This window comes from Pseudomonas sp. SORT22, assembly GCF_018417635.1.
GTDB lineage: Bacteria > Pseudomonadota > Gammaproteobacteria > Pseudomonadales > Pseudomonadaceae > Aquipseudomonas.
In genome coordinates this window covers 336,234-561,163 of record NZ_CP071007.1, presented here as the reverse complement: position 1 = coordinate 561,163, position 224,930 = coordinate 336,234, and the positions used below count along the sequence as shown (strand labels likewise).

General features: G+C 62.6%; 210 protein-coding genes, 2 tRNA genes, 1 other RNA gene and 1 pseudogene (2 of these 214 cut by a window edge). 111 read left to right on the top strand and 103 right to left on the bottom strand.

The features are described 5' to 3' along the window. Positions 1 to 145, bottom strand: partial view of a GlxA family transcriptional regulator gene (locus tag JYG36_RS02635; RefSeq protein ID WP_213603026.1) — the 5' portion only. The gene continues 815 nt to the left of window position 1, outside the view; 145 of the gene's 960 nt are visible here — the first part of the coding sequence; its start codon is at positions 143 to 145; its stop codon lies off the left edge, out of view. A 169-nt stretch (positions 146 to 314) separates the two neighbouring features. On the opposite strand from JYG36_RS02635, the gene JYG36_RS02630 reads away from it, so the two are divergent. The 5 genes from JYG36_RS02630 to JYG36_RS02610 all read left to right on the top strand — a co-directional run bounded on the left by JYG36_RS02630 (position 315) and on the right by JYG36_RS02610 (position 4,157). Further along, positions 315 to 1,259, top strand: coding sequence for a choline ABC transporter substrate-binding protein (locus JYG36_RS02630; RefSeq protein ID WP_093378675.1), 945 nt, complete (start codon positions 315 to 317; stop codon positions 1,257 to 1,259). Between the two features lie 61 nt (positions 1,260 to 1,320). Then, positions 1,321 to 2,205, top strand: a complete 885-nt coding sequence (gene cdhC / locus JYG36_RS02625; protein WP_195885208.1) for a 3-dehydrocarnitine:acetyl-CoA trimethylamine transferase CdhC — start codon at positions 1,321 to 1,323, stop codon at positions 2,203 to 2,205. A gap of 15 nt (positions 2,206 to 2,220) precedes the next feature. Then, positions 2,221 to 3,186: an L-carnitine dehydrogenase gene (locus JYG36_RS02620; protein ID WP_093378669.1), complete on the top strand. Its 966-nt coding sequence runs from the start codon at positions 2,221 to 2,223 to the stop codon at positions 3,184 to 3,186. A 13-nt stretch (positions 3,187 to 3,199) separates the two neighbouring features. Beyond that, positions 3,200 to 3,676: a thioesterase family protein gene (locus JYG36_RS02615; RefSeq protein ID WP_093378664.1), complete on the top strand. Its 477-nt coding sequence runs from the start codon at positions 3,200 to 3,202 to the stop codon at positions 3,674 to 3,676. Between the two features lie 226 nt (positions 3,677 to 3,902). Then, positions 3,903 to 4,157 carry a hypothetical protein gene (locus tag JYG36_RS02610; protein ID WP_093378659.1) on the top strand — a complete coding sequence of 85 codons (255 nt, stop codon included), beginning with the start codon at positions 3,903 to 3,905 and terminating at the stop codon, positions 4,155 to 4,157. An 85-nt stretch (positions 4,158 to 4,242) separates the two neighbouring features. On the opposite strand, the gene gbdR is transcribed toward JYG36_RS02610, so the two are convergent. Both gbdR and JYG36_RS02600 read right to left on the bottom strand, forming a co-directional pair. Next, complete coding sequence (gene gbdR / locus JYG36_RS02605) at positions 4,243 to 5,346, bottom strand: choline metabolism transcriptional regulator GbdR (RefSeq protein WP_093378649.1); 1,104 nt, start codon at positions 5,344 to 5,346, stop codon at positions 4,243 to 4,245. A 408-nt stretch (positions 5,347 to 5,754) separates the two neighbouring features. Further along, positions 5,755 to 7,131, bottom strand: a complete 1,377-nt coding sequence (locus JYG36_RS02600) for an L-serine ammonia-lyase (protein WP_093378645.1) — start codon at positions 7,129 to 7,131, stop codon at positions 5,755 to 5,757. Between the two features lie 462 nt (positions 7,132 to 7,593). Here JYG36_RS02600 and JYG36_RS02595 point away from each other — a divergent pair, with 462 nt between their 5' ends. From JYG36_RS02595 to choV, 3 genes are all read left to right on the top strand, one after another. Next, positions 7,594 to 8,541, top strand: coding sequence for a choline ABC transporter substrate-binding protein (locus tag JYG36_RS02595; protein ID WP_093378641.1), 948 nt, complete (start codon positions 7,594 to 7,596; stop codon positions 8,539 to 8,541). A 66-nt stretch (positions 8,542 to 8,607) separates the two neighbouring features. Then, complete coding sequence (choW, locus tag JYG36_RS02590; protein ID WP_176794313.1) at positions 8,608 to 9,456, top strand: choline ABC transporter permease subunit; 849 nt, start codon at positions 8,608 to 8,610, stop codon at positions 9,454 to 9,456. Beyond that, positions 9,453 to 10,631, top strand: a complete 1,179-nt coding sequence (gene choV / locus JYG36_RS02585; RefSeq protein ID WP_093378632.1) for a choline ABC transporter ATP-binding protein — start codon at positions 9,453 to 9,455, stop codon at positions 10,629 to 10,631. The genes choW and choV overlap by 4 nt, the downstream gene beginning before the upstream one ends. A gap of 65 nt (positions 10,632 to 10,696) precedes the next feature. On the opposite strand, the gene hisF is transcribed toward choV, so the two are convergent. The 6 genes from hisF to JYG36_RS02555 form a co-directional block, all read right to left on the bottom strand. After that, positions 10,697 to 11,467: an imidazole glycerol phosphate synthase subunit HisF gene (hisF, locus tag JYG36_RS02580; RefSeq protein WP_010221324.1), complete on the bottom strand. Its 771-nt coding sequence runs from the start codon at positions 11,465 to 11,467 to the stop codon at positions 10,697 to 10,699. Between the two features lie 83 nt (positions 11,468 to 11,550). Further along, complete coding sequence (hisA, locus tag JYG36_RS02575) at positions 11,551 to 12,300, bottom strand: 1-(5-phosphoribosyl)-5-[(5-phosphoribosylamino)methylideneamino]imidazole-4-carboxamide isomerase (RefSeq protein ID WP_093378627.1); 750 nt, start codon at positions 12,298 to 12,300, stop codon at positions 11,551 to 11,553. Positions 12,301 to 12,385: 85 nt separating this feature from the next. Next, positions 12,386 to 12,649: a DUF2164 domain-containing protein gene (locus tag JYG36_RS02570; RefSeq protein ID WP_036995008.1), complete on the bottom strand. Its 264-nt coding sequence runs from the start codon at positions 12,647 to 12,649 to the stop codon at positions 12,386 to 12,388. Then, a complete protein-coding gene (gene hisH, locus JYG36_RS02565; RefSeq protein ID WP_045202336.1) occupies positions 12,649 to 13,287 on the bottom strand; it encodes an imidazole glycerol phosphate synthase subunit HisH in 639 nt (212 codons plus the stop codon). Before hisH ends, JYG36_RS02570 begins: the two co-directional genes overlap by 1 nt. Further along, positions 13,287 to 13,880 (bottom strand): imidazoleglycerol-phosphate dehydratase HisB, encoded by a 594-nt coding sequence (hisB, locus tag JYG36_RS02560; RefSeq protein WP_028942262.1) that lies wholly within the window; start codon positions 13,878 to 13,880, stop codon positions 13,287 to 13,289. The genes hisH and hisB overlap by 1 nt, the downstream gene beginning before the upstream one ends. Positions 13,881 to 14,075: 195 nt before the next feature. Continuing rightward, positions 14,076 to 15,737 (bottom strand): OFA family MFS transporter, encoded by a 1,662-nt coding sequence (locus JYG36_RS02555; RefSeq protein ID WP_213603024.1) that lies wholly within the window; start codon positions 15,735 to 15,737, stop codon positions 14,076 to 14,078. Between the two features lie 339 nt (positions 15,738 to 16,076). Between JYG36_RS02555 and JYG36_RS02550 the strand changes: the two genes are divergently transcribed. The 6 genes from JYG36_RS02550 to JYG36_RS26575 all read left to right on the top strand — a co-directional run bounded on the left by JYG36_RS02550 (position 16,077) and on the right by JYG36_RS26575 (position 20,341). Beyond that, positions 16,077 to 18,317 carry an AsmA family protein gene (locus tag JYG36_RS02550; protein WP_093378616.1) on the top strand — a complete coding sequence of 747 codons (2,241 nt, stop codon included), beginning with the start codon at positions 16,077 to 16,079 and terminating at the stop codon, positions 18,315 to 18,317. After that, positions 18,314 to 19,381, top strand: coding sequence for an A/G-specific adenine glycosylase (gene mutY, locus JYG36_RS02545; RefSeq protein ID WP_093378613.1), 1,068 nt, complete (start codon positions 18,314 to 18,316; stop codon positions 19,379 to 19,381). The genes JYG36_RS02550 and mutY overlap by 4 nt, the downstream gene beginning before the upstream one ends. Next, the gene (locus JYG36_RS02540; protein ID WP_045202346.1) at positions 19,378 to 19,650 is read left to right on the top strand and encodes an oxidative damage protection protein; all 273 of its coding nucleotides are present in this window, start codon (positions 19,378 to 19,380) and stop codon (positions 19,648 to 19,650) included. Before mutY ends, JYG36_RS02540 begins: the two co-directional genes overlap by 4 nt. Before the next feature lie 91 nt (positions 19,651 to 19,741). After that, positions 19,742 to 19,817: transfer RNA gene (locus JYG36_RS02535), tRNA-Phe, on the top strand. Positions 19,818 to 19,935: 118 nt separating this feature from the next. Next, complete coding sequence (locus JYG36_RS26580; protein WP_249744390.1) at positions 19,936 to 20,184, top strand: hypothetical protein; 249 nt, start codon at positions 19,936 to 19,938, stop codon at positions 20,182 to 20,184. Further along, the gene (locus JYG36_RS26575) at positions 20,147 to 20,341 is read left to right on the top strand and encodes a hypothetical protein (protein ID WP_249744389.1); all 195 of its coding nucleotides are present in this window, start codon (positions 20,147 to 20,149) and stop codon (positions 20,339 to 20,341) included. The genes JYG36_RS26580 and JYG36_RS26575 overlap by 38 nt, the downstream gene beginning before the upstream one ends. Here JYG36_RS26575 and JYG36_RS02525 read toward each other — a convergent pair. After that, positions 20,317 to 20,871, bottom strand: coding sequence for a TetR/AcrR family transcriptional regulator (locus JYG36_RS02525; protein ID WP_093378611.1), 555 nt, complete (start codon positions 20,869 to 20,871; stop codon positions 20,317 to 20,319). The two genes, JYG36_RS26575 and JYG36_RS02525, sit on opposite strands and share 25 nt — an antisense overlap. 109 nt (positions 20,872 to 20,980) lie before the next feature. Between JYG36_RS02525 and JYG36_RS02520 the strand changes: the two genes are divergently transcribed. From JYG36_RS02520 to JYG36_RS02500, 5 genes are all read left to right on the top strand, one after another. Then, complete coding sequence (locus tag JYG36_RS02520; protein ID WP_093378607.1) at positions 20,981 to 21,469, top strand: HPP family protein; 489 nt, start codon at positions 20,981 to 20,983, stop codon at positions 21,467 to 21,469. Positions 21,470 to 21,567: 98 nt separating this feature from the next. Further along, a complete protein-coding gene (gene ppk2 / locus JYG36_RS02515) occupies positions 21,568 to 22,611 on the top strand; it encodes a polyphosphate kinase 2 (RefSeq protein WP_045202354.1) in 1,044 nt (347 codons plus the stop codon). A 91-nt stretch (positions 22,612 to 22,702) separates the two neighbouring features. Continuing rightward, entirely contained in the window at positions 22,703 to 23,140 is a 438-nt protein-coding gene (locus tag JYG36_RS02510) for a hypothetical protein (protein ID WP_045202356.1), read from the top strand. A 151-nt stretch (positions 23,141 to 23,291) separates the two neighbouring features. Continuing rightward, positions 23,292 to 23,549 (top strand): CopG family ribbon-helix-helix protein, encoded by a 258-nt coding sequence (locus JYG36_RS02505; protein ID WP_045202358.1) that lies wholly within the window; start codon positions 23,292 to 23,294, stop codon positions 23,547 to 23,549. Continuing rightward, the gene (locus JYG36_RS02500) at positions 23,524 to 23,808 is read left to right on the top strand and encodes a type II toxin-antitoxin system RelE/ParE family toxin (RefSeq protein ID WP_213603022.1); all 285 of its coding nucleotides are present in this window, start codon (positions 23,524 to 23,526) and stop codon (positions 23,806 to 23,808) included. Before JYG36_RS02505 ends, JYG36_RS02500 begins: the two co-directional genes overlap by 26 nt. A gap of 96 nt (positions 23,809 to 23,904) precedes the next feature. Here JYG36_RS02500 and gabP read toward each other — a convergent pair whose 3' ends face one another. Beyond that, positions 23,905 to 25,299, bottom strand: coding sequence for a GABA permease (gene gabP, locus JYG36_RS02495; RefSeq protein WP_213603020.1), 1,395 nt, complete (start codon positions 25,297 to 25,299; stop codon positions 23,905 to 23,907). 609 nt (positions 25,300 to 25,908) lie between these two features. Between gabP and JYG36_RS02490 the strand changes: the two genes are divergently transcribed. The 5 genes from JYG36_RS02490 to JYG36_RS02470 are packed head-to-tail and all read left to right on the top strand — an operon-like array spanning position 25,909 to position 30,162. Then, entirely contained in the window at positions 25,909 to 26,682 is a 774-nt protein-coding gene (locus JYG36_RS02490) for an ABC transporter ATP-binding protein (protein WP_093378597.1), read from the top strand. A 13-nt stretch (positions 26,683 to 26,695) separates the two neighbouring features. Next, on the top strand, positions 26,696 to 27,457 hold the full coding sequence (locus JYG36_RS02485; RefSeq protein WP_093378594.1) for an ABC transporter substrate-binding protein: 762 nt from the start codon (positions 26,696 to 26,698) through the stop codon (positions 27,455 to 27,457). Between the two features lie 57 nt (positions 27,458 to 27,514). After that, complete coding sequence (locus tag JYG36_RS02480) at positions 27,515 to 28,210, top strand: ABC transporter permease (RefSeq protein WP_045202307.1); 696 nt, start codon at positions 27,515 to 27,517, stop codon at positions 28,208 to 28,210. Next, positions 28,207 to 28,896, top strand: a complete 690-nt coding sequence (locus JYG36_RS02475) for an ABC transporter permease (RefSeq protein ID WP_093378590.1) — start codon at positions 28,207 to 28,209, stop codon at positions 28,894 to 28,896. The genes JYG36_RS02480 and JYG36_RS02475 overlap by 4 nt, the downstream gene beginning before the upstream one ends. Before the next feature lie 45 nt (positions 28,897 to 28,941). Beyond that, entirely contained in the window at positions 28,942 to 30,162 is a 1,221-nt protein-coding gene (locus JYG36_RS02470) for a methyltransferase (RefSeq protein ID WP_093378587.1), read from the top strand. Between the two features lie 230 nt (positions 30,163 to 30,392). Here the strand turns inward: JYG36_RS02470 and mdtI are convergent, their stop codons facing one another. Both mdtI and JYG36_RS02460 read right to left on the bottom strand, forming a co-directional pair. Further along, positions 30,393 to 30,722, bottom strand: coding sequence for a multidrug/spermidine efflux SMR transporter subunit MdtI (mdtI, locus tag JYG36_RS02465; protein ID WP_038998274.1), 330 nt, complete (start codon positions 30,720 to 30,722; stop codon positions 30,393 to 30,395). Further along, positions 30,716 to 31,075, bottom strand: coding sequence for a multidrug/spermidine efflux SMR transporter subunit MdtJ (locus JYG36_RS02460; RefSeq protein ID WP_038998273.1), 360 nt, complete (start codon positions 31,073 to 31,075; stop codon positions 30,716 to 30,718). Before JYG36_RS02460 ends, mdtI begins: the two co-directional genes overlap by 7 nt. A gap of 496 nt (positions 31,076 to 31,571) precedes the next feature. On the opposite strand from JYG36_RS02460, the gene JYG36_RS02455 reads away from it, so the two are divergent. From JYG36_RS02455 to JYG36_RS02415, 9 genes are all read left to right on the top strand, one after another. Next, the gene (locus JYG36_RS02455; RefSeq protein WP_010221300.1) at positions 31,572 to 32,150 is read left to right on the top strand and encodes a hypothetical protein; all 579 of its coding nucleotides are present in this window, start codon (positions 31,572 to 31,574) and stop codon (positions 32,148 to 32,150) included. A 9-nt stretch (positions 32,151 to 32,159) separates the two neighbouring features. Next, positions 32,160 to 32,366 (top strand): helix-turn-helix domain-containing protein, encoded by a 207-nt coding sequence (locus tag JYG36_RS02450; RefSeq protein WP_010221299.1) that lies wholly within the window; start codon positions 32,160 to 32,162, stop codon positions 32,364 to 32,366. Between the two features lie 18 nt (positions 32,367 to 32,384). Beyond that, positions 32,385 to 32,765, top strand: coding sequence for an Aq_678 family protein (locus JYG36_RS02445; RefSeq protein ID WP_093378578.1), 381 nt, complete (start codon positions 32,385 to 32,387; stop codon positions 32,763 to 32,765). 24 nt (positions 32,766 to 32,789) lie between these two features. Then, positions 32,790 to 32,996, top strand: coding sequence for a hypothetical protein (locus JYG36_RS02440; protein WP_093378575.1), 207 nt, complete (start codon positions 32,790 to 32,792; stop codon positions 32,994 to 32,996). 24 nt (positions 32,997 to 33,020) lie between these two features. Beyond that, positions 33,021 to 33,287 carry a hypothetical protein gene (locus JYG36_RS02435; RefSeq protein WP_093378572.1) on the top strand — a complete coding sequence of 89 codons (267 nt, stop codon included), beginning with the start codon at positions 33,021 to 33,023 and terminating at the stop codon, positions 33,285 to 33,287. Positions 33,288 to 33,384: 97 nt separating this feature from the next. Then, positions 33,385 to 33,460 (top strand) — tRNA-Thr (locus tag JYG36_RS02430). A 581-nt stretch (positions 33,461 to 34,041) separates the two neighbouring features. Then, the gene (locus JYG36_RS02425) at positions 34,042 to 35,259 is read left to right on the top strand and encodes a YcaO-like family protein (RefSeq protein WP_213603018.1); all 1,218 of its coding nucleotides are present in this window, start codon (positions 34,042 to 34,044) and stop codon (positions 35,257 to 35,259) included. Between the two features lie 128 nt (positions 35,260 to 35,387). Next, positions 35,388 to 36,638 carry a trans-sulfuration enzyme family protein gene (locus JYG36_RS02420; protein WP_213603016.1) on the top strand — a complete coding sequence of 417 codons (1,251 nt, stop codon included), beginning with the start codon at positions 35,388 to 35,390 and terminating at the stop codon, positions 36,636 to 36,638. A 415-nt stretch (positions 36,639 to 37,053) separates the two neighbouring features. Next, on the top strand, positions 37,054 to 38,433 hold the full coding sequence (locus JYG36_RS02415) for a trimethylamine monooxygenase (protein ID WP_213603014.1): 1,380 nt from the start codon (positions 37,054 to 37,056) through the stop codon (positions 38,431 to 38,433). On the opposite strand, the gene rfaD is transcribed toward JYG36_RS02415, so the two are convergent. The 18 genes from rfaD to tagH all read right to left on the bottom strand — a co-directional run bounded on the left by rfaD (position 38,434) and on the right by tagH (position 59,959). Next, positions 38,434 to 39,426: an ADP-glyceromanno-heptose 6-epimerase gene (rfaD, locus tag JYG36_RS02410; protein WP_213603012.1), complete on the bottom strand. Its 993-nt coding sequence runs from the start codon at positions 39,424 to 39,426 to the stop codon at positions 38,434 to 38,436. It lies immediately after the preceding gene. 70 nt (positions 39,427 to 39,496) lie between these two features. Continuing rightward, complete coding sequence (locus JYG36_RS02405) at positions 39,497 to 39,931, bottom strand: hypothetical protein (protein ID WP_213603010.1); 435 nt, start codon at positions 39,929 to 39,931, stop codon at positions 39,497 to 39,499. Next, on the bottom strand, positions 39,928 to 40,836 hold the full coding sequence (ssp4, locus tag JYG36_RS02400) for an Ssp4 family T6SS effector (protein WP_213603008.1): 909 nt from the start codon (positions 40,834 to 40,836) through the stop codon (positions 39,928 to 39,930). Before ssp4 (JYG36_RS02400) ends, JYG36_RS02405 begins: the two co-directional genes overlap by 4 nt. A 164-nt stretch (positions 40,837 to 41,000) precedes the next feature. After that, on the bottom strand, positions 41,001 to 41,474 hold the full coding sequence (locus JYG36_RS02395) for a hypothetical protein (RefSeq protein WP_213603006.1): 474 nt from the start codon (positions 41,472 to 41,474) through the stop codon (positions 41,001 to 41,003). An 18-nt stretch (positions 41,475 to 41,492) separates the two neighbouring features. Next, on the bottom strand, positions 41,493 to 41,939 hold the full coding sequence (locus JYG36_RS02390) for a hypothetical protein (protein ID WP_213603004.1): 447 nt from the start codon (positions 41,937 to 41,939) through the stop codon (positions 41,493 to 41,495). After that, positions 41,939 to 42,841, bottom strand: coding sequence for an Ssp4 family T6SS effector (ssp4, locus tag JYG36_RS02385; RefSeq protein ID WP_213603002.1), 903 nt, complete (start codon positions 42,839 to 42,841; stop codon positions 41,939 to 41,941). The genes JYG36_RS02390 and ssp4 (JYG36_RS02385) overlap by 1 nt, the downstream gene beginning before the upstream one ends. Before the next feature lie 76 nt (positions 42,842 to 42,917). Then, positions 42,918 to 43,871: a type VI secretion system-associated lipoprotein TagQ gene (gene tagQ / locus JYG36_RS02380; RefSeq protein ID WP_093378542.1), complete on the bottom strand. Its 954-nt coding sequence runs from the start codon at positions 43,869 to 43,871 to the stop codon at positions 42,918 to 42,920. 81 nt (positions 43,872 to 43,952) lie between these two features. Further along, a complete protein-coding gene (locus tag JYG36_RS02375; RefSeq protein WP_213603000.1) occupies positions 43,953 to 45,692 on the bottom strand; it encodes a formylglycine-generating enzyme family protein in 1,740 nt (579 codons plus the stop codon). After that, positions 45,685 to 46,887, bottom strand: coding sequence for an FtsX-like permease family protein (locus tag JYG36_RS02370; protein ID WP_045202330.1), 1,203 nt, complete (start codon positions 46,885 to 46,887; stop codon positions 45,685 to 45,687). The genes JYG36_RS02375 and JYG36_RS02370 overlap by 8 nt, the downstream gene beginning before the upstream one ends. Next, entirely contained in the window at positions 46,887 to 47,603 is a 717-nt protein-coding gene (locus JYG36_RS02365) for an ABC transporter ATP-binding protein (RefSeq protein ID WP_283817212.1), read from the bottom strand. Before JYG36_RS02365 ends, JYG36_RS02370 begins: the two co-directional genes overlap by 1 nt. Further along, the gene (locus JYG36_RS02360) at positions 47,603 to 50,545 is read right to left on the bottom strand and encodes a serine/threonine-protein kinase (protein ID WP_213602995.1); all 2,943 of its coding nucleotides are present in this window, start codon (positions 50,543 to 50,545) and stop codon (positions 47,603 to 47,605) included. The genes JYG36_RS02365 and JYG36_RS02360 overlap by 1 nt, the downstream gene beginning before the upstream one ends. Positions 50,546 to 50,556: 11 nt before the next feature. Further along, positions 50,557 to 51,276 carry a PP2C family protein-serine/threonine phosphatase gene (locus JYG36_RS02355; RefSeq protein WP_093378531.1) on the bottom strand — a complete coding sequence of 240 codons (720 nt, stop codon included), beginning with the start codon at positions 51,274 to 51,276 and terminating at the stop codon, positions 50,557 to 50,559. After that, positions 51,277 to 51,927 carry a type VI secretion system-associated protein TagF gene (gene tagF, locus JYG36_RS02350; protein ID WP_213602993.1) on the bottom strand — a complete coding sequence of 217 codons (651 nt, stop codon included), beginning with the start codon at positions 51,925 to 51,927 and terminating at the stop codon, positions 51,277 to 51,279. Further along, positions 51,927 to 55,430 carry a type VI secretion system membrane subunit TssM gene (tssM, locus tag JYG36_RS02345; protein ID WP_213602991.1) on the bottom strand — a complete coding sequence of 1,168 codons (3,504 nt, stop codon included), beginning with the start codon at positions 55,428 to 55,430 and terminating at the stop codon, positions 51,927 to 51,929. The genes tagF and tssM overlap by 1 nt, the downstream gene beginning before the upstream one ends. Continuing rightward, positions 55,427 to 56,737 carry a DotU family type VI secretion system protein gene (locus tag JYG36_RS02340; protein WP_213602989.1) on the bottom strand — a complete coding sequence of 437 codons (1,311 nt, stop codon included), beginning with the start codon at positions 56,735 to 56,737 and terminating at the stop codon, positions 55,427 to 55,429. The genes tssM and JYG36_RS02340 overlap by 4 nt, the downstream gene beginning before the upstream one ends. 6 nt (positions 56,738 to 56,743) lie before the next feature. Beyond that, positions 56,744 to 58,078: a type VI secretion system baseplate subunit TssK gene (tssK, locus tag JYG36_RS02335; RefSeq protein ID WP_093378512.1), complete on the bottom strand. Its 1,335-nt coding sequence runs from the start codon at positions 58,076 to 58,078 to the stop codon at positions 56,744 to 56,746. 15 nt (positions 58,079 to 58,093) lie between these two features. Further along, complete coding sequence (tssJ, locus tag JYG36_RS02330) at positions 58,094 to 58,591, bottom strand: type VI secretion system lipoprotein TssJ (protein ID WP_093378507.1); 498 nt, start codon at positions 58,589 to 58,591, stop codon at positions 58,094 to 58,096. A gap of 36 nt (positions 58,592 to 58,627) precedes the next feature. Then, positions 58,628 to 59,959 (bottom strand): type VI secretion system-associated FHA domain protein TagH, encoded by a 1,332-nt coding sequence (tagH, locus tag JYG36_RS02325; RefSeq protein WP_213602987.1) that lies wholly within the window; start codon positions 59,957 to 59,959, stop codon positions 58,628 to 58,630. A 390-nt stretch (positions 59,960 to 60,349) separates the two neighbouring features. Between tagH and tssA the strand changes: the two genes are divergently transcribed. The 13 genes from tssA (at position 60,350) to JYG36_RS02260 (ending at position 78,540) form a co-directional block, all read left to right on the top strand. Further along, complete coding sequence (tssA, locus tag JYG36_RS02320) at positions 60,350 to 61,384, top strand: type VI secretion system protein TssA (protein WP_408980952.1); 1,035 nt, start codon at positions 60,350 to 60,352, stop codon at positions 61,382 to 61,384. A 95-nt stretch (positions 61,385 to 61,479) separates the two neighbouring features. After that, a complete protein-coding gene (gene tssB, locus JYG36_RS02315; RefSeq protein ID WP_010221277.1) occupies positions 61,480 to 61,995 on the top strand; it encodes a type VI secretion system contractile sheath small subunit in 516 nt (171 codons plus the stop codon). A 15-nt stretch (positions 61,996 to 62,010) separates the two neighbouring features. Continuing rightward, positions 62,011 to 63,504 carry a type VI secretion system contractile sheath large subunit gene (gene tssC / locus JYG36_RS02310; RefSeq protein ID WP_010221276.1) on the top strand — a complete coding sequence of 498 codons (1,494 nt, stop codon included), beginning with the start codon at positions 62,011 to 62,013 and terminating at the stop codon, positions 63,502 to 63,504. A gap of 81 nt (positions 63,505 to 63,585) precedes the next feature. After that, positions 63,586 to 64,074, top strand: coding sequence for an Hcp family type VI secretion system effector (locus tag JYG36_RS02305; protein ID WP_038998241.1), 489 nt, complete (start codon positions 63,586 to 63,588; stop codon positions 64,072 to 64,074). Between the two features lie 106 nt (positions 64,075 to 64,180). Continuing rightward, a complete protein-coding gene (tssE, locus tag JYG36_RS02300; RefSeq protein WP_213602982.1) occupies positions 64,181 to 64,696 on the top strand; it encodes a type VI secretion system baseplate subunit TssE in 516 nt (171 codons plus the stop codon). Beyond that, the gene (gene tssF / locus JYG36_RS02295; protein WP_093378488.1) at positions 64,693 to 66,552 is read left to right on the top strand and encodes a type VI secretion system baseplate subunit TssF; all 1,860 of its coding nucleotides are present in this window, start codon (positions 64,693 to 64,695) and stop codon (positions 66,550 to 66,552) included. The genes tssE and tssF overlap by 4 nt, the downstream gene beginning before the upstream one ends. Continuing rightward, positions 66,516 to 67,565 (top strand): type VI secretion system baseplate subunit TssG, encoded by a 1,050-nt coding sequence (gene tssG, locus JYG36_RS02290; protein WP_213602980.1) that lies wholly within the window; start codon positions 66,516 to 66,518, stop codon positions 67,563 to 67,565. The genes tssF and tssG overlap by 37 nt, the downstream gene beginning before the upstream one ends. Further along, complete coding sequence (tssH, locus tag JYG36_RS02285) at positions 67,558 to 70,236, top strand: type VI secretion system ATPase TssH (RefSeq protein ID WP_213602978.1); 2,679 nt, start codon at positions 67,558 to 67,560, stop codon at positions 70,234 to 70,236. Before tssG ends, tssH begins: the two co-directional genes overlap by 8 nt. Before the next feature lie 23 nt (positions 70,237 to 70,259). After that, positions 70,260 to 72,203 (top strand): type VI secretion system Vgr family protein, encoded by a 1,944-nt coding sequence (locus tag JYG36_RS02280; RefSeq protein ID WP_213602976.1) that lies wholly within the window; start codon positions 70,260 to 70,262, stop codon positions 72,201 to 72,203. A gap of 15 nt (positions 72,204 to 72,218) precedes the next feature. Beyond that, the gene (locus JYG36_RS02275) at positions 72,219 to 72,653 is read left to right on the top strand and encodes a DcrB-related protein (protein ID WP_213602974.1); all 435 of its coding nucleotides are present in this window, start codon (positions 72,219 to 72,221) and stop codon (positions 72,651 to 72,653) included. 12 nt (positions 72,654 to 72,665) lie between these two features. Continuing rightward, positions 72,666 to 76,961, top strand: a complete 4,296-nt coding sequence (locus JYG36_RS02270; RefSeq protein WP_249744388.1) for an RHS repeat-associated core domain-containing protein — start codon at positions 72,666 to 72,668, stop codon at positions 76,959 to 76,961. A 2-nt stretch (positions 76,962 to 76,963) separates the two neighbouring features. After that, the gene (locus JYG36_RS02265; RefSeq protein ID WP_093378468.1) at positions 76,964 to 77,299 is read left to right on the top strand and encodes a hypothetical protein; all 336 of its coding nucleotides are present in this window, start codon (positions 76,964 to 76,966) and stop codon (positions 77,297 to 77,299) included. 86 nt (positions 77,300 to 77,385) lie between these two features. Further along, on the top strand, positions 77,386 to 78,540 hold the full coding sequence (locus JYG36_RS02260) for a lysozyme inhibitor LprI family protein (protein WP_045201195.1): 1,155 nt from the start codon (positions 77,386 to 77,388) through the stop codon (positions 78,538 to 78,540). Here the strand turns inward: JYG36_RS02260 and JYG36_RS02255 are convergent. The 3 genes from JYG36_RS02255 to JYG36_RS02245 all read right to left on the bottom strand — a co-directional run bounded on the left by JYG36_RS02255 (position 78,511) and on the right by JYG36_RS02245 (position 81,886). Next, positions 78,511 to 79,725 carry an MFS transporter gene (locus JYG36_RS02255; RefSeq protein ID WP_213602973.1) on the bottom strand — a complete coding sequence of 405 codons (1,215 nt, stop codon included), beginning with the start codon at positions 79,723 to 79,725 and terminating at the stop codon, positions 78,511 to 78,513. The genes JYG36_RS02260 and JYG36_RS02255 overlap by 30 nt on opposite strands. Before the next feature lie 125 nt (positions 79,726 to 79,850). Continuing rightward, positions 79,851 to 80,675, bottom strand: a complete 825-nt coding sequence (locus JYG36_RS02250) for a hypothetical protein (RefSeq protein ID WP_045201193.1) — start codon at positions 80,673 to 80,675, stop codon at positions 79,851 to 79,853. Positions 80,676 to 80,683: 8 nt separating this feature from the next. Then, positions 80,684 to 81,886: an MFS transporter gene (locus JYG36_RS02245; protein ID WP_213602971.1), complete on the bottom strand. Its 1,203-nt coding sequence runs from the start codon at positions 81,884 to 81,886 to the stop codon at positions 80,684 to 80,686. Positions 81,887 to 81,983: 97 nt separating this feature from the next. On the opposite strand from JYG36_RS02245, the gene JYG36_RS02240 reads away from it, so the two are divergent. After that, entirely contained in the window at positions 81,984 to 82,886 is a 903-nt protein-coding gene (locus JYG36_RS02240) for a LysR family transcriptional regulator (protein ID WP_213602969.1), read from the top strand. Positions 82,887 to 83,000: 114 nt separating this feature from the next. Then, entirely contained in the window at positions 83,001 to 84,665 is a 1,665-nt protein-coding gene (locus tag JYG36_RS02235; protein ID WP_093378458.1) for an FMN-binding glutamate synthase family protein, read from the top strand. Positions 84,666 to 84,695: 30 nt separating this feature from the next. On the opposite strand, the gene JYG36_RS02230 is transcribed toward JYG36_RS02235, so the two are convergent. Both JYG36_RS02230 and JYG36_RS02225 read right to left on the bottom strand, forming a co-directional pair. Continuing rightward, positions 84,696 to 85,997: an OprD family porin gene (locus JYG36_RS02230; protein ID WP_045201189.1), complete on the bottom strand. Its 1,302-nt coding sequence runs from the start codon at positions 85,995 to 85,997 to the stop codon at positions 84,696 to 84,698. Between the two features lie 227 nt (positions 85,998 to 86,224). Further along, positions 86,225 to 86,914 (bottom strand): DsbA family protein, encoded by a 690-nt coding sequence (locus JYG36_RS02225; RefSeq protein ID WP_213602967.1) that lies wholly within the window; start codon positions 86,912 to 86,914, stop codon positions 86,225 to 86,227. Between the two features lie 246 nt (positions 86,915 to 87,160). Between JYG36_RS02225 and JYG36_RS02220 the strand changes: the two genes are divergently transcribed. Next, positions 87,161 to 89,263, top strand: a complete 2,103-nt coding sequence (locus JYG36_RS02220) for a TonB-dependent receptor (RefSeq protein WP_045201187.1) — start codon at positions 87,161 to 87,163, stop codon at positions 89,261 to 89,263. Positions 89,264 to 89,333: 70 nt separating this feature from the next. Here the strand turns inward: JYG36_RS02220 and JYG36_RS26570 are convergent, their stop codons facing one another. The 4 genes from JYG36_RS26570 to JYG36_RS02205 form a co-directional block, all read right to left on the bottom strand. Next, positions 89,334 to 89,534 carry a hypothetical protein gene (locus tag JYG36_RS26570; protein WP_045201186.1) on the bottom strand — a complete coding sequence of 67 codons (201 nt, stop codon included), beginning with the start codon at positions 89,532 to 89,534 and terminating at the stop codon, positions 89,334 to 89,336. Between the two features lie 184 nt (positions 89,535 to 89,718). Next, complete coding sequence (gene aguA, locus JYG36_RS02215; RefSeq protein WP_195885252.1) at positions 89,719 to 90,825, bottom strand: agmatine deiminase; 1,107 nt, start codon at positions 90,823 to 90,825, stop codon at positions 89,719 to 89,721. Between the two features lie 20 nt (positions 90,826 to 90,845). Further along, entirely contained in the window at positions 90,846 to 91,724 is an 879-nt protein-coding gene (gene aguB / locus JYG36_RS02210; RefSeq protein ID WP_093378447.1) for an N-carbamoylputrescine amidase, read from the bottom strand. Positions 91,725 to 91,894: 170 nt separating this feature from the next. Then, on the bottom strand, positions 91,895 to 94,804 hold the full coding sequence (locus tag JYG36_RS02205) for an aminotransferase (RefSeq protein WP_213602965.1): 2,910 nt from the start codon (positions 94,802 to 94,804) through the stop codon (positions 91,895 to 91,897). 214 nt (positions 94,805 to 95,018) lie between these two features. Between JYG36_RS02205 and rfbB the strand changes: the two genes are divergently transcribed. From rfbB to JYG36_RS02170, 7 genes are read left to right on the top strand one after another with little or no spacing between them, the layout of a single operon-like run. Beyond that, positions 95,019 to 96,101 carry a dTDP-glucose 4,6-dehydratase gene (gene rfbB, locus JYG36_RS02200; RefSeq protein ID WP_213602963.1) on the top strand — a complete coding sequence of 361 codons (1,083 nt, stop codon included), beginning with the start codon at positions 95,019 to 95,021 and terminating at the stop codon, positions 96,099 to 96,101. Beyond that, positions 96,098 to 96,970 (top strand): glucose-1-phosphate thymidylyltransferase RfbA, encoded by an 873-nt coding sequence (gene rfbA, locus JYG36_RS02195; RefSeq protein WP_093378435.1) that lies wholly within the window; start codon positions 96,098 to 96,100, stop codon positions 96,968 to 96,970. Before rfbB ends, rfbA begins: the two co-directional genes overlap by 4 nt. Continuing rightward, the gene (rfbC, locus tag JYG36_RS02190) at positions 96,970 to 97,515 is read left to right on the top strand and encodes a dTDP-4-dehydrorhamnose 3,5-epimerase (protein ID WP_045201180.1); all 546 of its coding nucleotides are present in this window, start codon (positions 96,970 to 96,972) and stop codon (positions 97,513 to 97,515) included. The genes rfbA and rfbC overlap by 1 nt, the downstream gene beginning before the upstream one ends. Continuing rightward, a complete protein-coding gene (gene rfbD, locus JYG36_RS02185; protein WP_213602961.1) occupies positions 97,512 to 98,387 on the top strand; it encodes a dTDP-4-dehydrorhamnose reductase in 876 nt (291 codons plus the stop codon). Before rfbC ends, rfbD begins: the two co-directional genes overlap by 4 nt. A 35-nt stretch (positions 98,388 to 98,422) precedes the next feature. Continuing rightward, positions 98,423 to 100,237: a sensor histidine kinase gene (locus JYG36_RS02180; protein WP_213602959.1), complete on the top strand. Its 1,815-nt coding sequence runs from the start codon at positions 98,423 to 98,425 to the stop codon at positions 100,235 to 100,237. Continuing rightward, the gene (locus tag JYG36_RS02175) at positions 100,234 to 101,643 is read left to right on the top strand and encodes a sigma-54-dependent transcriptional regulator (protein WP_093378425.1); all 1,410 of its coding nucleotides are present in this window, start codon (positions 100,234 to 100,236) and stop codon (positions 101,641 to 101,643) included. The genes JYG36_RS02180 and JYG36_RS02175 overlap by 4 nt, the downstream gene beginning before the upstream one ends. Beyond that, positions 101,640 to 102,095 carry a YiiD C-terminal domain-containing protein gene (locus tag JYG36_RS02170; RefSeq protein ID WP_045201176.1) on the top strand — a complete coding sequence of 152 codons (456 nt, stop codon included), beginning with the start codon at positions 101,640 to 101,642 and terminating at the stop codon, positions 102,093 to 102,095. Before JYG36_RS02175 ends, JYG36_RS02170 begins: the two co-directional genes overlap by 4 nt. Here the strand turns inward: JYG36_RS02170 and cysQ are convergent. Next, positions 102,084 to 102,911 carry a 3'(2'),5'-bisphosphate nucleotidase CysQ gene (cysQ, locus tag JYG36_RS02165; protein ID WP_213602957.1) on the bottom strand — a complete coding sequence of 276 codons (828 nt, stop codon included), beginning with the start codon at positions 102,909 to 102,911 and terminating at the stop codon, positions 102,084 to 102,086. The genes JYG36_RS02170 and cysQ overlap by 12 nt on opposite strands. Next, on the bottom strand, positions 102,908 to 103,474 hold the full coding sequence (gene nudE, locus JYG36_RS02160) for an ADP compounds hydrolase NudE (RefSeq protein ID WP_038998207.1): 567 nt from the start codon (positions 103,472 to 103,474) through the stop codon (positions 102,908 to 102,910). The genes cysQ and nudE overlap by 4 nt, the downstream gene beginning before the upstream one ends. Positions 103,475 to 103,553: 79 nt before the next feature. Between nudE and yrfG the strand changes: the two genes are divergently transcribed. Next, entirely contained in the window at positions 103,554 to 104,216 is a 663-nt protein-coding gene (gene yrfG / locus JYG36_RS02155) for a GMP/IMP nucleotidase (protein WP_213602955.1), read from the top strand. Here the strand turns inward: yrfG and lysM are convergent, their stop codons facing one another. Next, positions 104,217 to 104,657 carry a peptidoglycan-binding protein LysM gene (gene lysM / locus JYG36_RS02150; RefSeq protein WP_093378408.1) on the bottom strand — a complete coding sequence of 147 codons (441 nt, stop codon included), beginning with the start codon at positions 104,655 to 104,657 and terminating at the stop codon, positions 104,217 to 104,219. It lies immediately after the preceding gene. Positions 104,658 to 104,741: 84 nt separating this feature from the next. On the opposite strand from lysM, the gene JYG36_RS02145 reads away from it, so the two are divergent. The 6 genes from JYG36_RS02145 (at position 104,742) to JYG36_RS02120 (ending at position 111,465) form a co-directional block, all read left to right on the top strand. Beyond that, positions 104,742 to 105,629 carry a LysR family transcriptional regulator gene (locus JYG36_RS02145; RefSeq protein WP_213602953.1) on the top strand — a complete coding sequence of 296 codons (888 nt, stop codon included), beginning with the start codon at positions 104,742 to 104,744 and terminating at the stop codon, positions 105,627 to 105,629. Positions 105,630 to 105,724: 95 nt separating this feature from the next. Further along, entirely contained in the window at positions 105,725 to 106,564 is an 840-nt protein-coding gene (gene fdhD, locus JYG36_RS02140; protein ID WP_213602951.1) for a formate dehydrogenase accessory sulfurtransferase FdhD, read from the top strand. Beyond that, positions 106,561 to 108,897, top strand: coding sequence for an FdhF/YdeP family oxidoreductase (locus tag JYG36_RS02135; protein WP_213602949.1), 2,337 nt, complete (start codon positions 106,561 to 106,563; stop codon positions 108,895 to 108,897). Before fdhD ends, JYG36_RS02135 begins: the two co-directional genes overlap by 4 nt. A 210-nt stretch (positions 108,898 to 109,107) precedes the next feature. Then, positions 109,108 to 109,587 (top strand): glycine zipper domain-containing protein, encoded by a 480-nt coding sequence (locus tag JYG36_RS02130; protein WP_176794206.1) that lies wholly within the window; start codon positions 109,108 to 109,110, stop codon positions 109,585 to 109,587. A 287-nt stretch (positions 109,588 to 109,874) separates the two neighbouring features. Next, on the top strand, positions 109,875 to 110,687 hold the full coding sequence (locus JYG36_RS02125) for a CheR family methyltransferase (RefSeq protein WP_093378402.1): 813 nt from the start codon (positions 109,875 to 109,877) through the stop codon (positions 110,685 to 110,687). 121 nt (positions 110,688 to 110,808) lie between these two features. After that, positions 110,809 to 111,465, top strand: coding sequence for a response regulator (locus tag JYG36_RS02120; RefSeq protein WP_213602947.1), 657 nt, complete (start codon positions 110,809 to 110,811; stop codon positions 111,463 to 111,465). Positions 111,466 to 111,471: 6 nt separating this feature from the next. Here the strand turns inward: JYG36_RS02120 and JYG36_RS02115 are convergent, their stop codons facing one another. Beyond that, entirely contained in the window at positions 111,472 to 111,900 is a 429-nt protein-coding gene (locus tag JYG36_RS02115) for an acyl-CoA thioesterase (protein ID WP_093378395.1), read from the bottom strand. Positions 111,901 to 112,003: 103 nt separating this feature from the next. Here JYG36_RS02115 and JYG36_RS02110 point away from each other — a divergent pair, with 103 nt between their 5' ends. Continuing rightward, entirely contained in the window at positions 112,004 to 112,468 is a 465-nt protein-coding gene (locus JYG36_RS02110) for a ParC-related protein (protein ID WP_230090912.1), read from the top strand. A gap of 20 nt (positions 112,469 to 112,488) precedes the next feature. After that, a complete protein-coding gene (locus JYG36_RS02105; RefSeq protein WP_349629005.1) occupies positions 112,489 to 112,740 on the top strand; it encodes a type II toxin-antitoxin system RelE/ParE family toxin in 252 nt (83 codons plus the stop codon). 63 nt (positions 112,741 to 112,803) lie between these two features. Here the strand turns inward: JYG36_RS02105 and JYG36_RS02100 are convergent, their stop codons facing one another. Further along, a complete protein-coding gene (locus JYG36_RS02100; protein WP_093378388.1) occupies positions 112,804 to 114,345 on the bottom strand; it encodes a phosphoenolpyruvate carboxykinase in 1,542 nt (513 codons plus the stop codon). A 179-nt stretch (positions 114,346 to 114,524) separates the two neighbouring features. After that, positions 114,525 to 115,427 (bottom strand): Hsp33 family molecular chaperone HslO, encoded by a 903-nt coding sequence (hslO, locus tag JYG36_RS02095; protein ID WP_045201165.1) that lies wholly within the window; start codon positions 115,425 to 115,427, stop codon positions 114,525 to 114,527. 105 nt (positions 115,428 to 115,532) lie between these two features. Between hslO and JYG36_RS02090 the strand changes: the two genes are divergently transcribed. Beyond that, a complete protein-coding gene (locus tag JYG36_RS02090; RefSeq protein ID WP_213602944.1) occupies positions 115,533 to 116,336 on the top strand; it encodes a phosphatase PAP2 family protein in 804 nt (267 codons plus the stop codon). Here JYG36_RS02090 and JYG36_RS02085 read toward each other — a convergent pair. Continuing rightward, positions 116,333 to 116,734, bottom strand: coding sequence for an RNA-binding S4 domain-containing protein (locus tag JYG36_RS02085; protein ID WP_213602942.1), 402 nt, complete (start codon positions 116,732 to 116,734; stop codon positions 116,333 to 116,335). The two genes, JYG36_RS02090 and JYG36_RS02085, sit on opposite strands and share 4 nt — an antisense overlap. Before the next feature lie 143 nt (positions 116,735 to 116,877). Here JYG36_RS02085 and rimB point away from each other — a divergent pair, with 143 nt between their 5' ends. Both rimB and rimK read left to right on the top strand, forming a co-directional pair. Then, entirely contained in the window at positions 116,878 to 117,360 is a 483-nt protein-coding gene (rimB, locus tag JYG36_RS02080) for a retropepsin-like aspartic endopeptidase RimB (RefSeq protein WP_038998194.1), read from the top strand. Further along, a complete protein-coding gene (gene rimK, locus JYG36_RS02075; RefSeq protein ID WP_010221234.1) occupies positions 117,357 to 118,262 on the top strand; it encodes a 30S ribosomal protein S6--L-glutamate ligase in 906 nt (301 codons plus the stop codon). Before rimB ends, rimK begins: the two co-directional genes overlap by 4 nt. On the opposite strand, the gene JYG36_RS02070 is transcribed toward rimK, so the two are convergent. Both JYG36_RS02070 and ompR read right to left on the bottom strand, forming a co-directional pair. Next, positions 118,259 to 119,572, bottom strand: coding sequence for an ATP-binding protein (locus JYG36_RS02070; protein ID WP_038998193.1), 1,314 nt, complete (start codon positions 119,570 to 119,572; stop codon positions 118,259 to 118,261). The two genes, rimK and JYG36_RS02070, sit on opposite strands and share 4 nt — an antisense overlap. 128 nt (positions 119,573 to 119,700) lie before the next feature. After that, the gene (gene ompR, locus JYG36_RS02065) at positions 119,701 to 120,441 is read right to left on the bottom strand and encodes an osmolarity response regulator transcription factor OmpR (protein ID WP_195885264.1); all 741 of its coding nucleotides are present in this window, start codon (positions 120,439 to 120,441) and stop codon (positions 119,701 to 119,703) included. Between the two features lie 241 nt (positions 120,442 to 120,682). On the opposite strand from ompR, the gene JYG36_RS02060 reads away from it, so the two are divergent. From JYG36_RS02060 to JYG36_RS02045, 4 genes are all read left to right on the top strand, one after another. Beyond that, positions 120,683 to 123,001, top strand: coding sequence for a Tex family protein (locus JYG36_RS02060; RefSeq protein WP_093378382.1), 2,319 nt, complete (start codon positions 120,683 to 120,685; stop codon positions 122,999 to 123,001). Then, positions 123,001 to 123,384, top strand: coding sequence for a PaaI family thioesterase (locus JYG36_RS02055; protein ID WP_045201161.1), 384 nt, complete (start codon positions 123,001 to 123,003; stop codon positions 123,382 to 123,384). The genes JYG36_RS02060 and JYG36_RS02055 overlap by 1 nt, the downstream gene beginning before the upstream one ends. 153 nt (positions 123,385 to 123,537) lie before the next feature. Next, the gene (gshA, locus tag JYG36_RS02050) at positions 123,538 to 125,124 is read left to right on the top strand and encodes a glutamate--cysteine ligase (RefSeq protein WP_045201160.1); all 1,587 of its coding nucleotides are present in this window, start codon (positions 123,538 to 123,540) and stop codon (positions 125,122 to 125,124) included. 1 nt (position 125,125) lies between these two features. Then, complete coding sequence (locus JYG36_RS02045; protein WP_045201159.1) at positions 125,126 to 125,752, top strand: TetR/AcrR family transcriptional regulator; 627 nt, start codon at positions 125,126 to 125,128, stop codon at positions 125,750 to 125,752. A 56-nt stretch (positions 125,753 to 125,808) separates the two neighbouring features. Here the strand turns inward: JYG36_RS02045 and JYG36_RS02040 are convergent, their stop codons facing one another. The 8 genes from JYG36_RS02040 to JYG36_RS02005 all read right to left on the bottom strand — a co-directional run bounded on the left by JYG36_RS02040 (position 125,809) and on the right by JYG36_RS02005 (position 132,885). Then, a complete protein-coding gene (locus JYG36_RS02040) occupies positions 125,809 to 126,024 on the bottom strand; it encodes a TOBE domain-containing protein (protein ID WP_010221227.1) in 216 nt (71 codons plus the stop codon). Positions 126,025 to 126,043: 19 nt separating this feature from the next. After that, positions 126,044 to 126,856: an aliphatic sulfonates ABC transporter ATP-binding protein gene (gene ssuB / locus JYG36_RS02035; protein ID WP_093378378.1), complete on the bottom strand. Its 813-nt coding sequence runs from the start codon at positions 126,854 to 126,856 to the stop codon at positions 126,044 to 126,046. Then, positions 126,853 to 127,647: an aliphatic sulfonate ABC transporter permease SsuC gene (ssuC, locus tag JYG36_RS02030; protein ID WP_045201157.1), complete on the bottom strand. Its 795-nt coding sequence runs from the start codon at positions 127,645 to 127,647 to the stop codon at positions 126,853 to 126,855. Before ssuC ends, ssuB begins: the two co-directional genes overlap by 4 nt. Positions 127,648 to 127,657: 10 nt before the next feature. After that, entirely contained in the window at positions 127,658 to 128,806 is a 1,149-nt protein-coding gene (gene ssuD, locus JYG36_RS02025; RefSeq protein ID WP_045201156.1) for an FMNH2-dependent alkanesulfonate monooxygenase, read from the bottom strand. Between the two features lie 58 nt (positions 128,807 to 128,864). After that, complete coding sequence (locus JYG36_RS02020; protein ID WP_045201155.1) at positions 128,865 to 129,830, bottom strand: sulfonate ABC transporter substrate-binding protein; 966 nt, start codon at positions 129,828 to 129,830, stop codon at positions 128,865 to 128,867. A gap of 92 nt (positions 129,831 to 129,922) precedes the next feature. Then, entirely contained in the window at positions 129,923 to 130,516 is a 594-nt protein-coding gene (gene ssuE, locus JYG36_RS02015) for an NADPH-dependent FMN reductase (protein ID WP_213602940.1), read from the bottom strand. 222 nt (positions 130,517 to 130,738) lie between these two features. After that, the gene (locus JYG36_RS02010; RefSeq protein ID WP_213602938.1) at positions 130,739 to 131,377 is read right to left on the bottom strand and encodes a peroxiredoxin; all 639 of its coding nucleotides are present in this window, start codon (positions 131,375 to 131,377) and stop codon (positions 130,739 to 130,741) included. A gap of 158 nt (positions 131,378 to 131,535) precedes the next feature. Then, positions 131,536 to 132,885, bottom strand: a complete 1,350-nt coding sequence (locus JYG36_RS02005) for an OprD family porin (protein ID WP_213602936.1) — start codon at positions 132,883 to 132,885, stop codon at positions 131,536 to 131,538. Positions 132,886 to 133,472: 587 nt separating this feature from the next. Here JYG36_RS02005 and tauA point away from each other — a divergent pair. From tauA to tauD, 4 genes are read left to right on the top strand one after another with little or no spacing between them, the layout of a single operon-like run. Beyond that, positions 133,473 to 134,450, top strand: coding sequence for a taurine ABC transporter substrate-binding protein (tauA, locus tag JYG36_RS02000; RefSeq protein ID WP_045201151.1), 978 nt, complete (start codon positions 133,473 to 133,475; stop codon positions 134,448 to 134,450). A gap of 15 nt (positions 134,451 to 134,465) precedes the next feature. Then, positions 134,466 to 135,260 (top strand): taurine ABC transporter ATP-binding subunit, encoded by a 795-nt coding sequence (tauB, locus tag JYG36_RS01995; protein WP_045201150.1) that lies wholly within the window; start codon positions 134,466 to 134,468, stop codon positions 135,258 to 135,260. Further along, on the top strand, positions 135,257 to 136,096 hold the full coding sequence (gene tauC / locus JYG36_RS01990; protein WP_093378363.1) for a taurine ABC transporter permease TauC: 840 nt from the start codon (positions 135,257 to 135,259) through the stop codon (positions 136,094 to 136,096). Before tauB ends, tauC begins: the two co-directional genes overlap by 4 nt. A gap of 19 nt (positions 136,097 to 136,115) precedes the next feature. Continuing rightward, positions 136,116 to 136,949 carry a taurine dioxygenase gene (tauD, locus tag JYG36_RS01985; RefSeq protein WP_093378359.1) on the top strand — a complete coding sequence of 278 codons (834 nt, stop codon included), beginning with the start codon at positions 136,116 to 136,118 and terminating at the stop codon, positions 136,947 to 136,949. A 66-nt stretch (positions 136,950 to 137,015) separates the two neighbouring features. Here tauD and betT read toward each other — a convergent pair whose 3' ends face one another. Both betT and epsC read right to left on the bottom strand, forming a co-directional pair. After that, positions 137,016 to 138,977 (bottom strand): choline transporter BetT, encoded by a 1,962-nt coding sequence (betT, locus tag JYG36_RS01980; RefSeq protein WP_230090936.1) that lies wholly within the window; start codon positions 138,975 to 138,977, stop codon positions 137,016 to 137,018. Between the two features lie 212 nt (positions 138,978 to 139,189). Continuing rightward, a complete protein-coding gene (gene epsC, locus JYG36_RS01975) occupies positions 139,190 to 140,122 on the bottom strand; it encodes a serine O-acetyltransferase EpsC (RefSeq protein WP_045201146.1) in 933 nt (310 codons plus the stop codon). A 192-nt stretch (positions 140,123 to 140,314) separates the two neighbouring features. Between epsC and JYG36_RS01970 the strand changes: the two genes are divergently transcribed. The 11 genes from JYG36_RS01970 to JYG36_RS01920 all read left to right on the top strand — a co-directional run bounded on the left by JYG36_RS01970 (position 140,315) and on the right by JYG36_RS01920 (position 150,939). Continuing rightward, entirely contained in the window at positions 140,315 to 141,313 is a 999-nt protein-coding gene (locus JYG36_RS01970; protein ID WP_045201145.1) for a D-cysteine desulfhydrase, read from the top strand. A 106-nt stretch (positions 141,314 to 141,419) separates the two neighbouring features. Next, positions 141,420 to 142,220, top strand: coding sequence for a cystine ABC transporter substrate-binding protein (gene tcyJ / locus JYG36_RS01965; RefSeq protein ID WP_093378350.1), 801 nt, complete (start codon positions 141,420 to 141,422; stop codon positions 142,218 to 142,220). Then, positions 142,220 to 142,885 (top strand): cystine ABC transporter permease, encoded by a 666-nt coding sequence (gene tcyL / locus JYG36_RS01960; RefSeq protein WP_045201143.1) that lies wholly within the window; start codon positions 142,220 to 142,222, stop codon positions 142,883 to 142,885. Before tcyJ ends, tcyL begins: the two co-directional genes overlap by 1 nt. 3 nt (positions 142,886 to 142,888) lie before the next feature. Beyond that, on the top strand, positions 142,889 to 143,650 hold the full coding sequence (gene tcyN / locus JYG36_RS01955; protein ID WP_045201142.1) for an L-cystine ABC transporter ATP-binding protein TcyN: 762 nt from the start codon (positions 142,889 to 142,891) through the stop codon (positions 143,648 to 143,650). A 277-nt stretch (positions 143,651 to 143,927) separates the two neighbouring features. Then, positions 143,928 to 145,169, top strand: coding sequence for an SfnB family sulfur acquisition oxidoreductase (locus JYG36_RS01950; RefSeq protein WP_045201141.1), 1,242 nt, complete (start codon positions 143,928 to 143,930; stop codon positions 145,167 to 145,169). Between the two features lie 22 nt (positions 145,170 to 145,191). After that, a complete protein-coding gene (locus JYG36_RS01945) occupies positions 145,192 to 146,397 on the top strand; it encodes an SfnB family sulfur acquisition oxidoreductase (protein WP_213602934.1) in 1,206 nt (401 codons plus the stop codon). Then, a complete protein-coding gene (locus JYG36_RS01940; RefSeq protein ID WP_213602932.1) occupies positions 146,397 to 147,788 on the top strand; it encodes an LLM class flavin-dependent oxidoreductase in 1,392 nt (463 codons plus the stop codon). Before JYG36_RS01945 ends, JYG36_RS01940 begins: the two co-directional genes overlap by 1 nt. Continuing rightward, positions 147,781 to 148,584, top strand: coding sequence for a MetQ/NlpA family ABC transporter substrate-binding protein (locus JYG36_RS01935; RefSeq protein WP_213602930.1), 804 nt, complete (start codon positions 147,781 to 147,783; stop codon positions 148,582 to 148,584). The genes JYG36_RS01940 and JYG36_RS01935 overlap by 8 nt, the downstream gene beginning before the upstream one ends. Position 148,585: 1 nt before the next feature. Then, positions 148,586 to 149,716, top strand: a complete 1,131-nt coding sequence (locus tag JYG36_RS01930) for a methionine ABC transporter ATP-binding protein (protein ID WP_195885273.1) — start codon at positions 148,586 to 148,588, stop codon at positions 149,714 to 149,716. Next, positions 149,706 to 150,350: a methionine ABC transporter permease gene (locus JYG36_RS01925; RefSeq protein ID WP_213602928.1), complete on the top strand. Its 645-nt coding sequence runs from the start codon at positions 149,706 to 149,708 to the stop codon at positions 150,348 to 150,350. Before JYG36_RS01930 ends, JYG36_RS01925 begins: the two co-directional genes overlap by 11 nt. Before the next feature lie 133 nt (positions 150,351 to 150,483). Beyond that, complete coding sequence (locus tag JYG36_RS01920) at positions 150,484 to 150,939, top strand: REP-associated tyrosine transposase (RefSeq protein ID WP_093378320.1); 456 nt, start codon at positions 150,484 to 150,486, stop codon at positions 150,937 to 150,939. A gap of 78 nt (positions 150,940 to 151,017) precedes the next feature. Here JYG36_RS01920 and JYG36_RS01915 read toward each other — a convergent pair whose 3' ends face one another. From JYG36_RS01915 to JYG36_RS01905, 3 genes are read right to left on the bottom strand one after another with little or no spacing between them, the layout of a single operon-like run. Beyond that, positions 151,018 to 154,065 (bottom strand): efflux RND transporter permease subunit, encoded by a 3,048-nt coding sequence (locus JYG36_RS01915; protein ID WP_195885275.1) that lies wholly within the window; start codon positions 154,063 to 154,065, stop codon positions 151,018 to 151,020. Further along, a complete protein-coding gene (locus tag JYG36_RS01910) occupies positions 154,062 to 155,132 on the bottom strand; it encodes an efflux RND transporter periplasmic adaptor subunit (RefSeq protein ID WP_045201126.1) in 1,071 nt (356 codons plus the stop codon). Before JYG36_RS01910 ends, JYG36_RS01915 begins: the two co-directional genes overlap by 4 nt. Then, positions 155,129 to 156,220, bottom strand: coding sequence for an efflux RND transporter periplasmic adaptor subunit (locus tag JYG36_RS01905; RefSeq protein WP_093378311.1), 1,092 nt, complete (start codon positions 156,218 to 156,220; stop codon positions 155,129 to 155,131). Before JYG36_RS01905 ends, JYG36_RS01910 begins: the two co-directional genes overlap by 4 nt. 144 nt (positions 156,221 to 156,364) lie before the next feature. Between JYG36_RS01905 and JYG36_RS01900 the strand changes: the two genes are divergently transcribed. Next, positions 156,365 to 157,525 carry an AAA family ATPase gene (locus tag JYG36_RS01900; RefSeq protein ID WP_213602926.1) on the top strand — a complete coding sequence of 387 codons (1,161 nt, stop codon included), beginning with the start codon at positions 156,365 to 156,367 and terminating at the stop codon, positions 157,523 to 157,525. Between the two features lie 70 nt (positions 157,526 to 157,595). Here JYG36_RS01900 and JYG36_RS01895 read toward each other — a convergent pair whose 3' ends face one another. From JYG36_RS01895 to JYG36_RS01865, 7 genes are all read right to left on the bottom strand, one after another. Beyond that, complete coding sequence (locus tag JYG36_RS01895) at positions 157,596 to 158,486, bottom strand: ABC transporter permease subunit (protein WP_213602924.1); 891 nt, start codon at positions 158,484 to 158,486, stop codon at positions 157,596 to 157,598. Beyond that, the gene (locus JYG36_RS01890; RefSeq protein WP_093378301.1) at positions 158,483 to 159,403 is read right to left on the bottom strand and encodes an ABC transporter permease subunit; all 921 of its coding nucleotides are present in this window, start codon (positions 159,401 to 159,403) and stop codon (positions 158,483 to 158,485) included. Before JYG36_RS01890 ends, JYG36_RS01895 begins: the two co-directional genes overlap by 4 nt. Beyond that, positions 159,400 to 160,542: a polyamine ABC transporter ATP-binding protein gene (gene potA, locus JYG36_RS01885; protein WP_045201117.1), complete on the bottom strand. Its 1,143-nt coding sequence runs from the start codon at positions 160,540 to 160,542 to the stop codon at positions 159,400 to 159,402. The genes JYG36_RS01890 and potA overlap by 4 nt, the downstream gene beginning before the upstream one ends. A gap of 59 nt (positions 160,543 to 160,601) precedes the next feature. Beyond that, complete coding sequence (locus JYG36_RS01880; RefSeq protein ID WP_093378296.1) at positions 160,602 to 161,696, bottom strand: polyamine ABC transporter substrate-binding protein; 1,095 nt, start codon at positions 161,694 to 161,696, stop codon at positions 160,602 to 160,604. Positions 161,697 to 161,859: 163 nt separating this feature from the next. Continuing rightward, a complete protein-coding gene (locus tag JYG36_RS01875) occupies positions 161,860 to 162,957 on the bottom strand; it encodes a polyamine ABC transporter substrate-binding protein (RefSeq protein WP_123565207.1) in 1,098 nt (365 codons plus the stop codon). Between the two features lie 169 nt (positions 162,958 to 163,126). Then, on the bottom strand, positions 163,127 to 164,485 hold the full coding sequence (locus JYG36_RS01870) for an aspartate aminotransferase family protein (RefSeq protein ID WP_093378291.1): 1,359 nt from the start codon (positions 164,483 to 164,485) through the stop codon (positions 163,127 to 163,129). Positions 164,486 to 164,532: 47 nt separating this feature from the next. Then, on the bottom strand, positions 164,533 to 165,891 hold the full coding sequence (locus tag JYG36_RS01865; RefSeq protein WP_045201108.1) for a glutamine synthetase family protein: 1,359 nt from the start codon (positions 165,889 to 165,891) through the stop codon (positions 164,533 to 164,535). A gap of 605 nt (positions 165,892 to 166,496) precedes the next feature. Here JYG36_RS01865 and JYG36_RS01860 point away from each other — a divergent pair. After that, positions 166,497 to 167,873: a glutamine synthetase family protein gene (locus tag JYG36_RS01860; protein ID WP_045201104.1), complete on the top strand. Its 1,377-nt coding sequence runs from the start codon at positions 166,497 to 166,499 to the stop codon at positions 167,871 to 167,873. Between the two features lie 106 nt (positions 167,874 to 167,979). On the opposite strand, the gene argA is transcribed toward JYG36_RS01860, so the two are convergent. Continuing rightward, entirely contained in the window at positions 167,980 to 169,278 is a 1,299-nt protein-coding gene (gene argA, locus JYG36_RS01855) for an amino-acid N-acetyltransferase (protein ID WP_195885279.1), read from the bottom strand. 115 nt (positions 169,279 to 169,393) lie between these two features. Further along, positions 169,394 to 170,551, bottom strand: a complete 1,158-nt coding sequence (argE, locus tag JYG36_RS01850; protein ID WP_213602922.1) for an acetylornithine deacetylase — start codon at positions 170,549 to 170,551, stop codon at positions 169,394 to 169,396. Between the two features lie 126 nt (positions 170,552 to 170,677). Here argE and JYG36_RS01845 point away from each other — a divergent pair, with 126 nt between their 5' ends. Then, the gene (locus tag JYG36_RS01845) at positions 170,678 to 172,045 is read left to right on the top strand and encodes a CYTH domain-containing protein (RefSeq protein WP_093378272.1); all 1,368 of its coding nucleotides are present in this window, start codon (positions 170,678 to 170,680) and stop codon (positions 172,043 to 172,045) included. 3 nt (positions 172,046 to 172,048) lie between these two features. On the opposite strand, the gene JYG36_RS01840 is transcribed toward JYG36_RS01845, so the two are convergent. Continuing rightward, a complete protein-coding gene (locus JYG36_RS01840) occupies positions 172,049 to 172,519 on the bottom strand; it encodes an Lrp/AsnC family transcriptional regulator (protein WP_123565204.1) in 471 nt (156 codons plus the stop codon). A gap of 125 nt (positions 172,520 to 172,644) precedes the next feature. On the opposite strand from JYG36_RS01840, the gene JYG36_RS01835 reads away from it, so the two are divergent. The 3 genes from JYG36_RS01835 to JYG36_RS01825 all read left to right on the top strand — a co-directional run bounded on the left by JYG36_RS01835 (position 172,645) and on the right by JYG36_RS01825 (position 175,130). After that, complete coding sequence (locus tag JYG36_RS01835) at positions 172,645 to 172,965, top strand: ACT-like domain-containing protein (protein WP_093378264.1); 321 nt, start codon at positions 172,645 to 172,647, stop codon at positions 172,963 to 172,965. Between the two features lie 85 nt (positions 172,966 to 173,050). Further along, a complete protein-coding gene (locus JYG36_RS01830) occupies positions 173,051 to 174,721 on the top strand; it encodes a GspE/PulE family protein (protein ID WP_213602920.1) in 1,671 nt (556 codons plus the stop codon). 91 nt (positions 174,722 to 174,812) lie between these two features. After that, complete coding sequence (locus JYG36_RS01825; RefSeq protein ID WP_045201089.1) at positions 174,813 to 175,130, top strand: DUF2388 domain-containing protein; 318 nt, start codon at positions 174,813 to 174,815, stop codon at positions 175,128 to 175,130. Positions 175,131 to 175,181: 51 nt separating this feature from the next. Here JYG36_RS01825 and gcvP read toward each other — a convergent pair whose 3' ends face one another. The 10 genes from gcvP to JYG36_RS01775 form a co-directional block, all read right to left on the bottom strand. After that, positions 175,182 to 178,055: an aminomethyl-transferring glycine dehydrogenase gene (gene gcvP, locus JYG36_RS01820; protein ID WP_213602918.1), complete on the bottom strand. Its 2,874-nt coding sequence runs from the start codon at positions 178,053 to 178,055 to the stop codon at positions 175,182 to 175,184. 79 nt (positions 178,056 to 178,134) lie between these two features. Beyond that, a complete protein-coding gene (gene gcvH / locus JYG36_RS01815) occupies positions 178,135 to 178,518 on the bottom strand; it encodes a glycine cleavage system protein GcvH (RefSeq protein WP_213602916.1) in 384 nt (127 codons plus the stop codon). A 47-nt stretch (positions 178,519 to 178,565) separates the two neighbouring features. Continuing rightward, positions 178,566 to 179,648 (bottom strand): glycine cleavage system aminomethyltransferase GcvT, encoded by a 1,083-nt coding sequence (gene gcvT, locus JYG36_RS01810; RefSeq protein ID WP_045201083.1) that lies wholly within the window; start codon positions 179,646 to 179,648, stop codon positions 178,566 to 178,568. Between the two features lie 121 nt (positions 179,649 to 179,769). Then, positions 179,770 to 181,392 (bottom strand): ABC transporter permease, encoded by a 1,623-nt coding sequence (locus JYG36_RS01805; RefSeq protein ID WP_093378244.1) that lies wholly within the window; start codon positions 181,390 to 181,392, stop codon positions 179,770 to 179,772. Between the two features lie 144 nt (positions 181,393 to 181,536). Continuing rightward, a complete protein-coding gene (locus JYG36_RS01800) occupies positions 181,537 to 182,538 on the bottom strand; it encodes an extracellular solute-binding protein (RefSeq protein ID WP_045201202.1) in 1,002 nt (333 codons plus the stop codon). Between the two features lie 102 nt (positions 182,539 to 182,640). Beyond that, positions 182,641 to 183,858, bottom strand: coding sequence for a 2-octaprenyl-3-methyl-6-methoxy-1,4-benzoquinol hydroxylase (locus JYG36_RS01795; protein WP_176794311.1), 1,218 nt, complete (start codon positions 183,856 to 183,858; stop codon positions 182,641 to 182,643). A 9-nt stretch (positions 183,859 to 183,867) separates the two neighbouring features. Beyond that, positions 183,868 to 184,350, bottom strand: coding sequence for a DUF4442 domain-containing protein (locus JYG36_RS01790; RefSeq protein WP_045201076.1), 483 nt, complete (start codon positions 184,348 to 184,350; stop codon positions 183,868 to 183,870). 2 nt (positions 184,351 to 184,352) lie between these two features. Then, positions 184,353 to 185,546: a 2-octaprenyl-6-methoxyphenyl hydroxylase gene (gene ubiH / locus JYG36_RS01785; protein ID WP_045201074.1), complete on the bottom strand. Its 1,194-nt coding sequence runs from the start codon at positions 185,544 to 185,546 to the stop codon at positions 184,353 to 184,355. Further along, positions 185,543 to 186,877 carry a Xaa-Pro aminopeptidase gene (gene pepP, locus JYG36_RS01780; protein WP_195885286.1) on the bottom strand — a complete coding sequence of 445 codons (1,335 nt, stop codon included), beginning with the start codon at positions 186,875 to 186,877 and terminating at the stop codon, positions 185,543 to 185,545. Before pepP ends, ubiH begins: the two co-directional genes overlap by 4 nt. A gap of 23 nt (positions 186,878 to 186,900) precedes the next feature. Then, positions 186,901 to 187,455: a YecA/YgfB family protein gene (locus tag JYG36_RS01775; protein ID WP_213602915.1), complete on the bottom strand. Its 555-nt coding sequence runs from the start codon at positions 187,453 to 187,455 to the stop codon at positions 186,901 to 186,903. Between the two features lie 152 nt (positions 187,456 to 187,607). Between JYG36_RS01775 and JYG36_RS01770 the strand changes: the two genes are divergently transcribed. The 4 genes from JYG36_RS01770 to JYG36_RS01755 all read left to right on the top strand — a co-directional run bounded on the left by JYG36_RS01770 (position 187,608) and on the right by JYG36_RS01755 (position 189,028). Next, on the top strand, positions 187,608 to 187,817 hold the full coding sequence (locus tag JYG36_RS01770; protein ID WP_010221172.1) for a TIGR02449 family protein: 210 nt from the start codon (positions 187,608 to 187,610) through the stop codon (positions 187,815 to 187,817). Then, on the top strand, positions 187,814 to 188,131 hold the full coding sequence (locus JYG36_RS01765; protein ID WP_195885287.1) for a cell division protein ZapA: 318 nt from the start codon (positions 187,814 to 187,816) through the stop codon (positions 188,129 to 188,131). The genes JYG36_RS01770 and JYG36_RS01765 overlap by 4 nt, the downstream gene beginning before the upstream one ends. A gap of 18 nt (positions 188,132 to 188,149) precedes the next feature. Further along, a non-coding RNA gene (gene ssrS, locus JYG36_RS01760) (6S RNA) lies at positions 188,150 to 188,327 on the top strand. Positions 188,328 to 188,407: 80 nt separating this feature from the next. Next, positions 188,408 to 189,028 carry a 5-formyltetrahydrofolate cyclo-ligase gene (locus JYG36_RS01755; protein WP_045201067.1) on the top strand — a complete coding sequence of 207 codons (621 nt, stop codon included), beginning with the start codon at positions 188,408 to 188,410 and terminating at the stop codon, positions 189,026 to 189,028. Here JYG36_RS01755 and JYG36_RS01750 read toward each other — a convergent pair. Further along, positions 189,009 to 189,149: a hypothetical protein gene (locus tag JYG36_RS01750; protein ID WP_165392175.1), complete on the bottom strand. Its 141-nt coding sequence runs from the start codon at positions 189,147 to 189,149 to the stop codon at positions 189,009 to 189,011. The genes JYG36_RS01755 and JYG36_RS01750 overlap by 20 nt on opposite strands. A 178-nt stretch (positions 189,150 to 189,327) precedes the next feature. On the opposite strand from JYG36_RS01750, the gene JYG36_RS01745 reads away from it, so the two are divergent. The 4 genes from JYG36_RS01745 to JYG36_RS01730 all read left to right on the top strand — a co-directional run bounded on the left by JYG36_RS01745 (position 189,328) and on the right by JYG36_RS01730 (position 194,676). After that, on the top strand, positions 189,328 to 189,777 hold the full coding sequence (locus JYG36_RS01745) for an EVE domain-containing protein (RefSeq protein WP_213602914.1): 450 nt from the start codon (positions 189,328 to 189,330) through the stop codon (positions 189,775 to 189,777). Positions 189,778 to 189,878: 101 nt separating this feature from the next. Next, on the top strand, positions 189,879 to 190,838 hold the full coding sequence (locus tag JYG36_RS01740; RefSeq protein ID WP_195885934.1) for an HlyD family secretion protein: 960 nt from the start codon (positions 189,879 to 189,881) through the stop codon (positions 190,836 to 190,838). Continuing rightward, entirely contained in the window at positions 190,835 to 193,558 is a 2,724-nt protein-coding gene (gene rbbA / locus JYG36_RS01735) for a ribosome-associated ATPase/putative transporter RbbA (RefSeq protein ID WP_213602913.1), read from the top strand. Before JYG36_RS01740 ends, rbbA begins: the two co-directional genes overlap by 4 nt. After that, positions 193,558 to 194,676 carry an ABC transporter permease gene (locus JYG36_RS01730; protein WP_213602912.1) on the top strand — a complete coding sequence of 373 codons (1,119 nt, stop codon included), beginning with the start codon at positions 193,558 to 193,560 and terminating at the stop codon, positions 194,674 to 194,676. The genes rbbA and JYG36_RS01730 overlap by 1 nt, the downstream gene beginning before the upstream one ends. On the opposite strand, the gene JYG36_RS01725 is transcribed toward JYG36_RS01730, so the two are convergent. Further along, positions 194,677 to 195,081 carry a flagellar basal body-associated protein FliL gene (locus JYG36_RS01725; RefSeq protein WP_045201057.1) on the bottom strand — a complete coding sequence of 135 codons (405 nt, stop codon included), beginning with the start codon at positions 195,079 to 195,081 and terminating at the stop codon, positions 194,677 to 194,679. Positions 195,082 to 195,237: 156 nt separating this feature from the next. Here JYG36_RS01725 and JYG36_RS01720 point away from each other — a divergent pair, with 156 nt between their 5' ends. Further along, a complete protein-coding gene (locus JYG36_RS01720; protein WP_045201054.1) occupies positions 195,238 to 196,215 on the top strand; it encodes an NADPH:quinone oxidoreductase family protein in 978 nt (325 codons plus the stop codon). A gap of 16 nt (positions 196,216 to 196,231) precedes the next feature. Here JYG36_RS01720 and JYG36_RS01715 read toward each other — a convergent pair whose 3' ends face one another. The 5 genes from JYG36_RS01715 to trxA all read right to left on the bottom strand — a co-directional run bounded on the left by JYG36_RS01715 (position 196,232) and on the right by trxA (position 201,533). After that, a complete protein-coding gene (locus tag JYG36_RS01715) occupies positions 196,232 to 196,873 on the bottom strand; it encodes a gamma-glutamylcyclotransferase (RefSeq protein WP_045201052.1) in 642 nt (213 codons plus the stop codon). A gap of 276 nt (positions 196,874 to 197,149) precedes the next feature. After that, complete coding sequence (locus JYG36_RS01710; protein ID WP_045201050.1) at positions 197,150 to 198,118, bottom strand: CDP-6-deoxy-delta-3,4-glucoseen reductase; 969 nt, start codon at positions 198,116 to 198,118, stop codon at positions 197,150 to 197,152. Further along, positions 198,119 to 199,585, bottom strand: coding sequence for a 4-hydroxy-3-polyprenylbenzoate decarboxylase (ubiD, locus tag JYG36_RS01705; protein ID WP_045201047.1), 1,467 nt, complete (start codon positions 199,583 to 199,585; stop codon positions 198,119 to 198,121). Positions 199,586 to 199,714: 129 nt separating this feature from the next. Next, entirely contained in the window at positions 199,715 to 200,974 is a 1,260-nt protein-coding gene (gene rho / locus JYG36_RS01700) for a transcription termination factor Rho (protein ID WP_028942380.1), read from the bottom strand. A gap of 229 nt (positions 200,975 to 201,203) precedes the next feature. Next, positions 201,204 to 201,533, bottom strand: a complete 330-nt coding sequence (trxA, locus tag JYG36_RS01695) for a thioredoxin TrxA (protein WP_010221158.1) — start codon at positions 201,531 to 201,533, stop codon at positions 201,204 to 201,206. 241 nt (positions 201,534 to 201,774) lie between these two features. Between trxA and ppx the strand changes: the two genes are divergently transcribed. Beyond that, the gene (ppx, locus tag JYG36_RS01690) at positions 201,775 to 203,277 is read left to right on the top strand and encodes an exopolyphosphatase (protein WP_045201201.1); all 1,503 of its coding nucleotides are present in this window, start codon (positions 201,775 to 201,777) and stop codon (positions 203,275 to 203,277) included. Here ppx and ppk1 read toward each other — a convergent pair. Continuing rightward, positions 203,264 to 205,495: a polyphosphate kinase 1 gene (gene ppk1, locus JYG36_RS01685; RefSeq protein ID WP_093378207.1), complete on the bottom strand. Its 2,232-nt coding sequence runs from the start codon at positions 205,493 to 205,495 to the stop codon at positions 203,264 to 203,266. The genes ppx and ppk1 overlap by 14 nt on opposite strands. A 19-nt stretch (positions 205,496 to 205,514) precedes the next feature. Further along, positions 205,515 to 206,525 carry a porphobilinogen synthase gene (gene hemB, locus JYG36_RS01680; protein ID WP_213602911.1) on the bottom strand — a complete coding sequence of 337 codons (1,011 nt, stop codon included), beginning with the start codon at positions 206,523 to 206,525 and terminating at the stop codon, positions 205,515 to 205,517. A gap of 207 nt (positions 206,526 to 206,732) precedes the next feature. Between hemB and JYG36_RS01675 the strand changes: the two genes are divergently transcribed. Beyond that, positions 206,733 to 207,377, top strand: coding sequence for a DedA family protein (locus tag JYG36_RS01675; protein WP_176794205.1), 645 nt, complete (start codon positions 206,733 to 206,735; stop codon positions 207,375 to 207,377). A gap of 549 nt (positions 207,378 to 207,926) precedes the next feature. Here JYG36_RS01675 and JYG36_RS26565 read toward each other — a convergent pair. Then, a pseudogene (locus tag JYG36_RS26565) lies at positions 207,927 to 208,217 on the bottom strand (sterol desaturase family protein); the annotation flags it as partial. Positions 208,218 to 208,619: 402 nt separating this feature from the next. Between JYG36_RS26565 and elbB the strand changes: the two are divergent. Beyond that, a complete protein-coding gene (elbB, locus tag JYG36_RS01665) occupies positions 208,620 to 209,288 on the top strand; it encodes an isoprenoid biosynthesis glyoxalase ElbB (RefSeq protein WP_045201032.1) in 669 nt (222 codons plus the stop codon). Between the two features lie 87 nt (positions 209,289 to 209,375). Here the strand turns inward: elbB and JYG36_RS01660 are convergent, their stop codons facing one another. After that, positions 209,376 to 209,843 (bottom strand): YaiI/YqxD family protein, encoded by a 468-nt coding sequence (locus JYG36_RS01660; RefSeq protein ID WP_093378193.1) that lies wholly within the window; start codon positions 209,841 to 209,843, stop codon positions 209,376 to 209,378. Positions 209,844 to 209,902: 59 nt separating this feature from the next. Beyond that, positions 209,903 to 211,801: a cytochrome c/FTR1 family iron permease gene (locus tag JYG36_RS01655; RefSeq protein WP_213602910.1), complete on the bottom strand. Its 1,899-nt coding sequence runs from the start codon at positions 211,799 to 211,801 to the stop codon at positions 209,903 to 209,905. A 344-nt stretch (positions 211,802 to 212,145) separates the two neighbouring features. On the opposite strand from JYG36_RS01655, the gene JYG36_RS01650 reads away from it, so the two are divergent. The 4 genes from JYG36_RS01650 to JYG36_RS01635 are packed head-to-tail and all read left to right on the top strand — an operon-like array spanning position 212,146 to position 215,280. After that, positions 212,146 to 213,543, top strand: coding sequence for a COG3014 family protein (locus JYG36_RS01650; protein WP_045201029.1), 1,398 nt, complete (start codon positions 212,146 to 212,148; stop codon positions 213,541 to 213,543). Between the two features lie 9 nt (positions 213,544 to 213,552). After that, complete coding sequence (locus JYG36_RS01645; protein WP_045201027.1) at positions 213,553 to 213,924, top strand: YcfL family putative periplasmic lipoprotein; 372 nt, start codon at positions 213,553 to 213,555, stop codon at positions 213,922 to 213,924. A 24-nt stretch (positions 213,925 to 213,948) separates the two neighbouring features. Next, positions 213,949 to 214,536, top strand: coding sequence for a penicillin-binding protein activator LpoB (gene lpoB / locus JYG36_RS01640; protein WP_045201026.1), 588 nt, complete (start codon positions 213,949 to 213,951; stop codon positions 214,534 to 214,536). A gap of 3 nt (positions 214,537 to 214,539) precedes the next feature. Continuing rightward, entirely contained in the window at positions 214,540 to 215,280 is a 741-nt protein-coding gene (locus JYG36_RS01635; RefSeq protein ID WP_045201024.1) for a hypothetical protein, read from the top strand. Between the two features lie 51 nt (positions 215,281 to 215,331). Here the strand turns inward: JYG36_RS01635 and JYG36_RS01630 are convergent, their stop codons facing one another. The 3 genes from JYG36_RS01630 to JYG36_RS01620 all read right to left on the bottom strand — a co-directional run bounded on the left by JYG36_RS01630 (position 215,332) and on the right by JYG36_RS01620 (position 218,545). Continuing rightward, positions 215,332 to 215,964, bottom strand: a complete 633-nt coding sequence (locus tag JYG36_RS01630) for a LysE family transporter (protein WP_045201023.1) — start codon at positions 215,962 to 215,964, stop codon at positions 215,332 to 215,334. Between the two features lie 83 nt (positions 215,965 to 216,047). Next, positions 216,048 to 216,635 (bottom strand): mechanosensitive ion channel family protein, encoded by a 588-nt coding sequence (locus JYG36_RS01625; RefSeq protein WP_045201021.1) that lies wholly within the window; start codon positions 216,633 to 216,635, stop codon positions 216,048 to 216,050. Then, positions 216,635 to 218,545 carry an ATP-binding cassette domain-containing protein gene (locus JYG36_RS01620; RefSeq protein ID WP_213602908.1) on the bottom strand — a complete coding sequence of 637 codons (1,911 nt, stop codon included), beginning with the start codon at positions 218,543 to 218,545 and terminating at the stop codon, positions 216,635 to 216,637. The genes JYG36_RS01625 and JYG36_RS01620 overlap by 1 nt, the downstream gene beginning before the upstream one ends. Positions 218,546 to 218,595: 50 nt before the next feature. Here JYG36_RS01620 and JYG36_RS01615 point away from each other — a divergent pair, with 50 nt between their 5' ends. Continuing rightward, entirely contained in the window at positions 218,596 to 219,078 is a 483-nt protein-coding gene (locus JYG36_RS01615) for a TIGR02444 family protein (protein WP_045201017.1), read from the top strand. On the opposite strand, the gene JYG36_RS01610 is transcribed toward JYG36_RS01615, so the two are convergent. Then, positions 219,054 to 220,118: an AlgP family protein gene (locus JYG36_RS01610; RefSeq protein ID WP_213602906.1), complete on the bottom strand. Its 1,065-nt coding sequence runs from the start codon at positions 220,116 to 220,118 to the stop codon at positions 219,054 to 219,056. The two genes, JYG36_RS01615 and JYG36_RS01610, sit on opposite strands and share 25 nt — an antisense overlap. 226 nt (positions 220,119 to 220,344) lie before the next feature. Between JYG36_RS01610 and JYG36_RS01605 the strand changes: the two genes are divergently transcribed. Further along, positions 220,345 to 221,010: an FKBP-type peptidyl-prolyl cis-trans isomerase gene (locus JYG36_RS01605; RefSeq protein WP_045201016.1), complete on the top strand. Its 666-nt coding sequence runs from the start codon at positions 220,345 to 220,347 to the stop codon at positions 221,008 to 221,010. Between the two features lie 15 nt (positions 221,011 to 221,025). On the opposite strand, the gene JYG36_RS01600 is transcribed toward JYG36_RS01605, so the two are convergent. The 5 genes from JYG36_RS01600 to JYG36_RS01580 form a co-directional block, all read right to left on the bottom strand. After that, positions 221,026 to 221,496: an Rsd/AlgQ family anti-sigma factor gene (locus tag JYG36_RS01600; RefSeq protein ID WP_045201014.1), complete on the bottom strand. Its 471-nt coding sequence runs from the start codon at positions 221,494 to 221,496 to the stop codon at positions 221,026 to 221,028. 227 nt (positions 221,497 to 221,723) lie between these two features. Beyond that, on the bottom strand, positions 221,724 to 222,245 hold the full coding sequence (locus JYG36_RS01595) for a disulfide bond formation protein B (protein WP_045201012.1): 522 nt from the start codon (positions 222,243 to 222,245) through the stop codon (positions 221,724 to 221,726). Between the two features lie 216 nt (positions 222,246 to 222,461). After that, complete coding sequence (locus JYG36_RS01590) at positions 222,462 to 223,700, bottom strand: heme biosynthesis protein HemY (protein WP_093378165.1); 1,239 nt, start codon at positions 223,698 to 223,700, stop codon at positions 222,462 to 222,464. Further along, on the bottom strand, positions 223,697 to 224,788 hold the full coding sequence (locus tag JYG36_RS01585; protein WP_213602904.1) for a uroporphyrinogen-III C-methyltransferase: 1,092 nt from the start codon (positions 224,786 to 224,788) through the stop codon (positions 223,697 to 223,699). Before JYG36_RS01585 ends, JYG36_RS01590 begins: the two co-directional genes overlap by 4 nt. Before the next feature lie 46 nt (positions 224,789 to 224,834). Then, on the bottom strand, positions 224,835 to 224,930 hold the end of the coding sequence (locus JYG36_RS01580) for a uroporphyrinogen-III synthase (protein WP_045201006.1). The gene runs 672 nt beyond the window's last position; 96 of the gene's 768 nt are visible here — the last part of the coding sequence; its start codon lies beyond the right edge, outside the window; it ends in the stop codon at positions 224,835 to 224,837.

Here is a 224,930-nt window from a genome sequence, read left to right as displayed (position 1 = left end):
GCACCGCGCCGCCATCTATGCTCAGCACCTGCCAGCGGTACAGCTCGCCGCGAAAGCGGTTGGCCACCCGCAGCGGCTCTACCGCAGATATAAAACCGATCGCGGAGAAACCCGGCAACAGCAAGAAATGGAAATCCTGGGGCATAGCGATGACTCGACGGCCACGGATCCAGGGTTAATAGCGCGCTGGTCGCCACTGTGCAAGTGCCGGTCGCCACAGTGCGATTTTTACCCACGGCAGCCGCGTAGTTTGATCACACGGCACGCAGAGGCCGCCCCCTATAACAATTAGAACTGCCGTTGGAGGAGCCACCATGAACAGAATGATCAGCCGTAGCCTGCTGATGCTCGTCGGTACCGCAATCCTCAGCACCAACGTGATGGCCGCAGAACCGGCCGCCTGCAAGAACGTGCGCCTTGGCGTGGTGAACTGGACCGACGTGATGGCCACCAGCGCCATGACCCAGGTGCTGCTCGATGGCCTGGGCTACAAGACCAAGCAGACCAGCGCCTCGCAACAGATCATTTTCGCCGGCATTCGCGACCAGCGCCTGGACATGTTCCTTGGCTACTGGAACCCGATCATGACCCAGACCATCACCCCGTTCATCGACGCCAAGCAGGTCAAGGTCCTCGACCAGCCGAGCCTCGACGACGCCCGCGCCACCCTCGCGGTGCCCAGCTACCTGGCCGACAAGGGCCTGAAAACCTTCGCCGACATTGCCAGGTTCGAGAAGGAGCTGGGCGGCAAGATCTACGGCATCGAGCCGGGCTCCGGCGCCAACACCCAGATCAAGGCGATGATCAGCAAGAACCAGTTCGGCCTGGGCAAGTTCCAACTGGTCGAGTCCAGCGAGGCCGGCATGCTCGCCGCCGTCGACCGCGCGGTACGGCGCAAAGAGGCGGTGGTGTTCTTCGGCTGGGCGCCGCACCCGATGAACGTCAACATCGACATGGCCTACCTCAGCGGCAGCGAAGACGCCCTGGGCCCGGACGAAGGCCGCGCCACGGTGTGGACCGTTACCGCCCCCGACTACGCCCAGCGCTGCCCGAACGCCCATCGCCTGCTGAGCAACCTGAAATTCACCGCCGAAGACGAGAGCCGCATGATGCAGCCGCTGCTCGAGCACAAGGATGCGCTGGAGTCCGCCCGCCAGTGGCTCAAGGATCACCCGCAAGACCAGAAGCGCTGGCTTGAAGGGGTGACCACGTTTGACGGCAAACCGGCCGCCGAAAACCTGCAACTGACCGCTAACTGACAGACCCTGTGGGAGCGGGCTTGACCCGCGATGGCCCCAACTCGCCCGAAGGAAACCGCACATGAACCACGACGTCATCATCACCTGCGCCCTGACCGGCGCCGGCGACACCGCCAGCAAAAGCCACCTGGTCCCGGTCACCCCGAAACAGATCGCCGCAGCCGCCGTAGAAGCCGCCAAAGCCGGTGCCACGGTGGTCCACTGCCACGTTCGCGATCCGCAAACCGGCCGTTTCAGCCGCGACGTCAACTTGTACCGCGAGGTGATGGAGCGCATCCGCGAATCCGACGTCGACATCATCGTCAACCTCACCGCCGGCATGGGTGGCGACCTGGAGATCGGCCCGGGCGAAACTCCGCTGGAGTTCGGCGCCGGCACCGACCTGATCGGCCCGCTGGAGCGCCTGGCCCACGTCGAGGCGCTGCTGCCGGAAATCTGCACCCTGGACTGCGGCACCCTCAACTTTGGCGACGGCAACAGCATCTACGTCTCGACCCCGGCGCAACTGCGCGCTGGGGCCAGGCGCATCACTGAACTGGGCGTCAAAGCGGAGCTGGAAATCTTCGACACCGGCCACCTGTGGTTCGCCAAGCAGATGATCAAGGAAGGCCTGCTCGACGACCCGTTGTTCCAGCTGTGCCTGGGCATCCCCTGGGGCGCGCCGGCCGACACCGCCACCATGAAAGCCATGGTCGACAACCTGCCGCCAGGCGTGACCTGGGCCGGCTTCGGCATCGGCCGCATGCAGATGCCGATGGCGGCGCAGGCGGTGCTGCTGGGCGGCAACGTGCGGGTCGGCCTGGAAGACAACCTGTACCTGGACAAAGGCGTGCTGGCCAGCAACGGCCAACTGGTGGAACGCGCCAGCGAGATTCTCAGCCGCCTTGGCGCACGGGTACTCAGCCCTGCCGAGGGCCGCGCCAAAATGAACCTGACCCGTCGCTGATTGCTGGAGAAACCGATGAGCTTTATCACCGAGATCAAGACTTTTGCAGCCCTGGGCAGCGGCGTAATCGGCAGCGGCTGGGTGGCCCGCGCCCTGGCCCATGGCCTCGATGTAGTCGCCTGGGACCCGGCGCCGGGAGCAGAGGCGGCCTTGCGCAAGCGCATCGCCAATGCCTGGCCGGCCCTGGAGCAACAAGGCCTGACGCCCGGCGCCTCGCAGCAGCGCCTGCGCTTTGTGGCGACTATCGAGGAATGCGTGCGCGATGCCGATTTCATCCAGGAAAGCGCCCCCGAGCGCCTCGACCTCAAGCTCGACCTGCACAGCAAGATCAGCGCCGCAGCCAAGCCCAATGCGCTGATCGGCTCCAGTACTTCAGGGCTATTGCCCAGCGAGTTCTACGAGTCTTCGACCCACCCCGAACGCTGCGTGGTCGGCCATCCGTTCAACCCGGTGTACCTGCTGCCGCTGGTAGAAATCGTCGGCAGCAACAAAACCGCGCCCGAGGCCATCGAAGCGGCAAAAACCGTCTACACCAACCTCGGCATGCGCCCGCTGCATGTGCGCAAGGAAGTGCCCGGTTTTATCGCCGACCGCCTGCTCGAAGCGCTGTGGCGCGAGGCTCTGCACCTGGTCAACGATGGCGTGGCGACCACCGGTGAGATCGACGACGCAATCCGCTTTGGCGCCGGTTTGCGCTGGTCGTTCATGGGCACCTTCCTCACCTATACCCTGGCCGGAGGCGACGCCGGCATGCGCCACTTCATGGCCCAGTTCGGCCCGGCGTTGCAACTGCCCTGGACCTACCTGCCCGCGCCCGAGCTGACCGACGGCCTGATCGACGCCGTGGTCGAAGGCACCGGCGAACAACTGGGCGAGCGCAGCATCAGCGCGCTGGAGCGCTATCGTGATGATTGCCTGCTGGCCGTGCTGGCTGCGGTAAAAACCACCAAGGCCAAGCACGGCATGGCCTTCAGCGACTGACCGGAGTGCAGCGATGCCCGCATTGATCACCTACCAGACCCAGGTTCCGGCAGACTGGGTCGACTACAACGGGCATCTGCGCGATGCCTTCTACCTGCTGATCTTCAGCTATGCCACCGATGCCTTTATGGACCGCATCGGCCTGGACAGCGACAACCGCAGCGCCAGCGGCCACTCGCTGTTCACCCTGGAGTGCCACCTGAACTACCTGCATGAGGTAAAGCTCGGCACCCAGGTGTGGGTGCAGAGCCAGGTTATCGGTTTTGACCACAAGCGCCTGCACCTGTACCACAGCCTGCATCGCGAGGGGTTTGATGAAGCGCTGGCGGCCAGTGAACAGATGCTGTTGCATGTCGACCTTGCCGGACCGAGGTCAGCACCGTTTGCACCAGCGGTGCTTGAGCGCTTGCAGGGGGTCGTGAATGAGCAGGTTGATCTGCCGGCGGCCGAGTTTGTTGGCCGGGTGATCGGGTTGCCCCGCGCGCAGTGACAAAAAACAGCCCCGCAGCGGTGACGCAAACGGGGCTGAAGCGGACGGTGACCAAACCTTCCGTTGCTGTGCATGGCCCCAGTGTGCAGCCTCCCTCCCCCGCCGATTTACCCGAAAACGACCTGTGCTTAGGTAAAGCGGCCATTGCGACAATCTGCCCTTGCCGCAGTGCGCCCGGGCCCACAGAATCGACTGACGATCACACCTGCAAACAAGGACAACAACCATGATGCATGCGGATTTGATTGATCAGGACGACCTGCTGGGCCAGCTGCGCGCGCTGGGTTTCGAGACGCCGGCCGGGGCCAGTGCCGAACAGGCCTGCGAGTGTGCGGTACGCGGTTTGAGTGAGCCGCGGGCCAAAGCCTTGAAGGTCATGGTCGAGCAGATGTACACCAGCAGTGCGACTATTCTGCCGGACGTTCGTAAAGCCATCGACAAACAGCTGTTGCCGGCATTGGCACAATTCCAGAATCGCTAAAAGCATCGCGGGTCAAGCCCGCTCTCACAGAGATCACCTAACTCCTGTGGGAGCGGGCTTGACCCGCGATGAATTCAGCTCGGAATCAGAGCCTCACACTGGCAAAAGTCGACTCATTGCGCGCCTGGCTCAACGCCGACATCGGCCCGGCCAGCGGCGACAGCACCAGCGCCTGCGGGATCGGCATCATCGCCACCTGCTGGGCAGTATTAGAGCCCACGCGCTCGTCACGCGGCGGAATGCCAAAGTACTCGCGATAGCACTTGGAGAAATGCGGGGTCGAGACAAAGCCGCACACCGAAGCCACTTCGATGATCGACATCGGCGTCTGCTTGAGCAGTTGCCGGGCGCGGATCAGGCGCAGCTTCAGGTAGTAGCGTGACGGCGAGCAGTGCAGGTACTTCTGGAACAGGCGCTCAAGCTGGCGCCGCGACACCGACACATAAACGGCCAGTTCATCCAGGTCGATCGGCTCTTCGAGGTTGGCTTCCATCAACGCGACGATTTCCTGCAGTTTCGGCTGGTTGGTGCCGAGCATGTGCTTGAGCGGCACGCGCTGGTGGTCCTGTTCGTTGCGGATGCGCTCGTAGACAAACATCTCCGAAATCGCCGCCGACAGCTCGCGACCATGATCACGGCTGATCAGGTGCAGCATCATGTCCAGCGGCGCCGTGCCGCCGGAGCTGGTGAAGCGGTTGCGGTCGAGGGTGAATAAACGGGTGCTCATGCTCACCCGCGGGAAGGCTTCCTGCATCGCCGCCAGGCATTCCCAGTGCACGCTGCAGTCAAAACCATCGAGCAGGCCGGCACAGGCCAGGGCCCAGCTGCCGGTGCACACCGCCCCCAGGCGTCGCGACTGGCGCGCCTGACTCTGCAGCCAGGTGACGTGCTCGCGGGTAACGGTGCGCTGGATACCAATACCGCCACAGACAATCACGGTGTCCATAGCCGGTGCCTTGTGCATTGCCGCATCGGGAGTGATCTGCAAGCCGTCGCTGGCCCACACCTGGCCGCCATCCACGCTCAGGGTGCTCCAGCGATACAGCTCGCGACCGGACAGCTGGTTGGCCATGCGCAGCGGCTCAACAGCGGAAGCCAGGGAAATCAGCGTGAAATTGTCCAGCAGCAGGAAGCCGATGGATTGGGGCGTGCGGTTCTGGGTTGGGGTCCCGGAGTTGTACGACGTCATCGCGGTATCTCCTCACACAATGCAGGTTGTGCCTCAGGCAGGCACGGGCTTTTTTGTCACGGCCCCGATTCGGATGCAGGGGCTTTGCCAATCACAACGCAAATGCCATGCCTGAAATTGAATGGCCATTCAACAAAACCCAAAAACGACGTCGCGCAGCGTCTATATGGCCCTTGTTGCCGGGCGCGGTTATAAACGCAAACCAGCGGCCTAGCGCCGGTCTGTAGGACGCGTGAGCAATTCGGTAGCACTTGTGTGAAGGATGCCCAGAAACGACATCGGCAACTGTCACCCAAGGCGCCAGGCACGGGGGTGACAGCGGATTGTTCGAGGCGGGAAAGGCCTGCGCGCCAAAAGGCGGCGCGCAGGCCGAAGGTGGGCGAAAACGGCGCAGGGCGCGTCAGCGTTTCAACATTCGATGGCGCTGACCGCCAGGCCACCGCGCGAGGTTTCCTTGTACTTGTCGTGCATGTCGGCGCCGGTGTCACGCATGGTGCGGATCACCCGGTCGAGGGAGATGAAGTGCTCGCCGTCGCCGCGCAAGGCCATCTGCGCGGCATTGATGGCCTTGACCGCGGCAATCGCGTTGCGCTCGATGCAGGGCACCTGGACCAGCCCGCCAACCGGGTCGCAGGTCAGCCCCAGGTTGTGCTCAAGGCCGATCTCGGCAGCGTTTTCCAGTTGCCCGGGGGTAGCCCCGAGCACCTCGGCAAGGCCGGCGGCGGCCATGGCGCAGGCCGAACCGACTTCACCCTGGCAACCGACTTCGGCACCGGAGATCGAAGCATTCTTCTTGCACAAAATGCCCACCGCGGCGGCGCCGAGGAAGAAGTCGACGACGTTGGCTTCGCTGACTTCGTCGCTAAAGCGCATGTAGTAGTGCAGCACCGCAGGGATGATCCCCGCCGCGCCATTGGTCGGTGCGGTGACCATGCGCCCGCCGGCGGCATTCTCTTCGTTGACCGCCAGGGCATAAAGGTTGACCCATTCCATGGCGCTCAGGGTCGAGCCGATGACATTGGGCTTGTTCAGTTCCTGCAGGCTGCGGTGCAGCTTGGCTGCGCGACGTTTGACATTGAGCCCGCCAGGCAGGATGCCTTCGTATTTGAGGCCGTTTTCGACACAGGCCTGCATGGCGTGCCACAACTTCAGCAGCCCGGCACGAATTTCTGCTTCACTGCGCCAGACCTTTTCGTTTTCCATCATCAATTGCGACACGCGCAGGTCGTTTTGCTTGCACAGTTCGAGCAACTCCACGGCACTGTCGAAATCGTAGGGCAGCACCGTGTTGTCGGCGTCCAGCACGCCGCTGGCAGCCTGTGCCGCATCAACGACAAAGCCGCCGCCCACCGAGTAATAGGTGTCGCGGTGCAGCTCGCCTGCGGCGCCTTCAGCGATGAGGGTCATGGCGTTGGGGTGGTACGGCAGGTTCTCGTCGAGCAGCAGCATGTCGCGGGCCCAGACGAAGCCGACGTGCAGCCGGCCATCGAGCAGCAAGGTGTCTGTTTCGCGCAGTGCAGCGATGCGCGGACCGATTTGCGCGGGGTCGATGGCGTCCGGCCATTCGCCCATCAGGCCCATGATCACCGCGTTGTCGCTGCCGTGGCCGATACCGGTGGCCGACAGCGAGCCGTACAGGCGCACTTCGACGCGCCGCACCTGTTCAAGCTCGCCGCGCTCGCGCAGGCCCTGGACGAACAATGCTGCGGCGCGCATGGGCCCGACGGTATGGGAGCTGGATGGGCCAACGCCGATCTTGAACAGGTCGAACACACTGATGGCCATGCCACCTACCTCCTGAATGTACAGCCTGAATGTGCAGCCCCGCAGCCCAAGCCAAGGGCGTCGCAACTGCTACGCTGAATAGGCGGCAATCCGCCGATTCCGCGCATCATCAGGCTTTTGCCAGGACCTCTGACGTCTGCAACCGACGCGTTCTTGCCCAGCAACGCCGCCAGCTGTCAGCCGCGCTTGTGCGCCGTTTTTTTGCGGTGCACAAGTGCCGAAACTGCGTTTACAGGGCCGGATAAATCTGTAAACGACCTCATCGACACTGGATGCGACCCTGTCTGTACTGGATACGACGCACCCTGTAGGCGTTTGATTTTCGCTGTTAGATGATCGGTATCGACTCGATTGCACGGCAGCCGTCCCGCTATCGCCCGATAGTCAGGCCCGACCGAATGCAAACCATAAAGCACGGCGGTCCCGTGGGACATCCGAGAAAAAAACCCAGGAGTCCATCGAATGAAAGGTTCACCCTCGCTATTGCTGGCCGCAGTGCTGAGTCTGCCGGTGCTGGCCCAGGCCGCAGAGCCCGAGCAATGTCACACCGTCAACTTCTCCGATGTCGGCTGGACCGACATCACCGTGACCACCGCGGTCACCAGCGTCGTGCTCCAGTCGCTGGGCTACAAGACCAAGACCACGATGATTTCGGTACCGGTGACCTACAAGTCGCTGGCCGATGGCAAGAACATGGACGTGTTCCTCGGCAACTGGATGCCGACCATGGAAAACGACATCAAGCAGTACCGCGATGCCGGCACCGTGGAAACCGTTCGGGCCAACCTTGAGAACGCCAAGTACACCCTGGCGGTGCCCCAGGCGCTGTACGACAAGGGCCTGAAAAACTTCGCCGACATTGCCAAGTTCAAGAAGGAGCTGGACGGCAAGATCTACGGCATCGAGCCGGGCAACGACGGCAACCGCACCATCCAGAGCATGATCGACAAGAACGCCTTCGGCCTCAAGGACGCCGGTTTCAAGGTGGTCGAGTCCAGCGAGGCCGGCATGCTCTCGCAAGTCGAACGTGCCCAGCGCCGTGACACCGCCGTGGTGTTCCTGGGCTGGGAACCGCACCCGATGAACACCCGCTTCAAGATGAAATACCTGGACGGCGGCGATGACTTCTTCGGCCCCGACTACGGCAAGGCCACCGTCCTCACCAACACCCGCAAGGGCTATGTTCAGGAATGTAGCAACGTCGGCCAGTTGCTGAAGAACCTGTCCTTTACCCTCGACATGGAAAGCAAGCTGATGGGCAACGTCCTGGACGACAAGATGAAACCCGACGCCGCAGCCAAGGCCTGGCTGAAAAACAACCCGCAGGTGCTCGACACCTGGCTGGCCGGGGTCACCACCGTTGACGGCAAGCCTGGCCTGGAGGCAGCCAAAGCCAAACTCACGCAGTAAGCACTGCCTGCGGCGGGCTGGCCCCGCCGCAGGCTGTCTTCAAACTTTTGCAGGTGGACGCTCGCTATCATGCTGATCGATGAAAAACTCCCTTTGGGCCAGTACATCGCAGGCTTCGTTGAATGGTTGACGCAACACGGCGCCAACTACTTCGATGCCTTCGCGGCAGCACTGGAATACATGATTCATGGCGTGACCGGGGCACTGACCTGGTTCAATCCTTTCGTCCTGATCGGCCTGATTGCAGTAATCGCGCACCTGATCCAGCGCAAATGGGCGCTGACCGCATTCTGCGTACTGTCATTTTTGCTGATCCTCAACCTCGGTTACTGGCAGGAGACCATGGAGACCCTAGCCCAGGTGCTGTTCGCCACCCTGGTCTGCGTGGCCATCGGCGTGCCGCTGGGCATCCTCGCCGCACACAAGCCGATGTTCTACACCGCCATGCGCCCGGTCCTCGACCTGATGCAGACGGTACCTACCTTCGTTTACCTGATCCCGACCCTGACCCTGTTCGGCCTGGGGGTGGTCCCCGGGTTGATCTCGACGGTGGTGTTCGCCATCGCCGCACCGATCCGCCTGACCTACCTGGGTATCTGTGACGTGCCCCAGGAACTGCTCGACGCCGGCAAGGCCTTCGGCTGCTCACGCCGCCAGCTGCTGTCGCGCATCGAGCTGCCCCACGCCATGCCGAGCATCGCCGCCGGCGTTACCCAATGCATCATGCTGTCGCTGTCGATGGTGGTGATTGCCGCGCTGGTGGGTGCCGACGGCCTGGGCAAACCTGTGGTCAACGCATTGAACACCGCCGATATCGCCCTGGGTTTTGAAGCGGGCCTGGCGATCGTGTTGCTGGCGATCATGCTCGACCGTATCTGCAAACAACCCGACGCGCCGGTAAGGAGTGAAGCATGAGCATTATTCGCTTCGAAGACGTAGACGTTATCTTCTCCAGCCGACCGCGCGAGGCCCTGAGCCTGCTCGACCAGGGCATGACCCGCGAACAGATCCTGAAGAAGACCGGCCTGGTGGTCGGTGTCGAGAAAGCCAACCTGGACATCAACAAGGGCGAGATCTGCGTGTTGATGGGCTTGTCCGGCTCAGGCAAGTCGAGCCTGCTGCGCTGTATCAACGGCCTCAACACCGTCAGCCGCGGCAAGCTGTTCGTCGAGCACGAAGGCTCGCATATCGACATCGCCCACTGCACCCCGGCGGAACTGAAGATGATGCGCACCAAGCGCATCGCCATGGTGTTCCAGAAGTTCGCCCTGATGCCCTGGCTGACGGTGCGCGAGAACATCAGCTTCGGCCTGGAAATGCAGGGCCGCCCGGAGAAGGAACGGCGCAAGCTGGTCGATGAAAAACTCGAACTGGTGGGCCTGACCCAATGGCGCAACAAGAAGCCCGATGAACTCTCGGGCGGCATGCAGCAGCGCGTCGGCCTGGCCCGGGCACTGGCAATGGACGCCGACATCCTGCTGATGGACGAACCCTTCTCGGCCCTCGACCCGCTGATCCGCCAGGGCCTGCAGGACGAGCTGCTGGAGCTGCAACGCAAGCTGAACAAGACCATCGTCTTCGTCAGCCACGACCTGGACGAAGCCCTGAAGCTGGGCAGCCGTATTGCGATCATGAAAGACGGGCGGATCATCCAGTACAGCAAGCCGGAAGAAATCGTCCTCAACCCCGCCGACGACTACGTGCGCACCTTCGTCGCCCACACCAACCCGCTCAACGTGCTGTGCGGCCGCAGCCTGATGCGCACCCTGGACAAGTGCAAACGCATCAACGGCTCGGTGTGCCTCGACCCGGGTGGCGACTCCTGGCTGGACCTGGCCGAAGGCAACACCATCAAGGGTGCGCGCCAGGGCGCCAACGGCATGGACCTGCAAAACTGGGCACCGGGCGAAGCGGTGGAAGGCCTGGGGCGCAAACCGACCCTGGTGAATGCCAACATCGGCATGCGCGAAGCCCTGCAGATCCGCTACCAGACCGGCAACAAACTGGTGCTTCAGGAAGGTAATAAAGTGGTGGGGATTCTTGGTGACAGCGAGCTGTACCACGCGCTGCTGGGCAAGAACCTGGGGTAAAAGCATCGCGGGGCAAGCCCGCTCCTACGGTAGGAGCGGGCTTGCCCCGCGATCAGCTTTCAAGTTCAGCGAACGACGATACCCTGCTTGGCCATGAACGCCTTGGCCTCGGGTACGGTGTACTCACCGAAGTGGAAGATGCTCGCCGCCAGCACCGCACTGGCATGACCTTCGATGATCCCGTCGGCCAGGTGCTGCAGGTTGCCGACACCACCGGAAGCGATCACCGGAATGCCCAGGGCATCGCTGATGGCGCGGGTCACGCCCAGGTCAAAGCCGTTCTTCATGCCGTCCTGGTCCATGCTGGTCAGGAGGATCTCGCCGGCCCCCAGGCCTTCCATCTTCTTCGCCCACTCCACCGCGTCCAGGCCGGTCGGCTTGCGCCCACCGTGGGTGAAGATCTCCCAGCGCGGGGTTTCGCCCGGGCCCGAGACCTTCTTGGCATCGATGGCCACCACAATGCACTGCGAGCCGAAGTGCGCGGCAGCTTCGCCGACGAACTCCGGGTTGAACACCGCGGCGGTGTTGATCGACACCTTGTCGGCACCGGCGTTGAGCAGGTTGCGGATGTCCTGCACGGTGCGCACGCCGCCGCCCACGGTCAGCGGGATGAACACCTGGCTGGCCATACGCTCGACGGTATGCAGGGTGGTGTCACGGCCATCGACGCTGGCGGTGATGTCGAGGAAGGTGATCTCGTCAGCGCCCTGTTCATCGTAGCGCCGGGCGATTTCCACCGGGTCGCCGGCATCGCGGATGTTCTCGAACTTGACGCCCTTGACCACCCGGCCGTTGTCGACGTCGAGGCAGGGAATTATGCGTTTGGCTAAAGCCATAGGTAGACCTCGAGTTGCAAGCTTCAAGCTTCAAGCTGCAAGAAAGAGCGACTCGGTCGCGCTTTTGACTTGCAGCTTGCAGCTTACGACTTGGAGCTAGCCGAATAGGCGTCACAGAAGGCTTGCGCCTCGGCGACATCCAGGGTGCCTTCGTAGATGGCGCGGCCGGTGATCGCACCGATGATGCCTGGCGCCTTGGCGTCGAGCAGGGCCTTGATGTCACCGAGGTTGTGGATACCGCCGGAGGCGATCACCGGGATCTTGGTGGCAGCGGCCAGGGCGGCGGTGAAGGGCACGTTGCAGCCCTGCATCATGCCGTCTTTGGCGATGTCGGTGTAGACGATGGCCGAGACGCCGTCGGCTTCGAAACGCTTGGCCAGGTCAATGACCTGCACCGAGCTGACTTCTGCCCAGCCGTCGGTGGCGACGAAACCGTCCTTGGCATCCAGGCCGACGATCACTTTGCCCGGGAAGGCGCGGCAGGCTTCGGCGACGAACTCCGGCTCTTTCACCGCCTTGGTGCCGATGATCACGTAGCTGACGCCGGCCTTGACGTAGTGCTCGATGGTTTCCAGCGAACGGATACCGCCACCGATCTGGATCGGCAGGTTCGGGTAGCGCTTGGCAATCGCGGTGACTACTTCACCGTTGACCGGCTGGCCTTCGAAGGCGCCATTGAGGTCAACCAGATGCAGGCGGCGGCAGCCCCCTTCAACCCATTTGGCGGCCATGCTCACCGGGTCGTCGGAGAATACCGTGGAGTCTTCCATGCGGCCCTGGCGCAGGCGTACGCAAGCACCGTCCTTGAGATCGATAGCGGGGATAATCAGCATGCTTTTTTCCTTCGTAAAAAAGAGCTGCAAGTTGCTAGCTACAAGCTGCAAGCATGCGCGTCTGTTCTCTTGCAGCTTGTCGCTTTCAGCTGCCTTTCTCTAGCGACCAGAGGTCGCTCTCGATACTCTCGAACCGTTCCTTGAGGTGGTTCTGCACATCGAAAATCGCCCTGTTGTAGTAGTGCGGGGCAATCTCTTTGGTGAACAGCTCCAGGACCTCGGCCACCTCGAACGACCCCAGCTGCAGCTCGAAACGGTCTTCGAGAAAGCGCTTGAGGGTATCGAGCGCTTCGCGTTCCTGTTCCGGCGCCAGCGTGAGGATCGGCGGCTTGGCCCTGGACTTGCCCATTACCAGCGCCCGTCCCAGGCGGCGAAGTTCTGCAGCAGCTGCAGGCCATGGGTATGGCTCTTCTCCGGATGGAACTGCACGGCAAAGCGCGAGCCTTCGGCCAGCGCTGCGGCGAAGTCGACGCCGTAATGGCCGCTACCGACCACCTGGCCCGGCTTGCCGGCGGTGATGTAGTAGCTGTGCACGAAGTAGAAGCGCGCACGCTCGGGGATGTTGTGCCACAGCGGGTGGTCGATGCTCTGGGCAACTTCGTTCCAGCCCATGTGCGGCACCTTGAGGTGCTCGCCGTCTTCGTGCAGGTCTTTGCCGAAAAAGCGCACATTGCCCGGGAACAGGCCGATACAATCGACGCCGTCGTTCTCTTCGCTGTGATCGAGCAAGGCTTGCATGCCCACACAGATGCCGAGGAACGGCCTGTCCTGGCTGACTTCGCGCACCAGGCTGTCGAAGCCCAGGCGGCGGATTTCGGCCATGCAGTCGCGGATCGCGCCAACACCGGGGAACACCACGCGGTCGGCTTCGCGAATCACCTCGGCGTCGCTGGTGATCAGAACCTTGCCGGCGCCCACGTGCTCGAGGGCCTTGGCCACCGAGTGCAGGTTACCCATGCCATAGTCGATAACGGCAACCGTCTGCATTACAGGCAACCCTTGGTCGATGGCATCTGCCCGGCCATGCGCTCGTCCAGCTCGATGGCCATGCGCAGCGCGCGGCCGAAGGCCTTGAACACGGTCTCGATCTGGTGGTGGGTGTTGTGCCCACGCAGGTTGTCGATGTGCAGGGTGACGTTGGCGTGGTTGACGAAGCCCTGGAAGAACTCCTGGAACAGGTCGACATCAAAGCCGCCCACCGAAGCGCGGGTATACGGTACGTGCATCTGCAGGCCGGGGCGGCCGGAGAAGTCGATGACCACCCGCGACAGCGCTTCGTCCAGCGGCACGTAGGCATGGCCGTAGCGGCGGATGCCCTTTTTGTCGCCGATGGCCTGGTTGAAGGCCTGGCCGAGGGTGATACCGACGTCTTCGACAGTATGGTGATCATCGATATGCAGGTCGCCCTTGCACTCGATATCGAGGTCGATCAGCCCATGTCGGGCGATCTGGTCGAGCATATGTTCAAGGAAAGGCACACCGATATCGAATCGGGCCTTGCCGCTGCCATCCAGGTTGATCGAGGCCTTGATCTGGGTCTCCAGAGTATTGCGCTCGACGGAAGCCTTACGTTCGACCATCACCAGCTCCGCAAAATCATTGGGCGAAAAAGGTGACCATTATAGGCCCAGAAGCACGCGGCTTGAAACGCAGATGACGCGTGGCAGGGAATTTACCTGCGATCCGGCAATTTTCAGCTACTTCTGTAGGAGCGGGCTTGCCCCGCGATCGAATGCGGGTTCATCGCGGGGCAAGCCCGCTCCTACAGGGCAGACCTAGTTGAACAACACCGCAGTCTTCTGCAACGTCACCCAGATCCCCCAGGCCAGCGGCACCCCGACCACCAGCCAGGCCGCCAGCACCAAAGGCTTGCTGGCCGGGTCGGCCTTCCACTCCAGTACGCGCTCGCTGGCGCTGCCCTGGTCGTGGCTCAGGGCCCGCTCGGCGGCAAGCTCGGCATCGGTCATGAAGTACTTGTCGGCCACCGGCCGCACCAGCGCATTGCAGACAAAGCCCAGCACCAGCAGCCCGGCGAGGATGTACAGAGTGATGTCATAGGCCGCCGCCCGCGGCACGCCCAGCGCCAGCTGGTACTCTCGCAGGTAGGTGATCAGCACCGGGCCCAGCACCCCGGCTGCGGCCCAGGCGGTCAGCAGGCGACCGTGAATGGCACCGACCATCTGCGTGCCGAACAGGTCGGCCAGGTACGCCGGCACCGTGGCAAAACCGCCGCCGTACATCGACAGGATGATGCAGAACGCCGCCACGAACAGGGCGATGTTGCCCAGGTGGCCCATGTTCGGCACCAGCGCATACAGAGCCACGCCCAGGGCGAAGAAGGCGAAATAGGTGTTTTTGCGCCCGATATAGTCGGAGAACGACGCCCAGAAGAAGCGCCCGCCGATATTGAACAGGCTGAGCAAACCGGTAAAACCGGCGGCAATCGCGGCGATCTGGCCCAATTGCGCGGCGTTGAGCTGGCTGAAGCTCAGGTCATTGCCCAGCAGCTTGCCGGCAAAAACCTCCTGCAGCAGCGGCGAAGCCATGCCGAGAATGCCGATACCTGCCGAAACGTTCAGGCACAAAACCAGCCAGATCAACACAAACTGCGGGGTTTTCCACGCCACACTGACATGCACATGGCGATGGGTGATCATCGCGTTGCCGACTTTTTTCAGCGGCGCAGTCCAGCCTTCAGGCTTCCAGCCGGTAGGCGGTACGCGATAGGCCAGGGCGCCGCCGAGCATGAACACGAAGTAGATCACCGCCATGACCACGAAGCTCTGCCAGACCCCAACGTCGCCGGGCGTAGCGAAGTGGTTCATCAGCGCTGCCGCCAGCGGCGCGCCGACCATGGCGCCGCCGCCAAAACCCATGATCGCCATGCCGGTGGCCATGCCGCGTTTGTCCGGGAACCACTTGATCAGGGTCGAGACCGGGGAAATATAGCCAAGCCCCAGGCCAATACCGCCGATCACCCCGGAGCCCAGCCACATCAGCCACAGTTGGTGGGTATAGACGCCGAAGGCGGAAATCAGCAGGCCGCCGCACCAGCACAGGGTCGAGACCACCCCGGCCTTGCGCGGCCCGGCGTGCTCCAGCCAGCCGCCCCAGATGGCCGCCGAGCACCCCAGGAAGACAAAGAACAGCGTGTAGATCCAGCTGAGCATCGAGATCGGCCAGTCGCACTCGGTGGTGAACATGCGCATCAGGAAGTGGGTCTGTTCCGAGCAGACAACCGGCGCACTGATGCCGATGGCCTGCGACAGCGGCAACCAGAACACCGAAAAACCGTAGGCCATGCCGATGCACAGGTGGATGGCCAGGGCCGCTGGCGGTACCAGCCAGCGGTTGAAGCCCGGACGGGCGATGATCCGCTCCTTGGACAGGAAGCCGGGCGCGCTGGCGACGGTTCCGGCCGTGATGCTGCTGCTCATTGTTGTGTTCCCCTCGTAGGAATGAAGCGCTCACCGCCCGCGACCTTGGCGCTTTGGCAACTGGTCGTTGTTATTGGCGAACGGCCCCGTTTGCGCGACAAATGGCCGCAGCAGGGCCTGAGAGCGGCGAGAGAGTAGCATTTGCCGTGGTCACTTAGCGCTAACTGATACCGTCGTTTGTTCTGCAACTGATCCCCCCGGCAAGGAACTGTCATGCCATGTGTTGTCGAATCCGACACTTATGCAGGACTAAACCTTCGCCCCATATCACCCAGCGGTGATAACCGCAGCGCTATACTCTGCGGCTGAATTTAGAAATCGGACTACAAGGACTCGCCCATGAAAGCGTTCGGCAAAATCCTGGGGCTGGTGCTTCTCGGGTTGTTGCTGATCATTGTGGCTCTGGGCTTCGCCCTGACCCACCTCTTCGATCCCAACGACTACAAAGACGAGATTCGCCAGCTGGCACGCGACAAGGCCCACGTCGAGCTGACGCTCAATGGCGACATTGGCTGGAGCCTGTTCCCGTGGCTGGGCCTTGAGCTGCATGAAGCCAGCATCGCCACCCTGAACAACCCGAAAGTGCCGTTTGCCGACCTGCAGATGCTTGGCCTGTCGGTACGCGTGCTGCCGTTGCTGCGCCGTGAAGTGCAAATGAGCGATGTGCGCGTCGAGGGCCTGAACCTGACCCTGAGCCGTGACGAAAATGGCCACGGCAACTGGGAAGACATCGGCAAGCCACTGCCCGCTGCCACCCCGGCCCCGGCCCCGGCCGAAAGCGCCGGCACTGCCCCGGCCCAGGCTAGCAGCGACAGCGCCAGCGAGCGCCCGGTCAAGCTCGATATCGACAGCCTGACCGTCAACAACGCCCGCGTGCAGTACAACGATGCCCGCAGCGGCCAGAGCTTCGGCGCCGAAAGCATCCAGCTGAGCACCGGCGCGGTGCATGAAGGGGTGAACATCCCGCTGAAGATGACCGCCTTCCTCAGTTCCGGCCAGCCAGTGGTCAAAGCGCGCACCGAGCTTAACGGCGAGCTGCGCTTCGATCGCCGGCTCAAGCGCTACCAGTTCGAAGACATGAAACTCAGCGGCGAAGCCTCGGGCGAGCCGCTGCAAGGCAAGACCATGACCTTCGCCGCCCAGGGCCAGTTGCTGGTCGATCTGGCGGCCAACGTCGCCGAATGGAACGGCCTCAAGCTCTCGGCCAACCAGCTGCGCGCCCTCGGCGAGCTGAACCTGCGCGACCTCGACAAAACCCCGCAACTGAGCGGCGGCCTGTCGATTGCCCAATTCGACCTGCGCAACTTCCTCGACAGCATCGGCCACCCGCTGCCGGCCTCGGCCGACGCCAGCACCCTGGGCAAGGTCGAGCTGGTCACCCGCCTGCAAGGCACGCCGAACAGCCTGGCCCTGGAAGACCTGGCGATCAAGCTCGACGACAGCACCTTCAGCGGCCGCCTGGCCATTGAAGACTTCGCCAAGCAGGCCCTGCGCGTGCAGCTCAAGGCCGACAAGTTCGACGCCGACCGCTACCTGCTGGCCAAGAGCGAGGCAGCCCAGGGCGCCAAGGCCGCACGCCAGGCCGAAGTGCAGAGCAAAGAGGCCGGTGCCCTCGCCGGTGCCGGTACCACGCCGCTGCCCGACGCGCCGACCCAGGTGGCCTGGAGCAACGACAAGCTGCTGCCGGTTGACCGCCTGCGCAAAGTCGACCTGCAAGCCGACCTGACGTTCGGCCAGCTGACCCTGGACAAGCTGCCGATCGAAAACGCCCACCTCAAGGCCCAGGGCCAAGGCGGCCTGATCACCCTGGAAACCCTGCGCGGCGGCCTGTACAACGGTGACTTCGAAAGCAAGGGCACCCTCGACGTACGCCCAGCCGTGCCGCAGATTGGTCTTAACACCCGCATCAACCGGGTGCCGGTCGAGCACTTCATCAAGAGCGAAACCGGCACGCCACCGGTCAAGGGTCTGTTGACCCTCAACAGCGACCTGACCGCCACCGGCAACAGCCAGAAAGCCCTGGTCGACACCCTCAACGGCAACGCCAGCTTCGTCATCAACGACGGTATCCTGGTCAACGCCAACCTCGAACAGCAACTGTGCCAGGCCATCGCCACCCTCAACCGCAAGGCCCTGAGTGGCGAGCCACGCGGCAAGGACACGCCGTTCCAGGAGCTCAAGGGCAGCCTGGTAATGCGTAACGGCGTGGCCAGCAACCCTGACCTCAAGGCACGCATTCCCGGCCTGACCGTCAACGGCCATGGCGACCTCGACCTGCGCGTGCTGGGCATGGACTACCGCATTGGCGTGATCGTCGAGGGCGACAAGCGCGATATGCCCGACCCAGCCTGCCAGGTCGGCGAGCGCTATGTCGGCCTCGAACTGCCGCTGCGCTGCCGTGGCCCGCTGGAGCTGGGCGCCAAGGCTTGCCGCCTGGATAAAGACGGCCTGGGCAAGGTCGCGGCCAAGCTGGCTGGCGACAAGGTCAGCGAAAAGCTCAGCGAGAAGATCGACGAGAAGCTCGGTGACAAGGTCAGCCCGGAACTCAAGGACGCGCTCAAGGGGTTGTTCAAGCGATGAGCCCCGAGCAGTTTTCCAGCGCCGTGCTGGATTGGTACGACCGTAACGGCCGCCACGACCTGCCCTGGCAACAGGGCATCACTCCGTACCGGGTGTGGGTCTCGGAGATCATGTTGCAGCAGACCCAGGTGAGCACCGTGCTCAACTACTTCGACCGCTTCATGCAGGCGCTGCCGACGGTCCAGGCCCTGGCCGAAGCGCCCGAGGATGAGGTGCTGCACCTGTGGACGGGCCTGGGTTACTACACCCGGGCGCGCAACCTGCAAAAGACCGCGAAGATCGTTGTCGAGCAATATGGCGGAGAATTCCCCCGCGATGTCGAGAAACTCACCGACCTGCCCGGCATTGGCCTGTCCACTGCCGGCGCTATTGCCAGCATCAGCATGGGCCTGCGTGCGCCGATCCTCGACGGCAACGTCAAGCGCGTGCTGGCCCGCTACACCGCGCAAGAGGGCTACCCCGGCGAGCCGAAAGTGGCCAAGGCGCTGTGGGCCAATGCCGAGCGCTATACCCCGCACAGCCGGGTGAACCACTACACCCAGGCGATGATGGACCTGGGCGCGACCTTGTGTACCCGCAGCAAGCCCAGTTGCCTGCTGTGCCCGCTCAAGGTCGGTTGCGAGGCGCACATGCTCGGCCAGGAAATCCGCTACCCGGTGCCCAAGCCGCGCAAGGAGCTGCCACAAAAGCGCACGCTGATGCCACTGCTGGCCAACCACCAAGGCGCCATCCTGCTTTACCGGCGGCCTTCCACGGGCCTGTGGGGCGGGTTGTGGAGCCTGCCGGAACTGGACAACCTCGCGCAGATCGACGAGCTGGCCGACCAGCACGGCCTGAGCCTGGCCGGCAGCCAGGCGCTGGACGGCCTGACCCACACCTTCAGCCACTTCCAGCTGGCCATCGAGCCCTGGCTGGTGCGCGTCAATGCCACCAGCGACCACGTGGCCGAGGCCGACTGGCTCTGGTATAACCTCGCCACCCCGCCGCGCCTGGGCCTTGCCGCCCCGGTGAAAAAACTGCTTAAACGCGCGGCCGACGTATTGCTTACAGGAGAGTCGCGATGACACGCACCGTAATGTGCCGCAAGTACAAAGAACAATTGCCAGGCCTCGAGCGTCCACCCTACCCGGGCGCCAAGGGCCAGGACATCTTCGAGAACATCTCGCAGCAAGCCTGGGCCGACTGGCAGAAAGAGCAGACCATGCTGATCAACGAGAAGCGCCTGAACATGATGAACGCCGAGGACCGCAAATTTCTCCAGGGCGAGATGGACAAGTTCTTCTCCGGCCAGGATTACGAGAAGGCCGAAGGCTACGTTCCACCTAGCGAATAACCCCGGAAAATCGTAAGCGACGGAATTAATTTAAAAAATTTTCAAAAAGTCGTTGACGTAAATCCGAAAAACCCTTTTAATGCGCCCCGTTGCCCAGATAGCTCAGTCGGTAGAGCAGGGGATTGAAAATCCCCGTGTCGGCGGTTCGATTCCGTCTCTGGGCACCACTAATACCGAAAAGCCCCAAGCGAAGTGATTCCTTGGGGCTTTTTTCATGCCTGCGATTTATCAACGAACGCAGGCCTGCTCGCGCACGGAAATGCCGCGAGCTTGTCGGAGCCAGGGATGAAATCGATTGCCGTCGCCGTCGCCATGCTGCTGAGCCTGACCGGCTGTGTCGGCGCCACCGTGGTGCTGCCGCACAAAGACACCTACCCCACCGCGGCCCATCGCATCCTGCGCCTGAAGAACATCACCCCCAAGGTCAGCAAATCGGAGAAATCCGACGTCACCCCGCGAATGGTGCGGCGTCACCCTCTGGGCTGTGGTCGTGCCGGTGCCTTTGCTACTGCCGGTGTGCAGGACCTACAGTGAAGTGGCCTATGGCCCGGACATCGATGGCGACCAGGTCGTGCTGTTCAACGCCAGGCAGACCATCAGCTCGCCCATGTACGCCTGTGGCCCGATGATGATCCTGGCGCCGATCATCCATGGTTACGAAGGCAATCAGATCTGCGGGATGCTGCGATAGGCCAGCGCAGCCACTATCAACCGCGCCGCTTCGAACAGCGGCACCTGCACCCCGCCGACCTGCGACGCAACAATCAACCCCTCGCCCAGCAAAAACAGCTGCTGCGCAGCGCCCTGCTTGCACCCCGCCTGCTGGCAGGCCTGCTCAAGTGCGGCCATGACCTTGTCCTTGTGCAACCTGGCCAGCACATGGGGTGGCTCGGCCGGCCCGGCATACTCGGCCGAGGCGTTGATGAAGGCGCAGCCGTAGAAGTCTTCAGAGCGCGCCCAGGCCTCGATGAAATCGATATAGGCCAGCGGCCGCGCTTTTGCCTCAACGGCCGCCAGAGCGCTTTGCAGGCGCGCCATGAAATCGTGATCGCGACGTTCCAGCGCCGCCTCGATCAACAGCTCCTTGCTGGGGAAATGCCGGTACAGGGTTTTCTTGGTCACCCCGGCCTCCTGGCTCAATTGCTCGACGCCGGTGCCGTGGTAACCCTGGCGGTAGAACAACTGCAGCGCCGACTCGGCGATTTTCTCGGACGTGCTCATGCCACACCTTCGATCAGGACATTTGCCAACAGTGTATACCGATCGGTTGACCTGCAGGTAAACCGATCGGTATCCTCGGCGCAAATCGCCCACCCGGAGAACTGTACCCATGCCATTCAAATCCAAGGCGCCCGCCGCCCCTTCCCTGCATTTCAGCCTGCTGTCACTGATCGGCGCGGCCCTGGCGATCGGCGCCACCGGCTGGCTCAGCCAGGTGTCCGGCGCGCTGTGGCTGATGGCCCCGTTTGGCGCCAGCTGCGTGCTGGCCTTCGGCATGCCCGACTCGCCGCTGGCGCAGCCGCGCAACATCATCGGCGGCCACGTAATTGCCACCCTGGTGGGCCTGGCAGTGCTGCATACCCTCGGCGACAGTTGGTGGAGCGCAGCCCTGGCCGTCGGCCTGGCCCTGGCTGCCATGCAGCAAACCCGCACCCTGCACGCACCAGCCGGGGCCAACCCGCTGGTGGTGATCGCCAGCCACGCACCACTGAGCTTCGTGATTACCCCGGTACTGGCCGGCTCGCTGGTGATCGTCGCCGTGGCCTGGTGCCTGAACAATGCGCGCCAGGCCAACAGCTACCCGAAATACTGGTACTGATGGCGCTATGCCAAGGGCTGTTGACCACCGTCAATATGCCCTTGGCCGGCGTCGATAAAATGCTCTGAGGATATTAGAAGGAACCAACAGGCCTCCCCATGAGCGAAGAATCCACTGCCCTGCCCCTGCCCTCGCCTGCCGCTGAAACACCTGCGAGCCCCAGCCCAAGCCCGGCACGCAAAGCTGCCACCCCCCGTCCACGGCGTCCACGCACGCCGCGCAAGCCTGCTGTCAGCGCCGCTGCCGAAAGCGAAATCAGCGCCATCAGCCAGCAACCGGCGGCCCTGAAAGTCGCCTCGGCGCCGCGCGGCTCCAACGAGGACAGCGCCTCGGCCAAGCTGCCGGCCAGCTACCCGTACAGCAACCGCATGCGCCGCGCCGAGTACGAAAAGGCCAAGCACGAACTGCAGATCGAACTGCTCAAGGTGCAAAGCTGGGTCAAGGAAACCGGTCAGCGCATCGTCGTGCTGTTCGAAGGCCGCGACGCCGCCGGCAAGGGTGGCACCATCAAGCGCTTCATGGAGCACCTCAACCCGCGTGGTGCGCGGATTGTCGCCCTGGAGAAGCCTTCCGAGCAGGAGAAGGGCCAGTGGTACTTTCAGCGCTACGTCCAGCACCTGCCCACGTCCGGTGAAATGGTCTTCTTCGACCGCTCCTGGTACAACCGCGCCGGGGTCGAGCGGGTCATGGATTTTTGCTCGCCGCTGCAATACCTGGAGTTCATGCGCCAGGCGCCGGAGCTCGAACGCATGCTGTGCAACAGCGGCATCCTGCTGTTCAAGTACTGGTTCTCGGTGAACCGCGAAGAGCAGCTGCGCCGCTTCATCTCCCGCCGTGACGACCCGCTCAAGCACTGGAAGCTGTCGCCGATCGACATCAAGTCGCTGGACAAGTGGGACGAATACACCGCTGCCAAGGAGGCAATGTTCTTCCACACCGACACCGCCGATGCACCGTGGACGGTAATCAAATCCGACGACAAAAAACGCGCGCGGATCAACTGCATCCGCCACTTCCTGCACTCGCTGGACTACCCCGGCAAGGATTTGAGTGTCGCCCACCAGCCTGACCCGCTGCTGGTGGACCGCGCCGCGCGCGTGCTCGAAGAGGAAGACCGCGGCGAGCTGGCGCAACCAGCCTGAGCTTGCTCCAGGCCGTCGGCGGCACTTGGGTTTCCCGGCCAACTGCGATTCAATACGCAGAATTTATCCGGCTCAGCACAAGGGTTCACCGATGGCCTCCAGCAGCAAACAACAGAAACGCGCCAAGCGCGCCGCCAACAAGGCCCGCGAAAACCGCATGGTGCGTAGCGGCCAAGCGGTCAAGAGCTCGGGCGAAAGCTCCAGCGCCAGCGTCGAGCAGGTCTTCAACAAGGCCATGGAATCGGGCAGCTATACCGCCCTGTTCGAAAAAATGAAGCAAGCCCAGGAAACCGGCCTGGTCGCGCTGATTTCGGTGTTCCTGGTCGACCCGCTGCTGACCCTGGTGCTCAAGGGCCACAAGGAAGAACACGCCACCGACTACATCGTCATGGTCTTCACTGCCTACCGCAAGTGGCTGGACGGCGCCGACGAAGCCACAACCATGGCCTGGCTCGAGAGCGACGAGTTCCAGGAAGCCTACATCAGCGCGTCCGAGGCGGTGGCCAAGCAGCAGAAGAAGTTTGGCTGACAGCTTGCCTGGCTCCTGATTCCTCGGGGGCCAGATCCTCTCAAAGAAAAATCCTACATCGACCACAGGTCCCTGGCCGATTGACCATCGCCTCGACGCCACCTAACCTTTGTTGACCGTTTACAACGTATACAAAGTCAGGAGCGTAGACATGGCTTCCCCGGTTCTGTCGTTTCGCGTCGAAGCATCCCTCGCCGAAAAGCTCGATCAACTGGCAGCCGCCACCGATCGAGATCGCCAATATCACCTCAAGCGCGCTTTGCTGCGCTATGTCGAAGCCGAGTCATGGCACGTGCAGGCGATTGCTGCCGGCATCAGCGATGCCGACACTGGCAACCTGACCGACCTCTCTGAGGTCAAGGCAAAGTGGGTGAAACGCGAAGATGATTGCACTGACGGCGAAGGCTGAAAGCGACCTGGATTCGATTTTCGAGCACCATCAGCTCAAGGCAGGCAGCAAAACGGCCTTTGCAATGGTTCAGGGCATATTGAGCAGCCTGGAAATACTCGAACACTTCCCAGGTGCAGGCCGCCCCTCGCCAGTGCCGGATGTGCGTGAGCTGGTGCTCGCCCACATCCCCTTTATTGCCCCGTACCGCTTGCTCGACGGACGGGTCCAGGTATTGCGATTTCTGCATCGGCGCAGTGAGCGACCTGAGCACTGGTAAAGCCCACCGCGTGAGCCGCGATGAGCCCGCCACGGCCAAAACAAAAAGGCCGCGATCCTCACAGATCGCGGCCTTTGTCATTGCATCCGCATCACATCAGTTGTTCAGCACCGCCCGCCCGGCCGCCTCGGCCCTGCGCTTGCGCGCCACCAGCAAGCCGGCGGCGACCACGGCAATCGACAACAAGCCGGTCGCGACGATTTCAATACGATGGTCCGGACGGATCAGCATCACCGTCAGGATGCCGACGATGAAGGCAATGGTCGCCCAGGTCAGGCCCGGGAACAGCCACATCTTGAAGGCGATCTTCTCGCCGCGCTGCATACGCTGACGACGCATGCGCAGTTGCGACACGGCGATCACCAGGTACACCAGCAAGGCAATGGCGCCGGAGCTCGCCAGCAGGAACTCGAATACCTGGGCAGGTGCCAGGTAGTTGGCGATCACGGTGAGGAACGCCGCCGCAGTCGACAGCACCACCGCCACGTACGGTGTGCCGCTGGAGGTGGTGCGCTGGGCCATGGCCGGCGCATCGCCACGCTTGCTCAGGGAGAAGAGCATGCGCGAGGAGGTGTACAGCGCCGAGTTCAGGCAACTGGTCACGGCGATCAGCACAACGATGTCGACGATCAGCTTGGCGTTGGGGATGCCCATCAGGTTGAGCACGGTCTGGTACGAACCGACTTCGGCCAGGTCACTGTTGGTCCACGGCACCAGGGCCACGACCACAAAGATCGACACCAGGTAGAACAGGAAGATCCGCCAGATCACCGAGTTGGTGGCCTTGGTGATCTGCTTGCCCGGGTCTTTCGACTCGGCGGCAGCGATGGTGACGATTTCAGTCCCCATGAACGAGAACATGGTGGTCAGCATCGCCGCCAGCACCGCGCCCATGCCGTTGGGCATGAAGCCCTGGGTGTCGAACAGGTGGCTGACGCCGCTGACCTGGCTGTTGGGCAGCAGGCCGAAAATCGCAGCCACACCAAGGATGATGAAGCCAATGATCGCCACTACCTTGAGCAACGCGAACCAGAACTCGAATTCACCGTAGTTCTTCACACTGAACAGGTTGGTCGCGGTCAGCAGCAAGGTGATCACCAGGGTAAACACCCAGATGCCGATATCGGGGAACCAGGCATGCAGAATGGTTGCGGCGGCGTTGGCCTCCAGCGGAATCACCAGAACCCAGAACCACCAGTACAGCCAGCCGATAGTAAAACCGGCCCAGTGGCCGATGGCTTTGTCGGCATACGTCGAAAACGAACCGGTATCCGGCGAGGCAACGGCCATTTCGGCCAGCATGCGCATCACCAGCACCACCAGGGTCCCGGCCGCGGCATAGGCCAGCAAGACCGCAGGGCCGGCTTCGGCGATGGCGTGGCCGGAGCCGACGAACAGCCCGGCGCCGATGACACCGGCAATCGACAGCATGGTCACATGCCGCTGCTTGAGCCCCTGAGCGAGGTCATTGGAATTGTGCGTACCGCTCATAAAACTACCTTTGCGAGAAATGGCGTTTTGATCCTGCTACTCGAGTCGCGCTCTTCAAAAAGAGTGCTACATCCTGTTGCCGATCGATAACGCAATTACCGCGCCAGGCCGATGACCGTTCGTTCGAAAATTCTCACAGCCCCGCTTAACAAGGCTTACAGGTCTTTCGGCCAAGACTTGACCGAAAGACCCTGAAAAACCGGCGGAATAGACCAATTACTGAAATACCCACTTACAAATGCCCCGGGTGCACCACACTTCGTCACCGGTAACACCTCATGCACTTCCTACGACCAAAAAGGTACAACCCAAAGGTACAACCAAAGCCGTAGATAAAGGCCCGAACCTGTGCACAAGGTCAGAAACGACTTCCCAGAAACGGCCAAAACTGGCAACATCGCGCCTTTTTTCATCAAGGCTCCGGCCCTGGAAACGAGGGTAGGCGGACATCTGCGCGACAGTCCACTGCAGCGATGCGACACCCGCCCTCCCACCAACCGATTGCCTCTCCCGACGTTATTGGCTGTCTTCGGACCGCTATGCTAGCTTGGCGCCTCGCCAGGAAGGCCGCTAACAGCAGGAGCGCACCAGAACACATGAGGACCGCACATGGCTGAGGCCACGCCCGCGCTGGAAATCCGCAACCTGCACAAACGCTACGGCGACCAGGAAATCCTCAAGGGAATTTCGCTGACCGCGCGTGATGGCGACGTGATCTCGATCCTGGGATCCTCCGGCTCCGGCAAGTCCACTCTGCTGCGCTGCATCAACCTGCTGGAAAACCCGCACCAGGGCCAGATCCTGGTGGCCGGCGAAGAGCTGCGGCTCAAGGCGGCAAAAAACGGTGAACTGGTGGCCGCCGACAACAAGCAGATCAATCGCCTGCGCAGCGAGATCGGCTTTGTCTTCCAGAATTTCAACCTGTGGCCGCACATGAGCATCCTCGACAACATCATCGAGGCGCCGCGCCGGGTGCTCGGCCAGAGCAAGGCCGAGGCCACCGAGCATGCCGAAGCGCTGCTGAACAAGGTTGGCATCCACAACAAGCGTCACAGCTACCCGGCCGAGCTGTCCGGTGGCCAGCAACAGCGTGCGGCCATTGCCCGCACCCTGGCAATGAAGCCCAAGGTTATCCTGTTCGACGAGCCGACCTCGGCCCTGGACCCGGAAATGGTCCAGGAAGTGCTCAACGTTATCCGTGCCCTCGCCGAAGAAGGCCGTACCATGCTACTGGTTACCCACGAAATGGGCTTTGCCCGCCAGGTGTCCAGCGAAGTCGTCTTCCTGCACCAGGGGCTGGTCGAAGAGCAAGGAACGCCGCAGCAGGTTTTCGAAAACCCGACCTCGGCGCGTTGTAAACAATTCATGTCCAGCAACCGCTAACGGAGCAACACGCATGCAGACCTATAAGAAATTCCTCCTGGCCGCTGCCGCCACGCTGGTGTTCTCGGCCAATGCCATGGCTGCCGAGAAACTGAAGATGGGCATCGAGGCGGCCTACCCGCCGTTCAACAACAAGGACGCCAGTGGCCAGGTCGTCGGTTTCGACAAAGACATCGGCGACGCCCTGTGCGCGAAGATGAAGGTCGAGTGTGAAGTGGTGGTTTCTGACTGGGACGGCATCATTCCCGCCCTGAACGCGAAGAAGTCCGACTTCATCATCTCCTCGCTGTCGATCACCGACGAGCGCAAGCAGGCGGTGGACTTCACCGACCCGTACTACTCGAACAAGCAGCAGTTCATCGCCCCGAAAAACGTCGACTTCAAGACTGATCCCAAGTCGCTCGAAGGCAAGACCCTCGGCACTCAGCGCGCCACCCAGGCAGCTATCTGGCTGGACGATAACGGCGGCATGGACAACAAGTTCAAGGTCAGCCTGTACGACACCCAGGAAAACGCCTACCTGGACCTGACCTCGGGCCGCGTCGACGCCCTGCTGGCTGACAAATACGCCAACTACGACTGGCTCAAGTCCGACGCCGGTAAAAACTACGAGTTCAAAGGCGATCCGGTGAACGAAAGCGACAAGGTTGGTATCGCTGTGCGCAAAGGTGACAACGAACTGCGCAACAAGCTCAACGCCGCCCTGAAAGAAATCGTTGCCGACGGCACCTACGAGAAGATCAACAACAAGTACTTCCCGTTCAGCATCTATTGATTCGCCCCGACCGGCATTGCCCTGCAGGCAATGCCGGTCCCTTGAACAAACCTGCCCATGAATATTGATCTTTACGGATTCGGTCCGGCCCTGATGGCCGGGACGCTGATGACCGTCAAACTCGCATTGTCGGCCCTGCTCCTGGGGCTGGTACTGGGACTGCTTGGCGCCCTGGCCAAGACCTCACCCTACAAACCCCTGCAATGGCTGGGTGGTTTCTACTCCACACTGGTTCGCGGCGTGCCCGAGCTGCTCTGGGTGCTGTTGATCTATTTTGGCACCGTCAGCCTGATGAACCGGCTGGGCGAGCTTCTGAATATTCCCGGCCTTGAGCTCAATGCCTTTGCCGCAGGCGTAATTGCCCTGGGCCTGTGCTTCGGCGCCTATGCCACGGAAGTGTTCCGTGGTGCGCTGCTGGCGATCCCCAAGGGCCACCGTGAAGCCGGCCTGGCGCTGGGCCTGTCCAAGGGGCGGATCTTCTCCAGGCTGGTGCTGCCGCAAATGTGGCGCATCGCCCTGCCAGGGCTGGGCAATCTGTTCATGATCCTGATGAAAGACACCGCGCTGGTCTCGGTAATCGGCCTGGAAGAAATCATGCGTCATTCGCAAATCGCCGTGACCGTGAGCAAGCAACCCTTCACCTTCTACATGGTCGCCGCCATCATTTACCTGGGCCTTACCGTCCTGGCCATGACCGGCATGCACTTCATGGAAAAACGCGCCGGTCGCGGCTTCGCGAGGGCCAACCAATGAACTGGGAAGTCATCATCAAGTGGCTGCCACGCCTGGCCCAGGGCGCCACGCTGACGCTCGAGCTGGTCGCCATCGCGGTCATCGCCGGGCTGATCCTCGCCATACCACTGGGTATCGCCCGCTCTTCGCGGCTCTGGTACGTACGGGCCCTGCCTTACGGCTACATTTTCTTCTTCCGCGGTACGCCGCTGCTGGTGCAGCTGTTTTTGGTGTATTACGGGCTGGCCCAGTTCGATGCCGTGCGCAACAGCGCCTTGTGGCCGTACCTGCGCGATCCGTTCTGGTGCACGGTGCTGACCATGACCCTGCACACCGCCGCCTACATCGCAGAAATCCTGCGTGGCGCGCTGCAGGCCATCCCCCGTGGCGAGATCGAAGCGGCGCGGGCCCTGGGCATGTCCCGGGCCAAAGCAATGCTCTACATCATGCTGCCGCGTGCCGCCCGCATCGGCCTGCCGGCCTACAGCAACGAAGTGATCCTGATGCTCAAGGCCAGTGCCCTGGCGAGTACCGTTACCCTGCTGGAACTGACCGGCATGGCGCGGACGATCATCGCCCGGACCTACCTGCCGGTGGAGATCTTCTTCGCGGCGGGACTGTTCTACCTGCTGATCTCCTTCTTGCTGGTGCAAGCCTTCAAGCAGCTGGAACGCTGGCTGCGCGTCGACGCCTGCCAGGGTCGATAAACCTGTATAACGGGGCTGATCTCAGCCCCGTTTTCGTATCCGCTCATGACCACTGCCCTCCCCCTCTGCGCCGACCAACTGCTCAGCCGCTTCCAGGCGCTGGACGACTTTCTGCGCGAGCATCAGGCGCTGTGGCGGCCACGGCCTTTCACCCAGTTGCAACTGCCGTGGGAAACCGAATACCGCGCCCTGGCCGACTGGTTGCGCCAGCGCTCGTTGAGCGAGGCGGAAGCGGCGCACAATCACCCCGAGCAACTCGCTGCACCGGCGCCTTTTCCTCAGCTGGCACGCCGGGCGGCAGCGCTGTCTGCCATCGGCGAGTTATCCACCGTTGCCCTGCCCCCTGCTGGCCCTCGCCTGAATGTCGACGTGCCGGGGCGCAAATGGCAGCAGATCGAAGCCTTCGCCAGCCACCTGGGTTTTATCCACAGCCCACGGCACTGGCTGGACTGGTGCGCCGGCAAAGGTCATCTGGGCCGGCGCTTGCTGCAGCCTCATAGTCAGCAACTGACCTGCCTGGAATACGACCCGGCGCTGGTCGAAGCCGGCAGCGCCCTCAGCCAGCATCACCAACTGCCCGCCGAGCACCGCCTGCAGGATGTACTGGCCGATAGCGCCGCCCAGCAACTGAGCGCCGAGCACACCGCAGTGGCCCTGCACGCCTGTGGCGACCTGCATGTACGCCTGATGCAACTGGCAAGCCTCAAGGGTTGCCGCCAACTGGCCATCGCGCCGTGCTGCTACAACCGCATCCAGGCGCCGCAGTACCAGCCGTTATCCACAGCCGCCAAGGCATCTGGCCTGCAGTTGTCGATTGATGATCTTGGCTTGCCGCTCAGCGAAACCGTTACCGCAGGTGCGCGGGTACGCCGCCAGCGTGACGAGTCCATGGCCAGGCGCCTGGGTTTCGATCTGTGGCAACGGCAGTTGCGTGGGGTAGATGAGTACCTGCCGACGCCTTCGCTGCCGGTCAGTTGGCTGCACAAGCCGTTCGCCGACTACTGCCGGGGCCTTGCCGAACTCAAGGAATTGCAGCCAGGTGCCGAGCCTGATTGGCCAGCATTGGAAGCGGCCGGCTGGCAGCGCCTGGCCCAGGTGCGCAACCTGGAATTGCTGCGCAATCTGTTCCGCCGCCCGCTGGAATTATGGCTGGTGCTGGATCGCGCACTGTTCCTGGAGGAACAGTCCTACCAGGTACAGCTCGGGGTGTTTTGCGAACAGCCTCTCACCCCGCGCAACCTGCTGCTGTTGGCCGAACGCCGGTAACGGCGCTCAGCCTGTGGATAAGTCTGTGCGCAACCTTGCGCCGAACCCCAGCAAATTCGTGGATCCAAGCGCTTTCACAGGCTGGTCATTTTTTGTTCACTGATTAATCGCCAGCAAAAACAGCCATTTGCGCAAAGACCAACGGCGGGCGTTGCTCCGATGCAATGCGCACCTGTTTGGCATGCGGCTTGTGCATAAGCCTTCGCGCGAATAGCACTAAGCAGGTTGAATCAGGCCAGTTTCAGCAGGCTCATGCCCACCAGCAACAGCGCCAGGCCCAACCAGCCGCGGCCTACCAGGCGCTGACCGAACAGTGCCCAACCCATGGCCACGGTGGCGAGGATGCCGAAGCCACCCCAGATGGCGTAAGCCAGCGACAGTTCGATATCTCGCACAGCCTGGGCCAGTGCGGTAAAGGCGGCCAGCACACAGAGAATCGAAGCAATGCCCAGGCCGCGCTTTTTAAAACCGTCGGAATACTTGAGCAGCAGGTTGGCGATCACTTCCAGCACGATCGCCAGGCCCAGCCAGGCGAAGGGAATCCAGTTCATGCTCAGCATGGCAGGGCCTCCATATTGCGCGGGGCAGGTGCGGCGCGGGTACCCGACTTGATCAGCAGGATACCGGCGATCATCACGCCCAGGCCGGCGGCCTTGAGCAGGCCCAGGCTCTCGCCCAGCCAGGTGACGCTGATCAGGGTGATCAACACGATGCCGATGCCTTCCCACAGGGCGTAGGCCACGCCCACCGGCACGCGTTTTACCGCCAGTGCCAGGAAAAAGTACGACAGGCCGATCATCAGGTACATCAACCCGTGACCAAGAATGGGGAAATGACTGGCGGCGAATTTCATCGACGCGGTGCCGATCACCTCGGCGGTGATGGCGATAAACAGATAGATCCAGGAACGCATGATGCCCTCCCACGGGCGACACAAACCGAGCGAAATCGCGCTGACGGCTACAGACAAAGAGAAGAAAAAGGCTGTTTGTCGGGGGAGGCGCTAGAGGTCGCCGGTCCAGTGACGTTCACGGGAAACCAGGCGGGAGGTGAGGAGCGGAAACGCTTTAGTGTTCAACATAATGAACAACAAATTAGCTCAAGGCATCGCTAAAGTCAAATCGATAGAAAATGACTAATTAATTTTCGCGTCTTTCAGTCCGTATTTAGGTGAAAGCCCTTAAAGGTTGCAGAAAGGTTCGTAAATTATATTACCCGGCCTGATAAAGGCATCGCGGGGCAAGCCCGCTCCCACCCTGTAGGAGCGGGCTTGCCCCGCGATCCCCCGTAAGATCCCACCTCACCCTCGTGTCAAAACGCCGCACCTTCGGCAAAATCACAATTAATTATTGTAATACGATAATTTTTCACAAATAATGCACCCCGCTCAACTAGCACGGAGGGAAACCATGAACAGTAAGACAGTGGCTTACGCGAGATCGCGTCTGCGAGTGATCGGTGCATTCGCCGCGGTACTCGCCTGGGGTACAGGGATCGTCGAGTTCGGCGGCAACGTACTATTGTGGGTGTTCGAAAAAGCCCAGGTGCAAGGCGCCTACCTGCAAAGCTTCGGTGAAAACATGCCGCTGCTGCTGGCCCCGGATTACCAGCCTTCGCACCTGGCCCTGGGCCTGGTGATCGGCCTGGAACTGATCCCCGCCAGCCTCTCGGCCTTTGCCTTGTACCTGACCGGCTTGTTCTTCCTGCGCCTGTCCCGGGGTGAAACCTGGACGACGCAAAACATCAAGATGCTCTGGTGGGTGGGCTTGCTGTGCATCGGCTTGCCGATGGTCTGGCCGATGATCGGCACCTTGCAGGGCCTGGCGTTCTCCATCGACCTGCCCAAAGGCGAGAGAAGCTTCAGCGTATCGATCGGTGTATCATCCCAGGCGGTTTACGAGATCATGAAAGGCATTTTCCTCTGCGCCTTCTCACTCCTCATGCGTGACGCCAAAACCATCAGCGATGAACACAACTGTTATGTCTAGCCTGCCCCTATGCCGATAATTATTCGACTCGATGTAGTCATGGCCAAGAACAAGATCCGCTCCAAGGATCTGGCCGAGATTATCGGTATTACGGAGGCGAACCTGTCGTTGCTGAAAAACGGCAAGATCAAGGGTTTCAAGATGGAAACCCTCGAGAAGCTCTGTCGCGCGTTGAACTGCCAGCCAGGTGACCTGCTGGAGTTCAGCGAGGAATGAACAAGGAACTGGCAACTCGTGAGCAATTCACTCAAATGGCGCGCTGCGCTAGTGCTGGCCGTCGGCCTGCTCGGCGGCTGCGGCCCCAGCTATACCTATAGATACTCCCCACCGCCCAGCATGGCGGGCATGAACTGCATCAACTCCTGCTCGATGGAACGCAACCACTGCAAACAGATGGCGCGCCTGCAGGAAAACAGCGACCACGCCCTGTACCAGGCCAACTACAGAAACTACCAGCTGTGCCAGGCCGGCAAGAGCAAAAAAGAAGCGCGCAAAAGCTGCTACTACCCCAGCTACCCGTTCAACAGCGGCTCCAGCTACTCGTGCGGCAGCGACTACGACAGCTGCTACCAATCTTGCGGCGGCACCATCCAGCGCATCCTCAACAAAGACTGACGCCTCGAATAAACGGAATTGACTGTGGATATCATCAGATCCATCGCCCTGCTTGCGTTCGCGTTTTACCTCAGCGGCTGCGCCTTCATGTCCGACTGGCAAGTCCCGCCACCCCGGTCCGACTGGCAAGTGCCGCCCATGCAGATGTACGGCAACCAGAGCTTCCCCGGGCCGGACTTCAGCAGAGACCGCCACGCCATCCAGCACTACCTCGACACACACAAACACTGACACTTCGACCAAACGGAATTGCCTGTGGCCATTATCAGATCCTTCCTCCTGCTGGCGTGCGCGCTCTACCTGAGCGGCTGCACCAGCGGCGACTACACCCCGATGTCTGGCTGGGAAATCCCGCAGATGCAGATATACGGCGACAAGGGCTACACCGGCCCGGCCTACAGCTGCAAGAAAAAGCACGGCTGCCGAGAGCACTGTAAAAAGCATGATTGCCGCTACAAACCGCTGATATTCGACCCCACCAAAGCCGAACCCAGCGCCACCACAATGCACCGCGGCTGGTAACAAAACACCCCGCGATGCCCGCTGAAACCGGGTATCGCGAGGAATGTTGCAGAAGTGGTTTACAGACGCAAACTGATCGCTATAATGACGCCCCTGTGCCGGTATAGCTCAGATGGTAGAGCAACTGACTTGTAATCAGTAGGTCCCGGGTTCGATTCCTGGTGCCGGCACCATACACAGTAAAAAAAGGCTCACCGCAAGGTGGGCCTTTTTTGTTTGCGTGGGCACACCCGCCGGTTGGGAGCAGGCTTGCCCGCAATGAGCTGCTGAAGGCGGCGTCTGAATCGCAACCGCTGTGCGCTTGATCACCTCCGCTGATCGACCCAGTACGTCACATTTGCCTCTGCGCCTGCCCCCTAAGAATTTGGCCCGATCCGGTGTCAACGCCGATGCCCCAAGCCAGTGTCTTATTTCTGAGCAGTGCAGAAATAAATAGCACCCTCAAAAAAACATAATCACTCATAGAATCGGGATTTTTCCTATGTGCAGCCAAAGCCATACGAACTAATCTCTCATTGCACCTGTTAAAAAGTGCACACTTAAATCAAATAAAAAAAGGATATTCCCATGGGTATGTGGTGCTGCATGTATATCAACGAATTCAAAGTCGACCAACCCACTGACGACGAAGTAGAGTCTGTCATAGCAGAAGAAGATTTCACCCCGGAAGAGCTCTCCATACTGGCTGAGTAACGAAAATAAATGAGGCGATTTTTTCGCCTCATTTTTTGGCTTATATGGAAACTTCCTGTCTATGAAAACAATTGCCCCAGAGCGTACGTTGTCACTGGACGATGCAGAAAGCGCAATCGATCAGCACTTTTCCAGCGAAGGAATTCATTTAACCCTACGCCGTTACGGTAGTCCGCTGTCCAGCACTGTTGCCACCCTTCACCTCCCCTATGACAGTAGCGGCATAGAATGTGTCGGTTGTGGCAAAGGCTATGAAGCAGAGGCTCGTGTGGGTGCGAAGTTCGAGGCTTATGAACATTACATGGGCCCCTTTCAACTACGAAAGCATAGCGCACTGCATTGTTTTGATTCGGTTGTTTCTCAACCGTCCTTGCAAAACATACTGCCGATGCAAATGCTTCGCCACGCCGGCGCATCACAGATGGCTGTACTTTCCTTCGAGGCGCATGAAGCATCCGCAGGCGTTGAGTTACTCTATCCGTCATTTCTGATTAACCATCAGTATGCCAACGAGTCGCTTCCCGGCGATGATACCGACTATAGCGCTGCGCGCCGATACTCCTGCGGTACCGGTGTGGCGGCGGGTGTGGGATTTACGGAGGCGGCAATTCATGCCGCGAGCGAAGTCATAGAGCGCCATGGCATTGGGCGCTTTATTGCACAACATTTCTTTTATGATTCAAAAGAGCCGATAAGAAAGATTATTGACAATTCAATGCCAGAGCATCTGTTAAACACCTTGCGTGATGCAGAAACTGCCATAGGTGCTTCAATCGAGGTATTTGACGCTTCTAGTCAAATAGACTATCCCGTTTTTATTGCCTACTGCCCGAAGAAGACGATCGCTGATATTCATGTCGTTGGTGGCGGCTGTTCACTTTACCCGAGCCATGCCGCAGCACGTGCGATCAAGGAGCTGGTGCAGCAATACAAAGTTGCTGAAGGCGTGCAGCACGTCACACAAGAGTGGACCAATTCAAAAAACAACCTGGGCAAAAACCCAAAGTTGCTGCGCTGCTTGCGCATGGCGTTTGGGGCCACCCAGCGTGCCAAAACAGTACCTTACCCGATGCCTCAAGACCCGGAAAAAATGCCACTGGCGCTACACTTGTCCCATTTAAAAAATGAGTGTTTTAAAGCCAATCATCCCCTTTGGCTAAAAGAACTACATTCCAGCCCCAACCAGGTTAGCCTGGCCTGTGCGGTCATGCCAAAAATGGAAAGATTTTCGATTGTCTCACTGGGCGGAAAAGTTGTCCCCTGCTATCAATACGAGTAAACAGCAAAGCCGTCGTGGCCATGATGACCTGGTCATTGTCAAACGAGCTTTAAATCTCGCCATACGCCCGGCTGACGTAACCATTGCCGTCAAAGCGTCTCTCATTATCTTTCGGAACCAGGCCTTTCATGAGCCCAGCAGAAAAAAAGAGCCCACGCGAATTACCATGCCGTGACTATTTTCTTTCTCCTTCTTTAGGTATCGCTACCCAGGCGATCCATTTAGGGCAACATGAGAATGGACTGGGTCAGTTTCCAGTTCCAGCGCTCATTTGTAACTCTGCAACACTCCTGAATTCAATTGAAGAAGGCAGAGAGATGCTAGGTAATGCAAAGCAGGAAAACTTTGCCTACCAACGTTATGCAAATCCTACCGTTTCAGTTTTAGAAGCGAAATTTCGTGCCATTGAACACTGCTCCTATAGCCTCGCGGTCAATAGCGGGATGACCGCCTGCCTGCTTGCTTTTCGCGCCCTGTTGAGCGCAGGCGATCATGTCATCGTACCCCACAGTGTATTTTACGAAATCATTGAGCAGCTTAATTATGAAGTAAACCATCGCGGGATTGAAATGTCGCTTATCGACGAATACCCGGCAGCGGCATTTGAGCGCGCGATCCAAGCCAACACGAAAATGATCTTTATCGAAGCCCCCACCAACCCGGCATTTTTAGATATCAACATTCCTGACTTGGCAGAGCTTTGCAACAAGCGTGGCATTCTTCTTGTTGTTGATAACACCTTTCTTACACCTGCCTGCCAAAAGCCACTTTCCTTGGGAGCTGCAGTAACATTATATTCCATCACCAAACACATCAACGGCCACGGCGATGTGATGGGCGGCATGGTCAGCACCAATGAACCGGACCTGTTCAAGGCATTGAAGTATCACAGGGACAGTGCAGGGCTCATCGTAGATCCGTTCTCGGCCTGGCTCACTATACGAGGACTAAGGACACTGCCACTGCGATTAAAAAAACATACCGATAATGCACATGCGGTGATCGCCATGCTGCGTGAGGAGTTCCCGAAGCTGGAGTGGCGTGCAGTCTGGTCGACTAAAAGTGCGCAAACCAACGGAATTTCTCCGTCATTGCATACAGGCCTTATCGCCATTGTTTTTCCATCGCGAGAAACGGCTACAAGCTTTGTTCGTCATCTGCAGCTTATCCGAATAGGTACAACCTTCGGCAATATTGAGTCCTTATGTTATCACTACGGTAGTTTTAGCAGGGAGGGCAGCACCGGCCTGGAAAAAATAGGCGTGCCGGACGGCTTGGTGCGAATCTCTGTTGGCCTGGAAGATAGCGATGATATTAATGCAGACATCCGACGTGCACTGCGCCTTGCAATGCAAAGCAGAACCACTGCGCGAGGGTGAAGCGCAAGTCCGTCAGCGGTCGAGTATGAGATTCTGCCAAGCCCCACCTTGTAATCCTCTCCCCCATCCGTTATAGCTAAAAAGGCATCCATAACCAAAAAGAGGCAGAATCAGCCCGCCATGTACGAGACCACACGTATCTTTCGCCCTTCAGGCCCGTTTGCCGCGCTGTTCGGCAAGCCTTACGGGCCCAACGCTGTCGCTAGCCCTTCGCTGACCAGCTCCCCCCTCTCGACGCTGTTCCACACCTTGTCGATTCCACCTCGCGACGTCTTGCTCGCGCACAAGCGCAAGCGCCCTGTCCCTCCGCCTGCCAGCTGACACCTGAAGTTTTCGCTTCCTCTCGCCCTCGGTTCTGCCGTTCAGGGCTGGAGTCGCTTTGCATTTTTTTCAGTGTTTTCTGTCAGGAAATCTTATGACTATTCGTGTTGCCATTATCGGCGCAGGCCCGTCCGGCCTGGCGCAGTTGCGTGCCTTTCAATCCGCTCATGCCCAGGGTGCCGAGATGCCCGAGGTGGTGTGCTTCGAGAAGCAGGCCGACTGGGGCGGGATGTGGAACTACACCTGGCGCACCGGCCTGGACGAGCATGGCGAGCCGGTGCACGGCAGTATGTACCGCTACCTGTGGTCGAACGGGCCGAAGGAATGCCTGGAGTTCGCCGACTACAGCTTTGATGAACATTTCGGGCGGCCGATTTCATCTTATCCACCGCGCGAGGTGCTCTGGGATTACATCCAGGGCCGGGTAAAAAAGGCCGGTGTGCGGGATTACATTCGCTTCAATACCGCCGTCAAGGCGGTACGCTTTGATCAGGCCAGCCGCACCTTTACCGTCAGTGCCTATGACTACGGCACCGGCCAGGGCATCGAGCAGGTGTTCGACTTCGTGGTGGTCGCCAGCGGGCATTTTTCTACCCCGCATGTGCCGCAATTCGACGGCTTCGAGCGCTTCTCCGGGCGCATCCTTCACGCTCACGATTTTCGTGAGGCGGTGGAGTTCAAGGGCAAGGATGTGCTGATTGTCGGCAGCAGCTATTCGGCCGAGGACATCGGCTCGCAGTGCTTCAAGTACGGCGCGCGCTCGATCACCAGTGCCTACCGCACCCAGCCCATGGGCTACAAATGGCCCAAAGGCTGGGAAGAACGCCCGCAGTTGCTGCGGGTCGAGGGCGAGATGGCGTTCTTTGCCGACGGTTCGAGCAAGCGCGTAGATGCGATCATCCTCTGCACCGGCTACCAGCATCACTTCCCGTTCCTGCCCGACGAGCTGACGCTCAAGACCAGCAACCGCCTGTGGCCTGCCGGGCTGTACCAAGGGGTTGTCTGGGAACACAACCCGCAGCTGATCTACCTCGGCATGCAAGACCTCTGGTACAGCTTCAACCTGTTCGACGCTCAGGCCTGGTTTGCCCGCGACTACATGCTCGGGCGCATCAAGCTGCCGCAGCCGGCGGCAATGGCTGCCGACAGCGCACAGTGGCGGGCCGAGGAACTGGCGCTGGAGTCGACCGCCTCGATGTACGAGTTCCAGGGCCGCTATATTCAGCACCTGATCGAGCAGACCGATTACCCGAGCTTCGATATCGACGCGGTGAACCGGATTTTCCTCAAATGGAAGTCGGACAAAAAGCAGGACATCATGGGTTACCGCGACAAGTCCTACCGCTCGGTGATCACCGGTACCGCTGCCGTGCCGCACCATACCCGCTGGCTCAACGCGCTGGATGACTCACTGCAGGAGTACCTGCGCGAGACCTCGGGCAAGGGCGACCTGAAGACCTTGCGCCAGCACTGACTACGGCGTGCGCTGCAACCAGTCGCAGTAACGCGCCACACCCTGCTCCACCGTCAGCGTTGGCTGCTCATAGCCAACGCTGCGCAAGCGCTCAAGGTCGGCGCAGGTGTAGCACTGGTACTTGCCGCGCAGGTGCTCGGGGAATTCGCTGTATTCCAGAATGCCCTCCAGCAGGGCCATCTCCAGCGACAGCGGCGGCTGGTCCTGCTGCTCGCGCAGGCGGTTGATCACTGCCAAGGCCACGTCATTGAAAGGCTGGGCGCGGCCGCTGCCGACGTTGAAGAGGCCGCTCAGCTGCGGCCGGTCGAGGAAGAACAGGTTGACCTTGACCACATCCTCGACCGCCACGAAATCGCGCAGGTGGCCGCCGCTGGGGTAGTCGCCATAGCTGCCGAACAGGCTGACCTTGCCGTTGGCCTGGTACTGGTTGAAGCAGTGCAGGGCCACCGAGGCCATGGCGCCCTTGTGCTGCTCGTGGGGGCCGTAGACGTTGAAGTAACGCAGGCCGACGATCTGGCTGCGCGCCTGGGGCAGTTGCCGGCGCACGCGCTGGTCGAAGAGGAATTTCGAGTAGCCATATACGTTCAATGGCCGCTCGCACTCGCGCTGTTCGCGAAAGTCGCGCCCGGCGCCATACACCGCCGCCGACGAGGCATACAGCAGCGGCACCTGCAGGCCTTGAGCGGCGTCGAGCAGGTCGCGGCTGTAGCGGTAGTTGTTGTCCATCATCAAGCGCCCGTCGCCTTCGACGGTGCTCGAGCAAGCGCCTTGGTGCAGCACGGCGCGCACCTTGCCAAACTGGCCGCGGCCAAAGCGCTGAAGAAAGTCGTCCTTGTCCAGGTAGTCGGCGATTTCGCTGTCAGCCAGGTTGCGAAACTTGTCGCCATCGCTCAAGTCATCGACCGCGATGATCTCGGTTTCGCCGCGTTGGTTGAGGGCCTGAACCAGGTTGCTACCGATAAAACCGGCGGCGCCGGTGACGATAATGGTCATGCCATGTCCCCCTTTGAGGGTGCAGAGTCCTCAGTTTAGGGGGTGGTGATTGTGCAAATATTAACCAGGGTCAATGATGTTGGCGTTTTTGCCGGCGTTCGTGGTGAAGCTTCTCGAGAGACTCGCGCATTTGACGATGGCCGGTGCTGTTCAGCAGGAGCAGACCAATAAGGGGGAACAGCAACCCCAGCATATACACGCCGCGATGGGGTTGAAACGAGTAAGTAGGTACTACCGTAATCAAGCTCGCACAGTACAGAAAGGCAATAATCCAAACTGCCCAGCGACGCCCTCGGACCATCAAGAAGTGACCAATAAAAACCAATACGGCAAGCACCAGCAAGGAAAAGGTACTGTAATCACTCCGATCCGCGTAGCCCGCAAAATAGGTAGCCGAAGCCAAGGACACCGCACACCCAATTGACAGGCACGCCATGAAGAATGCCGCCATGAAGTAGGGGAAGTAGCGCGCTTTGAAGCCTTCCGGGCTGTGATTTGGATTCATTCCGAAAACTCCTCATACAAACCAATTGCAATGCTTTTCGAGTAGCTGCTGCCCGCAACGCTGAGCGTGGCACCCAACGAGTCTTTGATCAGGTTGATCGTTCCATGCCTGAATTCGGTGGGTGTGTATCGTTTCGGCAATTCGCCCAAGCTTTGCTTTAGCCGCAGCTGTTTGGCTGTCAATGATGGATGTTTAAGCTTCAACAACTCGTCGGTGAGCGCCTTACGTTGCTGTCGACTCAAACGTTGCGACAAGTCGTTCCAGCTGCGCCCTGTAGTGGCTTTGCGAAGTTGCAGATACTTGATGGTAGTGGCTCCAGAAACACCTGCACCGAGTAGCGAAACAGCCTCAAGCATCGATGACATATTTCGGTACCATTCCAGAGAATCGAGGCGATCATTCTCGGCAGGATCCAGCACCTCGTTGAAAACTCTCTGCACACCTATTAAGCACTGGGCGGAGCTGGCAGCAGCAGCGGCCGCACCTATTGGTACCAGCACTGCGCTGACGCCAGCAGTAAAGGGGACTGCTACCGTACCGCTGAACACCACACTCCAGCCCAACCAGGCACTCACACAGGCAACCGAAGCACTCAATGCTTCTGCAATAACGCGGGATTCACGCGGATTATTCCGCAACTGATCCAAGAACTGTACAGGGGTCAGATATTTCTTGGTTTCGCGAAGAATCACCCGTTTGGGCGACACACTACACAGTGGCTGAAATTCACGCAGAATGATGATGTTGTAATCTGCATCGATATAGACCACTCCTGCCCCGACAATACCGGGGTCGGCATCAATGGCGGCAAACAGCTTGGGCAGATTAGTTTGGCTTTCGACACGTTGGCGCGCAAAGTACCTCGAGGGGCTGGCGCCCAGCCCACTCATCCTTGAGTCGGTCATGGGGTCTCCTTGAACCTAACACCCGTACTCCAAAGCTGACGAAGCAGATTGGGTCACCCGGGCAAAGAAGCCCTATTCATAGCAGCTCCAGCCAGCAACCTCAGTGCACTTTGGTTTCTTGATGTATCCATGACTCTAGAGCAATAGGTTAACCAAGCGCTTGCTCAACGGCAGGCTCGACTCCGAGCTCGAACTTTGGCCGCACGCACGGCCTTGAACAACTTGTTACGCGATTTGCGGATCGCCACCAGACGACTGCGCATTTCTCGCTGGCGTTGGCTGTTGAACATCAACATTGCCAACAATGGCGACATTGTCGCTAGCAAAAATCCGAAGTTACTTGAGCGCGGTGCGTAACTGAAAAGTAGCGCCAGCAGGTTGAACGCCAGCAAAGCCACCACCACCCATACCCCCCAGGGCCGCCCTCGCACTACCAGAAAATTGCCCAGGCACAACACCAAGGACGATACCAGCATAAGGAAGTAGGCAACTTTTACCTGATCGGAGCGGCTGCCGAAGCGTTGATCAATCACCAGTATTGCGGTGATTACGCATGAAAATGCGACGAGGAAGAAGGCGCCGATAAAGCTTGGAAAGTAACGCCGTAAAAACCCTGGTACGTCATGCAGATGAACCATGGAATAGTGCTCTCTTCGTCAACGACGTGCCTTGCTTTGCTGCGTCTCTTCGAACCGCACCTTGCGCAGGTCAACCAGGAAGCTGCGCAGCTCCCGATGACGTTTGCTGTTGAACAAAAGAAAGCCCAACAAAGGAAACAGCAGCGCAAAGGTAAATACACCCGCGTGTATGTGATGGCTGTAGGTGGATAGGGAAACCAGCATCGCCACCAGCATTACTGCCAGGATCGGCCAGAGGCTCCAGGCACGGCCTCGAACCAGCAACATATGACTACCACTGATGACCAGGGCCAGAACCATGAGCGACACCAGCGTGTAATTGGCCCGGTCCGGATTGTGGTTCAGGTAGGCGGCAGCGGCCAGCACCACCGCAAGCGACGCAGAGAAGCACGCCAGGAAGAATCCACCCAGAAAGGTTGGAAAGAAATGCGTCATGAAGTGCTTCCAGCGCTCATACGAATTCATCACTCCAACTCCTCATACAAGCCCACCGCAATGGTCTGGACGGTGTTACTTCCCGCAAAGCCGAACGTTGCGGCAATGGAGTCTTTGATCAGGGTTTTGGTCGCATGTTGCAGCTGTGTCGGGGTGTACCGTTTGGGCAATGCGCCAGAGCTCTGTTGCAACTTCAACTGTTTGGCCGTTAGTGACGGATGCTTGATCGACAGCAACTCTGTCGTCAGGGCCTTGCGTTGCTGCCTGCTCAGACTTCGGGACAGTTCATACCAACTGCTGCCTGTTGCAGCCTTGCGCATCTGTAGAAACTTGACCGTGGTCAGGCCGGAAGCACCCACTCCCATCAGTGACACGGCATCCAGGACGTTCGAGGTGTGACGAAACCACTCCTGCGCATCCAGTTCGTCGTTCAACGATGGATCGATAATTTCCTGGCCGGTTCTGGCGACGCCGATCATGCATTGCATCGCACCTGCTGCAATTGCGGCCTTGCCCGCAATCGCCACCACAGCGCCCAACCCACCACTGAACGGGACAGCGATGGTGCCGCTGACCATGACGAACCACCCAAGAATCGCACTGGCACAGGCAAGCGTGGTATTGACCGCTTCTTTCACCACTCGCGCTTCACGGGGGTTGTTCTGCAGTTGATCGGCAAACTGCGCAGGCGCCAGATACTTCTTCGCCTCACGCAAAATCACCCGCTTGGGTAGCACACTGCATATCGGCTGAAACTCACGCAGCGTCACCACGTTGTAATCCGCATCGATATACACCACCCCAGCACCGACAATGCCCGGATCGGCATCGATGGCGGCAAAGAGTTTCGGCAGGTTGATGCTGCTTTCGATGCGCTGCCTTGCGAAAAACTGCGACGGATTGTTATCCAGTCGGTTGAGTAACTCACTCATGAACGGTCTTCCTTGAAACGGCGCACAGGTCGCCCGGCCTTATGGCACCGAGCCGGGCGACGCTGTGGCTCAAGCCTTACACGTTAGGGCAAGGCACCGGTGCCCAGTCACCCATGTCCGGGTTCTTGCACATGTTGTTGACCTGGCTCTGGCCGGCGCTGGCAACCTTCTGGCTTTCAGCCTTCTTGGCGTTGGCGTCCTGCAGGGTCTTCTCGGTGGCGACGGCTTCCTTCGGTACCTCTGGCAGCTTTTTCTTCGCCGGTGGCGGGGTCTTGGTCTTGCCGGTATTGGTCTTCTTGGCGTTACCGGTGGCCAGCACCGGCGCCTGGGCTTCGGCGACGATCACCACATCGTTGCGCGGTACGCCGACCTGCTTGAGGTCTTGCTCGTAAGCCTGGGTGTAGTTGTTGAGGTTCTCACCCAGACGGCCGTTGACCGCGGTGATCAGGTTGTTCGACTCCTGCAGGCCGGCGATGATTTCCGCCAGGCGCTTGCGGCCTTCGCCATCGCTGATCTTGTTGCTCTTGCGGCCGTCCATCAGGTTGGCGAACTCACGCTGGTAGCACGCCTGGGAGGCTTTGGCGTAAGCGGTGCTGCGATCCATGTCGGCCGCGCTTTTGTTGATGTCGGTGGCGTAGGAGCCGATGCGCTGGTTGTCGTCGCTGATCTGCTTCTGGCGCTCGGTGTAGTAACCGGCTGCACCGCCGACCAGAGCACCACCGGCAGCACCGATGGCAGCATTGCGGCCACGGTTGTCGGAGTTGCCGGTCAGGGCGCCGGTCAGCGCGCCGCCGACGGCACCGATCAGGGCACCGGTGGCGACCGACTTGGTCATGTCCGAATCGGTGGCGCGCAGGTGCTGCACCGGCTCGTAGCAGCTCGGGTAGTACTCGACCTTGGTCGTCGCACCGACCTTGGACGCCGGCGAGCTGGCGCAGCCAGTCAGCAGGACGGTGCTGAAACCGGCCGCCAGCAGCAGCGCGGCCCGGCCGTTGGAAGCAGTGAAGAAGGGCTTGCGAGTTGAAAGCATGGTCAGGTTCTCTCTTTGTTTAAACACGCCCGGGACAACCTCATGTCGCCCCGGTCACTACGATGCTCGCTCGACAGCCGCTCAAGGTTGCGGGGCGGCTGATGCGAGCAGTTCTTTCAAAATCGTCGCCGGGTCGGCGCGCCGTTGCTGGCGATAGTCCCCGACATGACGGACGAACAGGGTCGCGCGGCTGAGCAGGCTCTTGCCCAGCACCGGCTTGCGATTGAGCTCTTCCTTGACCCGCTGGAACTGCGCCTGGATCACCGCGTCGGTGTAGCGCGTGCCAGTGGCAAGGTTGTCGATGTAGATCGCCACGGCGCCGTCGAGGGCGCTGCGGCCGTTGTTGATGGCAGCGGCAAACAGCTTGGCGCTGGTCTCGTCACCAGAAGCCTTGGCCTGCTGCTGGGTTTTCTGCAGGTTGGTCAGGCGGATGTTGTAGTTATTGATGGTTTCGGCCACCAGGGCCGCCGACTGGATCAGGTTGCCGGCGGCTTCTTCGCGCTGCTGGGCGATCAGCGAGACGTTGCGCTTGAGCTCTTCGTTGACCAGGCCAAGCTCGGCTTGCAGGCGCGGGTCGGCGCTGGCGGCGATGATGCTGTCCAGGCGTTTGGTCGGGTCCTGGGCGTCGTCGATGGCGTCGGTCAGCGCGGCCAGGCGGCCCTCTTTCTGCCATTGTTCGAACAGTTCCTCATAACGCGAACGCGGCGCCGACAGCGCGCCGATGGCGACACGAAAACCTGTGGTCTCGTTGCTTTGCTCGGTACCATCGGCGCCGAACAGCGGGTACTCGCGGCGCATGCCGGTAAACAGCGTGCCCTCGCCTTCAAGGTAGTTACCGCCCTTGACCACAAACCCGCCATAAGCACCCTGGCGCCGCCCGGCGTGCACCAGCTGGAACGATTCCTGGACCATCTCTGCGGCGTTGCCGAGTACGTCGAACATACCCAGCGGGTTGGGCAGCTTGGTGCCGATCGGGGTCAGGCGCGCGGCCTGGCCGGTGCCGCCGGCGACCTGGTTGAACACCGCCCAGTCGGCCAGCGGGCCGTCGCTTTCGCTGCCCTCGAGGCGGCGCGGGAACAGCCGCCCTTCCAGCTCCTGGCGGCTGACGGCGGAGCCGCCACGGGCAGCGAACTCCCACTCCACTTCGGTGGGCAGGCGCACAAAGCCTACACCGCCGTCTTCGGCCTTGTTGCCACGGCCACTGACCGGCAGCAGGTCACGATGGTTCTTCATCAACCAGGCGCTGTACACCGCGGAAAAACGCTCGGCCTCAAAGCGCGACAGTTTGACCTTGGGCAAACGCCCGGCCATGCCACTCGGTGCTTCACAGGCCGGCGCCGGTTCGCCGCTGGCCAGCGACTGGGCCTGGGCCATCACCTGAGCGTACTGGCGGGCGGTGACTTCGTACTTGCCGATGAAGTACATCATCGGCTTCAGCGGGCTGCCGGCGTCGGTCCTCGGCAGACTCGGGCTAATGCGTTTTTTCCAGTCGGCAGACAGGTCCTGGAGGCTGAACTGGCCGTTGATAAAGTCACGGCGATAGCCGGAAATGAACGACTGCTTGTAGCCCGCTTCGCCTTCGCTGAAGGGGTAGCCAAGGTTCACCTCACGGTCGTCCAGGCTGCCCTGGGCCAGCACGTAGACGTGGCGGAAGACCATCTCGCCGTCGCACGGCAGCGGCAGGCTGATGTCGTCGGCCAGTGGCTTGGGGTTGTCCAGTTTATTGCTGGCAGGCTTGCTGTCGTCCTCGGCCTGGGCGCAGGACACCAGGCTCAGGGCGGCGACGATCAGCGCCAGGACGGGTAAGCGGCGGTCAAACATCTCGAATTCCTTCACAAGCGTCTATTCGCGCCACGCGCCAGCCCCCCAGGGCGGCAGCGGCCGCGCTGGCCAGCAGCACAGCGAGCAAGGCAACGAGGTAATGCGACGGGAGCAGATGGCTGGCGTACTCGCCGGGCATCTGCATGAACAACTGGTTGAGGCCACTTTCGGCCAGGGCGTACAGCGCCGCGCCGATGACAGCGGCAAACACCCCGCTGTACAACGCCTGCAGCACGACAAATGCAAGCAAGGCAGCGGTGCTGAAACCGAGCAGGCGCAACACCGACAGCTCGCGGCGCTTGCGCTCGACCGCCGCCAGGGCGCCGGCGCAGATCGCCGCAAACGCGCCAGCAACCGCCAGCGCGGCAATGATCCAGAACACCAGGGTCAGGTTGCGGCTCAGCGACTGCACCTGGGCAATCGCCGGGGCCTGGGTCGAGACCAGCAACTGGCGATCGGCAAAAAAGCGCCGCAGCGGCTCGACATCGGTGAGGTTGCGCGCGTACAGCCGGAAGGCCGGATAAACCCGTTGCACCTCACCGGTATGGCGCTCACCTTCCCAGCCGAAAGCGGGCACGGCGCGACCATCACGGTAGTCTTCGGCGGCTTCCAGCAGCGCCAGCGGCGCAAACAAGGCATCGCGCTCGAAGGCTTCCAGCGGCAGCACGGCGACGACCTTCAAGGTGGTGCGCTGGGCCTGGATCTGCCCGGCAAGCTGGCGGCTGAACGAAGCATCAAGCTGATCACCCGCCTTCGCGCCAAGCTTTTCTGCCGCCGTACGGCTGAGGACGATCTGGTCGACCGCACCGGGGACGGCCAGCCCTTGCAGCAACGGATCGTTAAGCGCAGTGGGGATCATCTCGACATTGACCACGACCTTGCGCGCAGCCAGCACCAGGTCGGCGGTCGCGGCAATCTGCCGGGTACGCGGCAAGGCGAAGGCGACGTCGTTACGCGCCGCCAGTTCAGCGACGAAGTCGGCACTGAAACGACCGCCACCCAAGGGGATGACTTCCCGCACGGCCGGGTCGCGCTGCAAACGCTCGGTAAGGCTGCTGACCAGGCCGAATTTCAGACCGAACAGCACCAGCAACGGCGCGATCACCGCCACCAGGGCCAGCACGCTGCAAACGGACAGGCGCGCATCGTTGCGATAGTCCCGCCAGGCCAGGCTTGCGATCAGCATCGGGCGCATTACGGCTGGCCCTCCAACGTGGCGGTGACACCACCGTCGGCATCGCGGCGGCAGACCATGCGCAACACCTGCAAGCCGGCATCACGGGCCAGCGCCTCGTCGTGGGTGGCGACCAGGCAGGTCACCTGCCGTGCTTGCGCCTGGCGCAGCAGCAGTTGCATTACCCGTTGGGCATTGAGTGGGTCCAGGGCCGCGGTCGGCTCATCGGCCAGGAGCAAATCAGGGTTGTGCGCCAGGGCACGGGCGCAGCTGACCCGCTGGCGCTGGCCGACCGACAAGGCGCCTGGCTGCTTGTCGAGCTGATCGTCAATCTCCAGTTGCTCGGCCAGGCGCTGCACGCTGCCGTCATTGCCCAGGCCAAGCACCTGGCGCGGCAGGGCGATGTTGCTGCGCACATCGAGAAAGCCGAGCAAGCCGCCCGCTTGCAGCACATAGCCCAGATGCCGGCGGCGCAGGTGCGCCAGGTGCTCCTGGCGTTGTTCACGCCACAGCTGCTGAACGTCGTAGGTGTGCGAGTCGGTGCTGAACACAAAGCGCTCGGCCTGATCGGGCTGCAGCACCAAGGCCAGCAGGTCGAGCAAGGTGCTCTTGCCGCAGCCACTGGGGCCGACCAGCGCCAGTTGCTGACCGGCACGCAGCTCCAGGCGCTCGATCTCCAGGCTGTAGCGCTGGTTGCCGAGGCCGCGGGTTTTGCGCAGCGCGTGCAGGTTGATCATCATGGCAGCGTCGACAACGGCACACGGTACAAGGCGTCACCGGGCTCGGCATTGCCGAAGCGCACCCAGTTGGCCATGTCGTTGTGGAAGGTTTCGTACAGGCGGATCTTCGAATCGAGCTCGTCGATGAAGTCTTCCTGTTCGCCAACGCTGAGCGACAACCACAGGTCCTGGGTCATGCTCAGGGACTTGCTGCGGTACGGCAGGCCCTCCAGGTATTCGCCCAGCACACCGCCTTCGGCGAGGTTGGCGCCCTTGCGCAGGGCGGCCGGGTCGCGGCTCATGTAGGCACTGGCGCTAGCGATTTCCTGGAAGAAATCCTTGGGCGAAGTGCGGGTCTTGCGCGCGGCATCGACGATCAGCTTCAGCGACTGCTGCAGGTCGTTGAGTTGCAGCTTGGTGAGCATCACGCAGACCTGCAGGGTCGGCAGCGCCGGGTTGGTCAGGTCACGATCTGAGGTCCAGGCGCTGACCAGTTGCGGCGCCTGGCTGGCACTCTTGCGGCCAAGAAAATCCATGTGCATGGCATAGCCGATGGCGGCGGATTTGTCGGCGATGCTCGGCGAAGCCGCCAGCAGCGGCGCCGGTTGCGCGGTGTTGCTGCGCACCTGGTGGACCAGATCGGCGAAGGTCGAACCGATCTCGCGCACCCGCTCGCCAAACTTGTGCACATCGCCACCGGGTACCGATACATACAGGTCGCCGATCTGCGGGTTGGCATCGGCCGTAAGCACCCGATACTGCTGCTCGGCGTAGGCGTGGTTCTTCTTGCCAGCCTCGGTGCGCAGGTGCAGGGCGTAGATCTTGATCTGCTTGCTCAAGGCCGCCTGGCGCACTTCGGCTTCGTTCATCTGGGTGCTGCTGTAGCGGTCGTTCTTGCGCAGGGAGCCGGCGTCACTGACCAGCAGGATCAGGCGCCCGCCGTAGCCGGACCAGTCCATGCCGTCGACCGCCTGCATGATCCCGGCAAAAGCGTCTTCGTTGAACGAATGGCTGGAGACGTTGGTGGCTTTCACCTGCTCGGCCAGCTTCAAAAAACGCTCGGGATCGCGGCCTTCATCGAGTGTTACCAGGGTCTTGGTCAGGTACTCCAGGGCAGGCGTGCGCGTGGTGTTGTTGCGAAAGCCGACAAGGCCGAAGCTGACGTTGCCCAGCTCGCCACGGCGCGAAATCTGCCCGTGCAGCTCGTGCACCACCTGGCGGACCTGATCGATATAAGGCTGCATCGATACCGAGGTATCCACCACCAGCACCACGGCGGTACGGAAGGCGTCGCCTGAGGTGGCCATGCCGGCGGCTTTCGCTTCGCCGGCGGGTGCGCTGTTGCCCGGGTCGATGGAGGCGACATTGAGCAGCTGCAGCGGCTGGCCGTTTTCGTCGAAGCTCTCGCGCGCCTCGAAGATCGGCATCAGGTAGAACTGCTCTTGGGGCACGGCGCTGGCGCTGGGTTCCAGGGCCATCACTTGCGGCACTTCGTCGGGGTTGTTCTGCGCCTTGAGCAGCTCGGCACGGGCGGCCGAAGTGTCGCCAAGCAAACGCTCAAGCTCATCGGCCTGGCGCAGGAACATTACCGGCGCACGCCCCGAGCGTTCGGTGAACTTCAATACCAGGCTCTGCTTCCAGTCGCTGACCTGGGAGGCTGGCAACCAGCCGTCGCGGCGACCGTCACTGGCGGTGCCGACCTCAAGCCAAGGGCTGCCGTTGACGTCTTGGCGCTGGTAGACATAGAGCACGGTAAAGGCCGGCAAGGTATCACTGGGCGTGGCGCCCGGCTGCTTGACGACCTGCGCGCCCGGCCGGCTCAGCACGCGCTGGAACAGAGTTCGCTTGCCGGCCATCAGCAGTGGTCGGTCACTGTCGTTGCTCGCAGTCGCAACGGTCGGCGCTACTGGCTCGCGGGCTTGTACCGGCTGCGCCTCCACTACCTGTTCGTCGCCACTGATGGCCCAGTAGCCAATCCCGCACAGGCCCAGCGCGGCAGCAACGGCGATGGCGAGCAAGGCCGGTGTCGGGCGCTTGCGCGCAGCTGCAGGTGGCGAGGCCTTGGTGACCGGTTCTGGTTTCGGCGCTGGCGGTGCAGGCTCTACGGTTACGGGTGGCACCGGCGCTGCAATCGGCAGCGGCTGGATCAGGGTGCTTTCGGTGTCTTGCACGGGTAGCCGGTCGAGCGCCGCCAGCAAGGTCTCGGCATCGGCAAAGCGCTCGGCCGGGTCCTTGGCCAGCAGGCCACGGAGAATGTCCTGATAGCGGCCGTGCTCGATCGGCAGCTCCGGCAACGGCTCGGTCAAATGCGCCAAGGCCGTCGACAGCGCGTCGTTGCCGCTGTAGGGCAGTTTGCCAACCAGCATCTCGTAAAACACCACGCCCAGGGCATAGAGGTCGGCGCGGCCGTCGATTTCCTGGCCGCGCGCCTGCTCCGGGCTCATGTAGCTGGGGGTGCCGACGGCAAACCCGGCCTGGGTGAACTGGGTGCGGTCATCCAGCGACTTGGCGATGCCGAAGTCCGACAGCACCGCAGTGCCGTCAGCGCGAAAAAGAATGTTGGCCGGTTTCACATCCCGGTGCACCAGGCCCTGGGCATGGGCATAACCCAGCGCCGAAGCGATCTGGCGGATGTACAGCAGGCCCTGCTCCGGCGTGACCCCGGCGGCGATACGCTCCTTGAGCGTACCGTTGGGCAGGTACTCCATGGCCATGTAGTACAGCTCGCCGACATTGCCGATGTCGTGGATGGTCACCGTGTGCGGGTGCGACAAGCGCGCCAGTGTGCGGCCTTCACGCAGGAAGCGCTCGCAGAAGGTCGGGTCGGCAGCCAGCGCCGCCGCCATGACCTTCAAGGCCACCTTGCGCTCCAGCGAGCGCTGGGTGGCGAGGTAGACGGTGGCCATGGCGCCTTCGCCAATCTCGCCGTCGATGTCGTATCCGGGGATCACTTTGTCCATGTGCTTGGTCTTCAACCGGCCTTGATGACGACGGCGGTAATGTTATCGGGGGCGCCCCGGGTCAGGCCGAGGTGCACCAGGCTGCGGACCACCTGGTAGGGGTCGCTGTGGCCCAGCACTTCGCGAATTTCATGGTCTTCGGCGGTCTTGTTCAGACCATCGCTGCACAGCAGATAGGTATCGCCTGGGAGCACCTGCAGGTGCACGGCCTCAAGTTCGAGCTCGGGCTCGACGCCAATTGCCCGGGTGACGATGTTGGCCCGCGGGTGCACCCGCGCTTCGGCCTCGCTGAGCAGGCCGCTGTCCTGCAGTTCCTGCACGTAGCTGTGATCGCGCGAGATACCTTCCAGGCGCCCGTCGCGCAGGCGATACAGGCGGCTGTCCCCGGCCCACAGGCAGATACCCTGGTCAGCGCGCACCGCCAGCAGCACCAGGGTGCTGCCCATCATCGCCACGCCACGCCGGGCGCTTTCTTCGCGCACTGCCGCGTTGACCGCCGACAGCCGCTGGCGCAGCACTTGGGCGAAGTCATTGAGGGACGCCGTGGTCGGCAACTGGCGCAAAGTATCGACGATCAGGCAACTGACGTAGTCGCCCGCCGCATGCCCGCCCATGCCATCGGCAACTGCCCACAGGCCTTCGCTGGCAAGGTCCAGGCAAGCGTCTTCATTGATGCTGCGCACCAGGCCGACATGGCTGTAGCTGGCTGCGGTGTAATGCAAAGCCGTCATCTAGCGCGCCGCCTCACTACCCAAAAGAAAACTGGCGAAATCCTCGCTGTGCGGCAGGCCCGCACAGCGCAGCATTCCCGCCTCGATATGCTCCGAGCCGCGCCCCCACCACAGGCTCATGCCGGCGCAGGCGCTTTCGGCCAAGGCTGCGTTGCGAGCCTGCGGGGTCACCGCTGCAAAGCGTTGCAAGCCGCCCACAACCGGGCTTGAAACAACAGCACTACGAGGAGCATCAATGCCCTGCACTGCTGCATCGAACGCCTCAAAAGCGGCTTGCGGCTCGAGGGTTTCCAGTAACTGGGCTTCACACTGCTCGAACCAGTTATCCGGGCCACTCACCACTGCCGCCAGCGACTCATCCGGCGCCAGAACCTGGGCCAGGATAAGAGGGAAATAGCGCCCTACCCGGTCAATGCTGGGCATCAACACCCCCACTACAGCGTCGGGCCCGCATACTCCCGGGGCCAGGGCGAAGCGCCACAAGGGGCTGACCAGATAGGCCGGCAACCAGCGCTCGGCCAGTTGCTGCTGGCTGGCCACAAGCCCGGCCGCCAGCCACTGGTCCCAGGGCTGGATAAAACTCTGCGGCAAACCGCGACTGACAAAGTCGCCGCGGCTGGCCAGCTTGCCGTAGAAGCCGACGCCCGCCATCACAACCGCTCCGGCAGGCTGAAGCCGCTGAGCACGCGGCTCTTGAACGGGTTGAAGGCGCTGTTGGCGCGCAGCTCGTACGACACGCTGGCGCCATCGACGCGCAGGCGCAGGCTGAAGCGATCCGGGCCGTTGCCGGCCACCAGGTCGGATTGATCGAGCAAGCGGAACCAGGCCCACGGCCCTTCCAGGGTCAGCCCGGAACGACCGCTGGCCGATGGCGGCATGATCGACAGGCGCACCACGCCGATGCTGTTGGGGTTTGGCCACTGCATCGCAACCGGGCGGCTCGGGCCGTGGTCATAGCTGATCTGCTGGCCATCGAGGTCGAGCAAGAACTGGGTGACCGAGGCGTCCATGGCCACCGGCTTGAGCTCGAAGCGCACGGTCGGCTGCATGCCGCCCGAGCGGAAGAACGCATCGCGAATCGCCGCCGAACGCTGAAAGGTGTGCAACACGCCAGAGCCAATGCCGAGCTTCTGCGCCGCGCCCGGCTGCCAGCGCCAAGGGTTGGCCGAGGTATCGACATAAGGCTGCAGGTACTTGCGAAAATAACTGTCCATCACCCCGCCGACGCCGAAGAACTGGCCGAAATCGTCCAGCGTGGCATCCCGCGAGCTGCCCGCTGCCAGCGGATAACGACCGCTCAGCGACTGGCGATAAACGTTGACCACTTCGCTGGTCCAGGCGGCGTTCAGTTGATTGCGCACGCCGCCCATCATGGTGTTGGTGGTCGAGTTGACCACCGACTTGACCAGGCCCTGAACCATCGGCGGCTGGCGCTGCGCGGTGAGGCTGACGCGGTTGGCGGCGGCCGTGGCCTGGTTCTTGGCCTCGCCGAGCAGGGCGTCGCCACTGGCACCGACCATGGCACTGACCTGCACGTACAAGGCGTTCATGTCGGTGAGCAGGCCGTCGATGGCGGCCGGCTCGCCCTCGCCCTTGCTGACCAGGCTGGCGAGGTCGGCAAAGTGCACGGTGACCGGGTCCTGGTCTTGCTGCGCCTGGCGGCTATCGGCCGGAGCATCCTGGCCCAGCAAGTTACCCAGGCGCTGCTTGAGCTGGTCGACACCAGCCTCGCTGGCTTTGGCCTGGGCCGCGGCAAGCGGGTCCTGCTGTTGCAGGTTAGTTTCCTTGGCCACGGCGCTCAGCAGCTTTTTCAGCGGCGAGGTCGGCCCGGAAATCACCCGCAGAACATCGGCGGCCTGGGCCACGCTGGTGATCGGCACAAAGTCGATATCGGCCAGCAGCGCGTCCCAGTGGCGGATGTAGTCGGCGAAATACAAACGGCGCACGTCGGCGGCCAGGCTAGTCACATCACCTTCATCGGCTTGCTCGCGGCCCAGCACCCAACGCTCTTCAGCCAGGGTATTGCTGTGTTGCAGGCTGGTGGCAAGAAACGCCTTGCGATAGCCATCGAGGGTAAACAGCCCGCTCAAGGGTTCACCCAAAGGCTTGCCGCTCTTGCGGCTGAACACCAGCGCGGCGTCGCGGCCAGCCGCTTCGCTCAGGCGAAAATCGCTGACGCCCTTGGGCAACTGCTGGCGTTTGACCCGGTCATAGACGCGCTGGGCCACCGGCAACTGCTGCAATTGGCGACGCAGGTCTTGGATCAGGTTGGCATCCAGGCGCGCATTCGGCGGACGCTTTTCAAACAGCGCCTGCAGATGCTCGCCCAATGCCGCACGCTGCTCCGGGGCCAGGTCGCGAGGCAGGCTCTGCTCCCAGTCGAGGCTGACCCAGGCCTTGATGAAGTCCGGGTCGTAATGCTCGCCGTCAGCCAGCATCAGGTAGGCCTTGAGGCCTTCGTAGAGAAAGTCCGAACCACCGCCGCTGTGCAGTTGCTCTTCGATACGGGTGACCAGGCGCGGAGCGAACACGGCAATCAGCAACTTGCGGTAGACGCTGGCCGACTCGGCTTCGAGCATGTCGCCCTGGTACAGCCCCAACCCCTCGGCCCAACTGGGCGGATCCTCGGCCAGATGGCGCACGGCATTGAGTAACGGCAGTACCGCCAGTACATCGCGCTGGGCCGGGCTCAAGGTTTGCAGGACTGGCCCCAGCGGCGCGAGCTTACGCTCGACCTGGGCGATGTAAGCCTGGTTTGCGCGATAGCTCAGCGCCCACACGCTGCCGACCAGCACTACCAGGGCAACGCTGGCGGCGAGTGCAGCACGGGCCAACCATTTGCGCCGGCGCTCGACTTGCGGGTTGACCCCGACCAGCCCGCGCTCGGCAAACGCCACGGCGCTGAACAGTTTTTCAATGAAGTAGCTGCGCCCGGTGCCGCTCTGGCGTGCCAGATGCTGACGGTCCAGGCCCATGCTCTGGGCCATGGCGCCGATCAGGCGATCGATCGGGCTGCCTTCCTGGGTGCCGCTGGTGAAGTACACGCCGCGCAACAGGGCGCGTTCTTCATAGGCATTGGGCTTGAACACGCCGTCGAGAAAGCCCTGCAGGTTGGAGCGCAAGGCAGCGAACTGCTGGACAAAGCCGTAAACCAGATCGCGCCGCGCCGGGTCGCGCTCCTGCTGCAGGCGCTCGACCAGGCGCTCGTTGAGGCGTTGCTCAAGGCCGGCGAACTCGCTGTGGAACTGCGCCAGCGGCCCTTCGACCGACTTGTCGTCGTCCAGGGCAAAGGTCATACCCCACACTTGAGCGCGCTCTTCCTTGCTCAGGGTGTCGAAGAACTCCATGAAACCCGGCACCAGGTCGAGCTTGGTCAGCATCAGGTAAATCGGAAAACGCACGCCCAGCTGGCTGTACAACTCCTGGATACGCGAGCGGATGGCCGCAGCATGGGCAGCACGTTCGGCGTCGCTGCCCAGCAACAGGTCGGACAGGCTGATGGCAATGAAAGCGCCATCGATCGGCCGGCGCGCGCGCTGCTTTTTCAGCAGATCGAGAAAGCCCAGCCAGGCCGCCTTGTCAACCTGGGCGTGGCTGTCCTGGGTGGTATAGCGGCCAGCGGTGTCGAGCAACACGGCCTGGTCGGTAAACCACCAGTCGCAGTTGCGCGTGCCGCCGACGCCGCGAATCGCCCCGGCGCCAAGCTGCGCCGCCAGCGGAAAGTGCAGGCCGGAATTGACCAGCGCCGTGGTCTTGCCCGAGCCCGGCGGGCCGATGATCACGTACCACGGCAGCTCGTACAGGTTGCGCCGCTCATCGCCACCCAGGCGCGCCTTTTTCAGCAGGGCCAGGGCCTCGTCCATGCGCTGGCGCAGGGTTGCCAGTTCTTCGGCGGTGGCCACGCTGGCAGGGTCAGGAGCTGTTTCTGCAGCCAGGCTGCGCATGACTTCTGCCGCCTGGCGGCGGGCCTCGATGAAGCGCCACAGGCGATAGCCGAGCCACACTGCAAACAGCAGGGCAATCAGCGCCCAGCGCCGCCCTGCCGGGATCAGCATGTCCCACAGCGGGCCGACGAACCAGATGATCAGACTCAGGGCGATCAGGCCCAGCAGCGGAATGACCCAGCGAATGACAAATCCGAAAAACGCCTTCACTCGACCCCCTCCGCCAATACAGTGATTTCAACCCGGCGGTTCTTTGCCCGGCCTTCGGTCGTGTTGTTCGCTGCCAGTGGTTCGGTGTCGCTCAGGCCCTGCGCGGTAAAGCGCGCGGGCTGGCCGGTCTTGGCGGCCAGGATCTGCAGCACCTGCTCGGCGCGGGCCTGGGACAGCGCCCAGTTGGACGGGAAGCGCAAGGTCGCGATCGGCCGGTTGTCGCTGTGGCCGGTGATGCGCACCTGGCCCTTGACCTGGCCGATGGCGTCAGCAATGCGCAGCATCAGTGGCTGCAGGCTGTCGTTGATGCTGGTGCTGGCCGAGGCGAACAATTCGTCGCCACGGATGGTCACCACCGAGCGGTCGACGGCGTCTTCGACGCTGACCCGCCCGGCCTTGATATCGCTGGCCAGAAAACCCGCCAGGCGTGGGCGTTCCACCGGCTTGGGCTGGGTCACCGGACGGTCGATGGCCTGCACCGGGATTTCGCCCAGGGCATGAATGTTCTTGAACACAGGCTCCGCGTCGGCGGCGAGCATCATGCGCAGGGCAAACAGCAGAGCCACAAGCAACGCCAGGGCGATGGCCAGGCCCACCCAGGGCGGGATGAACTGCGACAGCCGATCTCGGCTGACGCTGACCCCGCGCCAGTGCGGCGACAGTTCGCGCTCGAACTCACCCCGGGCGCTGCGGATAGCGGCAGCAGTGCGTTCGCGCAAGGCTTCGAGCTGGGCGCGGCCACCGTTGATAACCCGGTAACGGCCCTCGAAGCCCAGGCACATGCACAGGTACAGCAACTCCAGCAGGTACAGGCGTTCGCGCGGGCTCTGCAGGCAGTGCTCGAGCAGCTGGAAGACCTTCTCGCCCCCCCAGGCTTCGTTGTGCACAGTGATCAGCAGGCTCTGCTTGCCCCAGTCACTGCTGCTGCCCCACGGCGTGCTGAGCACCGCTTCATCGAGCGCAGTGCACAGCGCGTAACGGGCCAGCATGACTTCGTTACGGGCCACACCGGCGGCTTCGGCGCGCTCTTCGAACTGACGCAGATAAGCCAGCAACTGCGCACGCAGGCTGGCCGGGGCCGGATGGGCGATGGTGCTGCGCAAGCGGGTCAGCAAGGCCAACAATGGCCCGGCGGCGCTTTCCAGCGGGTTGAGGCCCAGCGCCTGGCCGGCGGGCAGCGGCTGCGCCGGCATCGACGGCGCCGCCACAGGCTCCGGCGTACCGGCCTGCGGGCCGCGGCCACCGGGGCGCGGCATGAACTGGGTGCGGTCGTTGGCCGGTGGCGCCGACGGGTCGTTAGGCTGCATTGCGGCTTATCCTCGGATGGCCCAGAAGGCCAGGTTCAGCCCCGGGAACTCGCCTGCGACGTAGAAGGCAAAGCCGCCGGCGTTCTGCAGTTGCTGCCAGTGCTCGCTGCCGCGATCGAGCTCGTAGTAGGTGGAGCCGGCATGGAACGGGATCTGCCGTGGTGCCACCGGCAGCGGCAACAGACCGATGCCCGGCAGTTGCAGGTTGACCAGGTCACGGATGTGCTCGACCGCGCCGATCTTGCTTTGCTGGGCGAAGCGCCCGCGCAGGGTTTCGCTCGGTACGTCGGCACGCACCACGAGAATGAAACTGGCATTGTCGAGCAGGCTGCGGTCGGCAAGCATGGCGACATGAATGCCATAGGCCTTCTCGACAATCGGGATCGGCGTGGCCTTGCTGTCGATCAGCATCGACAGGGCTTCGCGCAGCGCCTGCATGACCGGGGCGAAGCTCGCCGCCAGGTCGTCATGCTGGTACACCGGGAACTCACCCGGGCGGCGGTTGCTGGCACAGAAGGTGGCAAACTCACCGGCCAGGCTGACCAGCTCGCTGTACAGCCGCTCCGGGTGCAACGGGCTCAACTGGCTCAGGTGCTCGACCAGCGGTTGCGCGCGATTGACCAGTTGCAGGAGCATGAAGTCGGCGATCTCCGAAGCACCACCGGCACCGGAGGCCACCACCCGCCCGGCCAGTGCTTCACCGCGTTGATGCAAAAGGCCCAGCAGTTCGCTGCGAAATGCCGACAGGCTTTTGCTCGCCGATACATCCAGCACCGGCGCGATATAGCTGTCATCCAGCACCAGGGCGCGGTCAGCGCGTTTTTCCTTGATACGTACCAGGCCCAGCGCGGCATAGTCGCTCAGGCCTTCTTCGGCGGTGATCAAGCGCAGCGCACGGGAGCCAAGGGCGACCGGGGCGCGGTTCTCGAACGGCGCGTTGTCGTCACGCACTTCGGCCACCCGGCTGACATAACGCGCGCCACCTGCGGCTTCGCCTTCGTCCACGGTATCGCGGGCACCGGCGCGCTTGAGCGGCAAGGCCAGGTACACCAGGCCATCACGCAGGTTGTCGTCGATGTTCAGCGGGCTGGGCGCCAGGTCATCGTGGGGGATGTTGAACGGCGTGCCATCGGGCAGCAGCCCGCGGGCAGAAACGATGGCCAGCTTGCCCTGGGCCAGCAGGCCCTGGTCGACCAGCAGCTCGGAGAAGCCCCAGGCGCCCGCCGACAGCGGCCGGCTGCGGGCATCGATAAGGTTCTCGAGATAACGGTCATGTTGTTGAAAGTGCTGGGTTCCGAGGAACATGCCTTCCGACCAGACCACACGATTGTTCCAGGACATGGCTTCTCCGATCGCCTATTGGGCGGTGCTGGTTGGGGAGGTATGGGCAACGCTGCGCACAGCGCGAACATCGAGGCTGATCTGGTAGTCCAGCGGCGGCACTGGCAGCAGGCTGCGCCATTGCGCCTGGTCGATTTCGCGGTAGCCGACCACCAGGCCGATCTGGCGCGTCAGCGGGTTCAACGGCCGGTCGATGCGCACTTGCTCACCGGGCTGCACCAGCACTTCGTCCTGATCTAGCAGGTCGGCGCCCAGGGTCGCCGGGCCGCGTTCGGCCAGGGCAAAATAATCGGCGCGGCTGAAACCTGCGCTGTTCTTCAGTTCGAGAATGCGCACGCGCACAGGCGCGGCCTGGCCGTTGGCGCCCGGGTTGAGCCCGGCGGCGGCACTGAAATACAAGGTGACGCTGGTAGGCCCCGCCACCTCGGGCTGGACCGGTGCTGCGACTTCATCCTTGCTACAACCACTGAGCAGCAGTGTGGTTACCGCTGCCATCAGCATTGTTCGAATCATCCTGCGTCCTCAATGACGTGGCACTTTCCGTTTGTTTCAGGAGCGCTGCAGACGCGCGCTGTGCTCCTCGTAGGCGCGACTGAATTCGCGCCCGAACAGGTCCTGGAAGTCGTCTTCGGCTTCCCGGGAAATCTTGCTGTACAGCTCGGTGAACTGCTGCCAGTACTGCGCCTGGCGCGAACCTGCGAACAGCTTCGACAGCCCTGCCGGTTCGCCGAGCCGCGATTCCAGCTGCGCCGGCTCGAAGCGCCCGAGCAGGTGCTTGATCGCCGCTTCAACACCGGCCATCACTGCCAGCTGATGCGCGCGCAAGTCGTCGAAACTGTCGCGTACCGCCTGGTCCGGCGCCATGAACGCGTGGTTGCCATGGCGCAGCAGCAACAGCAGCGCTTCATCGGCATTGGGCGCGAACTTGAGCGGGTTGTTTTCTGCCGGGCGGATCATCGTCTGCTGCATGCGGAACTCGCCCTTGAGGCTGCTGCGCGCACGTAACACATCGATCAGGCCCTCGACCATCAAGCGATAACTGCGGCCAAGGGCTTCCATCTGCGCCTCGACCTGGGCGCTGTCGATACGCAGATGTTCAAGGCCCGCACCGCGCAGGAACGCCTGGGCCAGCACACTGGAGTCGCCAGCCTGCGCCGAGGCCTCGACAGGCGCGGGCATGGGTGCGGGCATGGCTGGTTCGACAGCTACAACGACAGGCGCGGGCGCCGCCGGCACCGGTTCGGCGAACAGGTCCCAGTCTTCGGGAATCACTCCAGGGCTTGCCGGTACCGGCTCAGGCGTCGACGCTACGGGCGTTGGCGGGCGAAAATCATGCTGCTGGGCAGGCACGTGATCGGCGCGGGTCACCGGCGCAATGCTCGCCGGTGCAAGAAAATCGAACAGGTCCGGCAAGGTGGCATTGCTCGACGCGCCCTGGATCAACGCTGGCGCAACAGCATTTTGGGGGGTCGCAGCGGCACCGGCCTGGTTGGCCATCAGCGCCTCGAAGCTATTGGCGGCGTCAGCACCGTGCGGGTTGCCATCGGCAATCTTGAAGCTTGAATCGATCCGTGCCTGGATTTCGTACTCGCCGATACGGATGACTTCGCCATCCATCAACGGCTCACTGTTACCGCGACGCAAGCGAATACCGGCGTGAATTAATTCGACACCATTAGTGCTGTTATCGGTCAGGTAATAACGGCCGTCTTTATATTGAATTACACAATGTTGCGAAGAAACCAGACGCTCCGGATCGGGCAGCACCCAATCATTATCGGGGCCGCGACCAATACTGATGGCACCTGACTCGATGAACTTTTCAGGACATTGGCCAGGGGTAATCTTGTGATAACTGGTAATAGTAAGACTCAGCGACATCACGCCTCCTTAGCAACATCCCGAATCGCCTGTGGGCCCGCTGGAGGCCTGCCACACTTGCCACGATTCGCTTCCAATCCCTGAAAAAGTCTACTGAATGTCCGAATTTCGTTCACTTTTCGCTGATGTTTATCAGTTTCAAATGACATCCACCGCTACCCTGACCAACAAGTCAATAAACCTGTACGGCCCAGTATGCAGGTCACGATGGGCCGCTAGCTTACCTTGACAGCCAATTGGAAATAAACCAAAAATGCGCAACTTGCTGAACAGGCGTGATATCACTTTGATATCAACTAAGGACAACTCAGCAAATTATGTGCGCTATGTCACAAAACCAACTAGCACACATTAGCCACCCCCACCACGGGACGATACGGAGATCGATATCTGGTGAACTCAGCGCATTTGCTCGCTGCCGTTTCGGAAAACTTTCCTTGCGGCGACGACCTTGAATACGACCCGGACTTCCTGCAATTGGAGCGTGATGCCCAAGGCCGGCCCGAGCGTGTCATGGGCGATGCCATCCAGCCTGCCGAAGCTCCGCAGTGGCGGCAGATCGAACAGTCCTGCACCGCCCTGCTGCAACGCAGCAAAGACCTTCGCGTCACTCATTTCCTCTTGCAAAGTGCCCTCGCCCTGCACGGCATTGCCGGCCTGGCCAACACTCTGCAACTGATCAACGAGCTGTTGCGCCAGTACTGGCCGCAGGTCCATCCGCAGCTCGACGCCGATGACGACAACGACCCGACAGTGCGTATCAACGCCCTCGCCGGTCTGGTCTGCGAGACCAACATCGCCCTGCTGCGCGAAAGCCTGCTGACCCGCTCCCGCGCCTTCGGCCCGGTCAGCCTGCGCGCAGCCCTGCACGCCAGCGGTTTGCAGCACTTTGCCAGCGAGACGCTCAACGCCGACGAACTCGGCGGCGCCCTGCGCGACAGCGATGGCGAGCAACTGCAGGCCACCCGCGAGGCGCTACAGCAAGCCCGCGAGGCCGCCGAGGCAATCGAGCAATACGTCAACGAGCAGGTCGGATCGGCCAGCGGAGTTGATCTGAGCGCGCTCAAGCAGCCACTGCGCCAGGCCGCACAGATTCTTGCCGAACATGCGCCGGCCAGCGAGCAGGCCGCCAACGACGCCAGCGAAATCAGCAGCGCTGCCAACAGCTCGACGCCGGTTGCCGAGGCCGCCCCCGCGCCCGCCATCGCCCGCGCTTCGGCCGATATCGCCAGCCGCGACGAAGTGCTGCGCAGCCTTGACCGAATTCTCAAGTACTACGCCCGCCACGAGCCCTCGAGCCCGCTGCCGGTGCTGCTCAACCGCGCGAAAAATCTGGTCAACGCCGATTTTGCCGCGATCGTCCGCGACTTGATCCCCGATGGGCTGTCGCAGTTCGAAACCCTGCGCGGACCCGAAGCTGACTGAGGCCTGCGGGCCTGACCCAACGCACATACGCAACACCGTTACCGGCAACGATCGATGACGCCAATACCGTCGCACCTGCGACCAGGAGGAACAACGTGGCGAACCCCAGTTCTCAGAAATTCATTGCGCGCAATCGCGCGCCGCGGGTGCAGATCGAGTATGACGTCGAGCTCTACGGCGCCGAAAAAAAGGTCCAGCTGCCTTTCGTCATGGGCGTCATGGCCGACCTCGCGGGCAAGCCTGCCGAGCCGCTGGCCCCGGTCGCCGAGCGCAAGTTCCTGGAAATCGACGTCGACAACTTCGACTCGCGCCTCAAGGCCATGCAGCCACGGGTGGCGTTCCACGTACCCAACGAGCTGACCGGCGAAGGCAACCTGAGCCTGGATATCACCTTCGAGAGCATGGACGACTTCAGCCCTGCCGCCGTGGCGCGCAAGGTCGATTCGCTGAACCAGCTGCTCGAAGCGCGGACCCAGCTGGCCAACCTGCTGACCTACATGGACGGCAAGACCGGCGCCGAAGAAATCATCATGAAAGCCATCAAGGATCCGGCCCTGCTCCAGGCCTTGGCCAGCGCGCCAAAGCCCCAGGATGCCGAGCCGAACGCTTAATCAGGACAAAGCCTCATGACCGATCCGATGCGTGATACCCAGGCCCAGCCAGCGGCCACCGAGCAAGCCAGCGAGTTCGCTTCGCTGCTGCTGCAAGAATTCAAACCCAAGACCGAGCGCGCCCGCGAGGCCGTCGAAACTGCGGTGCGCACCCTGGCCGAACAGGCCCTGGCGCAAACCGACCTGGTGTCCAATGACGCGATCAAGTCGATCGAATCGATCATTGCCGCCATCGACGCCAAGCTCACCGCCCAGGTCAACCAGGTGATCCACCACCCCGAGTTCCAGAAGCTGGAAAGCGCCTGGCGGGGCCTGCACTACCTGGTCAACAACACCGAGAGCGACGAGCAGCTGAAAATCCGCGTGCTCAACATCTCCAAGCCCGACCTGCACAAGACCCTGAAGAAATTCAAGGGCACGGCCTGGGACCAGAGCCCGCTGTTCAAGAAGATGTACGAAGAAGAGTACGGCCAGTTCGGCGGCGAGCCGTATGGTTGCCTGGTCGGCGACTACTACTTCGACCAGTCGCCACCGGACGTCGAGCTGCTCGGCGAGCTGTCCAAGGTGTGTGCCGCCATGCACTCGCCGTTCATCGCTGCGGCCTCGCCGACCGTGATGGGCATGGGCTCGTGGCAGGAGCTGTCGAACCCGCGCGACCTGACCAAAATCTTCACCACCCCCGAGTACGCCGGCTGGCGCTCGCTGCGTGAATCGGAAGACTCGCGCTACATCGGCCTGACCATGCCGCGCTTCCTGGCGCGCCTGCCGTATGGCGCCAAGACCGACCCGGTAGAAGCCTTCGCCTTCGAAGAAGACACCGATGGCGCCGACAGCGCCAAGTACACCTGGGCCAACGCCGCCTACGCGATGGCGGTGAACATCAACCGCTCGTTCAAGTACTACGGCTGGTGCTCGCGGATTCGCGGCGTCGAGTCCGGTGGCGAAGTGCAGAACCTGCCGGCGCACACCTTCCCTACCGATGACGGTGGCGTGGACATGAAGTGCCCGACTGAAATCGCCATCTCCGACCGCCGTGAAGCGGAACTGGCGAAGAACGGTTTCATGCCGCTGTTGCACAAGAAGAACACCGACTTCGCCGCCTTCATTGGCGCCCAGTCGCTGCAAAAACCTGCCGAGTACGACGACCCGGACGCCACCGCCAACGCCAACCTGGCCGCGCGCCTGCCGTACCTGTTCGCCACCTGCCGCTTCGCTCACTACCTGAAGTGCATCGTGCGCGACAAGATCGGCTCGTTCAAAGAGAAGGACGAGATGCAGCGCTGGCTGCAGGACTGGATCCTCAACTACGTCGATGGCGATCCGGCCCACTCCACCGAAACCACCAAGGCCCAGCACCCACTGGCAGCTGCCGAAGTGGTGGTCGAAGAAGTCGAAGGCAACCCGGGTTACTACAACTCGCGTTTCTACCTGCGCCCGCACTACCAGCTCGAAGGGCTGACTGTGTCGCTGCGCCTGGTATCGAAGTTGCCGTCGGCCAAGGGCGCCTGAGCCCAGGCTCGCTAGAACGCCCCGTGCTGCGGGGCGTGCACTGAAAAAATAATGTGGTAGATGCCACACTCTGGAGACAACATGGCAGTTGATATTTTCATCAAGATTGGCGACATCAAGGGCGAGTCCATGGACAAGGCCCACAAGGACGAAATCGATGTGCTGAACTGGAGCTGGGGCATGGCCCAGTCCGGCAACATGCACATGGGTGGTGGCGGCGGCGCCGGCAAGGTCAACATCCAGGACCTGTCGCTGACCAAGTACGTCGACAAATCCAGCCCCAACCTGATGATGCACTGCTCCAGCGGCAAGCACATCGACAAGGTCAAGCTGACCGTGCGCAAGGCCGGTGGCGAGAGCCAGGTCGAGTACCTGATCATCAACCTCGAAGAAGTGCTGATCAGCTCGCTGAGCACCGGTGGCTCGGGCGGCGATGACCGCCTGACCGAAAACGTCACCCTGAACTTCGGCAAAGTCACGGTCGATTACCAGCCGCAGAAAGCTGACGGCACCAAAGACGGCGGCCCGGTCAAGTACGGCTGGAACGTGCGCCAGAACGTCAAGATCTGATGCGTTTCGCCCTCTTCGCGGGGCAAACCCGCTCCCACCCTGTAGGAGCGGGCTTGCCCCGCGATAGGGATAACGCACTCACGCATATCACCACCGGAGCCGCCCCTTGGTAGCCGAAATCGCTGCACGTGACCGTCTGCAGCCTTCGCTGCTCGATCGTCTGACCGACGACGAGCCCGGCAACCTGCAAGAAGCCAACGACAAGCGCGTGCTTTCGCTGAGCCAGCTCAAGGCCTCGGTACTGCGCGACCTCACCTGGCTGCTCAACACCACTTCACTGCTCGATGCGGCCGCCACCCTCAACACCCCGGCCGGCACTTCGGTGGTCAACTACGGCCTGCCGGCACTGGCCGGTAACAGCGCCTCGAACATTGATATCAGCGCACTGGAGAGCATCATTTACCAGGCCATCGCCACCTTCGAACCGCGCATCCTGCGCAGCAGCCTGAGGGTTCGCGCCCAGGTCGCACCGGGGGAAATGAACAACAACGCCCTGAGTTTCGAGATCGAAGGCGACCTGTGGGCCCAGCCGGCGGCACTACCGTTGCTGCTGCGCACCGGCCTTGACCTGGAATCCGGGCATGTCCGGGTGGCCCCCGCCGAGCGCCGGAGACGTCCATGAACCCGCGCCTGCTCGAGCTGTACAACCAGGAACTGCAACACATCCGCGAAAGCGCGGCAGAATTTTCCCGGGAATACCCGAAGATCGCCGGGCGCCTGACCCTGTCCGGCATTGACTGCGCCGACCCCTATGTCGAGCGCCTGCTCGAAGGTTTTGCCTACCTGACCGCACGGGTGCAACTCAAGCTCGATGCCGAGTACCCGACCTTCACCCACAACCTGCTGGAGATCGCCTACCCGCACTACCTGGCGCCGACGCCGTCGATGACGGTGGTGCAGATGCAGGCCGATCCAGATGAAGGTTCGCTCAGTGCCGGCTTCACCCTGCCGCGTGGCAGCGTGCTGCGCGCCACCCTTGGTCGCGATTCGCAAACGCCTTGCGAGTTTCGTAGTGCCCATCCCGTTACCCTGTGGCCGCTGCAAGTCGCCCAGGCGGAATACTTCGGCAACCCGGCAGCCCGCCTCGGGCGCCTGGCCGCCAGCGAACCGAAAGCCCGCGCCGGCTTGCGCATTACCTTGCGTACCGGCGCCGACCTGCCGTTCAACGCCCTCGACCTCAGCAGCCTGCCGCTGTACCTGAACGGCGCCGACGAACTGCCGTTTCGCCTGTACGAACAGCTGCTGGGCAACGCCTGTGCGGTGTTCGCGCGCCAGCCTGGCAGCGACTGGGTCGAGCGCATCCCGACCTCGGCCCTGCGCCCTTGCGGCTTCGATGACCGCGAGGCGGCGCTACCGGTGGTGCCGCAGGCATTCCAGGGTTACCGCCTGCTGCAGGAGTACTTCGCCCTGCCGCAGCGTTTTCTGTTCGTCGAATTTGCCGAACTGGATCGCGCAGTAAAGCGTTGCGATGGTCAGGAGCTGGAGCTGATCGTGCTGTTCGAGCGCTACGACCAGAGCCTGGAAGGCAGCGTCGGCGCCGAGCAGTTCGTGCCCTTCTGCACACCGGCGATCAACCTGTTCCCGCGCCGGGTCGACCGCATCCACCTCAATGACCGGGTCAACGAACATCATGTGATTGCCGACCGCACCCGGCCAACGGATTTCGAGATCCACTCGTTGAGCAGCGTTACCGGCCACGGCACCGGCCCCGACCAGGCTTTCCTGCCCTTCTATGCCGTACGCGACCCGTCGCGCTACGGCCGTGACCAGGCCTATTACATCGTCCGCCGCGAGCCGCGCATGCTTTCCAGCGAGCAGCGCCGCAACGGTACCCGCTCGACCTACATGGGCAGCGAAACCTTCATCAGCCTGGTCGATGGCCAACAGGCGCCTTACCGCCACGACCTGCGACAACTGGGGGTCAGTGCCCTGTGTACCAATCGCGACCTGGCGCTGTTCATGAACGTCGGCGATGGCCGCAGTGATTTCACCCTGGCCGACAGCGCGCCGGTGGCCGCCATTCGCTGCCTGGCCGGGCCAAGCCGGCCACGGGCCAGCCATGCCCATGACAACAAGGCCTGGCGTCTGATCAGCCAGTTGTCGCTGAACTACCTGTCGCTGACCGAGCAAGGCCAGGGCGCCGCCGCCCTGCGCGAGTTGCTGCGCCTGTACGGCGACAGCCACGACGCCGCCCTGCAGCTGCAGATCGACGGCCTGCGCGAGGTCAGCAGCAAGGCCTGCACGCGACGCCTGCCGATGCCGGGGCCGATCGTCTTTGGCCGTGGCCTGGAGATCACCCTGGAATTCGACGAAAACGCCTTTCGCGGCACTGGCGTGTTCCTGCTCGGTGCGGTGTTCGAGCGCTTCCTGGCACGTTACGTGTCGATCAACAGCTTTACCGAGACGGTGCTCCGTACCACCGAACGCGGCGAGATCATGCGATGGAAAGCCAAGCCCGGACGCCGTCCGACCCTGTGAACATCCTCAGCGAAATGCAGGCCGAACCCTGGAACTACGATTTCTTCCAGGCCCTGCGCCGGCTGCAATGCGAGTCGCCGCAGCTGCCACGCTTCGGCCATTCGCTGCGCCTGGCCGATGATCCGGTGCGCCTTGGCCAGCAGCTCGACTGTGCGTTTGCGCCGGCCACCCTGGCGGCGCTGACGCCTGCCAGTGATCAGGGCCCGGCGCGCCTGGAGCAGTTCTTCTTTGGCCTCGGCGGCCCCAACGGCCCCTTGCCGCTACACCTGACCGAGTACATGCGCGAGCGCCAGCGCAACAATGCCGACAGCACCAGCAAGCGCTTTCTCGATGTCTTTCATCACCGTCTGTTGAGCCTGTTCTACCGGGCCTGGGCCGAAGCGCGGCCGACGGTCAGCCATGACCGGCCCGATGACGACTACTGGGCCGCCCGCCTGGCCGCCCTGAGCGGGCGCGGCACCCCGGCGCTGCGTGATCAGGGCCCGTTGCCGGATACCGCCAAGTTGCACTACAGCGGCCACCTCGCCGCCCAGACCCGCTATCCGGATGGCCTGCGCGGCATTCTCGGGGCCTACTTCGGTGTGCCGGTAAGCATCGAGGAATACGTTGGCCAGTGGCTGCAACTGCCTGAACGCAGCCGCCTGGGCGCGAGCGCCAATCAGCTGGGCATGGATGTGTGCCTGGGCAGCCATGTCTGGGACCGCCAGCACAAGTTCCGCATCTGCCTGGGGCCGCTGAGCCTGGAGCAATACCTGTCGCTATTGCCCGATGGCAGTGCCTTCGCCGCGCTGGTGGCCTGGGTCGCCGAGCACCAGGGGCACGAGCTGGACTGGGACCTGCAACTGATTCTGCAGCAGGACGAAATACCCCCCCTGCAACTCAACACTGGCCGACGCCTGGGTTTCGATACCTGGCTCGGCCGCCCGCAACACGATGCCAGCGACCTGACACTGGCTCGGTACTACGCCGAGACGCGCGCATCGCAATCCACAAGGAGTCCGGAACATGGGTGAAATCAGTCGCGCCGCGCTGTTCGGCAAGCTCAACAGCGTCGCTTACAAGGCCATCGAGGCCGCTACGGTGTTCTGCAAACTGCGGGGCAACCCCTATGTAGAACTGGCCCACTGGTTTCATCAGTTGCTGCAACTGCAGGACTCGGACCTGCACCGCATCATTCGCCAGTTCAACCTGGAGCCAGCGCGCCTGGCCCGCGAACTGACCGAGGCCCTGGACCGTCTGCCGCGCGGCTCGACCTCGATCACCGACCTGTCGTCCCACGTCGAAGAGGCGGTGGAGCGTGGCTGGGTGTATGGCAGCCTGATGTTCGGCGAAAGCCAGGTGCGCACCGGTTACCTGGTGCTCGGCATCCTCAAGACTCCGAGCCTGCGCAATGCCCTGCTCGGCCTGTCGTCGGAGTTTGCCAAGATCAAGGTCGAAGCCCTCAGCGAGCGCTTTGACGAGTACGTCGGCGACTCGCCGGAAAACGCCCTGAGCGCCAGCGACGGTTTCAATGCCGGCGCCGTGCCGGGCGAAGCCAGCGGCGCCATGGCCCCCAGCGCCCTGGGCAAGCAGGAAGCGCTCAAGCGCTTTACCGTCGACCTCACCGAGCAGGCGCGCAGCGGCAAGCTCGACCCGATCGTTGGTCGCGACGAAGAGATTCGCCAACTGGTGGATATCCTCATGCGTCGCCGGCAGAACAACCCGATCCTCACCGGTGAAGCCGGGGTGGGCAAAACCGCGGTGGTTGAAGGCTTTGCCCTGCGCATCGTTGCCGGCGATGTTCCGCCATCGCTCAAGGACGTCGAATTGCGCAGCCTGGATGTCGGCCTGCTACAGGCCGGGGCGAGCATGAAAGGCGAGTTCGAACAGCGCCTGCGCCAGGTCATCGAGGACGTGCAGGCCTCGCCCAGACCGATCATCCTGTTCATCGACGAAGCCCACACCCTGGTCGGTGCCGGTGGTGCCGCCGGCACCGGCGATGCTGCCAACCTGCTCAAGCCCGCGCTGGCCCGTGGCAGCTTGCGCACCGTGGCCGCCACCACCTGGGCCGAGTACAAGAAGCACATCGAGAAAGACCCGGCCCTGACCCGGCGTTTTCAGGTGGTGCAGGTCGCCGAGCCGAGCGAAGACAAGGCACTGCTGATGATGCGCGGCGTGGCCTCGACCATGGAGCAGCACCATCAGGTGCAGATCCTCGATGAAGCCCTGGAAGCCTCGGTCAAGCTCTCCCACCGCTACATCCCGGCGCGCCAGTTGCCAGACAAGTCCGTCAGCCTGCTCGACACCGCCTGCGCCCGTGTCGCCATCAGCCTGCATGCGGTACCGGCCGAGGTCGACGACAGCCGTCGACGCATCGAGGCACTGCAAACCGAGCTGCAGATCATCGCCCGCGAGCAGGCCATCGGTATCGCCATCGGCAACCGCCAGCAACAGTCTGAAACCTTGCTGGCTACCGAGCGCGAGCGCCTGGCCGAACTGGAAAGCCGTTGGGCCGAAGAGAAGGCCCTGGTCGACGAGCTGCTGGCCACCCGCGCGCAGCTGCGCGAAAACGTTGGGGTGGTCGACCGCGACACCGGCAGCGAACAGAGCCATGAGCTGCGCGAAAAACTCATCGAGCTGCAGCAGCGCCTGAGCGCCCTGCAAGGTGAAACCCCGCTGATCCTGCCAACCGTCGACTATCAGGCGGTGGCCTCGGTGGTTGCCGACTGGACCGGCATCCCGGTCGGACGCATGGCCCGCAACGAGCTCGAGACCGTGCTCAAGCTCGACCAGCACCTGGCCAAGCGCATCATTGGCCAGGACCATGCGCTGCAGATGATCGCCAAGCGTATCCAGACCTCCCGCGCCGGCCTCGACAACCCCAACAAACCAATCGGCGTGTTCATGCTCGCCGGCACCTCCGGGGTAGGCAAGACCGAAACCGCCCTGGCCCTGGCCGAAGCCATGTACGGCGGTGAGCAGAACGTCATCACCATCAACATGAGCGAGTTCCAGGAAGCCCATACCGTCTCGACCCTCAAGGGCGCCCCGCCCGGCTATGTCGGTTATGGCGAAGGCGGCGTGCTGACCGAAGCGGTGCGGCGCAAGCCCTACAGCGTGGTGCTGCTCGACGAGGTGGAAAAAGCCCACCCGGACGTGCACGAAATTTTCTTCCAGGTGTTCGACAAGGGCGTGATGGAAGACGGCGAAGGCCGGGTGATCGACTTCAAGAACACCTTGATCCTGCTCACCACCAACGCCGGTACCGAGCTGATTTCCCGGGTGTGCAAAGACCCGCAGAACACCCCTGAACCCGAGGCCATCGCCAGCGCCCTGCGCCAACCGCTGCTGGAAATCTTCCCGCCGGCGCTGCTCGGCCGCCTGGTGACCATCCCCTACTACCCGCTCAGCGACGAGATGCTCAAGGCCATCACCCGCCTGCAGCTCGAGCGCATCCGCAAGCGCGTGCAAGGCACCCACAAAGTGGCCTTCGACTACGACGACGAAGTGGTCGACTTGATCGTTTCGCGCTGCAGCGAGACCGAGAGCGGCGGGCGGATGATCGACGCGATCCTGACCAACAGCCTGCTGCCGGACATGAGCCGCGAGTTCCTCACCCGCATGCTCGAAGGCAAGGCCCTGGCCGGGGTGCGCATCAGCCGCCGCGACAACGACCTGCACTACCACTTCAGCGACGCGCCGTGATGGCGCGTTTGACGAGATAAGCGATGCTATTCAAGCAATTCACCCGACTGGCGCAGATCAACAGCCCGCTGGGCCCGGATGCGCTGATCCTGGCGGAAATGGGCGGCGGCGAAGAGCTGGGGCGGCTGTTCGACTACGAGTTGCAACTGACCTCGGACAACTCGGCCATCGACCTCAACCAGTTGCTCGGCAAGCCCATGAGCCTCAGCCTGCAACTGGAGCTGGGCCGCTCGCGGTATTTTCACGGCATTGTTTCGCGCTGCAGCCAGAGCATCGACCGCGGCCAGTTCGCCAGTTACCGCGTAACCCTGCGGCCTTGGCTGTGGCTGCTGAGCAAGACCTCCGATTGCCGCATTTTCCAGAACCAGAGCATCCCGCAGATCATCAAGCAGGTATTTCGCGACCTGGGGTTTTCCGACTTCGAAGACAGCTTGAGCCGCCCCTATCGCGAGTGGGAGTACTGCGTGCAGTACCGCGAGACCAGCTTCGACTTCGTCAGCCGCTTGATGGAACAGGAAGGTATCTACTACTACTTCCGCCACGAAAAGGACCGCCACGTGCTGGTGCTGGCCGATGCCTATGGCGCCCACCAGGTGGTGCCGGGCTACGAGTCGGTGCCGTACTTTCCACCTGATGGTCAGCACCGCGAGCGTGACCACCTCAACGACTGGCACCTGGCCCAGGAGGTGCAGTCCGGCTCGCTGGAGCTTAACGACTACGACTTCCAGCGCCCCAGCGCGCGCATCGACGTGCGCTCGCAAATGCCGCGCCCGCACAGCGCCGGCGACTACCCGCTGTACGACTACCCCGGCACCTATGTGCAGAGTGAGGACGGCGAGCATTACGCCCGTACCCGTATCGAAGCGCTGCAAAGCCTGCATGAACGCATCGAACTGCGCGGCAATGCCCGCGGCCTGGCGGCAGGCAACCTGTTCAGCATGAGCGGCTTCAGCCGCCAGGACCAGAATCGCGAATACCTGATCGTCGGTGCCCGCTATTACATCGTCCAGGAGCGCCTGGAAACCGGCGCCGGCGGCGGCAATGCACAGTTCGAAAGCAACCTCAGCTGCATCGATGCGCAGCAGAGCTTCCGCCCCCTGGCCAGCACCCTGCGCCCGCAGGTCAAGGGCCCGCAGACCGCCATCGTGGTTGGCCCGGCCGGGGAAGAGATCTGGACCGACCAGTATGGCCGGGTCAAGGTGCACTTCTACTGGGACCGCCATGACCAGTCCAACGAGAACAGCTCGTGCTGGATTCGCGTGTCCCAGGCCTGGGCCGGCAAGAACTGGGGTTCGATGCAGATCCCGCGGATCGGTCAGGAAGTGATCGTCAGCTTTCTTGAAGGCGACCCCGACCGGCCGATCATCACCGGCCGGGTCTACAACGCCGAGCAGACGGTGCCCTACGACCTGCCGGCCAATGCGACCCAGAGCGGGATGAAAAGCCGTTCGAGCAAAGGCGGCACGCCGGCGAACTTCAACGAAATCCGCATGGAGGACAAGAAGGGCGCCGAACAGCTGTACATCCACGCCGAGCGCAACCAGGACATCGAAGTCGAGAACGACGAGAGCCACTGGGTGGGCCACAACCGCAACAAGGTGGTGGACTTCAGCGAAGTGGCGACCATCGGCGAAGACCGCATTCGCGCGGTCAAGCGCGATGACATTTTGCTGGTGGGCTCGACCAAGACCGACAGCATCAGCCGCAGCTACCTGATCGAGGTTGGCGAAAACCTGCGCCTGGTGTGCGGCAAGAGCGTGCTCGAACTCAACGCCAGCGGCCAGATCAACCTCACCGGCGTGCAGTTCAACTTCAACGCCCAAGGCAATGCCCAGTTCAACACCGGCGGCACCCTGGACCTGAACATCGGCGGCGCCCCCGGCGCCACTGCGGACGGGCAAGGCGTCAAAGGCACCATCGATGGCGCCGTGGAAGCGATCTTCCCCAAGCCCAAAGCCAGCCAATAAAGAGATTTGTGCGTCATGACTTATCGCCTCAACGAATTCCAGCTCGCCCTGCCCGATGCCGAAATGCAGGACACCAGCATCAACATCCTGCGCTTTGCCAAGCTCGGCACCTCGCTGATCATCAGCCGCAGCTTGCTGGCCGACGGCGAAACCCTGCAAAGCAACTTCGACGGCCAGCTCGAGCGCCTGCAACAACAGGTCAAGGACCTGCGCTTCCAGCCGCGCCAGGCCGTGCGCTTGGGCGCCGAGCAGACGGAGGAAGGCATCGAGCTGCGCAGCCAGTTCAGCAAGGGTAACGAAAAGGTCTTCCAGTACCAACTGGCCCTGGTACTGCCCGGCACGCGCAAGATGTTCGCCCTGAGTTACGTCAAAGCCCAACCGCTGGGTGATGCCGAGGCTGCGCACTGGGCAGCGATCAAGCAATCACTGAACTTCGACACCCTGGCCTGATGAGCACCTTGCATGTCTGACGCTCTTTGGGCCGCCCGCCAGGGCGATGCGCTGATGCACACCTCGATGATGGCCGACATCGTCGGCGGTGTGCTGGAAGTGGCCGCCAACGTCGCCATCGGCATGTTGGCCACCGCGGCGGTGACTGCGGCGCTTGGGCTTACCGTGGTCACCGGCGGCCTCGGCTGCTTCGTACTCGGCGCGGTGGTCGGTATCGTGGTCGGCGTGGCCATGAGCAAGACCGGGGCCGACAAGGGTTTAAGCAGTTTATGCGAGGGTATCGGCAATTTTCTGTTCCCGCCTTCGGTGCAGGCCAACATCCTCACTGGCTCGAAGAACACCCACACCAATGGCAAACCGGCCGCCCGCGCTGCTGGCGTCATCGTCGCCGCGGCGGCGCCCGCTGGCAGTGATGCCGCCCAGCCACCTGCCGAAGAGGAAGAAGAAAGCTTCCTCGACATGGCCAAGGGCTTTTTCTCGCAGATGTGGCGGCCCACGGTCGCCAGCCCCGCACCAAACACCGAGCCTGCCGACGACGACAAGATCCTCTGCAGCAAGCACCCGCCAATGCCGCCGCAGTACCTGGCCGAAGGTTCGAGCAAGGTCACCATCAACGGCCATCCGGCTTGCCGCAGCGGCGATCGCAGCACCTGCGAGGCGGTGATCGTCGACGCCGGGCTGATCTCCAGTAACGTGCGCATTGGCGGCGGCTCGATCGTGGTCCGCGAGATTCGCAGTGGCAAGACCCCGGGCATCGGCCTGGCGATAACCGCTTTGATGCTGCTGCGCGGGCGTGGCGGCAAGTTCTACAGCGAACTGGGCTGTATGGTAATTGGCGGCGTTGCTACCTACCTCACCGAGCAGGTAGCAGGTGCGTTGACATCCGCTGTAGCCGGCTCTGCGCATCCGGTCCATAGCCCCACCGGGGCCAAGGTACTTGCTGACGACGATGATCTGGACTTCAGCTTGCCCGGCTTGATCCCGCTGGAGTGGCAGCGCTTCTACAGCAGCCGTGACACCCGCCACGATGGCCTTTTCGGTGCGGGCTGGAGCGTCGATTACGAGGTATTTGTCAGGATCGAACTACACCCGCAAGGCGGCGAGCGAGTGCTGTTTACCGACGATCAGGCGCGTATTATCGACATGGGCCACATACCCCGGGGCGATGCCGTCTTCAGCGCAGGTGAAGGCCTGAGTGTACGCCGCGAGCACAACGGTGAACTGCTGATCGAGCGTACCGACGGATTGTATCGCCTGTTCCAGCCGACTCCGAACGACCCACTGCACCTGCGCCTGGCGCAATTGGGTGACCGCAACGATAACCGCATCTATCTTGATTACGACGCCAGTGGTCGTTTGACCGGTCTGCGCGATACCTTCGACTTGATCCAGGTACAACTGCATTACAGCACTCAATGGCCAGGGCGGATCAGTTCTCTCGAGCGCCTGTATAGCGACGGCGCAACCGAACTGTTGGTCAGTTATGGTTATGACGACAACGGCGACCTGGCCCAGGTGCGCGACGCCAATGGCCAGTTGCAACGCAGCTTCAGCTACGACCAGGGCCGACGCATGGTCGAGCACCAGTTGCCCAGCGGCCTGCGCTGCTTCTACGAATGGACTCGCACTGCGGACGACTGGCGCGTCGCTCGGCACTGGACCGATGATGGCGACGAGTATCGTTTCGACTACGACATCGAGGCCGGCATCACCCGGATCACCGACAGCCTGCAACGGGTCAGCAGTCGCCACTGGAACCCGCAGTACCAGATCACCCAATACACCGACGCCCTCGGCCACACCTGGTGCTTCGAGTGGAACGACGAGCGCCAGTTGCTCGCTGCCACCGACCCGCAAGGTGGGCAATGGCAATACCTGTACGATGAGTCCGGCAACCTGTGCGAAAGCATCGACCCACTCGGGCGCAGCGAGTCAACCCTATGGCTGGAGCATTGGTCTCTACCCCGAGTAGAGACCGACTACGCAGGCAATCGGCGAAGCTATCGCTACGATCAGCGCGGCAACTGCAGCAGTGAAACCGACCCACAAGGCAACATAACTCGCTATCGCTACGACGAACGAGGCCAAGTGGTAGAGGTGATCGACGCTACAGGCAAGCGCCAACACTTGCGCTGGAATGATTACGGCCTGCTCAGTGAGCAGGTTGACTGTTCGGGCTATCCCACCCGTATGAACTATGACCGTCGTGGCCATCTACAATCTGTCACCGACGCCCTCGGCGAACGTACCGAATATGAATACGACGCACGAGGCCGCTTGCAACTGCGACGGTTACCGGATGGGCGCAGCGACCTTTACCAGTATCACTGCAACGGTCAGCTCAGTACCCATACCGACCCGGCCGGGCACACCACCCAGTTCCTCTATACCCGTCGCGGTCAGCTGCACCTGCGCATCGATCCGCACGGGCGCAAAGTTCAGTACGGCTATGACGCCTACGGCCGTTTGCTCACGCTGACCAACGAAAATGGTGAGCGTTATCGCTTCGCCTGGGATCAAGGAGATCGCTTGACCCAGCAACAGTATCTGGATTCAAGCACCCGCTGTTATCACTATGATGCGCTGAACAACGTTACGGCTCAGACGTATGTCCCGGCGCCCGACGACAACGAGCCGACACTCAAACCGATCTGTCACCACTACCAACTGGATGCAGCCGGCCGGGTAATCCAAAAACGCACTGACGATGGATTAACCGAGTACAGCTACGACGCACTTGATCACCTGATCGCCATCTGTTTCACCGATACCAGCGGCAACAGCGAACAATTGGAATTCGGCTACGACGAACTCGGACAGCTTGTTGAGGACTGCAGTCAGGCCGGCTTACTGCAGCACTACTACGATGAACTTGGCAACTTGACCCAGACCCGACTGGGCGACGGCCGCTGGCTAAATCGTCTTTACTATGGCAGTGGCCATCTGCACCAGCTCAATCTCGATGGCCAGGTGATCTGTGACTTCGAGCGCGACCGCCTGCATCGAGAAGTGTTTCGCTCCCAGGGACAGCTCTGCACCCGCAGCGAGTACGACCGTAGCGGCCGCCTGCGCTCCCGGCTGCGTCGTTCACTCCAGCAGCCGCCACAGCTACCAGCGCCCGTTCAACAACGCTTTGACTTCGATCCTGCCGACAATTTGATCGGTCGTTTCAATCAGGATCTTGCAGGCCAGCACCAGCAACTGCTGCATTACGATGCCAGCGCTCGCATCATGGCCAGCCAGAACACAGGTCAGGGCCAGAGCGAAGTCTTTGCCTATGATGCTGCGGCTAATCTGCTCGACGGTTCAGAGCTCGGAAAGGGCCTTGTCCGCCATAATCGTTTGCTTTCTTACCAAGACAAGCGGTATCGCTACGACGCCTTTGGTCGGATGATCGAAAAACGTAGCAGCCGCCACGGCGTGCAACGGTTCAGCTACGACGCAGAACACCGCTTGATCCAGGTCCGCAGCCATATCGGCGGCCGAGAACGGGTGCTGAACATGCGTTATGACCCATTGGGTCGACGCGTCGAAAAAAGCCAGCACGACGATGCTGGCAATCTGCTGGAAAAGACCCGTTTTACCTGGGATGGACTGCGCCTTTTGCTGGAGCAGCAGCATGGCCGAACCAGTCTCTATCTCTATGATCAGGACAGCCATGAGCCTCTGGCGCGGGTCGACGGCGCTGGCGCACAACAACACGTGCGCTACTACCACAACGACCTTAACGGCTTGCCAGAGCAATTGACCGAATTCAAGGGTGACGTTCTCTGGCAGGCGAGCTATCTGGTATGGGGCAACACCCTGCAGGAAACCCGCGAAGGATATTACCTCGAAGAGCAGAATCTCAGGTTCCAAGGGCAGTACCTGGATCGTGAAAGCGGACTGCACTACAACACGTTTCGCTTCTATGATCCTGATATCGGACGCTTCACCACACCCGATCCCATCGGCCTGCTGGGGGGCATCAACCTTTATCAATACGCACCGAATCCGCTCGGTTGGATCGACCCGCTGGGTTGGAAGAAGAAATGCAGCTTCCGAAAACCCCGACGGGTAAAAAGCAAATCAACGGGGCGCACCAGACCCCGGAACCGCAACGAAGAGTTCGCTCTGGATCATGTCAAGAAACATCCGGAAAACGGGATAGAGATCATCAAGCCCGACCAGATCGGAGACCCTCACTTCAAAGGCAAGGGCTGGTCAAAAATGGAGCGTAAAGTAAACGGGGTCAACGTCCACTACATGGCCAAGCTCGATCCTAAAGGGAAAATGACCCACGTCACTGACTTCAAGATAAAGGACTGAAGATGAACTACACCCATCGAAACAGCAAAAATCAGAAGAGCCACTGGGAACAGTGCGAGCGGCAGCAGGCGCCCTACATAGAGATCAGCGACATCAATGAAACGTACAAGAATGTTTTCTACGACATTACCAATCTGTCAGGGGACCTCGAAGAAATTTCCGAAGCAGTGAAAGCGATCTACACAAGTTATGTTGCGTTCTACCTTGTGCCTCAGATCGATATCGAGCCTCTGTTCGAGCAATATTATTTTTTTAACCTGATCGTCAAATCTGCACACGCAGAGATCATTGCAGAGCAGCTGCATTGCTACCTGAGCGCACAACTCAACGGCCAATGAACCCCAGGCACATTGCTGCGGCAGATTCCGCAATGGCCCTTGCTGACGTATCATCCGCACCCTGCTCAACCTCACATGGATGTCCGATGAAAGCCGCCGCGCGCTTGCTTCCTGCTGCCCTGTTCGCTGCCTGCCTGCACAGCCCCGCGACCCTTGCCGCAGGCTTTGACTGCAGCAAGGCCAGCACCCTGCTGGAAACCGCGATCTGCACCACACCGTCGCTGTCGGCCAAGGACGACACGCTCAACGAGCGCTACAAGCCGCTCAAGGACCGCAAGATCTTCCGCGAGCTGGAAAACTTCTGGCTGCGCGAGGTGCGTAACCGCTGCGAGACTGCCGCCTGCCTGGAAGTCGCCTACGACCAGCAGATCAAACTGCTGACGCCAGTACCGGCACTCTCCCAGGTTGACCCCAAAAGCCTGCAGCCCCTGCCCCGCGACCAGCGTTATACCCAGGTCGAGGATGAGCCGTGGCAGCGCTTTCCCCTGGCCACCGTTGCCGACATGAGCGAAGACAGTTTTGCCTATCTGGTGGACGTTGCCACCCTCGATGGCGTGCTGAACGTGGTGCTGTTCGTTGCCGAAAAGCAGGATGACGAAGGCAGCAACCCCGGCAATATCTATGACAGCCGCCCGATCGGCACCCTCTACGAATACTCCGACGCACGCCCTGGCCTGCACCCGTTCGCGCGCAATGTGCGCTTTGATGGCTGGAACAGTATCACCGCCAACGATCAGGGCCGGCGCTATGCCGGGATCATTGACGGGGTGTTCTACTACCGGCAGAAAATGAGCGGCGAGGCGCAGCAAAGCATGGCCTACACACTGGGTTCCAAGGCCACGCCGCAGCCTTCAACGCAACTGTACGCGGCCGAGTCCAACAGCAAGCGTTTCGCCAAGGCGCAGATCAGCGGCGACCTCAACCACGATAACTCCGGCCTGCTGATCTATTACCCGCACCTTACCGGCGACAGCAACCCCTACGACCGGGTGATGGACAAGGATGCCGGCGGCTGGAGCCTGGTCAACCCGACCTGGAGCCCGACCCGGCCGGTCCTGTACTTCGACAACAACGGCGGCTTCGCCTGCATCTGGAGGGTCGACCTGGTGACCAAGCGCCTGGAGAAGATCGTCCCCGAGCATGAGGCAGTTGCCGCTCGCCCGGTGGATGTCATCGGCCGCGAGGCGATCGTTTACCTGGAAGCCGACCAGTTAATGTTTGCCATCGCCCCGGACCAGTAACGCCTGCGCAACGCTACGGGCGCGCCTGCGCCCGAACAGGCGGCCAAGGCTGACCGCCCAGTTGAGCAACGCCACCAGCAGCAGGCACAGCATCATCGCCTCGGTGCCGCCGCTGACGATCAGCTGCCCGGCCAGCCAGGGAAAGCCGAACACCCCGAGAAAGTACGCCAGGCTGAATAGCAGCAAGGCCTGCGGGGTATGCCCGGGCGGTGCCTGGTTGGCGGCCAGGCCGTTGATTACCGAATAGTTCAGACCGTATCCAACCCCCAGCAGCGCTGCGGCCAGCAGATAGCCAAGGTTGCCCTGTACCCACCAGCCCAGCGCCAGCACGGCGAGCACGATAAAGCCCGAGAGCAGGCACGAGGCACGGTAGGCATCACGCTTGACCACCCAGCCGGCGATCAGCAAACGGCAACTGATGGCCGCACTCATGAAGCCGATGAAGAACAGCGAATAATCCAGGCCGCGCCCGGCGGCATAAGAGGTCTGGAAGCTGCCCAGACCACCGAAGATCGCGCCGCCCAGGCCGACCATGAGAACCGGCCAGCGAGCGGGCGAGGCCAGTACGGTTGCGCCAGCGCGGCGGCTGATGCCAACCGGCTGAGTGGCGTGCCGTGGCTGGCGGGCCAGATGGTTGAAGATCAGCAGGCCCGCGACTGCGGCACCCGCGGCGGTGTAGAACGCCGTCTGCACCGGCAGTTGCAACAGCGCTGCCAGCTTGCCCGCCAGCGGCCCGGAACCGATGCCGCTCATCATGCTGCCCGAGAGCAAAGCGAAGCAGTGGGTACGCCGCTGGGCTTCGACCCGCTCGGCCACCAGGATCGGGCCCAGGGTGTAAAAAGCCCCCCAACCCAGGCCCAGCATCAGGCCGCAGAGCATCAAGCCCGCGCCGGTGCCAGGCACCAGGGCGAAGCCCAGGCAAGCCGCCACCAGGCTCAGCGCCGACAGGGCGATGGCTCGTGCCGAACCCAAGCGGTCGGCCAGATGGCCACTGCCAAGTACGGCGACGATGGTGCTAAGCATGGCAACTGAAATGATCTGCCCGGCATCCTGCTCGTTGCCGCCACGGCTGCTGACCAACAGCGACAACAGGAAGGTCGAGCCATAGGACAACGACAGCAGGTAGCTGGCCAGGCACAGCAGGCCAAAGCCAGGGGCAGCTTGTTCGGTACGGATGGCGGACATGCTCGGACGTCACTCGGCGAAGTGGAGCTGCCTTGTAGCATGGCCTAGCTCCACGACCGTTATAAAACTGCCGGAGTTGGGTTCAGCCGGCAGCGAACTGTGCCTGCGCGCGGCCTATCCAGCGGTCAGTGCAACAGCTCGGCGCATTCCTTCATCACGCCAGCCTTCAACCGCAGGTAGTGCTCGAAAATCTCTCGCGCCGCCGCCTGGTCGATATTGATCTGCATGGCTTCGACAAACTGCTCGACCGCCGCCACCGCGTGGGCAAAATGATTGCTCTCGGTGCCGCCAGTGTGCACGGTGACCCAGGCCACCGTTGCCCGCGCGCGCTCTGCCGGTATGCCCATGTCACGGACGAACCACTGCTTGAACAACGGATGGATGAACTCGACCTCGCCGTGGGTATAAACCTCATGCACCAGGGTGGTCAGCAGGCCTTGCAGCAGGTCGCGCTCGCGCAGGCGCTGGCGATCGGTCCAGTCCTTGAAGGACTGGGCCGAAGGCAGGCAGTTGGCCTTGAGCATCCACTGATCATCACCGCAGAGGGGCGTCGCCATGTTGTAGAACAAATCGGCGTGCAGGGTATTGCCCAGGGCCCCGAGGTCTTCATCGGTGATCCGCTGCAGGCTGCCGCAGGCCCGATACAGCTGGTCGGCAGCCATGGAGCCGGCGTCGGAGCGGGCCAGCAGGGTCAGGCGGTTGGCAAGGCCCGAGACACTGGCCGCGGAGTTGTTGGTTTTCGACCAGCTGGCGAAGAACTTGCGCAGCACTGCCGGTGAATGCTTGCGCTCAGTCAACAGGGCAAAGGCCTTTTCAATCTCCATCAGCTCTTCTTCTACCGCCCAGAAGGCTTCGAACAACGCGTGCTTGAGGGTGCTGGCCGGCATGTCATTGAGGACCGGCTCGACGATCGAAAGCAGCTTGCTGTGCAGGGCTATCACGGTGTTCATTGGCGTATTTACGTCCTTGTAATGGAGGGGTCAGCGGTTTCTTTGAACGCGTTCTTGTCGGTGGAATCGGTGGGCTGCCAGCCGAACCAGGCGATCAGCATCACCAGCAACTGCGCGGCCATGATCAGCGGCACACAGCCTGACCAGCCCCAGCGCTGCCACAGCAGCGCCGGCAACAGCGCACCGACGCTGCCGCCCAGGTAATAGAACGTCAGATAGCAGCCCACCGCGCCGGCCTTGTTGTGCCTGGCAGTGGACGTAACAAAGGCATTGGCCGCCGCCTGGGCCAGGAACACGCCGGTGGAACTGAGCGCCAGCCCCAGCACGATCCACCACAGGCTGCTGAGCAAGGTCAGCATCGAGCCCAGCAGCCCCAGTACCCCGGCGAATACCACCAAGTGCGCCGGCGGCCTGGCGCTGGCCAGCTTGCCGGCAATCGGCGTGACCACCAGCGCCAGCAAAAACACCGCATAAACCGAACCCAGCGCGGCAACGCCAAGGTTGAACGGCGCGGCCAGCAGGTGCAGGCCGACATAGGTGAAGGTGGCGATCTGCGAAAACAGCACACAGAAACCAACCAGATAGGCCGCCAGCAACGGTCGGTTGCGCAGCATGCTGATACGACTGTTGGCGATGGTGATTTCGATCAGGCGCGCGCCGCTGGGCAGCAGCCGGTGAATGCTCAGGCCGATCAGCACGGTCAGCAACGCCAGCAGGATGAACGCTTCGCGCCAGCCCAGGTATTGGGTCATGACCCCGGTCAGAAAACGCCCGGCGAAACCGCCGAGAATGGTCCCGGAGACGTACAGGCTGGTAACTTCGGTGACTTTCGCCCCCTGCCAGCGCTCGCCGACGTAAGCCACGCTGGTGGCGAAGATCACCGGGATCAGCATGCCCTGGACAAAGCGCCAGAACAGCAGGCTGTTCAGGTCACTGGCCCCTGCCAGCATCAAGCCCGGCACGCTGAGCAACAGGGTTGCCGCCACCAGCACGGTCTTCTGGCTCCAGCGCCGGGTCAGCACGCCGACGAAGGGCGCGACCAGGGCCACGGCCAGGGTCGTGGCGGTGATGCTCCAGCTGACGTGCCGCGCATCCACGGCGAAGCTCTGCGCCAGCTCGGCGAGGATGCCCTGGGTAGCGTAGAGCGGCAGAAACGCGGCGCATCCGCAGAGGAACATCGCGATTCGTGCGGCAGACAGGCGCGATTGCATGGGAAAACTCGTTACAGTGACGAGTATTGTTTATAAGGTGCGGTCATTGGCACTGGCCAATACCGATTTCCGACCGATTGATACCTCAAGGTGCAACATGCTCGATGTGCGAAAGCTGCGCTATTTCATTGCCGTCGCCGACGACCTGCATTTCGGCCGCGCCGCGCAGCGCCTGCACCTGGCGCAACCGGCGCTGACCCGGCAGATCTCGGCCCTGGAAAGCCAGCTGGGTTTTCGCCTGTTCGAGCGCAGCAGCCGTGCAGTCAGTCTGACCGGCGAAGGCCAGCAGTTCCTGCCTTACGCCCGCGGGGTACTGGAGCAACTGACACGCAGCGAAAGCTTCGCCGCCAAGCTGGCCGCCGGCACAGCCGGGCAGTTGAGCATCGGCTATGCCAGCTCGGTGGCCTTGAGTGACCACTTCACCCAGGCAATCCAGCAGTTTTCCCACGCCTACCCGCAGGTTCGCCTGACCCTGGTTGAAGAAGCCTCCAGCGCGCAATGGCGCAACATCGTCGAAGGCACCCTGGAAATCGGCCTCAGTCGGCTGTTGCCACCCCAGGAGTTCACGGAGCTGCACGTCCAGCCACTCGACCAGGAGCCGCTGCTGGTGGCACTGGCCACGAACGATCCGCTGGCGGCACTCGACACCATCAGCCTCACCCAGCTGCAAGCGCATCCTGTGGTGCTGTACACCGACGAGCAAGGCACCGGGCTCAACGATGCCATCGAGCGCTTGTTCCAGCATTGCCAATTGCCCTTGCTGCGGGGCCCGCGCGGACGGCAGATCACTTCGATCATTGCCCTGGTAGCCGCCGGCCAGGGCATTGCCCTGGTGCCTGCCTGCACCCGTGCCCTGAACCAGCGCGGCGTGTGCTACCGGCCTCTGAAGGAAGCAGCCGCCAGCATCGACCTGCTCGCCATCAGCCACCGCCAGCGGCGCTCGCGGGCAGCCGAGGCGTTTCTGCAAATACTTGCCCGGGCAACCACACCCTGCGCATGAGCACGGCCCTCTGGCAAGCACGCCCGGGATAAAAGTGTTTTACCGAAACCACTGGTTTTCTGGCGGGACGCTTTGCCTATCCTAGGAAGGATCTCTCATATCAGCGGAAGATCCATGAAAGCTTCGCTTCCCAGCCGCTACGCCTGCCTTGTCGGCTGTCTCGTTTTCAGTTTTGCCAGCCTGCCGTTTGTTTCTGCCCATTCCTGGTTGTGGCCGTTCACCCTGATCAGCGCCTTGCTCAGCCTGGTCGGCCTCAATGACCTGCGCCAGAGCCACCACGCGGTGCGGCGCAACTACCCGATCCTGGGCAACATTCGCTACCTGATCGAAACCATCCGCCCGGAGATCCGCCAGTACTTGCTGGAAGGCGACGATGACAAGCTGCCGTTCTCCCGGGCCCAGCGCTCGCTGGTGTATGCACGGGCCAAGAACGAGAGCGCCGAGAAGGCCTTTGGTACGCTCAACGATGTCTACCGGCCAGGCTTCGAGTTCATCAGCCATTCCATGCTGCCAGTCGAAACCCCCGACCCTGCCTCATTTCGCATCAACATCGGCGGCCCGCAGTGCCGCCAGCCTTACTCGGCGTCGATCTTCAATATCTCGGCGATGAGCTTTGGGGCACTCAGTGCAAATGCCATTGCCGCGCTGAACAAGGGCGCAAAACGTGGCCGCTTCGCCCATGACACCGGCGAAGGCAGCATCAGCCCCCATCACCGCGAGCACGGTGGCGACCTGATCTGGGAAATCGGCAGCGGCTATTTTGGCTGCCGCACCCCGGAGGGTCGTTTCGATCCGCAGCGTTTCGCCGAACAGGCCGGCGACCCACAGGTGAAAATGATCGAGGTCAAGCTCAGCCAGGGCGCCAAACCCGGCCACGGCGGGATCCTGCCTGGGCACAAGGTCAGCGCCGAAATCGCCGCCACCCGTGGCGTGCTGATGGGCCAGGACTGCATCTCACCGGCGGCGCACAGCGCCTTCCGCAGCCCCGTGCAACTGCTGCAGTTCATTGGCCAGTTGCGCGAGCTGTCTGGCGGTAAACCGGTGGGCTTCAAGTTCTGCCTTGGCCACCCGTGGGAATTCATGGGTATCGCCAAGGCCATGCTGGCTACCGGCATCGTCCCGGACTTCATTGTCGTCGACGGCAAGGAAGGCGGCACCGGCGCCGCGCCACGGGAGTTCAGCGACAACATCGGCGTGCCGATGCGCGAAGGGCTGATGTTCGTGCACAACACCCTGGTGGGCCTGAACCTGCGCGACAAGATTCGCATTGGTGCCGGCGGCAAGATCGTCAGCGCCTTCGACATTGCCAGCGTGCTGGCCATTGGCGCCGACTGGGTCAACTCGGCCCGCGGCTTCATGTTCGCCATCGGCTGCATCCAGTCGCAAAGCTGCCACACCAACAAATGCCCGACCGGCGTGGCGACCCAGGATCCGTTACGCCAACGCGCCCTGGTGGTGCCGGAAAAGGCCGACAGGGTTTACAGCTTCCATCGCAACACCCTGCATGCCCTGGCCGAAATGCTGGCTGCTGCCGGCCTGGATCACCCGGCCGAGCTCAAGCCCAAGCACCTGGTTCGGCGCATCAGCGCCAGCGAGATCCGCCTGTTTTCGCAGTTGCATGTGTTCCTCAAGCCCGGTGAGTTGCTCAGCGGCTCGATCGACAGTGAATTCTATGCACGGATGTGGCGCATGGCCCGCAGCGACAGCTTCGAGCCGGAGAGCGGCGAGGTGCAGGCGATCAAACCTGCTGTGCGGCGAAAACAAACAACCCCGGCCTAGGCCGGGGTTGCTGGAGACACCAGACAGCTATCAGAGGATGCTGATCGGGTACTCGACGAACACGCGAACTTCGTTGCCGTCGTCGTTGTAGCCGTTCTGACGAACGCTTTCGGAGGTACGCAGGAACGAGCTACGCAGTTTGACGGACAGGTCCTTGGCCGGGCCTTCCTGAACCACGTACTTGAACTGGTTGAAGATTTCGCGCTCTTTACCTTCGCCGAAGCCGTGGGTGTTGATGTTGTCACCACGCACGTAGGCCACTTTGTAGGTCAGGCCCGGTACGCCAAAGGCGCCGAAGTCCAGGCCGTAGCCCAGCTGCCAGGAACGCTCGTCTTCAGCGTTGAAGTCGGACCAGTAGGAGTTGGCCAGGTAGATGGTCGAGCCACCGTCACCCACGCCACCGGCGTTCTGGTAGAAGCCGTACTGATAACCGGTGTCGCCAGTGCTGCGCTGGTGGGCGATGGTGATCGAGTGCGGGCCGAAGGCGTAGGTAGCCGCCAGGCTCCAGATGGTGTTGGAGTCACCGGTCAGGTCGGCGGCAGCGACGTACTTCTTGTCGATGTCCGACTTGTAGCCGTTGAAGTCCAGGGTCAGCGACTGGTCGTCGGCGATCGGGTGAACGTAGTTCACGCCCAGGTAGTGCTTCTTCAGCACGTCTTCGACGTCGGAGGTGTACAGCGAAGCCGAGAGGTTTTCGCTGAACTTGTAGCTGCCGCCGAATACGTTGATCGACTTCAGGCCACCGCTGTCACGGCCTTCAGCACTTTTACGGGCTTCCTGGGTGAAACGACCGGCGTTCAGTTCCAGGCCCTTGATCTCCTTGGAGGTGATCAGGGTACCGGTGTAGCTTTCTGGCAGCAGGCGACCGTCGTCGTACTGCAGCACTGGCAGCTCAGGCATCTGGTCACCGTACTTCAGTACAGTGTTGGAGATGCGGAACTTGATTGCTGCGCCACCACGGGCCAGGTTGTGCGGGGAGTTCTGCTGGTTGGTCGGCGAGTCGCCGTCCGCCGGCTTGAAGAAGTCGATACCGCCACCGCCGTTGCGGCCTTTACCACCGTCCAGACGCACTGCGTACAGGCCGAAGGCGTCGACACCGACACCAACGGTGCCCTGGGTGTAGCCGGAGGAGAACTTGCCGATGAAGGCCTGGCCCCACTCGCTCTGGTCGTTGGTATGGTGCTTCTTGTCACGATTGATGAAGGCATTGCGCAGCAGAACGCTGGCTTTGCTGTCTTCTACGAAGCCCTTGGCCTCGGCCTGGTCATTGGCCATAGCCTGAGTCGCGGCCATAAGCCCCAGCGCGACCAGACTGATCCTGGTTTTCAACATTTTATTTTCCTTATTACTTAGTCAAAGACGCTCTGCGACCAAACGCCAAAAACCACGCCCCCTGCGTGGGTTGACGCTCACGGGTCTGAAAATAAAAAGCCCGCCTGCGAGTGTTCGCAGCGGGCCTTTTTTCTGGACTCTTGGCCGATGGGCCTACAGGCGTTGACCGAATCCTATCCGTGTGCGGATCAGCATGTCAAAAATTCGTGAAAAGTAAGTGTTTCTGCTTACAGAAGGCAGCCATCCGCGGCACAGAACGCCGCGTTTGCGGCATCTTTCTCCGCGCTCAGATAGAACTCCCTGTCCAGCCAATGCACGAAGGCCTCAGGCTTGCCGAGGAAAGGACCGATGTCGATGACCTGCAGCCGCCCTTCGCGTTCCAGCACCAGGGTTGGATAGCCCTGGCCACCGACGCTGGCCATGAACGCACGACTGGTGCGCATATGGCTCTGGGTATCCACATCGCGCAATGCACTGGCAAAGTCGGGTGCAGGCAGGCCCATCTCGGTGGCGATGGCCTTGAGCACGCCATCATCGGCAATCCGCCGGCCTTCCACGTAGTGCGCACGCTGCAAGCGCGCCAGCAACTCCAGGCCACGCCCGGCGAGCTGCTCTGCTGCCAGGATCGCGGCTATGGGTGGCTGTGAATCGAAGACGGCGTCGTTGTCACGCAACAGGCCCTCGAAGTAGTCCTGGCCGAAGGGCTGCCCGGTGTACTCGGCAATACGCCGGTCATGGGGCATGACGAAGTCGCGCAACTGCGCCGAGACCCTCTGGCGATTGGCTCCGGCCATCATCCCGCCACCGTGCAGCACAACCGGCATCAACCCGCTGGCCGCATTGATCAACGGCTCGGCGCCGTAGCACCAGCCGCACAGCGGATCGAACACATAGTGAAGGGTGGTTTGTACCGGCATGGGCGCCTCCTGAAAAAATGATGACGTCAGGTTAGGCCGGATGAAGGTTGCGAAAAACGCTGCACGGGTTACAGCTTTGTTGCGAAAAACAGTACAAATTCACCGCTAAAACTAAAGGCTGATAGACAGAAATATTTTGAAACAAACAGCTCGTCGATAGATCCAGAAACAATTAACGTTAGTAAATGGCAAGCATTATCATTCGCGCAAAATTTCTTCACTCTAATAAATGCCCGGATGTCCGTCATGCTTGCCCCTTGCCGCCTCTCTCCCCTGACCCTGGGCCTGTCGCTGTTTTTCAGCTCAGGGTTGGTCACTGCTGCCACCACCACGTTGCCCGAAGTCTCGGTTACCGCCGAGTCTGACCGTGAACGCGATGACCCGCGGGTACGTGAAGTCAGCACCGCAACCCGTACCGCCACGCCCGCCCGCTACGTGCCGCAGGCTATCGATTCGGTGAAGACCAGCAACGTGCTGGATTACGGCAGCAACGACCTTGGCAAAGCCCTGAGCGGCATCCCCAACGTCAGCAGCGGCGCCGATACGCGCTTTGACAGCGTGCGCATCCGTGGCTTCGATGCCAGCAACGACTTCTACCTCGACGGTATCCGCGACGACAGCCAATACGTGCGCGACCTGCACAATATCGAGCGGGTCGAGGTGCTCAAGGGCCCTGCCGCGGTGCTCTATGGCCGTGGCAGCCAGGGCGGGATCGTCAACCGGGTGAGCAAGATGCCGGAAGCCGGCCGCCGTTCCAGCATCGAGGCCCAGGGCGGCAGCGAGGACCTGCGCAGCCTGTATGCCGACCTCAGCGCCGACCCGAGCGACAACATCAGCCTGCGCCTGAACATGGGCAACCAGGACAACAACAGTTTCCGCGACGGCATCGACGGCAGCCGCCAGCTGTTCGCACCCTCGATGAGCTGGCAGCTCACCCCACAGTTGAACTGGCTGGTGCAATACGAGTACAGCCGCTACAACCGTACCCCCGATCGCGGCATCCCCAGCGTCAACGGCCGCCCGGCCGACGTTGGTCGCGACACCACCTACGGCGATACCCAGCGCGACTTCATCGACGACAAGGCGCAATCGCTGCGCTCGCGCCTGAACTACCAGCTCAACGACACCTGGCAAGTGCGCCACACCCTGGGCCTGTTCAAGCTCAACAGCGATTTCGACAATACTTACCTGACCGGCTACAACGCCACCACCAACCAGGTTACCCGCCAGCGCTGGCAGCAGGACCTGAACACCCGCAACCTGTTCAACAACCTGGAACTGGAAGGCAATTTCGACACCTTCGGCCTGCAGCACACCCTGCTCACCGGTCTTGAGTTCGGTAACCAGCGCCGCGATCCGATCCTCTACACTGCGGCGACTTCCGGCGCAGGCGCTCGCCCGGTGCCGGGCCTGGACCTGAACAACCCCAACCGTAACCTGCAGCACAACGGCACCATGGTGGTCTCCAGCAACAACCACACCGTGGTCGACAGCCGTGGCCTGTACCTCCAGGACCAACTGCGCCTGAATGATCAGTGGCAAGTGCTGGCCGGGGTGCGTTTCGACCAGTTCGAAGTGCAAACCACCAACAAGGTCCGCGGTATCTCCGAGAAGCAGGACAGCAACAGCACCAGCCCGCGTCTGGGCGTGGTCTATTCGCCGTGGAAGGAGCACTCCTTCTATGCCTCCTGGAGCAAGACCTTCTCGCCAGTCGGCGGCGGCCTGATCGGCATTACCCCGGGCGCGGCCGGCAATACCAACGAAACCAGCCCGGAACAGACCCGGCAGAAAGAAGTCGGGGTCAAGAGCGACTGGTTCGACGAACGCCTGAGCACCACCCTGGCGGTTTATGAGCTGGAGCTCTACAACCGCCGCACCAGCGACCCGAACAACCCGGGCATCACCTTGCTCAGCGGCCTGCAGCGCTCACGCGGCGTCGAGCTGACCGCCACCGGCAACATCGTTGGCAACTGGTACGTACGCGGCGGTATCGGTATCCAGGATGCAACCATCGTCGAGGACAACAACGGCCAGGAAGGCAACCGCGTGAGCAACGTTGCCAAGCGCAACGCCAGCCTGTTCGTTACCTGGAAACCGGAAATGGGCTGGTACGGCGAAACCGGCCTGACCCTGGTCGGCGAGCGCTATGCCGACAACCAGAACACCGCCGTGCTGCCCGGCTATGGCCGTTGGGACGCGCTGGCAGGCTTTCGTACCAAGGACTGGGACCTGCGCGCGGCGCTCAACAACATTACCGACAAAACCTACTACAGCTCGGCCACCAGCGCCGCGCAGATCCAGTTTGGCGACCCGCGCAGCCTGATCGTGACCGGCACCTACAGCTTCTAAACACCAGGCAATAAAAAAGGGCGGCATTGTTCAGGCAATGCCGCCCTTTTCATTGTTGTTGCCGAACCCTCTAGCGGCTGCCATCACCCAGCAGCGCTTCCAGCTCTGCCTCGCTCAGCAGGCCTGCCGGATAACGCGCCAGTAACGAGCGACGCTGATCGGCCTTCCTGACCCGGTTTGCTCCATGGTGTTTCAACCATTGCGCCACGCGCTGGAGGGACTCGTGATTCACCGCTGATGGGGGCGAAGCCGGCTCACTTGCTGCATTCATTTCGACACGTACTCCCTGGGGCCGTGAGCGGCTAACCTACTCAAACTTTGTGACAGAACCATGCTGGTCTATCTGTTTGAAATACAATGCAAAACAAATACAAGAGGTGTGCCAGAAGACTATGCCGGTCGTCGTCCACGCATAAAAAAGCCCGTCAATCGACGGGCTGTTTTCTTACTGCACTTCAGCCTTTGGCTGGCGCCGGTTGTTGCTGGGTCAGGCAATGGATGTTGCCGCCGCCCAGGAGCATCTCGCGCCCGGGGATCATGACCACTTCATGGTCAGGGAACACCCGCGCCAGAATCGCTCTAGCCTCGGCATCTGCCGGGTCGTCGAAGCTCGGGGCGATGATGCCGCCGTTGACGATCAGGAAGTTGACGTAGGAGCCAGCCAGGCGCACCGACGGGTTGCGCTCCTGGCTGCCGGCCACCGGATCGACCCCGGCGCACTCTTCTTCAGTGGCGAACAGCGGCCCCGGAATCGGCATCTTGTGCACGGTGAAGGCGCGACCTTTGGCGTCACGGCTGTTTTCCAGCACCTCAAGTGCGCTATGGCAGCGTGCATAGTTGGGGTCTTGCGGATCATCGGTCCAGGCCAGTAACACTTCTCCTGGGCGGACGTAACAACAGAAGTTGTCGACGTGGCCGTCGGTTTCGTCGTTGTACAGACCATCGGGCAGCCAGATGATGCTGTCCACCGCCAGGTGGTCACGCAGGATGGCTTCGATCTGCTCGCGGTTCAGGTGCGGGTTGCGGTTGTGGTTGAGCAGGCATTCTTCAGTGGTGATCAGGGTGCCTTCACCGTCGACATGGATCGAGCCGCCTTCGAGCACGAAGCCTTCGGTGTGGTAGCGCTGGCAGCGCTCCATCTCCAGCACCTTGCTGGCCAGTTGCTCGTCACGGTTCCACGGCGCGTACAGGCCACCCTCGAAGCCGCCCCAGGCATTGAAACCCCAGTCGACGCCGCGTACTTCACCGCTGTCGTTGATGACGAAGGTCGGGCCGGTATCACGGACCCAGGCGTCGTCGTTGCTGATTTCCACCACGCGGATGTTCGGCAGGTCCAGGCGCGCCCGGGCGTTGTCGTACTGCGCGGCCGAGACGGCAACGGTCACCGGCTCGAAACGGGCGATGGCCTTGGCCAGGGTCACGTGGGCAGCCTGTACCGGCTTGCCACCCAGGCGCCAGTTGTCCGGGCGCTCGGGCCAGACCATCCAGACCTGGGTTTGTGGCGCCCATTCGGCAGGCATGTGGAAGCCGTCGGCGCGCGGGGTACTGGTAAGCGTTTTCATAGAGGATCCTTGCTGAACTTTCAGGATTGCAGCGCGCCGTCGAGGGTCTTCAGCGGGCCGTACAGATTCGGACGACGGTCGCGGAAAGTACCCCAGGCACTGCGGGTGTGCTCAAGTTTATCGAGGTCGAAAGTATGCACCAGCACACCCTCCTCGGTCTCGTTCAGCGCCTGGACCTTCTCGCCGTACTGGTCGGCGATGAAGGAGGAGCCGTAGAAGGTGATGTCGTAGCCGTCCTGTTGTTCGCGGCCGATACGGTTACTGGCCACCAGCGGCATCAGGTTGGCACCGGCATGACCTTGCTGCACACGCTGCCAGTGGTCGCGCGAGCAGATGCTCTGGTCGTGCGGCTCGCTACCGATGGCGGTCGGGTAGAACAGCACCTCGGCGCCGAGCAGGGCCATGCTGCGTGCGCACTCGGGGAACCACTGGTCCCAGCAGATGCCGACGCCGATTTTCGCGTAGCGGGTCTGCCAGACCTTGAAGCCGGTGTCGCCCGGGTTGAAGTAGTACTTTTCGTGGTAGCCGGGGCCATCCGGAATGTGGGTCTTGCGGTACACACCGAGGTTGCTGCCGTCGGCATCGATGATCGCGATGCTGTTGAAACGCGCACGCCCGGCCAGCTCGTAGAAGCTGATCGGCAGCACCACCTGCAGCTCTTTGGCGAGCTTCTGGAAATGACCGATGGCGGCGTTGGTTTCAACCGCTGTGGCCAGTTGCAGGTAGTCCGGATTGGGCTTCTGGCAGAAGTACGGGGTTTCGAACAGTTCCTGGATCAGGATGATCTGCGCGCCCTTGGCAGCCGCTTCGCGGACCAGCCGCTCGGCGGTTTCCAGGTTGCCCTGGCGGTCCCAGGAGCAGGCCATCTGGGTGGCGGCAACAGTGACAGTGCGGCTCATGCATTCCTCCTCGGCAGGTGCTCGGGCCAACAAGGCCAGGCCACCCTGGTGATAATGGAGGCATTTATATCCGATAAATATCGGCTTTAAAAGTGTCAAATAGAAAATATCAGGCGTAAAAAAGCCGGTTAATTCGATAACAATCGGATTAACCGGCTTTAGCTCAAGGGTTACAGGTCTTCCAACAGTACCCGGTCGATGCTGTCGACGAAGAAGTCCACGCTCGCGCGGGTGGTGCACATCGGCGGCTTGATCTTGAGAATGTTCAGGTAATCGCCAGTGGGCTGCATGAAGATACCCAGGTCACGCAGGCGGTTGCACAGAAGGGTAGTCTCGGCACTGGCCGGCTCCAGGCTCTGGCGGTCACGCACCAGTTCCAGCCCCAGGTAGAAGCCGGAGCCGTGCACGGCACCCGCCAGCGGATGTTTATCGACCAATTGTTGCAGCCGTGACTTGAAGTAGCCGCCGACTTCCCGGGCGTTGTCCCACAGCCCTTCTTCTTCCATGACATCAAGCACGGCCATGCCGATTCGGCAACTGACCGGGCTGCCGCCGGCGGAGGAGAAGAAATAGCCCTCGGCTTCCAGCGCCTCGGCAATCTCCCGGCGGGTGATGACCGCGCCCAGTGGCTGGCCGTTGCCCATGCCCTTGGCCATGGTGATGATGTCCGGCACCACGCCCTGCTCTTCAAAACCCCAGAACCAGGTGCCCAGCCGGCCATAGCCGACCTGCACTTCGTCGGCGATGCATACCCCGCCCGCCGCCCGCACCTTGGCATAGGCTTGCTGCAGGTAACCCGCAGGCAACGAGATGCCGCCGGCATTGCCGTACACCGGCTCGCAGATGAACCCGGCCAGTTGCCGCTGCTCGGCAGCCAGCGCATCGAGCTTGGCATCGACGTCGCGCAGATAGTCGGCGGCGCTCTCGGCGCCACGGTAGGCGCCGCGATAGGTGTTGGGCGCGATCACCGGGTGAACCCAGTCCGGCCGGGTGCTCAAGGCCTGGGGGTTGTCGGCGATGGAGGTGGAAATCGCATCGGTGGCCACCGACCAGCCGTGATAGGCCTCAAGTACGCTCAGCAGGTCACGCCCACCGCTGTAGGCCCAGGCCAGGCGGATCGCCAGGTCGTTGGCCTCGGTGCCACTGTTGACCAGAAACACCCGGTCCATGCCGCTCGGTGCCAGGGCCAGCAAGCGCTCGGAGAATTCGGCGATGGCGGCATAATGAAAACGCGAGTTGGTATTGAGCAACGACCATTGCCGCGCCGACTCGGCGACCATGCGCGGGTGCCCGTGGCCGAGCACCGCAACGTTGTTGAGCATGTCCAGGTAGGCCCGCCCCTGCATGTCGAACAAGTAGTTGCGCCAGCCGCGCTCGATATGCGGCGGCTGCTGGTAATAGTGTTTTTGCGAGCGGGCGAAACTGGCATCGCGCCGAGCCAGCAAAGCCTGGGCATCGACCAGCGGTTCGGCGTCGCAGGCAAAGCCGAGGATGGCTTGCGGCGAGGGGCACAGTGCCTGCCAGGCCTGGGCCCGCGAAGGCACGACAAAAGCTGGCGGATACAAGCCGGCCACCCGGCATAACTGGACCGTCAACACTGCGCCAGTGGTGCCCAGAGACTGTCCGATGGCCAATGCCTCCCCGTCGGCCGGCGTCTGATCCAGCCCGTGCAACCACAGGCTGCATTCATTACCCTCAAGGCAGCCGCTGTCTTCGCCATATTGGTGCCAGGTCCCGGCCCAAGGAGCCTGGAGCACCGTGGCGCAAGGCAGATGCAGTTCGACATGCAGGGCGCACGTCGCAGGTTCAGCGGGATTGTCGATGTGGGTCTGCGACAGGCGGTACTGCCCATACAGGCTGCTGGCAGCGCCTGAAGCACTGGCCTGCTGCGCCAGCACGCGCTGATCAATGCCGGCTTGCTCCCAGTTGCCGGCCTGGTAATGCTCACTGAGCACACCAAGATCCACGCCAATCACCCGGGCGGCCACCGAGGCAGGCAGGAGTGGCGCCGAGTCTTCCAGCGCCAGCGCAGGCAGCTCATGCCCGCTCGCCTGCAGAATCGCCGCCTGCATCAGTTCGGAAGGCACGCTGGTAGCGACGTCGAAAATTTCCCACTCATGGGCCAGATTGTCCCGGCTATAGCTGTTGCCGGGGTCGACGCTCAGTTGTTGCTCGCTGCTCAATACCAGCACCGCAGCGCGGGCCACCACCAATGGCCACAAGGCGTTGAGTTCGGCGGCGCTCAGCGGGTTGAGCGCATGATAAGCCTCGATCGCCGGCAAGATGCGCAGGGGATCGCCTTCGGCGTGGTGCAGCAAGGCCGCGCAGGTGACCGAGAGGTCGGCAATGCGCCAGGTGTGCATCAGGTCGCCGAAATCGATGACCCCCTGCAGTTGCCACTGGCGCTGCTCATCACGCGCCCATACGGCGTTGTCATCGGTGATGTCCAGGTGCACGGCTTGCGATGGCAGATCCTTGATCAACGGCTGCAGATGTTCCCAGGCCTGATCTGCGGCGGCTTTTACCCTGGCTTGCTGCGGGTTGTTATCCAGTATCGGCAACAGGTGATTGATCAACGCCTGGGCATGACGCGGATCCCACTGCAATGTGCGCTCAAGGCCCGGGTGAGTGAAACTGGCCAGAGCCTGGTCGACCCGCGCGCACAGGCGGCCGAGCTCAGCTACCAGGCGCGGCTCCATGTGCTTGATGCGGGTCAGTGACTGGCCTTCTATATAGTCGAGCAAGCGCACGCGTAGCGGTTGGCCGTCGACAGTCACCGTCAACAGTTGCTCACCGGATCGGGCAGCCTGCACCGCAGGCACTGGCAGCCGCTGATCGCGCAGGAAGCCGAGGGCGGCATGCTGGGCTTGCAGTTCCTGCTCGGCATAGGCGCCATGGCAAACCTTCAGCACGTAGCGCCCATGGTCCGAATCGATAAGAAAATTCAGGTCTTGCTGGCTGCCCAATGCCTGCAATGAGCCGCTCAAGCCAAAGTGTTCCTGCAACAGGGTTGCGGCCTGCTGTTCACTGACTTCAGGGCATGGCTGGCTGGAGCGATGGATCAGGGTACTGAGCGACATGGGCAGGGGGACCTCATTTTTTTGTTGCCTATATCGCCACTGCTTGTGCCGGTTGGCAAGAATAACGGCTAAAATTGCGCAACATTTGCTCAGTTTTATCGAGCACCCCGGGTAAGAAGGACTGTTCGGCGCTTTTTGCTTGCGCCTGCCTGCACCCGGCCACAAGCTGTGCACCCTAAGTTCAATGTCAGTTACGGAAGAAAGGCAGTCCGACATGCGAATTCTTATCACCGGCGGGGCCGGCTTTATCGGCTCGGCGCTGGTGCGTCACCTGATCACCAATACCGAGCACGAAGTGCTCAACCTCGACAAACTGACCTATGCAGGCAATCTGGAATCGCTGACCAGTATCGCGACCGACACCCGCTATGAGTTCGTCCAGGCGGATATCGTCGATCAGGCCACCGTTAGCGCTGTGCTTGAGCGCTTCAAGCCACATGCGATCATGCACCTGGCGGCAGAGTCGCATGTCGACCGCTCGATCGACGGCCCTTCGGACTTCATCCAGACCAATATCGTCGGCACCTACAGCCTGCTCGAGGCAACTCGCGCCTACTGGCTGAGCCTGCCGGCCGATGAGCGCACGGCGTTCCGTTTCCATCACATTTCCACCGACGAAGTGTATGGCGACCTGCATGGCGTCGATGACCTGTTCACCGAAACCACGCCTTACGCACCAAGCTCGCCCTACTCCGCCAGCAAGGCTGCGTCCGACCACCTGGTCCGCGCCTGGCAGCGCACCTATGGCCTGCCGGTGCTGATCACCAACTGCTCGAACAACTACGGGCCGTTCCACTTCCCGGAAAAACTCATTCCGCTGGTGATCCTCAATGCCCTGGCGGGCAAGCCGTTGCCTGTGTATGGCAACGGCCTGCAGGTGCGTGACTGGCTGTTCGTCGAAGACCATGCCCGCGCCCTGCTCAAGGTGGTAACCGAAGGCAAAGTTGGCGAGACCTACAACATTGGCGGCCACAACGAGCAGAAGAACATCGACGTCGTACGCGGCATCTGTGCCCTGCTCGAAGAGCTGGCGCCACAACGTCCGGCTGGCATTGCCAACTACGCCGACCTGATCACCTACGTTCAGGATCGCCCTGGCCACGACCAGCGCTACGCGATCGATGCCAGCAAGATCGAGCGTGAACTGGGCTGGGTTCCCGAAGAAACCTTCGAGACCGGGCTGCGCAAGACCGTACAGTGGTACCTGGACAACCTGCAATGGTGCCAGCGGGTACAAGACGGCAGTTATCAAGGCCAGCGCCTGGGCGCCAGCGAATTCAAGGATCTGATTGCATGACCAAAGGTATCGTCCTGGCGGGCGGCTCCGGCACCCGCCTGCACCCCATCACCCTGGGTGTTTCCAAGCAACTGCTGCCGATCTACGACAAACCGATGATCTACTACCCGATCTCGGTACTGATGCTGGCCGGTATTCGCGAAATCCTGCTGATCTCCACCCCGCAGGATCTTCCGCACTACAAGCAACTGCTGGGTGATGGCAGCCAGTTCGGTATCGAAATGAGCTATGCCGAGCAGCCCTCTCCGGACGGCCTGGCACAGGCCTTCCTGATCGGCGAAGAATTCATTGGTGATGATTCGGTGTGCCTGATCCTGGGCGACAACATTTTCCACGGTCAGGGCTTCACTCCGCAGTTGCGCAAGGCAGCCCAGCAGGGTGCCGGTGCCACCGTGTTCGGCTACTGGGTCAAGGACCCGGAGCGTTTCGGCGTCGTCGAATTCGACGATGAAGGCCGCGCCCTTTCCATCGAAGAGAAACCGGCACAACCCAAGTCCAGTTACGCAGTGACAGGCCTGTATTTCTACGATAACGACGTGGTCGAGATCGCCAAGGCGGTCAAACCTTCGCCACGCGGCGAGCTGGAGATCACCGACATCAACAACGCCTATCTCAAGCGCGGCGACCTCAATGTCCAGTTGCTCGGGCGCGGTTTCGCCTGGCTGGACACCGGCACCCACGACAGTCTCCTGGAAGCATCGCAATACGTGCAGACCATCGAACACCGTCAGGGCCTCAAGGTCGCCTGCCTTGAAGAAATCGCGTACCAGCAGGGCTGGATCGATGAAGCGCATCTGCTGGAGCGAGGCAAGATGTTCGGCAAGACCGGCTACGGTCAGTACCTGTTCGGTCTCGTAGGGAAACGTTAATGAAAGTAACAGCCAGCGCGCTGCCTGATGTTCTTGTGATCGAGCCGAAGGTCTTCGGTGATGAACGAGGCTTTTTCTTCGAGAGCTTCAATGAGCGCTCGTTCCAGGAAGCAACAGGCATTGATGCCCACTTTGTTCAGGACAATCATTCCGGCTCACAAAAAAATGTGCTGCGCGGTTTGCATTACCAGGTTGAACATACCCAGGACAAGCTTGTGCGGGTAACTGCAGGCGAAGTGCTGGATGTGGCCGTCGATATCCGCCGCCACTCACCGACCTTTGGCCGTTGGGTCAGTGTCAGGCTTTCGGCCCAGAACAATCGCCAGTTGTGGATTCCCAAGGGCTTTGCCCATGGTTTTCTGGTGCTGAGCGACTTCGCCGAGTTTCTCTACAAGACCACTGACTACTATGTGCCGTCTGCCGAGCGCTGCATCCGCTGGGATGACCCGGACCTGGCGATCGACTGGGAACTTGAAAGCGCACCGGTGCTTTCAGCCAAGGACCAGGTCGGCAAGTTCCTGCATGAGGCAGACCTGTTCCCGTGAAGCACAGCCAACCGCGCATCCTTATCGCCGGCCGCAACGGCCAGGTTTCCCAGGCGCTGCAACAGCAACTGGGCAACCTGGCGCAGTTGCACGTCCTGGGCAGTGACCAGCTCAACCTGGCGTACCCCGAAGCCATCCGTGGCCAGGTGCAGCAGCTCAAGCCCGACCTGATCATCAACGCCGCGGCCCACACTGCGGTGGATCAGGCCGAAAACGAGCCGGATCTGGCCTTTGCGATCAACGCCCAGGCCCCTGGCATTTTTGCCGAGGAAGCCGCGAAGCTTGGCATTCCGCTGATCCACTACTCCACCGACTACGTGTTCGATGGCAGCAAGGCCACCCCTTACACGGAGGGCGACGAGCCCAACCCGCTCGGCGTCTACGGCCACAGCAAGCTGGCCGGCGAACAGGCGATTGCCGCGGTAGGTGGCCAGCATCTGATCCTGCGTACCAGCTGGGTGTACTCACGCCACGGACGCAACTTCCTGCTGACCATGCAGCGCCTGCTGCAGGATAAGCCCGAGCTGCGCATCGTCGCCGACCAGATCGGCGCGCCGACCTGGGCGGGCACCATCGCCCGCAGCACCCGTGCCCTGGTCGAACGCTGGCAGGCTGGCCAGGCCGGTGCCTGGGGTGTCTATCACCTGACCGCGCAAGGGGAGACCTCGTGGTTCGGTTTTGCCCAGGCCATTGGCGAGCAACTCAAGGTTCAAGGCCTGCCCTGCGCCAAGCTGTTGCCAATCGCCTCCAGCGACTATCCGACCCCGGCTCGCCGCCCGCTGAACTCGCGCCTCGATTGCAGCCGCCTGCAACGCGAGTGGCACGTCAGCCAGCCGCACTGGCAGCAGGCGCTGATCGACTGCCTGAAGTAGCGCATAATGCGCCAGATCATTCTGGCGCAGTTGCGATGAACATAACTCCACCCGTACCCCGCCGCCCTCGCTGGCGCAGCCTAGCCATCCTTGCCGTGTGCCTGGCACCCTTGCTGTGGCCGTTGCAGCACCTCGCCGAGCGCCACTACCAGGACGAACTGGCCGGACAGAACCGCCAGACCCTCGACCTCTACGTGGCCAACCTGCTCGGCACCCTGCACCGTTACGAAACCCTGCCGCAGATCCTCGGCGACCTGCCGGCCCTGCGCGCAGTGCTGGCCGACCCGCTGCGCCTGGAAACCCTGACCAACGCCAACCGCCTGCTCAAGGACATCGCCACCCAGACCGGCGCCGAAGTCATGTACCTGATGGACGCCAACGGCAACACCCTGGCGGCCTCCAACTGGGACAAGCACGACAGTTTCATCGGCCGCAACTTTGCCTTCCGCCCTTATTTCAGCGAAGCCATTGCCGGGCGCCTGGGGCGCTTCTTCGGCCAGGGTACTACCTCGGCCAAGCGTGGTTACTTCTTCGCCGCCGCGGTGCGCGACCGCGATCAGGTGATCGGCGCGCTGGTGGTCAAGGTCGATCTGGACCATACCGAAACCCTCTGGGGCAAGACCCCGGAGCAGTTGCTGCTGACCGACCACAATGGCGTGGTGATCCTGACCTCGCGCCCCGACTGGCGCTTCCGTGCCACCCGGCCATTGAGCGACGCCGAGCGCGAAGCCATCGTTGCCATCCAGCCCTACCCGACCCAGTCACCCAAGCCGCTGACCCTCGACCCCAAGGCCTGGCTGACCCAGACCCAGGCTATCGACGAGACCGGCTGGCAGGTCAGCATCCTCGCCCCGCGCACGCTGATCGACCGCTCGGTACGCACGGTGGTGGCCATCGGCGGCGCCACCTTGCTGGTGCTGATGCTGCTGCTTGGCCTGATCATGCAGCGGCGCCGCCACTACATGGACCGCATCGACTTTGAAGCCCACGGCCGCCAGGAGCTGGAAAAGCGCGTGATCGAGCGCACTGCCGACCTCGAAGGCCTCAACAGCCGCCTCAAGGAAGAAGTGCTGGAGCGCGAACAGGCCCAGCAAGAACTGGTGCGCGCCCAGGACGAGCTGGTGCAGGCCGGCAAGTTGTCGGTACTGGGCACCATGTCGGCAAGCATCAGCCACGAACTCAACCAGCCGCTGGCGGCGATCCGCAGCTATGCCGAGAACGCCGAGATCCTCCTCGATCATCAGCGCACCGACGATGCCCGCAGCAACCTTAAGCTGATCAGCGAACTGACCGGGCGCATGGCCTCGATCATCGCCCATCTGCGCGCCTTCGCCCGCCGCGACCGCCACGCCCCGGAAAGCGTGGCCCTGCAGCCGGCGCTGGACGACGCACTGGCGCTGCTGGCCAAGCGTCGGCGGGCAATGGCCGTGGAACTGGTGCGCGACCTGCCAGAGGCAACCCTGTGGGTCCAGGCCGGCGAAACCCGCTTGCGCCAGGTGCTCGGCAACCTGCTGGCCAACGCCCTCGACGCGCTGACCGAAAAAGCCAACCCGCGCAAACTCTGGCTCAGTGCCGAACAGCGCGATGGCAACGTCTACCTGTACATACGCGACAACGGTCCGGGCTTCAGCAGCCAGGCCCTGGCCCGCGCCCGCGAGCCGTTTTTCACCACCAAGACGCGCACCCAGGGCCTTGGCCTGGGCCTGGCAATCTGCGATACCTTGATGCGGGCGCTGGGCGGCGAGCTGCTGCTGGGCAACCACCCGGAAGGCGGCGCCCTGCTTACCCTGCAACTGCGCATCGCCAAGCCCGGCGCCACCCTACCCACTTCGGAGGACCCATCGGCATGACGACCGAGCCGCTCATCGACAGCCGCACGCAGGTGATCCTGGTCGACGACGACCCGCACCTGCGCCAGGCGCTGAGCCAGACCCTCGACCTCGCCGGGCTGAAGATCCTGCCCCTGAGCGACGCCCAGGGCCTGGCCGGGCGCATCGAGCGCGACTGGCCGGGCGTGGTGGTCAGCGATATCCGCATGCCTGGCATCGACGGCCTTGAGTTGCTGCAGCAACTGCACGCCCAGGACCCGGAACTGCCGGTATTGCTGATCACCGGCCACGGCGACGTGCCGCTGGCGGTGCAGGCCATGCGTGCCGGCGCCTACGACTTTCTGGAGAAACCCTTCGCCAGCGATGCCCTGCTCGACAGTGTGCGCCGCGCCCTGGCCCTGCGCCGCCTGGTGCTGGACAACCGCAGCCTGCGCCTGGCCCTGAGCGATCGCCAGGAGTTGAGCACGCGCCTGGTCGGTCACTCGGCGCCGATGCTGCGCCTGCGCGAGCAAATTGGCGCATTGGCCGGCACCCGCGCCGATGTGCTGATCCTTGGCGAAACCGGCGCCGGCAAAGAGGTAGTGGCCCGCGCCCTGCACGACCTGTCGAGCCGCCGCGACGGCCCGTTCGTGGCCATCAACGCCGGCGCCCTGGCCGAATCGGTGGTCGAGAGCGAGCTGTTCGGCCACGAGCCAGGGGCTTTCACCGGCGCGCAGAAGCGTCGCATCGGCAAATTCGAATTCGCCAACGGCGGCACGTTGTTCCTCGATGAAATCGAAAGCATGAGCCTGGATGTCCAGGTCAAGCTGCTGCGCCTGCTGCAGGAGCGTGTAGTCGAGCGCCTGGGCGGCAACCAGTTGATCCCGCTGGATATCCGCATCATTGCCGCAACCAAGGAAGACCTGCGCCAGGCCGCTGACCAGGGGCGCTTTCGCGCCGACCTGTATTACCGCCTGAACGTCGCGCCACTGCGCATTCCGCCGCTGCGCGAGCGCGGCGAAGACATCCTGGTGCTGTTCCAGCACTTTGCCCACGCCGCCGGCGAGCGCCACGGCCTGCCAGTGCCGGCATTGCAACCGGCGCAACGGGCGTTGCTGCTGCGCCATGAATGGCCGGGCAACGTCCGTGAGCTGCAAAACGCTGCCGAGCGCTTCGCCCTGGGCCTGGAACTGGCCCTGGACGGTGACCTGCCGCCTGCGGCCGACGGTCCCGTGGCCAGCATCGGCAGCGGCAACCTCAGCGAACAGGTCGAGCAGTTCGAACGCTCGCTGATCGCCGCGGAGCTGGCGCGCTCGCACAGTTCACTACGCAGCCTGGCCGAGGCCCTCGGCATCCCGCGCAAGACCCTGCACGACAAGCTGCGTAAACACGGCCTGAGCTTCGGCGACAACCATCACAGCGATGACCTGGAGGACAACCGTCCATGAGCACGGACAGCCACTACCTCGAATCGGTACTGCACAGCGACATCCCGCTGACCCGGCAAATGGGCCTGCAGGTGCTCGACTGGCAGCAACATTGCCTGCGCCTGCAGCTACCGCTGGAGGCCAACGTCAACCACAAGAGCACCATGTTCGGCGGCAGCCTGTACTGCGCGGCGGTGCTGGTCGGTTGGGGCTGGCTGCACCTGAGGCTGCGCGAAGCGGGGGTCGATGACGGGCATATCGTCATCCAGGAAGGCCAGATCAGTTATCCGCTGCCGGTCACCGGCGCGGCCATCGCCACCTGCGCGGCACCGGAGGAGAAGGTCTGGGAGCGTTTCATCGCCACCTATCAGCGCCGGGGCCGGGCGCGGCTGAACCTGCACACCCAGGTCAGCAATGCCGGCAGCAGCGAGGCTGCCGTGCTATTCAGCGGCCAGTACGTGCTACACCGCTAGGGCTTGTTGCAGCAGCTTGTCGCGCCACGGCGCGGCCGCCGGCAAGGCCAGGAAGAACGGGTTGAGCAAGGACTCGCGCGCAGGGTAGACGAAGGCCTGGCCATCGAGGCCAAGCACTTCGCCGCCGGCGCCTTCGAGCACGCCCTGGGCTGCTGCGGTGTCCCACTGCGAGGTCGGTGCCAGGCGCGGGTAGCAATCGGCAATGCCCTCAGCCAATAAGCAGAACTTCAGCGAACTGCCGATATTGGCCAGCTCCAGCTCCCCTACCGACTGGCTCAGGCCGGCCAGCAAGGCTTCCTGTTGCGGGCTGGAGTGCCGGCGGCTGGCAACCACGGTAAATCGCTCACCCGCAGTCGGCGCGTTGCGCACGCTGATGGCCTTAGGCACGCCGCCCGCTTCCGCCAGCCAGGCCCCGAAGCCCTTGCCGCCGTAATAGCAACGCCCGTTGGTGGGAATCGCCACCACGCCAAACACCACCTGGCCTTGCTCGATGAGAGCGATGTTGACGGTGAATTCTTCAGTGCCGGCAATGAATTCCTTGGTGCCATCCAGCGGATCGACCAGCCACCAGCGCTGCCAGCCTTGCCGTTCGCCCAGGGGAATATCGCAGTCCTCTTCCGACAACACCGGGATCTGCGGCGCCAGGGCGCGCAAACCCTCGGCAATGACGTCATGGGCAGCCAGGTCGGCGGCGGTGACCGGCGATTCGTCGGCTTTGGCCGTCACCGCCACATCGGCACGCCAGAACGGCAAAATGGCCTTGCCCGCCTGGCGAGCCAGCTCCACCACGTGCTGCATCAGTTCAATATCGTTCATAGCGGGAACACCCCACGCTGGCTCAGCAAGTCGCGCACCAGGTACAGCGCCGCCAGGGCCCGGCCTTCGGAAAACTGCGGATGCTGGGCCAGGGCCGAGAGCTCGCGCAGGTTGATCTTGTCGACACGCATCGGCTCGGGCTCATCGCCTTCCAGGCGTTCCTCGTAGAGGTCGGTGGCCAGCACCACCTGGATCTTCTGGCTCATGTAACCCGGTGACAGCGAAAGCTCGGTCAGGTGCTCCAGTTGCCGGGCACCGAAACCTGCTTCTTCCTTGAGCTCTCGGTCGGCCGCCGCCAGCACGTCTTCGCCCGGCTCGATCAGGCCCTTGGGCAACGACAGCTCGTACTCGTCGGTGCCGCCGCAGTACTCCTCCACCAGCACCGCGTGCTCGGCGTCGAGCATCGCCACGATCATCACCGCGCCATAACCGTTGCCGCGCCCGACCAGGCGCTCATAGGTGCGCTCGGCGCCGTTGGCAAAGCGCAATTGCACGGCTTCGACGCGAAACAGGCGACTGCTGGCGACGATCTCGCGAGAGAGGACGGTGGGTTTCTGGCGCATGGGGCGGCTCCTTGGCGTGAACGGGTTACTATACCGTGGCTTGCCCGGCCGCTGCCTAATGACTGTTCGAGAATTTCATATGCCCGTTTTAGCCTGGTCCACCATCGATACCGTCCTGCTGGACATGGACGGCACCCTGCTCGACCTGCACTTCGACAACCATTTCTGGCTCGAACAGCTACCCCAGCGCTACGCCGAACTGCACGGCATCAGCCGGGCCATGGCCGAGCTCGAGCTGCAGCCGCTGTTCGAGCAGCACGCCGGCTCGCTGAACTGGTACTGCCTGGACTTCTGGAGCCGCGAGCTGAACCTCCCGGTGCGCGAGCTGAAGCTTGAGACCGCCCACCTGATCGCCCTGCACCCGGATGCCGACACCTTTTTGCAGGCGATCAAACAGGCCGGCAAGCGGGTGATCCTGATCACCAACGCCCATCGCGATTCGCTGTCGCTGAAACTGGAGCGGGTGGAGCTGGCGCCTTACTTCGAGCGCCTGATCAGCTCCCATGACTACGGCTACCCCAAGGAGAACCCGCAGTTCTGGAGCGCCCTGCAGGCCGATATCGGCTTCAGCCCGCAACGCAGCCTGTTTATCGACGACACCTTGTCGATCCTGCGCAGCGCCCGCGACTTCGGCGTGGCGCACCTGCTTGCGGTGCGCCAGCCCGATAGCCGCAAAGGGCCGCGGGATACCGAAGAGTTCGCCGCGGTGGACGACTACCGGGCGTTGCTCGAAGGGTTGTGATTACTCGGGGATGCGCAGGGTCTGGCCCGGGTAGATCTTGTCCGGGTGGCTGAGCAGCGGCTTGTTGGCTTCAAAAATCTTGTTGTACTGGTTGGCATTGCCGTACACGGCCAGGGAAATGGCGCTCAGGGTGTCGCCTTTCTTGACCACGACGAAGCGGGCCGCCGCAACAACCGGGCCGGTAACGGTGATCTGGTCATCCACCGACTCCACACCTGCAATGTTGCCCAGGGCCAGGAGGATTTTTTCCTTCTCTTCCTGGGTCGCCACCTCGCCGGTGACGGTCACCTTGCTGCCCTCGACAGTTGTCTGAATGTTCGGATTGCCCAAGCCTACCTTGGAGACATGCTCCTTCAACTGCTCGCTGGCATTGGCATTACCCGGGGTCAACAGGTCGATAAGTTTCTCGCCTGCTTCTTTGACGAAACTGAAAATGCTCATACCGCTCTCCTTGGTGATGAATCTCGGAGCCTGGAGTCTAGGACAGGTTAGAATGCTTCGCCTGCTTTGCGCCGTGGAGCGACGATGGACATCAAACAACTCAAATTCCTCATCGCCCTGGATGAAACCCGCCACTTCGGCCAGGCCGCCGCCCGCTGCCACGTGACCCAGCCAACCCTGTCGATGCGCTTGCGCAACCTGGAGCAAGAGCTGGACCTGGCCCTGGTCAACCGTGGCCAGCGCTTCGAGGGTTTCACCGCCCAGGGCGAGCGGGTGCTGGCCTGGGCGCGCTCGGTGATCGCCGCCTACGATGGCCTGAACGCCGAAGCGGCCGCCTGCCGTGGCCACCTGGTCGGTACCCTGCGCCTGGGCGTGGTGCCGTTGTCGAGCTTCGACCCCTTGCCATTGTTACGGCGCATGCACCAGCAGCACCCGGAACTGCGCTTCGAACTCAGCGCCCTGAGCTCCGAGCAGATCCTCGAACAGCTGACCAGCAACCAGCTGGACCTGGGCGTGTCATACCTCGACCGGCTCGACCACGAACGCTTCCAGGCGCTGCCGCTGGGCGAGACGCGCATGGGGCTTTTATATGATCCAGATCATTTCCGCTTCGACGAGCAGCCCCTAAGCTGGCAACAGCTGACCGAACTGCCGCTGGGCTTGCTCACCGCCGGCATGCATTTTCGCCAGTCGATCGACCATAACTTCCACAGCCGCGGCCTGACCCCGCAGCTGTTGCTGCAGACCGATGCCGTCCATCAGTTGGCCCAGGCCGTCAGCGGCGGCCTGTGCTGCGCGATCATGCCGTTGGCGGCAGGGCTGGAAGCGCTCACCGAACGGCTGCGCCTGCAACCGATCGAACAGGCCTGCACCCTGGCACCATTGGGCCTGATCATGCGCCGCACGGCGCCGCGCTCGGCCCTGGCCGAGGTGTGCCTGGGCGAATATCAAGCGCTGCGCGGCGAGGCTTGATCGACGCCGTCTATCAAAGCATCAGCATTAGCGATTAGACGATACCCGAGCGCAAGCCTAGGCTTAAAGCTGAACAGCCGCCGGTACCTCTGCTGATGAGCACTAAACCCCCGGCCTGTGCGGCGTCCACCCCGCTTGTGACTGCGCCCGCGGCCAGCAACACCTACGACTACTGCCACCTTGACGACGACAGCCAGGCCCATACCGCACTGGCCGAGGAAGTCGCGCTGGCGATCGCCTATAACGGCATCAGCCAGGCCGTGATGCTGGTCAGCCCCACGGACCTTGAAGACTTTATCGTCGGCTTCAGCATCGGCAGCGGCATCATCGCTTCGGCCAACGAGATCTACGACGTCAAGTTCACCGGCAACGGTTCTGCCGTGCATGCCGAAGTCGAGATTGCCAACCGCGCCTTCTGGAACCTCAAGACCCAGCGCCGGCAACTGGCCGGCACCAGTGGCTGTGGCCTGTGCGGTGTAGAGGCGGTGGAGCAGGCGCTGCCCGACCTTGCCGTGCTGCCCGGTGCGCCGCTGCCACCCGAGCAATGGCTGGCCGGCCTGCGCCAGCGCATGGATGCCTTCCAGCCCCTGGGCCAGCACTGCGGCGCGGTGCATGCGGCACTGTTCATGAACAACCAGGGCGAGATCCTTCTGGGCCGCGAAGACATCGGCCGGCACAACGCCCTCGACAAGTTGATCGGTGCCCTGGTGCGCCAGCACATCAGCCTCGACGGCGGCCTGGCGATCGTCACCAGCCGCTGCAGCCTGGAGTTGATCCAGAAGGTGCTGCGCGCCGGCATCCAGACCCTGGTCAGCCTGTCCTCGCCTACCGGCCTGGCCCTGCAGTGGGCACGGCGGCACAACCTCAACCTTATTCATCTGCCCAAACACAGCGCACCACGGGTGTACAGCCCCGTGCGGGAGAACCGAACGTGAGCCTGCATCACCAAGCCGACCACAAGCCTGTGCCCCGCTACAAACCCTACCACGGCGCCGCTGGCGGCTGGGGCGCGCTGCGCAGCGTGGCCCAGGCCTGGATCGGCAGCGACAATGCCCTGAAGAACATCCGCGCGCTGCTCAAGACCAACCAGAACGGCGGCTTCGACTGCCCTGGCTGCGCCTGGGGCGACTCGCCGGAAAGCGGCATGGTCAAGTTCTGCGAAAACGGCGCCAAGGCAGTGAACTGGGAAGCGACCAAGCGCCGCGTCGATGCCGCGTTCTTCGCCCGCCACAGCGTCACTTCGCTGCTGGCCCAGAGCGACTACTGGCTCGAATACCAGGGCCGGCTGACCGAACCGATGGTCTACGACGCCAGCACCGACCGCTACCAACCAATCGACTGGGATGGCGCCTTCGCCCTGATCGCCGAACACCTGCAACAGCTCGAAAGCCCGGACCAGGCCGAGTTCTATACCTCTGGCCGGGCCAGCAACGAGGCGGCCTACCTGTACCAACTGTTTGTGCGCGCCTACGGCACCAACAACTTCCCCGACTGCTCGAACATGTGCCACGAGGCCAGCGGCGTGGCCCTGGGGCAGAGTGTCGGGGTCGGTAAAGGCACGGTGACTTTCGACGATTTCGAACATGCCGACGCGATCTTCGTGTGGGGCCAGAACCCCGGCACCAACCACCCGCGCATGCTCGAACCGCTGCGCGAAGCGGTCAAGCGCGGCGCCCAGGTGGTCTGCGTCAACCCGCTGAAAGAACGCGGCCTGGAACGCTTCCAGCATCCGCAGCACCCGCTGGAAATGCTCACCAACGGCGACCGCCCGACCAACACCGCCTACTTCCGCCCAGCCCTGGGCGGCGACATGGCGGTGCTGCGCGGCATGGCCAAGTTCCTATTGCAGTGGGAGCGTGAAGCCCAGGCCAGCGGTGCCCCGGCAATCTTCGATCACGACTTTCTCAACCAGCACACCCAGGACGTACTGGGCTACCTGGCCGCGGTCGACGCCACCTCCTGGGAGCAGATCACCGCGCAGTCGGGCCTGACCCTGGCCGAGATCGAGCAAGCCGCGCGCATGTACTGCAAGGCCAAGAAGGTCATCATGTGCTGGGCCATGGGCATCACCCAGCATCGCCATTCGGTGGCGACCATCCAGGAAATCGCCAACCTGATGCTGCTGCGCGGTAACCTCGGCGTTCCCGGTGCCGGCCTGTGCCCGGTGCGTGGCCACAGCAACGTGCAAGGCGACCGCACCATGGGCATCAACGAACGGCCGCCGGTGGCCCTGCTCGATTCCCTGGAGCGCCGCTTCGGCTTCAAGGTACCGCGCCACAATGGCCACAACACCGTCGAGGCGATCCGCGCCATGGCCGACGGCCAGGCCAAGGTATTCATCGCCCTGGGCGGCAACTTCGCCCAGGCCACCCCGGACACCGAACGCACCGCCCAGGCCCTGCGCAACTGCGCGCTGACCGTGCAGATCAGCACCAAGCTCAACCGCAGCCACCTGCTGCATGGCAAGCAGGCGCTGATTCTGCCGTGCCTGGGCCGGACCGATATCGACCTGCAGGGCCAAGGCCCGCAGGCAGTAACGGTGGAAGACTCGTTCAGCATGGTCCACGCCTCCAACGGCCAGTTGCAGCCACTGTCGCGGCAAATGCGCTCAGAGCCTGCAGTGATCGCCGGGATTGCCAACGCCACCCTCGGTGCCAAGCCTGTGGACTGGAACTGGCTGATCGCCGATTACGGGCGCATCCGCGACCTGATTGACCAGACCATCCCCGGCTTTGACAACTTCAACCAGCGCCTGCAAAACCCGGGCGGCTTCTACCTGGGTAACAGCGCCGGCCAGCGGCAATGGAAGACCGCCAGCGGCCGGGCCAACTTCAAGGCCAACGCCCTGCCGGACGACCTGCTGCACGAGCGTGTGCGCGCCAGCGGCCAGGTGCCGGACCTGATCATGCAATCGATGCGCTCGCACGATCAGTACAACACCACCATCTATGGCCTGGATGACCGCTACCGTGGGGTCAAGGGCCAGCGCAACGTGCTGTTCGCCAATGAAGCCGACATCGTCCGCCTGGGCTTCCACCCCGGGGACAAGGCCGATATCGTCTCGTTGTGGAGCGATGGTCGCGAGCGGCGGGTCAAGGGCTTCACCCTGCTGGCCTTCGATATTCCGGCCGGCCAGGCGGCGGCCTACTATCCGGAGGTCAACCCGCTGGTGCCGCTGGAGAGCGTGGGCGATGGCAGCCACACGCCGACCTCCAAGTTCGTCGCGATCCAGTTGCAACCTGCCAGCGACAACGCCCGGATCCTCTGACAGAATCGGCGGCAAACAGGCACAAAAAAGGCCCTGACATCACTGTCAGGGCCGCGTTCCAAGTAAGCTCAGACACGCGAAAAACGATAAAGTTTCACAGTGAAAACAGTAACTTAGAAAATTGTGTACAACTCGTGTTACTCGTCGGATTTCGTTTGCCAGCCCCCCTCCCCAGCCTCAGGATCGCCTCGTCATCCCTATGAGGCTTTCTTGATGAAGTACTCCTCGATTCTGTTGTTGTCTCTTGGCCTGCTCAGCGGCGTTGCCTCGGCAGGTGGCACCACCGAAGCCGGTATTGGCGGCGCATTGGGTGGGGTACTGGGCTCGGTGGTCGGTCAGTCGATCGGCGGCAGCACCGGCGGTGCAATCGGTGCGGGCCTGGGTGGCGCAGCCGGCAGTGCGGTCGGTGCCGACAAGCGCCAGCGCGGTGAAGCCGCAATCGGTGGTGCCCTGGGCGCAGCCGGCGGCAACGTGGTCGGCCGCAGCATGGGCGGCACCACCGGTAGCTATATCGGTGCGGCCGCAGGCGGTGGTGCCGGCGGCGCGCTGGGTAACTACATGGGCAACAAGGCCGATGAAGACGAGCGCGATGACCGTCGCTACCGTCGCGGCTACGACGACCGTCGTTACTACGACCGTGGCCACCACTACGGCCACCGCAAGCACAAAAAGCACTGGCGTCACCGCTGAAGCCTGTCGGGCTTAAGCCAAACTCCTAGTCCCTGCCCCCATGGGCAGGGATCGCTGCATCACCCCGCGCGTTACCGATCAAGCCCTGCAGGCCGATCTTCCGGCCAGTCCCGGCAGGCCCTGAATTCCCTTCTGCTTGCCAGCCACCTGTGACCTAGGGGCAACCCCGATTCTGGCGGTTATAGCCAGTAGCTATCATCGGCCGTTCCCAATCAGCCAATGGACGCAGGGAATGCGCAGCTATCACGCAAAGACGGCCCGATTGCCCTGTGCACGAGGGGTGTGAGATGCCTGCCGGCAGCCGCCCTCCGTTACTGAGCGAAGCCCAGTTCCTGCGCTTTCGCACCCTGGTCAGCCAGCGCACCGGCGTGTTCCTCGCCGCCGACCGCCGCGCCGCCGTGGCAGCGCGCCTGGGAAAGCGCCTGCGGCACCTGCAACTGGCCTCCTTCGAACAGTACCTGCATCTGGTCGAACAGCCTGATCAGCAGCAGGAACAACAGCGGGTGCTCGACCTGCTGGTTGCCCGCGACAGCTACTTCTTCCGCGAACATCGCCATTTCGAATTCCTCGCCCAGTGGCTGCGCGACATGCCCCGCCCGTTAAGGCTCTGGAGCGCTGCCTGCGCCTCTGGCGAAGAAGCCTACAGCCTGGCCATGGTCGCCAGCGAACACGCCGTGAACGACGACTGGAGCGTGCTGGCCAGCGACGTCAGCCGCAACCTGCTCGAGCAGGCAGGCGAAGGCATCTATGACGTCGCCCAGGCCCGTTACTTTCCCGAAGGCTGGCTGCAACGCTACTGCTTGTGCGGCGTCGGCGAAATGGCCGGGCGCATGCGCATGGTGGCGTCCCTGCGCGAGCGCCTGCGGTTTCGCCCGATCAACCTGATCCAGTCGCTGCCCACCGACCTGGGCCTGTTCGATGTGATTTTTCTGCGCAATTTGCTGACCTATTTCAGTCAGGATGAGAAGCAGCGCGTGGTTCATCGCCTGCTGGCCTGCCTGCGCCCGGGTGGCCTGCTGCTGATCGGGCATAGCGAGAGCATCCACGGCCTCGACCTGCCCTTGCGGCCGATCCTGCCCTCGGTGTTCGAACGCCTATGATGGCCGGCGCTGTCGGGACCTGCGGCAGGCCCCCGATACTGATCGCGCCACCGCGCGGCAGCGCTCATCCGGACCGAGCAAACCTGCCGCCCCTCTTCTTTTGCGAAACAGGCTCGAACCCATGCTTTGCCGAATACTACTTGCCGATGACTCGCCGCTCTTTCGAGCGGGCCTGCGAGCGCTGCTCGAACAAAAAAAACAATACGCCGTAGTCGGTGACGCAGGCGACGGCATGACCGCTGTCGCCCTGGCCGAGAAGCTCAAGCCCGACATCATCCTGCTGGACATGACCGCCGACACCCTCGACAGCGAGCAGATCCTGCGTGAGCTGTTTTTGCGCGTGCCCTCAAGCCATGTATTGATGCTCTCGTCGCGCTCGGAGCTGGACTTCGTCATGCGTTGCCTGCAGCTGGGTGCTCACGGGTTTCTGCTCAAGAGCGCCACCGTACTGGAGCTGGAGCAAGCCCTGCAGGCGCTGAAAAACGGCGGCCAGTACCTGTCGTCAGCGGTGCTGCCGATGGTCATTGGCCAGGCGGTGAAGCACAGCCGCAAGCGTCCCAACGGCAGCACCACGATGCAGTTGACTGCGCGCCAGCTGGAAATCCTGCGCTTGATTGCCCGCGGCGAGTCGACCCGCTCGATTGCCGACGGCCTCGGCCTGAGCGTGAAGACTATCGAGGCGCACCGCTCGCAGATCATGCATCGCCTGCAGATTCACGATGTACCCGGCCTGGTGCTGTTTGCCGTACGCGAAGGCATCATCCGCCTCAACGATTGAGCGGTCTCAGCCTTGCAAGCGCTCCAGTGCCGCCTGCAGCGTGGCCGGCAACTGCGCCGGCCGCCCTGACTCGCGCTCGACGAACACCTGCACCACCTTGCCGGCCGCGCAAGGCTGCCCGTCCTCGACCCGGAACAACGCCAACTGGTACTCCACCGAACTGCCCGCCAGGCGTGCCACCCGCAGGCCGACTTCAAGGGTGTCGGGGAAGGCCGGCAAGGCGAAAAAATCCGCCGCCGAACTGACCACGAACCCGGCCACCTCGCCTTCCTGCAAATCCAGCCCGGCCTGTTGCAGCAGGTAGGCCTGGATCGCAGTGTCGAAGTAGGCGTAAACCGTGGCACCGGCGATATGACCATTGAGGTCGCTGTCCTGCCAGCGGCTGAGGATCGGGTGCAGATGGCGGAAGGCTTGGCGTTGTGGGAGTTCGGACATGAGGGACCTGAGACACTTGTGGAAGAGTGCGAAGCTTCCCACAAACACTTCAGAAGCCCTATAGTTGCAATCAACTATAGATTGCATAGCATGGATCGACCTTATGAAGCAGAGACATTCACCCATGCCAACTCATAACATGGACCATGCCGAACTCAGCAAGATGGTCGAGATTGGCTGCATCAACACCACGCATGTAGTCGCGCAAGCGGGGGGCTGGGCTGTTCAAGTCTCCGCCAGGGACCAGGAGCACATACTCACTGCACAACGCAGTGGCAATGTCCGGTTGTTCAAAAAACTCGAGACGCTGGTGAGCTATCTCCAGGCGCTAGGCATTGACTACTTCAAGGTCGACACTTCCAGCTACGACCCCGAGACACTCCAGACCTATCAAAGACCTGATCGTGCCCAGGCCCTTAAAACAGCACATGAAGCGGCGGCCTACGAAACCTGGTTCAGCGCACAAGTCGAAGCCAGCCTGCAGGACACTACTCCGTCAATCGAGGATGATGAAGCTCGCCGCTTGTTCGCCGAGCGCCGCGCAGCGCTGAAAGCTCGTTCGCATTGATGAGACTGGTGTGGCGAGCCATGGCACTGAGCGACCGCGAACTGATCATGGACCACATTGCAGCCGACAACCCGGAAGCGGCAATCGCGCTGGACGAGGCTTTTGAAAGCAAAGCCCGGAAAGCGCAATACTCACCGACGATGTACAAAGCGGGAAGATTTCCCGGTACGCATGAAATCGTGGTTCGTCCCAACTACTTAATGATCTATCGCGTGGTGGAAGACTGCGTCGAGATCATCCGGGTGCTGCATGCCAGGCAACAATGGCCATGATTGAACAGCCGGAAAACAAAAAGCCGCCCCTGAGGGCGGCTTCTTGTTTACGCAGGCTTCAGCTTACAGCTGTGGGCCAGCAGCCTTGATGGCGTCGGACACTTCGAACTTCTTGAAGTTTTCGATGAACAAGCCAGCCAGGGCTTTTGCAGCTTCATCGTAAGCAGCCTGGTCAGCCCAGGTGTTGCGTGGGTTGAGCAGGTTGGTTTCAACGCCCGGTACGGCCAGTGGCACGTCGAGGTTGATGGTGTCCAGGTGCTCGGTTTCGCTGCCGATCAGGGCGCCGCTCTGGATCGCTGCGATCACCGCGCGGGTGGTCGGGATGTTGAAGCGCTTGCCCACACCGTAGCCACCGCCGGTCCAGCCGGTGTTGACCAGGTAGACCTTGGAGCCGAAACCGCGGATACGCTTGATCAGCAGCTCTGCGTATTCGCCAGCCGGACGCGGGAAGAACGGCGCGCCGAAGCAGGTGGAGAAGGTCGACTTGATGCCGCTGCCCGAGCCCATTTCGGTCGAGCCCACCAGAGCGGTGTAGCCGGACAGGAAGTGGTAGGCCGCTTGTTCTTCGTTGAGGATCGACACTGGCGGCAGCACGCCGGTCAGGTCGCAGGTCAGGAAGATGACCGCGTTAGGCTCGCCACCGAGGTTCTTCTCGGAACGCTTGGCAACGTGCTCCAGCGGGTAGGCGGCGCGGCTGTTCTGGGTCAGGCTGACATCGGTGTAGTCGGCGTGCTTGGCATCGTCGATGACGACGTTTTCCAGTACTGCGCCGTGCTTGATGGCTTTCCAGATGACCGGCTCGTTCTTCTCGGACAAGTCGATGCACTTGGCGTAGCAGCCACCTTCGATGTTGAAGACAACGCCTTCGCCCCAACCGTGCTCGTCGTCGCCGATCAGGTAGCGGCTTTCGTCAGCCGACAGGGTGGTCTTGCCGGTACCCGACAGACCGAAGAACAGGGTCACGTCGCCCTCTTCGCCGATGTTGGCGGCGCAGTGCATTGGCAGCACGTCGGCAGCCGGCAGCAGGAAGTTCTGTACCGAGAACATGGCCTTTTTCATTTCACCGGCGTAACGCATGCCGGCGATCAGGACTTTCTTCTGGGCGAAGTTGAGGATCACGCAACCATCGGAGTTGGTGCCGTCACGCTCAGGCACGCACTCGAAGTTGGCAACGTTGAGCACTTGCCACTGATCACGGCCAGCAGGGTTGTACTGTTCAGGATTGATGAACAGGCAACGACCGAACAGGTTCTGCCAGGCAGTCTGGGTGGTCATCTTCACTGGCAGGTAGTGATCGGCAGCCGCGCCTACGTGAACGTAGGAAACGAAGTGATCCTGGGCGTTGTTGAACGCCTCGACGCGGTCCCACAGGGCATCGAACTTGTCGGCCGGGAACTTGCGGTTGATCGGGCCCCAGGCGATGGCGTCCTGAGTGGACGGCTCTTCGACGATGAAACGATCCACCGGCGAACGACCGGTACGGTGACCGGTTTTCACGACCAGCGCGCCAGTATCGGCCAGCTCGCCTTCACCGCGGTTCAGCGCTTCTTTTACCAGCTCATCGACGCTCAGGTCGGTGTAGACGGTGTTGTTGGCTTGCGTCATGAGATTCCCCATCCGGCCTGCGGCCGAGTGCTCCAAACGTTTTGTAGTAGAGCTTTGAAAACTACTACAGCGAAAAAAGTGGCCGGATTATGCCAGAAACGCCCAAAAAAAGTAGGGCCCTCCTGTCAGAACGGCGTGTTTCCGGCGTTAGACAGGAGATTTACCTGTGGTGAAACGTTTTAGTGACGAGTATCTGACGGTGTGTCTACACCGCCACCGGCGAACAATTGCTCGATATCGGCGGCATCAAATTGGTAGCGCTGATTGCAGAACTGGCAATCGACTTCGATCTGGCCGCCATGCTCGTTGATCAGCTCCAGCGCGTCATGCTTGCCCAGGCTCACCAGGGCATTGCCGGAGCGCTCACGGGAGCAGCTGCAGCGAAAATGCAGCGGCTGGATATCGAACAGGCGCACGGCATCCTCGTGATACAGGCGATGCAGAACGGTCTCGTTGTCCAGGCCTAGTAATTCCTCAGCCTTCAGGGTATTGGCCAGCGCCTTGACGTGGTTCCAGCTTTCCTCGCGTTCCTCGATGTCCTTCTGGCGGTCGGCCGGCAGCTGCTGCACCAGCAGACCACGGGCACGAATGCCGTCGGCGGCCAGGGTGATGCAGGTGTTGACCTGCTGGGACATGACGAAATAGTTGGTGAAGCATTCCGACAGATCCTTGCCGTCCAGTTCCACCGTGCCCTGGTAGCGCTGGCCGTTGACCGGAATGATGGTCAGCACCAGGTGGCCGCCAGGCATCAGGTCGGCGAGGGTTGCATCATCCTTGATCTGCTCGGCCGCATAACGGGCCAGGCCACGAATTTCGTGCTCGCTGGTGCACTCGATAGCCAGCAGGGGCACCGGCCCGCTCGACTGCGCCTGGAGGATCAGCAGGCCATCGAACTTCAGCGTACCGACCAGCAGCGCGGCTGCCGCCATCAGCTCGCCAAGCAGCTGTGCCACAGGCTGCGGGTAAGGGTGCTTGGCCAGCACTTCGGCGTAGCTGCGCTCCAGCCCGACCATTTCACCGCGAACGTCGCGGTCGTCGAAAAGGAAGCGTTGTGTGTAGTCGGTATCTGGCAAATCGGACATGGGCTTTGGCTTTCTGAATGATGACAAAATAATTTCAAGGGCCTATAAAGCCCAGTCTAGAGCACCAGAATGGTGCACTCGTGGTTCGCAGCAAAGAGGTAGTTTATGGACAATTCTTCACTGTTCCAAGCAAGGTGGGCTTGGGGTCCCTTGATTCTCTGCACGGTTTTGCCCGTTGCTCTACTGTGTTTCTGGTTGTGGCCTGTTGGCCAGATCATCTGCCTGACTTTCGACGAATGGCTGTTTCACCTGCTCAACCGGCCACTGGCCGACAATAGCGTCTGGCGTTACATCTGGACCGTCGGCAGCCTGCGCCCGTTCGATATTGTCGTCGGCCTGATCCTCCTCAGCCTGCTGATCCGTGGCGACTGGGTATTCAAGGCCAGCCAGGTGCGCCAGGCCTTCTTCGGCTTCTTCGCTACCCTGGTCCTGCTGCTGGTGATCCGCGCGCTGTTCTCGAAATGGATGAACGCCATGGGCTGGCAGCACAACAGCCCGTCGATGGTGTTCAGCGATGCCATTCACCTCAGCGATTTCTACCCGCAACTTGAAGCACGCTGGGAACTCAAGGACCGCTCCAGCCAGAGCTTCCCTGGCGATCACGCCTCGGTGCTGCTGATCTGGGCGATGTTCATGAGCCTGTTCAGCCGCAAGCTGCTACAGCAATTGCTTGTCTGGGCTCTGGCGCTGCTGTTCATGTTGCCGCGCCTGGTGGCCGGCGCGCACTGGGGCCAGGACGACTACATCGGTGGCGTACTGATGGCGGTACTGGCCTTGGGCTGGAGCTGCTATACCCCGTTTGCCGCCAAGGCCAGCGCTGCCCTGCTGCGCCTGAGCGCACCGCTGTTTGAGCTCATGGCGCGGCTGCCACTGCTCGGGCGCCTGAATGTGGTCAACCCGCGCGCTTAACCGGCGCTGTCATGCAACTGATGCAGCTGGCGCCGCTGTTTCTTGGTGGGCCGGCCATCAGTGCTGACCCCCAGGGCACCGGCCTTGCGCATCGCTACCGCCTGTTCACGACGGGCGATGCTCTGCGCAGTTTCCTCGTATAGCGCCTGAGCTTCAGGCGCGCCGCGACGCACTACCGACAGCGCCTTGACCACCACCGTACGCTCGTCAAAGCCGGTACGCAGGACGAACTCATCGCCCAACCGCGGCTCCTTGCCCGGCTTGCAGCGCTCGCCCCGGCAATGCACCTTGCCGCTTTCGATGGCCGCCTTGGCCAGCGCCCGGGTCTTGTAGAAGCGCGCCGCCCATAGCCATTTATCCAGACGGACCTTGTCATCCTCTTCCGGCTTTTGTGCCATGACATTTCCCCACTTATTTTCGTAAAGGGAACTGTACTACCGTATCTGGCGGATGCAAAAAACACGCGGCGTGCTTACAGTTCACCGACCTGTCGTTCATGCCCGCCCTGGTGCCTGACGACTTACTACGCTGGTTGAGCATTTTGAAGACATTTGACCATTTGACCGTGATCGGCCTGCGCGAGTGGGTGGCCCTGCCGGACCTCGGCCTGGCCGGCCTGCGGGCCAAGATCGACACCGGCGCCAGCACCTCGAGCCTGCACGCCACCGAAGTCGAACCCTTCGAGCGCGATGGCGAGCAGTGGGTGCGTTTCAACGCCCATCTGGGTTCGGTGGTACAACTGCGTCACCGGCGCTGCGAGGCGCCGCTGGTGACGATGAAAACCATCAAGAGCTCCAACGGCCAGGCCCAGACCCGCTACGTGATCCGCACGCCCCTGGCGCTGGGTGACCGGGTGTGGGAGGTGGAATTCACCCTGGCCTGCCGCAAGGCCATGCGCTATCGCCTGTTGCTCGGCTCCAAAGCCCTGATCCATGGCCAGTTGGTGGTCAACCCGGGGCTCAAGTACGTTCAGGACAAGCCGGCATTCCCGGCCACTATCACTCCCTCCACAGGTGTTGCATGAAGATCGCCGTGCTGTCGCGAAACCCGCGTCTGTATTCCACTCGTCGCCTGGTCGAAGCCGGTACCGAACGAGGCCATGAGGTGGTTGTGATCGACACCCTGCGCGCCTATATGAACATTGCCAGCCATAAACCGCAGATCCACTACCGCGGCAAGCCACTGGAAAACTTCGACGCGGTGATCCCACGAATCGGCGCTTCGGTGACCTTCTACGGCTGCGCGGTGCTGCGCCAGTTCGAAATGATGGGGGTGTTCCCGCTCAACGAGTCGGTGGCCATCGCCCGCTCGCGGGACAAGCTGCGCTCGCTGCAGCTGTTGTCGCGCCGGGGTATCGGCCTGCCGGTCACCGGTTTTGCCCACTCGCCGGACGACATCCCCGACCTGATCCAGATGGTCAATGGCGCGCCGCTGGTGATCAAGGTGCTCGAAGGCACCCAGGGCATCGGCGTGGTGTTGTGCGAAACCACCAAGGCAGCCGAGTCGGTGATCGAAGCCTTCATGGGCCTGAAGCAGAACATCATGGTCCAGGAATACATCAAGGAAGCCGGTGGCGCCGACATCCGCTGTTTCGTGGTCGGCGACAAGGTCATCGCCTCGATGAAGCGCCAGGCCAAGCCCGGTGAGTTTCGCTCCAACCTGCACCGCGGCGGCAGCGCCAGCCTGATCAAGATCACCCCGGAAGAGCGCATGACTGCTATCCGCGCCGCCAAGGTCATGGGCCTGAGCGTGGCCGGTGTGGATATCCTGCGCTCCAATCACGGCCCGCTGGTGATGGAGGTGAACTCCTCGCCTGGCCTGGAAGGCATCGAAGTCACCACCGGCAAGAACGTTGCCGGGATGATCATCGAACACCTGGAGAAGAATGGCGGGCCGAACCTGACCCGCACCAAGGGCAAAGGCTAAACAGCGTCGCGCGGCAGCATCAGCCCCAGCGGCAGCCGCACCCGCGCCTCCAGGCCGCCGCCTGAACGGTTGCGCAACTGCACGTTGCCACCGTGCTGGGCGGCGATCCGCTTGACGATCGCCAGGCCCAGCCCGGTGCCCTTGCCGCTGCGGGCACGGTCGCCGCGGATGAACGGGTTGAAGATGCCCTCCAGCTCGCCCGGGTCGATCCCGGCGCCGCGGTCGAGCACGCTCAATACCACGTAGGGCGCGCCATTCTCGCCAGACACATAGGCCGCCACTTCAACGCCCTTGCCGGCGTGGTACAGGGCGTTGCCGATCAGGTTGTTGAGCAAGCGCTTGAGCGACACCCGGCGCAGCGGGAACGGCGGGATCGGCTCCAGGCACAGGCGCACCTGTTCCTCCGGCTGGTTGAACGGCGCCACCACCTCACGCACCAGTTCACTGAAATCGACCTCTTCGACCGGCTCATCGCGACCATCGCGGATGAACGCCAAAAACTGGTCGAGAATCGCGTCCATGTCTTCGATATCGCGGACCATGTCGTCGGTCAGGTCGCTTTCGTTGGCCAGCAACGACAACGACAGGCGCAGGCGCGTCAGCGGTGTGCGCAGGTCATGGGAGACCCCGGCGAGCATCAGTTCACGTTCGCGCCCGGCCTGCTCGACATCCTCGGCCATCTGGTTGAAGGCACGGTACACCTCGGTCATTTCACTCGGCGTATCGCTGATCGGCAAGCGCACGCTGCGCCCCTGGCCCAATTGCCGGGCGGCGAACACCAGACGCTTGAGCGGCTGGTTGAGCTGGCGCACGAAAATCCAGGCCGAGGCGGTCGACAACAGGCCGATGGCCAGGAACCAGCCAAGCACGCTCCAGATCTTCTGCCCACGCAGCGGATGCGGATACAGCGGCACCTTCAGCCAGCCATCGCCCAGGCTCGGCGCCCGTACCCACAAGGCCGGCGGCGCATGTACACGCAGGCGCACCTCGGTGTCGGCGCCAAGTTCGGCCTGCATCTGGCGCTGGTAGATTTCGCTGTACGGCCAGTGCTGCTCACCCTCGGGCACCCCGGAGCCAACCACCCGAATCAGCCCCGCCGCCTCGGCGATCTTGTCGCGATCGGACTCATCGGCAGCCCAGTAGGCGCGCAGGGTCAGAGCCACACCATGGCTGTATTGGCGGTCGACCAGCACGTCCTCGTTCATCAGCAGGTACACCAGGGTCAGGGCCTTGGAGAACAGCACGACGATCAGCACCAGCCAGAGGGTGCGGGCGAAGAAGCTTTGCGGGAACCACAGGGGCGTTTTCATCGACAACGGCTACACACTATGCGGGAACGAGCGGGGCTCGCAGGCTTTGCAAAGCGCTGCACAGGCAAAAACAGGGCAATCCCGAAGGCCTGCCCTGCTGGCGGTGAGCTACTCCTGCAAACGAAACATCACTTGCTGGCATTACCATCCGGCACAAACACATAACCAACGCCCCAGACGGTCTGGATGTAACGCGGCTTGGACGGGTCGGGTTCGATCATCCGGCGCAGGCGCGAGATCTGCACGTCGATGGAGCGCTCGAGGGCGTCCCACTCGCGGCCACGGGCCAGGTTCATCAGCTTGTCGCGGGTCAGCGGCTCGCGAGCGTGCATCACCAGCGCCTTGAGCACGGCGAACTCACCGGTGGTGAGCATGTGCACTTCTTCGCCGCGCTTGAGTTCGCGGGTGGCCAGCGACAGCGCGTAGTCGCCGAAGGTGACGGTTTCGTCCTCGCTGCCCGGTGCACCCGGTACTGCCGGGGCCTGGCGGCGCAGCACGGCCTTGACCCGGGCCATCAGTTCGTCGGGGTTGAACGGCTTGGCCAGGTAGTCGTCGGCACCCAGCTCCAGGCCTTTGATGCGGCTCAGCTCGTCGCCCTTGGCGGTAAGCATGATGATCGGGATCTGGTTGTTGGCGGCGCGCAGGCGGCGACAGGCGGTCAGGCCGTCTTCGCCGGGCAGCATCAGGTCGAGCACCACCAGGTTGAAAACCTCGCGGGCCAGCAGGCGGTCCATCTGTTCGGTATTGGGTACTGCACGGGCGCGATAACCCTTGCTGGTGAAGAACCGTTCCAGCAGGCTGCTCAGGCCCGGGTCATCGTCGACGATGAGAATTTTGTCGCCTTCGGCGGTTTGTGCAGTGCTGCTCATGGGTAGCTCCTCTAATCTCGGCACGCATTATGGCTTAGCCATCAATGGCCGTGCCGTGTGCATTGTTAGCAGATTTTTCCCCGGGTGCCAGTATTGCCGGGCCGACAACTGGCCTGCTGCTATCACCGCAAGCCGGACGCGCTGGGTATAATGCGCCGCTTTCAGCCAGCGCCGCATTGACCACAAGCGCTCTACAGCGCCCGCCCGCGGCCTTTGTATTCACAATTTGTCAGGTGGTTTTATGGACAGCATCAACAGCCGCATCGCCGAGGAACTCGGTGTCCGCCCACAACAGGTCGAAGCGGCCGTGGCTCTACTTGATGAAGGTTCGACCGTGCCTTTTATCGCCCGTTACCGGAAAGAAGTCACCGGTAGCCTGGATGACACCCAGCTGCGTCACCTTGAAGAGCGCCTGCGCTACTTGCGCGAGCTGGACGAACGGCGTGTCAGCATCCTTGCCAGCATCGAAGAGCAAGGCAAGCTGACCCCGGAACTGGCCCGTGAAATCAAATTGGCCGACACCAAGACCCGCCTCGAAGACCTGTACCTGCCGTACAAGCAAAAGCGCCGCACCAAGGGCCAGATCGCCCTGGAAGCCGGCCTCGGCGAGCTGGCCGACGGCCTGCTGAGCGACCCGCAACTGAGCCCTGAAACCGAAGCCGCGCGTTTCGTCGACGCCGAAAAAGGCGTGGCCGATGTCAAAGCCGCCCTCGAAGGCGCCAAGTACATCCTCATGGAGCGCTTTGCCGAAGACGCCAGCCTGCTCGACAAGCTGCGCAGCTTTCTCAAGCAGGAAGCGGTGCTCAGCGCCCGCCTGGTGGCTGGCAAGGAAGAGGAAGGGGCGAAGTTCCGTGACTACTTCGAGCACGACGAAGTGCTCAAGAGCGTACCGTCGCACCGCGCCCTGGCGATTTTCCGCGGCCGCAACGAAGGCGTGCTGTCCGCTTCGCTGAAAGTCGGCGAAGAACTGCCGGGCACCCTGCACCCGTGCGAAATGATGATCGCCGAGCGTTTCGGCCTGCAAAATCAGAACCGTCCTGCCGACAAATGGCTGGCCGAAGTGGTGCGCTGGACCTGGAAGGTCAAGCTCTACAGCCACCTTGAAACCGACCTGTTCGGCGAGCTGCGCGACAACGCCGAAGGCGAGGCGATCAACGTCTTCGCCCATAACCTGCACGACCTGCTGCTGGCCGCCCCGGCCGGCCCGCGCGCCACCCTGGGCCTGGACCCGGGCCTGCGCACCGGTTGCAAGGTCGCCGTGGTCGATGCCACCGGCAAGCTGCTGGACACCGCCACCGTCTACCCGCACGTACCAAAAAACCAGTGGGACCAGACCATCGCCGTGCTCGCCGCGCTGTGCGCCAAGCACTCGGTCGAGCTGATCGCCATCGGTAACGGCACCGCCAGCCGCGAAACCGACAAGCTCGCCGCCGAACTGATCAAAAAATATCCAGCGCTGAAAATGACCAAGGTCATGGTCTCCGAAGCCGGTGCTTCGGTGTACTCGGCCTCGGAGCTGGCGGCCAAGGAGTTCCCGGACCTCGACGTGTCGATCCGTGGCGCTGTGTCGATCGCCCGCCGCCTGCAAGACCCGCTGGCGGAACTGGTGAAGATCGAGCCGAAATCCATCGGTGTCGGCCAGTACCAGCACGATGTTTCGCAGTTGAAGCTGGCCCGTGGCCTGGATGCGGTGGTCGAGGACTGCGTGAACGCCGTCGGCGTCGACGTCAACACCGCGTCGGTGGCGCTACTGGCGCGCATCTCCGGCCTCAACAGCACCCTGGCACAGAACATCGTCGCCCACCGCGACGCCAACGGCGCCTTCAAGACCCGCGCCGCGCTGAAGAAAGTCAGCCGCCTGGGCGAAAAAACCTTCGAACAGGCCGCAGGCTTTCTGCGCGTCATGAACGGCGACAACCCGCTGGACGCCTCGGCGGTGCACCCGGAAGCCTACCCGCTGGTGCAACGCATTGCCGCCGAGACCGACCGTGACATCCGTTCGCTGATCGGCGACAGCGGCTTCCTCAAGCGCCTGGACCCGAAGAAGTTCACCGACGAAACCTTCGGCCTGCCGACGGTCACCGACATCCTCCAGGAACTGGACAAACCCGGCCGCGACCCACGCCCGGAGTTCAAGACCGCCGAGTTCCAGGAAGGCGTCGAAGACCTCAAGGACCTGCAACTGGGGATGATCCTCGAAGGCGTGGTGACCAACGTCACCAACTTCGGTGCCTTTGTCGACATCGGCGTGCACCAGGATGGCCTGGTGCATATCTCGGCGCTGTCGGAGAAGTTCATCAAGGATCCGCGTGAAGCGGTCAAGGCCGGCGACGTGGTCAAGGTCAAGGTCATGGAAGTCGACATCCCGCGCAAACGCGTCGGCCTGTCGATGCGCATGAGCGACACCCCGGGCGAGAAGATCGACGGCGCCCGTGGCAGCCGCCCGGGCTCGGCCCCGCGCCAACAGAGTGCCCCGGCCCGCGCCAAGGAAACCCCGGCACCGGCCAACAACGCCATGGCCTCGCTGTTCGCCAACGCCAAGCAGCTGAAGAAGAAGTGATGACGGTTCCCGACGACGTCGTCTTCAGCGCCTTCAGCCAGTTGCTCGGCTGCCGTCTGCAACGCCTGGAAAACGGCGTTGCCGAGGTGGCCATGGCCCTGGAGCCGCACCTGCGCAACCGCGGCGGCAAGCTGCATGGCGGGGCAATCTTCAGCCTGGTCGACACCACCATGGGCCTGGCCTGCTCCAGTTCCCATGGTTTCGACCAGCAGAGCGTGACCCTCGAATGCAAGATCAACTACCTGCGCGCGGTCAGCGAAGGTGACGTGCTGTGCATCGCCCGGGTGCTGCATGCCGGGCGGCGCACGCTGGTGGTCGACGCCGATGTACTCCAGGGCGACAAACTGGTGGCAAAAGCACAGGGGACTTTCGTCGTCCTCTAGCCGCAAATGGCCAAACTGCGGTACTTTCGGCAGAGCGCAGGCGCTGCCGAAAGCCGGCCAAAACCAGGCGACAACGCCAGTTCCTCTGTCCACCCTTGTAGACCGTCATCTCTACCCCCATATTGGGGCGACTGACGCGTGAAGGAATCCATCTTGAGCGAACTTCTCAACCGCCGCCTGAGCCTGCTCGGCCAAGGCGACAACCTCTCCCTGCTCAAGCAGTGCCTGCACGGCATCGAGCGTGAATGCCTGCGTGTGACCGAGGAAGGTCGTCTGGCCCAGACTCCGCACCCCGAAGCCCTGGGCGCGGCGTTGACCCACGAGCAGATCACCACGGACTACTCGGAGTCGCTGCTGGAGTTCATCACCCCAGCCCTGGCGGACCCGGCGCAGACCCTCGAAAGCCTGGAGAACATCCACCGCTTCGCTTACACCAAGCTTGGCAACGAGTTCCTCTGGAGCCCGTCGATGCCCTGCCCGCTGCCGGCCGAGGAAGACATTCCGATCGCCTGGTACGGCACCTCCAACATCGGTCAGCTCAAGTACGTCTACCGCAAGGGCCTGGCCCTGCGCTACGGCCGCACCATGCAGTGCATCGCCGGGATTCACTACAATTTCTCGCTGCCAGAAAAACTCTGGCCGCTGCTGCGCGAAGCGGAACACAGCACGGTGGATGATCGCGACTATCAGTCGTCGGCCTACATCGCCCTGATCCGCAACTTCCGTCGCTACAGCTGGCTGCTGATGTACCTGTTCGGCGCCTCGCCGGCCCTGGATGCCGGCTTCTTGCGTGGCCGCCCGCACCAGCTTGAGCAGTTCGACGCCGACACCCTGTACCTGCCCTACGCCACCAGCCTGCGTATGAGCGACCTGGGTTACCAGAGCAACGCCCAGGCCGGCCTGACGCCGTGCTACAACAACCTCGCCAGCTACACCGACAGCCTGCGCAAGGCGGTGGCCACGCCGTACGCGCCCTATGTCGAGATCGGTACGCACAAGGATGGCGAGTGGGTTCAGCTGAACACCAACATCCTGCAGATCGAAAACGAGTACTACTCCAACATTCGCCCCAAGCGCGTCACCTACAGCGGCGAGCGGCCGATCCAGGCGCTGATGGCCCGTGGCATCCAGTACGTCGAAGTGCGCTGCCTGGACATCAACCCGTTCCTGCCCACCGGTATCGACCTGCCGCAAGCGCGTTTCCTCGACGCCTTCCTGCTGTTCTGCGCCCTGGAAGACAGCCCGCTGCTGGGCAACCAGGAATGCGGTAACTGCACCGGCAACTTCCTCAGCGTGGTCAAGGAAGGTCGCCGCCCGGGCCTGCAACTGCAGCGTGACGGCCAGCCGGTCGAACTCAAGCAGTGGGCCGATGAATTGCTCGAACGCATCGCGCCACTGGCCGAACTGCTTGACCGCAGCCAGGGCGGCGACGAACACGCCAAGGCCCTGCAGGCGCAGAAAGCCAAGGTCAGCGACCCTGCCCTGACGCCATCGGCGCAGGTGCTGGCGAGCATGACCGAGCACAAGGAAAGCTTCAGCCGCTTCGCCTTGCGCCAAAGCCAGGTGCATGCCGAGTTCTTCCGCGCCCAAGCCCTTTCAGCCGAGCAGCAGCAAGGTTTCGAAAGCGCAGCGCGCCAGTCCCTGGAAGCCCAGGCCAAGCTTGAGCGTGAAGAGGACAAGGCTGATTTCGACCTGTTCGTCAGCGCTTACCAGGCGAGCATCCTGGCGATCAGCAACTGACATGACCCGCACCGTTACCCCGCGCAAACCCCGGGCCCGCAGCCAGGCGAGGATCGATTCGATCCTCGAGGCGGCGCGCACGCTGCTGGCCAGCGAAGGGGTGGCCAGCCTGTCGATTTACAGCGTGGCCGAGCGCGCGCAGATTCCGCCGTCGTCGGTGTATCACTTCTTCGCCAGTGTCCCGGCGTTGCTTGAAGCACTCACCGCCGACGTGCACGGCGCCTTTCGCGCCTGCCTTGAAGCACCGATTGATTCAGCGGCGCTGAACACCTGGCACGACCTGTCGCGCCTGGTCGAGCAGCGCATGCTGGTGATCTACAACGAAGACGCCGCGGCCCGGCAATTGATTCTCGCCCAGCATGGCCTGAGCGAAGTGACCCAGGCTGACCGCCAGCACGACATCGAGCTGGGCGACCTGATGCACAGGCTGTTTGCCGCGCATTTCCAGTTGCCGGTGTTACCGGAAGATGTCGATGTGTTTGCCCTGGCCATGGAGCTGGGAGACCGTGTGTATGCCCGTTCGGTGCAGTTGCATGGGCAGATTACGCCGCGCATGGCCGAGGAAGGGATGCGGGTGTTTGATGCGTATCTGGGCTTGTACCTACCGCCCTTTCTGCCTAAACGCTGACGGCCTCATCGCGGGTCAAGCCCGCTCCTACAGGGAGCGGGCTTGACCCGCGATTTTCAGAGCTTGGCGATCGACACTTCGGTCGACTTCACAAAGGCAATCACCTCGCTGCCAATAGTCAATTCCAGCTCACGCACCGAACGGGTGGTGATCACCGAGGTGACGATACCCGAGGCGGTCTGCACATCGATTTCCGACAATACCGGGCCTTCGAGGATTTCTTTGACGGTGCCTTTGAACTGGTTGCGTACGTTGATCGCTTTGATAGTCATCTGCTTGGTTCCTTACAGGTCAGAGAGCCCAACGCAATTGCGTCGGCAAAGGTGCGACAGGTTCCGGCTCGGGCGGTGTGCCCGGAATCGACAGAACCCGGTTGAGAACTTCGGTTTCCAGTGCAGCCAGGCGGTGTGAGCCGCGTACCCGCGGGCGTGGCAGGTCGACGATAAGGTCCAGGCCCACCTCGCCGTCTTCGATGAGAATCACCCGGTCGGCTACCGCCACCGCCTCGCTGACGTCGTGGGTAACCAGCAACACGGTGAAGCCGTGCTGGCGCCACAGCCGTTCGATCAACTGCTGCATCTCGATCCGGGTCAGGGCATCCAGTGCCCCCAGCGGCTCATCGAGCAGCAACAGGCGTGGCTGGTGAATCAGTGCCCGGGCCAGGGCCACGCGCTGCTTCTGGCCACCCGACAAGGCCGCCGGCCATTCATTGGCACGCTCGGCCAGGCCGACCGCTGCCAGCGCTTCCAGCGCCCGTGGCCGCCAGTTGCCCGAGAGGCCCAGGCCAACGTTGTCGATAACCTTCTTCCACGGTAGCAAGCGCGCTTCCTGGAACATCAGGCGGGTGTCTTCCTGGGCTTCGCGCAGCGGCGCGGAACCTGCCAGCAACTCGCCGCCACTGGGTTGGTCGAGGCCGGCGAGCAAGCGCAGCAAGGTGCTCTTGCCGCAGCCACTGCGCCCGACAATGGCGACGAACTGCCCGGCCGGAATGTGCAGGTCGATATCGCGCAGTACCTGGCGCTGGCCGAAGGTCTTCTGCAGGTTCTGCGCCGCCAGCGGAATCCCGCGCAGCAGCCGTGGTGGTGGATCCTTGAGGATGGTCATGCGCCCTCTCCCCTGCTCGCTTGATAGGCCGGATGCCAGCGCAGCCAGACCCGCTCGAGGCCGCGTGCGGCCAGATCGGCAAGCTTGCCGAGCACGGCATAGAGAACGATCGCCAGGACCACCACATCGGTCTGCAGGAACTCGCGGGCGTTCATTGCCAGGTAGCCGATGCCGGCGTTAGCCGAAATGGTTTCGGCAACGATCAGGGTCAGCCACATAAAGCCCAGGGCAAAGCGCACGCCGACCAGGATCGACGGCAAGGCACCGGGCAGAATCACCTGGCGAAACAACTCGAAGCCGGACAAACCATAGCTGCGGGCCATTTCCACCAGCGCCGGGTCGACGTTGCGGATGCCGTGGTAGGTATTCAGGTAGATCGGGAACAAAGTGCCCAGGGCCACCAGAAAAATCTTTGCCGACTCGTCGATGCCGAACCACAGGATCACCAGCGGAATCAGCGCCAGGTGAGGTACGTTGCGGATCATCTGCACCGAACTGTCGAGCAGGCGTTCGCCCCATTTCGACAGGCCGGTGATAAAGCCCAGCGCCAGGCCGATGGCACCGCCAATCACAAAACCGACGGCGGCGCGCCAGCCACTGATTGCCAGATGGGTCCAGATCTCGCCGCTGCGTACCAGCTCGACGCCAGCGCTTAATACCGCGCTGGGCGCCGGCAAAATCCGCGTCGACAGCCAGCCGACGCTGACTGCCAGTTGCCAGACCGCCAACAACAGCAGCGGCAACGCCCAGGGCGCCAGGCGTTGCTGCCAGGGAGTGGATTTACGACTCATGGCCCGGCCCTCAGCGCTGCGCCGAGGATTTAGGCAGGATGTCGTTGGCGACCATCTCGCCGAACGGGCTCACGTAGCCACCGCTTTGCGGCAGTTGCGGGCGCTCCACGTCCAGGTGCGGGAACAGCAGCTCGGCGACCCGGTACGACTCTTCCAGGTGTGGATAACCGGAGAAGATGAAGGTATCGATGCCCAATGCTGCGTATTCCTTGACCCGCTCGGCCACGGTTGGGCCGTCGCCGACCAGCGCCGTGCCGGCACCGCCGCGCACCAGGCCGACACCGGCCCAGAGGTTGGGGCTGACTTCGAGGTTGTCGCGGTTGCCGCCATGCAGCGCGGCCATGCGTTGCTGGCCGACCGAATCGAAGCGTGCCAGCGAGGCCTGGGCGCGGGCGATGGTGTCGTCGTCCAGGTGCGAGATCAGCCGCTCGGCGGCCTGCCAGGCTTCGGCGTTGGTTTCACGCACGATCACGTGCAGGCGGATGCCGAAGCGCACCGTGCGGCCTTGCTTGGCGGCTTTGGCGCGCACTTGCTCGATCTTCTCGGCCACCGCCGCAGGCGGCTCGCCCCAGGTCAGGTACAGCTCGACCTGCTCGGCTGCCAGGTCCTGGGCCGCTTCTGAAGAGCCGCCAAAGTACAGCGGCGGACGCGGCTGCTGGATCGGCGGATAGAGCAGCTTGGCGCCTTTGACCTGGATGTGCTGGCCGTCGTAGTCGACGGTTTCGCCTTCCAGCACCCGACGCCAGATGCGGGTAAATTCCACCGAGGCCTGGTAGCGCTCTTCATGGCTGAGGAACAGGCCGTCACCGGACAGCTCTTCCGGATCGCCGCCGGTGACCAGGTTGAACAAGGCACGGCCACCGGAAAGACGATCCAGGGTTGCCGCCTGACGCGCCGCCACGGTCGGCGAGATGATCCCCGGGCGCAGCGCGACCAGGAACTTCAGGCGCTGGGTTACCGGGATCAGCGACGCGGCAACCAGCCAGGAGTCCTCGCAGGAACGCCCGGTCGGAATCAACACGCCACCAAAACCGAGGCGGTCGGCGGCCTGGGCAATCTGCTGCAGGTAGCCGTGATCGACGGCGCGCGCGCCCTCGGCGGTGCCAAGGTAATGGCCGTCGCCATGGGTGGGAAGAAACCAGAATACGTTGAGGCTCATTGGAGTTGTCTCCTAGGGGTGGCGCAGACCGGGGCGGCGCCCCGGCGCGGGCAAATCGTCAAGGGGCGCTGGCGACCTTGGCCGGTGGGGTCCAGATCACATCCTTGATGCTCAAGGGCTTGGGAATCAGCTTGAGCGTCTTGAAGGTGTCGGCGATCTTCTGCTGGGCAGCGATCACTTGCGGGGTCAGGAAGGCAGCGCCGTAGCCCTGGCGCTTGACCGAGGTCAGGGTGATGTCGGCCGGCAGGCCGAGCAGCGGCGCGACCTGGTCAGTGACTTCCTGCGGGTTGGCCTTGGACCACTCGCCCACCGCGCGCACTTCATCGACCAGCGCGCTGATCACTTCAGGGTGCTTTTGCGCATAAGGCTTGGTCGCCAGGTAGAACTGGTGGTTGTCGACGATGCCCTGGCCATCGCGCAGGGTGCGCGCCTGCAGCTGCTGCTCGGCCGCCGCCTGGTACGGGTCCCAGATCACCCAGGCATCGACGCTGCCGCGCTCGAAGGCGGCGCGGGCATCGGCGGGCGGCAGGAACACCGGCTGGATGTCGCTGTACTTGAGGCCGGCGTCTTCCAGGGCGCGGACCAGCAGGTAGTGAACGTTGGAGCCTTTGTTCAGCGCGACTTTCTTGCCCTTGAGTTCCTTCACCGACTGGATCGGCGAGCCCTTGGGCACCAGGATCGCTTCGCTGTGCGGCGCCGGCGGCTCGTAGGCGACATACAGCAGGTCGGCGCCAGCGGCCTGGGCGAACACCGGCGGGGTTTCGCCGGTGACGCCGAAGTCGATCGAGCCGACATTCAGGCCTTCGAGCAGTTGCGGGCCACCGGGGAATTCAGTCCATTGCACCTGCACGCCCTGGGCGGCAAGGCGTTTTTCCAGCGTGCCCTTGGCTTTGAGCAGCACCAGGGTGCCGTACTTCTGGTAACCGATACGCAGGCTTTCAGCCTGGGCTTGAGTAATGGCGCCGAAGGACACAGCCGCAGCAAACAGAGCGACCAGACCACGACGCAAAATGACAGTGCGCATAGCGCTCTCCTTTGCTGTTGGGGTTCAGGCTGCACCTGCTTGCCCGTTGGCGGGCGAGTAAGGTGGGAATTACAGGTAGCGGGTGGTAAGCCTCAGATGCTCCAGCGAGCACTGAGCAGACGTTCATTCAACACGCCCGGCGCGACCGGTTTGGGTCGACGCGCCAGAGCGCTGTGAAACAGTTCCAGCGATTCCAGCAGACGCTGCTCCAGCGCCGGCGCCAGTTGCGCAGCGGCACTGCCTTCGCCGTAGGCGATCTGGCTGTCGTCGGCGAAGATCCCTTGCAGGGTTTCCTGGGCCTTGAGTGCAGACAGTACCGGCTTGAGCGCGTAGTCCACGGCAAGCATATGGGCGATGCTGCCGCCGGTAGCGATCGGCAGCACCACCTTGTGGCTCAGGGCGCGCTCGGGCAGCAGGTCGAGCAGGGTTTTCAGCGCACCGGCAAACGAAGCCTTGTACACCGGAGTGGCAACCACCAAGCCATCGGCCTGCTCTACCAACTGCAGAAAATGCTGCACCCTGGGGCTGTCGAAGCGTGCATGCAACAGGTCTTCGGCGGGAAAGTCGCGCACCTGGAATGTCACCACTTCCACGCCCTGGCCCTGCAGCCACTGGCGGCTGCGCTCAAGCAGGACGCCGGAGCGCGAACGCAGACTGGGACTACCACCGAGAGAAACAACCAGCATTGGAGCGCATCCTTGATCGTGTTCTAGAGGGCCGCGAGTTGCAGTTCTCGCTGGAGTGGAGTGACCTTAACAGCTCGATACATATATCTATAAATCATATTTTTTCATTTGTTTATTCTTTACGGAACTATAGGAGCATCGCGGGGCAAGCCCGCTCCTACCGGCCTCCAGGGGAATAAAAAAGGGCCGTAAACGGCCCGAGTTCCCTGCTATGGCTAAAGATCAACGATTGGGTTGCGGGGTCAGGCGCAGGTATGGCTTGACCGCCCGGTAACCCTTGGGAAAGCGGCGCTTGATTTCGTCTTCATCCTTGAGCGATGGCACGATCACCACTTCGTCACCGTCCTGCCAGTTGGCCGGGGTGGCAACCTTGTGGTTGTCGGTCAGTTGCAGCGAATCGATTACCCGCAAGATCTCGTGAAAGTTGCGCCCGGTGCTGGCCGGATAGGTGATGGTCAGACGGATCTTCTTGTTCGGGTCGATGACGAACAGGGAACGCACCGTCAGGGTGTCGCTGGCATTGGGATGAATCAGGTCGTAGAGGTCGGAAACCTTGCGATCGGCATCAGCCAGGATCGGGAAGTTGACGACAGTGTTCTGGGTTTCGTTGATGTCTTCGATCCAGCGGTGGTGCGAATCGACCGGGTCCACCGACAGGGCAATGGCCTTGACTCCGCGCTCGGCGAACTGCTCCTTGAGCTTGGCGGTGAAACCCAGTTCGGTGGTGCACACCGGAGTAAAGTCGGCCGGGTGGGAGAACAGCACGCCCCAGCTTTCGCCCAGCCATTCGTGGAAGCGGATCTTGCCGGCGCTGGAATCCTGTTCGAAGTCGGGGGCGATATCGCCGAGTCTGAGGCTCATGGTGCGGCTCCTTGGCTGGGTTCGTTATGGCTTCACTGTGCCTGCTTCCTTGTAAGATTAAAAAGAATAAATATTGATTTATTTATAACTATCTAGCATATAAAGAAGCAGGTAAAAAAAAGCCTCGCACAGGGCGAGGCTTCTCGTTTCAACCGGACTTACATGAAGCTGTAAGTGTAGTTGAAGATCAGGCGGGTCTGATCCTGGTCGGCACTGGCTTCGTCCCCGGCACCGCGATACACACCATGGCGCAGGCTGGCGCCCAGGCCTTTGAGAGTACCTTCCTGAATGACGTAGTCGATGCGAGCATCGCGTTCCCATTCGTTGTAGCTACCGTTGCCGGATTTGTAGCGAATGTCGTCACCGCGCAGGTAGGCAACCGAAGCCTTCAGGCCCGGCACGCCCAGTCGCGCGAAGTCATAAGCGTACTGACCGAACGTGGTGTTCTCACCCGCTTTGGCGAACTGGTTGATCATACTGTCGGTGAACAGGTAGAAGCTGGCACCAGCGGCACCTTCGTTGCGGCCGTTGCCGTCAACTACGTTGCCCTGGTTCAGCCAGACGAAACCACCGTCATCGCTGATCTGCTGGTGACCGACCATGAGCGAGTGACCACCCAGGGTATAGGTGAACATTGCACTCCAGGTTTTGTTGTCAACTTCACCGGCATTCTTGGCGTAGCCGTTGTTGTTGTTGAACGCATAACCGGCTTCGCCGTTCTTGCCGTCGCTGCGGCTATCGAAGTAGCGCAGGTCGGTCTTGAACGACTGATCGTTGCCGATCGGGTAAACGTGAACCAGGCCCAGGAAGTGCTGCTTGTAGAAGTCTTCCAGGTTCGAGTAGTAGTATTGCAGGGTCAGGTCTTTGGTGACTTTCCAGTCGCCGCCAGCGAACTGGAACTTGTTGCTGTCCTGGGTGCCACCGGCAACGGACAGGCCGGTGCGGTTGCTCGAAGCACGACCCATGGCGTGGGTCAGCTGGCCGGCGTTCAGGACCAGGTTGTCGATTTCCTTCGACTGAATGGTGCCGCCTTCAAAGGTTTGAGGCAGCAGACGACCGTCGTTGGATACCAGGATCGGCAGGGCTGGAGCCAAAGCGCTACCGAAGTGTGCTTCAGTCTTGGAGAAACGGGCCTTGGCGTTGCCACCAATACGCGCCCACTGGCTGGAAGCCGAACCATCAGTGTCGCTTGGGAAGAAGCTGCTGTTGTCCGGGTGACGACCGCGGCCGCCATCCAGGTGGATGCCCCACAGTGCTTGAACGTCAACGCCGAAACCAACGGTGCCTTCGGTGAAACCGGACAGGTAGTCGAGCTTGAAGCCCTGACCTACTTCGCGGTTGTCACCACCACGGTTGTTGGCCGGGGTATGAACTTCGCGGTTATCGTTATTGAAGTACATGGTGCGGGAACTGAGCGACAGCTTGCTGTCTTCAACGAAACCGGCAGCACCCGCCTGCTGGGCCAGAACCCCAACGGCCACGGCAAGTGCCAAGGTGGACTTGTACATGTTTTGCTCCTCTACGTTCTAATTCTTGTGTGTCGCTTACGGCAGGATCTTTGTGTCCCGCTCGACGTCGATGGGCGATTAGCACCAAAGGGTGACCGTCAAGTCAATCGTAACTATTCATTTCACTACTTTGGTCTAATGCACCAGCGGTGGGGGTGAAGGATAATGACAATCCTATAAATCCAAAAAGACTTATTTCGTAATTTTTCAGATTATTACGGAATATCACCCAAGATTTTTCTTCGCTGCCGTTATCGGCACATAAGCTAATTCCTAAAGGATATTTCAAAGCGGTTTTTTAGATCGCTTAGCTTCGTCGATCCTTCCCCTTCGACAAAGTAGCCCTCATGGCCAGGCCATCATTGCGTTTCCTCTGCGCCCTGACCTTGACCAGCGTCACTTTTGTCGCCCAGGCCGATGGCGCCTATAGGCTGGAGCGGGCTTGCCCCGCGATGACTCCCCCCTTTCGCAAGCCTTAAATCAATTGGCTCCTAAGCTAATGCTAAAAAGTTATTTATTTTAACTTTCTTAGATCATCTAGTCTTATCCCACACCAACACAATCGCCCGCCTGACAAGGAGTTAACCATGACCCTGCATGCTCCCCTGCGCCTGTTCGCCGCCCTGACCCTGGCCGGCACCAGCTGGTTTGCCCAGGCGGCCGACCTGACGGTGGCCTACCAGACCACCGTCGACCCGGCGAAAGTCGCCCAGGTCGACGGCACCTACGAGAAAACCAGCAAGGCCGATATCGACTGGCGCAAATTCGACAGCGGCGCCGACGTGATCACCGCCGTGGCCTCCGGCGACGTGCAGATCGGCTACCTCGGCTCCAGCCCGCTGGCCGCCGCTGCGACCCGCAAACTGCCGGTGGAAACCTTCCTGATCGCCACCCAGATCGGCGCAGCCGAAGCCCTGGTCGCCCGCGACGGCGCCGGCATCAACTCGCCACAGGACCTGATCGGCAAGAAGATTGCCGTGCCGTTCGTCTCCACCGGTCACTACAGCCTGCTGGCCGCACTCAAGCAATGGAACATCGACCCGGCCAAGGTACAGATCCTCAACCTCGCGCCACCGGCAATCATCGCCGCCTGGAAGCGCGGCGACATCGACGCCACCTACGTCTGGGACCCGGCCCTGGGCGTGGCCAAGGAAAACGGCAAGGTGCTGATCACCTCCGCTGAGTTGGCCGAAAAAGGCGCGCCGACTTTCGATGCCTGGATCGTGCGCAAGGACTTCGCCGCCAAGCACCCGGAGATCGTCAAGGCCTTCGCCAAGGTCACCCTGGATGCCTACGCCGACTACCGCAAGGACCCGCAAGCGTGGCTGGCAAACCAGAGTAACGTCGACAAGCTGGTCAAGCTCTCCGGCGCCAAGGCGGCTGACATCCCTGGCCTGCTGCAAGGCAACGTGTTCCCGCTGGCCGCCGACCAGGTCGCAGCACTCGGTGCACCGACCACCCAGGCAATCACCGACACCGCCACCTTCCTCAAGGAGCAAGGCAAGGTCGAAGCGGTGCTGCCGGACTACGCGCCTTACGTCAGCGCCAAATTCATCGCCAACTGAGACTCGGAGCAGACCATGGCCCTGTTACAACTGGAGCGCATCAGCGCACAGTACCCCGGCGCGGCCGAGCCGGTGCTAGCCGATATCAACCTGAGCCTGGGCCCGCAGCAATTGCTGGTGGCCCTCGGCCCTTCGGGCAGCGGCAAGACCTCGTTGCTCAACCTGATTGCCGGTTTCGTGGCGCCCAGCAGTGGCCGTATCACCCTCGACGGCGAGCCGGTACAAGGTCCGGGCGCCGAGCGCGGCGTGGTGTTCCAGGATGATGCTCTACTGCCCTGGCAAGACGTGCTGGCCAACGTCGCCTTCGGCCTGGAACTGGCCGGCGTGCCACGCGCCAGCCGCGAGAAAAAGGCCCGCGAAATGCTCGCCCTGGTCGACCTGGCGGACTTCGGCAACCGGCGCATCTGGCAATTGTCCGGTGGCCAGAAGCAGCGCGTGGGCCTGGCCCGGGCGCTGGCGGCCGATCCGCGGGTACTGCTGATGGACGAGCCGTTCGGCGCGCTGGATGCCTTTACCCGTGAACAGATGCAGGAGTTGCTGTTGCAGGTCTGGCAGCGTACCGCCAAGCCGGTATTCCTGATTACCCACGACATTGAAGAGGCGGTGTTCCTCGCCACCGAACTGGTGTTGCTGGCGCCGAACCCCGGGCAGATCGTCGAACGCCTGCAACTGGATTTTGGCCAGCGCTACAGCGCTGGTGAGTCGGCCCGTTCGATCAAGTCCGACCCGCGCTTTATCGAAACCCGCGAGCACGTGCTGGCCCGGGTGTTCTCCCAACGCAGTGCCGCAACGCGGCAGGAGTCCGCATGAGCAGCCTGGATGTCCCGGTAGCGAGCAAACGCACCGCCAGCCACACTGCGCCGAGCAAACCCCGGCGCAGCCTGAGCACCCGCTGGATCAGCGGCCTGACCCTGGCCACGCTGTTGCTGCTGTGGTGGGCGGTGACCGCCGCCGAATGGATCGAGCCACTTTTTTTGCCCTCGCCGGAAGCGGTGCTGGGCAAGGCCTGGTTGCTGCTGACCCAGGGCTACATGGAGTCCACCCTGTGGCAGCACCTGGGCGCCAGCCTGCAACGTATCGGCCTGGCCCTTGGAGCGGCGATTGTCACGGCAATCCCGATCGGCATCGCCATCGGCCATAACCGTATAGCCCGCGGCATTCTCGACCCGCTGATCGAGTTCTACCGGCCGATTCCGCCCCTGGCCTACCTGCCACTGATCGTGATCTGGTGCGGTATCGGCGAGCTGTCGAAAGTGCTGCTGATTTACCTGGCGATCTTCGCCCCGATCGCCATTGCCACCGCCACTGGCGTGCGCACCGTCGACCCGACCAGGCTGCGCGCGGCGCAGTCGCTGGGCGCCACCCGTTGGCAGCTGATTCGCCACGTGATTTTGCCCAGCGCCCTGCCCGACATTCTTACCGGCGTACGCATTGGCCTGGGGGTTGGCTGGTCAACCCTGGTGGCCGCCGAGCTGATCGCCGCCACCAGCGGCCTGGGTTTCATGGTGCAGTCGGCGGCGCAGTTTTTGGTCACCGACGTGGTGGTGCTGGGCATCCTGGTGATCGCCTTGATTGCCTTTGCCCTGGAAATGGGCCTGCGCGCCCTGCAGCGCAAGCTGGTGCCCTGGCACGGCCAGAGCCATTGAAAACGAACAGAGAACAACCATGAGCCTGACCATTACCCCGCTGAGCCCGGCGCTCGGCGCCCAGATCAGCGGCATCGACCTCAGCCGCGAAATCAACAAAGAACAACGCGACGCCATCGAACAGGCGCTGCTCAAGCACCAGGTACTGTTCTTTCGCGACCAGCCGATCAACCCGCAGCAGCAGGCCGATTTCGCCGCGCGCTTTGGCGACCTGCATATCCACCCGATCTACCCCAATGTACCGGAAACCCCGCAGGTGCTGGTGCTCGACACCGCCGTCACCGACGTGCGCGACAACGCCATCTGGCACACCGATGTGACCTTCCTGCCAACCCCGGCACTGGGTGCGGTGCTCAGTGCCAAGCAACTGCCGGCCTACGGTGGCGATACCTTGTGGGCCAGTGGCATTGCTGCCTATGAGGCACTGTCGGCACCGCTGCAGCAGCTGTTGGCTGGCCTCACCGCCACCCATGATTTCACCAAGTCGTTCCCGCTGGAGCGTTTCGGCACCACCCCTGAGGACCTGGCGCGCTGGGAAACGGCACGGCGTAACAACCCGCCGCTGTCGCACCCGGTAATCCGTACCCACCCGGTGAGCAAGCGCAAGGCACTGTTCGTCAATGAGGGCTTCACCACCCGCATCAACGAACTGAGCGAGGCTGAAAGCGAGGCGATTCTCAAGCTGCTGTTCGCCCACGCGACCCGCCCGGAGTTCACCATTCGCTGGCGCTGGCAGGAAAACGACGTGGCGTTCTGGGATAACCGCGTGACCCAGCATTACGCGGTGGATGATTACCGGCCGGCGCGGCGGGTGATGCACCGGGCGACGATTCTCGGGGATGCGCCGTTTTAAGATCCATCGCGGTCTTGCCCGCTCCCAGCAGTCCACACTGTGGGAGCGGGCAAGACCGCGATGCTTTTAGCGCACCAGATGCAAGAACTGCATATGCCGTTCGTACTGATCCAGAATGTCGTTGATGATCTGCTCCTTGCTGTAGCCCACCAGGTCATAGTCCTGGCTGCCCTCGCTCAGGTGCACCTCGGCACGGTAGTAACGACGGTTCTTCAGCTCCTGGGTACCCAGGCCGCCCAAGGCAAATGACGGCGTGAAGTAACCGCGCATCTGCACCTGGTAAATGAACGGCTGCTCTTCGCCATGGCCGATCTTCAAGCTGACGTTGTCGTGGCTCGGGTCTTCCTGGGTGATGACGTGCAGGCCCTTCTCGCTAAACACCTCGGTCACCTCGGCAATCGCCGGGCGCACCACGTCGTCCATGAAGCGGTACACCTCGTCGCGTGACGGGAAGTGCACGGCCTGGCTCAGGCGCTGACGCCAGCCACCGCGGCCGCGCCGCGAATTGGCGAACGGCGCCAGCGAATGCAACTGGGCGATCTGTCGTTGCGACTCCAGATAAAACGCCTTGTGCAGGCCCCACATCATCAGCAACAAGATCACCGAGAACGGCAGCGAGGTGAGCACTACCGCCGATTTCAGCGAATCGATACTGCCGGCGAACAGCAAGCCGCTGGTCACCAGTGCGGTCATCGCGCCCCAGAACACCCGCAGCCAGTTCGGCCCGTCTTCATCGGCATTGCCGCCACGGGCGGAGAGGGTCGAGAGCACCACGGTGCCGGAGTCTGCCGAGGTGACGAAGAACACGAAGCTGATGAACACCGTGACGGCGATCACCGCCTTGCTCCACGGGTAGGTTTCCAGCAACAGGTAGAGGGTCATCGACGGGTTGTCGAGGGCAGACTGGCCCAGCGCGGTCATGCCGTGCTCGAGCACCTGGAACAACGCGCTGTTACCAAAGATCGACATCCACGCCAGAGTGAAGCCCAGCGGAATCAGCAACACGCCGAAGACGAACTCGCGGATGGTCCGGCCGCGGGAAATCCGCGCGATGAACAGGCCGACAAACGGCGCCCAGGCAATCCACCAGGCCCAGTAGAACACCGTCCAGCCGCCCAGCCACTCATTGGCCTGGTTGTAGGCGTAAACGTCAAAGCTCTTGCGCGGCAAGGCGCCAAGATAGTCACCGAGGTTCTGGATCAGGGTGTTGAACAGGTGCTGGGTAGGGCCGGCGAACAGCACGAACAGCAGCAGCGCGCAGGCCAGGAACATGTTGATGTCGGACATCACCCGCACGCCCTTCTCGACCCCGGCAACCGCCACCGCGACCGCCGCGCCCATCATCAGGGTGATGAGGATCACCTGCACCCACTGGGTGTGCGGCACGCCGAACAGGTAGTCCAGGCCGGAGTTCAGGTGCAGCACGCCAAAGCCCATGTCGGCGCCCAGGCCGAACACCGTGGCGATGATGCCGAAGCCGTCGACGGCGTAACCAATCGGACCGTTGATGCGCTTGCCGATCAACGGATACAGCGCCGAGCGCAGGGCCAGCGGCAGGTTATGGCGGTAGGCGAAATAGGCCAGGGCCATGCCGACAAAGGCGAACACCCCCCAGCCATGCAGGCCCCAGTGCAGGAACAGCAACTGCATGGCCTGGCGCCCGGCCTCGACCGTGCCGGCCTCGCCTTGCGGCGGCTGCAGCATGTGGGTCAGGGGTTCGGAGACGCAGAAGAAGAACAGGGTAATGCTGATGCCGGCGGCGAACAGCATGCCGGCCCAGGACAGGTAGCTGAACTCGGGCTCGTCGTGGTCGGCACCGAGCTTGATCTTGCCGTAGCCAGACAAGGCGGTGACCACCACGAAGACCAGGTACAGGGTCATCGCCAGCATGTAGTACCAGCCAACGGTGTTGGCCGCCCAGTTCTGCGCCGCCAGCAGCCACTCGCCAGCGGCTTGCGGGTTGCTGATGACCACCAGGCCGAATATCAGGATAAAGCTCGCCGCGAAGTAGAAAACCGGCGGGTTCATGCGGATCTTGCCGCTGGATTCGGAGCTGGGTGCACTCATTGGTTGTGCACCTCGCCGAGGGGGGAGAAGCTTGGATTGAACGGGTTCAGCAAAGGGTTTCCTCCTGTTGAACACCGGCAGCGGACCACCGTTTTAACTTGAACAAGCGTTCAAGTTAAACATGGATGGGGGTCGCGATGCGACCCGTTGCCGCAAGCCAAGCCTCGGATCGCCTACTTCTGGGTACCGTCATCATGCTGCAGATTGGCCTGGGTCAGGTTGCTGCCCGGCGCCACGCTGCGGGTCAGCCAGACGTTACCGCCGATGGTCGAACCCTTGCCAATGGTGATTCGTCCCAGAATAGTCGCGCCGGCATAAATCACCACGTCGTCCTCGACAATCGGGTGGCGCGGATGGCCCTTCTGCAACTGCCCGTCCTCGTCCGCAGGGAAGCGCTTGGCGCCCAGGGTCACGGCCTGGTAGATGCGTACCCGCTCGCCGATGATCGCCGTTTCGCCGATCACCACGCCGGTACCGTGGTCGATGAAGAAGCTCGGGCCGATCTGCGCCCCCGGGTGAATGTCGATGCCGGTGGCCGAATGCGCCAGCTCCGAGCTGATCCGCGCCAGCAATGGCAGGCCAGCGCGGTACAGATGGTGGGCCAGGCGGTGGTGAATCACCGCGAGGATGCCCGGGTAGCACAGCAGCACTTCATCGACGCTGCGCGCCGCCGGGTCGCCATGAAAAGCGGCCAGCACATCGGTATCGAGGATGCTGCGCAGGCTTGGCAGGGCGGCGGCAAAGTCCTGGATCAGGCGCAGCGCCGTGGCGTCGATCTCGGCCGTGGCCTGCTTGCCGTGGCGCGCCACATAGCGCAGCTCCAGGCGCGCCTGGGCGAGCAAGGCGGTCAGCGCGGCATCGAGGGTATGGCCAACATAGAAGTCTTCGCTCTCTTCACGCAGGTCGACCGGGCCCAGGCGCATGGGGAACAGGGCACCACACAACTGCTCGAGAATATGGCGCATGGCCTCGCGTGACGGCAGCTCGCGGCCGCCCTGCTCGCCGCTGCTGCGCCCGTTACTGCTGCGCCACTGGTCGCGGGCGGCACGCAGCTGGCCGACGATGGTCTGCAACTGCCAATGCCCTGTTTGCGCGTTGTCGCTCACGGTTACCTCTCCTGCTGCAGCGGCGGTCGGTGGATGGTGGTGCCGCCGAAGTGCCGATTACTTTACGGCAATTTCCTGCGACAGAAAAAATAACCCTTTATTCCAGAACGCAATAAAGGGGGCATAAGCCCGGGAGTTGCCCACCTGCCCCGGGCTGCCTATAGTCGAATTTTACCTAGCCGACGTGACCCCATGATCGACCGACAGCTTGCCCGCTTCAATCGTCTGGACCTGCTTGGCGCCCCTACCGCGCTGGAAAAACTGCATCGGCTGTCAGCCTGGGCCGGCCGCGACATCTACGTCAAACGCGACGACTGCACGCCGTTGGCGCTGGGCGGCAACAAACTGCGCAAGCTCGAATACCTGGCCGCCGATGCCCTGGCCAAGGGCGCCGACACCCTGGTCACCGCAGGCGCCATCCAGTCCAACCATGTGCGCCAGACCGCGGCGCTGGCCGCGCAACTGGGCCTGGCCTGCGTAGCCTTGCTGGAAAACCCGATCGGTACCGATTCACTCAACTACCAGCACAACGGCAACCGCCTGTTGCTGGAGCTATTCGACGCCAAGGTCGAGCTGGTCGATAACCTCGACAATGCCGACGAACAACTGCAAGCCCTGGCTGTGCGCCTGCACGCCAGTGGCCGTAAGCCCTACATCGTGCCGATTGGCGGCTCCAACGCCCTCGGTGCCCTGGGGTATGTACGCGCAGGCCTGGAGCTGGCCGAGCAGATCGAACATTGCGGCGAACAGTTCGCCGGGGTGCTGCTGGCCTCCGGCAGTGCCGGTACCCACAGCGGCCTGGCCATCGCCCTGGCAGAAAAACTGCCGAAGCTGCCGGTGATCGGCGTGACCGTGTCGCGCAGCGACGAAGACCAGCGCCCGAAAGTCCAGGGCCTGGCCGAGCGCACCGCCGAGCTGCTGGGCCTGCGCCTGCCGGCCACCTTCAAGATCGAATTGTGGGATGAGTACTTCGCCCCGCGCTATGGCGAACCGAACGCCGGTACCCTCGCCGCCATCCGCCTGCTGGCCAGCCAGGAAGGCTTGCTGCTTGACCCGGTATACACCGGCAAGGCCATGGCCGGGCTGCTTGATGGTATTGCCCGTCAGCGATTCGATGACGGCCCGCTGATTTTTCTGCATACCGGTGGGGCCCCGGCATTATTCGCCTACCCTGAGGTCTGGAACGGCTAACTAACTTATTTGAAAATAATATAAGAAAATGAATTTATATTATTTTTAAGACTAAAAGCGTCACCCTATAGTCAGCGCCACACTCACAACAACATTGGGGCTAACCATGAAGATTTCCGCTTTCGGTAAACAGGCAGTCGCCGCAGGCCTCGGCTTGCTGCTCGGCGCCAGCCTGCTCGGCCAGGCTGTCGCTGGTGAGCAACTGCAGCAGATCAAAGACAAGGGCGTGATCAACATCGGCCTTGAAGGCACTTATCCACCGTTCAGCTTCGTCGACGCCGACGGCAAGCTGGCCGGCTTCGAAGTGGAGCTTTCCGAAGCCCTGGCCAAGGAGCTGGGGGTCAAGGTCAAGCTGCAGCCAACCAAGTGGGATGGCATCCTCGCGGCACTGGAGTCCAAGCGCCTGGACGCGGTGGTGAACCAGGTGACCATCTCCGATGAGCGCAAGAAGAAGTATGACTTCTCCGCGCCCTACACCGTTTCCGGGATTCAGGCGCTGGTGCTGACGAAAAAGGCCGCCGAGCTGAACATCAAGTCCGCTGCCGACCTGGGCGGCAAGAAAGTCGGCGTGGGCCTGGGCACCAACTACGAACAGTGGGTCAAAGCCAACGTGCCGACCGCGGACGTGCGCACCTACGAAGACGATCCGACCAAGTTCCAGGACCTGCGCGTCGGCCGGATCGACGCCATCCTGATCGACCGTCTGGCGGCGCTGGAATACGCCAAGAAAGCCAAGGACACCACTGCCGCCGGTGACGCCTTCTCCCGCCAGGAAGCCGGTATTGCCCTGCGCAAAGGCGAGCCGGAACTGCTGGCAGCAGTGAACAAAGCTCTCGACAAGCTACGCGCCGACGGCACACTGAAAAAGCTTTCGGAAAAGTACTTCAACGCTGACGTCACCCAATAATGGAAGCAGCTTTGCAACTGGCGCTGGAGTCCGCGCCCTTTTTGCTCAAGGGCGCGTACTTTACGGTCATTCTCAGCCTCGGCGGGATGTTCTTTGGCCTGTTGCTGGGCTTTGGCCTGGCGCTGATGCGCCTGTCGTCGATCAAGCTGCTGAGCTGGACGGCGCGAGTCTACGTGTCGTTCTTTCGCGGCACGCCGCTGCTGGTGCAGCTGTTCATGATCTACTACGGCCTGCCACAACTGGGCATCGAGCTCGACCCGCTGCCCGCAGCGTTGATCGGCTTCTCGCTGAACATGGCCGCCTATGCCTGTGAAATTCTCCGTGCCGCGATCAGTTCCATCGACCGCGGCCAGTGGGAGGCTGCCGCCAGCATCGGCATGACCCGTGGCCAGGCCATGCGCCGGGCAATCCTGCCGCAAGCGGCGCGCACCGCCTTGCCGCCACTGGGCAACAGCTTTATTTCGCTGGTCAAGGACACCGCCCTGGCCGCCACCATCCAGGTGCCGGAGCTGTTCCGCCAGGCGCAGCTGATTACTGCGCGCACCTTCGAGATCTTCACCATGTACCTTGCCGCCGCACTGATCTACTGGGTGCTGGCCAGCGTTCTCGCGCACCTGCAGAACCGCCTGGAAGCGCGGGTCAACCGGCACGACCAGGAGTCCTGAGGCATGATCGAGGTACAACGACTGAGCAAGCAGTTCAACGGCCAGACCGTGCTCGATGACATCAGCCTCAAGGTCGAGGCCGGCGAGGTGATCGCCATCATCGGCCCCAGCGGCTCGGGCAAGACCACCTTCCTGCGTTGCCTGAACCTGCTGGAAACCCCCAGCAGCGGGCGCATCAAGGTCGGCAAGGTAGAAATCGACGCCAACCGCCCGCTGGGCCAGCAAAGCGGGCTGATCCGCCAGTTGCGCCAGGAAGTCGGCTTCGTGTTTCAGAACTTCAACCTGTTCCCCCATCGTACGGCGCTGGAGAACGTCATCGAAGGCCCGCTGGTGGTCAAGAAAACTCCGCACGAACAAGCCGTGGCCCTGGGCATGAAGCTGCTGGCCAAGGTCGGCCTGGCCGGCAAGGAAGCCGCCTACCCGCGCAAGCTCTCCGGCGGTCAGCAGCAGCGGGTAGCGATTGCCCGGGCCCTGGCGATGGAGCCGGAAGTGATCCTCTTCGACGAGCCGACCTCGGCGCTCGACCCCGAGCTGGTCGGCGAAGTGCTGGCGACCATTCGTGGCCTGGCTGAAGAAAAGCGCACCATGATCATCGTCACCCACGAGATGAGTTTTGCCCGCGACGTGGCCAACCGGGTGATCTTCTTCGACAAGGGCGTGATCGTTGAACAGGGCGAAGCCAAGGCGCTGTTCGCCCACCCCAAGGAAGACCGCACACGCCAGTTCCTGAGCAAGTTCCTCGGTACGCAGAACACCGGCTACTGAGTTTTCCCCGCCCTTTCCCCGCCCCTCTTCCAGCGCCTGCCCAGCTCCGGCAGGCGTTCGTCCAGCGACCGCCAAGTACTTCTATATTTATTCCTAAAAGTTAGTTTATTTAATTTTTATACGCTATTAGGGTATATGCACCGGACCACCGGACCAGCGCAATTTTGTCGTCGCAACCCGCGCCGACGTTTTCAATTCGTGAGGTAGGTATGGTCAGGAACACAATCACCCCAGTGCGTAACGCCAGGGCATTGAGTGCAGCCAAGGAGCGGTACTGATGTCCAATCTGGCAGAAACCACAGTCCACAGCGATCTGGACAGCGCCCCGCTGTTGCTGCCGGCCAAGGTGCTGAGCAACGACGAACAAGCCCTGCAGGCAGCCCACGAGCTGGCCGAAGCAGCACGCACCCAGGCGGCCAAGCGCGACCAGCAGCGCAAGCTGCCCTGGGCAGAAATCGAGCAGTTCACCCGCAGCGGCCTGGGCAGCATCAGCATCCCGCGCGCCTTTGGCGGCGCGCAGGTGTCGTTTGTCACCATCGCGGAAGTCTTTCGCATCATCAGCGCCGCCGACCCGGCGCTGGGGCAGATCCCGCAAAACCAGTTCGGCATCCTGCAACTGCTCAAAGGCACCGCCACGCAGCGGCAGAAAGAGCTGCTGTTCACCTCGGTGCTCGATGGCTGGCGCATCGGCAATGCCGGGCCGGAACGCGGCACCAAACACACCCTGGACCTCAAGGCACGGATCACCCGCGAGGGCGATCACTATGTGCTCAGCGGCCAGAAGTTCTATTCCACCGGCGCCCTGTTTGCCCATTGGGTCGCGGTCAAGGCGTTGAACGATGACGGCCGTCAGGTCATGGCCTTTGTCCGCCGCGGCACCCCGGGCCTGCGCATCGTCGATGACTGGTCGGGTTTCGGCCAGCGCACCACCGCCAGCGGCACCGTGCTGCTGGACAAGGTGCAGGTCGATGCGGAGCTGGTGATCGACACCTGGAAACAGAGCGAAGTAGCAAACATCCAGGGCGCGGCTTCGCAGCTGATCCAGGCGGCCATCGATGCCGGTATCGCCGAAGCGGCGATTGCCGACACCATCGCCTTCGTTCGCGACAAAGCCCGGCCATGGATCGACGCCAAGGTCGATCGTGCCAGCGATGATCTCTATGTAATCGCCGACGTCGGCCGCCTGCAGCTTGAGCTGCATGCCGCCCAGGCGCTGCTTTCCAAGGCTGCGCGGGTGCTCGACGAAGTCAGCGCCGCGCCGGTCGATGCCGCTGCGGCCGCTCGCGCTTCGATTGCCGTGGCCGAAGCCAAGGTGCTGACCACCGAGATTTCGCTGCTGGCCAGCGAGAAGCTCTTCGAGCTCTCCGGCAGCCGCGCCACCCTGGCCGAGTTCAACCTCGACCGGCACTGGCGCAATGCCCGCGTGCACACCCTGCACGATCCGGTGCGCTGGAAATACCACGCCGTCGGCGCCTATCACCTCAACGGTACCTTGCCTGCCCGGCACTCCTGGATTTGACCAGACCACTGGAGCCCTGTTTATGAGCCTTTTGCCACAACCGCACGCCAACGTCGCGGTCATCCACACTGACGCCCAGGCATTGCAAGTCGCCGAGGAAGTCGCCGTCCAGCTGCGCCGCGACAGCGCCCTGCGCGACCGCGAACGACGCCTGCCGCACCCTGAACTTGAACTGTTCTCGCGCTCCGGCCTGTGGGGCATCAGCGTACCCAAGGCCTTTGGTGGCGCTGGCGTATCGAACGTCACCCTGGCCAAGGTCATCGCCCGCATCGCCCAGGCGGACGCCTCGCTGGGGCAAATTCCGCAGAACCACTTCTATGCCCTCGAAGTGCTGCGGGTCAACGGCAGCGCGGCGCAACAGCAGCGCCTGTACGCCGAAGTACTGGCCGGCCAGCGCTTGGGCAATGCCCTGGCCGAGCTGGGCACCAAGACCGCCCACGACCGCACCACCGCCCTTAGCCGCGACGGCGATGCTTACCGCATCAACGGGCGCAAGTTCTACGCCACCGGTGCGCTCTATGCCCAGCGCATTCCCACCTCGGTTGTCGATGAGGACGGCATCCAGCGCCTGGCCTTCGTCCCGGCAGACAGTACCGGGCTGAAGGTCATCGACGACTGGAGCGGCTTCGGCCAGCGCACCACCGGCAGCGGTTCGGTGCTGTTCGATAACGTCCAGGTTGGCGCCGAAGACGTGCTGCCGTTCCAGAGCGCCTTCGAGCGCCCGACCACGGTCGGCCCGCTGGCGCAGATCCTCCACGCCGCCATCGACACCGGCATCGCCCGCGCCGCCTACGAAGATGCCCTGCACTTCGTGCGCACCCGCAGCCGGCCATGGGTCGACTCCGGGGTCGATAAGGCCAGCGAAGATCCACTGACGCTGAAATCCTTCGGCCACCTGGCGATCCGTTTGCACGCCACTGAAGCGCTGCTCGAACGCGCCGGCGAATACCTCGACCGCGCCCAGGCCGAGCCCAATGCCGCAACCGTCGCCGCCGCCTCCATCGCCGTGGCCGAAGCGCGGGCGATCAGCACCGAGATTTCCCTCGCCGCCGGCACCACTCTGTTCGAGCTGTCGGGCAGCCAGGCCACCCTGGCCGAGCATGGCCTCGACCGGCACTGGCGCAACGCCCGGGTGCACACCCTGCACGACCCGGTGCGCTGGAAGTACCACGCCATCGGCAACTACTACCTCAACGATGAAAACCCACCGTTGCGGGGCACCATCTGATGGCCAAGAAAAAGATCCTGCTCAACGCCTTCAACATGAACTGCGTTGGCCATATCAACCACGGCCTGTGGACCCACCCGCGGGACAACTCGAGCCAGTACAAAACCCTCGAATACTGGACCGAGCTTGCCCAGTTGCTCGAGCGCGGGCTGTTCGACGGGCTGTTCATCGCCGATATCGTCGGTGTCTACGACGTCTACCAGCAGTCGGTCGATGTACCGCTCAAAGAGTCGATCCAGCTACCGGTCAACGACCCGCTGCTGCTGGTCTCGGCCATGGCCGCGGTCACCCGCAACCTGGGTTTCGGCCTGACCGCCAACCTCACCTACGAGCCGCCGTACCTGTTTGCCCGACGCCTTTCCACCCTCGACCACCTGAGCCGTGGCCGGGTCGGCTGGAACATCGTCACCGGCTACCTCGACAGCGCTGCCAAGGCCATGGGCCTGGACCAGCAACCCGAGCACGACCGCCGCTATGACCAGGCCGACGAGTACCTGCAGGTGCTGTACAAGCTCTGGGAAGGCAGCTGGGAAGACGGCGCGGTGCTCAATGATCAGCAGCAGCGGATCTACGCCCAGCCGGACAAGGTGCACAAGGTCAAGCATCAAGGCGAGTTCTACCGGGTCGAGGGCTATCACCTCTGCGAGCCGTCGCCGCAGCGTACGCCGGTGCTGTTCCAGGCTGGCAGCTCCGAGCGTGGCCTGGGCTTTGCCGGCAACCATGCCGAATGCGTGTTCATCAGCGGCCAGAACAAGGCCGCCACCCGCGCCCAGGTTGACAAGGTCCGCGCTGCCGCCGTCGCAGCCGGGCGCGACCCGCAAGCCATCAAGGTGTTCATGGGCCTGACGGTGATCGTCGCCCGCACCGAAGAACAGGCCAGGGCCAAGCACGCCGAGTACCTGCGCTATGCCAGCCCCGAGGCCGGTGTTGCGCACTTTGCCAGTTCCACCGCTATCGATTTTTCCGAGTACGAACTGGACGAGCCGATCCAGTACGTGAAAAGCAATGCCATCCAGTCTGCCACCAGGAACCTGCAGAACAACGACTGGACCCGGCGCAAGCTGCTCGAACAGCACGCTCTGGGCGGGCGCTACATCACCCTGATCGGCTCGCCGACCCAGGTCGCCGACGCGCTGGAAAGCTGGATCGCCGAAACCGGCCTCGACGGTTTCAACCTGGCGCGCACGGTCACCCCGGAAAGCTATGTCGACTTCATCGACCTGGTCATCCCCGAGTTGCAACGCCGCGGCTCGTACAAGACCGCCTACGAACAGGGCAGCCTGCGCGAAAAACTCTTCGCCAGCGACCAGCCTCACCTGCCGGCAGACCATCCTGGCGCCAGCTATCGCCACACCACCACGACCCCGACGGGAGCGCTACAGCATGCTTAAGACCTTTATTGCCCGCCCGGTCGCAGCCCTGGCCTTGAGCCTCGGCCTGCTCGGCGCCGCCCAGGCCGCCGATGCCCTGAAAGTCGGCACCACCGCAGCCTTCTCGATCCCGCTTGAAGCCGCCGTCAGCGAGGCCAAGAAACAGGGCCTGGACGTCGAACTGATCGAGTTCAGCGACTGGATCGCGCCGAATGTCAGCCTGGCGGCCGGCGACATCGACGTGAACTACTTCCAGCACATCCCGTTCCTGGAAAACGCCAAGGCTGCTGCCGGTTTCGACCTGGTGCCCTTCGCCCCGGGGATCATCAACAACGTCGGCCTGTATTCGAAAAAGTACAAGAGCTTCGCCGAGCTGCCCGAGGGCGCCAGCGTGGCCATCGCCAACGACCCGATCAACAGCGGCCGCGGTTTGCAGTTGCTGGCCAAGGCCGGCCTGATCACCCTCAAAGCCGGCGTCGGCTACAAGGCCACCGAAGAAGACATTGTCGCCAATCCGAAGAAGCTGAAGATCCTCCAGGTTGAAGCAGTACAACTGGTGCGTGCCTACGACGACGCCGACCTGGTCCAGGGCTACCCGGCCTACATCCGCCTGGCCAAGACCTTCGACGCCACTTCGGCGCTGCTGTTCGACGGCCTCGACCACAAGGAATACGTGATCCAGTTCGTCATCCGCCCGCAGAGCAAGGACGACCCGCGCCTGGCCAGGTTCATCGACATCTACCAGCACTCGCCGGTGGTGCGTGCTGCCCTCGACCAGGCCCACGGCAAGCTCTACCAAGCCGGCTGGGAGAGCTGAAATGAGCGCCATCAGCGCCCGCGTGGCGCAGGAGCAGCAGGCCACTTTCGCGCCCCTGCAACAGGCCCGGCAACGGGCCTTGCACCCGGAGCTGGGCAACGCCCATGTACGCTTCATTGGCCTCGGCAAGACGTACCCTGGCCAACAGGCCCCGGCGCTGGACGGCATCGACCTGAACATCCAGCACGGTGAGATCTTCGGCATCATCGGCCGCAGCGGCGCCGGCAAGTCGTCGCTGATCCGCACCATCAACCGCCTGGAGCAACCCAGCCAGGGCCGGGTGCTGATCGACCAGGTAGACATCGGCGAGTACGACGAAGACCGCCTGGTGCGCCTGCGCCGGCGCATCGGCATGATCTTCCAGCACTTCAACCTGATGTCGGCCAAGACCGTCTGGCAGAACGTCGAGCTACCGCTCAAGGTCGCCGGCGTGCCCAAGGCCGAGCGCCAGCGCAAGGTTGCCCAATTGCTGGAACTGGTCGGCCTGCAGGAGAAGCATCACGTCTACCCGGCGCAGTTGTCCGGCGGGCAGAAGCAGCGCGTCGGCATTGCCCGGGCGCTGGTGCATGACCCCGAGATCCTGCTGTGTGACGAGGCTACGTCGGCACTCGACCCGGAAACCACCGAGTCGATCCTCGGCCTGCTGCGCGATATCAACCAGCGCCTGGGTTTGACCATCGTGTTGATCACCCACGAGATGGCGGTGATCCGCGATATCTGCCACCGGGTGGTGGTGCTCGAGCGTGGGCGCATCGTTGAACAAGGCGCTGTCTGGCAGGTGTTCGGCGATCCGCAGCATGAGGTCAGCAAGACCCTGCTCGCGCCCTTGCAGCCTGCTCTGCCAGCTGCGTTGCAGGCTCGCTTGCAGCCGCAACCGGCGGGGCCTGAGGCAGCACTGGTGTTGAGCTTGCGGGTGAGTGGCAAAGACAAGCAGGCGCCGGAATTGTCTTCATTATTCGCCTTGCTCGGCGGTCGGATCAGCTTGCTGCAAGGCGGCATCGAACCGATCCAGGGCCGCGCGTTGGGGCAACTTGTTGTGTCGGTGGCCAACTCGCCGCACCGCCACGAGCAAGTGATTGAGCGCGCCCGGCAATGGGCGGCACAAGTGGAGGTATTGGGTTATGTGGTTTGATCGCTTTCTCCAGGGCGTGCTCGACACCCTGCTGATGGTCGGCGTCTCATCGCTGATCGCCCTGCTCGCCGGCGTGCCGCTGGCGGTGATCCTGGTCACCAGTGGCAAGGGCGGGATCTTTGAAGCGCCTGCCCTGAACCGGGTGCTCGGCGCCTTCGTCAACCTGTTCCGCTCGATTCCGTTCCTGATCCTGATGGTGGCCTTGATTCCCTTCACCCGCTTGATCGTCGGCACCACCTACGGCGTCTGGGCGGCAGTGGTACCGCTGACCATTGCCGCCACACCGTTCTTTGCGCGCATTGCCGAAGTCAGCCTGCGCGAGGTCGACCACGGCCTGATCGAAGCGGCCCAGGCCATGGGCTGCCGGCGCTGGCATATCGTCTGGCATGTACTGCTGCCCGAAGCCCTGCCGGGCATCGTTGGCGGCTTTACCATCACCCTGGTGACCATGATCAACTCCTCGGCCATGGCCGGCGCCATCGGTGCCGGAGGCCTGGGCGACATTGCCTACCGCTATGGCTACCAGCGCTTCGACAGCCAGATCATGCTGACGGTGATCGTCATGCTGGTGGTGCTGGTGGCGTTGATTCAGCTGGGCGGGGACCGGTTGGCGAAGGGCTTGAACAAGCGCTGAATTTATCACGGGTCAAGTCGAGACGTCGTACCACCCCGACATCTATGGCACAGGGAAACATTCTGTTTTCAAGACCTCCATGCTCCCCCAGCGAGTCCAGCTACCTTGAAGTTTCAAACTCAAGGAAGTCGACATGGACCGTCCACACTCCAAGCTCCTGCGACGGGGGCGAATTTCCGAACCCGGCAGGTTGTATCTACTGACGAGCATCACTGAAAACCGGGCCCCCATACTCAGAGAGTTTGGCTTGGCCCGGCTCGTCGTTGCCCAATTCAAACTAGCTGAGCAAGAAGGCGCTGCGCGATCACTGGCCTGGGTAGTAATGCCTGATCACTTTCATTGGCTCATCGAGTTGCAGTCCTGCACATTGAAAACACTAATGCGCAGGCTCAAGTCACGCAGTGGCTGCGCCATTTGCAAGGCGTGCAAACTCAAAAGCAGACTCTGGCAGCCTGGGTTTCATGATCGTGCATTGCGCTATGAAGAAGATGTCCAGGCAGTAGCTCGTTACATTGTTGCCAACCCTATTCGTGCAGGGCTGGTGCAGCGAATTGGTGACTATCCTCATTGGGATGCGGTCTGGATCTAAAAGCATCGCGGGTCAAGCCCGCTCCCACAGAATACACCGTTGCAACTGTGGGAGCGGGCTGGACCCGCGATGGCGTAATCACTGGCGCTGCGGCTCGCGGATCTTGTACCAGGCCACGTACAGCGCCGGCAAAAACAGCAGGGTCAGCAAGGTGGCGACGATGATCCCGCCGATCATGGCGTAGGCCATCGGCCCCCAGAACACTTCGCGGGCGATCGGGATCATGCCCAGGCTCGCCGCTGCCGCAGTCAGCAAAATCGGCCGGCGCCTGTGGTTGGTCGCTTCCAGCACCGCATCCCAGGGCGAGTAGCCCTGGGCTTCGTACTCGTCGATCTGGGTCACCAGGATCACCGAGTTGCGGATGATGATGCCGATCAGCGCAAGAATCCCCAGGATCGCCACAAAGCCCATCGGCGTGCCGGTCGGCACCAGCGCCAGGACCACGCCGATCAAGCCCAGCGGCGCCACGCTGGCGACCAGGAACAGCTTCTGCACGCTGTGCAGCTGGATCATCAGGAAGGTGCCCATCATGAACAGCATCAGCGGCACCACCTTGGCGATCGGGCCCTGGGCCTTGCCGCTTTCTTCTACGGTACCGCCGGTGGCCACGGCGTAACCCACCGGCAGTTTGCTGGCGAATTTGTCGATCTGCGGCTTGAGCTCGGCCACCAGGTCGGTCGGCTGGATTTCGCCGCGCACCGAGGCCTTGATGGTGATGGTCGGTTTGCGGTCGCGACGCCATACCAGCGGCTGTTCCAGCTCATAGCGCACGGTGGCGAAGGCCAGCAGCGGGATCGAGGTGCCGTTGGGGGTGACGATCTGCAGGTTTTGCAGGGTCTGCGGCGTGCCGCGCTCGCTGTCTACGGCGCGCGCGATGACGTCGATCAGGTAGATGTTGTCGTTGACCTCGGTCACCGGCGCGCCGCTGACGATGCTGTTCATCACATTGGCCACGTCTTCGGACGACAACCCGAGCTGGCGCGCCTTGTCTTGGGCGATCTCGACCCGCAGCACCTTGCCCGGCTCGTTCCAGTCGTAAATCATCTCGCCGATGTGCTCGTTCTGGTCGAGCAGCGAGGCCAGGGCAATGGCGTGCTTGCGCACTTCATCGATGTCCTTGCCGCTGACCCGGTACTGGATCGGCCGGCCGACCGGCGGGCCCATTTCCAGTGACTGGACGTTGCTGCCAATGCCGACGAAGTCTTCACGCAGACGCTTTTGCAGGCGCGCCATCAATGCCTCGCGCGACTCCAGGCCTTTGCTGACAATCACCAGCTGGGCGTAGTACGGGTTCTGCAGTTGCTGGTCCAGCGGCAGGTAGAAACGGATCGCGCCCTGGCCGATGTAAGTGCTCCAGCGCACGATATCCGGGTCGCCCTTGAGCGTCGCTTCCAGGCGATCCACCGCCTTGCGGGTTTCCTCGATCGAGGCGTTTTGCGGCAGGTTGAGGTCGACGAGAATTTCCGGGCGGTCCGAGGACGGGAAGAACTGGTTCTGCACGAATCGCATGCAGAACACCGCCAGCACGAACAGCAACACAGTGCCGATGATGGTCAGCCAGCGATGACGCATGCACCACAGCAGGCTGTTGCCAAAGGCCTTGCCGATACGCCCCGGCTCTTCGCTGTGCGGTTTGACCTTGGTGCTGAGGATATGCACGCCGAGTACCGGGGCAAATACTACGGCCACCACCCAGGACACCAGCAAGGCGGCCGCGATCACCGCGAACAGGGTGTAGGTGTACTCCCCTGCCGAGCTGGCATTGAGGCCGATCGGCACGAAGCCCGCGACCGTCACCAGGGTACCGGTAAGCATCGGAAAGGCGGTCGAGGTGTAGGCGAAGGTGGCTGCCTGCTCCTTGCTCTCGCCCATTTCCAGGCGCGTGACCATGACCTCGACGGTGATCATCGCATCGTCCACCAACAGGCCCAGGGCAATGATCAGCGCGCCCAGGGAGATCCGCTGCATGGTGATGCCGCTGTATTCCATGAAGATGAAGACCATGGCCAGCACCAGCGGAATCGAACAGGCCACCACCAGACCGGCGCGTACCCCGAGGCTGATGAAGCTGACCACCAGGACGATCACCACCGCCTCGAACAGGGCGCTGGTAAAGCCGCCCACGGCCTCCTCTACTACCACCGCCTGGTCAGACACCGTATGCACGCCAACACCAACCGGCAACTCGGAGACCACGCGGTCCATCATCTTGTGCAGGTCGGCACCGAACACCTGGATGTTGCCGCCGGCCTTCATGCCGATGGCAAGACCAATGGCGGTCTGGCCGTTGTAGCGAAACATCGGCGCGGGTGGGTCGACAAAGCCTCGCTGGATCTCGGCGATATCCGCCAGGCGGAAAAAACGGTCGTTTATCCGCAGGTTGACCGCTTCCAGGTCTTTTTCCGAAGCGAACTGCCCGGTGGTGCGTACCGAAATGCGCTCGGGACCGGCTTCGATAACCCCCGCCGGGGTGACTGCGTTCTGGCTCTGCAGGGCCTGCAATACCTGGCGCTGGTCGATGCCGAACGACGCCAGCTTGCGGGTCGAGAAGTTCAGGTAGAGCACCTCGTCCTGGGTGCCGATCATTTCCACCTTGCCCAGGTTGGGCACTTCACGGATCTCGGCGCGCACCTGTTCGACGTAGTCGCGCAGCTGGCGCATGCTCAGGCCATCGGCGGTAAAGGCGTAGATCGAGCCGAACACGTCACCGAACTCATCGTTGAAACCCGGGCCCTGAATGCCTTGTGGAAACTCGCCGCGAATATCCTGGATCTTCTTGCGCACCTGATACCAGATCTGCGGGATGTCCGCCGCCTTGGTGGTGTCGCGCAGGTTGACGTAAACGGTCGACTCGCCAGGGCGGGTGTAGCTTTTCACATAGTCGAGGGAGTCCAGCTCTTCGAGCTTCTTTTCGATGCGGTCGGTGACCTGGTACAGGGTTTCATCCTGGGTCGCACCCGGCCAGCGGGTCTGAATGACCATGGTCTTGATGGTGAACGAAGGGTCTTCCTCACGCCCCAGGTTCATGTAGGAAAACACGCCCATCAGCAAGCCGACGAACATCAGGTACCAGACAAAGGATTGGTGCTTCAGCGCCCACTCCGACAGGTTGAAGCTTCCATTCATTGCGGGTCTTCCTCGTCGACGATGACCTTCTGGCCCGGTTTGAGACTGTTTACACCGGCGGTTACTACTCGCTCGCCAGGCTGTACGCCCGAGGCCAGCACTACGCTGCCGGGGGTACGCTCAAGCAGCTTCACATCACGTGTAGCGACGGTTTTTTGCTGCGGATCGACCACCCATACCCGGGTCTTGCCGTCGCTTTCGAGCAAGGCCGACGCCGGCAGTTCGGTGCGTGGCGAAACCGCCGAGGTCAGGGTGACGCTGATAGCCGTGCCGAGACGGAACGCATTCGGCGTATCGACCAAGGTCAGGCGGGCGCGACGGGTGCGCGTGGTGGCATCGGCCTGCGGCTCCAGCTCACGCAGGGTCGCTGTGGTGTTGATATCCGGGTCCAGTTGCGAGGCCACCAGGAACTGAAGCTGCGTGTTCAATTGCTCGGCCAGGCTGGTCGGCAGGTCGATCACCGCTTCCTTGATATCCGGTCGCGCCAGGGTCACCACGGCCTGGCCGGCACTCACCGTTTGCCCGGCCTCGGCCTGCCAATTGGTGACTACGGCGCCATGGTCGGCCTTCAGCTCGCTGTAACCCAGTTGATCACGGGCCTGGTCAACCGCCGCCCGCGCCTGCTTGAGGGAGGCTCCAGTGGTCTTCAGGTCGGTCTGCGCGATGTCCAGCTGGGCTTGCGCACCCACGCCGCGATCAAACAACTGCTGCTGACGTCGGGCGTTGGCCTGGGCGTTGATCCACTGCGCCTGGATCTTCGCCAGGTCGCCCTCAGCGGCGCGCAACTGGTTGCGCTGGTCGGTGGGATCAAGGCTGGCAAGCACATCGCCTGGTTGCACTTGACTGCCGACATCGACCCAGCGCCGGGCAATCCGGCCCCCCACACGAAAGCCCAGGGTGCTTTCAAAACGGGCCTGGATGCTGCCAGCGAAACGTCCAAGATTGGCCTGTACCTGCGGCTGGGCAATGACCGACAGCACTGGTCGCACAGGTTCTGGCGCACTGGCTTGCTTGCCGCAACCTACGAGCAGTAGTGCGCCGCCCAAGACAAACGTGATTGCTTTCATTGCGCCACCCCGCTGTCCTTGAGCGGCGCGATTTCCACCTGCATGCCCGGATTTAGCAGTTGCCCGCCCGTTACCACAACGGTTTCCCCACCTTTGAGGCCATCGCCCACCACCACCTTGCCGGTCAGGTAGCGCATCACCTTGACCTTCTGCAAGCGCACCTTGTCACCCTCGCCCACCAGCCACACCGCCGGCTCATGCAGGTCTTTGGTCAGCGCTGACCAGGGCAACTCTACGCTCGGCTTGCCCTGAACTTTGCCTGTGGCAGTAACTGGCGAGCCCAGGTCCATGCCGGGCGGCACATCATTCAATGCCACCTTGACCTGCACCGTGCCGCTTTGCGCCGAAACCGTCGGGGTGACCTCACGGATGTAACCCTGAGCCTGGATTTTCGGGTTATCCACCAGGCTGACCTTGATTGCCTCACGGGTGGCCGGGGCCACCAGCAAGGCTTCGTAGACATTGAACACCGCATCGCGCTCACCATCGCGGGCCAGGCTGAAGATCGGCACCGTGGCCTGAACCACCTGGCCGACCTCGGCCTGGCGCTCGGTGATCACCCCGTCCGCCTCGGCGACCAGCGCGGTGTAGCTCAACTGCTCTCGGGCGTTGGCCAGTTGCGCCTGGGCGGCCTTGAGTGCGCTCTGGCTGCTGCGCAAGGCGGCTTCGGCCGAGTCGTACTCGCTCTGGCTGGTGTAGCCCTTGGGCAACAGTTTTTGCTGGCGAACAAAGGCCGCGGCAGTCTGGGTCACGCGCGCCTGCTCGGCGAAGACCTCGGCCTTGGCCGAGTCGACGTTGGTCTGCAGGTCCTTGGGGTCAAGCCTGGCCAGTACCTGGTTGGCCTTGATGTGATCGCCGACATCGACGCTGCGGGCAATGATCTTGCCGCCCACGCGAAAGGAAAGATCGGTCTGCACCCGCGCCTGAACATCGCCGGTCAGGGTTACGGACGCTGCGAAATCACTGGGCTGAACACGTTGAACACCAACCCTGGGCAGTTCGGCTTCAGGGGCTTTTTTCTCCCCGCATCCCGTCAGCACCAGCGACACCCCCAGGCAGACGAGCGATAAAGGACGCAACACCCTCATGCAGGCTCCTTGCATGTGCCAGATCTAATTAGGAATGCGAGTGTTAGCGTAGATCAGGGTTCCCTTGATCGCTTGTCGGTGTACACAATTCGTTCACCACGCGGAATCGGCGATACTGCCCTCTTTACCTGAATGGACGCTGCCATGCTGACCACCCTGGCTGTCGCCAACTACCGCTCGATCAATCACCTGGTGCTGCCACTGGCACGCCTTAACGTCATCACCGGGCCCAACGGCAGCGGCAAGTCCAACCTGTACAAGGCCCTGCGCCTGCTCGCCGAAACGGCGCAAGGCGGTGTGGTCAACGCCCTGGCGGTGGAGGGCGGGCTGGAGTCGACGTTCTGGGCCGGCCCCGAGCAGATCAACCGGCGCATGAACAACGGCGAAGTCGCCATCCAGGGCGGCCCGCGCCAGCATGCACGGCGCTTGCGCCTGGGCTTTGGCGACGAAGAATTCGGCTACGCCATCGGTCTCGGCCTGCCGGAGCCAAGCAGGTCATCTTTCGCCCTCGACCCGCAGATCAAGCGCGAAAGCATCTGGGCAGGTCCGTTGTACCGCCCGGCCAGCCTGCTGGTGGACCGCCAGGGGCCGATGGTCAAGGTCCGTGAAGGCCGCCAATGGGAGGTGCAGGCGCAGCACACGCCGAGCTTCGACAGCCTGTTCGACCAGGTCGGCAACCTGCGCTCCTCACCGGAGGTGTTGCTGCTGCGCGAGCGCATCCGTGGCTGGCGCTTCTACGATCACTTTCGCACCGACCGTGATGCCCCGGCCCGCCGCCGGCAACTGGGTACGCGCACGCCGGTACTGCACCACGACGGCCGCGACCTGGCCGCCGCGCTGCAGACCATCATCGAGATCGGCGACCCGCAGGCCTTGCAGGCAACCATCGCCGATGCCTTCCCGGGCGCACGCCTGGAGATCGATGCAGTGCCGGGTGGGGCGTTCGGGGTGTTGTTCTATCAGGAAGGTTTGTTGCGACCGCTGAGCGCCGCCGAGCTATCGGACGGGACCTTGCGCTACCTGCTGCTGGTCGCCGCGCTGCTGACGCCAAGGCCGCCGACCATGATGGTGCTGAACGAGCCGGAAACCAGCTTGCACCCGGATTTGCTGCCAGCGTTGGCGCGCTTGATCGTTCGTGCCTCGGAGCAGTGTCAGGTGTGGGTGGTGTCGCATGCACGAAGATTGGTGGCCGCGTTGGAACAGGATGCGAGCTGCAATTCGATCGAGCTGGAGAAGGTGCTGGGGCAGACCCGCGTAGCCGGTCAGGGGATGCTCGATGAGCCGGCCTGGCACTGGCCGGAGTGAAAACCAATCGCGGGGCAAGCCCGCTCCTACCCATTTGTAGGAGCGGGTTTGCCCCGCGAAGGGTTTCAGATCACGCCGAAACCGGCGCCGGCGCGCGACGCACGTCCGGTTGTTTCCACGAGTCGGCAGCGCTTTCTTCGATAGCCTGCTGGATCGCCCGACGACGACGCTCTTCGGCCTGACGGCTGAAGTACCAGACCATGAAGGTCACCAGCGACACGCTGAGCAGGATCAGGCTGGCCACGGCGTTGATTTCCGGCTTCACGCCCAGACGCACGGCAGAGAAGACTTCCATCGGCAGGGTGGTCGAACCCGGGCCCGAGACGAAGCTGGCCAGTACCAGGTCGTCCAGCGACAGAGCAAAGGACATCATCCCGCCCGCTGCCAGCGACGGTGCGATCATCGGGATGGTGATCAGGAAGAACACCTTCCACGGCCGTGCACCAAGGTCCATGGCCGCTTCCTCGATCGACAGGTCGAGCTCACGCAGGCGCGCCGACACCACTACCGCCACATAGGCTGCGCAGAAGGTGGTGTGGGCGATCCAGATGGTGACGATGCCACGCTCCTGCGGCCAGCCGATCATCTGCGCCATGGCCACGAACAGCAGCAACAGCGACAGACCGGTGATCACCTCGGGCATTACCAACGGCGCGGTAACCAGGCCACCGAACAGCGTGCGGCCCTTGAAGCGGGTAACCCGGGTCAGCACGAAGGCGGCCAGGGTGCCCAGCGCCACGGCGGCGATCGCGGTGTAGCAGGCGATCTCCAGTGAGCGCATCACCGAGCCCATCAACTGGGTGTTGTCGAGCAGGCCGACGTACCACTTCACCGACCAGCCGCCCCACACCGTCACCAGCTTGGAGGCGTTGAACGAGTAGATCACCAGGATCAGCATGGGCAGGTAGATGAACAGCAGGCCCAGGACCAACATCAATCTGGAGAAACTGAAACGCTTCATGCCCTGCCCTCCATCTCTTTGGCCTGACTACGGTTGAAGAGCAGGATCGGTACGATCAGGATCGCCAGCATCACTACCGCCAGGGCAGAGGCCACCGGCCAGTCACGGTTGTTGAAGAACTCTTGCCAGAGCACTTTACCGATCATCAGGGTTTCCGGGCCGCCAAGCAGCTCAGGAATGACGAACTCGCCCACCACCGGAATGAACACCAGCATGCAGCCGGCGATGATGCCGTTCTTCGACAGCGGCACGGTGATTTTCCAGAAGCTGTTGAAGGTGCTCGAACCCAGGTCCGAGGCGGCTTCAAGCAGGCTCTGGTCATGCTTCACCAGGTTGGCGTAGAGCGGCAGGATCATGAACGGCAGGTACGAATAGACCACGCCGATATACACCGCAAGGTTGGTGTTGAGGATCTGCAACGGCTGATCGATCCAGCCCAGCCACAGCAGCAGGGCGTTGAGCAGGCCGTTGTTGCTGAGGATGCCCATCCAGGCATAGACGCGGATCAGGATTGCGGTCCAGGTCGGCATCATGATCAGCAGCAACAGTACCGTCTGGGTTTCCTTGCGGGCGTTGGCGATGGCGTAGGCCATCGGATAGCCGATCAGCAGGCACAGCAGCGTGCTGACGAAGGCCATCTTCAACGACCCCAGGTACGCCGAGATGTACAGTTCGTCTTCGGTCAACAGGCCATAGTTGGCCAGGTTGAGCACCAGCTGCACCTTGTCTTCGACGTAGCTGTAGATCTCGGTGTACGGCGGGATCGCCACGTCGGCTTCGGCGAAGCTGATCTTCAGAACGATGAAGAACGGCAGCATGAAGAACAGGAACAGCCAGATGAACGGCACGCCGATCACCACATGGCGCCCCTCGGGCTTTATTCGGTTGAAGGCTCGCTTGAGCTTGCGGGCGTTCATGAGCGCAGTACCACGCCGCTGTCATCCTCCCACCAGACGTAGACCTGGTCGTCCCAGGTCGGCCGGGTGCCCTGGCGCTCGGCGTTGGCAACGAACGACTGGACGATCTTGCCGCCAGGCAGCTCGACGTAGAACACCGAATGGCCACCCAGGTAGGCGATGTCGTGGACCTTGCCGCGCGACCAGTTGTGCTCGCAGGTCGGCTGCTCGGTGGTCACCAGCAGTTTTTCCGGGCGCAGGGCGTAGGTGATGCGCTTGTCTTCCACCGAAGTGGTGACACCGTGGCCGACGTAGATCTTGCGCTCAAGCTCGGGGCTGGCGATCACCGCGTGGCCTTCGGCATCGTCGACCACTTCGCCCTCGAACAGGTTGACGTTGCCGATGAACTCGCAAACCAGGCGGCTGGTCGGGGTTTCATAGATGTCGATCGGGCTGCCGATCTGGGCAATCCAGCCCAGGTGCATGATGGCGATGCGCTGGGCCATGGTCATGGCCTCTTCCTGATCGTGGGTCACCATCACACAGGTCACGCCGACCCGCTCGATGATCTCCACCAGCTCCAGTTGCATCTGCGAGCGCAGCTTCTTGTCCAGCGCGCCCATCGGCTCATCGAGCAGCAGCAGTTTTGGCCGCTTGGCCAACGAACGGGCCAGGGCCACACGCTGACGCTGGCCACCGGAGAGCTGGTGCGGCTTGCGCTTGGCGTACTGGGTCATGTGCACCAGCTTGAGCATCTCGGCCACGCGGGCGTCGATCTCAGACCTGGGCATGCGGTCCTGCTGCAGGCCGAAGGCGATGTTCTGCGCCACGGTCATGTGCGGGAACAATGCGTACGACTGGAACATCATGTTGATCGGCCGCTCGTAGGGCGGCATATCGGTGATGTCTACGCCATCGAGGAAAATGCGCCCTTCGGTGGGCCGTTCGAAGCCGGCGAGCATGCGCAGCAAGGTGGATTTGCCCGAACCGGAACCACCGAGCAGGGCGAAGATCTCGCCCTTCTTGATTTCCAGGGACACATCGTCCACGGCGACCGTTTCGTCGAACTTTTTCGTGACCCGGTCGATTTTGACCAGCACCTGTTTAGGTTGCTGGTCGCCCTCGAGGGCTTTCTTATAGGCACCGGAGGCAACTGCCATTTGTGAAACTCCCAACAAGATTTTTTGCGTCCGCCCCTGCCGTGACGGACCCTGGATTTTTACTTGCCCGACTTGACCTTGGTCCAGCTACGGGTCATCAACCGTTGCACCTTGGGAGGCAGCTCGGAGTTGACGTACAACTTGTCCAGCACTTCTTGCGGTGGGTAAACCGCTGCGTCGGTTCGCACGCTCTGGTCCATCAGATCGCCAGCCTTGGGGTTCGGGTTGGCGTAACCGACGTAATCACTGACCTGGGCAATTACCTCAGGCTGCAGCAAATAGTTGATGAAGGCATGGGCCTCTTTGACATTCTTGGAGTCCTTGGGGATCGCCAGCATGTCGAACCAGAGGTTGCCGCCTTCCTTGGGAATCGCATAGGCCACCTTGACGCCCTTGCCGGCTTCTTCGGCGCGGGACTTGGCCTGGAATACATCGCCGGAGAAACCGGCAGCCACGCAGATGTCGCCGTTGGCAAGGTCGGAGATGTACTTGGAGGAGTGGAAGTAGGTCACGTAGGGACGCACGGCCAGCAGCTTTTTCTCGGCGTCGGCGTAGTCCTTGGGGTTGGTGCTGTTAGGGTCGCGCCCCATGTAGTTGAGCACCGCCGGGAGCATCTCGTCGGCCGAGTCGAGGAACGCGACTCCGCACTTGGAGAGCTTCTTGATGTTCTCCGGCTCGAGCAGCACGGCCCAGGAATCGATCTTGTCGGTACCCAGCGCCGCCTTGACCTTGTCGACGTTATAGCCGATGCCATTGGTGCCCCACAGGTAGGGGACGGCGTACTGGTTGCCCGGGTCGTTCTTTTCCAGGCGCTTCATCAGCGCCGGGTCGAGGTTCGCATAGTTTGGCAGCAGCGCCTTGTCGAGCTTCTGAAACGCGCCCGCCTTGATCTGCTTGCCGAGGAAATGGTTGGACGGCACCACCACGTCATAGCCGGTGCGACCAGCCAGCAGTTTGCCTTCCAGGGTTTCGTTGGAGTCGAAGACATCTTGCACCGGCTTGATGCCAGTGGCTTTTTCGAAGTCCGCGAGGGTGGTCTGACCGATGTAGTCGGACCAGTTATAAATGTGCACCGTGGGCGCCGCTTGGACGCTGATCGCCAGCGTCAGACCCGCTCCAGCCAACATGGCCTTGCGAAATACAGAAATAGACAAGTGGGAGGTCCTCACAAATGTGCCCGTGGCAAACGGCAGAAATACCTGCCGGATAAGCAAACCGGCGCGCAACTTACCTTCGATGCACTCATGCCGCAAAAAAAATTTGTGCTTTCATGCTCCCCGGGCGGGATTTACACCGCGCCCAGGGAGGTCACCGCTGTTACTTGCCCGACTTGATCTTGGTCCAGCTGCGCGTGATTTCGCGCTGGGCCTTGGCACCCGGGTCAGCAATTGCGTACAGCTGCTTCTTCACATCAGCCGGTGGGTAGATGCTCGGATCGCCCGAGATGTCCTTGTCCACCAGTGCGGTGGCCGCCTTGTTGCCGTTCGGGAAACGGACGGCATTGGTGATCTCGGCCATGACTTCCGGTTGCATCAGGAAGTCCATGAACTTGTAGGCAGCCTCGACGTTGACGGCATCTTTAGGGATGGCAACCATGTCGTAGAAGGTACCGGCGCCTTCTTTCGGAATGATGTAGTCGAGCTTGACCTTGTCGCCGGCTTCGTGGGCACGAGCCTTGGACTGCTCCAGGTCACCCGAATAACCTACGGCCACGCAGATGTTGCCGTTGGCCAGGTCCGAGATGTACTTGGAGGAGTGGAAGTAGCCGATCGAAGGACGCACGCTGAGGAACAGGTCTTCGGCGGCTTTGAGGTCTTCTTTTTTCGTGCTGTTGGTCGGCTTGCCCAGGTAGTGCAGCGCCGCCGGAATCATCTCGGTCGGGGCATCGAGGAAGCTCACGCCGCAGCTTTTGAGCTTGGCGATGTTTTCCGGCTTGAACACCACGTCCCAGGAATCGATCTTGTCGACGCCCAGCGCCGCCTTGACCTTCTCCGGGTTGTAGCCGATGCCGATGGAGCCCCACATGTACGGGAACGCATGCTTGTTGCCCGGGTCGCTGGCATCGCCAACGGCCTTGAGCAGGTCTTCGTCGAGGTTCTTCCAGTTTGGCAGCTTGGACTTGTCCAGCTCCTGATAGACGCCAGCCTTGATCTGCTTGGCCAGGAAGTTGTTCGACGGTACCACCACGTCGTAACCGGACTTGCCTGCCAGCAACTTGGCTTCGAGGGTTTCGTTGCTGTCGAAGACGTCGTAGACGACCTTGATACCGGACTGTTTCTCGAACTTGGCGACGGTGTCTGGTGCGATGTAGTCGGACCAGTTATAGACGTGCAGTACTTTGTCATCCGCCTGAACAGCACTGGCCATGGCGCCCATCAGGGACACGGCCAACAACGTCTTGCCCAATTTCTTCATGCGTAATGCTCCAGAATTTTTTATTTAGCCATCTGTTCAGCGGCCGGCTTATTCGGCGCAAGCTCCGAGCGACTGAAACAGCCGCTAGTCTGGCAAGTTACAAGGCGCTCTTTCAACAACAGAGGCGCCTTGAAACCCATTGATGCCATTACGCTAGCCTAGCACCTGGCTATTTCAGCGCTTCGAGCGTCAGGTCCAGGCATTTGCGCGCCTTTTCCACCAGCTCGTCGATCTCGGCGTGGCTGATCACCAACGGCGGCGCAATGATCATGGTGTCGCCCACGGCGCGCATGATCAGGCCGTTGTCGAAGCAGAACTGGCGGCAGATCATGCCCGCACCCTGGCCTTCGTAACGGGCACGGGTGGCCTTGTCCTTGACCAGCTCGATGGCACCGAGCATGCCCAGGCCACGCACTTCGCCCACCAGCGGGTGATCGTTGAGCTCACGCAGACGTTTCTGCAAATACGGTGCCGTTTCGGCCTGAACCCGCTCGATGATCTTCTCGTCGCGCAGAATTCGCAGGTTTTCCAGGCCTACCGCCGCCGCCACCGGGTGGCCGGAGTAAGTGAAGCCGTGGTTGAAGTCGCCGCCTTGACTAAGCACCTTGGCCACTTCGTCACGTACGATCACACCGCCCATGGGGATGTAACCGGAGGTCAGGCCCTTGGCGATGGTCATCAGGTCGGGCTTGAGGTCGTAGTAATCGGAGCCGAACCACTCGCCAGTGCGACCGAAGCCACAGATCACTTCGTCGGCAATGAACAGGATGTCGTACTTGGCGAGGATCTCCTTGATCTTCGGCCAGTAGGTTTCTGGCGGAATGATCACCCCGCCGGCGCCCTGGATCGGCTCGGCAATAAAGGCGGCGACCTTGTCTTCGCCGACTTCGAGGATTTTCTTTTCCAGCTGCTCGGCAGCCCAGACCCCGAATTCGTCCGGGGTCATGTCACCGCCCTCACCGAACCAGTATGGCTGCGGGATGTGCTCGATGCCCGGCAGCGTGCCACCCTGGGCATGCATGCCGCTCATGCCGCCCAGGGCGGCGCCGGCCACGGTGGAGCCGTGATAGCCATTGATACGGCCAATGATCACCTGTTTCTGCGGCTTGCCCTTGAGCGCCCAGTAGTGGCGGACCATGCGCAGGTTGGTGTCGTTGCCTTCAGAACCGGAACCGGTGAAGAACACATGGGTCATGCCCTTGGGCGCCACGGCGGTAACCGCCTTGGCCAGCTCCAGTGCCGGTGGGTGGGCAGTCTGGAAGAACAGGTTGTAGTACGGCAGCTCGCGCATCTGCTTGGCGGCCACTTCAACCAGCTCTTCACGGCCATAACCGACCGCCACGCACCACAGGCCCGCCATGCCATCGAGGATTTTGTTGCCCTCGCTGTCCCACAGGTGCACGCCCTCGGCTTTGGTGATGATCCGCGGCCCCTTCTCTTTCAGCTGTTGGTAGTCACTGAAAGGTGCCAGGTGATGCTCACTGCTAAGGGTTTGCCACTCACGGGTTTGCGGGTTGTTGACGCTCATGTGCTTCTCCGTTTGTTGACGGCCGCGGTCCTGCGGCTCCGGGTTGATCAGACCGCAAACAGCAGGAACTCACGTTCCCAGGAGCTGATTACGCGTTTGAAGTTTTCATGCTCGGCGCGTTTGGTGGCGACGTAGCCGGTAATGAATTTCTTGCCCAGGTAGGGTTCCAGGGCCTTGCAGTTTTCCATGCGCTCGAGGGCGTCCTCGATGGTCAGCGGCAGGCGCAGGTTACGCCGCTCGTAACCACGACCCTGTACCGGCGCGCTCGGTTTGATGCCTTCGACCATGCCGATGAAACCGCACAGCAGGCTGGCGGCGATCGCCAGGTAGGGGTTGGCGTCGGCGCCTGGCAGGCGGTTCTCGACCCGGCGGTTCTGCGGGCCGGCATCCGGTACGCGCAGGCCGACGGTACGGTTCTCTTCGCCCCACTCGACGTTCACCGGCGCCGAGGTGTCGGGCAAGAAGCGGCGGAACGAGTTGACGTTGGGGGCGAACAGCGGCAGCACCACCGGGATGAACTTCTGCAGGCCGCCGACGTGGTTGAGGAACAGCTCGCTCATGCGCCCGTCTTCGTCCGAGAAGATGTTCTTGCCGGTGTGCACGTCGATGATGCTCTGGTGCAGGTGCATGGCGCTGCCCGGCTCGCCGGTCATCGGCTTGGCCATGAAGGTGGCGGCGACGTTGTGCTTGAGCGCAGCCTCGCGCATGGTGCGCTTGAACACCAGGATCTGGTCGGCCAGCGACAAGGCATTCCCGTGACGGAAGTTGATTTCCATCTGCGCCGTGCCGTCTTCGTGGATCAGCGTGTCGAGGTCCAGGTTCTGCAGCTCGCACCAGTCGTAGACGTCCTCGAACAGCGGGTCGAATTCGTTGGCCGCTTCAATAGAGAAGGACTGGCGACCGGTTTCCGGGCGCCCGGAGCGGCCAATCGGCGGCTGCAGGGGGAAGTCCGGGTCTTCGCAGCGCTTGGTCAGGTAGAACTCCATCTCTGGCGCCACGATCGGCTGCCAGCCCTTGTCGGCGTAGAGCTTCAAAACCTTCTTGAGCACGTTGCGCGGCGACAGCTCGACCGGGTTGCCCTGCTTGTCGTAGGTGTCGTGGATCACCTGGGCGGTCGGCTCGATGGCCCAGGGCACGAGAAACACCGCGTTCTCGTCGGGGCGGCAGATCATGTCGATGTCGGCCGGGTCGAGCAGTTCGTAATAGATGTCGTCATCGACATAGTCGCCGGTCACGGTCTGCAGCAACACGCTCTCGGGCAGGCGCATGCCTTTTTCGGCGATGAACTTGTTGGTCGGCGAGATCTTGCCGCGGGTGATACCGGTGAGGTCGCTGATCAGGCACTCGACTTCGGTGATCTTGTGTTCTTTCAACCAATCGGTGAGCTGGTCGAGGTTGCTACTCATAAATACCTCAGGAGGTAAATGTCTGGACTGACGTCAGGACGTGACCCGGAGTGGGCCGTCCCAGACATTCTGGATGCCCCACGGGGCTAAAGCAAAAGTCAGGCGCAGGGAGGCCGCAACGGGCAGTTCCCGCAAGGCTGACGAGCCCGCTATAGTGATGGCAGAGGTCATTCGAAGTAGCGTCGACAGCAGGCAGGACGCCTGGGCCGTCAATTATTTCAGCCGGGGCGCAAGGTGCTGGCGCAGGGCGCAAGCCACCCGCGAGGAATGCGTGCAAACCGTTCTGTGAACGGCGGGCGATGATGCCGGTTGTCGGCAGGCGTGACATGTAACCCCCGGTATTATTGGTGTTATGGGTTGCCACCGAGCTTAGCCTTGTTCATTTTTTTACACAACACCCCCGTAAAAAATAGAACACGGCCCGCTCAAGATCGCCGTTACCGTACGAAAGCAGCCCTTGTCGGCGCCCCCAATTGCAGCAAAAATGCCGCTTGAGGGCCATTTTAGGGCATCATGGGGCTGGCTTGACTTCAGCAAGGCTTTCCGATTGACTGAACCTGCAAGCCCCCATTGATTGATATTTTTAACAACAAAGGTGTTGCATCATGTCGGTACCCCCGCGTGCCGTTCAGCTTAACGAAGCGAACGCGTTCCTTAAGGAACATCCTGAGGTTCTCTACGTTGACCTTCTGATTGCAGATATGAATGGTGTGGTGCGCGGCAAGCGCATCGAGCGCACCAGCCTCCACAAGGTTTACGAGAAAGGCATCAACCTGCCGGCCTCCCTCTTCGCCCTGGATATCAACGGCTCGACCGTCGAAAGCACCGGCCTTGGCCTGGACATCGGCGATGCCGACCGCATCTGCTATCCAATCCCGGACACCCTGTCCAACGAGCCCTGGCAAAAGCGCCCGACCGCGCAACTGCTGATGACCATGCACGAGCTCGAAGGCGAACCGTTCTTCGCTGACCCGCGGGAAGTCCTGCGCCAGGTCGTGAGCAAGTTCGACGAGCTGGGCCTGACCATCTGCGCCGCATTCGAGCTTGAGTTCTACCTGATCGACCAGGAGAACGTGAACGGCCGTCCGCAGCCGCCGCGCTCGCCGATCTCCGGCAAACGCCCGATCTCGACCCAGGTCTACCTGATCGATGACCTCGACGAATACGTCGACTGCCTCCAGGACATCCTCGAGGGTGCCAAGGAACAAGGCATTCCGGCTGACGCCATCGTCAAGGAAAGCGCCCCGGCACAGTTCGAAGTCAACCTGCACCACGTTGCCGACCCGATGAAGGCCTGCGACTACGCGGTACTGCTCAAGCGCCTGATCAAGAACATTGCCTACGACCATGAAATGGACACCACCTTCATGGCCAAGCCCTACCCGGGCCAGGCGGGTAATGGTCTGCATGTCCATATCTCGGTGCTGGACAAAGATGGCAAGAACATCTTCACCAGCGAGGATCCCGAGCAGAACGCCGCACTGCGTCACGCGATCGGCGGTGTGCTCGAGACCCTACCGGCGTCGATGGCGTTCCTGTGCCCGAACGTCAACTCGTACCGCCGTTTTGGTGCCCAGTTCTACGTGCCGAACTCGCCTAGCTGGGGCCTGGACAACCGTACCGTGGCCCTGCGCGTGCCGACCGGCACCCCGGACGCCGTGCGCATCGAACACCGCGTAGCCGGTGCCGATGCCAACCCGTACCTGCTGATGGCCGCTGTACTGGCCGGTGTTCACCATGGCCTGACCAACAAGGTCGACCCGGGCGAACCGGTTGAAGGCAACTCCTACGAGCAGAACGAGCAGAGCCTGCCGAACAACCTGCGTGATGCCCTGCGCGAGCTGGACGACAGCGAGATCCTGGCCCGGTACATCGATCCGAAATACATCGATATCTTCGTGGCCTGTAAAGAGAGCGAGCTGGAGGAGTTCGAACACTCCATCTCCGACCTTGAGTACAACTGGTATCTGCATACCGTTTGATGCTTGAGGGCCTTATCGCGGGTCAAGTCGGGTCGCCGCACCGCCGCTCCCACAAATATCTTCTGTGGGAGCGGCGGTGCGGCGACCCGACTTGACCCGCGATGCTTTACAGCGCTTTTTCGAAGATCTTCGAATTGCGCTGATAGTTGTACAGCGATGCCCGCGCCGCCGGCAGCCGCTCGACGCCGCTAGGCACAAAGCCGCGTTCGCGGAACCAGTGCGCTGTCCGCGTTGTTAGCACAAACAGCGTGTTGAGCCCCATTTCCCGCGCCCGCGTCTCGATCCGTTCCAGCAGCTCGTCACCGCGACCGCCGTGGCGATACTCCGGGTTGACCGCCAGGCACGCCAGCTCGCCCGCTTCGGAATCGGCAATCGGGTACAGCGCCGCACAGGCGATGATCATGCCCTCGCGCTCGACCACACTGAACTGCTCGATCTCACGCTCCAGCACCTCACGCGAACGGCGCACGAGAATGCCCTGCTCCTCCAGCGGGCTGATCAGGTCGAGCAAGCCGCCGACATCCTCGATCGCGGCTTCACGCACCTTCTCGAACTGCTCCTGGGCCACCAGGGTACCGCCACCATCACGGGTGAACAGCTCGGTGAGCAACGCGCCATCTTCGCCATAGCTGACGATATGACTGCGCGCCACACCGCCCCGGCAGGCTTCGGCGGCGGCATCAAGCAGCTCGCCCTGGTAGTCGCTGCCCAGACGCTGCAGGTGCGCCGGCACTTGCTGGGGGCGCAGTTCGCGTACCAGCCGGCCCTGTTCATCGAGCAGGCCGCGCTCGGCGCCGAACAGCAGCAGCTTGTCAGCATTCAGTTCAATCGCGGCGCGAGTGGCGACGTCTTCACAGGCGAGGTTGAAGATCTCGCCGGTGGGCGAATAGCCCAAAGGCGAAAGCAGGACGATAGAGCGCTCGTCGAGCAGGCGATTGATACCTTTGCGGTCGACCCGGCGCACTTCGCCGGTGTGGTGGTAATCAACGCCTTCGACCACGCCGATCGGCCGCGCGGTAACCAGGTTGCCGGCAGCCACGCGCAGGCGTGAGCCCTGCATCGGCGAGGCGGCCATGTCCATCGACAGGCGCGCCTCGATGGCGATGCGCAAGTGGCCTACGGCATCGATCACGCATTCAAGCGTCGCCGCATCGGTGATGCGCATGCCGCGGTGGTAGTGCGGGGTCAGGCCGCGGGCCGCCAGGCGGCTTTCGATCTGCGGGCGCGAGCCGTGGACCAGCACCAGGCGCACGCCAAGGCTGTGCAACAGCACCAGGTCGTGAACGATATTGCCGAAGTTGGGGTGTTCGACGCCGTCACCGGGCAGCATGACCACAAAGGTGCAGTCGCGGTGGGCGTTGATGTAAGGCGAAGCATGACGCAGCCAATTGACGTATTCGGGCATAACCGGAGAGCCTGTAGAAAATAGGGACAAGAACGGGAAAGCACACAGCGCTCGAAGGGTTATCGTCGGAACAGGCTTGGCGTCACGCGCAATCTCCTCTGCAAAACGGTTCAGCTCAGCGGGCAATTACCGGGCTGAGGCAATAATGTTCGATCAACTCACGCAATAGACGCACGGTAGGCTGCAAGCGTGACATTTCAAGGTATTCGCCCGGCTGGTGGGCGCAGGCGATGTCGCCGGGGCCCAGTACCAGGGTCTCGCAACCCAGGCGCTGAAGATAAGGCGCTTCGGTGCCAAAGGCTACCGCTTCGGCGCGATGGCCGGTAAGACGTTCGGCGACCCGTACCAGTTCCGCATCGGCGGCCTGCTCGAACGGCGGTACCTCGGGGAACAGCGGCGCGTAGTCGATGCGCACCTGATGCTGCTCGGCCAGCGGCGCCAGTTTGTGCCGGATGGCGTTGCGCAGTACTTCAGGGTCCATGCCCGGCAGCGGGCGCAGGTCGAACTCCAGGGCGCACTGCCCGCAGATGCGGTTGGGGTTGTCGCCGCCGTGGATGCAGCCGAAGTTCATCGTCGGTTGCGGCACGCTGAACTGGGCATTGTTGTATTCCCGCTGCCACTGCCGGCGCAGGTTCATCAGCTCGCCCATCACCTGGTGCATGGCCTCCAGTGCGCTATGGCCCAGGCTCGGATCGGACGAATGGCCACTGCGCCCAAGAATGTCGATGCGCTCCATCATCACCCCTTTGTGCAGGCGGATCGGCTTGAGCCCGGTCGGCTCGCCGATCACCGCCGCACGGCCCAGTGGCCGTCCGGCCTCGGCCAGGGCGCGGGCGCCGGCCATCGAGCTCTCTTCGTCACAGGTGGCGAGAATCAACAATGGCTGCTTGAAGTCATGCGTCAGCAGCGGCTGCACGGCCTCGATGATCAGGGCGAAGAAGCCCTTCATGTCGCAACTGCCCAGGCCCACCCAGCGGCCGTCGACCTCGGTCAGCTTGAGCGGGTCGGTCTGCCACAGCTCGGGATCATACGGCACGGTATCGCTGTGCCCGGCCAGCACCAGGCCGCCCGGGCCGCTGCCGTAGCTCGCCAGCAGGTTGTACTTGCCCGGGGTCACCTGCTGAATGTCACAGGCAAAACCCAGGTCCCCCAGCCAGCCGGCCAGCAGGTCTATCACCGCACGGTTGGACTGATCCAGCGACGGCTGGGTACAGCTGACCGATGGCGCGGCGATCAGGGCGGCGAACTGCTCTTTGAGCGATGGCAACGGCATGCGCTTTCTCCTTGGGCGAAGCTCATCATAGGGCCATCCGGCACCGGGAATAAACCGCCGCGAGCCGACTCCTGTACACTGCACCCCCAAGACGCTCCCTGTCATTCGAGCCTGGATTACCCAGCAATGCATAAAGAAACCGAAATCAAACTGCGGGTCAGCCGCGAGACCCTCGCCGCCCTGCGTGAACACCCATTGCTGAACAAGCGCAACAAGTCCGGGTGGCAAAGCCGCGAACTGCTCAACCAGTACTTCGACACTCCGGAGCGCGACCTGGCCGCCGCCAAGGTCGCCCTGCGCCTGCGCCGCGACGGCGAGGTGGTCATCCAGACCCTCAAGACCCGCGGCCAGAGCGTCGCCGGCCTGTCCCAGCGCAACGAGTTCGAATGGCAGTTGCCCAAGGCCAAGCTCGACCTGAAAAAACTCGACGCCGAGTGCTGGCCAGAGCAACTGGCCGATGTCGACAAAAAGACCATCAAGGCGCTGTTCACCACCGATTTCACCCGTGAGTACGCCGAAATCGCCTGGGGCCGCGGCAAGGCCAAAGTGGTAATCGAAGCCGCCCTGGACCTCGGCACCGTGGTCGCCGGCAAGCAAAAAGAAGAGATCTGCGAGCTGGAGCTCGAGCTGCGCGAAGGCGCCCCCGAAGCCCTGCTGGAACTGGCCGCCGAGCTGTCAGCCAAGCTGCCGCTGATGCCCTGCGACATCAGCAAGGCCGAGCGCGGCTACCGCCTGCTCGACGCCGGCAGCTACGCCCTGAGCCTGCCAGCCGCCGAACTGAACGCCGAAATGACCCTCGACGACGCCTTCGCCGCGTTGGCCTGGCAGTTGCTCGGCAGCAGCCAGCGCCTGGCCGAACAGTACCGTTTCAACGGTCACTGGCGCCTGCTGCAAGACTGGGTCGAAAACCTCTGGGAACTGCGTGCCCTGGCCAGCAGCCTCGGCCAGGCCGGCCCACGCGCCAGCACCCGCGAGTTGCGCAACAGCCTCGACGCCCTGCTCGAAGACTGGCGCCCGCTGGTGCTCGCCGGTGCCGACGACGAAGATGTACGCCGCGCAGCGCCCGAGCAGTTCGCCGAGGAGCTGCTGGAAACCCGCTGGGGCCAGTTCTCCCTGGAGACCTCGCGCTGGCTGCTGGCCCGTGCCTGGACCGTCGAGCGCAACAAGCGCGGCGACCGCCAGGGCGCCGCACAACTGGCCAACTGGCTGAACGTGCTGCTGGCCGAAGAAGCCAAGGCCCTCAACCTGCCGCTGTATCATCGCCAGCCCGAAGACCTGGCCGAGCAGCTGCCGCGCATCGAGCGCCTGCTGGCCTGGCTGCACCATGCCCGCCAGGTGCTGGAAAGCCCGGACCTGGACCGCCTGTTCGGCGAGCTGAACAAGCTCCAGGAACTGGCCAACCTGCCGATCAGCGACGAAGTGCTCGAAGCCCGCGTCCACCAGGCCATGGCCGTGTTCCAGAGCCGCGGCTGGAAACACCTGCTGCGCAAGTAAGGCTCAAGGCAATACCGGCAAACTCGTCGTGGACTTGATTTCGGACAAGGCCACGGTCGAGTTGACCTCCTGGATCCCCGGCACCATCGACAGCTTTTCGAAGAAGAACCGTTCGTAGGCTTCGATGTCCGGGGTGACAATGCGCAGCAGAAAATCCACTGCGCCCATCAGCACATAACACTCCAGCACTTCCGGAAAACCGCGGATCGCCTCGGTAAACTCGGTGAAGTTGGAGCGCCCGTGGGCGTTAAGTTTGACCTCGGCGAAAATCTGCGTGTTCAGGCCGATCTTCTTGCGGTCGAGCAGGGTCACCTGGGCGCGAATCACCCCCTCCTCTTTCAGGCGTTGTATGCGCCGCCAGCAAGGCGATTGCGACAAGCCCACGCGCTCGGCGATCTGCGCGCTGGAGAGCGAGGCATCTTCCTGCAGCAAGGCCAGGATGCGCCGGTCATAAGCATCCAGTTCGCTGTGCATGATTATTTCTCCAAAGTCATTAGCTGCGAATTGATCTATTCAAGATTGAGCAATATCGCACGATCATAGAGAAGAAATGCCCCAGCCCGCATGTAAAAATTTCTCCACTTTCTGCGGAGAAACCCATGAGCGCTCTCGAACGGCTGGACAGCCCCCTTACGCCCTTGCGCCACGATGTCTGGGCCGCCAACAACGCCCACAGCGATGTCTGCTATCAACTGCAGGTCGAAGCCGAACCCGACAGCCTGTGCCGGGTGCTCAACCTGTTTGCCCTGCAATTTCTGGTACCACATCGCTTGAATGTCGAGCAGCAGGATGACCTGCTCAACATCGAGATTGGCATCAGCGGCCTTAGCTGGCACCGCGCCGAGCTGATTGCGCAAAAAATGCGCAACCTGATTTGCGTAAGCGAAGTGCAGTTGAGCACTGCCGGAAAAGCCTGGTAACCCTTGTTCAGCGGGAAGCCCCGGCTCAGCCGCTAACCTTGCTCAAGCCATCACTGTCGGTGGCGCGGCAAGGAAGCCCGCAGCCATGCACAACCTTAGCGAAGATCGCTGGCTTGACCTGAACACCCTGCTGGACGAGCTGCTGGCCGAGCAACGCATCAGCCCGGCTGATCGCGGCAATTGCCCGCCGGTGCCGCACGACCAGCACCCGCTGGAGTGGATCGCCAGCCAGCAGCTTGCCGACCTGCTTAATCCCGGCCAGCACCTGGACCTCGATAGCCTGTGCCAATGGCTGGCCAGGCAGGCCGGGCAGCCGTACCTGCGTATCGATCCCCTGGAGATCGACCCCGCCCGCCTCACCGGCCTGATGTCTGCAGGCTTCGCCCGGCGCCACGGCATCCTCGCGGTGGCCGCCGATACCAGCGGCGTCACCGTGGCCAGCGCACAACCTTATGTACGTGCCTGGGAAGCGGACCTGACGCAGGTGCTGCAACGGCCAATCAAGCGCGTGCTGGCCAGCCCGGTGCAGATCCGCCAGCTCAGCCAGACGTTTTTCCAGGTCGCGCAATCGGTCAGCGGCGCCAGTCAGCAGCAGTCGACGCCAATCGCTGCGGGTAATCTTGAGCAGTTGCTTGAGCTGGGCGCGCGCGGGGCTGACGCACAAGCCAACGATGCGCACATTGTCAGCATCGTCGACTGGCTGTTGCAGTACGCCTTCGAGCAGCGCGCCAGCGATATCCACCTCGAGCCCCGGCGCGATCAGGGCCAGCTGCGCTTTCGCATCGACGGCGTGCTGCACCCGGTCTACCAGTTTCCGGGGCCGGTGACTCTGGCGGTGGTCAGCCGCCTGAAAAGCCTGGGGCGCATGAATGTCGCAGAAAAACGCCGGCCCCAGGACGGCCGGATCAAGACCCGCCTGCCAGGCGGCGCAGAGGTCGAGCTGCGGCTGTCGACCCTGCCGACCACATTCGGTGAAAAGCTCGTACTGCGTGTTTTCGATCCACAGTTGCTGCAACAGGACTTTGCCCAACTGGGCCTCGGCGGCGCCGACCTCAAGCGCTGGCTGGCCATGCTCGACCATCGCCACGGCATTATCCTGGTCACCGGGCCTACCGGCTCGGGCAAAACCAGCACCCTGTACGCCAGCCTCAAACACCTGGCTACCCCGCAGATCAACCTGTGCACCGTCGAAGACCCGATCGAGATGGTAGAACCGGCCTTCAACCAGTTGCAGGTGCAACCAGCCATCGACCTCGACTTTGCCGCCGGCACCCGCGCCCTGCTGCGCCAGGACCCGGATGTCATCATGATCGGCGAAATACGCGACCTGGAAACCGCTCAGGTGGCGATTCAGGCCGCCCTCACCGGCCACCTGGTGCTCTCGACCCTGCATACAAACGATGCCTGCAGCGCCATCACCCGCCTGCTGGAGCTGGGCATTGCGCCCTACCTGCTCAAGGCCAGCCTGATCGGGGTCATGGCCCAGCGCCTGGTGCGTACCCTGTGCCGGCACTGCAAGGGAGCGCCGCTGGGGTGCCGGGAATGCCGGCACACCGGGTATCACGGCCGTAGCGCGATCTTCGAGTTGCTGGGCATCAGCGAAGCGCTCAAGTCACTCATCAACCGTGAAGCCGACCTGCCTGGCCTGCGCCAACTGGCGTTGAAGGAAGGGATGCACAGCCTCAGGCAAAGTGGCCTGGACAAAGTCGCGGCCGGGCAGACAAGCCAGGCTGAAGTGCTTCGCGTCACGGCCTGAGGCTGCGCCAAAGCTTTTACCCGGGCAGGGAACTAGATCTGCGCAAAGCCGATCAAAGGCCCCAGTTCACCTCACGTTGGAGTCACCCCCGATGCGCCTCAAATTCGCAGTCGCAACCCTCGCCCTGCTGTCCCTGCCGGTTGGTTCTGCCATGGCCGATACCTTCTGGCGCAACGTCATCTCGTCCGGCGCCACCACCGGTTCCACCTACCTGACCTTCAAGGACCACAAACTGGTCATGGCGGCCCAGGATGATGCCGGCAGCTACGTCGCCAGCGAAGGCGCGATTCGCGGCCCGTACCTGGAAGCGGCGATGCACAAAGTGCGCGCCGACAACCCGGGGCTGCAAGTCAGCGACATGGAACTGGCCAATGCGATCCTGGCCAAGAATGCGCTAGCCAGCGAGTAAGCTCGCGACCGCTGTGGGAGCGGATAAATCCCCTCCCACACCAATAGCGCTTCAACGATAGTCATCCACCGGCACACAGGCGCAAAACAGGTTCCTGTCGCCATACACATTGTCGACGCGATTCACTGCCGGCCAATACTTGTGCTGCCGCGCATGGGCACTGGGCGCCACGCCCTGGGCAATGCTGTAGGGCCGCTCCCACACCCCTAGCACATCCTCCAGCGTATGCGGCGCATGCTTGAGCGGGTTGTCTTCGGCCGGCCAGTTACCCTCCTGCACTTCACGGATCTCGGCGCGAATGCTCAGCATCGCCTCGACAAAGCGATCCAGCTCGGCCTTCGACTCGCTCTCGGTCGGCTCGACCATCAGGGTGCCCGGCACCGGGAACGACATGGTCGGCGCGTGGAAACCGTAATCCATCAAGCGCTTGGCAACATCCTCCTCGGTGATGCCGGTCAAGGCCTTGAGCGGGCGCAGATCGAGGATGCATTCATGGGCCACCCGTTCGTTGCGCCCGCGATAAAGCACCGGGAAGGCGCCGCCCAATTGCTCGGCCAGGTAGTTGGCCGAGAGGATCGCCACCTCGCTGGCATCGGCCAGTTGCGGGCCCATCATGGCGATGTACATCCAGCTGATCGGCAAAATGCTCGCGCTGCCCCAGGGCGCGGCGCTGACTGCGGTGTTCTGCGGGTCGGGGCCAGGCAGCGGGATGACCGGGTGGCTGGCGACAAACGGCGCCAGGTGTGCGCGCACACCGATCGGGCCCATGCCCGGGCCGCCACCGCCGTGGGGGATGCAGAAGGTCTTGTGCAGGTTCATGTGCGAGACGTCGGCGCCGATATCCGCTGGCCGCGCCAGGCCGACCTGGGCATTGAGGTTGGCACCGTCCATGTACACCTGGCCGCCGTGCGTGTGGATAACCTCGCAGATCTCGCTGATGCCTTCCTCGTACACACCATGGGTCGATGGGTAGGTCGCCATCAGGCACGACAGCTTGTCGCCAGCCGCCTGCGCCTTGGCTTTGAGGTCGGCCAGGTCGACGTTGCCGGCTTGGTCGCACTCGACGATCACCACCTGCATCCCGGCCATCTGCGCCGAGGCCGGGTTGGTGCCATGGGCCGAGGCCGGGATCAGGCAGATATCACGTTGCGGTTGATGACGGCTGCGGTGGTACTTGGCAATTGCCATCAGCCCGGCGTACTCGCCCTGAGCGCCGGAGTTGGGTTGCATGCAGATGGCATCGAAGCCGGTGATCGCGCACAGCCAGCTTTCCAGCTCGTCGATCATCGCCTTGTAGCCCTGCACCTGCGCGGCCGGGGCAAAGGGGTGCAGCAGGGCGAAACCCGGCCAGGTGATCGGGATCATCTCGCTGCTGGCATTGAGTTTCATCGTGCACGAGCCCAGCGGGATCATCGACTGGTTCAGCGCCAGGTCCTTGTTCTCCAGCTGCTTGAGGTAGCGCAGCATCTCGGTTTCGCTGTGGTGCAGGTTGAACACCGGGTGGCTGAGAAAAGCCGAGCGTCGCACCAATGCCGACGGAATGCCCTCGGGCTGCGCCAGAGCATCCAGCGCGGCGATATCCAGGCCGTGGTCGGCGCCCAGGAAGATATCGAACAGGCGCATCACCGTGGTTTCGTCACAGGTCTCGTCGAGGCTCACGCCCAGTTGCCCGCGACCCAGAATCCGCAGGTTGATCTGCGCCGCCTCGGCGCTTTCGATAATGGCCGTCTGGCTGCCGCCGACTTCCAGGGTCAGGGTGTCGAAGAAGTGCTCGTTGAGGCGCTTGATGCCCTTGCTCTCCAGACCCGCCGCCAACACGAAGGTCAACGCATGCACGCGCTGGGCGATGCGCTGCAGGCCTTCCGGGCCGTGGTACACCGCATAGAAGGCGGCGATGTTGGCCAGCAGCACCTGGGCGGTGCAGATGTTGGAGTTGGCCTTCTCGCGGCGGATATGCTGTTCGCGGGTTTGCAGGGCCATACGCAACGCGGTGTTGCCGCGGGCATCCTTGGACACGCCGATGATGCGCCCAGGCATGGCCCGCTTGAATTCGTCCCGGCAGGCAAAGTACGCCGCATGCGGGCCACCAAAGCCCATGGGCACGCCGAAGCGCTGAGAGGAGCCCAGTACCACGTCGGCGCCCTGCTCACCCGGCGGCATCAGCATCACCAGGCTGAGCAGATCGGCAGCGACGCAGGCCAGCGCCTGCTGGGCATGCAGCTGAGTGATCAGCGGCCGCAAGTCACGCACTTCGCCGTGGGTATCGGGGTATTGCAGCAAGGCCCCGAACACCTGGTACTTGGCGAGGTTATCCACAGCGTCGACGATCAGTTCGAAACCGAAGCCCTCGGCGCGGGTCTGCAGCACCGAGAGGGTTTGCGGGTGGCAGTGTTCATCGGCGAAGAAGGCATTGCTTTTCGACTTGGCCACGCGCTTGGCCAGAGCCATGGCTTCTGCCGCGGCAGTGGCTTCGTCGAGCAACGAGGCGTTGGCGAGGTCCAGGCCGGTGAGGTCGATGATCATTTGCTGGAAATTGAGCAAGGCTTCCAGGCGGCCCTGGGCGATTTCCGGTTGATACGGGGTATAGGCGGTGTACCAGCCCGGGTTTTCGAGGACGTTACGCAAAATGACGGTTGGCGTGATGGTGCCGTGATAACCCATGCCGATCAGGCTGGTCCACACCTGGTTCTGCTCGGCATAGCCCTTGAGCTTGGCCAGGGCAGCCTGTTCATCGAGGGCCTCAGGCAGCTCCAGTGGCCGGTTCAAACGGATGCCCGGCGGCACGGTCTGTTCGATCAGCTCGCGGCGGCTGCCAACCCCGAGGGTAGCGAGCATGGCCTGCTGCTCCGAGGCATCGGGGCCCAGGTGGCGACGCAGAAAAGGATTGCGGTCGTGCAGTTGGCTCAGGGACGGCGACTGGGACATAGCGGCTCTCTCTTCCTCGACCAAGCCTCGAGCGCTCGAGGCATATTGAGTCTAGGAAGAGATTGCCGCCTGCGTGAAACTATTCGCCGATGGCGGCTTTGTAACCGGCGGCGTCGAGCAGTTTGTCCAGCTCGGCCTTGTCGCTTGGCTTAAGCTTGAAGATCCAGCTGGCGTACGGATCGTTGTTCAGTTCCTCAGGGCTGTCGGCCAGCGCCTCGTTGACTTCGATCACTTCACCGCTGACCGGTGCGTAGATATCGGAAGCGGCCTTGACCGACTCGACCACGCCCGCCGCATCGCCGGCGGCAAAGACCTTGCCCACTTCCGCCAGCTCGACGAACACCACGTCACCCAGGGCTTCCTGGGCATGGTCGCTGATCCCGACAGTCACAGAGCCATCGGCTTCCAGCCGGGCCCATTCGTGGCTTTCGGCAAAACGCAGGTCGGCGGGGATATTGCTCATAATTGTTGTCCTCGATTGGGTCAGCGGTTGGCCCGCCAGAATTGGGTTCAGATCAGGATCTTGCCATGGCGCACGAAGGTCGGCTTGACCACCCGCACCGGGTACCACTTGCCGCGAATCTCCACCTCGGCACGATCGGCGGTGGCCATCGGCACCCGCGCCAGGGCAATGGATTTGCTCAGCGTAGGAGAGAAACTACCACTGGTGATCTCCCCTTCGCCAATCCCGGCGACACGCACCACCTGATGGGCGCGTAAAACCCCGCGCTCTTCGAGCACCAGGCCGACCAGTTTCTGCTCGACGCCATGCTCGATTTCTTCCAGCAGGCCCTTGCGACCGATGAAGTCACGCGCTGCCGGCTCCCAGGCGATGCTCCAGCCCAGGTTCGAGGTCAGCGGCGTGTGGGCTTCGTCGATGTCCTGGCCATACAGGTTCATGCCCGCTTCCAGGCGCAGGGTATCGCGGGCGCCAAGGCCGCTGGGGGCGATGCCGGCGCCGACCAGGTCGTTGAAAAACGCCGGGGCCTGTACCGCCGGGAAAATGATTTCCAGGCCATCCTCACCGGTATAACCGGTGCGGGCGATGAACCAGTCACCATCGGCCAGGCCTTCGAAGGGCTTGAGTTCACGGATCAAAGCGGCGCGGGCAGCGGTTACCAGCTCCGCGACCTTTTCTCGCGCCTGCGGGCCCTGGATGGCAAGGATGGCCAGTTCCGGGCGCTCGCTCAGCTCGACCTCGAAGCCGATCATCCGCGCCTGCAGCCAGGCCAGGTCCTTGTCGCGGGTCGAGGCGTTGACCACCAGGCGGTAACCGTCCTCACAGCGGTAGACGATCATGTCGTCGATCACCCCGCCCTGCTCGTTGAGCATGGTGCTGTACAGGGCCTTGCCGGTGGCGTTCAGGCGCGCGACATCATTGGCCAGCACCTGTTGCAGCCAGGCACCGGCCTGGGCGCCACGGATATCGATCACGGTCATGTGGGATACATCGAAGACCCCGCAGGCCTGGCGCACCTGATGGTGTTCCTCGACTTGCGAGCCGTAATGCAGGGGCATATCCCAACCGCCAAAATCGACCATCTTGGCGCCGAGGGCCAAGTGCAGGTCATAAAGAGGCGTACGCTGTCCCATGGGTTTCTCCTTCCGGGCGTGGCGAGGCTACGGCGGCTGGCAGCGTTGCAGCTACCCGGTCTGTAGGACCGGCCGCAGCGAATGCCGCGCATTGTAGCTGCAAGCAAGCAGGCTTACACCCTCAGCGCGTTTGACCGGGGTGGCGGGCCGAACGTCGAATCAGGCCGATGACCGGCAGCAAGCCGACCAGCACCAGGGTCAGCGCCGGTAGCGAAGCCCGCGACCATTCGCCTTCGCTGGTCATTTCGAATACCCGAACCGCCAGGGTATCCCAGCCAAAGGGGCGCATCAGCAAGGTCGCCGGCATTTCCTTGAGCACGTCGACGAATACCAGCAGCGCCGCGCTCATGGCACCGGGCACCAGCAAGGGTAGATACACCTTGAAAAACAATCTCGGGCCACTGACCCCCAGGCTGCGCGAAGCTTCCGGCAAGGACGGGCGAATCCGTCCCAGGCTGTTTTCCAGCGGGCCGTAGGCCACGGCGATAAAGCGCACCAGATACGCCAGCAACAAGGCCGACAGGCTGCCGAGCAGCAACGGCTTGCCGGCACCACCGAGCCAGCCGGACAGCGGCACCACCAAGTGGTTATCGAGGTAACTGAAGGCCAGCATGATCGACACTGCCAGCACCGAGCCGGGCAAGGCATAGCCCAGGTTGGCCAGGCCGACGCCGGCGCGGATGGTCGAGGTCGGCGCCTGGCGCCGGGCAAACGCCAGCATCAGGGCAACACACACAGTAATCAGTGCCGCCATGGCGCCCAGGTACAGGGTATGCAGGATCAGCCCGGCATAGCGCTCGTCAAGGTCGAAACGCCCCCGCTGCCAGAACCACACCAGCAACTGCAGCATCGGCACCACGAAGGCACAGGCGAAGACCAGCAGGCACCAGCTGCTGGCGGCCAGGGCCTTGATGCCCCGCAAGTGATACAAGGCCTTGCCGCGCGGGCGTTCGTTGCTGCTGCGCACGGCGCCACGGGCCCGGCGCTCGCCGTAAAGCACCAGCATCACCGCCAGCAACAGCAGGCTGGCCAGTTGCGCGGCGCTTGAGAGGCTGAAGAAACCATACCAGGTCTTGTAGATGGCGGTAGTGAAGGTGTCGAAGTTGAACACTGACACCGCGCCAAAATCCGCCAGGGTTTCCATCAATGCCAGGGCCACCCCGGCACCGATGGCCGGCCGCGCCATGGGCATGGCAACCCGCCAGAATGCCTGCAGCGGAGACAGCCCCAGAACCCGCGCCGCTTCCATCAGGCCCTTGCCCTGGGCCAGGAAGGCGTTACGGGCCAGCAGGTAGACGTAGGGGTAGAACACCAACACCAGCACGGTGATGACCCCGCCGGTAGAACGCACCCGCGGCAGGCGCAAGGGCCCGAACCATTCGCGCAACAAGCTTTGCACCGGCCCGGCGAAATCCAGCAGGCCGACAAACACGAACGCCAGCACATAGGCCGGAATCGCGAACGGTAGCATCAAGGCCCAGTCGAGCCAGCGCCGCCCGGGGAACTCGCACAGGCTGGTGAGCCAGGCCAGGCTCACGCCCAGCACCGTCACACCAATGCCGACACCGAGGATCAGCGTCAGGGTGTTGCCCAGCAGGCGGCTCATCTGGGTATCGAGCAGGTGCGACCAGATCTGCAGGTCGACCGACTGCCAGGACAACAACAGCACGCTCAGCGGCAGCAGCACCAGGGCGGCGATGATGAAGACCAGGGGGTACCAGCGGCGTTGGGCGGGGTGGGCCAAAAGGAAAAATCTCTATGTAGAAGCACAGGCTCTGTGGGAGCGGGCTTGCCCCGCGATTGCATTGTGTCAGTCACATTGCAATCGCGGGGCAAGCCCGCTCCCACAGGGGGCCGATAAGGGCCCCGGAAGGATAAAGCCTGGCGCTTAGTTCCAGCCAGCCCGATCCATCAGGCGGATGGCTTCGGCCTGGCGTTTGCCGGCCACTTCCACAGCAATGCTGTCGGCCTTGAAGGTGCCCCAGGCAGCCACTTCTTCAGATGGCGCCACGGCCGGGTTGGCCGGGAACTCCTGGTTCACGCCGGCGAAGATTTTCTGCGCCTCGGCACCGGTCATCCATTCGACCAGCTTCTTCGCCGCCTCAGGGTGCGGCGCATATTTGGTCAGGCCGATACCCGAGAGGTTGACGTGCACGCCACGGTCAGCCTGGTTGGGCCAGAACAGCTTGACTGCCAGCTTGGGGTTTTCCTTGTGCAGGCGGCCGTAGTAGTAGGTGTTGACGATGCCGACGTCGCACTGGCCGGCGTTGATCGCCTGGAGCAAGGCGGTGTCGTCGGAGAACACATCGGTGGACAGGTTGTTGACCCAGCCCTTGATGATCTCTTCGGTTTTTTGCTCGCCATGGGTTTCGATCAGGGTAGCGGTCAGCGACTGGTTGTAGACCTTCTTCGCCGTACGCAGGCACAGGCGACCTTCCCAGTTTTTGTCGGCCAGGGCCTCGTAGGTGCTCAGCTCTTCGGGTTTGACCCGCTCGGTGGAGTAGGCGATGGTCCGTGCGCGCAGGCTCAGGCCGGTCCAGTCGTGGGACGAGGCGCGGTACTGGGCGGGGATGTTCTTGTCGATGACGTCCGACTTGATCGGCTGCAGGATGCCCATCTGCTCGGCCTGCCAGAGGTTGCCGGCGTCGACGGTGAGCAGCAGGTCGGCGGTGGCGTTCTCGCCCTCGGCCTTGATCCGCTGCATCAGCGGCGCTTCCTTGTCGGTGATGAACTTGATCTTCACCCCGGTTTCTTTGGTGTAGGCATCGAATACCGGTTTGATCAGCTCGTCGATGCGCGAGGAATACACCACCACCTCGTCCGCCGCCTGGGCGGCCGTGCCGAACAGGGTCAGAGCCAGGGCGGCCATTACGTGCTTGCGTGGCAACATGGTGCAGTCCTCGGAATTCATGAGAGGCGCAAATGGTAGTTAATCCCATTTGCCTTCTCAACCGAACTCACAAGGGAGGAGTTACCAGATGTTGCGGGGCCCTCAGGCCCGCGCCAGTTCCGGCAGGTCACCGCTCAAGCCCAAGGCCTGGCGCACGAACAGGGCCTTGGCTTCCGGCAATTGCTCGATCCATTTCAGGCCGCTGTTGCGCAACCAGCGCAACGGCAGTGGATCGGCCTGGAACAAGCGCTCGAAGCCTTCCATCGCCGCCATCAAGGCCAGGTTGTGCGGCATGCGTCGGCGCTCGAAACGGCTCAGCACGCGAATATCAGCCAGGCGCTCGCCACGCTCGTAGGCATGCAGCAACTCTTCGGCCAGTACCGCGGCATCGAGGAAACCGAGGTTGACGCCCTGCCCGGCCAGCGGGTGGATGGTGTGCGCGGCATCGCCGATCAGCGCCAGGCCTTCGGCCACGTAACGCTTGGCGTGACGCTGGCGCAGCGGCACGCAAACCCGTGGGTCGGCCTGCAGGACGCCGCCCAGGCGCCCTTCGAAGGCGCGCTCAAGCTCGGCGCAGAACGCCTCGTCGCTCAAGGCCATCAAGTGTTCAGCCTGCTCGGGCGTGGTCGACCAGACGATCGAGCACCAGTCCTGCTGGCCATCGCGCAACAACGGCAGGAACGCCAGCGGCCCCTCGTCGGTAAAGCGCTGCCAGGCGGTCGCCTGATGTGGCCGGGCACAACGCACGCTGGTGACGATGGCGTGGTGCAGATAATCCCACTCGCGGGTCTCGCAGCCAGTCAGGCGGCGTACCGCCGAGTTGGCGCCGTCGGCAGCAATCACCAGCGGCGCACGCAGGGTACGGCCGTCGGCCAGGGTCAGCAGCCAGTCGTCGCCGGAGCGGCGCATCTGCTCCAGGCGGGCATTGGCCAGCAGGCCGATTTCGCTGTCGTGCAGACGCTCCAGCAGGCCATCCTGCACTACCCGGTTCTCGACGATATGGCCAAGCACTTCGGCGTGCACGCTGGCCGCCGAGAAGTGGATCTGGCCGGTGCCGCTGCCATCCCACACGTGCATGTCCGAGTAGGGGCTCAGGCGTCGCTCGCTGACTCCCTGCCAGGCGCCCAGGCGTTCGAGAATGCGCTGGCTGGCCGCCGACAAGGCGCTGACCCGCGGCTCGAACGCCGACTGCTGGTCGAAGGGTTTGATCGACAAGGGGCTGCCGTCGAGCAAGAGAATTTCCAGGCCGCTGTGCTGCAACGCCAGGGCCAGGGCGCTGCCGACCATACCGGCACCGACAATCAACAGATCTGCGCGCATTTCCATGCCTTAAGCCTGTCTCGCTTGCGGCTTGAGCCGCACGTAAAGGGTTTTGTCGACCCGCGCCACCAGTTCACCGGCGGCGTCGCGGATATCGACCTGAAGTCGTGGCAGGTACTTTTTGCCGCCGGCGGTGTGCTGGCGGATGTCGTCGAGCAGGGCATCGTCGATGCGCAGGTCGGCGAACACCGGGCCCTTGCCCGGCGACACGAAATCGATGCTGGCGGCCTTGTCCCAGACGATGTACTCACGCCCGAGCAGCTCCATCAGCATCAGCATGTAGAACGGGTCGACCATCGAGTACAGGCTGCCGCCGAACTGGGTGCCGACATAGTTGCGGTTGAACCAGCGCAGGCCCATGCGCACGCGGATGTGGCGCAGGTCGGGGCTGACGCTGAGCACGCGAATGCCCGCGCCCAGGTACGGCGGGTAGATATTCAGCAGCCAGCGCAGCCTGCGCGCGCGCCGGGCCAGTTTGCGCGGGTCGCTCATGCTCAGCTCCGTGGATCCGGGCGAGTTCCCAGGCCCATGGCCTGGCGGGCGAACCAGCGCTTGGCCGGAGGCAGCAGGTCGAGGCCGAGCAGGCCCAGGTTGCGGCCGGTAGCGACCAAGGGTTGGGCGCTGCCGAACAATCGGGTGACGCGGTCGGAGAAGCCCACGGTCAGGTCCTGGTCCAGGCGCTGACGCTCACGGTAGGCCTGCAGGGTGGCGAAATCACCCGGCACTCCAGGGCTGGCCAGCAAGCCGTCGGCCAGCGACTGCACATCGCGCAGTGACAGGTTGAAGCCCTGCCCGGCAATCGGGTGCAGGCTGTGCGCAGCGTTGCCAAGGACTACCAGATGCGGGCGCACCTGCTCCTGGGCCTCGACCAGCGACAACGGATACAAGTGCCGGGCGCCGACCTGGCGCAGCGCACCGAGGCGGTAGCCAAACACGTCCTGCAGCTCGCTGAGGAAGCTGCGTTCGTCCAGCTCGGCCAGGCGCTTGGCGTCCATACCGGCGCGGGTCCAGACCAGCGCGCAGCGGTTCTCCGGCAATGGCAGCAAGGCCATCGGCCCTTCGTCGGTAAAGCGCTCGAAAGCCTGGCCGCAGTGGGCTTCGCTCGGGGTGATATTGGCGATCAGGGCGCTCTGGTTGTACGGCCGCTGGCTGACATGAATACCCAATTGCTCGCGCAGGCCGGAGCGGCCGCCATCGGCCAGTACCGCCAGGTCGCATTCAAGCGTGGTGTCGTCGTTGAGCGACAGCCGGTAACCGTCTTCCAGCGGCTGCAGGGCGGTGACCTCCGCCGGGCAGCGCCAGCTCACCACCTCAGCGTCCAGGCCCTGCCACAGGCACTGGCCAAGCCAGGCGTTCTCGACCACGTAGCCGAGCGCCGGTACCCCTTCTTCCAGGGCGTCCAGGCGGGTGGCGCCAAAACGGCCACGGTCGGAGACCTGGATCTGACGGATCGGCTCGGCGCGGCGGCTGATCTGTTGCCACAGGCCAAGACGCTCGTAGATTTGCCGGGTACCGAAAGACAACGCCGAAGAGCGGGCGTCATAGCTCGGCTGGAAACTGTCACCCGGGGCGAACGGTTCGATCAGCAGGATCTTCCAGCCACGCGCCTTGGCGCCGGCTTGCAGGGCCAGGGCCAGGCTGGCGCCGACCAGGCCGCCGCCAATGATCGCAAGGTTGACCCGGCTCATGCTGCGGCACTGCGCGCAGCAGCCATCAAGGCTTCGATTTCGGCAACCGTCTTGGGTACGCCGGAGGTCAGGATTTCACAGCCCTGCTTGGTTACCACTACGTCATCCTCGATTCGCACACCGATGCCACGCCATTTTTTCGCGACACTCTGGTTATCGGCACCAATGTAAATGCCAGGTTCAACAGTCAGGGCCATGCCCGGCTCGAGCACTCGCCACTGGCCGCCGACCTTGTACTCGCCGACATCATGCACATCCATGCCCAGCCAGTGCCCGGCGCGGTGCATGTAGAAAGCCCGATAGGCTTCGCTTTCAATCAGTTCGTGCACCTGGCCCTTGAGCAGGCCCAGTTCCACCAGGCCTTCGGTAATCACTTGCACCGTGGCCTCATGGGCGTGATTCCAGTGCTTGCCCGGGGCGATGACCGCAAAGGCCGCTTCCTGGGCCTTGAGCACCAGCTCGTAGATGGCCTTCTGCTCCGGCGAAAAACGCCCGCTGACCGGGAAAGTGCGGGTGATGTCGCTGGCGTAGCAGTCAATCTCGCAACCGGCGTCGATCAGCACCAGGTCGCCGTCCTTGAGCAGCGCGTCGTTCTCCTGGTAATGCAGGATGCAGCTGTTGCGCCCGGCGGCGACGATCGAGCCGTAGGCCGGCATCTTCGCCCCGCCCTTGCGGAACTCGTAGTCGAGCTCGGCTTCCAGGCTGTATTCGCGCAGACCGGCGCGGCAGGCCTGCATGGCCCGCACGTGGGCACGGGCGGAAATCGCCGCGGCCTCGCGCATCACTTTCACTTCCGCCGCCGATTTATACAGGCGCATGTCGTGCAGCAGATGATCCAGGGCAACGAATTCGTTCGGCGGTTGCGCACCCAGCCGCGCTTTGGAGCGGATGACGTTGATCCACTCCATCAAGTGGCGGTCGAACTCGGCGTTGCTGCCCATGGCCGAATACACCCGGTCGCGACCTTCGATCAGGCCGGGGAGGATGTCGTCGATATCGGTGATGGGGAAAGCATCATCGGCGCCAAAATCGCGGATCGCCCCTTCCTGGCCAGCGCGCAGGCCGTCCCAGAGCTCGCGCTCGGGATTGCGCTCGCGGCAGAACAATACGTACTCGCCGTGCTCGCGGCCGGGGATCAGGGCGATCACCGCCTCGGGCTCGGGGAAGCCGCTGAGGTACTGGAAGTCGCTGTCCTGGCGGTACACGTGCTCGACGTCGCGGTTGCGGATGGCAACCGCGGCGGCGGGCAGGATGGCGATGCTGTTGGGTTCCATCTGCGCCATCAGCGCCTTGCGTCGACGGGCGTATTCCGACTTGGGGATGTGGCTCATGGGCAGTGGCAGTCCGTGGTTGATCAGTGCAGCGAAGGTTTGGCCGCAGGTGCGACCGGCTGCTTCAGCTCGGTGTAGAGCAGCAGCGGGGCGACGCGCAGGTATTCCATGACTTCCATGTAATCGCTTTCGCCGTCTTCGGACTCTTCCAGGGCTTCCTGGACCTGAGAGATTGCGACCAGATCCTGCAGCACTTCCTTGGCGTCGGTGCTCAGATCCTTGCCACCGGCATTCAAACCGAAACCGGCAATGAAGCCCTGGCACCATTGACCCAGGGCGGTGGCACGCTCGGTCAGCGGCTCATCATCACCCGGCAGCAACAGCACCACGGTGATATCGTCGCTGGTCAGTTCGCCCTTGACCATTTCTTGCAGGCCGATCAAGGCGTTACGAACGTTGTCTGCCGGTTCGCTTTCCAGCAGTTGCGCAGCATCGGCCAACCATGCATCGGCATCGAAGCCGGCACCGGCGCAGCTGCGCCCGAGCAACAGCCCGTGCAGTTCGGCAGGGGAAACAGGATGCCCGTTGCTGCTGAGCAAGGTGGCGAAGGCGGTGTACGGCGAATTGATATTGGGCATGGGCAACTAGGCGCCAGACGGCGCAATGACTAGAATGAAGACCTTGTATCCTAGCACCGGCAGGCGCGCCAAGACCATCGACGCGGCCAACTCCGGGCCGGCCAGGGCATAAACCGGGCAACCACCCGCACGACCGAATCGAGTGGCAACCAATGCAAGAGAACGATCTGCAAGCGCTGATGGGCCGATTCGAACTGCTGATTGAGCGGGTCGAGCAACTAAAACGGCAAAACGCACTCTTATTAGCTCAGGAAAAATCCTGGCGCGAAGAGCGCGCCCACCTCATCGAAAAAAATGAAATCGCCCGGCGTAAGGTCGAATCGATGATTTTGCGACTCAAGGCCCTGGAGCAAGACTCATGAGCTCAAGCAATAGCGTCACTGTTCAGATTCTCGACAAAGAATATTCGATCATCTGTCCGCCGGAAGAACGCAGCAACCTGGTCAGCGCCGCGCGCTACCTGGATGGCAAGATGCGCGAAATCCGCAGCAGCGGCAAAGTCATCGGTGCCGACCGCATCGCCGTGATGGCTGCGCTGAACATTACCCACGACCTGCTGCACAACCAGGAACGCCCGCAAGCGACCGGCACTGGCGTCAACCGTGAACAGGTGCGCGACCTGCTTGAACGCGTCGATAGCGCACTGGCCGACGATCAAGATTCAAATAAGGGTTGAGTATCGGTATACTGGCGCCACTCCCTGGAGTGCTTGCCAGTCGGTCATGTCCCTGAGCCGATACGCACAACCACGGGGGTTGCACGTGGGGCCGGTGTGCATGTCCGCTTGACGGAAAGCCTTAACGCCTCCTGCAATCTCCACCTTGAACTTTCGGGTTCAAGGGCTACACCGACAGCGGTTCGTCGGGGAGCCTGAATTCTTTGCCCGCCCTTCTGCGCGGGCAATCGAGCTGTCACCCGGCGGGTGGCAGCCCTCTCTGGGACCGCCCGTGCCATGACCGACACCGCGCCGCTGACCCGCCCCCAACTTCGCCGCCTGCTTCGCGATGCCCGCCGTGCCCTGACGCCGGCCGAACAACGCCAGGCAGCCCGTGGCCTGTACCGTCAGCTGGCGCAGCATCCGTTGTTTCGCCGGGCCCGGCACATCGCCCTGTACCTGCCCAATGATTGCGAGATCGACCCGCGCCTGCTGATGCGTGAAGCCCAGCGCCGTGGCAAACGCACCTACCTGCCGGTACTGCACGCCTGGCCAAAAACCAAGATGGTGTTCCAGCGCATCGAAGCCGGCGAGAAGCTGCGGCGCAACCGCTTTCGCATCCCCGAGCCGCACATCAGCCTGGCCCGGCAACGACCGATCTGGGCGCTGGACCTGATCCTGCTACCGCTGGTGGGTTTTGATGAAGTGGGTGGCCGGCTGGGCATGGGCGGCGGTTTCTATGACCGCAGCCTGGCCTATCAGGCCCGCCGCAAGGCCTGGAAAAAACCCTTGCTGCTGGGCCTGGCGCATGAATGCCAGAAGGTCGAACGACTGGCGCAAGCCAGCTGGGATGTGCCGCTGCAGGGGACGGTCTCGGACCGTGGCTGGTACCTGGCTATCAACGCTGTTGCGGATTGACCGGCATTTCGTAAGGGGCGTCGAGTTTGCGTTCCCAAAGGCTTTGCGCATAACCGGTAGTGACAACACCCAAACCGAACAGAAACACCAGAATCCAGAGCAAATCCGGTTTGCGATTCATCGATTGCCCCCCTCAGGCAAACTGATCACGTTGTCAGCAACGTTTTTGTTGTTGCAGCAGCGTCAAGCTTAAAATGCGCGCATTCTCCGACAACCTGAGGCGACACGCAAACGTTGACGCCAACCGACCGTCGGTTTCCTGAAACAGGTTATTTCAAACATTGTCTGGAGCACCACCCATGGCCTACTGGCTGATGAAATCCGAGCCCGACGAACTCTCGATCAAGGACCTCGCGCGGCTGGGCGAAGCGCGCTGGGATGGCGTGCGCAACTACCAGGCGCGCAATTTCTTGCGTGCCATGGCAGTCGGTGAGCAGTTCTTCTTCTACCACTCCAGTTGCCCGGAGCCGGGCATTGCCGGCATTGCCCGCATCAGTGCCGCAGCCTATCCCGACCCCACTGCACTCGACCCGCAAAGCCACTACTTCGACGCCAAGGCCAACGACGCCAAGAACCCCTGGAGCGCTGTCGATGTCGCCCATGTCGAAACCTTCGGCAGGGTCCTGCAACTGGGCTACCTCAAGCAGCAAACCGCCCTTGCCGAACTGGCGCTGGTACAGAAGGGCAGCCGCCTTTCAGTGATGCCGGTGACCGCCGAACAGTGGGCAGCGGTACTCGCACTGCGTTAAACAGGGTAGGATGGCCGCTCATTTGACGAACATCAACGCACCAGGACCGGTGCGGCGTCACAATTTGACGTTAATGCAGCAAGGATTGCCCAACCATGTCGATGAGCCAACACGCCCCGAAATTCTTCGCCGGTGCCTTGATCGCCCTGCTCCTGGCCGCGGGTGGCCTGGGCTACTGGAAGTCCCTGCATGACCGCCTGCCCGAAGGCCTGAGCATGGGCAACGGCAGGCTCGAAGCCACCGAAGTGCAGATCGCCAGCAAGATCCCCGGGCGCCTGGCCGAGGTGCTGGTCGACGAAGGCGATACCGTCAAGCAGGGCCAGTTGCTCGCCCGCATCGACACCCGCACCCTCGAAGCCCAGCGCAACCAGGCCGAAGCCGAAGTGCTACGGGCCCGGGAAAACTACTCCGCCGCCCAGGCCACGGTGCAATTGCGCCAGAGCGAACAACTGCTGGCCAGCCAGGAGCTCAAGCGCGTCCGCGAGATCTTCCAGCGCAAATATGCCAGCCAGCAGCTGCTCGACCAGCAGCAGGCCCGCTACGACACCAGCAACTCCGCCGTGGTCGCCGCCCGCGCGCAACTGGCGGCAATCAAGGCCGCCATCGGCGCCGCTGAAGCCCAGGTGGCACAGCTGACCAGCGAAATCGACGACAGCAGCCTGCGCGCGCCAATCAACGGCGTGATCCAGCTGCGCCTGGCCGAGCCAGGTGAAGTGCTCGGTGCCGGCGGCCGCGTGCTGATGCTGATCGACCCCAGCGACCAGTACATGAACCTTTACCTGCCCGCCTCCACGACCGGCCGCCTGACCGTCGGCGACCAGGCGCGCATCGTTCTCGACGCCCTGCCCGACCGGGCCTTGCCGGCGAAGATCGCCTTCGTCGCGGCCAAGGCGCAGTTCACCCCCAAGCAGGTGGAAACCCGTGACGAGCGCCAGAAGCTGGTGTTCCGGGTCAAGCTGCGCCTGACCGAACCAAGCGCCGTGCCCCAGGCCAAACCCGGCATGCCGGGCGCAGGCTATGTGCGCACCGCTGATGTGGACTGGCCGGCCAACCTGCAATGAGCGCGCTGGCGCTGCACGCCGAGGGCATCAACCACCGCTACGGCGGGCTGAACGCCCTGCAGGACATTGCCTTCAGCCTGCCGGCCGGCACCCGCTGCGGCCTGATCGGCCCGGACGGCGCCGGCAAGTCGAGCCTGCTCGGGCTGATCGCCGGGGTGAAGAAGCTGCAAAGCGGCGAACTGCAGGTGCTTGGCGGCTCGATCCGCCAGCGCCGCCATCGCAACAGCCTCTACCCGCGTATCGCCTTCATGCCCCAGGGGTTGGGCGGCAACCTTTACCCCGAGCTGTCGATCAGCGAGAACATCCGCTTCTTCGCCACCCTGTTCGGCCTTGGCGCCACGGAGTGCGAGCAGCGCATGCACAACCTGCTGCTGGCCACCGACCTGCTGCGCTTTGCCGAACGCCCGGCGGGCAAGTTGTCGGGCGGCATGAAGCAGAAGCTCGGCCTGTGCTGTGCGCTGATCCACGAACCGGACCTGCTGATCCTCGACGAACCCACCACTGGCGTCGACCCGCTGTCGCGCCGGCGCTTCTGGGAGCTGGTCGAGCAGGTGCGCCAGGAACGCCCGCAACTGACCCTGCTGGTCGCCACGGCCTACATGGAAGAGGCCGAACAGTTCGAACACTGTCTGATGCTCGATCGTGGCCGGCTGATTGCCGCAGGCTTGAGCGAAGAGCTGGCCGCAGCCACCGCCAGCCACAAGCTCGATGACGCCTTTACCCACTTTCAGGGCGACAGCCAGCGCAGCCAGCAGCCCCTGGTGATCCCGCCGCGCGATAGCGGCGAGGCCGAGATCGCTATCGAAGCCCATGAACTGACCTTGCGCTTTGGTGACTTCACCGCCGTGAACAAGGTCAGTTTCGCCATCGGCCGTGGCGAGATCTTCGGTTTTCTCGGCTCCAACGGCTGCGGCAAGACCACCACCATGAAGGTGCTCACCGGGCTGATGCCGGCCAGCGAGGGCAGCGCCACCCTGCTCGGTCGCCCGGTGAACGCCAAGGACCTGGCCACGCGTAAGCGCGTTGGCTTCATGTCCCAAAGCTTCTCGCTGTATGGCGAACTCAGCGTGCGGCAGAACCTTGAACTGCATGCGCGGCTGTTCGACCTGCCCAAGGCCGACAGCGGCCCGCGCATCGCCGAGCTGATCGAGCGTTTCGATCTGGGCGCCATCGCCGACCAGCAGTCCGGCGCCCTGCCCCTGGGTTTGCGCCAGCGCCTGTCGCTGGCAGTGGCGGTACTGCACCGTCCGGAAGTGCTGATCCTCGACGAGCCCACCTCAGGTGTGGACCCGGCAGCGCGCGACGACTTCTGGCGCCTGCTGATCGAGCTGTCGCGCGATCAGGGGGTGACGATCTTCCTCTCTACTCATTTCATGAACGAGGCCCTGCGCTGCGACCGGATCTCCCTAATGCATGCCGGCAAGGTCCTGGCCTGCGACACCCCGGCGGCGCTGCAGCAGCAGTTCGGCGGTGAAACCCTGGAAGATGCCTTCGTCACCTGCCTGGAACAGGCCCAGGGCGCCAGCGAAGCGCCAACGGCCCCAACCCAGTTCGACAGCCCGGCCAATACAGCAACGCAACCCCTGCGCCATGGCTTCAGCCTCAAGCGCCTGGTCGCCGTCGCCACCCGCGAAGGCAAGGAACTGCTGCGCGACAAAGTGCGCCTGGCGTTCGCCCTGCTTGGCGCGCTGTTCATGATGGTGATCTTCGGCTACGGCATCTCCCTGGACGTGGAAAACCTCGCTTTCGCCGTTTATGACCAGGACCAGAGCCCGCAAAGCCGCGCTTATCTTGAAGCCTTCCGCGGCTCGCGCTACTTCGCCGAACAGACGCCGATTCGCGATGCCGCACAGTTACACAAACGCCTGCAGCGCTCGGAAATCAAGCTGGCCCTGGAGATTCCACCAGGTTTTGGTCGCGATCTGCACGCCGGTCGCCAGCCGGTGGTAGCAGCCTGGCTGGACGGCGGCATGCCATTTCGCGCCGAGACCAGCCGTAACTATGTCGAAGCCGTGCACCAGGGCAACCTCGAACAACTGGCGGCGCTGAGCAGCAAGGCCCGGGCCGGGCAAACTCCAGTGCGCCTGGAAACCCGCTTTCGCTACAACCAGGACGTGGTCAGCGTCAACGCCATCGGCCCCGGGGTCATGGCGCTGATCCTGGCGTTCATTCCGGCAATGCTCACCGCACTGGGCATCGTGCGCGAAAAAGAGCTGGGCTCGATCACCAACTTCTATGCCACGCCCCTGACCCGCCTGGAGTTCCTGCTCGGCAAACAGGCGCCCTACCTGGCGGTAAGCCTGGTCAACCTGGCGCTGCTGGTAGCAATGAACCACTGGCTGTTCGGCGTGCCGTTCAAGGGCAGCGCCCTGGCCCTGGCCTGCGGCGGCGTGCTCTACCTGCTGGCGACCACCAGCCTGGGCCTGCTGATCTCGGCGTTCACCCGCACGCAGATCGCCGCGATCCTCGGCACCATGATCATCACCAGCCTGCCGACCATTCAGTTCTCCGGGCTGATCGTGCCGCGTTCCTCGCTCGATGGCGCGGCGGCCTTGATGGGCCAGTTGTTCCCGGCCGGTTACTTTCTCGATATCGCCGTCGGCACCTTTACCAAAGCCCTGGACCTGCGCGAACTCTGGCCCCAGTGCCTGGCGCTGCTGGGCTTCTTTGTCGGTTTCACTGGCCTGAGTCTGGCCATGCTGAAGAAGCAGGAGGTCTGATGCATCGTCTGGCACATACCCTGCGCCTGGGGCTCAAGGAGCTGACCAGCCTGCGCCACGACAGCGTGCTGCTGTTGTTCCTGCTGTACGCCTTCAGCGTGGCGATCTACATGCCGGCCGCAGGCTCGGTGATCGGCGTGCACAACGCCAGCGTGGCGATCATCGACGAAGACCACAGCCTGGTCTCGCGCAAGCTCGCCGAGGCCCTGCAACCACCGGAATTCCAGCACGCCGTGCCGCTGCCCTACGACCAGCTCGACCAGGCCCTGGACAGCGGCCGCTACACCTTCGTGATCAACGTACCGGTGAACTTCCAGACCGACCTGCTGGCCGGGCGCTCGCCCGAGCTGCAAGTCAACGTCGACGCCACGGCCATGAGCCAGGCGTTCATGGGCGCCGGTTACATCGGCAGGATCGTCGAGCGCGAGCTGCTCGACTATGCCAAGCAGGGCTCGGCTACCGCCGGCAGCCCGGCGCTGCTCAGTGCCCGGGCGTTGTTCAACCCCAACCTTGAGGGCGGCTGGTTTCTGGCAGTGATCCAGATCGTCAACAACATCACCATCCTGGCCATCATCCTCACCGGCACGGCACTGCTGCGCGAGCGCGAGCACGGCACCCTCGACCACCTGCTGGTGCTGCCGCTGACCGCGCTGGAAATCATGCTGGCAAAGATCGCCAGCAACGCCCTGGTGGTGGTGCTGTGCACCTGGGTATCGCTTGAGGTGGTCGTCAAGGGCGCGCTGGGTGTACCGCTGGCGGGATCGCTGGGGTTGTTCCTGGCGGTGACGGCGCTGTACCTGTTCGCCAGCACCGCATTGGGGATCTTCCTCGCCACCCTGGCGCGCTCAACCCCGCAATTCGGCCTGCTGGCGATTCCGGTGATCATCCCGATGCTGTTGCTGTCGGGCGGCAGCACGCCGCTGGACAGCATGCCGCAATGGCTGCAGTGGGTCATGCAGGGCTCGCCCTCGACCCACTTCGTCAGCCTCAGCGCGGCAATCCTGTTCCGTGACGCCGGGCTGGCAGTGGTCTGGCCAGACATCGCGGCGCTCGCCGCCATTGGCCTGGCCTTCTTCGCCATTGCCCTGGCGCGTTTTCGCCGCAGCCTGACCTCGTGATTACTGGACGATCAGGTTGTTGAACAGCAGGTCGTCGACGGTCGGCTTGCCTTCTTCGGATTCGAGCACCTGCTGGACCTGCTTCAGAGCTTCCTGACGCAGTTTTTCCTTGGCCTCGACGTTACTCATGGCCTCCAGGTTCTGCTGGGTGAACAGCGCCACCAGCTGGTTGCGGATCAGCGGCTCATGATGCTTTACCGCTGCGGCGGCGGCATCGCTGTTGACCCGCAGGGCCACGTCGGCCTTGTACACGCGCAGCTTCGGCCCGCCATCAAGGGCGTAATTGCCCACAAAAGGCGGGCTCAGGGAAATGTAGGAGACCTTCGGTTCCCCTTCCTTGGCTTCCTCGGCCATGGCCGCCATCGGCAGCATCAGCGCCAGTACCATCAAGATCCACGCTTTCACGAATTCGCTCCTCATACAGTTGGCGCCAGCATACCCAGCGCACCGGTCAAACCCAAGCCCGGGCTTATGCCGGCCTATCAGGGCGGGCCATGCTCGTTGACCCGGCACCTCGCCCACCTACACTTATCGGCCACTACGCGCAAAGGAATAGTCCCGATGAAAGCAGTGTTGTGCAAAGCCCTTGGCCCGGCGCAAAACCTGGTCCTGGAAGAAGTCGCCAGCCCCGTGCCGAAAAAGAACGAGATCCTCCTCGACGTGCAGGCCGCCGGGGTCAACTTTCCCGACACCCTGATCATCGAAGGCAAGTACCAGTTCCAGCCGCCGCTGCCGTTCTCCCCTGGGGGCGAAGCCGCCGGCGTGGTCAGCGCCGTGGGTGAAAAAGCCGGCAACCTGAAGATCGGCGACCGGGTCATGGCCCTGACCGGCTGGGGCAGCTTTGCCGAACAAGTGGCGGTGCCGGCCTACAACGTATTGCCGATCCCGGCGCAGATGGACTTCACCACGGCGGCGGCCTTCGGCATGACCTACGGCACCTCGATGCATGCGCTCAGCCAGCGCGGCCAGCTCAAGGCCGGGGAAACCCTGCTGGTGCTGGGCGCCTCGGGCGGGGTTGGCCTGGCGGCGGTGGAAATCGGCAAGGCCATGGGCGCGCGGGTGATTGCCGCCGCCAGCAGCGCCGAGAAACTTGCCGTAGCCAAGGCGGCAGGCGCCGACGAGCTGATCAACTACAGCGAAACCAGCCTCAAGGACGAAATCAAGCGCCTGACCGGCGGCAACGGCGCCGATGTGATCTACGACCCGGTTGGCGGCGATCTGTTTGACCAGGCGGTGCGCGGCATTGCCTGGAATGGCCGGCTGCTGGTGGTCGGTTTTGCCAGCGGGCGCATCCCCGAGCTGCCAGTGAACCTGGCGCTACTCAAAGGTGCAGCGGTGCTCGGGGTGTTCTGGGGCGCCTTTGCCCAGCGCCAGCCGGCCGACAATGCGGCGAACTTCCAGCAGCTGTTTGCCTGGTTCGCCGAAGGCAAGCTCAAGCCGCTGGTATCGCAGACCTTCCCGCTGGCTGAAGCAGGTGCAGCCATCGAGATGCTGGGCCAGCGCAAGGCGGTGGGCAAGCTGGTGGTGACCATGGCCTGAACAGCTGAGCCCGCTCCTACCTGGAATGGCAGCGCCGAAAACGCGCCTCCAGGTTGCGATCGGGCATGGCATGGCTGCGCAAGGCATTGAGGGTCTGCTCGACATAATCGCGGGTGCTGCCGTAACGGCCCTTGGCATTGGCAAATATCTGGCTGAGCAAGGTGTCCGGCAGGTTGCCGGCATAGCATGGCAAATGCCGCTCCAACACAAACCCCAGGGCCTGGACCTTGCTGCCGTCCTCAAGCCGGCAATTGAGCCAGTGCGGGCGGTACGCAGGGTAAGGCATTTCTCGTTGCCACAAGGCCAGCAACGAATCTTCCAGGCAGTCGTCCGGCAGGCGGTAGGCAAAACCGCTGCATGAACCACCACGATCAAGACCGAATACCAGCCCGGGGCATTCCGGCGTGCCGCGGTGCTCGTGGGACCACAAATACAGCCCGCGATGATAGCCGTGCACCCGTGCCCGTCGCCGTTCGGCGGCATTGCACTCCGGGCGCCAGATCAATGAGCCGTAGGCAAACAACCATACCGGGCCACCCTGGTGCCGGGACATGGTGTGTTGAACTGAATGCACAAGTTGCTCGCGAGTTAACTGTTCGCCGAAATCAAGCAACGGCGGATAGGCCACATTCAAAGATACCGTTTCGATCGCCGACATAGCTGCCGCCACACTTCCCCATGAATTACCAACGCATTGCACTATAAAGCAACGCACTGTGCACAGAGTTACCGTACGGCAGATAAGCGCCGCAATACAAGCCCCCAGACGCCATGAGACGGCGATAAAGGCCGCACCGGTGCGATAACAGGTGCACTGTTTCAAGTGTAGCGAAAGTTATTTTCGTTGCCGGCAATAATTAGTGGCTTATCACCGCTGGCGGCACCGGCAGTTATTTAAACCGGCACGCTGTTGCAGCGTGCCTTATTCCGTCAATCAATTGCGCGGGGCATAAGCGAATACATCGGCGCGCATTTGATGCGCATCCATGCCGGCGTCGACCAGTGCGTCGAGGGTGGCGTAGATCATGTTTGGCGAACCGCTGGCGTACACATGCACGCCGGCCAGGTCACTGATGTCTTCGCATACCGCCTCGTGCAACAGGCCGCAGCGCCCTTCCCAGCCGCACAGGTCGCTGACCACCTTGTGCAGGAACAGGTTGGGCAGACTCTCCCACTCGGCCCAGTGCTCGATCTGGTAGAAGTCGTCCGGCAGGCGCACGCCCCAGTACAGGTGCACCGGGTGCTTGAAGCCGCTGGCCCGGCAATGTTCGATCAGGCTGTGCATCTGCGCCATGCCGGTGCCGGCCGCGATCAGCACCAGCGGGCCGTCCGGCAATTCGGCCAGGTGGGTGTCACCAAAGGGCATCTGCAGCCGCGCCATGCCGTTGCGCCGCAACTGAGCGATCAGCTCCAGGGCACTGTTCTCGCGGGCCAGTACATGCAGCTCGAGGTCGCGGCCACTGTGCGGCGCCGAGGCCAGCGAGAAGGCAGCCTTGTCGCCGCTGTCTCGCTCGATCATCAGGTACTGGCCAGCATGGTAGCGCGGTGGCTTGCCGGCAGGCGCCCGCAGGCGCACGCGCCAGACGTCGCCGCCGACTTCGACACACTCGCTGAGCTGACAGGCCAGGGTCCGTACCGGCAGCTCGCCCAGGGCCAGCACGCCATCCCACAACAAGACGCAATCCTCCAGTGGCTCGGCGATGCAGGTGAACAGCTCGCCGTGATCACGCTCGACGCCATCCTGACGCACCCGGCCCTCGACCAGCAGCGCGGCGCAGACATGGCAGTTGCCATTGCGACAGCTTTGCGGGCAGTCGTAGCCCAGGCGTCGCGCCGCATCCAGAATCCTTTCTCCGGGCTTGAGCGCCAACACGGCCCCGGACGGCTGCAAGGTTACCTGCATTTAGTCTATTCCCAACTGGTTCCACAGCTCATCGATCCGCCGGGTGACGGCTTCGTCCTTGACGATGACCCGTCCCCACTCGCGGGTGGTTTCACCCGGCCACTTGTGCGTCGCATCCAGGCCCATCTTCGACCCCAAACCGGACACCGGCGAAGCGAAGTCCAGGTAGTCAATCGGGGTGTTGTCGATCATTACCGTGTCGCGCTTGGGGTCCATGCGCGTGGTAATCGCCCAGATCACGTCGTTCCAGTCACGCGCGTTGATATCGTCGTCCGTGACGATAACGAACTTGGTGTACATGAACTGTCGCAAAAACGACCAGACACCCAGCATCACGCGCTTGGCGTGTCCTGGGTACTGCTTTTTCATGGTCACCACCGCCATGCGGTACGAGCAGCCTTCCGGCGGCAGGTAGAAGTCGGTGATCTCCGGGAACTGCTTTTGCAGGATCGGCACGAATACTTCGTTCAGCGCCACGCCGAGAATCGCCGGCTCATCCGGCGGACGGCCGGTGTAGGTGCTGTGATAGATCGGCTTGCTGCGGTGTGTGATGCGCTCGACAGTGAACACCGGGAAGCTGTCGACTTCGTTGTAGTAGCCGGTGTGGTCGCCGTACGGGCCTTCCGGGGCCATTTCACCCGGATGGATCACGCCTTCGAGAATGATTTCGGCGGTGGCCGGCACCTGCAGGTCGTTGCCACGGCACTTGACCAGCTCGGTACGGTTGCCGCGCAACAGGCCGGCGAAGGCGTACTCGGAGAGGGTATCGGGCACCGGCGTCACGGCACCAAGGATGGTCGCCGGGTCGGCGCCCAGGGCCACCGCCACCGGGAACGGCTGACCCGGGTGCTTCTCGCACCATTCGCGATAGTCCAGGGCGCCGCCGCGATGGCTCAACCAGCGCATGATGACCTTGTTGCGGCCAATCACCTGTTGACGGTAGATGCCGAGGTTCTGGCGGTCCTTGTTCGGCCCGCGGGTCACTGTCAGGCCCCAGGTGATCAGCGGCGCAACGTCGCCCGGCCAGCAGTGCTGCACCGGCAGCAGGCCGAGGTCGACATCATCACCTTCGATGACCACTTCGTGGCATGCCGCGTCCTTGACCACCTTCGGCGCCATGGACACGACCTTCTTGAAGATCGGCAGCTTCGACCAGGCGTCCTTGAGGCCTTTCGGCGGCTCGGGCTCCTTGAGAAAGGCCAGCAGCTTGCCGATTTCACGCAGCTCGCTGACCGACTCGGCGCCCATGCCCATGGCCACCCGCTCCGGGGTACCGAACAGGTTGCCCAGCACCGGGATGTCGAAGCCGGTAGGTTTTTCGAACAGCAGGGCCGGGCCTTTGGCGCGCAGGGTGCGGTCGCAGACTTCGGTCATTTCCAGGACTGGAGAGATCGGCACCTGGATGCGCTTGAGTTCGCCGCGCTGTTCCAGGCCACGGATAAAGTCGCGCAAATCGCGATACTGCATGCAAAAGCCTCGTATTGGCTGCCGTAGCGGTCGGGCTGCAGAGTGTAGCGCCGAACTCGGCTGCTCAGAATAGCCAAAGTACAGATAGCAAAAAGCCGGGTCGCCCCGGCTCTTGCCCAGCGCAACAGTTTACTTGCGCTTCATCGACAAGAAGAACTCGTCGTTGGTCTTGGTCTGCTTGAGTTTGTCGATCAGGAACTCGATGGCAGCCACTTCATCCATCGGGTGCAGCAGCTTGCGCAGAATCCACATGCGCTGCAGCTCGTCGTCGGCGGTCAGCAGCTCTTCGCGACGGGTACCCGAACGGTTGATGTTGATGGCCGGGAAGACGCGCTTCTCGGCGATCTTGCGGTCCAGGGGCAGTTCCATGTTGCCGGTACCCTTGAACTCTTCGTAGATCACTTCGTCCATCTTCGAGCCGGTTTCAACCAGCGCGGTGGCGATGATGGTCAGCGAGCCGCCCTCTTCGATGTTACGCGCGGCGCCGAAGAAACGCTTCGGCTTCTCCAGGGCGTGGGCATCGACACCACCGGTGAGGACCTTGCCGGAGCTCGGGATCACGGTGTTGTAGGCACGGGCCAGACGGGTGATGGAGTCGAGCAGGATGACCACGTCTTTCTTGTGTTCAACCAGGCGCTTGGCCTTCTCGATAACCATTTCGGCAACCTGCACGTGGCGGGTTGGCGGCTCGTCGAAGGTCGAGGCAACCACTTCGCCGCGCACGGTGCGCTGCATTTCGGTTACTTCTTCCGGGCGCTCGTCGATCAGCAGGACGATCAGGTGGCACTCGGGGTTGTTACGGGTGATGTTGGCCGCGATGTTCTGCAGCATGATGGTCTTGCCCGCTTTTGGCGGAGCGACGATCAGGCCGCGCTGGCCTTTGCCGATCGGGGCGCAAAGGTCGATAACCCGGCCGGTGAGGTCTTCGGTGGAGCCGTTGCCGGCTTCCATCTTCAGGCGCTCGTTAGGGAACAGCGGCGTCAGGTTTTCGAACAGGATCTTGTTCTTCGCGTTTTCCGGCCGGTCGAAGTTGATGGTGTCGACTTTCAGCAGGGCGAAGTAACGCTCGCCTTCTTTTGGCGGGCGGATCTTGCCGACGATGGTGTCGCCGGTACGCAAGTTGAAGCGACGGATCTGGCTTGGCGACACGTAGATGTCGTCCGGGCCGGCCAGGTACGAGGCATCGGCCGAGCGCAGGAAGCCGAAGCCGTCCTGGAGAATCTCCAGCACGCCGTCACCGGAGATTTCCTCGCCGCTTTTCGCATGCTTTTTCAACAGGGAGAAAATCACATCTTGCTTGCGCGAACGGGCCATATTTTCTATGCCCATCTGTTCGGCCATTTCGAGCAGATCGGTAATCGGCTTTTGCTTGAGTTCAGTCAGGTTCATAAGGGGAGTGACGTAATCATGTAAGAAGGGGGAATTAAGCTTCTGGCTTAATGAAGCCGCGCCGCAAAGAAGGCGACAGGATCGCGTACTGATTCGAATTAGGGATGCGTCGGCGACGGCGTGCAGAGGGCACCGAAGAAACAGTGCGAGGCCGAATGTAACACCTGCTTTTTCTGGCGTCTAGTCACCAGATAAAGAAAAGCCCCGACGAATGCGGGGCTAATTTCACTCAGATATTGGCGTCCAGGAAGGCTGCCAGCTGAGATTTCGACAGCGCGCCGACCTTGGTGGCCTCGACGTTGCCGTTCTTGAACAGCATCAGCGTCGGGATGCCACGCACGCCGTGCTTGGCCGGGGTTTCCTGGTTGTCGTCGATGTTCAGCTTGGCGACGATCAGTTTGCCCTGGTAGGTAGCGGCGATGTCGTCCAGAACCGGAGCGATCATTTTGCAAGGGCCGCACCATTCAGCCCAGTAGTCGACCAGCACCGGGCCTTCAGCCTTCAGGACTTCGGCTTCGAAGGTGGCGTCGGTGACGTGTTTGATAAGATCGCTGCTCATGGAAGTCTCCAAGGTCGTAAGCAAAAAAACGTGGCCCATCATAGCTGCACCGGCTGCCTACAGGAAGCCAGGAACGATTGAGTGTAACTATAGTTGTGCATGACCGCGCATATCGCTGCTGTCACGGGAAAGTCATAATTCCCGCACAACCTGCCCCATATCAAGCCTTGATACGCTGCGCGTTGGCGCCAGCGCCGGATCGTGGCAGGATTGCCGGGTTATCGACCGAGAACCCATGACCATGCCGCAAACCACAGCCAAGAATCTGTCCTTGATCGCTGCCATAGACCTGGGCTCCAACAGTTTCCACATGGTGGTCGCCAAGGCCCACCATAGCGAGATCCGCATCCTTGAGCGGCTCGGCGAAAAAGTTCAGCTGGCCGCCGGCATCAATGAAGAGCGCCAGCTCAGCGAAGAGTCCATGCAACGCGGCCTGGACTGCCTCAAGCGGTTTGCCCAACTGATCAACGGCATGCCCGATGGCGCCGTGCGCATCGTTGGCACCAACGCCCTGCGCGAAGCCCGCAACCGCGGCGAATTCATCCGCCGCGCCGAAGCCATCCTCGGCCACCCGGTGGAAGTCATCTCCGGTCGTGAAGAAGCGCGCCTGATCTACCTCGGCGTGTCCCACACGCTGGCCGACACGCCAGGCAAGCGCCTGGTCGCTGATATCGGCGGCGGCAGTACCGAATTCATCATTGGCCAGCGCTTTGAACCGCTGCTGCGCGAAAGCCTGCAGATGGGCTGCGTCAGCTATACCCAGCGTTATTTCCGCGACGGCAAGATCACCCCGGCGCGTTATGCCCAGGCCTACACCGCCGCACGCCTGGAGCTGATGAGCATCGAGAACGCCCTGCATCGCCTGACCTGGGACGAAGCCATCGGCTCCTCGGGGACCATCCGCGCCATCGGCCTGGCGCTCAAATCCGGCGGCATGGGCAGCGGCGAGGTCAATGCCGAGGGCCTGGCCTGGCTCAAGCGCAAGCTGTTCAAGCTGGGAGAAACCGACAAGATCGATTTTGACGGGGTCAAACCCGACCGCCGGGCGATCTTCCCGGCGGGCCTGGCGATTCTCGAAGCGATTTTCGACGCCCTTGAGCTACAGCGCATGGACCACTGCGACGGCGCCCTGCGTGAAGGCGTGCTCTACGACCTGCTCGGCCGCCACCACCACGAAGACGTGCGCGAGCGCACCCTGACCTCGCTGATGGAGCGTTATCACGTTGACCAGGGCCAGGCGGCACGGGTCGAGCGCAAGGCGCTGCACGCCTTCGACCAGGTGGCCAAAGCCTGGGACCTGGAAGACGGCATCTGGCGTGAACTGCTGGGCTGGGCAGCCAAGGTGCATGAAGTGGGCCTGGACATCGCCCACTACCATTACCACAAGCACGGCGCCTACCTGATCGAGCACTCCGACCTGGCCGGCTTTTCCCGGGAAGACCAGCTGATGCTGGCGCTATTGGTGCGCGGCCATCGCCGCAACATTCCCAAGGATAAGTTCGCCGAATTCGGCGAGGACGCCGCCAAGCTGATTCGCCTGTGCGTACTGTTGCGCTTCGCGATCCTGTTCCATCACATCCGCGGCACCCAGCAGATGCCCACGGTCACCCTGCACGCCAAGGGCGACAGCCTGGACGTCGAGTTCCCGGCCGGCTGGCTGGAAGAAAACCAGCTGACCCAGGCCGACTTCGGCCTGGAGGCAGAATGGCTGGCCCGGGTCGGCTTCGTCCTCAGCGTACGATAAGCACCGGGTTGCTCAGGCGCTCGAGCAGAGCGGCCTGGGCACTGCGCGGGTTCTGGTTGCCGGTTGGCGTGCTGCGTACGTAACGGCCATCCGGTTGCAGGATCCAGGCGTGGGTGTTGTCGGTCAGATACCCTTCGAGTTCCTTTTTCACCCGCAGGATCAGTTTCTTGCCCTCGACCGGGAAGCAGGTCTCGACGCGCTTGTCGAGGTTGCGCTCCATCCAGTCGGCGCTGGAGAGGAACATCTGCTCTTCGCCGCCATTGAGGAAGTAGAACACCCGCGTGTGCTCGAGGAAGCGGCCGATGATCGAGCGCACCTGAATGTTGTGCGACACCCCGGCAATACCCGGACGCAGGCAGCACATGCCGCGCACCACCAGGTCGATACGCACCCCTGACTGGCTGGCCTTGTACAGCGCGCGGATGATCTTCGGATCGGTCAGCGAGTTGAACTTGGCGATGATGTGCGCAGGCTTGCCGTCGAGGGCGAACTGGGTTTCGCGCGCGATCATGTCGAGCATGCCCTTTTTCAGGGTGAACGGCGCGTGCAGCAGCTTCTTCATGCGCAGGGTCTTGCCCATGCCGATCAGCTGGCTGAACAGCTTGCCGACGTCTTCGCACAGGGCGTCGTCGGAAGTCAGCAGGCTGTAGTCGGTGTACAGGCGGGCGTTGCCGGCGTGGTAGTTACCGGTGCCCAGGTGCGCATAGCGGACGATCTCGCCGGCTTCGCGGCGCAGGATCAGCATCATCTTGGCGTGGGTCTTGAAGCCCACCACACCGTAGATCACCACCGCACCGGCGGCCTGCAGGCGGCTGGCCATCTGCAGGTTGGACTCTTCGTCGAAACGCGCACGCAGCTCGATCACCGCAGTGACTTCCTTGCCGTTACGCGCGGCGTCGACCAGCGCGTCGACGATCTCCGAATTGGCACCGCTGCGGTACAGGGTCTGGCGCACAGCCAGTACATGCGGGTCCTTGGCGGCCTGGCGCAGCAGGTCGACTACCGGGGTGAACGACTCGAAGGGGTGCATCAGCAGGATGTCCTGCTTGCTGACCACGCTGAAAATGTTCTCGCTGTTCTGCAACAGCTTGGGGATTGCCGGGGTAAACGGCGTGTATTGCAGCTCCGGATGGCTGTCCAGGCTGGTGATGCTGAACAGCCGGGTCAGGTTGACCGGGCCGTTGACCTGGTACAGCTCGCTCTCGCTCAGGCTGAACTGTTTGAGCAGGTAGTCGGAGAGGTGTTTAGGGCAAGTGTCGGCCACTTCCAGGCGCACCGCATCGCCGTAACGACGCGAGAACAGCTCGCCGCGCAGGGCCCGGGCCAGGTCTTCGACATCTTCGGAGTCCAGCGCCAGGTCAGCGTTGCGGGTCAGGCGGAACTGGTAGCAGCCCTTGACCTTCATGCCCTGAAACAGGTCATCGGCGTGAGCGTGGATCATCGACGACAGGAACACATAGTTGTCGCCAGGCCCACCGACCTCTTCCGGCACCTTGATCACCCGCGGCAGCAAACGCGGCGCCGGGATGATCGCCAGGCCCGAATCGCGGCCGAAGGCGTCGATGCCTTCAAGCTCGACGATGAAGTTCAGGCTCTTGTTCACCAGCAACGGGAACGGGTGAGTCGGATCGAGGCCGATCGGGGTAATGATCGGCGCGATTTCGTCGCGGAAGAAGCGCCGCACCCAGGTCTTGAGCTTGGTGTTCCAGTGGCGGCGGCGAATGAAGCGGATCTGGTGCTTTTCCAGCTCCGGCAGCAGCACGTCGTTGAGGATCGCGTACTGGCGATCGACCTCGCCGTGCACCAGCTCGCTGATCCGCGCCAGCGCCTGGTGCGGCTGCAAGCCGTCGGCGCCGGCCTGTTCACGGGCAAAGGTGATCTGCTTCTTCAGGCCCGCCACACGAATTTCGAAGAACTCATCCAGGTTGCTGGAGAAGATCAGCAAGAACTTCAGCCGCTCCAGCAGCGGATAGGACTCATCCAGCGCCTGCTCAAGCACGCGGATGTTGAACTGCAGCTGGGACAATTCGCGGTGAATGTACAGGCTGCTGTCGTCCAGACCGGGAATGACGATGGCAGGCGCAGCCACTGGCGCCGGCGCCGGGGCTTCGACCACCGGCTCGGCAACCGCAGGCGGCTCCGGCGGGGTCTCGACCAGTTGCTCGGGCACGGGCTGGGCGTCTTTGACTGCAACGTCGGTAAGTACTTCGTTATTCATCTAGCGTTCCTGAAGGGCGTTACTGCCCTCTCATCAATTGAGCAGCGCGAACAGCGAAATAGGTGAGGATGCCATCGGCGCCCGCCCGTTTGAAAGCGGTGAGGGATTCAAGGATAACCCCTTCACTGAGCCAGCCGTTCTGAATCGCCGCCATGTGCATGGCGTACTCGCCGCTGACCTGGTAAACGAAGGTCGGTACTTTGAATTCGTCTTTGACCCGGTGAAGGATATCCAGGTACGGCATGCCCGGTTTGACCATGACCATATCGGCGCCTTCCGACAGGTCGGCGGCCACTTCGTGCAGGGCCTCGTTACTGTTGGCCGGGTCCATCTGGTAGGAGGCCTTGTTGGCCTTGCCCAGGTTCAGCGCCGAGCCGACCGCATCGCGGAACGGACCGTAGTAGGCACTGGCATACTTGGCCGAGTAGGCCATGATGCGGACGTTGACGTGACCGGCCAGCTCCAGCGCTTCACGGATGGACTGGATGCGCCCGTCCATCATGTCCGATGGCGCGACCACCTGGGCACCGGCATCGGCGTGGGACAGCGCCTGGCGCACCAGGGCGTCGACGGTGATGTCGTTCTGAACGTAGCCTTCTTCGTCGAGGATACCGTCCTGGCCGTGGGTGGTGAACGGGTCCAGGGCAACGTCGGTGATCACCCCAAGTTCCGGGAAGCGCTCACGCAGGGCGCGGGTGGCGCGCTGGGCGATGCCGTCGGGGTTCCAGGCTTCAGCGCCGTCGAGGGATTTTTTCTCTACCGGGGTGACCGGGAACAGCGCCAGGGCTGGAATCCCGAGGTTTACCCACTCTTGCGCAGCTTCCAGCAACAGGTCGATGGACAGACGCTCGACGCCCGGCATCGAAGCGACTTCTTCGCGGCGGTTTTCGCCATCGAGGACAAACACCGGGAGGATCAGGTCATCGACAGTCAGAACATTTTCGCGAACCAGACGACGGCTGAAGTCGTCACGACGGTTGCGACGCAGACGGGTGGCAGGAAACAAACGGTTAGCGGGGGTAAAGCTCACGGCAGACTCCTGAGCCCGCGCAGGCGGGCGAGCGCGACAGTTATAAGCGGCCATTATGACGCCTGTATGACAGGCAAGGGCAACCCTGCGACTTGAGGACGCAGTCATTGTCCTTGTAGGAAATGTTCACGTCGAGACACATTTGGACACTTTCCCCAAAGGCCACGAAGGGTTAGGCTGCGCGTTCATTTCGCCAGCACCCAGAAAATGCTCCAACAATTCCTGCAGGATTTCGGCTACTTTGCCCTTTTTCTCGGCACGTTTTTCGAAGGTGAGACCATCCTGGTTCTCGCAGGCTTCCTTGCGTTCCGCGGATACATGGATATCAACCTGGTGGTCGTGGTGGCCTTCTTCGGCAGCTATGCCGGCGACCAGCTGTGGTACTTCATGGGGCGCCGTCACGGGCGCAAGTTGCTGGCACGCAAACCGCGCTGGCAGATGATGGGCGACCGTGCGCTGGAGCACATTCGCCGCCATCCGGACATCTGGGTCCTGAGTTTTCGCTTCGTCTACGGTTTGCGCACGGTGATGCCGGTGGCCATCGGTTTGTCCGGCTACCCGCCGCGCCGCTACCTGCTGCTCAACGGCATTGGTGCGGCCATCTGGGCCCTGGCCCTGGGCGCCGCCGCCTATCACTTCGGCGCCATTCTCGAAGGCCTGCTGGGCAACGTGAAGAAATACGAGCTATGGGTGCTCGGCGGCCTGCTGGTGCTCGGTGGCTGCCTGTGGCTGCGCCGGCGCTTCAAGGCCGCGCGCATTGCGCGCAAGGAAGCGGCTGCCATAGAGGCCGAAAAGGCTGAGCAGGCTGTAGCCAAGCAGCAGGACCCAAGCCAGGGCAGTGACCGGCCCTGAGCCCGTCATCCCGGCCAGGACCATGGCCGGGACATTCAGCCCCAGGCGTAGCAGTTCCAGCCTGAAGGCCCAGGGGCGGTTCTCCAGGGCCGTGCCAAGCACGAACAAGCCAAATGCCATCAAGCCGCAGCCCAGCACCAGGGCAGCCACCGACAACTGCTCGGCGTGCTCCATCAAGTAACTGCCCAAGCCCACGTACACCGCGAACTGCAGCGCCACATACAGCTGTTGCGGCCAGGCCAGCGGCACCTCGAATTTCTGGAAGCGGCTCAGGTCCTGCTTGGCTTGCGGATACCTCCTGACCACGTCATCCGGGCGCCAGCCGGTAGGCATGAACCAGATTCGCAGCTTGTCCCACCAGTGCTCGGCATGCCGCGCATCGCTCCACAACTGGGCATAGAACTGCAGGTTGGCCCACAGCGGGTTCCAGCTGGCCAGCGGCGTGGTCACGCCGAAAATCACCGGCTGATTGTCGTCCTCTTCCTGGAACGTGCCGAACAGACGATCCCAGACAATGAACACTCCGCCGTAGTTGCGATCCAAGTACAGAGGGTTCTGCGCATGGTGGACGCGATGATTGGACGGGGTAATGAACAGCCATTCCAGCCAGCCCAGCTTGGGGATGTGCCGGGTGTGCACCCAGAACTGGTACAGCAGGTTCAGCGCCGCGACGGTGATGAACACCAGCGGCGGCACCCCCAACACGGCCAGCGGCAGGTAGAAGATCCACGACAGCAAGAAGCCGCTGCTGGTCTGGCGCAGGGCCGTCGACAGGTTGTAGTCCTCGCTCTGGTGATGCACCGAATGGGCGGCCCAGAGGATGTTGCGCTCGTGGCCCATACGGTGCAGCCAGTAATAGCAAAAGTCATAGACGACGAACGCCAGTACCCACACCCACAAGGCTTCGCCCGGCAGTTTGAACAGCGCCAGGTGTTCCCAGGCCAGCGCATAGGTCACCAGGCCGACGCCCTTGGTCAGCAGGCCGGTAGTGGTCGACAGCACGCCGGTGCTGAGGCTGTTGATGGCATCTGCCAGGCGATAGGTCCGCATGCCGCGCAATCGATCGGCGAGCAACTCGGCAACGATCAGAACAATGAAAAACGGTACCGCCAAGAGGATCAGGTCCATGGGTCTTTTCATCTCCAGCCTATCCAGCAAGATTAGGCCGGGAATGGCATAAACCCTATGGCGACATCTGCCAAACTAGAGGACATTTAGCGCCTCGAATCGGGAGTAGTGAGCATGACCCAGAAAAAAGTTGCGGTGATTCTTTCCGGCTGTGGCGTGTATGACGGCGCCGAAATTCACGAAAGCGTGATCACCCTGCTGCGCCTGGACCAGCGCGGTGCGCAGGTGCAGTGCTTTGCGCCGAACATTGCGCAGATGCACGTGATCGACCACCTGACCGGCGAAGAAATGCCCGAGACCCGCAACGTGCTGGTGGAATCGGCGCGCATCGCTCGCGGCGAGGTCAAGGACCTGCGCGAAGCCGACGCCAAGGACTTCGACGCGCTGATCGTGCCGGGCGGCTTTGGCGCGGCGAAAAACCTTTCGAACTTTGCCGTTGAAGGCGCGGGCTGCAGCGTGCACCCGGACGTCCTGGCCCTGGCTGAAGCCTTTGCCGAAGCCGGCAAGCCGGTCGGCCTGATCTGCATCTCGCCGGCCCTTGCGGCGAAAATCTACGGCCCCGGCGTGGTCTGCACCATTGGCAGCGATGCCGGCACCAGCGCGGCCATCGTCAAGATGGGCGGCACTCATGAGGAATGCGATGTCCATGACATCGTCGAAGACACCCAGCGCAAGCTGGTCAGCACCCCGGCCTACATGCTGGCGAAAAGCATCAGCGAAGCCGCCGGCGGCATCTACAAACTGGTCGACCGGGTGCTGGAACTGACCCACGAGAATGACTGAACCCCCCTGTAGGAGCGGGCTTGCCCCGCGATCGCGTGCGAAGCGGTCGTCGTCCAGGCACCACATGATGCGCTGAGATCACCGACCTCATCGCGGGGCAAGCCCGCTCCTACTCAGCCGCGTAAGAATGCGGTCCAGGGCGTTGGCAAACGCCTGCTTCTCGCGATCGCCATACGGCGCCTGGCCGCCGCCGACCTGCCCCTGCTCGCGCAGGTCGGTGAACAGGTTGCGCACCGCCAGCCGCTCACCCATGTTGCGCTCGTCGAACTCCTTACCGCGCGGGTCGAGGCAGGCAACGCCTTTCTTGACCAGGCGATCGGCCAGCGGCACGTCGCTGCAGATCACCAGTTCGCCGGGCACCGCGTGCTCGACCAGGTAATCGTCGGCGGCATCCGGCCCGCTGGGCACGACGATCAGCTTGACGCAGGCAAAAGCCGGCTTGATCTGGCTCTGGCCGGCCACCAGCACCACTTCCAGCTGACGCTTGAGGGCGAACTTGACCAGTTGATCCTTGGCCGCCTTGGGGCAGGCGTCGGCATCGATCCACACACGCATGGCACAGATTTCCAACAAAACGGGCGAACAGTATCCCTGCTCGCCCGTTTGCCTTCAAATCAGCCCGCTGGCTGGCGGCGCTTCTCGGCCAGGCGGCTGCGCCCGTAAAGGATGGCAATGGCCAACAAGGCCACCAGCTGCGCGGCCAGTGAATAGGCGTCGGCGTGAATGCCCAGCCAGTCGAAATCGAAGAACGCCACCGGCCGGGTACCGAACACCCCGGCCTCTTGCAGCGCCTTGACCCCATGCCCGGCAAACACCACCGACAAGGCGCACAGCAGCGCCGCGTTGATGCTGAAGAACAACGCCAGCGGCAGTTTGGCCGAGCCGCGCAGGATCACCCAGGCCAGGCCCACCAGCAGCACCAGTGCCGTGGCACCACCGGCCAGTACCGCGTTGTGCCCGGCAGGGCCGGCCTGCAGCCAGAGGGTTTCGTAGAACAGGATCACCTCGAACAGCTCACGGTACACCGAGAAAAACGCCAGCACGGCAAAACCAAAGCGCCCGCCACCACTGACCAGGCTGCTCTTGATGTAATCCTGCCAGGCCGCCGCGTGCCGGCGATCGTGCATCCACACACCCAGCCACAGCACCATGACGCTGGCAAACAGCGCCGTGCAGCCTTCGAGCAGTTCACGCTGGGCGCCACTGACGTCGATTACATAGGCCGCCAGCGCCCAGGTACCCAGCCCGGCCAGCAAGGCCAGGCCCCAGCCGACGTTGACACTGCGTACCGCCGATTGCTGACCGGTATTGCGCAGGAAGGCGAGGATCGCCGCCAGCACCAGAATCGCTTCCAGGCCTTCGCGCAGCAGGATCAGCAAGCCGGAGATGTAGCTCAGCGACCAGCTCAGGCCATCGCCACCGAGCAGGCCGGCGGCGTCCTTGAGCTTGGCCTTGGCGGCATCCAGGCGTTGCTGCACCTGCTCAAGCGGCAAGCCGTCCTGCAGCGACTGACGGTAGGCCATCAGGGATTTTTCGGTGTCCTTGCGTACGTTGGCATCGACGTTGTCGAGCGAGCTTTCGACCAGTTCGAAACCTTCCAGGTAGGCCGCTACCGACAGGTCGTAGGCCTGCTCGTGATCACCGGTCTGATAGGCCGCCAGGCTCTTGTCCAGGGTGCTGGCGGTGTAGTCCAGCAGTTGCGCCGGGCCGCGCTGGACCTGCGGCGGTTGCGCACGCTGGGCGCGGAACCGGGCGAGCGCCTCTGGCCCTTCGCTGGCTTCAATTTCGGCCGGGGTCTGACGAGCCAGGTCGGCCAGGTTGTAGGTTTTATCGCCTTTGGCCTTGGCCGGGTCGACAGTGAAGCTGGCGAGATAGGTCGCCAGGTCCCAGCGTTGGCGCTCGTCGAGCTGGTCGGCGAACGACGGCATGTCGGTGCCTTCGATGCCCAGGCCGAGGGTGTTGTACAGGTCGAACAGGCTCAGGCGATCCAGCCGTTCGAGGCTGCGCAGGTTAGCCGGCGGCGGGGTCAGGCCGAGGCCGGCGGGGCCGTCGCCGGCGCCAGTGTCGCCATGACACACCGAGCAATGCTGGGCATACAGCGGCGCGCCGCGACTCGGGTCCGGGGTAATGATCGGCGCCTGGCTGACCTCATAGGCCACCGCCAGTTGCGCGCCAAGCTGACGGGCCTGGCGGGCGACCACCGCGCCGTCCTGGCGCTGGCTGACCGCCGTACGCAAGTTGACCACGCCCTGCTCCAGGGCCTGGCGCTCAGCGCGTGCCGGCAAGGCGCCGATCAATCCCTGCAACACATCGAGGAATTCGAGCTGTTCGCGGTATTCGCCGTCGTCGATTACCTTGCCCGCCTCGACGGTGGCCGGGTAATCGGCACCGATGTAATCGAGCAGGTGCAGGGCCTTGGCAGCGCCATCGGGGCTGTCGGCCAGCAGCGTGGCACTGCTCAGCGCCAGCACCGGCCAGAGCAGCCAGGCGAGTAAGCGGGAACGGGGAATCATGAGCGACTCTCAAATGGAAATACGAGGTAAAGCATTGTTCACTTCCACTGCCGTTCGCTCAAGGCTTGCCAGATGAATCCTTGAAAAATTTTGTGACAAATACCCTGCGACACCTCCCGATTAAAGAACGACCGTTCGTCGGCCGATAGCTGAATGCTGGCACGACGGTAAATTCCTAAAGCACAACGCCATTATTTAGCCAGCAAATGCGTTTATAATGCCGCGCCGCTATATAGCGGATCAGAATTTTGGCTCTTCTTTTAAGAGGATTTGGCGATATTGCCAAAGGGATGACAGCCTTCTCGCCCCCAGGCTTTTCATCAATTCAGGGAAGAAGAATTCAGATGGCATCCCGTGTCCTCACCGTCGCGACACTGCTCGCGGCCGTTCAACTGGCTGGTTGCTCGGCCTTTCGCAGCTATGACAGCGAACTTCAGGAAACCAACCAGCACCTGACCAGCGGCAACGTCGACGCTGCCCTGGCGCTGCTGGAAAAAAACAACAAGGGTGAGGACAAAGACCTTCTCTACTACTTCGAGAAAGGCGAGCTGCTGCGCTCCAAGGGCGACCTGGCCGGCAGCCAGCTGGCCTGGCGCAGTGCCGATGACGTGGTGTTCAAGTGGGAAGAGTCGGTCAAGCTCGACACCGACAAGTACCTGAGCCAGTTCGGCAGCTACCTGGTCAACGACAAGGTGCGCCGCTACGAAGGCTATGACTACGAAAAAGTCATGCTGACCACGCAGATGGCCCTCAACCTGCTGGCCCAGAACGACTTCGACGGCGCCCGTACCGAAATCAAGAAGACCCACGAGCGCGAAGCGGTGATTGCCGAGCTGCGCGACAAGGAATACCTCAAGCGCGAAGAAGAGGCCGAGAAAGAAGGCGTCAAGACCGAGTACAAGGACCTTCAGGGTTACCCGGTCGCCAGCCTCGACGCGCCAGAAGTGGTGGGCCTCAAGAACAGCTACCAGAGTGCGTTCAGCCACTACCTGTCTGGCTATGTCTACGAAGCCCTGGGTGAGAAAGGCCTGGCCGCACCGGGCTACCGCAAGGCTGCCGAACTGCGCCCGAACACCCCGCTGCTGGAAAAAGCCCTGCTCGACCTGGACAAGCCAGCGGCGAAAGCCACTGAAAGCGATGTGCTGATCGTGATCCAGAGCGGCCTCGCTCCGGCCCGCGACTCGGTGCGCGTCCCGCTGCCGCTGCCGATCAGCGGCAACCTGGTGATCACCCCACTGTCGTTCCCGGTGATCAAGGAAGACACTTCCACCGCGCATTTCAGCGAAATCTACCTCAACGACCACTCGCTGAAGCTGACCGCACTCAACAGCACCACTGCCATGTCCCGCCGCGCCCTGCGTGACGACATGCCGGGGATCATCCTGCGCACCAGCGTGCGGGCTATCTCTCGTGGTGTGGCGCAAAAGCAACTGAACGACGCCAACCCGCTGGCTGGCCTGGCACTGGGTATCGCCTCGACCATCACCGAAGGTGCCGACACCCGTACCTGGCGCACCCTGCCGGATGAAACCCAGGTAGCCCGCGTGCGCCTGCGTCAGGGCGAACACCAGTTGAGCCTGCCTTCGAGCCTGGGCGGCAGCCAGGTCAGCGTGAAGATTGACCGGCCGTTCCAGGTGGTCACCCTGCGCGTAGTCGGCAACCAGGTCTTCGCCGGTGGCCCTGCCCTGCAGGTGGCACCAAAAGCCACTGGCCAGGCCGTCGCCAGCCTCAAACAACCTTAAGGAAACGCCATGCGTATCAAATTGCTCGCCGTTCTCGTCACAGCCCTGCTGGCCGGTTGCGCGACCCCGCCACCACCAGAGCCGGGCAGCGCTGCCAGCAAAGTGGTGAAAATGGGCAACCTGAAGAACATCGAGACCGGCCCGATGCGCGTTGCGCGCGAGAACGGCTTCTTGACCGTCAAGGTGTCCCTGAACAACACCAGCAGCAGCAACAAGACCCTGTTCTACCGCTTCGCCTGGCTGGGCAACGACGGTTTCCCGGTGGCCGATGAAGAGAGCTGGAAGACCGTCACCCTGTATGGCAAGCAGGCCAGCGTGTTGCCGGCGATTGCCCCGGTATCCCAGGCCACCGACTTCCGTATCGAAGTTCAGTCTCAGTAATCATTTTTGCAGGAGCACATTTTCATGATTGCACGCATTTCCCTCGCCGCCATCGCCATTGCCCTGGTCAGCGGCTGCAGCACCCCGTCGCCGGTCCTGGGCGGCAAGAACATCGGCTACGGCGACAGCAAGGCCGTAGAACTGGTCACCAACGAGTTCGGTTCGACCGACCTGCAGATGATCGCCGAGTCCATGACCCGCTCGCTGGCCCAGTCCGGCATCCTCCAGGGTCGCCCGGTGGTGCAGGTCTATGACGTGAAGAACAAGACCAGCGAGTACATCGATACCCGCGAGATCACCACGTCGATCAAAACCCAGCTGATGAAGTCCGGCACCGCCCGCTTCGCCAGCGACAACACCCAGATGCAGAGCCAGGTTGACCAGCTCAAGCTGCAGAACCAGAGCGGCCTGTACAAGAAAGGCACCGTGGCCAAGACCGGCAACATGATCGCCGCCAAGTACCGCCTGGAAGGCTCGATCAGCTCGATCGTCAAGCGCAGCAGCGACTACAAGGACGTGTTCTACAAGTTCAGCCTGCAGCTGATCGATGTCGAGAGCGGCCTGGCCGAGTGGATGGACGAGAAAGAAATCCGCAAGACCACGGAGCGCTAAGCAATGCGTGCATGGATGGGCATTCTGGGCCTGGCTTGCGCGTTCAGCGTGCAAGCGGCCCCAAAAGTCGCAGTAACCGACCTCGCCTACCAGGAGCGTGTGGAGCAGTACATCCACATGGTCTCGGCGCAGAACAGCAGCCAGGCGAGCATGTACCACGCCAGTGGTTCGTCGAGCTACAGCGAGTTCGAAAGCAGCGAGAGCTACATCGAGCAGACCGAGCTGCGCAAGTTCAGCGGCGACATCAAGGGCGAGATTCTCAAGTCCGGGATGTTCCAGCTGGTCCAGGGTACGCCGTACACCGCCGATGCCAAGGCTGACGTCTACGACGTTATCCGCCGCATCAAGAACGGCAACTTCAAAGGTGCTGACTACGTGCTGTTCGGTACCTTGTCGGATATCGACTTCCAGCGCGATATCACCTCCCTGGACAACACCAACAGCTATTCGGCGATCCTCGGCCTGAGCCTGGTGGCCGACTTCAGCCTGATCAACACCAAGACCTACGAGATCACCTCGGCGTTCACCGCCATGGGTGAGGGCCAGGACACCAAGCTGGTCAACAGCCAGGATGTTCGGGTCACCCTCAACCGCCCACGGGTGGTACGTGAGGTTTCCAAGGAACTGGGCATGGACGTTGCCAAGCAACTGGCCGAACAGCTGGTAGGCGCGATGCCGGAGCGTGAACGCACCCCGGCGCGCAACAACCTGCCGCCTGACGAGCCAGCGCAGATCCTGCGTTGAGAAAGTAAAAAGGCGACCTTCGGGTCGCCTTTTTTTATGCTGCTTGTTTTCCTACACCGGCGCGCGGCGAATGGTCGCCAGCAAGGTCGCAGCCCCCAGGAACAGTCCGGCAAAGGTGCGGTTCATCCGCCGCTGCTGCCGGGGCGTACGCAACAGGCGCAGCACTTTGGCCGCAAGCCCGGTGTAACCGGCCATGACCATCAGATCGACCGTGACCATGGTCGCGGCAATGATCAGGTACTGCGGCACCAGCGCCGCATGCGGATTGATGAACTGCGGCAGCACCGCGAGCATGAAGATCAGCGCCTTGGGGTTGCTGACGTTGACCAGAAAGCCACGGAACACCAGGCTCAACGGCTTGCCGATCGGGCGCACGGCGGATTCGTCGCTGATGTCGGCCGGCAGCGCGCGCCACTGTTTGACCGCCAGGTACACCAGGTAGGCCACGCCGAACCATTTGATCACCTGGAATGCGGTGGCCGATGCCGCGAGGATGGCACCGACGCCGGCGGCAATGATCGCAATCTGCAGCACCAGGCCCAGCTGCAGGCCTAGCGCGTTCCAGTAGCCGCGCCAGAAGCCGTATTGCAGGCCGCAGGACATCGAGGCAATGGCCCCGGCACCCGGCGACAGACTGATCACCCAGCAAGCGGCAAAAAATGCCAACCACGTTTCCAATGACATCGCGCACCTCGGCACTAACTTGTTACAAACCTCTAAGCTAGTGCCGTGGCGAAAAAATCACCACGATTTTTTTCTGCGATCGATCAATTGCCCGGGGTTTTGCTCTCGCTCACCAGCGGCAGCACTTCGGCACCGCGCCAGCGCCGCACCGATTTCTGGAAGAACTGGCTGTTGGGCACTTGCACCAGCGCACCGCCCGCTTCCGGCAGTTCGATCAAGGTGGTGAACAACAGGTTGATGGCCACCACCCGGCCTTTGACGCCCGGCTTGTCGATGGTTTCCACCAGTTCCACCACATCGCCGATGCGAAACGGCCCGACGGTAAAGATCAGCACCGCGCACAGCAGGTTCGACAGCACGCTCCACATGGCGAAGAACGCCACTGCGGCAACCGCCACGAACCCGGACAGTGCGGTCCACAGCACCGTGGCGGAAACCCCCAGGCGCTCGAGCACGAAGATCAGCGCACTGCCCATGATCAGCCAGCGCAGGCCACCACGCAGCGGCATCAGCAGCTCCGGTGGCAACGGGTAGCGCTCGCCCAGGCGCTTGAGGCAACGGGCAACCACGCGCTGCAGGATGAACGCCGCCGAAAGTATCAGCAGGATCTGCAAACCCAGCCAGAACGGAGCGATCCATTCCACCGGCAATGGCAACTGCAAGGATTCCATCAGGACAACGCCTCCAGCTCCGCCTGCATGCCCTCGAGGGTCTCCAGGGCGGCCATCCAGGCTTCCTCGAGCTCCCCTTCACGAACCTTGAGCTTGGCCTGCTGGGCCAACAGCTCTCGCAACTCGTCCTTGCGCGCGGCTTCATACAGGGCGCTGTCAGCCAGGCTGGCATCAACCTTGGCCAGTTGCTCATGCACGATGCCCAGCTCGCGTTCGAGCTTGTCGGCTTCACGCTTGTGCGGTGCCAGTTGCTGACGCAGGGCGGCAGCGGCCTGGCGCTGGGCCTTTTTGTCGGTCTTGTCGGCATTGACCGGCGCAGTGCTGACCGGGGCATTGCGTTGACGGTACTCGACCAGCCAGCGGGTGTAGTCGTCCAGGTCACCGTCGAAGGTCTCGACCTTGCCGTCGGCGACCAGCAGGAAGTCATCGGTGGTGCTCTTGAGCAAGTGACGGTCGTGAGAGACCACCAACACCGCACCACTGAACTCCTGCAGGGCCATGGTCAGCGCCAGGCGCATTTCCAGGTCCAGGTGGTTGGTCGGTTCGTCGAGCAGCAACAGGTTCGGCCGCTCCCAGGCGATCAGGGCCAGGGCCAGGCGGGCTTTTTCGCCGCCGGAGAAATTCACCACCGGCTCGTCGATGCGCGCGCCGCGGAAATCGAATCCACCCAGGAAGTCACGCAAGGTCTGCTCGCGCTCGGTCGGCGCCAGGCGCTGCAGGTGCAGCAACGGGCTGGCCTTGTTGTCCAGCGAGTCGAGCTGGTGCTGGGCGAAGTAGCCAACCGAGAGGTTCTCGCCGCGTACCAGGCGCCCGCTGAGCGGCTCCAGTTCGCCGGCGAGGTTCTTGATCAGGGTCGACTTGCCCGCGCCGTTGGGACCGAGCAGGCCGATCCGCGCCCCCGGGGTGAGCTGCAACTTGACCTTCTCGAGGATGGTCTTGTCGCCATAGCCCAGGCGGGCTTCGGACAGGTCGAGCAGCGGGCTGGAGATTTTCTCCGACTCGCGGAAAACGAAGTCGAACGGCGAATCGACATGCGCCGCCGACAGCTCCTCCATGCGCTCCAGGGCCTTGATCCGGCTCTGCGCCTGACGGGCCTTGGTGGCCTGGGCCTTGAACCGGGCGATGTACTTTTCCATGTGCGCGCGCTGCGCCTGCTGCTTCTCGTAGGCTTGCTGCTGCTGCGCCAGGCGTTCGGCACGGGTGCGCTCGAACGCGGTGTAGCCACCACGGTAGAGGGTCAGCTTGCACTGCTCGACATGGGCGACGTGATCGACCACGGCATCGAGGAAGTCACGGTCGTGGGAGATCAGCAGCAGCGTGCCCGGATAGCCCTTGAGCCAGTCTTCGAGCCAGAGGATGGCGTCCAGATCCAGGTGGTTGGTCGGTTCGTCGAGCAGCAACAGGTCGGACGGGCACATCAGGGCCTGGGCCAGGTTCAGGCGCATCCGCCAGCCACCAGAGAAGTCGCCGACCTGACGGTCCATCTGCTCGTTGGTAAACCCCAGGCCTGCCAGCAGCTTGCGCGCCCGCGCATCGGCGGTATAACCGTCGGCGCTGTCGAGCTCGATATGCAGGCGTGCCAGTGCAGTGCCGTCGTGGGCAGCTTCGGCCGCAGCCAGGTCGGCCTGGACCTTGCGCAGGCGGGCATCGCCGTCGAGCACATAGTCGACCGCCAGGCGCTCGAGGGTGTCGACCTCCTGGCGCATGTGCGCGATGCGCCAGTCGCCAGGCAGCTGGCAGTCGCCGGAGTCGGGCGTCAGCTCACCGCGCAGCAAGGCGAACAGGCTGGATTTACCGGCGCCGTTGGCACCGATCAGGCCGGCTTTCTGGCCGGCGTGCAGGGTCATCTCGGCGCCTTCTAGCAGGCGCTGTGGACCACGCTGTAAAGTGAGGTTCGATAGTCTGATCATAATGGCCGCGGAGTCTACCAGCTTCGTCGGCAACTGGCGCGAGTGGGACCATGCACACCGACCTGTGGAATTTTGCCCTGAAGCTCTACGCTCGACCGGGCGTAGAAGCCGCCTGCCTGCAATGGCAGGCCCGGGGTGGCGACGTCTGCCTGCTGCTGTGCGGCGTGTGGCTCGGCGCACGCGGTATCGCAGCGAACGAACAACGGGTTAAACAACTCAAGGAACTCGCCGAGGCGTGGCAAACCGAGGTGGTGAAACCGTTGCGCGCCCTGCGCCAGTCCTGGCGTGACGAAGCAGCCAAGGATGCGCAACTGGCGGTATTGCGCGAGCAGGTAAAAGGCCTGGAGTTAGCGGCAGAACGCATCCTGCTGGAGCGCCTGGAGACGGCCTGCAAAGACTGGGCAGCAACGCCCGAAGCCGAAGTGGACTGGATAGGCTGGCTGGCACCCGAAGGCGCCGGTGCGCATCACGACGCGCTGCAAAGGCTGCGCGCCGTGATGCTGACGACTCAGGACGCCGAAGACGGGGTCTGAGTGGTCGATGCTACCGAAGCTGCTGGCGCAGTGGTTGCCGGTGCAGAAGCAGCGGGTGCTGCAGGCGCTGCTGGAGTAGCTGGCTTGGCAGCTACAGGCTGAGCTGGCTTGGCAGCGGCTGGCCTGGCTGCAGGTTTAGCGGCTGCCGGTTTGGCAACGGGTTTGGCCGGCGCTTTAGCTGCGGCAGGTTTAGCGGCCGGCTTGGCTGCAGGTTTTGCCGCTGCTGGTTTGGCTGCAGGCTTGGCAGGTGCTTTCGCCGCTGCTGGTTTGGCCGCTGGCTTGGCGGCAGGCTTGGCCGCTGCGGTTTTAGCCGCTGGCTTGGCTGGCGCTTTAGCCGCAGGTTTGGCTGCTGGCTTGGCAGCTGCGGTTTTTGCCGCAGGTTTAGCCGGGGCTTTAGCGGCGGCAGGCTTGGCTGCTGCAGTTTTTGCTGCAGGCTTGGCAGGTGCTTTCGCCGCTGCTGGTTTGGCCGCTGGCTTGGCGGCAGGTTTAGCCGCTGCGGTTTTCGCCGCTGGCTTGGCTGGCGCTTTGGCCACAGGTTTAGCCGCTGGCTTGGTTGCGGGTTTGGCTGCTGCGGTTTTCGCCGCAGGTTTGGCCGGTGCTTTGGCGGCAGGTTTTGCTGCTGCAACAGCAGGTTTGGCCGAACGCACGCTCAATGCCTTGGCGGCAGCTTCCTTGACCTTGCCAACGCCCTGGGCCAGTTTCAGGCTTTCCTGAGCGTCACGCTTGAGCTGCAGGATGTAGGTGCGGGTTTGCGTTTGGCGGTCTTTCAGCGAGTCGAGCAAACCTTCCAGTTCACTCACCCCGTCCTTGGCTTTTTTCTGCGCCTTGGCTTTGCCAGCCTTGGCAGCGTCCTGCAGTTTCAGCCGCGACTTGTGCAGTTTTTCCTGGGCCTTGCCACGTTGTTTTTCCAACTTGGCGAGTAGTTTTTCAGCATCAGCCAGCGCTTGCGAGCAGGCATTTTCCAAATGATCGAGCAGGCTGCCCGAGAGTTGCTGGAGCAGGTGCAACGGCGTACTTACTGGCTTCTTATTGGCCGACATGGTTTACCTCCTGGCTGACGAGATTGCGGCTCATACTATGCTTCTGCTGCTACCGCCGCTAGGGCATGTTGACAGTATTAAATGCGCCGCGTTGCATGCCTGGGCAAAGTTGTTATCGCTGCAGCTGGAAACAAGTGTAGATGCTGCACAAAGTGTTGCTGATATTTACACGAAGTGACGAGCGAAGGCTGGCATACTTTATTTCCTCTGAAGCAGGAGCGAGCCTGTGCCGCGTTATCTAGTCCTTACCCTGTTGCTGTTGCCAACAGCGTTAATTGCAGCGCCTGATACTAAACCCGCCAGCGACCATGACCTGGCTTACAGCCTGGGTGCCAGCCTGGGCGAGCGCCTGCGCACGGAAGTTCCCGGCCTGCAACTCGATGCCTTGATCGATGGCTTGCGCCAGGCTTATCAGAACAAGCCATTGGCCCTGAGCCAAGAACGCATGGCGGCAATACTCAGCGAACATGATGCCCAGGCCAACCAAGCTGCAGTTCAAGCACAAAGCGAACAATTGCTGAGCGCGGAAAAACGATTCCTGGCCACTGAACGGGCCCGGGCCGGAGTGCGTGAACTGGCTGAAGGGATACTCGTGAGCGAGTTGCAGGCCGGTACTGGCAGCAAGCCAAAAGCCGGCGGCAAAGTCCAGGTTCGCTATGTTGGCAAGTTGCCGGATGGCACGGTGTTCGATCAGAACCAGCAGCCGCAATGGTTCAATCTGGACAGTGTGATCGAGGGCTGGCAAGTGGCATTGCCACAGATGGCGAGCGGGTCGAAATGGCGGCTGGTGATTCCTTCGGCGCAGGCCTACGGTGCCGAAGGCGCGGGCGACCTGATTGCGCCCTATACGCCGCTGGTGTTCGAGATCGAGTTGCTTGGGGTTGCCGACTGAGGGTCGGCAGCACCCTCAAGCCTGGACTGCGCCTTCTTCGCTGTGCGCGGTGTGCAGCACTTCGATCAGGCAGTCTTCGAGTTCGAAACGTTCGTGCAGCAAACTGCCCAGCTCGCGAAGCTTTTTCGCGAAGCGCTCAGAGTCATTGCAGTCGCCCTTGTCGCAATGATCGTTGAAGGCCGACGCGATTTCGGTAATTGCATCAATGCGCGGGCTGATCTGCTTGGCCAGCTCGAGCCCGCGAGTATCGCCAAACGCCTTGGCTTCGCTGACCAGTTGCTCGCTCACTTCGAAATGCCAGGCTGACACGTAGTCGACCAGTACCGCACAGAAGTCCCGGCTCTTGTCCTTGTCGGCAAAGGCCGGTTTGGCATCACGCAGCTCGCGGAAAGCCGTCACCAGCTCTGCACGCTCATCCAACCAGCGGTCAATGAGTTTATGGACCCCACCCCAGCGTTCCTGAGCATTCTGACAACTATCTAGCATGGCGATCTCTTCCCTTCTGGGTAATGCCCCCTGCCCCCGCGCCGCAAATGTGCAGAGCAAAGGTGAAGTCAGCAGAGCGGCATCGAGCAGCTGTGTTTTCGGTATGCGTGCAGGGAGATTATTCCCGTGCGCCCTAGCCTTCAAGGTACGCACGCGACAAAGTTCATACAAGTGTTTAATCCGCCCATCCTTTGCCGCCGGTCGCTTGCACAGTGAAAAACTTCGCCTCAGTTTTTTACCGAGCGACTGAACAGTGGGCGGGTGCGCCCGAGCAGGCGACAGGTCGGCAGGGTTGCCAGCAAGACGAACGACAAAAGGCTCCACTCAGGGATGGTCAGGTCGAGGAAACTCCAGGTGATTGGCACGCAATCCGGGCTGCCGATGATCATTGCCTTGACGACCTGAAGCATAGGCATGCTTTCGAGGACATAGTCAAAAGCCGGTTCGCATTCGATGCTCGAGAGCGCCGGATTGCCTTGCAGCCAGACATGCCGGGCGGCCAACAGTGCCCCGCCGGTGGCGAAGAACAACGCCAGCGCGGCATAGATGCGGGTGCCCAGACGCCCTGGGGAATGCACTACCGCGCACAGGCAAACCAGAGCAAAGGCGCCCAAAAACAAACGTTGGCTGTAGCACAGCGGGCAAGGCACCAGGCCCATGCCGAATTCCAGGTAATAGGCGGCAGCCTGGACCAGTACCGATGCCAGCAACGCCGGGAAGAACAGTGAACGCAAGCGGGCCAACGACATGGCGAATCCAGGAGCGCGATGGACAGGCGACAACGGTAGAGGAAAGGCGCGGCTTGTATCAAGGCAAGACAGCCGGGACAAGTCCCTGAACGACAAGGGAAGTATCCCGAACTAAGCAAGAAAGATAGCTGGGCATCTGAAGGAAAAATTACCGGCTAAAGCAGGAGATTTGTTCGAGCCCATGGGCACGCGTTTTTTCGCGCGCCCATGGGTAGCTCAAGCTCGCACGGCCTCTGGCAGCGGCAATGCCAGCAGACGCTGATCAAGCATGCCCAGGCCTTCCTGGAACAGCTGGTTGCTGCGCTCGGTATCGCCCAGGCCAGCGAGCAAGCGCGCAAGTTCTGCACAGGCTTCAGGATTGCGCTGCACGCGCAGGCTGCTTTCCAGGTAATCCCGTGCCTTGCCCCACAGGCGGTTCTGCAGGCTCAAACGGCCCAGGGTCAGCAGCAGGCTGGGGTCGTCGGGATGGTCCTTGAGCCAGCCTTCGGCAGTTTGCAGCTGGCGCGCCAGGTCACTGCCGCGCACCAGCCCGTACAAGCGCGCCAGGTGACTTTCGTACTGGCGCTTGAGGGCGGCGCGCAGGGCTTGCTCGGCTTCGCTTTCGGCGCCCAGCTGGCGCAGTTGCTCGGCATAGGCCAGCACCAGCTGAGGCTCCTGGCGCTGCGCAGCAGTGAGCTGCTGCCAGGCGCGCTCAAGGGATTGCCGGGCGGTTTGCTCATCGCCTTCGCGGCTGGCCGCCAGGTTGAGGTTCTCGCCCCAGGCGCGACGCTCAAGCTCGGTCAGCTCCGCTGCCGGCAGCACTTTATCCTTGCGCAGGTCGGGCAGCAGGCGGATCAGTGCCGACCAGTCGCCACGCTCGCGGTACAGGCGTTGCAACAGGCGCAGCACCTGAACGTTATGCGGATGACGCTCCTGCATGGCCTGCAGGGTTACCAGGGCAGCGTCGCTGTCGCCGCGGTCCATCTGCAACTGGGCATGACTCAGGGCAATGGCCAGTTCCGCTTCGGGCTGGCGCTCCAGTGCCCGCTCCAGGAGGTTGTCGCTGTCTTCGCTGCGGCCCAGCTCGTTGGCGGCACGCGCAGCGCCGAGGTAGTACAGCAGCGGTTGACGCTCGGCTTCGGCAGCGCGGTGCAGGTGGCGCTGGGCACTGGCCCAGCGACCCTCGGCGAGATCCAGTTGGCCCTGCTCGATCGCCAGCTGGGTACGACGGCTGCGGTTACGCCGCGACCAGGGGTTGACCACCCCGCCGGAGGTCAGCACCAGGCCCACCAGGTAGCGCACCAGCAACAGCGCCAGGATGATCCCGGCCAAGGCTGCGAGCGCTGCCCACAGGCCCGATTGATAGCGAAAGCTGCCGTAGGAAATCAGCACATAACCGCTGTGCTTGGCGATCGCGATGCCGAGCGCGGCTGCCACGGCAATGGCCACCACCGCCAGCAGGTAGACGCGCTTCATGGCTTGGCCCCCTCGACTGGCTGATGCCGGCGCTCAAGGTAGGCCTGCACGGCACTGATGCTGTCGGCCAGGTCCGGCACCAGCACGGTGACCGGCTGCTCGGCCAGTTCGTTGAGGGCGGCAAGCATCGCCTGGCTCTGCGGGTTGTCCGGGTTGAAGTTGGCCAGCAGTACGCTGCGGGCGTCGTCCAGGGCCTGGGTATAAACCTTGGCCTCGCCGTTGAGCGCCGCCCACTGGGCTTGTTCGATGGTCAGGCTCAGAGCCAGGCGCAGCTGGTTGAGTGACTGCCCGGATAGTAACGGACGAATATTGTCGTCAGCATCGAAATCGATCTGGAAGTACTTCGACAGCTCTGCCCACCACTGCGACCAGCGGCTGGCGCCATCGCCGTCGGCGGTCAAGGCACCCAGCGCATCGGCATTGCTGGTGAATTCCGGCGATTGCGCACTGAGCTGCAACACCTGCTCGCGCTGGGCCGCCAGCTTGAGGAAGAGGCCGGTGCGGTCGGGCTGCTGGACGCTGTTGAGGGTCGCCAGGCTCTTGGCCAGTTGCTCACGGGCGGCAAACGAACCGGGGTCGCTCTGTTCACGAAGGATTTCATCGGCGCCCTTGACCAGCTCGCGCGCACTGGCGATGTCCTGCAAGGCAGACAGGCGCAGGCTGGCCAGGCGCAGCAGGTGCTCGGCCTCGGCCAGGCGCCAGTCCTTGCGGCTGGCGCCGAGGATGGTTTCCAGACGCTGGCTCAAGCGTTGCTGATCGCCTTGCAACTGCGCCACCAGGCGCCGGCGATCTTCAAGCTCGGATGCGGGCGGCAAGCCGGCCAGCTGCGCAGACATCTGCTGTTCACGTTGTTGCAGGGCCAGGGTTTGCTGGCTCAGGGCCTGCAGGCTCTGCACCTGGCCCTGCTCGCTACCCTGGAGCTGGCGAACCTGCCATACGCCCCATCCGCCAACGGCGACACCTGCCGCGCCCAGCAGCAAGGCCAGGACTGCCAGGCCGTTGCCGGAGCGTTTGGCAGGTTCCACGGGGGTTTGCGCAGGAGCCTCTGGGGCCTTCAGTTCATCGTTGGGCAAGACAGTTTCGCTCACGTATCCATCCTTTGCTTTGTGGCACGTCGCCAATCAGCTTAGCGCCTTAGGGGGCTGGTGCAGGAGTTTCCTGCAATGTTGCCAGCAAAGCCGCGGCGCTGGCACCACGGCAATCCACTACATTCTGTGCGCCACTGGCGCG

What these genes read in the sequence shown, in the direction of transcription:
- JYG36_RS02145 (WP_213602953.1), top strand. Translation starts at nt 104,742, where the DNA reads ATGGACATCAAACAACTCAAATTCCTCATCGCCCTGGATGAAACCCGC.
- gcvH (WP_213602916.1), bottom strand. Translation starts at nt 178,518, where the DNA reads ATGAGCAATATCCCCGCCGACCTGCGTTTTGCCGAAAGCCACGAATGG.
- JYG36_RS02485 (WP_093378594.1), top strand. Translation starts at nt 26,696, where the DNA reads ATGCAGACCTATAAGAAATTCCTCCTGGCCGCTGCCGCCACGCTGGTG.
- JYG36_RS02225 (WP_213602967.1), bottom strand. Translation starts at nt 86,914, where the DNA reads ATGCCGGTACAAACCACCCTTCACTATGTGTTCGATCCGCTGTGCGGC.
- JYG36_RS01710 (WP_045201050.1), bottom strand. Translation starts at nt 198,118, where the DNA reads ATGCAGGTAACCTTGCAGCCGTCCGGGGCCGTGTTGGCGCTCAAGCCC.
- JYG36_RS02340 (WP_213602989.1), bottom strand. Translation starts at nt 56,737, where the DNA reads ATGCAGCCTAACGACCCGTCGGCGCCACCGGCCAACGACCGCACCCAG.
- JYG36_RS02170 (WP_045201176.1), top strand. Translation starts at nt 101,640, where the DNA reads ATGAGCACGGACAGCCACTACCTCGAATCGGTACTGCACAGCGACATC.
- JYG36_RS02540 (WP_045202346.1), top strand. Translation starts at nt 19,378, where the DNA reads ATGACACGCACCGTAATGTGCCGCAAGTACAAAGAACAATTGCCAGGC.
- JYG36_RS02390 (WP_213603004.1), bottom strand. Translation starts at nt 41,939, where the DNA reads ATGAATTCGTATGAGCGCTGGAAGCACTTCATGACGCATTTCTTTCCA.
- yrfG (WP_213602955.1), top strand. Translation starts at nt 103,554, where the DNA reads ATGCCCGTTTTAGCCTGGTCCACCATCGATACCGTCCTGCTGGACATG.
- JYG36_RS01615 (WP_045201017.1), top strand. Translation starts at nt 218,596, where the DNA reads ATGCACACCGACCTGTGGAATTTTGCCCTGAAGCTCTACGCTCGACCG.
- JYG36_RS02085 (WP_213602942.1), bottom strand. Translation starts at nt 116,734, where the DNA reads ATGGCACAAAAGCCGGAAGAGGATGACAAGGTCCGTCTGGATAAATGG.
- JYG36_RS02620 (WP_093378669.1), top strand. Translation starts at nt 2,221, where the DNA reads ATGAGCTTTATCACCGAGATCAAGACTTTTGCAGCCCTGGGCAGCGGC.
- JYG36_RS02415 (WP_213603014.1), top strand. Translation starts at nt 37,054, where the DNA reads ATGACTATTCGTGTTGCCATTATCGGCGCAGGCCCGTCCGGCCTGGCG.
- hisB (WP_028942262.1), bottom strand. Translation starts at nt 13,880, where the DNA reads ATGGTCGAACGTAAGGCTTCCGTCGAGCGCAATACTCTGGAGACCCAG.
- JYG36_RS02100 (WP_093378388.1), bottom strand. Translation starts at nt 114,345, where the DNA reads ATGACGCAAGCCAACAACACCGTCTACACCGACCTGAGCGTCGATGAG.
- JYG36_RS02230 (WP_045201189.1), bottom strand. Translation starts at nt 85,997, where the DNA reads ATGTTGAAAACCAGGATCAGTCTGGTCGCGCTGGGGCTTATGGCCGCG.
- lpoB (WP_045201026.1), top strand. Translation starts at nt 213,949, where the DNA reads ATGATTGCACGCATTTCCCTCGCCGCCATCGCCATTGCCCTGGTCAGC.
- nudE (WP_038998207.1), bottom strand. Translation starts at nt 103,474, where the DNA reads ATGCGCCAGAAACCCACCGTCCTCTCTCGCGAGATCGTCGCCAGCAGT.
- JYG36_RS02405 (WP_213603010.1), bottom strand. Translation starts at nt 39,931, where the DNA reads ATGAATCCAAATCACAGCCCGGAAGGCTTCAAAGCGCGCTACTTCCCC.
- JYG36_RS02125 (WP_093378402.1), top strand. Translation starts at nt 109,875, where the DNA reads ATGCCTGCCGGCAGCCGCCCTCCGTTACTGAGCGAAGCCCAGTTCCTG.
- tssJ (WP_093378507.1), bottom strand. Translation starts at nt 58,591, where the DNA reads ATGATTCGAACAATGCTGATGGCAGCGGTAACCACACTGCTGCTCAGT.
- JYG36_RS01910 (WP_045201126.1), bottom strand. Translation starts at nt 155,132, where the DNA reads ATGAAAGCAATCACGTTTGTCTTGGGCGGCGCACTACTGCTCGTAGGT.
- hisA (WP_093378627.1), bottom strand. Translation starts at nt 12,300, where the DNA reads ATGCTGATTATCCCCGCTATCGATCTCAAGGACGGTGCTTGCGTACGC.
- aguB (WP_093378447.1), bottom strand. Translation starts at nt 91,724, where the DNA reads ATGAGCCGCACTGTCACTGTTGCCGCCACCCAGATGGCCTGCTCCTGG.
- potA (WP_045201117.1), bottom strand. Translation starts at nt 160,542, where the DNA reads ATGGCAGTTGCCTCCGGTGCCTATAAGAAAGCCCTCGAGGGCGACCAG.
- ssp4 (WP_213603002.1), bottom strand. Translation starts at nt 42,841, where the DNA reads ATGAGTGAGTTACTCAACCGACTGGATAACAATCCGTCGCAGTTTTTC.
- JYG36_RS01925 (WP_213602928.1), top strand. Translation starts at nt 149,706, where the DNA reads ATGTGGTTTGATCGCTTTCTCCAGGGCGTGCTCGACACCCTGCTGATG.
- JYG36_RS02260 (WP_045201195.1), top strand. Translation starts at nt 77,386, where the DNA reads ATGAAAGCCGCCGCGCGCTTGCTTCCTGCTGCCCTGTTCGCTGCCTGC.
- JYG36_RS01825 (WP_045201089.1), top strand. Translation starts at nt 174,813, where the DNA reads ATGCGCCTCAAATTCGCAGTCGCAACCCTCGCCCTGCTGTCCCTGCCG.
- JYG36_RS01730 (WP_213602912.1), top strand. Translation starts at nt 193,558, where the DNA reads ATGCATCGTCTGGCACATACCCTGCGCCTGGGGCTCAAGGAGCTGACC.
- tcyL (WP_045201143.1), top strand. Translation starts at nt 142,220, where the DNA reads ATGGAAGCAGCTTTGCAACTGGCGCTGGAGTCCGCGCCCTTTTTGCTC.
- JYG36_RS02500 (WP_213603022.1), top strand. Translation starts at nt 23,524, where the DNA reads ATGATTGCACTGACGGCGAAGGCTGAAAGCGACCTGGATTCGATTTTC.
- JYG36_RS01905 (WP_093378311.1), bottom strand. Translation starts at nt 156,220, where the DNA reads ATGAGGGTGTTGCGTCCTTTATCGCTCGTCTGCCTGGGGGTGTCGCTG.
- JYG36_RS02020 (WP_045201155.1), bottom strand. Translation starts at nt 129,830, where the DNA reads ATGCGCACTGTCATTTTGCGTCGTGGTCTGGTCGCTCTGTTTGCTGCG.
- JYG36_RS01895 (WP_213602924.1), bottom strand. Translation starts at nt 158,486, where the DNA reads ATGAAGCGTTTCAGTTTCTCCAGATTGATGTTGGTCCTGGGCCTGCTG.
- JYG36_RS02510 (WP_045202356.1), top strand. Translation starts at nt 22,703, where the DNA reads ATGGCCTCCAGCAGCAAACAACAGAAACGCGCCAAGCGCGCCGCCAAC.
- JYG36_RS01790 (WP_045201076.1), bottom strand. Translation starts at nt 184,350, where the DNA reads ATGAGCGACCCGCGCAAACTGGCCCGGCGCGCGCGCAGGCTGCGCTGG.
- JYG36_RS01875 (WP_123565207.1), bottom strand. Translation starts at nt 162,957, where the DNA reads ATGAAGAAATTGGGCAAGACGTTGTTGGCCGTGTCCCTGATGGGCGCC.
- rbbA (WP_213602913.1), top strand. Translation starts at nt 190,835, where the DNA reads ATGAGCGCGCTGGCGCTGCACGCCGAGGGCATCAACCACCGCTACGGC.
- JYG36_RS01920 (WP_093378320.1), top strand. Translation starts at nt 150,484, where the DNA reads ATGGACCGTCCACACTCCAAGCTCCTGCGACGGGGGCGAATTTCCGAA.
- JYG36_RS02270 (WP_249744388.1), top strand. Translation starts at nt 72,666, where the DNA reads ATGTCTGACGCTCTTTGGGCCGCCCGCCAGGGCGATGCGCTGATGCAC.
- tauA (WP_045201151.1), top strand. Translation starts at nt 133,473, where the DNA reads ATGACCCTGCATGCTCCCCTGCGCCTGTTCGCCGCCCTGACCCTGGCC.
- JYG36_RS02070 (WP_038998193.1), bottom strand. Translation starts at nt 119,572, where the DNA reads ATGAAAACGCCCCTGTGGTTCCCGCAAAGCTTCTTCGCCCGCACCCTC.
- JYG36_RS01595 (WP_045201012.1), bottom strand. Translation starts at nt 222,245, where the DNA reads ATGTCGTTGGCCCGCTTGCGTTCACTGTTCTTCCCGGCGTTGCTGGCA.
- cdhC (WP_195885208.1), top strand. Translation starts at nt 1,321, where the DNA reads ATGAACCACGACGTCATCATCACCTGCGCCCTGACCGGCGCCGGCGAC.
- JYG36_RS02470 (WP_093378587.1), top strand. Translation starts at nt 28,942, where the DNA reads ATGACCACTGCCCTCCCCCTCTGCGCCGACCAACTGCTCAGCCGCTTC.
- JYG36_RS01845 (WP_093378272.1), top strand. Translation starts at nt 170,678, where the DNA reads ATGCATAAAGAAACCGAAATCAAACTGCGGGTCAGCCGCGAGACCCTC.
- cysQ (WP_213602957.1), bottom strand. Translation starts at nt 102,911, where the DNA reads ATGAACGATATTGAACTGATGCAGCACGTGGTGGAGCTGGCTCGCCAG.
- JYG36_RS01945 (WP_213602934.1), top strand. Translation starts at nt 145,192, where the DNA reads ATGAGCCTTTTGCCACAACCGCACGCCAACGTCGCGGTCATCCACACT.
- JYG36_RS01650 (WP_045201029.1), top strand. Translation starts at nt 212,146, where the DNA reads ATGGCATCCCGTGTCCTCACCGTCGCGACACTGCTCGCGGCCGTTCAA.
- JYG36_RS02040 (WP_010221227.1), bottom strand. Translation starts at nt 126,024, where the DNA reads ATGACTATCAAAGCGATCAACGTACGCAACCAGTTCAAAGGCACCGTC.
- JYG36_RS02120 (WP_213602947.1), top strand. Translation starts at nt 110,809, where the DNA reads ATGCTTTGCCGAATACTACTTGCCGATGACTCGCCGCTCTTTCGAGCG.
- tauB (WP_045201150.1), top strand. Translation starts at nt 134,466, where the DNA reads ATGGCCCTGTTACAACTGGAGCGCATCAGCGCACAGTACCCCGGCGCG.
- ubiH (WP_045201074.1), bottom strand. Translation starts at nt 185,546, where the DNA reads ATGAGCCGGGTCAACCTTGCGATCATTGGCGGCGGCCTGGTCGGCGCC.
- JYG36_RS02595 (WP_093378641.1), top strand. Translation starts at nt 7,594, where the DNA reads ATGAAAGGTTCACCCTCGCTATTGCTGGCCGCAGTGCTGAGTCTGCCG.
- JYG36_RS01915 (WP_195885275.1), bottom strand. Translation starts at nt 154,065, where the DNA reads ATGAATGGAAGCTTCAACCTGTCGGAGTGGGCGCTGAAGCACCAATCC.
- rimK (WP_010221234.1), top strand. Translation starts at nt 117,357, where the DNA reads ATGAAGATCGCCGTGCTGTCGCGAAACCCGCGTCTGTATTCCACTCGT.
- JYG36_RS02105 (WP_349629005.1), top strand. Translation starts at nt 112,489, where the DNA reads ATGGCACTGAGCGACCGCGAACTGATCATGGACCACATTGCAGCCGAC.
- JYG36_RS02220 (WP_045201187.1), top strand. Translation starts at nt 87,161, where the DNA reads ATGCTTGCCCCTTGCCGCCTCTCTCCCCTGACCCTGGGCCTGTCGCTG.
- tssK (WP_093378512.1), bottom strand. Translation starts at nt 58,078, where the DNA reads ATGTCCTGGAACAATCGTGTGGTCTGGTCGGAAGGCATGTTCCTCGGA.
- JYG36_RS02395 (WP_213603006.1), bottom strand. Translation starts at nt 41,474, where the DNA reads ATGGTTCATCTGCATGACGTACCAGGGTTTTTACGGCGTTACTTTCCA.
- JYG36_RS01590 (WP_093378165.1), bottom strand. Translation starts at nt 223,700, where the DNA reads ATGAAGCGCGTCTACCTGCTGGCGGTGGTGGCCATTGCCGTGGCAGCC.
- gabP (WP_213603020.1), bottom strand. Translation starts at nt 25,299, where the DNA reads ATGAGCGGTACGCACAATTCCAATGACCTCGCTCAGGGGCTCAAGCAG.
- JYG36_RS02490 (WP_093378597.1), top strand. Translation starts at nt 25,909, where the DNA reads ATGGCTGAGGCCACGCCCGCGCTGGAAATCCGCAACCTGCACAAACGC.
- gcvT (WP_045201083.1), bottom strand. Translation starts at nt 179,648, where the DNA reads ATGGGACAGCGTACGCCTCTTTATGACCTGCACTTGGCCCTCGGCGCC.
- JYG36_RS01840 (WP_123565204.1), bottom strand. Translation starts at nt 172,519, where the DNA reads ATGCACAGCGAACTGGATGCTTATGACCGGCGCATCCTGGCCTTGCTG.
- JYG36_RS01720 (WP_045201054.1), top strand. Translation starts at nt 195,238, where the DNA reads ATGAAAGCAGTGTTGTGCAAAGCCCTTGGCCCGGCGCAAAACCTGGTC.
- argE (WP_213602922.1), bottom strand. Translation starts at nt 170,551, where the DNA reads ATGCCGTTGCCATCGCTCAAAGAGCAGTTCGCCGCCCTGATCGCCGCG.
- JYG36_RS01860 (WP_045201104.1), top strand. Translation starts at nt 166,497, where the DNA reads ATGTCGGTACCCCCGCGTGCCGTTCAGCTTAACGAAGCGAACGCGTTC.
- JYG36_RS02550 (WP_093378616.1), top strand. Translation starts at nt 16,077, where the DNA reads ATGAAAGCGTTCGGCAAAATCCTGGGGCTGGTGCTTCTCGGGTTGTTG.
- JYG36_RS02505 (WP_045202358.1), top strand. Translation starts at nt 23,292, where the DNA reads ATGGCTTCCCCGGTTCTGTCGTTTCGCGTCGAAGCATCCCTCGCCGAA.
- JYG36_RS01935 (WP_213602930.1), top strand. Translation starts at nt 147,781, where the DNA reads ATGCTTAAGACCTTTATTGCCCGCCCGGTCGCAGCCCTGGCCTTGAGC.
- JYG36_RS01635 (WP_045201024.1), top strand. Translation starts at nt 214,540, where the DNA reads ATGCGTGCATGGATGGGCATTCTGGGCCTGGCTTGCGCGTTCAGCGTG.
- JYG36_RS02235 (WP_093378458.1), top strand. Translation starts at nt 83,001, where the DNA reads ATGAAAGCTTCGCTTCCCAGCCGCTACGCCTGCCTTGTCGGCTGTCTC.
- JYG36_RS01645 (WP_045201027.1), top strand. Translation starts at nt 213,553, where the DNA reads ATGCGTATCAAATTGCTCGCCGTTCTCGTCACAGCCCTGCTGGCCGGT.
- JYG36_RS01940 (WP_213602932.1), top strand. Translation starts at nt 146,397, where the DNA reads ATGGCCAAGAAAAAGATCCTGCTCAACGCCTTCAACATGAACTGCGTT.
- fdhD (WP_213602951.1), top strand. Translation starts at nt 105,725, where the DNA reads ATGAGCACTAAACCCCCGGCCTGTGCGGCGTCCACCCCGCTTGTGACT.
- gcvP (WP_213602918.1), bottom strand. Translation starts at nt 178,055, where the DNA reads ATGTCCCAGTCGCCGTCCCTGAGCCAACTGCACGACCGCAATCCTTTT.
- JYG36_RS02245 (WP_213602971.1), bottom strand. Translation starts at nt 81,886, where the DNA reads ATGCAATCGCGCCTGTCTGCCGCACGAATCGCGATGTTCCTCTGCGGA.
- JYG36_RS02250 (WP_045201193.1), bottom strand. Translation starts at nt 80,675, where the DNA reads ATGAACACCGTGATAGCCCTGCACAGCAAGCTGCTTTCGATCGTCGAG.
- lysM (WP_093378408.1), bottom strand. Translation starts at nt 104,657, where the DNA reads ATGAGCATTTTCAGTTTCGTCAAAGAAGCAGGCGAGAAACTTATCGAC.
- tcyN (WP_045201142.1), top strand. Translation starts at nt 142,889, where the DNA reads ATGATCGAGGTACAACGACTGAGCAAGCAGTTCAACGGCCAGACCGTG.
- JYG36_RS02205 (WP_213602965.1), bottom strand. Translation starts at nt 94,804, where the DNA reads ATGTCGCTCAGTACCCTGATCCATCGCTCCAGCCAGCCATGCCCTGAA.
- JYG36_RS26570 (WP_045201186.1), bottom strand. Translation starts at nt 89,534, where the DNA reads ATGAATGCAGCAAGTGAGCCGGCTTCGCCCCCATCAGCGGTGAATCAC.
- argA (WP_195885279.1), bottom strand. Translation starts at nt 169,278, where the DNA reads ATGCCCGAATACGTCAATTGGCTGCGTCATGCTTCGCCTTACATCAAC.
- JYG36_RS01800 (WP_045201202.1), bottom strand. Translation starts at nt 182,538, where the DNA reads ATGTTGCCACGCAAGCACGTAATGGCCGCCCTGGCTCTGACCCTGTTC.
- JYG36_RS01775 (WP_213602915.1), bottom strand. Translation starts at nt 187,455, where the DNA reads ATGCCCAATATCAATTCGCCGTACACCGCCTTCGCCACCTTGCTCAGC.
- elbB (WP_045201032.1), top strand. Translation starts at nt 208,620, where the DNA reads ATGACCCAGAAAAAAGTTGCGGTGATTCTTTCCGGCTGTGGCGTGTAT.
- JYG36_RS01795 (WP_176794311.1), bottom strand. Translation starts at nt 183,858, where the DNA reads ATGCGCGCAGATCTGTTGATTGTCGGTGCCGGTATGGTCGGCAGCGCC.
- mdtI (WP_038998274.1), bottom strand. Translation starts at nt 30,722, where the DNA reads ATGCTGAGCATGAACTGGATTCCCTTCGCCTGGCTGGGCCTGGCGATC.
- JYG36_RS01740 (WP_195885934.1), top strand. Translation starts at nt 189,879, where the DNA reads ATGAGCCAACACGCCCCGAAATTCTTCGCCGGTGCCTTGATCGCCCTG.
- JYG36_RS01600 (WP_045201014.1), bottom strand. Translation starts at nt 221,496, where the DNA reads ATGCTAGATAGTTGTCAGAATGCTCAGGAACGCTGGGGTGGGGTCCAT.
- rho (WP_028942380.1), bottom strand. Translation starts at nt 200,974, where the DNA reads ATGAACCTGACTGAACTCAAGCAAAAGCCGATTACCGATCTGCTCGAA.
- JYG36_RS01755 (WP_045201067.1), top strand. Translation starts at nt 188,408, where the DNA reads ATGACCGACACCGCGCCGCTGACCCGCCCCCAACTTCGCCGCCTGCTT.
- JYG36_RS01745 (WP_213602914.1), top strand. Translation starts at nt 189,328, where the DNA reads ATGGCCTACTGGCTGATGAAATCCGAGCCCGACGAACTCTCGATCAAG.
- JYG36_RS02475 (WP_093378590.1), top strand. Translation starts at nt 28,207, where the DNA reads ATGAACTGGGAAGTCATCATCAAGTGGCTGCCACGCCTGGCCCAGGGC.
- JYG36_RS02425 (WP_213603018.1), top strand. Translation starts at nt 34,042, where the DNA reads ATGAAAACAATTGCCCCAGAGCGTACGTTGTCACTGGACGATGCAGAA.
- rfbA (WP_093378435.1), top strand. Translation starts at nt 96,098, where the DNA reads ATGACCAAAGGTATCGTCCTGGCGGGCGGCTCCGGCACCCGCCTGCAC.
- JYG36_RS02570 (WP_036995008.1), bottom strand. Translation starts at nt 12,649, where the DNA reads ATGGGCAAGTCCAGGGCCAAGCCGCCGATCCTCACGCTGGCGCCGGAA.
- ssp4 (WP_213603008.1), bottom strand. Translation starts at nt 40,836, where the DNA reads ATGACCGACTCAAGGATGAGTGGGCTGGGCGCCAGCCCCTCGAGGTAC.
- ssuE (WP_213602940.1), bottom strand. Translation starts at nt 130,516, where the DNA reads ATGCTGGTTGTTTCTCTCGGTGGTAGTCCCAGTCTGCGTTCGCGCTCC.
- tauC (WP_093378363.1), top strand. Translation starts at nt 135,257, where the DNA reads ATGAGCAGCCTGGATGTCCCGGTAGCGAGCAAACGCACCGCCAGCCAC.
- JYG36_RS02600 (WP_093378645.1), bottom strand. Translation starts at nt 7,131, where the DNA reads ATGGCCATCAGTGTGTTCGACCTGTTCAAGATCGGCGTTGGCCCATCC.
- JYG36_RS01655 (WP_213602910.1), bottom strand. Translation starts at nt 211,801, where the DNA reads ATGATTCCCCGTTCCCGCTTACTCGCCTGGCTGCTCTGGCCGGTGCTG.
- hisF (WP_010221324.1), bottom strand. Translation starts at nt 11,467, where the DNA reads ATGGCTTTAGCCAAACGCATAATTCCCTGCCTCGACGTCGACAACGGC.
- JYG36_RS01970 (WP_045201145.1), top strand. Translation starts at nt 140,315, where the DNA reads ATGATCGACCGACAGCTTGCCCGCTTCAATCGTCTGGACCTGCTTGGC.
- choV (WP_093378632.1), top strand. Translation starts at nt 9,453, where the DNA reads ATGAGCATTATTCGCTTCGAAGACGTAGACGTTATCTTCTCCAGCCGA.
- JYG36_RS02455 (WP_010221300.1), top strand. Translation starts at nt 31,572, where the DNA reads ATGAACAGTAAGACAGTGGCTTACGCGAGATCGCGTCTGCGAGTGATC.
- JYG36_RS01765 (WP_195885287.1), top strand. Translation starts at nt 187,814, where the DNA reads ATGAGCTCAAGCAATAGCGTCACTGTTCAGATTCTCGACAAAGAATAT.
- JYG36_RS01835 (WP_093378264.1), top strand. Translation starts at nt 172,645, where the DNA reads ATGAGCGCTCTCGAACGGCTGGACAGCCCCCTTACGCCCTTGCGCCAC.
- tssH (WP_213602978.1), top strand. Translation starts at nt 67,558, where the DNA reads ATGGGTGAAATCAGTCGCGCCGCGCTGTTCGGCAAGCTCAACAGCGTC.
- JYG36_RS01750 (WP_165392175.1), bottom strand. Translation starts at nt 189,149, where the DNA reads ATGAATCGCAAACCGGATTTGCTCTGGATTCTGGTGTTTCTGTTCGGT.
- JYG36_RS02520 (WP_093378607.1), top strand. Translation starts at nt 20,981, where the DNA reads ATGCCATTCAAATCCAAGGCGCCCGCCGCCCCTTCCCTGCATTTCAGC.
- rfbC (WP_045201180.1), top strand. Translation starts at nt 96,970, where the DNA reads ATGAAAGTAACAGCCAGCGCGCTGCCTGATGTTCTTGTGATCGAGCCG.
- hisH (WP_045202336.1), bottom strand. Translation starts at nt 13,287, where the DNA reads ATGCAGACGGTTGCCGTTATCGACTATGGCATGGGTAACCTGCACTCG.
- ssuD (WP_045201156.1), bottom strand. Translation starts at nt 128,806, where the DNA reads ATGAGCCTCAACGTATTCTGGTTTCTTCCCACCCATGGCGACGGCCAT.
- JYG36_RS02355 (WP_093378531.1), bottom strand. Translation starts at nt 51,276, where the DNA reads ATGACGGCTTTGCATTACACCGCAGCCAGCTACAGCCATGTCGGCCTG.
- JYG36_RS01950 (WP_045201141.1), top strand. Translation starts at nt 143,928, where the DNA reads ATGTCCAATCTGGCAGAAACCACAGTCCACAGCGATCTGGACAGCGCC.
- trxA (WP_010221158.1), bottom strand. Translation starts at nt 201,533, where the DNA reads ATGAGCAGCGATCTTATCAAACACGTCACCGACGCCACCTTCGAAGCC.
- JYG36_RS02255 (WP_213602973.1), bottom strand. Translation starts at nt 79,725, where the DNA reads ATGTCCGCCATCCGTACCGAACAAGCTGCCCCTGGCTTTGGCCTGCTG.
- JYG36_RS02630 (WP_093378675.1), top strand. Translation starts at nt 315, where the DNA reads ATGAACAGAATGATCAGCCGTAGCCTGCTGATGCTCGTCGGTACCGCA.
- tcyJ (WP_093378350.1), top strand. Translation starts at nt 141,420, where the DNA reads ATGAAGATTTCCGCTTTCGGTAAACAGGCAGTCGCCGCAGGCCTCGGC.
- betT (WP_230090936.1), bottom strand. Translation starts at nt 138,977, where the DNA reads ATGAACCCGCCGGTTTTCTACTTCGCGGCGAGCTTTATCCTGATATTC.
- JYG36_RS01930 (WP_195885273.1), top strand. Translation starts at nt 148,586, where the DNA reads ATGAGCGCCATCAGCGCCCGCGTGGCGCAGGAGCAGCAGGCCACTTTC.
- rfaD (WP_213603012.1), bottom strand. Translation starts at nt 39,426, where the DNA reads ATGACCATTATCGTCACCGGCGCCGCCGGTTTTATCGGTAGCAACCTG.
- JYG36_RS02460 (WP_038998273.1), bottom strand. Translation starts at nt 31,075, where the DNA reads ATGCGTTCCTGGATCTATCTGTTTATCGCCATCACCGCCGAGGTGATC.
- hslO (WP_045201165.1), bottom strand. Translation starts at nt 115,427, where the DNA reads ATGTCCGATTTGCCAGATACCGACTACACACAACGCTTCCTTTTCGAC.
- JYG36_RS01900 (WP_213602926.1), top strand. Translation starts at nt 156,365, where the DNA reads ATGCTGACCACCCTGGCTGTCGCCAACTACCGCTCGATCAATCACCTG.
- JYG36_RS02115 (WP_093378395.1), bottom strand. Translation starts at nt 111,900, where the DNA reads ATGTCCGAACTCCCACAACGCCAAGCCTTCCGCCATCTGCACCCGATC.
- JYG36_RS02275 (WP_213602974.1), top strand. Translation starts at nt 72,219, where the DNA reads ATGACTTATCGCCTCAACGAATTCCAGCTCGCCCTGCCCGATGCCGAA.
- aguA (WP_195885252.1), bottom strand. Translation starts at nt 90,825, where the DNA reads ATGAAAACGCTTACCAGTACCCCGCGCGCCGACGGCTTCCACATGCCT.
- JYG36_RS02305 (WP_038998241.1), top strand. Translation starts at nt 63,586, where the DNA reads ATGGCAGTTGATATTTTCATCAAGATTGGCGACATCAAGGGCGAGTCC.
- JYG36_RS02365 (WP_283817212.1), bottom strand. Translation starts at nt 47,603, where the DNA reads ATGATCAACCTGCACGCGCTGCGCAAAACCCGCGGCCTCGGCAACCAG.
- JYG36_RS02055 (WP_045201161.1), top strand. Translation starts at nt 123,001, where the DNA reads ATGACGGTTCCCGACGACGTCGTCTTCAGCGCCTTCAGCCAGTTGCTC.
- ppk1 (WP_093378207.1), bottom strand. Translation starts at nt 205,495, where the DNA reads ATGAATAACGAAGTACTTACCGACGTTGCAGTCAAAGACGCCCAGCCC.
- JYG36_RS01770 (WP_010221172.1), top strand. Translation starts at nt 187,608, where the DNA reads ATGCAAGAGAACGATCTGCAAGCGCTGATGGGCCGATTCGAACTGCTG.
- JYG36_RS02450 (WP_010221299.1), top strand. Translation starts at nt 32,160, where the DNA reads ATGCCGATAATTATTCGACTCGATGTAGTCATGGCCAAGAACAAGATC.
- JYG36_RS01620 (WP_213602908.1), bottom strand. Translation starts at nt 218,545, where the DNA reads ATGATCAGACTATCGAACCTCACTTTACAGCGTGGTCCACAGCGCCTG.
- ubiD (WP_045201047.1), bottom strand. Translation starts at nt 199,585, where the DNA reads ATGCAGTATCGCGATTTGCGCGACTTTATCCGTGGCCTGGAACAGCGC.
- JYG36_RS02045 (WP_045201159.1), top strand. Translation starts at nt 125,126, where the DNA reads ATGACCCGCACCGTTACCCCGCGCAAACCCCGGGCCCGCAGCCAGGCG.
- pepP (WP_195885286.1), bottom strand. Translation starts at nt 186,877, where the DNA reads ATGAGCCACATCCCCAAGTCGGAATACGCCCGTCGACGCAAGGCGCTG.
- ssuB (WP_093378378.1), bottom strand. Translation starts at nt 126,856, where the DNA reads ATGACCATCCTCAAGGATCCACCACCACGGCTGCTGCGCGGGATTCCG.
- JYG36_RS02360 (WP_213602995.1), bottom strand. Translation starts at nt 50,545, where the DNA reads ATGGACAAAGTGATCCCCGGATACGACATCGACGGCGAGATTGGCGAA.
- JYG36_RS01890 (WP_093378301.1), bottom strand. Translation starts at nt 159,403, where the DNA reads ATGAACGCCCGCAAGCTCAAGCGAGCCTTCAACCGAATAAAGCCCGAG.
- JYG36_RS02175 (WP_093378425.1), top strand. Translation starts at nt 100,234, where the DNA reads ATGACGACCGAGCCGCTCATCGACAGCCGCACGCAGGTGATCCTGGTC.
- tssC (WP_010221276.1), top strand. Translation starts at nt 62,011, where the DNA reads ATGACCGATCCGATGCGTGATACCCAGGCCCAGCCAGCGGCCACCGAG.
- JYG36_RS02240 (WP_213602969.1), top strand. Translation starts at nt 81,984, where the DNA reads ATGCTCGATGTGCGAAAGCTGCGCTATTTCATTGCCGTCGCCGACGAC.
- ppx (WP_045201201.1), top strand. Translation starts at nt 201,775, where the DNA reads ATGCCGCAAACCACAGCCAAGAATCTGTCCTTGATCGCTGCCATAGAC.
- JYG36_RS01610 (WP_213602906.1), bottom strand. Translation starts at nt 220,118, where the DNA reads ATGTCGGCCAATAAGAAGCCAGTAAGTACGCCGTTGCACCTGCTCCAG.
- JYG36_RS02265 (WP_093378468.1), top strand. Translation starts at nt 76,964, where the DNA reads ATGAACTACACCCATCGAAACAGCAAAAATCAGAAGAGCCACTGGGAA.
- JYG36_RS02060 (WP_093378382.1), top strand. Translation starts at nt 120,683, where the DNA reads ATGGACAGCATCAACAGCCGCATCGCCGAGGAACTCGGTGTCCGCCCA.
- tagF (WP_213602993.1), bottom strand. Translation starts at nt 51,927, where the DNA reads ATGGCGGGCGTCGGCTTCTACGGCAAGCTGGCCAGCCGCGGCGACTTT.
- tssF (WP_093378488.1), top strand. Translation starts at nt 64,693, where the DNA reads ATGAACCCGCGCCTGCTCGAGCTGTACAACCAGGAACTGCAACACATC.
- ompR (WP_195885264.1), bottom strand. Translation starts at nt 120,441, where the DNA reads ATGAGCAGCACTGCACAAACCGCCGAAGGCGACAAAATTCTCATCGTC.
- JYG36_RS02525 (WP_093378611.1), bottom strand. Translation starts at nt 20,871, where the DNA reads ATGAGCACGTCCGAGAAAATCGCCGAGTCGGCGCTGCAGTTGTTCTAC.
- JYG36_RS01625 (WP_045201021.1), bottom strand. Translation starts at nt 216,635, where the DNA reads ATGGAATCCTTGCAGTTGCCATTGCCGGTGGAATGGATCGCTCCGTTC.
- JYG36_RS01675 (WP_176794205.1), top strand. Translation starts at nt 206,733, where the DNA reads ATGCTCCAACAATTCCTGCAGGATTTCGGCTACTTTGCCCTTTTTCTC.
- tauD (WP_093378359.1), top strand. Translation starts at nt 136,116, where the DNA reads ATGAGCCTGACCATTACCCCGCTGAGCCCGGCGCTCGGCGCCCAGATC.
- JYG36_RS01830 (WP_213602920.1), top strand. Translation starts at nt 173,051, where the DNA reads ATGCACAACCTTAGCGAAGATCGCTGGCTTGACCTGAACACCCTGCTG.
- JYG36_RS26580 (WP_249744390.1), top strand. Translation starts at nt 19,936, where the DNA reads ATGAAATCGATTGCCGTCGCCGTCGCCATGCTGCTGAGCCTGACCGGC.
- JYG36_RS02375 (WP_213603000.1), bottom strand. Translation starts at nt 45,692, where the DNA reads ATGTTTGACCGCCGCTTACCCGTCCTGGCGCTGATCGTCGCCGCCCTG.
- JYG36_RS01630 (WP_045201023.1), bottom strand. Translation starts at nt 215,964, where the DNA reads ATGTCATTGGAAACGTGGTTGGCATTTTTTGCCGCTTGCTGGGTGATC.
- tagH (WP_213602987.1), bottom strand. Translation starts at nt 59,959, where the DNA reads ATGTCGCTGAGTCTTACTATTACCAGTTATCACAAGATTACCCCTGGC.
- JYG36_RS02370 (WP_045202330.1), bottom strand. Translation starts at nt 46,887, where the DNA reads ATGCGCCCGATGCTGATCGCAAGCCTGGCCTGGCGGGACTATCGCAAC.
- JYG36_RS01865 (WP_045201108.1), bottom strand. Translation starts at nt 165,891, where the DNA reads ATGAGTAGCAACCTCGACCAGCTCACCGATTGGTTGAAAGAACACAAG.
- ppk2 (WP_045202354.1), top strand. Translation starts at nt 21,568, where the DNA reads ATGAGCGAAGAATCCACTGCCCTGCCCCTGCCCTCGCCTGCCGCTGAA.
- mutY (WP_093378613.1), top strand. Translation starts at nt 18,314, where the DNA reads ATGAGCCCCGAGCAGTTTTCCAGCGCCGTGCTGGATTGGTACGACCGT.
- JYG36_RS02010 (WP_213602938.1), bottom strand. Translation starts at nt 131,377, where the DNA reads ATGAGCCTCAGACTCGGCGATATCGCCCCCGACTTCGAACAGGATTCC.
- JYG36_RS01660 (WP_093378193.1), bottom strand. Translation starts at nt 209,843, where the DNA reads ATGCGTGTGTGGATCGATGCCGACGCCTGCCCCAAGGCGGCCAAGGAT.
- tssG (WP_213602980.1), top strand. Translation starts at nt 66,516, where the DNA reads ATGGAAAGCCAAGCCCGGACGCCGTCCGACCCTGTGAACATCCTCAGC.
- JYG36_RS02110 (WP_230090912.1), top strand. Translation starts at nt 112,004, where the DNA reads ATGAAGCAGAGACATTCACCCATGCCAACTCATAACATGGACCATGCC.
- gbdR (WP_093378649.1), bottom strand. Translation starts at nt 5,346, where the DNA reads ATGACGTCGTACAACTCCGGGACCCCAACCCAGAACCGCACGCCCCAA.
- JYG36_RS02615 (WP_093378664.1), top strand. Translation starts at nt 3,200, where the DNA reads ATGCCCGCATTGATCACCTACCAGACCCAGGTTCCGGCAGACTGGGTC.
- JYG36_RS02420 (WP_213603016.1), top strand. Translation starts at nt 35,388, where the DNA reads ATGAGCCCAGCAGAAAAAAAGAGCCCACGCGAATTACCATGCCGTGAC.
- ssuC (WP_045201157.1), bottom strand. Translation starts at nt 127,647, where the DNA reads ATGAGTCGTAAATCCACTCCCTGGCAGCAACGCCTGGCGCCCTGGGCG.
- JYG36_RS02005 (WP_213602936.1), bottom strand. Translation starts at nt 132,885, where the DNA reads ATGTACAAGTCCACCTTGGCACTTGCCGTGGCCGTTGGGGTTCTGGCC.
- tagQ (WP_093378542.1), bottom strand. Translation starts at nt 43,871, where the DNA reads ATGCTTTCAACTCGCAAGCCCTTCTTCACTGCTTCCAACGGCCGGGCC.
- JYG36_RS01870 (WP_093378291.1), bottom strand. Translation starts at nt 164,485, where the DNA reads ATGAGCGTCAACAACCCGCAAACCCGTGAGTGGCAAACCCTTAGCAGT.
- JYG36_RS02555 (WP_213603024.1), bottom strand. Translation starts at nt 15,737, where the DNA reads ATGAGCAGCAGCATCACGGCCGGAACCGTCGCCAGCGCGCCCGGCTTC.
- JYG36_RS02090 (WP_213602944.1), top strand. Translation starts at nt 115,533, where the DNA reads ATGGACAATTCTTCACTGTTCCAAGCAAGGTGGGCTTGGGGTCCCTTG.
- rfbB (WP_213602963.1), top strand. Translation starts at nt 95,019, where the DNA reads ATGCGAATTCTTATCACCGGCGGGGCCGGCTTTATCGGCTCGGCGCTG.
- JYG36_RS02610 (WP_093378659.1), top strand. Translation starts at nt 3,903, where the DNA reads ATGATGCATGCGGATTTGATTGATCAGGACGACCTGCTGGGCCAGCTG.
- JYG36_RS02280 (WP_213602976.1), top strand. Translation starts at nt 70,260, where the DNA reads ATGCTATTCAAGCAATTCACCCGACTGGCGCAGATCAACAGCCCGCTG.
- JYG36_RS02180 (WP_213602959.1), top strand. Translation starts at nt 98,423, where the DNA reads ATGAACATAACTCCACCCGTACCCCGCCGCCCTCGCTGGCGCAGCCTA.
- JYG36_RS02480 (WP_045202307.1), top strand. Translation starts at nt 27,515, where the DNA reads ATGAATATTGATCTTTACGGATTCGGTCCGGCCCTGATGGCCGGGACG.
- JYG36_RS01715 (WP_045201052.1), bottom strand. Translation starts at nt 196,873, where the DNA reads ATGTCGGCGATCGAAACGGTATCTTTGAATGTGGCCTATCCGCCGTTG.